The following is a 230,686-nucleotide window of genomic DNA, read 5'->3' as shown; positions in this document are numbered from 1 at the left end:
AGCGGCTGGTTACCCAAATTGTGGAAGAGATTGTGGCCACCGTGCCCGGTGTGGTGGAGATGACCTCGCAATCGTCAGAGGGGAATAGCACGGTAAAGGTCAGCTTTGCCTGGGGCACCGATATTGATACGGCGGCCCTGGATGTGCTGGCGACCTTGGAGGATGAGATAAACGAGCTGCCCGAGGATATCACCCGGCCACGGGTCAGTAAGTTTGATGTGGACAGTTTTCCGGTGGTCATTCTGGGCATCTCCAGCGACCTGGATCCGGTGCCCTTTACCCAGTTGATCGAAGAGCAGATTCGTTACCGTTTTGCCCGCATTGCGGGGGTGGCCCAGGTGGATGTGTGGGGCGGTTATAACCGGCAGGTACGTATTGAACTGGACCCTGACCGTCTCAATGCGCTGGGTATTCCTTTGGCGGATGTGTTGACGGCGGTACGCAACGCCAACCTGGATCGCCCGGCGGGAACCCTGGAAGAGGGGCAGTTTGAGATCACCCTGCGGGCACCGGCGGAGTTTGTGGATCTGGATGAGATTCGCCAGACCGTGGTGGTGCTACGGGATGGGGTGCCGGTGACGCTGGGGCAGTTGGCGGCGGTGCATGACCGTTATGAAAAGTTGACCCGTATGGTGCGGGTGGATGATCGGCCCGGTATACGGGTGGCCATTCGCAAGCAGGCCGAGGCCAATACGGTGGAGGTAGCTAAGCGGGTGCTGGCGGAGATTGAGGCGGTTAACCAAGCCTATCCCCGTATCCATGTGGTGCCGGTTATCAACCAGGGCAACTTTATTGAGCGCTCCATTGCCAACGTTGCCCGTTCGGTATTGTATGGCGGCGGTTTGGCGGTTTTGGTGCTGCTCTTTTTTCTGGGCAGTGTGCGGAGTACGGTGGTGATCTCGCTGGCGATTCCGATCTCCATTATCGCCACCTTTATGCTGCTCTATTTTGGGGGCTTTACCCTCAATCTCATGACCCTGGGCGGGCTAGCCCTGGGGGTGGGGATGATGGTGGATAGCTCGGTGGTGGTATTGGAAAATATTGTGCGCCGCCGCCATGAGGCCCGTGAATCCCTGCATACCGCCTCCCTGATGGGGGCGCAGGAGGTGACCTCGGCCATTATTGCCAGCACCATCACCACCTTGGTGATCTTTCTGCCGCTGGTGTTTGTGCGGGGGGTGTCGGGCATTCTGTTTCAAGAGCTGGCCTATGTGATTATCTTCTCGTTGATCTGCTCCTTGTTGGTCTCCCTGAGTCTGGTGCCGATGTTGATCTCCAAGCTGGGCAGAGGGGGGGAGGGTTCAGTGGATCTGCCGCGCTGGGCCGACCGTTGGCAGAGCGCCATGCAGCAGAGCTATGCCAACCTGTTGCAGCGGGTGCTTGAGCATCGTTGGAAAACGGTTCTGGCGGCGGTGACGCTGCTGGCAGGTTCCATGCTGCTGTTGCCCTACATTGGTACCGAATATCTGCCCCCCAGTGATGAGGGGGAGGTGCGCATTACCGGTGAGATGGCCGTGGGTACCCGTTTGGAGCTGCTGGATCAGCAGGCGCAGCGTATGGAAGCGATTGTGCGGCAGGCGGTGCCGGAGATTCAATCGTCGGTGGTCAATGTGGGGCGGTGGCGGGGAAAGACCAATGCGGAGATCCGTCTGGCGCTGGCTCCGGTCGCCGAGCGTAGCCGTTCTAATGTAGAGATTGCGGCGGATTTGCGGCGTCGTTTGGCGGGGCAGATCCCAGGCATGAAGGTGCGCACCCGCGCCCCTCAGGGGCAGTTTTTGCTGGAGCGGTTACTGGCGGCGGAAGAGGGCATTACCATTGAGGTGCGGGGGTATGATCTTCAGGTATTGGATGGTCTGGCCCAAGCGGCCATGGCGGCCATTGCGGATCTGCCCGGTGTGACCGATAGCGAGGCGAGCAAAATCGCCGGGGTGCCCCAGCGGGGCATCCATATTGATCGGGCTAAAATCGCCGATTTGGGGCTGAGTGTGCAGGATGTCACCAGCGCCATTGAGACTGCGGTGGCAGGCTCCAAAGCGGGGGAGTTTCGCGCTGCGGGTAATGCCTATCCCATTTTGGTGCAGTTGGCGGATGCGGAAAAACGCGGTTTGGATGAGATTTTGGATTTAACCCTCAGGACACCCGCCGGGGAGCTGGTGGCCATACGCAACCTGGTGAGCACCGTGGCGGGACAGGGGCCGTTGGTGATCGACCGCAAGGATCAGCAGCGGCTGGTCACGGTGAGTGCCAACGTGGCGGGGCGAGACTTGGGTTCGGTGGCTGCCGAGGTGCAGGAGCGTTTGATGCTCATTCCCCGTCCGGCGGGTTATGATCTGCTGCTGTCGGGCCACTACGAAGAGCAGGGTAAGGCGTTTCGTGAGCTGATAATCTCTATGCTGCTGGCGCTGGTGCTGGTCTATATGGTGCTGGCTTCGCAGTATGAGTCGCTGCGGGATCCGATCATTGTTATGCTCTCGGTGCCTATGGCGGCGGTGGGGGTGCTGTTGATGATGTTTTTGACCCATACCACCTTTAATCTGCAAACCTTTATTGGCTGTATCATGCTGGTGGGGATTGTGGTGAACAATGCCATTTTGTTGGTGGATCAGGCGGGCCGTTTGCGGCAGGCGGGCATGTCGGGCAAACAGGCGGTGACCGAGGCGGGCCGTCGCCGTCTGCGTCCCATTTTAATGACCACCCTCACCACGGTGTTGGCGCTGCTGCCTTTGGCGCTGGGGATTGGGGAGGGGGCGGATATGCAGGCCCCCTTGGCGCGGGCGGTGATCAGTGGTTTGGCGGGCTCTATGCTGATTACGTTGGTGATTATTCCTGTGGTCTATACGCTGTTTCACCCCGATCCCGCCCCAGGCTCAACCCAGCCCGCTGTGGAAGCATCGGTGCCATGAGCGCGCCCTTTTTGGGCAAGTGTGTGCGTCCCCCGCTGCCGTGTGGAATTGACAGGGGCCAGAGGGCGTGGAATAGTGCGTATTATTCTTACATCCCTAGCTCACGTTACGATCCTAACCAGGAGAGAACCATGTCACGATTTGCCCTGTTGGGTGCGGCCAGCCTGCTGGCTCTGTTTACAGCCCTGCCACTCTATGCGGAGGAGGCGATGCATCTCTCCGTGGCCGACCTTTATAAAGATAAAGCGGCCCTTAATGGCAAGTTGGTGCAGTTGCAGGGCAAAGTGGTGAAGGTCAATAATGAGGTGATGAAGCGTAACTTTATTCACATTCAAGATGGCTCCGGCAATCAAGAGCAAGGCACCAACGACATCACCATCACCAGCCAAGAGACCGCCAATAAGGGGGATCAGGTGGTGATTGAGGGTAAATTGGTGCTGGATACCGACTTTGGTTACGGTTATGTCTACCCCCTGCTGGTAGAAGAAGCCACCATCAAGCCCGCCCCCTAATTCCCCCCGCACACTGCCGGGGCATGCCCCGGCAGTGTGCGTGCGCTTTCCCCCCTCTATAAAAGCTGTTTTGAACATTTCCCCCTTACGGTGACTCGAAGGAAGAGCTGTTGTTCTTTCAATGTGTCGAATCGAGGTTGCGCCATGGGTGAGGTGGGTTGGTGTTTTGATAACAGCTATGGGCGTCTGCCTGCCCATTTTTATGCACGCTTGGCCCCGGTGCCGGTGGCGCAGCCGCGCTTGGTTTTATGCAACGACGCGCTGGCCCAGCAGATGGGTTTGGATTTTTCGCAGGTGGATGCGCATACCCTAGCGCAACAGCTATCGGGTAACCAGCTGCCCACCGGTGCCGAACCGTTGGCGCAGGCCTATGCGGGGCATCAATTTGGTCATTTTACCATGCTGGGGGATGGCCGGGCGATTGTGCTGGGGGAGCATTTGACCCCCAGCGGGCAACGCTTGGATGTGCAATTGAAGGGCTCAGGGCGCACCCCTTTTTCCCGCAATGGCGATGGCCGGGCGGCGCTGGGGCCGATGTTGCGGGAGTATATCATCAGCGAAGCGATGCATGGATTGGGTATTGCCACCACCCGCAGTTTGGCGGTGGTCGCTACCGGTGAAGTGGTGATGCGGGAAGAGCCCTTGGCGGGGGCCATTCTGACCCGAGTGGCGGCCAGCCACGTGCGGGTGGGCAGCTTTCAATATCTGGCCATGCGTGAGGATGAGGCGGGTTTGGCGCAACTGGCGGCGTATACCTTGGCGCGTCACTATCCAGAGCGGCAGGGGGGGGATAACCCTGCCCTGGAGCTGCTTAAAGGGGTACTGCAACGGCAGTTAAGTCTGGTGGTGGCATGGATGCGGGTCGGCTTTATTCATGGGGTTATGAACACCGATAATACCACCCTATCCGGCGAGACCATCGACTATGGCCCCTGTGCATTTATGGATCATTACCATAAAGATACGGTGTTTAGCTCCATTGATCACGCCGGGCGCTACCGCTACGGCAATCAGCCCCGTATGATACGCTGGAATTTGGCCCGTCTGGCCGAGGCGCTGTTGCCTCTGCTGCACCCCAAGCCCAATAAGGCGATTGCCCTGGCCGAGGAGGTGGTGTTCGCCTTTGATGATCGCTATACCGCCAGTTGGCGGGAGATGATGGCCCACAAACTGGGGCTGTTTGAGTTGCAGGATGGGGATGACGCGCTCATGGAGCAGCTGCTAACCTGGATGCAGCAAAGCCAGGCCGACTATACCCAGACCTTTCGCCAGTTGAGCACGCCAGCGGGGTCACCGCCATGGCTGGCCAGCTTGGAGCCTTGGTGGCAACAGTGGCAGGCCCGCTTGGCCCGTCAGGCCCAGCCATTAGAGAGGGTCTATGCGCGGATGCAGCAGGTTAATCCGGCCATTATACCGCGTAATCACCGGGTGGAGGCCGCTTTGCAGGCAGCCACCGAGGCGGGGGATCTGGCTCCAGTGCGGCAACTGGTGGCGGCCCTGCAAGATCCTTATCACGACGGGGTGGCACAGCAAGCTTATGTCACCCCACCCGCACCGGCGCAGGTGGCCCACTATCAAACCTTTTGCGGTACCTGAGGGGTCGTGCCGCGAGCAGCCAGCGTAACACTGTATTTTGTGGGCCGATCCTGTATGATGCCAACGCCATGATCATGACCGATTCATAGACAGGGAGCACACTTGCATGAGCGACGACGCACAAACCCCTTACAGCAACCTGAGCCCCGATGCGGTATTAAATGCGGTGGAGCGCTCGGGCTGGCGTTGTGACGGGCGGCAGTTGGCCCTGAACAGTTTTGAAAACCGCGTCTACCAGATTGGCTTGGAAGATGGCTCCTTTGTAGTGGCCAAATTTTACCGGACCGGGCGTTGGAGTGACGCCGCGATTTTGGAAGAGCATCGTTTTACCCAAGAGCTGGCGGCGTTAGAGTTGCCGGTGGTGCCACCGCTGGTGACGGCGGCGGGGGAGACGCTGTTTCATGACGGTAACTTTCGGGTGGCGCTGTTTCCCCGGCGCGGGGGGCGAACCCCAGATCTGGAGCATGGTGAGACTTTAAAACGCATTGGCCGGTTGATGGGGCGCATGCATGGGGTGGCGGCGCAGCGTCCCTTTGAGCATCGAGAGACCTTGGATATTCAATCCTTTGCCATTGATTCCTACCAGTTTTTATTAAGCTCTGGTTTTGTGCCGCCCGCTTTGGAGCAGGCGTATCAATCTTTGGCGGAAACGTTGGTGGCGCAGGCGCAGGGCTGTTTTGAGCGGGCGGGTAATTTTCAAAGCATTCGGCTGCATGGGGATTGTCACGCGGGCAATATCTTGTGGACCGATGAAGGGCCCCACTTTGTGGATTTTGATGATGCCCGCATGGGGCCGGCCATTCAAGATTTGTGGATGTGCCTCTCTGGGGATCGAGAGGAGCGGGCGGTGCAGATGAACCACTTGCTGGATGGCTATGAAACCTTTTTTGAGTTTGACTACCGCCAACTGCACCTGATTGAGGCGCTGCGCACCTTGCGCATGATCCACTACGCCGCCTGGATCGCCCGCCGTTGGGCCGATCCTGCTTTTCCCCGCGCCTTCCCTTGGTTTGACGGACCGCGATATTGGGATGAACATATCCTGGCCCTACGGGAGCAGTCGGCCTTAATGGATGAACAACCGCTCTCGCTGCTGGTCTCCTAAGGCCGTTGCTGAGCTGCGGGGGAGACAAGGGCTAAATAGGGTTTACTCTCCCGCTCAACCTGTCGCGGTCGCAGCGATCGTATGACAGGGGCAGCGGTTAAACATAGATTGGGGCCATTTGACGCCAGTAGCGCCCCCGGTGGGCGCGGCCCTCCCACTCGTGCAGCGCGTGCCACACCCCTTTTTCCCAGAGCAGGCGGCTTAGGTGGCGGTTGTTGCCCAAAAAGGGATCCTCTTTACCAATGGTGAGTACAATATCCATTTTACGCAGTTGCTCAAGGCGCCACTCGCAAGAGAGCCGGGGCAGATAGTGAACCGGGGTATGGTGGTAGATGTAACCATCATAATGACCATTAAAAAGATCCTGAAAGCTCTCCACCCCCATGGTCAGGTCATAGCGCCCAGAGAAGGCCACCACCTTTTGAAAGAGATGGGGATAACGAAAGGCAAAGTTCACCGCGTGGAACGCCCCCAGGCTGCAACCGTGGGAGATGGTGCAGGGGTGGTTGTTTTTCTTCGCCATTAACGGCAAGACTTCGTTGAGCAGATACTCTTCAAACTGCATATGCCGGTGTACCCGGTCGCTGGGTTGGCACCAAAAGCAGTAAAAGCTCTCATGGTCCAGGCTATCCACACAGTAAAGTTGCAACTGCCCCGCATTGATTTTTGGGGCCAAACTCTCGACTAGTCCTAGGTTTTCATACTCATAAAAGCGACCATCACGGGTGGGAAAGATCAATACCTTGGCCCCCGCATGACCAAAAATAAGCAGCTCCATATCCCTATTTAGACGATGGCTGTACCAGCGGTGGTATTCACGATTCATCTTAATTCCTCCTCTCTTAATCGCTATAGAGTGGCAAAAAATTGTTTTAGACCACTGCGCATGCTGCGTCGTTCAGCGGCCTCTTTGGGATAGGGGTGGTGTCCAGCCGTTAGAGCAAAATAGTGTTTTTCACTGGGTATCGCATTCAAAATAGCATATTGACCCGGAGGGGGAACCACCGGGTCGAAGGCGGCCACTGCCAAGTGCATGGGGATGGTGATAAAACGGGCGGCGGTGGCAGCGTCGTAGTAACGCAAGGTTTGCAAGGCGGTGCCGTGTTCCGCTTGAAAACGCGCCACGCTGGCGCTGCTGCCATGGCTGGGTAGCGTCACCCGTAAAGGGTGGTTACCAAAACTGGGAATATTTAAGTGACCACGGGTAATGCGGTGGTCCCAAGGGATCGCCATAGCACCGATGCCGCCGCCAAAACTGATCCCCATATATCCAATATGCCCCGCGATCCAGGGGTAGAGGGTCAGCAGGGTCGAGACACCCAACCATATATCCTCCACACAGCCGCCCAAGATATAGCGATCGACCCGGTGGATGTCGTGCAGCACATGCCAGTAGGGATCGGTAGAGATTGGGGGGTGGGCGCTGCGGCTAATGCCCCGGCAGCAGGGAAACAGCAGGGCACTGCCAGCGGGCACCGGCAGATCCAGGTCGGGGCCTTCACGACCGCTGTAGCCATGGCTGATAATAAAGCCGCGTTTGACCGGCTTGTCTTTAGGGATTAACAACCAGCCACCAATGCCAAAATGATCGGTGGAGGTGTAGCCGCAATCATAGATATGGTACCCCTCGTGGTGAATATTGCTCCCCTTGAGCATGGGGCGGGGGTCGACCTGTAGGGCGCGGGCATAACGGGCTTGCCAGAAGGCTGCAAAATCATCGGGCGGGGGGGGCGAGCCAACGCAGAGCAAGCAGGCTTGATCGTAGCCATGGCTGGCATCAAAGGGTAAGCTGTTTGGGATCATAAGGTTCTCAGAATGGGGGTTAATTTTTTTTTATTTTGCCGGAAGTATAGGCTATTGTGGTGGCACTTGGGTAACAAATGCACGAAAGGGTGTACGATTTGTGCCCTTAGATGGCTCTAACCGGCAACCAGAAACAGGTGGAGATACTTTGAAAACGATTTTTTTGATGATGGTAGGGGTTATGGCATGGGCGGGTTCACTACAGGCCCAGGAACTGGATTCAGAGCAGATGGCCGCCTTGCAGGTGATGAGCAGTTATATGGATGAGTCCACCCATACCCAGGGTATGGTCACTCCTCAGCAGGTGCAGGCCAGTTATTTGGGGGTGGCGCAGATTCTGGATACCCGTGAAGAGGCCCAGTATGAAGAGGGCCATCTGCCCGGTGCGGTACCCATGGAGTGGCGGCAGGTGCTGGAGCGTCGGCAGGAGATCGCCACCGATAAGCCCGTGCTACTCTATTGTGGCACGGGGGCGCTCTCTGCCCAAGCGGGTTTTGCCTTGCGGGCGTTGGGCTACAGCAATGTGGTGATTATGCGCGGTGGTTATCATGATTGGCAAAAGCTGATGGCTGGTCAGTAAGGGGCTAAGCCGCCCATAAAGCAGAAGCCCAATCCTGGGCGGGATTGGGCTTGTGTTTAGGGGTGACATTTTTCTTCTTGTTGGGGATCACCTGCTGGGGAATCTTGGTTACCATGCGGGCGATGGGGTCGCGGCGCTTGGGCAGGCTGGCCGGTTTGGGGCGTTTAGACATGGTGCGGCTCCTTTGCAAACAGGGGTTGAATCGCCCTTAGACATAGCCTGTTTGCACGGGTTCCCTAATTTTCCATGGTCTCATCGAGCGGGGCAAAACGCAGGATGCCAGGGGCAGGTTCGGACAGCCAGTTGTGCAGAGGACGCACCCAAGCGCTGTTGTTGTCATACTCACACAGATAGTGCACCATCCAACGCTCATCTTCCGAGTGACGCACCATGCCCAGCACCCGGTAGGTGCCCCCTTTGTAGTGGCGATAGCGTCCCGTTTTAACGGTTGTGGGGGGCATGGTTGTCTCCTTGGTGATCGTTCAACTGAGCGGAATGTTTTGTTAGGGCGCCACCACCGGCAAGCCCTCTTGACGCCATTGAACCATGCCCTGTTTCGCATTATAGACCTTGGTATAGCCCATTTTTTCCATTAAATGCTGGGCAAGATAGGCGCTGCGGTTGCCGGTGCGGCAAAAGATAATCACCGCTTGATCGGGTTTGACTTGCTGCTGGAAGGTGGGGAAAAAATCGGGGTAGACCTGCCCATTTTGGCTCACAAAGCTAAGCTTATGGCTGCCTTCGATCACACCGGTTTGACGCCACTCGTCGGGGCGGCGGATGTCATACAGGGGCACGCCATCTTGCAGCAGTTGCTGTAACTGGCGGTTATCCACATTGGTATAGGGTGGCTGGGTGCAGCCTGTCAGCAAAAGCAGCAGGCTAACCACAAGAGCAGGCAGAAAAAAATGGCGCTTGAGCATGGTGTCATCCTAGGCTAAGAGATCATAAATAGGCTCTGATCCTGGCGTGTGGTTAACGAAAAATCAATGTTTATTGCCCTTTTATGTCATGCTGGGGGCCAGATCTGCGCGGCTGGTTACGGCGCTGTGGCAGGGAGCATTTTAAGGATACCGTGACGGGGACATAAAGGTATTGGGGGTTTTTATGCAGCATCTCTCCACCACGCATCAGCAGATTAGCGCACGCACCATTGCCCACTATGCGGAACGGCTGGAAAGCTTTTGGCAGGCCACCCGCGACCATGATGTGGCACAAAATATTCATGCGCTGCTGTCGGCACTGCCCCAGGGGCGTTCTTTGTCCATTCTCGATTTTGGCTGTGGTCCAGGGCGGGATCTGCGCACCTTTAAAGAGCTTGGCCATCAACCCACCGGCTTGGACGGCTGTGCGGGCTTTTGCCAAATGGCCCGAGCCTATGCCCAATGCCCCGTGTGGCGGCAGGATTTTTTAGAGTTGGCGCTTCCCCCCAGTAGCTTTGATGGCATTTTTGCCAATGCCTCGCTGTTCCATGTGCCCAGCACCCACCTGCTCAAGGTGCTTACCGAACTGCACACCGCCCTTAAACCCCAGGGGGTTCTATTTACCTCGAACCCCCGAGGCAGCAGCGAGGGGTGGCAAGGGGAGCGTTATGGCCACTATATGGAGTGGGAGGTCTACCAACCGCTGTTGGTGCAGGCGGGTTTTGAGCCCATTTCCCATTATTATCGACCGCCAGACAAACCCCGGGCCGAGCAAAACTGGTTGGCGGTGGTCAGTCGAAAAAGGGGTTAAGGCCGTGTCATAAACGGAAGCCGCCCTCTACCACAGCCGCGACAACGCCATGAGCGCCATAAGTAGGAAAAGGAGTCCGCCCGCCTGATGCAAACGCTGCATCGGCATGCGGGTTAGCACTTTATGCCCCAGCAGCGCACCCATGGCCGAGGTGGCGATTAAGGCCAAGGTGGCCCCCAGCCAGACATCAACCGGGTTTAGGGTGGTGGAGAGCCCCGCCACCGCAATTTGGGTTTTATCCCCCATCTCTGCCATCAAGATCATGCTCAGAGCGGTGAAAAACAGGCTTCGATTCGAGGGTGGAAGGGGCTCCTCTTCGTCGTCAGCGGGTGTGCGCAGCATCTGCACGCCAAACAGGGCAAACAGCCCCGCCGCCAGCAGTGCAATCAGTGTGTGGGGGAGCAGCTGCGCCAAGACCCCTCCTAGGGTGACAGCCACCCCATTTAACACCATAAAGGCCAGGGCGGCCCCCGCCACCACCGGCATGGGGCGGTGCCGCGCGGCCAGCACCATGCAGACCAACTGGCTCTTATCGCCCATCTCCGCTAAACCGATGAGCAGCGCGGTACTGACAATGGGTGTGGGTATACTCTCAAACGCCATGTGTCGTTTACCTCGGGTTAAATTCTGTGGGGCTGGGGCAGACACCATAGCCCGAAACCTGCTAAGATTAAACCCTTTTTGCATCTCCATGGGCAATATTGACACCCCATTGCAGCCTCCACCGTAAGGCGTTGTAGGGATTGGTAGGAAATGTTTTTTTGAAGAATCTGACCAGCGGTCATAAAATGCCCTATGGTCAGATACTTTGGAGGTGACATGGCAGTTCAGGATCGAAAAGCACGGGAGTTTGCCAGGCGCGAGCGGGAAATTTTGGATGCGGCCTTAGAACTGATGGATCAGCCGGAGTGGCAAACGGTGACGGTGGCGGATATTGCCCGTGCTGCGGAGATTGGTAAGGGCACCATCTATAAACATTTTCCCAGCAAAGATACGTTGTATGCCCAGCTCTCTATTGAGTTTGGTAAGGATTTTTACCACACCTTAACCGACCATTTGGACATGCAGCAGCCGGTCATTCCGCTGCTAAGGGCGCTGCTGGAACGGTTGTGGAATCTGCATCTATCGGGGCAAAAGTATCATCGGCTACTACTCTATTGCAGTGCCAAGGATTTTCGGGAGCGCTTGCCAGAGAGTTACCGCTCACTGTTGCAGCATAAGGATGAAGCCTTTGAGCGGCTGTTTGCGGGCATACTCGCCCGTGGCGTGGAAGAGGGGGTGTTCCCCCGAGGTATTCCGTTGGAAGAGATGTTACGCACCGCGCGGGCTGCCTTTGAAGGGGGGATCGCCATGCTTTGGAACCGGCTGGATGATGGGGTGGATAAGGTTCAATTTACCCAGCGTATGACCCAGTTTGTATTGAGCGGTCTCTGTTATATGGATCGAGAGAGGGGTTAGTGGCGGCCTTAACCGCCGCCGATATGGGTGAATTGGGATAGGTTTCGGCTGAATATGTGACGATTGGTCACCCTTTGAACAAAGGTCGATCATGGCGGCAGCATGCTATTGTGGGGATTCACGGTACAGCGGTGTTGTGGTTCCATGACCCGGTGGGAACCTGTTTGAATGAAGGCTATGGACAGCAGCATACGGTAAAGGTGGGAGTACAACCATGCAACGTTCTTTAATCGTGGCGGTGGTGTTGGCCATGGCAATGGCGGTTTGGTTAGCGGGTGGCCAACAGGTGCGGGCCAAGCAGGCCGCCCCCTCGGGGGTTAAAGGGGGGGAGCCCGCGCTGACGTTGCCCCGTGTTCAAGTGAAACAGTTTGCCTTGCAGAGCATCCAGCGTGAGATTGTATTGCAGGGGCAGACTCAGCCCCTGCGGGTGGCAACCTTAAAAAGCGAGACCACCGGCAGGGTGGTGGCGCTGCCCGCCGAGCGTGGTCAGCGCGTTGAGCTGGGGGCGGCATTGGTCCATTTAAGCCCAGAGGATCGTGGCGCACGCCGTCGTTTGGCCCAAGCGGGTGTGGCCCAAGCGGAAGCGGCTTTGTTTGCGGCAAAAGCATTGAACAAAAAGGGGTATCAGGCCGATTTGCAGGTTAAAGAGGCCAATGCCCAACAACAAGGCGCGCTGGCAGAATTGGCGGCGATTGAGTTAGATATTCAGCACACAATCTTGCAGGCTCCCTTTGCGGGGGTGGTGCGAGAGCGGTTTGTGGAGCTGGGTGAATATGTCGCGCCTGGGGATGCGGTGGTGGAGTTGTTGGATGATAGCAGCGTCAAAGTGGTGGCCGATCTACCCCAGCAAAAGTTGAGCAGCATCCATGTGGGTATGGTTGGGCAAGCAAACTGGCTGGATGGCCGTCGTCGCTCGGGGGCGGTAGGGTACATCAGCCCTCTGGCCGATGCGCAAACCCGTACCTATAGGGTGGAGTTACGCGTGGACAACCCCGATGGCACGCTACCCTTAGGAGCCAGCGTGGAGATTGTATTGAGTTTGGGCGCGGTGCAGGCGCACCATCTTTCCCCCGCGCTGCTTAATCTGGATGCCCATGGTAATTTGGGGGTCAAAGCGGTGGATGCCCAGCAACAGGTGGTGTGGTATGGGGTTCAGGTGGTGCAGGCTGGGTTGGATGGTATTTGGGTGACGGGTCTGCCCGAAGGTGTCTCCATTATCACCCTGGGGGGTGGTTTTGTGAAGGTGGGCCAGCAGGTAACCCCCCGTCAAAGCTCTTAAGGGATAAAAGGACCTGCCCAAACCATGAATGCCATGATTACCGCAGCCTTTACCCACGCCCGCACCACGCTGCTGGTGTTTTTGTTTGTGCTGATCGCCGGTGCCAGTTCCTATGTGACCATTCCCAAAGAGTCTGATCCTGATGTGAAAATTCCCATCATCATCGTTTCGGTGGGTTATGAGGGGATCTCCCCCGAGGATGGTGAACGTCTGCTGATTAAACCCCTGGAAAAGGCTTTGCGGGGGTTGGACGGTCTGAAAGAGATGGACGCGGTGGCGGCGGTGGGCACGGTTTCGGTGACGTTGACCTTTGAGGCGGGTTTTGATGCAGATAACGCCCTGCGCAAGGTGCGCCAAAAGGTGGATGATGCCCGCCCCGAGATGCCCAGTGAATCCGACGAGCCGGTGGTGCAGGAGATCAACGTCGCGCTGTTTCCGGTGATCACCGTTGCGTTGTCGGGGCAGGTGGATCCGCTGGCCCTACGCAAAATGGCCCGCGATTTAAAAGATCGTATCGAGGCGGTGAGCGGGGTGTTGGAGGTCGACATTGGCGGCGACCGGGAAGAGATGGTAGAGATCCTGGTGGACCCCGTTTTGTTAGAGACCCTTAACATCAGTTTTGCCGAGGTTGTGCAGTTGGTGACCCGCAACAACCGGCTGGTCCCTGCGGGGGTGATTGATACCGGTTTGGGGCGTATGTCTATCAAAGCGCCGGGACTGGTGGAGGGGGTGGCGGATCTGCTCGCCATGCCGGTTAAGGTGAGCGGGGACACGGTGGTCACGTTCGATCAAGTGGCGACGGTGCGGCGCACCTTAAAAGACCCCGAGGGATTTGCCCGTATGGATGGCAACCCTACTCTAACCCTGGAGGTTAAAAAACGGTTGGGGGCCAATATTCTGGATATGGTGGCCGAGGTCAAACAGGTGGTCAAACAAACCCAGCAAGGCTGGACGCTGCCGGTAACGGTGGGTTTTTCTAACGATCAATCCACCCGTATTCAGGATATGTTGGGGGATCTTGAGAATAATGTGTTGGCGGCCATCGTCTTGGTGATGATCGTGGTGGTGGGGGCGTTGGGGGGGCGGGCAGCGGTGCTGGTAGGGTTGGCCATTCCTGGGGCCTTTTTGGCGGCGATTTTGGCTCTGGATCTGTTGGGTGTGACCATCAATATTGTGGTGCTGTTCAGTCTGATCCTGGTGGTGGGCATGCTGGTGGATGGGGCCATTGTGGTGGTGGAGCAGGCGCAGCAGCGGCGGGGGTGGGGGGAGCCGGGTTTGCTGGCGTTTCAAAATGCGGCCAAGCGCATGGCTTGGCCGGTGATCTCTTCGACGGTGACCACCTTGGCGGTGTTTATGCCCCTGATGTTTTGGCCTGGGGTGATTGGGCAATTTATGAAATATCTGCCCATGACGGTGCTATTGGCGCTGTCGGCTTCGTTGGCGATGGCCTTGATCTTTATGCCAGTATTGGGAGGTTTGGTCAGCCATAGGGCACCCTCTCCTGATAACCAGGGGGGATGGGGTGGTCGGCTCTATGGTCGGCTGCTGGCGACGTTATTACCCCATCCAGGCAAGGTATTGTTGGTGGCGTTGCTCTTTATGGTCGGCGCTTTTGTGCTTTATGGGCAGGTGGGTAAGGGGGTGGAGTTTTTTCCGGATGTGGAGCCCGACTTTGCGCAGATTATCATCCATGGGCGTGGGGATCTGTCGATTCACGAAAAGGATGAGGTGGTGCAGCAGGTGGAAAACCAGTTGCTGGGCTATGGGGAGCTAAAGGTGGTGTATGGGCGCTCTTTTGCCCATGGCGGTGGGGCGGGGCGGGCAGAGGATACCATTGGGGTGATCCAGCTTGAGTTTGTGGATTGGGATCAACGCCGCCCAGCCAACCGCATTCTGGACGAAATTCGTCAGCGTTTACAGGGTGTGGCGGGGGTGGAGATTGAGGTACGCAAGCAGGAGGATGGTCCCGGTGGGGGTAAACCGGTGCAGTTAAAGGTGGTGGCAAATGAAGGTGCCGCGCCAGAAGCGGCGGTCGAACAGATTCGCCAAGCGATGACGGGCATGGGCGGTTTTGTCGATATGGAGGATGATCGTGCCCCCCCAGGGGTTGAGTGGCGGGTGTTGGTGAACCGCGCCGAAGCGGCCCGTTTTGGGGCCGATGTGGCCACGGTAGGCTCCGCCGTGCAGCTGGTTACCAGTGGCGTGTTGATGGGCAATTATCGTCCCAGCGATGCCGATGACGAGGTGGATATTCGGTTACGTTTTCCCGAAAGTTTTCGTCACTTAGACCTTCTTAATAGCTTGCGTACCCCAACGCAACGGGGGTCGGTGCCGTTAAGCAACTTTGTGCAGGTGGTGGCGGCTCCCAAGGTGGAGTCGATCAAGCGCAGTGGGGGCAGTCGGGTGGTGACCATCTCGGCGGATGTGGCAGAGGGGTTGTTGGTCGATACGCAAGTGACCCAGCTTAAAAAGAGGCTCGCCAGTATGGAGCTGGGAAAGGGGATTGACGTCACCTTTAAGGGGGAGGATGAGGATCAGCAGGAGACCATGGCCTTTTTGAGCAAAGCCTTTGTGGTGGCGATTTTTTTGATGTTTCTGGTACTGGTGACGCAGTTTAATAGCCTGTTTCAGGCGGTATTGGTATTGTCGGCCATTATTTTTTCCACAGCGGGGGTGCTGCTGGGGCTGCTGGTATCGGGAGAGCCCTTTGGCATTGTCATGGGGGGTATTGGGATCATTGCCCTTGGGGGGATCGTGGTCAACAATAATATTGTGCTGATTGACTGTTACAATGGTTTGCGGGCCGAAGGGCACAACGCTTTGGAGGCCGCCAAGATGGCGGGGGAGCAGCGCTTGCGCCCGGTATTATTAACCGCCGGTACCACCATTTTGGGGCTGATGCCCATGGCGCTGGGGGTTAATCTGGATTTAATGGGGCGGGAGATTTTGATCGGTTCGCCCTCGACCCAGTGGTGGATACAGCTCTCCACCACCATTGCCGGGGGGTTGACCTTTGCTACCCCTTTAACCCTGTTACTCACCCCCTGCTTGTTGGTGGGCTGGGTGGCGTTGGCTGCACGTATTCATAGAGTGTGGGGGGGGAAGCGTGGCCATGGAGCCGTTTAAAGAGCGGTTTAACGCGCCGTTGGTAAGGGCCATGGCGGCCCATTTGCAACGGGTGATGCCCGGTTTTGATGGGCCGCGTTTTTGTCACATCGCCTTGCAGGGGTTGGATGCGCTGGAGCTCAAGGCCCGTTCTCGGCAGATTACCCGTGCGCTGGTCGCCACTTTGCCCGCATCCTTTAGCCCATGTTTAACGTTTCTCTGCCGAATTTAGGCATGTTTGGCCTGTTGATGTATTTTAACATATTGATTTATATGTACTCACAAATTCAAACATGTTTTGTAGTGCCATAATAAATTATTATGTCTTGCGCCACCATGGTTCTTTTGGTATAATTCCGAATATGTATATACGACGCACACAAACCCGCAATACAGCCACAGGCGAATCTTACTACACGCATCGCCTGGTTCAATCCCTTCGTGTCGGCACGAAGGTCAGGCAGGTGACACTCTTGAATCTTGGCCGTCATTTCGCCATAGGCCAGAATCACTGGCCCACCTTGTGTTCACGTATCGATCAACTGCTAAGCCCTCAGAAGACACTGATTTCTCTTGATTGTCCTTCGCAAGTGGAGCGGGAGGCCCAGCGTATTGTCGCGCAATTGTTGACCCGTCAGCCGGAAGCAATCCCGTCTGCCAAGGAGACGGAAACCGGCCTTTCCCCAGAGGATGTGCAAACAGTATTGGTGGACTCTCTTGAAATGAACCGCCCCCGGAGTGTGGGGGTGGAGCAGGTGGGACTATGGGCCATGGGTAAGGCAGGGTTTACAGAACTGTTGGCCGATGTCGGACTAACCGGCCCTCAGCGAGCCGCAGCCATCGGCGCCATTATTGGACGCATGGCCGCACCTGGTTCCGAACGGGCGCTGCATAGATGGCTCAGCGCCCAAAGCGGCCTAGGGGAGTTGCTTGATGTGGACTTCGAGACCATGAGCCTGATGCAATTTTACCGAGTTTCAGACCTATTGATCAGAAACCGCGAGGCTATCGAAAACAGATTGTTTTCCAAGATTAACGATCTATTCAACCTGCCGGGCACCGTCACCTTATACGATTTGACCAATACCTATTTTGAGGGAGAGGCAGAAGGAAACAGCAAAGCTCAGCGGGGGCGCTCAAAGGAGAAGCGTTGCGACTCTCCCCTGTTGACCTTGGGTCTGGTACTCGACGGTAGCGGGTTTGTGCGCCGTTCGCAGATTTTCCCCGGCAATGTCTCCGAAGGGAGCACCCTGGAAGGGATGCTCAAAGGCTTGAATGCTCCCAATGGTGCCTTGGTGGTTATGGATCGGGGGGTAGCCACTGAGGCCAATCTTGTCTGGTTACGCGACAAAGGCTATCGTTATCTGGTGGTCAGCCGAGAACGCGAGCGGCAATTCGATTTCAACGGTGCTGCATGTATCGAAACGGCCGCAAAGGAACAGATCCACATCCAAAAAGTTCTCAGCGACGATGGCCAGGAGGTGAGGCTTTACTGTCATTCCCAACGCCGTGCGGAAAAGGAAAAGGGGATCTCCCGGCGTTTTGCCGAGCGCTTTGAAGCCGGTCTGACTAAGCTCTCCGAGGGGCTTTCCAAGCCCCGCACCACAAAGAATATCGATAAACTTTGGGAGCGCATTGGACGGCTGAAAGAAAAAAATCGTGGTATAGGCCAGCACTACCACATCGAAATCATCCCGGACGACAGTGGTTTGCAGGCCCAAGCCATCCATTGGAAACAAAAACCGCTCGATGGCACCTCGCTGACCCACCCTGGGGTCTACTGCCTGCGTAGCAACGAGACCGGCTGGGATGAGGAGCGCTTATGGCGCACCTACATCACCCTCACGGATCTGGAATCGGTGTTTCGCTCTCTCAAATCGGAATTGGGCTTGCGTCCACTCTTCCATCGGAAAGAGGAACGCAGCGATGGTCATCTGTTTATCACCGTGCTGACCTACCAGATCGTACAGATAATACGTCAACAATTGGCGGAAAAAGGTATCCACGGTCGCTGGAGCACGCTGCGAGACATCCTCTCCAGCCAGTGCCGGATTACCGCTTCATTTCGACGACCCGATGGACATTCCTTGCAGGTGCGCAAAGCCACCAGACCTGAGCCTGAACAACAGAAAATCTTCCAGGCGCTTGGAATCCATGCAAACCCAGGCGGGGTGAAAAAGATGGTCGTCTGAGCACATTTTCCAAAGAATGCACAGTTTGTAGTGCCACTCGAAAAAAATACACATCGTAAGATTCTGTATTTTAAGATCTTCTACAATAGCCTGTTAAACATGGGTTAGCCAAGCCGCGCAAGGGTTGGAGGCCGCGCTGCACCCGGTGCAGGATGCCGCTTTGGCCGATATGGTGATGGATGAACGGGGTGTTGCAGGGTGGGCCATTATGCCCATGGCCGATTATGTGGCCGAGCGGGGGCTGCATGAAGGGGCGTCTGCGTTGGCTCTGCTGGGGGCGATGACACAACGCTTTTCAGCGGAGTTTGCCATACGCCCCTTTTTACAGCACGACCCCCAGCAGAGCATGGCGCAGCTTATGCTGTGGGCGAGGGATGAGAATGAACATCTGCGGCGCTTGGCCTCGGAGGGGAGTCGACCTCGGTTGCCGTGGGGTATGCAACTGCCCGCTTTGCGCGCGGACCCTACCCCGCTGTGGCCGCTGTTGGCGCGGTTGATGGATGATCCTTCAGCCTATGTGCGGCGTTCGGTTGCCAATAACTTAAACGACATTGCCAAGGATCATCCCCAGCAGGTGGTGGATTTTTTAATGCCGTGGCGAGTTGGTGCCAGCCAAGCGCGGCTACGGTTGATGCAACACGCCTGCCGTACCCTGATCAAGCAGGGGCATGCCGGGGCATTGGCCCTGTTGGGTTATGCGCCGCCAATCCTACAGGGGGTGTCGTTGCAGCTCTTTACCCCCCAAGTTACGCTGGGTGAGCGGCTCTCTTTTGGGGTGGAGCTACAGGCGCAGAGTGAGCAAAATTTGATTTTGGACTACGCCATTTACCATGTAAAAGCCAATGGGCAGCGCACCGCCAAGGTGTTTAAGTGGAAAAAACTCACCCTCTCTGCGGGTCAGACGGTGGGCATGCAGCGGCATCACCCCATCAAGGTGATCACCACCCGGCGTTACTATAGTGGGCAACATCGTTTAGAGTTGCTGGTCAATGGGCAAGCCTTGGCTGGGGCGGAGTTTGATCTGCGGGTGATCTAAACAGGGGTCGCGCTGGTGGGGTGTGCTACCCCTAGCGGGTTTGTTGCGTGCGCCTATGCGCCAAGGGCTACGCCGCCCCGTTCCCGGCTATCTGCGATCCGAAGGCATAAACATCATGGTTAACATACCCGCCACAATCGCCGTGTAAAGGCCGATGTAACCCGCCGTGCCCAGGGTGTCTGAGATTGCTTTGTGTTGCTCGGCAAAGTAGGCCATGCCGCCCAATCCCACCACCGCCACCACCATACCAAGCCCCGTTAAGAGGGGGAATAACCGATAATATTTCATAAAAAAACTCGCCTACCTAAAACGCGGGCAGGCAGCGCCTGGCGTTTTCCATCTGGGTTGAAAGGGCGTGTGTGTCGCCGCCCATTCTAGCAAGACTGCTGCCCTTGAGCCAGTGATGGAAGGGGGGCTGGCGTTGACCGCAGGCTTGTGTGGTGGCTTGCATAAAGATGTAAACCAACCTTCCAATTTGTTTAAGAAATCGCAACTTGGTTTGCAGAAAAGCCTGAATGATAAAATGGACATAGTTATAAACACATGAATATAAAAGAATTAATTTTGGTCTCTCCGTTGCTATAGGGTGAAAGGTCTGGTGTGGGTGGACGCTAGGGGTTCCGCACCTGCCAACGCACCTGTTTTTGGCTCTGTCTGTGCGGGCAGGGCTGTTTCGCAATAGGGAGACCCTCAATGGCAGTAACAGAGAGCGATTTTCTGGATTTGGAACAGCGACTGGGGGTTTCCCGTCGGGCCTTTTTAAAGTTTTGCGCGGGTGTCGCCGCCTCCATGGGACTCGGTGGAAATGCGGGTTTGGCCATGGCCGAGGCGGTGGTCACGGCCAAAAAGCGGCCCCCGGTGATCTGGCTGCATGGCCAAGAGTGTACCGGTCCTTCAGAGACGCTGCTGCGTTCGGAGCAGCCCAGTCTGGAAACCCTGATTTTAGATCTAATCTCCCTGGAGTATCACCAAACCCTGGATGCCGGGGCGGGTCATGGTGTGGAAGCGCGTAAACGGCAATCCATGGAGGAAAATAAGGGCAAGTATGTGTTGGTTATTGAGGGCTCCATTCCCCTGGCCGATGGCGGTATTTATTGCAAAATCGGCGGTCAAACCATGCTGGAGGCCACCAAAGAGGCTGCCGAGCATGCGGCGGCTATCATCGCTTTTGGTTCCTGTGCCAGTTGGGGTGGGGTGCCCTCATCGGGCATCAACCCCACCGGTGCGGTGGGGGCCCCGGCGGTGATTACCGATAAGCCAGTGGTGACCATTCCGGGCTGTCCCCCTAACCCAGCCAACTTTTTGGGTACGGTGCTCTATTTTGTCACCTACGGTAAGTTGCCCCCGCTGGATGCTCAAGGCCGCCCCAAATGGGCCTATGGCCGCCTGATTCATGAAAACTGTTACCGTCGTCCCCACTTTGATGCTGGTCGTTTTGCCACCCAGTTTGGCGATGAGGGGCATAAACAGGGGTGGTGCCTCTATAAGTTGGGCTGCAAAGGGCCAGAGACCTACAATAACTGCCCCAGCCTGGAGTTCAACAATGTGGGGGGTGGTGTGTGGCCGGTTGGGGTGGGGCATCCCTGCTTTGGTTGTTCCGAGGGTGGGGTGGGCTTTACCAAACCGCTCTTCTCGCTGGCCGATGTAAAAACCCATACCGCGCCCAACACCTTCCCAGCCATTGATTCGCGGGAAAACACCAACGCGGCAAGCGCGCTATCTGCCGGTTTGGCGGGGGTGGGCATCGGTGTGGCCATTGGCGCGGGTGCGATGGCGGCCAAAAAATTGGGCCAGCAAGAGCATCTCTCCGATGACCAGGGTTAAGGAGGGTGCCATGCAACGCAGAGCGTTTTTAAAGGCCGCAGTGGGTAGTGTCGCCGCCGTAACATGCGGTGGCGTGGCGGCATCGGCGCAAGCCCGTGAAAATTTGCAACCCGCCCCCGAAGCGGTGGGCATGCTCTACGATGCCACCCTCTGTGTGGGGTGTAAGGCGTGCGTGAGCAAGTGTAAAGAGGTCAATGGTCTGCCGCCGGTGCAGGATGGGACCAACCAAACCTGGGATTCTGCTCGTGATCTGTCGGGACAAACCCACAATGTTATCAAGGTGTTTAAATCGGGAAGTGGTCAAAACAAGGACCAACTCAAGGATGGTTACGCCTTTGAAAAGCGTAGCTGTATGCACTGCGTGGATCCTGGCTGCGTCTCCGCCTGTCCGGTAACGGCCATGCGCCGCAACAGCTTAACCGGGATTGTCACCCACCATGCTGATGCTTGCATTGGGTGCCGCACCTGCATGACCGGTTGCCCCTATAATGTGCCTCAATTTGAATATGATAAACCCTTTGGTCAGATTCAAAAATGCCAAATGTGCAATCAGGCTGGGGTATCGCGCATCGACAACGGGCAGATGACCGGCTGTGCGGAGGTGTGCCCCACTGGGGCCACGCTGTTTGGCAAGCGTAGCGATCTGCTGGCCGAAGCCAAACGGCGCATGGCCTTGCAGCCCGGTACAACCTATGCCTATCCCCGGGGTGATCTGGCCAACCCCAGCCAACCCCACGAAAAGGCGGTGCCTCACTATCAACCCCACGTGTGGGGTGAAAAAGAGGCGGGCGGGACCAATGTCCTGCACATCTCGGCCATTCCCTTTGACAAATTGGGCATGCCGCCGCTGGGTGAGCGCTCTTACGCCGCCATCTCCGAAGGGGTGCAGCATGGGCTCTATCGCTACATGGCACTGCCTGCGGTGGCCTTGGCTGGGTTAACCGCCATTGTGCGGCGCAATACCCTGGCCCAGGGGGATGAATCGGGCATGGACACCGATATTGAGCATGCAGATAAGGGGGGGCAATCATGAGCCACTACAGCTCTTATCAGCCGATAGGTACCAAACTGTTGACCAAATCCTTCCTCTTTCTCGGGGTGATTGCGGCCATTGGCATCTATTTTATGGCGCAACGTTTTATCCATGGAATGGGGGCGGTCTCTAACCTGAACGGGGGCTATCCCTGGGGTATCTGGGTGGTCTATGACGTGGTGGTGGGCACCGCCCTGGCGTGTGGGGGCTATGCGCTGGCAATTACCATCTATGTCTTTAACAAGGGGGAGTACCACCCCTTGATCCGGCCCGCCATTTTGGCTTCGCTGCTGGGTTATGCGCTGGGTGGTTTTGGGGCGCTGTTTGATATGGGCCGCTGGTGGCAGTTCTACAATATCCTGCTGCCGTGGAACTGGAACTTTAACTCGGTGATGCTCGAAGTGGGGTTGTGCGTCTTTACCTACATTATGGTGCTGCTCATCGAGTTTGCACCGGTACCGTTTGAAAAGGCGGGTAAAGCGCACAAGTTAAAGTCCCTTAACAAAGTGCTGTTCTTCTTCTTGGCGCTGGGGGTGCTGCTGCCCACCATGCACCAGTCCTCGCTGGGCTCCATGCTGATTGTGATGGGCTACAAGATTGATCCTCTGTGGCAGTCGCTCCAGTTGCAGCCGCTGTTGGCCATTCTAACCGCCATCATTATGGGCTTTTCGGTGGTGATCTTTGAAGCCTCCATGAGCACCGTCGGCTTGGCGCAACCCGCCGAAACCCCGCTGCTACAAAAATTGGCCAAGGCGATTGTGTGGCTGGTCTCGCTCTATCTGTTGGTGCGTTTTGGTGAACTGCTGCTGCGGGGTAAGTTGGGCCTGCTGCTGCACGCCAACCTGAATACGCTGATGTTTCTTATAGAAACCGCTCTGTTTGTGGTGCCGCTGCTGATCCTTAAAGATCCGCTCAAGCGCAGCAGCGCCAAACTGCTCCTTATCGCCGGTATGGGGCTGCTGTTGGCAGGCTCTCTCTATCGCTTTAACGCCTTTTTAATTGGCTATAACCCAGGTCCTGGATACAGCTATTTTCCATCGGCACCTGAGATTATGGTCACGCTGGGTGTGATCGCCATTGAGATTATGGCCTATCTGACTATGGTAAAAATCTTCCCCGTGCTGCACCGCGCCAAGCACGCCTGAGCACGATAGAATAAGGAGTAAAGATTGTGGCGACTCGTATCACTGTCGATCCCATTACCCGAATTGAAGGCCACCTGCGTATTGATGTGGAGGTGGATAACGGGCGCGTGACCAAGGCGTGGTCTTCGGGCCAGATGTGGCGCGGTATTGAAAAAATTCTGGTGGGTCGTGACCCCCTGGAAGCGTGGACCTACACCCAGCGTTTTTGTGGGGTTTGCACCACGGTACACGCCATTACCTCGGTGCGTGCGGTGGAAAACGCGCTGGGTATGGAGGTGCCGGTTAATGCCCAGTTGATCCGTAATATTATCCAGACCGCCCATGCGATCCAGGATCATATTGTCCACTTTTATCACCTCTCGGCGGTGGATTGGGTGGATGTGGTCTCTGCACTCAAAGCGGACCCCCGGGCGGCGGCGCAATTGGCAGAATCCCTCTCCGATTGGTCCCTCAATGGTGTGCATGAGATGACGGCGGTGCAGAACCGTCTGAAAAAATTTGTGGAGAGCGGGCAGCTTGGCCCCTTTGCCACCGGCTTTTGGGGGCATCCCGAGATGAAGCTGCCGCCAGAGGTTAACCTAATGGCGGTAGCCCACTACCTGCAAGCGTTGGAAGTACAAAACTATTGCAATAAGATCGTGGCGATTCTTGGGGGTAAAAGTCCCCATATTCAAAATGTTGCCGTGGGTGGGGTGTCAAACTCCATCAGCCATGATGCGCCTTCGGTGCTCAACATGGAGCGCTTGATGTTTATTAAGGGCTTCATGGATAAGTTGGAGAAGTTTATCCATTCGGTCTACATGGTGGATGTGCCAGCGGTGGGGGCCTTCTATCTGGATTGGACCAAGGTTGGTGGTGGTGTGATCAACTATCTGTCGGTGCCCGACTGCCCGCAGGATAGCAAGGGCACGATCTTTGACCTGCCTGGTGGTTACATTAAAGGGGGGGATCTCTCCACCTTTAAACCCATCAAAGCCCATGGGGATAAATATTTTCAAGAGGGTGTGGCCGAAAGCTCTAAACACGCATGGTACCATGGGGACAAGACGCTGCATCCGTGGGAGGGCGAGACCGAGCCCAACTACAACGACTTTAACGAAGATGGCCAATACTCCTGGATTAAAGCCCCCACCTTCTACGGCGAGCGGGCCGAGGTTGGACCGCTGGCCAATGTGTTGGTGAGTGTGGCGGCGGGTCACGAGCCTGCCAAGCGCCACCTGAACACGGCCATCAACACCCTCAAGAGCGTGGGTAGATTGCAGGATGTGCCGTTGGAGGCTTTAAACTCCACCATTGGCCGCCATGCTGCTCGTGCGGTGCGCTGTGCGGTGATGATGGATACCCTGAAGGATCAGTGGCATGCCCTGGTAAACAACATTGGCACCGGTGATCTGGAGACCTTCAATCCCCCCACCATGCCCAAGGGTGAGGTGCGTGGTTTTGGTTTCCATGAGGCGCCTCGTGGGGCCTTATCCCACTGGGTGGTGATTGAAAAGGGTAAGATTAAAAACTATCAGGCGGTGGTTCCCTCTACCTGGAACGCCGGTCCCCGTGCTGAAAATGGCGATCCTGGCCCTTATGAGATGTCCTTGTTGGATACCCCAGTGGCCGATCCTGAAAAGCCGTTGGAGGTGTTGCGTACGGTGCACTCCTTTGATCCTTGTATCGCCTGTGCCATTCATATGGTGGATACCGAAAAGCGTGAAATTGTAAAGGTTAAAGCGCTCTAATCAAGCGGTGTTAAGGGGCTGGCCTAGTGGTTATGGGTCAGCCCTGTTAGCGAGGCTGTGGGTAGAGGCATTCATGCAGGGTTGGTGGTGGGGTTGAAATACCATGTATACGGAAAATAAAGAGATACTGGTTTTGGGCTTGGGTAACATCCTTATGCAGGATGAAGGGGTGGGGGTGCGCGCGGTGGAGGCGCTGGAGTGCCGCTATATTGTACCCGATTGCGTGACCCTTATGGATGGTGGTACCACCGGTACAGAGCTGTTGCAGCCCATGCGCGGGGTGAAGCAGTTGATTGTGGCCGATGCCATCCATACCGGGGATGCCAATGGCACTTTGGTGCGCATTGCCGATGAGCAGGTGCCTGCCTTTTTTCAGACCAAGCTCTCCAACCATCAGTTGGGTTTGTCGGATCTGCTGGCGCTATTGAGCTTAACCGATGAGCAGCCGGAACATGTGACCATTGTGGGGTTGGTGCCCCACAGCTTGGAGAATAGGCTGGGTTTGACGCCAGAGGCCGAGCAGGGGGTGGAGGCGATGGTGGCCCAGTTGGTGGTGGAGCTTGAGCGGTTGGGGGTCGAACTGGTTAAGCGGGCGCAGCCGCTGCGGGGTTTTTGGCAACAGCAAGCGGCGTTGGAGCGGGTAAAATGTGCTTAGGCATGCCGGTGCAGGTGGTGGAGGAGCGGGATTTTATGGCGCTCTGCCAGGGTCCTGATGGGCTGGTGGAGGTCAATATGATGCTGACCGGGCCGCAACCTGTGGGGCAGTGGGTGGTGAACTATCTGGGTTCCGCCCGTGAGGTGTTGGAGGAGGCCGACGCCTTACGCATTCTGGCCGCTATGGCGCAGCTACAGGCCGCAGTCAATGGTGACCCTAATGCCAATTTGGATCTGTTTTTTGAAGGGTGATCCTGGTGAACTGTGCCGACCCCCGCGCTTGCCGCAGCACGGGGATGGCGATCTTGCCATGCGCAAGGGGCTAACCCTGGTGATGCACAGGGGTTAGCCCCTTGTCCTTACGCCAACTGTTGTAACCATGCGGCATATTTGCCGAGGATGCTGGTTTCATGAAAATGGCGGCGGATGAGGGCGAGATATTCAAAGCTGCTGCGTACAAAATCGCGCTCCTGGGGCTCCAGCGGGCGTTTTTTGTTATGACGGTAATATTGGTAGAGAAAGGTGCGCAGATTGAGCGGCCCCGGGGGGCGCCCCTCCAACGTTTTGGCCTGTTGGATTAACCAGTCGTGCCGTTGCTTGGCGGTCATAATAATGCGTTCGCCCTGCTGGGGGGTGAGGGTGCCCATCCAGATCTCTTTCACCAGCTGGCAGTGATAGCCTTGGCACTGTTTGGGGCGCTCTGCATAGATGCTGCACAAGCCCTGTTTCAAACGTGGGCAGGGGTGGTCAAAGAGAATCTCCCCATTGCTCTGGGTATAGGAGGGCAGGCCAAGTTCGGTTAAATGGGCCTGCTCATGGGGGTGTAGGGTGACATAGCTAAAAAAACTGCCGCTACAGCAAAGCCCGCACCCTTTACAGAGCTGCGCGGCCACCAGCGCCAGGTTGGGGGCCGCGTCAAAGGGGGTCATGGGGTCAGGGCTTGCCAGGGTGGGGTGGGGCTCTGTTGACATGGGGGCTCCTTGGGCGACAGTGGAGGCCGGTGCGGCATGGTGGTGGCGCATGCGGCTGGCTCGGTGCATGGATGACTGGGGAGCGGTTGCAAAAAGCTTTCCAAGCCAGCGGTCTTAGCTCTGGGGTAGTTGGCTTGGATGGCCTGTATAAAGCGCCTGGGTCCCCTGCATAAGGGTGGGTTGGGGTGGTTGTTGGCTATAAATGTAAATTTAGTATGCAAAATATCAAAAACATGGAAAGATGGTTTTCATGTTTGCGGGAAAAAATTTTTAATCTTCATAAAATACAATAAGATGGGCTGTTTTTTTATTGGCATTGCCATTGCTTTGTTGGCATCAACCTCATCCCCGCCCTGGTGTGTGGCGTGGATTGTTACCCTGTTAAGGAGAGAACCGTAATGGATGCCCAGTCGCTGATGCAACAACTGGAAACCACCTTTACAGCCATCCATAAAAACCAGATGCAGGGTATTCCCTTGCTCAACCCCATGATCCGTGTCGAGGCGGTGGGCTTTCAGCGCTGGCAGGTGGGTTGGTTGGGGGTGGTCATCACCCCGTGGTTAATGAATCTGGTCTATATTCCAGACGATGCCAGCGCGCTAGAGGCCGCCCCGCTAGGCGATAAGCAGGTACACCGTTTTCCCGAACGCAGCTATACCATGTTGGTCAACGACTTTGCAGGGGTGGGGCGCTGCTGGAGTTTCTCCATCCACTCGCCCATGGGGGAGTTTCCGGCCCATGATGCGGCGGTGGCGCGGGCCGAAGCCTTTTTGGCGCTGCTGCTTACCCCGCAACAAGGGGAAGAGCCGCAGGATGACGCGCTGGATGAAGCCCGTATTCAGCGCATTTTAAGCACCGACGATATTCGCGCTCTCTATGAAGAGGAGCAGGCCAAGGTGATGGAGGAGGCAGGCTTGGTGAGTAAACAGGGCAGCCAAGCCTGCCCCGCCACGCAAACCGGGGCCGAACCCATGGGCGAGCGCATGCAACAACCCATGAGTCGCCGGGCGCTCTTGCCCGGTTTGGGGGGTGGGGTGCCAGCATGAGCTTGGCCGGGCAGTTAACCATCAAGGTGGTACTTGGTGCGGGCATTGTGAACCGGGTGACCATTGGCTCCTCACGGTTGCTGGGGGTCTCTCGTGTGTTGCAAGGCAAAGGGGTTGACGAGGCGTTGCATCTGCTGCCCAAACTGTTGGTGCTGTGTGGTAAGGCTCAACTGTTGGCTGGCATGCAGGCGGTGGCGGCTGTGCAAGGCCAGCCGCTGATGGCCCGCGAGGGGTTGTTGCGGCAGGTCGCCATGGAGAGTCTAAAAGAGCATCTCTGGCGCATTTTGCTGAGTTGGCCGGGTTATGTGGGGCAAACGCCGCAGCCCCAAGAGGTGCGTTGTGTGGCCTTAGCGCAACAGGCTTTGAACGAAGCGACAGAGGATGGTCTGGAGCTGCCCCCTGCAGGGTGGCTGGCGCTGGGGACGCTGTTGAGCGACTATCTGCTAGGGGAGCCTGTCAGCGACTGGTTGCAGCGGCAGCAGCCAGCGGAGTTGGCCCGTTGGGCCCATGCCAAACAAGGCTTGGCGGCGGCGATGGTGGACCACCTTATGTACCATAATTTGGCCCATGCGGGGGAGAACGAGGTAGAGGCGTTACCCCCTTTGCCGTTGCTGGAGCTGGCGACTTTGATGGAGGATGCTGGTTTTTTGGCTCGCCCCCAATGGCAGGGTCGTTGTTATGAAAGTTCGAGCTTAACCCGTACCTGCTCCCCTCTGTTAAGCGCATTAAAGCCCCTGCATGGCAATGGCTTGTTGCGCCGTACGGTGGCCCGCTTAACCGAACTATGCCGGTTGTTCGAGGCCCTGCGGCAGGGTGATGATGGCGCGTTATTAGCGGCGCTTCAGCCCTTTTCGGCGGCCCAGGATGGGATGGGTGTGGGTGCTGTGGAGGCTGCCCGTGGACGGTTGCTGCACCGTGTGAGCCTGGAGGGGCAACAGATAAGCCACTATGCCATTTTGGCCCCCACCGAGTGGAATTTTCATCCCCAAGGGGTGGTGGCTCAAGGTTTGGCTGGGTTGCAAGGGGATCGTCAAGCGGTACTGTTGCAGGCGCATCATGTGATCGAATCCATTGATCCTTGTGTGGGGTATGCCTTGACCGTGGTGGAGGCTGATGAGGAGGAGCTTGATGGTTGAACAGCGACCGACCATTCTGGTGGTGGATGATGAGCTGCGTTCTCTGGAGTCGCTGGCGCGTATTCTGGAAGAAGAATTTGATGTTAAAACCGCCCAAACCGTTGCTCAAGCCGACGCCATTTTGCAGACCGAGTGGGTGCAGGTGGTGCTGTGTGATCAACGCATGCCGGAGATCACGGGGGTGGCCTATCTCAAAAAATTGAGGGACCTCTATCCCGACGTCATTCGTATGATTATATCCGGTTATAGTGATCCAGAGGATATCATCCACGCCGTTAACGAAGCGGGGATCTATCACTATATTTCCAAGCCGTGGCATCCCGACTCACTGCTGCTTACGTTGAGCAATGCCACCCGTCTGTATGCCCTGCAACGGCAAAACCAAGCGTTGTCGGTAGAGGTCAAAATGACCCCGCAGCGGTTGGATGAGAGCATGCGCCGTAAACGGGAAGGGTTGCGCCAGCGGTTTGCCCGCAATGATGGCATTGTGCGCAGCCGGGGCAGTTGTATGGATGCAGTGTGTCAGCGGCTAAAAAAGGTTTCACCTTATGATGTTTCGGTCTTATTGACCGGCGATTCTGGTACCGGTAAGGAGCTGGCGGCCAAGGCGTTGCACTACAGCAGTTTGCGCTGGGATAAGGCGTTTGTGGTGGAAAACTGTGGGGCGTTGCCGGATCAGTTGTTGGAAAGCGAGCTGTTTGGCTACAAAAAGGGGGCCTTTACTGGGGCGGTGGAGGATCGTATAGGGCTCTTTGAGCGGGCCGACGGGGGTACTTTGTTTTTGGATGAGATTGGGGAGATCTCACCGGCCTTTCAGGTTAAGTTGTTGCGGGTGTTGCAGGAGGGGGAGATTCGTCCCCTGGGCAGCAGCCGCACCCGCAAGGTGGATGTGCGGTTGATTGCGGCCACCAATCGGGATCTTGAGACAGAGATGCTGGCGGGGCGTTTTCGGCCTGATCTCTACTATCGGTTGGCGGCGGTGACCATCTATCTGCCCGCTTTAAAGGCGCGTCCCGAGGATATTCCGGCCTTGGCCCATGCGTTGTTGGAGCAGGCGATGGAGAGCATGGGCAAACAGGTGCGGGGCTTTACTGAGGAGTGCATGCACTGTTTACAGGCTTACCCCTGGCCCGGCAATGTGCGGGAGTTGCAAAATGAGATCCAGCATATGCTGGTGATGGCGGAGGGGGATCTGCTGGGGGCGGATCTGCTCTCTGCGCGGGTGTTGCAGGGGCTGCCGTGGCAGGAGCAGGCGCAAGGGGAGGAGAGATGGCCGTTGTTAGGGCCGTTAGGGGGCAGTTTAAAAGAGCGGGTCGAGCTGTTGGAGGCGCGTATTGTGCGGGAGACGCTGATCCGGCACCGTTGGAATAAGAGCCGGGCGGCCAAAGAGTTGGGGCTCTCCCGGGTGGGCTTGCGGAGTAAACTGGAGCGCTATGGTCTGGAGCAGCGCAGCAGCCAAGATGCGCAAGCCCAAGCGTAGGGGGCGGGGCATGGAGAGAGGCTCAATCAGTCTGATGGATCTGGCGGGCGGCAGCTTGGATCTAAGCGCCTCTTCAGAGGAGGTGTGGATTGAGGTGATCCGCAAGATGGATGAAGCCTATGCGGATCTGGTGCATACCCAGGTGGAGCTGGAGCGGCAGAACGAAGCGTTGGGGGCAGCCAATCGTTTTATTGAGAGCGTTCTGGCAGCCATGACCGATGTGCTCATTGTGTGTGATCTCCAAGGGCGGATTGAGCAGGTTAATGAGGCCCTTTGTTACATCACCGGGCAGCGTGCAGCCGATTTGCTTGAGCAAAAAGTGACCGATATTTTGCAGATGGATGCAGCCCAGCAAGCGCGTATTTTTTGGGAGATGTTGCAGGTGGATGCCCTCGGCATGGGGGAGATGGGGCAAAAGCCCAACAATATGCAGGATTGTGAGGTGCATTTAATGGGCTTTGATGGCCAGCCCACCCCCCTGACCATGAGCCTGTCGGCCCGTCAAGATGGGGATGGCCGGGTGGTGGGCTTGGTGTTGATTGGCCGCCCTATCGGTGAGTTGCGGCGTGCTTATGATGATCTGAATCAGGCGCACCAAGATTTGCAACAGGCGCAGCAGCGTTTGGTGCATTCGGAAAAAATGGCCTCGCTGGGGCGGTTGGTGGCCGGGGTGGCCCATGAGCTGAACAATCCCATTAGCTTTGTGTTTGGCAATATGCACGCCCTAAAACGTTATGGTGCCCGCATTGGTGGCTATTTGCAGGCCACGCAACAACCGGTGGATGCCGTCCAGCTGGCGCAGTTGCGGGGAATCTATAAAATTGAGCGCACCATGGCGGATTTGGATCCCTTGATTGAGGGGACTCTGGAGGGGGCCGAACGGGTGCGGGATATTATTCAGGATCTGCGGGGTTACTCGGGCGGTCAGCGCGAGAGTGTGCGCCCCTATGATTTAACCGAGGTTATCCAAACGGCGGTGCAGTGGGTGACCAATGCGGTCCGCGTCAAACCTGAGTTGCACCTTCAGTTGATTCCCGGCTTGACCCTGCGGGGGCGGCGGGGGCAGGTGCATCAAATTTTGGTCAATCTGCTGCAAAATGCGTTGGATGTGATGGAGGGTATGGCGGCCCCCAGCTTGAATATTTGCTGTGAGCGACTGCCCAACAAGGTGCGCATTGATGTGCGGGATGCCGGTCCCGGTATTGACGCCGGGGATCTGCACCAGTTGTTTGATCCCTTTTTTACCACCAAGGCGGTGGGTAAGGGCACGGGTCTGGGGCTCTATATCAGTTACGGTCTGGCCCAGGATCAGGGGGGGGATCTAACGGCCTGCAACCATGCTCAGGGTGGGGCCTGTTTTAGCCTGACATTGCCGTTGGAGGGGGATGAGCGCCATGGCTAAGGAGAGCTTACAGCTCATGTGGTTGCAGTCCGGGGGTTGTGGGGGGTGTAGCCTATCGCTGCTGTGCGCGGAGAATCCGGATCTCTACACCGCTTTGGCCAGTCATGGTATTGAGTTGCTCTGGCATCCGGCCCTGAGCGTGGGGCCGGAGGATGGTTTTTTGGCCCTGTTGCAGCGGATTGTGCGCGGTGAGCAGCGGCTGGATATCCTCTGTCTGGAAGGGGCGGTGATGACCGGCCCCAATGGCACGGGGGCCTTTCATCGGTTATCGGGCAGCGGTCGCCCGATGATGGCGGTGGTCAAAGAGCTGGCTGCACTGGCGGGGCAGGTGGTGGCGGTGGGCAGTTGCGCGGCCTATGGTGGGGTAACGGCGGGGGGTGGCAACCACACCCAGGCGGTGGGGCTGCACTATGTGGGGCGCAAACGGGGGGGGCTGTTGGGGGCCGCTTTTCGCGCACGCCAAGGGCTGCCGGTGATCAATGTGGCGGGTTGTCCCACCCACCCCAATTGGGTGCTGGAGTGTTTGGCTGAGTTGGCCGATGGCAGCTTGACCGAGGCCCAGTTGGATCCTCTGGGCAGACCCCGTGCCTATACCGATACGTTGGTCCACCATGGTTGCCCGCGCAATGAGTTTTATGAGTACAAAGCCAGTGCGGAAAAGCTGGGGCAGCTGGGCTGCTTGATGGAGCATTTGGGCTGTTTGGGTACTCAAGCCCATGCCGACTGTAATCTGCGTCTGTGGAATGGCGAGGGCTCCTGTCTGCGCGGGGGTTATCCCTGCATCAACTGTACAGCGCCGGGTTTTCAGGAGCCGGGCCATGCCTTTACTGCCACGCCCAAGGTGGCGGGGATCCCTGTGGGTTTGCCCACCGATATGCCCAAGGCGTGGTTTGTGGCGCTGGCCTCCCTCTCCAAAGCGGCCACCCCCAAACGGTTGCGGGATAATGCCTTGGCCGAGCATATTGTGACCCCGCCGGCCACCCCTGTGGAGAGACCATGAGCAAGCGTCAGATATTGGGTCCCTTTAGTCGGGTGGAGGGGGATCTTGAGGTGCAGATTGAGCGCCACCACAACCGGGTGGCCGATGCCTGGGTGGTCTCGCCGCTGTATCGGGGGTTTGAGCGTATGCTGGTGGGTAAAGAGCCCCAGGATGCCTTGGTTTATGTACCGCGCATTTGTGGCATTTGCTCGGTTGCTCAGTCGGCGGCGGCGGCGCAAGCGTTGGCCCAGGCGGCGGGGGTGAGACCGCCGGAAAATGGGCGGTTGGCCAGTCAGTTAATGCTGGCTGCTGAGAATGTGGCGGACCATTTAACCCACTTTTATCTCTTTTTTATGCCCGATTTTGCCCGTCCTATCTATGCCGGGCAGCCCTGGTACGAGGGGGTGTTAAAGCGGTTTAAAGCGGTGGATGGTGCCGCTTCGCGGGTGGCCTTGCCAGCGCGGGCAAGCTTTCTTCACCTAATGGGAATACTGGGGGGGCGCTGGCCCCACACCTTGGCATTGCAGCCAGGGGGCTCCACCCGTGGTTTGGAGGCGCGGGATAAAAGTCAACTGCGGGGGGTGGTGGCGGGCTTTCGGGCCTTTTTGGAAGAGACCCTGTTTGGGGCGTCCTTAGAGTCGTTGGTAGCCCTGGAGAGTGGGCAGTCGCTGCTGGCTTGGGCCGCTGAGCAGCCCTGCCAGAACAGTGACTTTCGTTGGTTTTTACAGGTGGCCGAAACGCTTGAGCTGGCGCAGTTGGGGCGGGGTCATGATGGGTTTATGAGCTATGGAGCTTATGGCCAAGGTGAAGAGGCGCTGTTTGCGGCGGGGGTTTGGCAGCAGGGGGGCTTGAGGGCGCTGGATCCTGGGGCCATTCGAGAAGATGTCAGCCACGCCTGGATGCACCCCGACCGTGAGCCCCGCCACCCTTTTGAGGGACGCACGCTGCCGGATGCCGAGCAGCCCAATGGTTACAGCTGGTGCAAGGCTCCCCGTTTAAACGGTCTACCGATGGAGGTGGGGGCGCTGGCGCGGCAGCAGGTGGCGGGCCATCCGCTGGTGCGGGATCTGGTGGCTCAGAGTGGGGGTAATGTGCGTAATCGGGTGATTGCCCGGTTGTTGGAAATTGCACGGGTGGTGTTGGCCATGGAGGGGTGGATTGCCCAGCTTGAGCCACGCGCACCGTTTGGTGTGGAGTCCCCACTGCCGGAGCAGGGGCAGGGGGTGGGGCTGGTGGAGGCGGCACGGGGTGGTTTGGGCCATTGGTACCGTATGGATAAGGGGCGTTTAAGCCATGCGCAGATTGTCGCCCCGACCACCTGGAATTTCTCGCCAAGGGATGCCGCAGGGGTGCGTGGTCCACTGGAGCAGGCGCTGCTCAATAGTCCCATTCGTGCCGGAGAACAGGACCCCGTGGCGGTACAGCACATTGTGCGATCCTTCGACCCCTGCATGGTCTGTACGGTGCATTAATCAGTTTTGGTATGGATCAGTTTTGATAAGCCTAAGTTAAACTGATAGTCCTAAACATAAAAATCAACATCATTTATGGATGGTAAATGTTTTTATTCTACAAAAAAAAGGTATTAAACCAGTCTCAATCAAGCTAATCTAGGGTTTCGGTATCGGTTTTAGCTGGAGGTGGTTGCCATGTCTGCTCTGTTTTTAAAGCTCAATATACGCACACGCATCTGGTTATTGATCGTGTTGGCGGTGGTTATCTTTTGGCTGAGTGGTCTAACCTTTTTGTTGGATCAAGACAAAGCCTTAATGCACTCCAGACAGCAGAAAACGCAGCAGTTGGTCGAAACCGCCCATAGTGTGTTGGTGGATTTTTACCAAAAGGTGCAGGATGGCAAAATAACCGAAGAGGCCGCTAAAAAACACGCTATAGAAGTGTTAAAAGGTTTGCGTTATAACAAAAACGACTATTTCTGGGTTAACGATTATCACGCCGTGATGGTGATGCACCCCATCAAACCCGCCTTGGATGGAAAGGATCTTGCCAATTTTGAAGATAAGGGGGGCAAGAAAATCTTCACCGAATTTGCCAAGGTCGCCAAAGAGCAGGGTGAAGGTTTTGTGGAGTATCTATGGCCAAAGCCAAACTTTGAAGCACCGGTGGAGAAGCTCTCTTTTGTTAAAGGGTTTAAACCTTGGGGCTGGGTGGTTGGCTCGGGCATCTATATTGATGATGTGCGGGCGGCCTTTTGGCGTAATGCCTGGGCATTGACCCTGCGTTTTCTGTTTGTGACGGTGATTTTGGTGGGGTTGGCGTCGCTGGTGGCGCGCAGCATTACCAAACCCTTGGGGCTGCTGTTTGAGGGGATTCAGCACGCCGTCTCGGGTAAGTTACTCCAGCGTATTCCCATCCCCTTTGTCAAAGATGATGTGCTGGAGTTGGGTGAAAAAATCAACTCTATGACCGATGGATTGGCGCAAAACGTCTGGAGCAGCACCCTGCACTCCGAGAGTATTCGCTCCTGCGTGACCGAGTTTGGTGAGGTGTTGGAGAGTTTAACCAAAGATACCAGCGATGCCAAACATATCGGCTCTAACGTCAAACGCGAGCAAGAAAACCTTAACCAAGAGATGACAGCGATTCACCATGCGGTGACCCTAGCAACGGATAACTTGGATCGCATAGGCCAGTCGTCAGAAAATCTTTCCAGCATGATTCAGGGTATGGCGGATGCCTCCATGGAGACCTCCGCCGCCGTTAACACCGTGGCTTCTGCGGCCGAGGAGATGACCGCCAACGTCACTCAAGTCAACGGTAACTTGGCGCAGGTGAGCCATGAGGTCGGTTCGGTTTCGGGCTCCATTGCGGATATGGCCGAGGCGTTGGATGAGATCTATCGGCGCTGCTATCGTGCCAACCAGCGCTCGGAGCAGGCTACAGAGCAGGCCAATAACACCCTAAAGGTGACCGAGCAGCTCTCCCATTCGGCGGTGGAGATTGGACGCGCCATTGAGGTGATTAATAATATTGCCGAACAAACCAATATGTTGGCCCTTAATGCCTCCATTGAGGCCGCTGGGGCAGGCGAGGCGGGTAAGGGCTTTGCGGTGGTGGCCAACGAGGTTAAAGAGTTGGCCAGTCAAACCGCCGAAGCCACCCAGATGATCGCCAACCAGGTGCAGGAGATCCAGGATCATACCCGCCAAGCTACGCGAGCTGTGGATGGTATTACGGAGATGATTAAGGATCTCAACAACTCCAACAGTGAGATCAGTGATCTGGTGGAGGAGCGTAAACTGTCGGTGCAGGAGATCAATCTCTCCATCCGACATGTTTCCGAGGCAGCCCAGGCGGTTACGTTAAATGCCCAGGAGTTGGGGCAGGCCATTAGTGAAATTGCGCAAGCCGCCGCCGCCGCCGCTTCGCAGACCGATAGCATGGTTGATGCCACCAACCGTAGCATGGAGGCCGCGACAGCGACGGTGCAGCAAGGCCACGATGCCCGTGGGGCCATGGAGAAGATTCAGCTCTCCACCGATCAAGCAGAAACCTATTCCAGCCGGGTGGATGATGAAGCCAAGGCGCTGTTTCAATTGGTCTCTTATCTGGAAGGCTCGACCAACTATTTCCACAGTCTGCTCCAGGTGATCCAGAGTACCGCCAAGGATATGGGCAAACGGGAAGCGATGCAGGCTGGGGAACCCCCGTTTGATATCTTTATGATTAAATCGGCCCATTTGGCGTGGCTTAACCGGTTGGAAAAAATGATGCGGGGCCGGGTGCAGCTAAAGCCCGAAGAGGTCGCCAGCGAGCGTCAGTGTGCGTTTGGTAAATGGTACTACAGTGAGGGCACGGCCAAATTTGGCGAGAACCCCATTTTTCAATCCATTGAGCCAGAGCATATGAAAGTCCACCAAATGGCCCGCGAGGTGGCCGAGATGGTGGCGCGGGGCGAGGTGGAGAATGTGCGGGCATTGATCGAAAAGTTTGATGTGACCAAGGATATTCTGTTTGAACGGCTGGATGCGCTCTACTTGAGCCAATGGAAATAGCTTGCACCCGTTAACGCTGCGGTGAGGGTGATGGGATGGAGAGGCCGGTAGGTGGCGCAAACATCAACCGGTCTTTTATTGTGGGCTGGGGAAGTGAGCGGGTTTGGTGCCGCGTGAAAGGGTGCTTATTTGACAATAAAATGGAATAGCTTGAATATATAATAAATAGGTTAAAAATATAAATTTTTATAATAGATAACCATTTATATACTCGAAAGGGCTTTGGGGAGAGCGTCTCACTAGAGCCGGTGGAGCGGGGATTAACGCTCATGTTGCAGCCCAATGGGGCGGCCCACTGCGCTGGGATAATGGCCTTGTCCCAGGCGCATGGGCTTAGAGGGGTTCAAAGGCGTCAATGCTGGGTTCGTATCGGTAGAGACGCCCCTCGGCGATATTAAAATAGAGCCCGATCAGTTCCAAAGTACCGGCGGTTTCCCGTTGGTGAATAAAGGGAAAGCCCCGTAAATTATGGATGGAGAGTGTAACCATGCGCTCTTCTAGGGGGCGGTGTTGGCCGGTTTTGGCGGCGGTTAGGGCCAACTGTTGCACATGCGCATCGTTCCAGGCGATCTCCATCCATTTGCCAATAAAGTCACTGCCATCGGCGCCGACCTTTTCGCAGCAATCCTGGGAGAGTGCCCGCACCCCACCGCAACAGCTATGACCCAAAATAATAATGGCCTCTACATTGAGCACACGCACTGCATACTCCAGCGCAGCACTGGTGCCATGGTAGCCACCATCGGGATCGTGGGGGGGCACGAGGTTGGCGACATTGCGAATAATAAAGAGCTCACCGGGGCTGGATTGGGTGATCATATTGGGGTGGATGCGGCTGTCGGAGCAGGCCACTACCGCCGCCCGTGGATTTTGCCCCTCGGCGCTTAACCGTTGGAACAGGGCTAAATGGTTGGGCAGTTCATCGCGTAAAAACTGTTGGTGGCCCTGTTTGAGCTGGGTTAAAAAATTGGAAATGGGGGTTTTGCACATGGATTGGGTTATCCTATTGGCGACACCCTGTCAGGGTATCGGCTGTTCTGCCATAAGGGTCTCAGTCGTGACAAGCGCGTCTTTAACCTTACCATACAATCGTCGCTGGTAAAGTGATTGAGCGCATAAATTTTTTTTTGTATTCAAGAGCCCCTTGCGGCTCCTGCTAGGGGAGTGTACGGAGGGTCCATGCTGGACACAAACCCTGGGTATAGATGGGGTGAATGTCTAAGTTTTTATTGGATAAAGTAAAAAAACGATTTGCGCCCAAGGGTCGCTTGGCATACTGTTTTTGCAGGGGTGATGGCGCGCCATCGTTTGCCCGTGTTGCGTTTTAATCGGGTGTTTTAACCACTATTGAAGGAGCCTGTTCCATGTGTTTGGGGATTCCCATGGAAGTGACCAGCGTGGAGGGCTATATCGCCCAGTGCAGCGCCAAAGGGATCACCCGTGAGGTGAGTCTGTTCATGGTGCAACATGAACACATTGAGCCGGGCGATCATGTGATGGTGCATGTGGGGTATGCCATCCAAAAAATGAGTGCCGCCGAGGCCCGCACGACTTGGGAGCTGTTGGATGAGACGCTTGCCGCCATGGATGCCCAAACACAGCAGGATGCCGGGTCAGATCATGCATGAGCTCTCTCTCTGTTACGGATTGTTGGACCAAGTGGAGCGGGTCGCCCGCGAGAATCAAGCCAACCGGGTGATCCGCATTGTGCTCCAGATTGGCCCCTTGAGTGGGGCTGAGCCTGAGCTGATCCGTGCGGCTTTTAGCGTGGCGGCGGCGGGCAGTGTGGCTGAGGGGGCTGAACTGGTGACGGAGCGGGCAGCGGTGGTGGTGGTGTGCCATAGCTGCGGTGCCCAGGGTGAGGTGCCTGCCAACCGCCTGCTCTGCCCCGCGTGTGGTGGATGGCAGACGCGGGTGGCCAGTGGTGATGAATTGATCATGTCCTCTTTAGAGCTAGAGCGGGAGGATACCCCCTGTGCAACGGCGGCAACAACCAGACAAGGTGAAGCTTAATGTGTGATACCTGCGGATGCAACCTCACCCCCGGCACCACAGAGGCAGATGGGCAGCACGCCACCGAAACCGTAGCGGTGATGGCGGGCTTAATGGCCAACAATGACCGGCGTGCGGCCCATAACCGGCTCCATTTTGATCGCCATGGGGTGTTGGCGGTCAACCTGATGTCCTCGCCGGGGTCGGGCAAGACGGCGCTGCTGGAGGCCACCATTGTGGCGCTAAAAGATGAGTTTCGCATGGCGGTGGTGGAGGGGGACCTGGAGACCGAAAACGATGCCCAGCGCATCCGCGCCCAAGGGGTGCCTGCGGTCCAGATCACTACGGGCAACGCCTGCCACCTGGATGCAGCTATGGTGCATGATGCGCTGCATGAACTGGATTTAACCCAGCTGGACCTGATTTTTGTGGAAAATGTGGGCAATTTGGTCTGTCCGGCGGGGTTTGATCTGGGGCACCATCATGATGTGGTGTTGCTGTCGGTCACGGAGGGGGATGATAAACCCAGTAAATATCCCGTCATGTTTCGGCAGGCCGAGCTGCTGCTGCTGAGCAAATGTGACCTGTTGGCGGTGCTGGAGGATTTTGATCCTGTGGCGGCAGAGAAAAATCTACGTGCCTTAGCCAATGGTGCGCCGGTGTTGCCGATCTCCGCCCGTAAAGGGGTGGGTATGCAGGCATGGTTCGATTGGCTGCGCCAGGCCATGCACGCCCAGCGGGCCCGCTTGGTAGATCAACCCCAGGGTGGGTATCACCACCACCATGACCACAATGGTGAGCACCACCACCATGACCACGATGGTGCCCACCACCATGACCACGATGGTGCCCACCACCATGACCACGATGGTGAGCACCACCACCATGACCACGATGGTGCCCACCACCATGCTGATGCCCATGCCCACCACCGGGGTGAAGGGTAATGATGCAGGCCAAGGTGTGGTTGGAAAAGCTGCAACAGCTGCCGCGCCCGGCGGGGCGGGTGGCGATTATGAACGTCTGTGGGGGGCATGAGCGCTCCATCACCATGGCCGGTTTGCGGGGGGTGTTGCCGGACTATGTACGGTTGGTGCCGGGGCCGGGTTGCCCGGTCTGTATCTGTCCCGAGGGGGATATCCATGCGGCTATCCGGCTGGGGTTGGAGGATGGTGCGCTGGTGTGCGCTTTTGGGGACATGCTGCGGGTGCCCATCAACCGGGGGCGGGCCGAGGTGCGCTCTTTGGAACAGGCGCACGCCAGCGGTGCGGACATTCGCCCGGTGGCCTCGCCCATGGAGGCGGTCGCCTTGGCCCAGCAGAACCCCCAGCGGCAGGTGGTGTTTTTCGCGGCGGGGTTTGAGACCACCATGGCCCCGGTGGCGGCCATGCTTGCCCAGCAGCCGCCGGATAACTTGACGGTGTGGTTGGCCGGGCGACTAACCTGGCCTGCGGTGTCGCTGTTGTTGGAGAGTGGTACGCCGGGCTTTGATGCCTTGGTGGCACCGGGCCATGTGGCCACCGTGATGGGGCCGGAGGAGTGGGATTTTGTTTGGCAACACCACGGCATAGCCACAGCGGTTGCGGGTTTTTTGCCCGATTCGCTGTTGGCGGCCTTCTATTCGGTGCTGCGTCAGGTGAGCAGCGGTCAGCCCATGCTGGACAACTGCTATGCCGAGGTGGTTCGGGCCGGGGGTAACCCCTTCGCAAAACAGATTTTGCAGCAGGTGTTTGAGGTGGTGGATGCCCCATGGCGCGGGGTGGGCACCATTCCCGCCTCGGGTTATGCCATAAGTGAGGCGTATGGCGGGTGGGATGCCCGGCGCCGTTTTCCCCATCAATGCCAGGATGAAGGGGATGAGCAAATGCCCCCCGGCTGTGATTGTGCCCGTGTGGTGATGGGCAAACTGGAGCCGGTGGCGTGCCGTCTTTATCAGACCGCTTGCACGCCCCGTACACCGGTGGGGCCCTGTATGGTCTCCGACGAAGGGGCGTGCCGCATTTGGTGGAGCGGTGGTGTCAGAAAGTAGGCAGAGAGCATAATGGGGCAGGCTGGCCGGGTTAGGATGGCGACCAGCCGGGGAGGTCCGTGACGGCGCGGCGGCAAGGAGTGGATGCATGGAGCACAGTCATATTTTATTGGCCCACGGTAATGGTGGGCGGTTTATGCGTGAGCTGATTCGCGAGGTGTTTGCCCAGGGCTTGGGGGATGTGGGACCCGATACCCAACTGGACGCCGCGCCGGTGCGGTTGCCCTTTGCCGGAGAGCTGCTGACCACCACCGATGGTTTTACGGTGCAGCCGTTGGAGTTTCCTGGGGGCAATATCGGTTCGTTGGCGGTACACGGCACGGTGAACGATCTGGCGGTGGCGGGGGCCGACCCGGTGAGTTTGACCCTAAACGCTTTTATCGAGGAGGGCACCGAGGTTGCCTTGTTGCGGCGGTTGGTGGCTGCCATGGCGGCTGCCGCGCGGGAGGCTGGGGTACGCATTGTGGCGGGGGATACCAAGATCTTGCGCCGGGGTGAAGGGGGCGGGGTCTATTTGGCGACGGCGGGTATTGGGGTGCGACCTGCTGGTGTGAAGCTCTCCATGGATTTGATCCAGGCTGGTGACGCCATCCTGGTGAGTGGTCCGGTGGGGGATCATGGCACGGCGGTGATGTTGGCGCGGGAAGCCTTTGGTCTGCGTGGGGACCTGCGTTCGGACGCCGCATCGGTCTGGCCCCTGACCCGCGTGTTGCGGGCCATGCCTGGGGTGCGTTTTATGCGGGATCCAACCCGGGGTGGCATCGCCACGGTCGCCCATGAGTTGGCCCAAGCCAGCGGTTTGCAGGTGCGTTTGTGGGCCTCTCAGCTCCCGGTGCGGGAGCCGGTACGGGCGGTGTGTGATATTGTGGGCTATGATCCCTATTATTTGGCCTGTGAGGGGCGGGTGGTGGTGGTCGTGGCGGCGGCTCAGGCCCAGGCGGTGCTGGCCCAGCTGAGTGCAGCCGGTGCGCCCGAGGCGGCCATTGTGGGGGTGTTTGAAACAGGCCCTAAACAGGCCATTGTGGAGACCCACTTGGGGGGAGAGCGCCTGTTGCTGGAACTGGAGGATGATCCTCTACCACGCATCTGCTAGGCCGTTGCGGGTGTGGCCTTGCACAGCGGGGGATGGCCTGTTGGCATGGGTTGCGGTCCTGCGGGCGATGAGCGGGGAGAGCGGCTGGTCTCTACTTATCTTGGCTTTACTTGGTTGGCATGGAACATCTGGCTGGCGCGTGACTCCAACCTGAAGACTCTTTAGTTAATGGCTTATTTTGGTTTTAAGTAGGTGCGCTATGGCAAACAAAAGCTGGCAAGCGGATCTTAAAGATAGGGATGTGACCGACCCTCAGCTCTATCTTAACCGTCGGCGTTTCATAAAAGGCTCTGCGGCCAGTGTCGCGGCATTAACCCTGGGGGCCTCGCCCACCTGGGCCAGCCCCAGCCCGACAGGCAAGCCCTTGCAGCATGATAAAAATGCGGCGTTTGCCCCCGACGAAGCGCTGACCCCCTACCAGGATGTCAGTGACTATTGCAACTTTTATGAGCTGGGCACGGGCAAGGGTGATCCGGCCAAACATGCCCACTGGTTGCGTAGCGACCCGTGGTCCGTCACCATTGAGGGCGAGGTGGCCAAACCCGGTACCCTCAGCCTAGAGGCGCTGCTCAAACCCCATCCCCTCGAAGAGCGCATCTACCGTCTGCGCTGTGTGGAGGCGTGGTCCATGGTGGTGCCGTGGTTGGGTTTTCCGCTGGCGGACCTGCTCAAGCGCTTTGAGCCCACCAGTCGCGCAAAATATGTGGCCTTTGAGACCCTCTATGATCCCACTACCTTAAAGGGGCAAAAACATGACATCATCCACTGGCCCTATGCTGAAGGGCTGCGCATGGATGAAGCCATGAATCCCTTGAGCTTGATGGCGGTGGGGCTCTACGGTCATGCCTTGCCCAACCAAAATGGTGCCCCCCTGCGTCTGGTGGTGCCGTGGAAATATGGTTTTAAGAGTATTAAGTCTATTGTCACCATACGGCTTACCGAAGAGCAGCCCCCCACCGCTTGGAACCGCCATGCGCCCCAAGAGTATGGCTTCTATGCCAATGTTAATCCCGATGTGGATCATCCCCGCTGGAGCCAAGCAAAAGAGCGCCGTATTGGTGAGTTTTTCAAGCGTAAAACCTTGCCGTTCAATGGTTATGGTGACTATGTGGCGGGGCTCTATCAAGGCATGGACCTGTCGGTGCATTTTTAAGGATACCCCTCTTGAGTTGGAAGCGTGCCCGCCTGCTGCTTATGGCTCTGTCGCTTGTGCCGCTGCTGTGGTATGGGCAGCAGCTGCTGGATAATCGTTTGGGGGCCAACCCCATTGAGGCGGTTATTCGCGCCAGCGGTCGCTGGAGCCTCTATCTCCTGCTGGCGACTTTGGCGGTGACACCGCTCCTTCGTCTGTTCCACCTTAAACCCTTGGGCTCCTTTCGGCGTCCCCTGGGGGTGGCCTGTTTTGGTTATGGCCTGCTACACCTGCTGCTCTATGTGGGGGTGGATCAATTTTTTGATGGTGCGGCCATCTGGAAAGATATTCTTAAACGCCCCTTTATTACCATGGGGGTGGCAACCTTGCTGCTTATGCTGCCTTTGGCACTGACCTCCAATAACGCCATGGTGCGCCAATTGGGCGGGCGGCGCTGGAAGCGGTTGCATCGGTTAATCTATCTGATTGCCCCCATGGCCTTGCTGCACCTCTACTGGTTGACCAAGGCAGATTATCGCTTTGCCTATCAAATGACCGTCCTTGTGGCATTGCTGTTGGGCTACCGTGTGTTACACTTGGCACGCGGCCACTTTGTGGGCAACCAGGGTGGCAAAAGTGTGACATAATGTCGGTACCCCTGTGCCGTGTTGGTCGGGGCGTAAACGACTTTTGGGTTGGATTTTTTCATGCGTCTATTCTCAGGTATGCTTTTATTGCTGCTGCTTGGCCTGCCGCTTTCCGTTCAGGCCGAGGGTGAGGCCGTCTATAAGGTCGTCTTTACAGGTATTGCCGAAGAGGGGCCGTTGCAGAGATTGTTGCAACAGGTTTCTGATACGGTGGCGCGTCAAGATCAACCCCCACCAAGTCCTTTTCTGCTGGCCCAGCGCGCACGTAAAGATCTGTTGCCGCTGGAGGAGGCGATGCGCTCTCGTGGCTATTTTGATGCCCAGGTGGCGCTACTCCCCATCGCCGAAGCGGCCCCTCCCTATGGGGTGCGCTTTAAGGTTAGCCCCGGTCCCCTGTATCAGTTGGGGGTACTCAAAATTATGGCTGAACCGGCGACCCCCGATTTTATCCCGCCGTCACTGGAAAAATTGGGTTTAAGCCCCGGTGCTGCTGCCTTGTCGCGCACCATTTTGGATGCCGAAGCGGCGCTGTTGGAGCAGACCCGCGAACAGGGTTATCCCTTTGCCCGTGCCCTCTCGCGGGAGGCGTGGGTACAGCCCCAAAGCCATAGCTTGGACGTGACATTTCAAATCGAAACCGGGCCGCTGGTAACACTGGGTAGCCCGCAAAGGGAGGGGGGTGAAACCGTCGATGCAGCGTTTTTGCAACGCCGTGTGCCGTGGCCCTCTGGCACCCGTTATCACCCTCAACGTATCGCCGAGTTGCGGCAGGCTTTTGTAAGCACCGGTCTATTCCGGCAGGTGCGCATTACGCTACCACGAGAAGCCAACCCTCAAGGCTTATGGTCCCCCCTCATCACTCTGGGAGAAAAAGCCCATCGCACGGTACGCGCGGGGGGAGGCTGGCATTCGGACCGTGGACCACAGCTGCATGCCGAGTGGGAACATCGTAACTATTTTGGGGCCGGGGAGGGGTTAAATCTATCCACCAAGCTGAGCAGCGATCAACAACTCCTCAAGGCCGAATTAAGCAAACCAGACTTTGGTGAACGGCGTCGTACCATGCGCTTGGCCAGCAGTCTAGAACGGGCGCAAGAGGAGGCCTATGACCGTTTGGGGGTCAATCTAGAGGGGCACCTGCTCTGGCCCTGGCGTCAACCTTATGACCTCTCTTTTGGTGCTGATTTGGGGATGGCCTCATTGAAGGATCTGAGCAGTAACAAAAAAGAGAGCTACGCAACGCTAAGTCTGCCGGTTGGGATTAGTGCCGATGCCACCGATGACCCCTTGGATGCGGTGCGTGGCTACCGTACCACCTTGGAGCTGACACCGGTTATCAAGCTCTATGGCTTTACCTCCAACTATCTTAAATTTACCGGCAATGCCAGTGGTTATTGGCAGTTGCAGGAGCAGCCTCGGTTGGTGCTGGCCAGCCGCCTGCAACTGGGGATGGCCATGGGGGCGCCGTATGAGGATATCCCCGTGGACAAGCGCTTTTATGCCGGGGGCGGCGGTACCATTCGCGGTTATGGCCATCAACTGGCTGGCCCGTTGGATAGTAAGCTGCTGCCCATCGGTGGGCGTTCTATGTTGGTGCTCAATAGCGAAGTGCGCTACCGGATGATGGATAAATTGGGGTTGGTGGGCTTTGTGGATGCCGGGCGTGCTTATGCCTCCGCCGTACCCGATGGCTCAGCCGACCCGCTGGTGGGGGTGGGGCTGGGTTTGCGCTACGCTTCACCCATGGGGCCTTTCCGTTTTGATTTAGGGCTCCCCACCAAACAACGGCAGGGTGTGGATGATCCCTTTCAAATCTATTTAAGTATTGGGCAGGCTTTTTAAATGACGCCACAACCGACAACACAGAGCGAACCGGTTAAGGGTCGTGCAGGGTGGTTGCGCCTGTTGATGGCCCTAATGGCGCTGCTTCTGTTGGTGCCTCTGCTGGCGTGGGGCGCGTGGCAACTGCCCGCTTTACGGCAATGGGCAGGAACCCACGTGGAGCAGTTGGCCGCCCAGGCTGGGGTGGAGCTGCAACTGGGCGAGGCCGGCTTGCAGTTGAGCGATCTACACCTGCGACGGCTGGCGGTTAAGGATAACCAGGGGGTGTGGTTGCAGCTGGAGGGGGCGCGTCTCCACTGGAGCCCGCTGGCACTGCTGCAAGGCAAGCTGCGTATTGAGGCGCTCACCGTGCAGCGGTTGCATCTGCTGCGGCCACCCCACTCCGAGCCAACCCAAGTGGTGGAGGCCAAACCCGCCGACGATGACGGTGCAGGGGTGGATCTGCGCCCCCTATTGGCAGCCTTTGAGCTGCAACAGGCGGCCATTGCAGAGATTCAGTTGGACGCCGCCCTCACCGGAGGTGAAGCGCTGGCGCTGATGCTGCAATTGGGGGTGGCCCCCACCGCGCAGCAGGAGAAACCCTTTTCACTAAGCCTTAAAGGGCGAGCAGCCACGCAGCTTAATCTGGATCTACAAGGTCGGTTGGGCTTGGGCAGCAGCCCTACATTGGCCCTCAAGCTGCTGGCTGAGCTGTCGGGCAATCTGAGCCACCAATACCTGGGGGCGGCATTAGAGGATACCCATCACCTCACCTTAACCGGCCATGGCCCCCTTGAGCAGTGGCAGGGCACCCTTAACCTGGACTCCAGCGCCTGGGGCAAACTGCATAGTGCGCTGCATCTACAGCAGCAGAGTGCGGGGCCAGCGCTACAGTGGCAGGGGGCTTGGCAGCATGTGCCCAGTGCCCTGTTGCCCTCCTGGTTGCCCGATCTGCTCACCGAGCAGGGCTTGCCTTTTGAAATGGCGCTGCATACCCAGGCCGAGGGGGTGGTGTTAGAGAAGCTGGCGCTACAGGGTCGTGCTTGGCAGCTACAGGGGCAGGCCCGTGTGGCGGGAGAGCAGCTCCAGAGTAAGCTAACCCTGCAAGGGGAGGATCTAAGCGTTTTGCAACCGCTGCTCGGGCAACCCCTGCAAGGGCAAGGGCGGGTCGAGATTGAGGCCAAGGGTGCAGTGACGGCCCCCTTAGCCACGGTTAAGTTAGAGGTGCGCAAGGGCACTCTGCCCGATCTGCAATGGGAAAAAGTGGTGCTTAACCTCGTCGCTACCCCGGATGGTGCGGGGGGCTATGGGGTAGAGACCGACGGTATGGGAGATCTGCAACTGGCTAGCCTGCCAGAGCCAGATCGCCACCTGACCCCCCGCTGGCAGGGTGCGCTGGCGTGGCATCCGCAAAAACCCTTGGTTTTGGACCATTTTACTCTGCAAGAGCGTCATGTAAAGCTCACGCTGGATGGTTTGTTTGATCTGCTGCAACAGAGCGGGGCTTTTAATGTGGCCCTAGATAGTGCCGATCTGGAAAAACTGTTGCAACCCCATGGCATGAGCGGCCAAGGGCGGGTCCTATTGCGCAGCCGGGCCGATCTGCACGCGGGGCTTAAAGAGATTGTCATGACCAGCCAGCTTCGGGGCGATGGGCTGCAAAAGTGGCCAGAGCCCCTTGCCAGTTGGTTGGGGGCAAAACCCCGTGTGGATTTGCAGGCAACGCTGCGACCCGCCGAGGGTTCGGTGGTTTTAACCCAGTTACAGCTGACCACCCCCCTGGCGCAGTGGCGCAGTCATGGGCGGCTTAACCCGGATGGAGGTTTGGCTCTGCAAGGCCAATTGCAGATGGCGGATCTGGCTAAATTGGGCAAACCGTTGGGGCAGGATCTTGCCGGCCAAGGGGTGCTGGATCTCCAAGTGGCTGGCCGGGTGGATGATCCCCGCATCAAGGCGCAGTTACTGGGCAGCGCCTTGATGCAAAACGGAGAGCGTTTGCCGGAGCTGGTGCTGGATCTTGCCGCCCAATCCCTGCTTAAAACCCCGCAAGGGGAGCTGCGTCTTAAAGCCACCCATGGGGGCGATACGGCCAACTTGTTCACCCAATTTAAGTTGGATCAAGGGGCGCAGCGTCTGCACCTGCCCAAGCTTTCTTTACAGGGTCCAAAAACGGAGCTGGAGGGGGCGTTGGTGGTGGATCTTGCCACCCTGGGGGTGGATGGCGATTTGCGGGGTCATGTAAGCGAACTGCGGGCGTGGCATAACTGGCACCCGGCGTTGGCGCAACTGGAGGGTAAGGTGGAGCTGGAACTGCACGGCGACGCCCGTCAGCAACGTGTGGAGCTGGCGCTGTTGGGGGAGCAGGTTGCGTTTCAAGATTTGGGTTTAAAAAAACTGTCGGCCAAGGGGCAGCTGCTGGCGCTTAACAGCAAACAGCCCAAGCTGGAGTTGCATACTCAGTTGCAGGGTTTTGAGCAGGGTGAAATACGCCTGGATCAGTTGGAGAGTACCCTTAAGGGCGGCATGGAAAAGCTCAATTTTGATCTGACCGCGCAGGGCTTTGTGGAGGGGACGCTGGCGTTGGCGCTGCAAGGGGTGGTGGCCCGGGATGAGGCAGGTATGCAGCTTGATGTGGCGACGCTGCGGGGGCGTTGGGATGAGACGCCGCTGGCCCTGCAACAACCTTGGCAGATGCGGTTGGGCCATGATGGCACGCTACAGAGCCAACCTTTAGATTTGGCTTGGGGCGAGGGTCGTGTACAAGCAACGCTGCACAAGGGGCTCAAAGCGGCCAATATGCAGCTCAAGGCGCATCTGGATCTCGCCACGCTGCCCCCGGTGCGGCGTGCCGATGTGGGGGGGTGGGTGACGCTGGATGCCCAGTTGCAGGGGCCATTACAGGGGCCGCGTTTGGGGGCCAAACTCAACCTGGATAAGGTGCGTTTGCCCAACCCGGCGGGGGGTGATGTGCCGCTGCTCAACGGGCTGGTGGATCTGCATGTGCGGCCTGGGCAACCCTTGCAGGGTACTTTGCAGTTGGCAGGGTTGGGGGATCAACCGCTCCAGGGCGCGTTCAGTCTGCCGGCCAAGTTTAGCTTGGAACCTGCGCGGTTTGCGATGGCCCCCAGTGCGCCGCTGGATGGCAAACTTCAGGGCAGTATCTCCCTTAACCGTTTATTGCCGTGGCTGGACCTGCCGGAATCACAACGCCTCGCGGGGCGTTTGGGTTTGGATCTGGCGGTTACGGGCACGTTGCAAAAGCCGCAACCTACGGGTCATATAACCTTAAAGGATGGGCAGTTTGAGCAGGCTGAGGCCGGTTTGCGTCTGTTGGATATGCAGATGGATGCCCAACTCCAGGGTTTAGCGCTTAAGCTTAACCATTTTACCGCCCATGATGGGGAGGGGGGTACGCTCAAGATGGTGGGGCAGGGGGCCTATCAGGAGGATGGCTTGCACCCGGTGGCGATGCAGCTTCGTTTGCTCAGGATGAACCTGGTTCAGCGGGATGACGCGGTGGCCAATGCCAGTGGGGCCATTGATTTGACCGGGCATGCTCAAGCCTTTGCGGTAAAGGGCGACATTACCCTAAACCACGCCAATATTTATCTACCTGACGGTGCGGGTAAGCCAGACACCGAGATGATTGACTATCGGGTGCGGGGAGAGTCTAAGAACCGTGCGGCTGAGGAACGGGCTGATGCCCCCAAGGGTACGTTGAATGTGCATCTTAAAGTGCCGGGGCGGGTGTTTGTGCGGGGCTTTGGGCTAGAGTCGGAGTGGGCGGGTGATTTAACCGTCAAGGGCACCACGGCAGAGCCGCTGGTGGTGGGGAAATTGGGCATTACCAAAGGGCAGTTGGATCTGTTGGGGCGGCGCTATGCCATTGATAAAGGGGATGTGGTTTTTGTAGGGGCATCGCCACCGAGCCCGCAGCTAACGGTTAAAGCCACCACCAATACGGGGAGCATGGAAGCTGTGGTGGGGTTGGAAGGGCCAGCGGTTAAACCAGAGATTGTGCTCTCCAGCAACCCTGAACGGCCCAGGGATGAGATCCTCTCCAACATCCTGTTTGGGCGGGATAGCGACCATCTTACGGCAGCGGAGGCGGTTAAGCTGGCTGCCGCCCTCAACACCTTACGTGGGGGTGGACCGGGGATTATGGATCGTGTGCAACAATCCATTGGCTTTGACCGTTTAGAGTTGAGCGGCGACTCTCCCCAGACTGGTGCGGTAAGTGTGGGTAAATATCTGACGGATAAAATCTATTTAGAGATTCAAAAGGGTCTGGCACCGGGTTCCCGTAAGGTGCGGATAGAGATGGATGTTGGCCGGGGGGTGCAGGTTGAGACCAATATTGACGAGACCAATATGCCCGCCCTGGGATTGGAGTGGAGCAAGGATTATTAGGGTCGCGTACCCCTAAGCCGCAACGCCCTAGGGGCGCTTAGAGGGGGGGAAGCCCGCTGTGTTGCCGTGGGTGGAAGTCAGGGGGGGAACCCCCCCCTGTTCTCAATCTGCTCAAGGGCATTGGCCAAAGGGCTCAATCAATGGCTGCCATGCAGGCCGGGTGCCTCTATGCTGGGGGGCGCGGTTGGGGCATGCTCCCGCTGGGCGTGGTAGGCCAAAAAGCGCTCTGCACCCGCCGCCCCCATGTATTTGTTAAGGGTGCGCTGCTCGGTTTGGGTGAGATCCACAAAAATAAGACCATCCAACACATCGCTAAAGTCAGGGTCAATGTTAAAGCCCGCGATGCGCCCGCCCAGTTTAAGATATTGCTTTAACAGAATCGGTACCCCTTTACCATCCCGTTCAATCTCCGCCACCAAACCAGATAGGGCATCCACATCCTGAATATTCTCAATGGCCTGTGGACTAACCAGCCCCTTTAAACCCTGTAGACGATAGGGTTTACGCGCCTTAATCATGCGGGGCGGGTTCTCCATATCGTTGTGGCTTTTTAAATACCCCACAATCAATTGACGCGAGGCCGGGGTGTACTCCGTGGTTATACTCACAGGGCCAAACAGCACCTTATATTCCGGATGGGCCACCACATAGTGACCAATGCCCTTCCATAACAACAGCAGGGGGGCATAGCTGCGCTGATACTCCGGTCGAACAAAGGAGCGCCCCATCTCCAAGGCTGGCCCAAGCTGTTTTAAAAAGGATTTTTTATATTTAAACAGGGTGCTGGTATAAAGCCCCTTTTTGCCTGCGCTGCTGCCCATAATGTGATCCAGGCGGCCCATGCGGTAGGCCCCAACCAACTCCTGCGCCTGCTCTTGCCAGATGAACAGATGCATGTAGTGGGCATCAAAGATGTCCAGATCAATGGATTTGCCCGTGCCTTCCCCTACCTCGCGAAAGGTGATTTCGCGCAAACGACCAATCTCTTGCAACAGCATAGGAATTTGGTGAGCGTGGGCCACATAGACCGTCTGGTTGCCGCTGCTCAAGAGCCGTTGGGCGGCAGGTAGCTGATCAATCTCTTTACGCAACAGTTGCGGGTCACAGGCCGAGATGATGGGCTCCAGCGCTGCCACGCTCTTGTTCGATTGAGGGGACAGCGGGGTGCGCGGCTCTTTTTTCTCATCGGCATCCAGCAGGTAGGTGCGCATGCGTAGATAGTCGATAAGCTCTTGGTCGCTCTCCATCTTATCCAGGCGACTAAAGGCGATGGGGTGCCCAATGCGCAAGGGAATATCGCGCTGCCCTTTGTTGAGCATTTCGCGGGGCAGCAGAGCGGTACGCAAACGGGGATGAATTAAGCCCGCCAATTGAAAGAGAGGACCGTTGGAGCCCTGAAACAGCAAGGGTATGACCTGTGCCTGGGCCGCGCGAATAATGCGGGCTGCGCCAACTTGCCAAGCAGGGTCCACCACGCGGCGTGATTTGAGCTCCAGGCTAGAGACCTCCCCGGCTGGAAAGATCACCAACAGCCCTTGTTCCTTACGCACCCAGCGGATCGCCTTAACCACATGCCCCACGTTGCGCTTGGTGGCGCTCTCTCCTCCAAAGGGATCCACCGGGATGAGCAGATCGCGAAACTCGGGAATCTGCCCCAGCATATAGTTGGCAATAAACTTGATGTCTGGACGAATGGCCTTGAGCAGGACCGCCAGCATCACCCCTTCAATACCGCCAAAGGGGTGGTTGGCGACCAGGATTACACCGCCACTGGCCGGGATGCGTTCCAACTCGCTATGGGATACCTGTACCGAGCCGATGAGTAACGCCAGCGCCCTTTGCAGAAATTGATCGTCGCTCTGATCTTTTTCCAGCAGCTTGATATATTCACGGTTAAACCGATTGATGCCCAAGATAGGTTCCAATACCTTCGCCAGCCCGATTGCCAGCGGACGCTTTAATTTTTGGCTCAGGGCTTGATCCAACTTGATCAGGCGGCGCTCATCCGATGGGGACATGCCTGCTCTCCATTGATACTTTGTCGTGTGTGCCTGCCATTCATTAGGCAGAGCTCCCTTTGTATGGGGCCGATGCTAATACATGGTTATGACTTGGGTGTAGCATTGTGCGACGCTTTGGTAACGGTCAAGGAAAATGCTCTTTAGTACTAACCAGGAGAATAACGCCCCTGTACAGGCCGTAAAATCACACACATCCCCCTAATGGAGAGGCGAATAAACCCCGCACAGCTGGGGCTAACCGTGAACTTAGGTCGGTTTCATCAGGATAAGCGTACCAAGCCGGTGTGTCATCTATTAACCCAGAGCGGTGTTAAAATTGGCTGAAACGCACGCTTTTTGCGACTGGGGCACATCCCCTGAACCGCTCGACGTAAGGGATAAGCGTTGTGCCATCTCCCGCGCGGCCTGTTGAAAATGGTGGAGCAGATCGGGCAGTAGGGGTGGAATTAACGCAGTTTGCCCCTGTTTGCTCAACGCTTCTATCTGCTGAGCTTGCACCGAAAGTAGCTTGGCCCCCAGACTGGCGCTGGTGGATTTAAGATTGTGGGCCAGTTGGCGGGCCTGCTTGGCATCCTGTGCCTCGACAGCGGCGGCCAAATTTTGCAACAAAACTGGAGTGTCGCTGAGATAACGGCTAAGCAACTCTTGAAAGCCATTCTCCATAACCGACATCATACGTTCAAGCTCATCTAATTTACCATGGTCTAGGCAACGGGTCGTTGGGTTGGAGGCAGGCTCTGCTTCCACAGGTTTTTCTGCTGGTTTGGCAGCGGGTAGAGGCGGGGCTAAGGTGGCTGGCTCAGCAAGGGGTGATCGCTCCAGCATGGGGGGGTGCTCAGGCAGATCGTTTAACCAGCGCTTGAGCAAATCCCACAGAGCCTCCTGTTTAAGGGGCTTGCTGAGATAGTCATCCATGTCGGCGGCCAAACAGAGCTCCCGGTCGCCGCTCATGGCGTTGGCCGTTAGGGCCGAGATAGGCTGGCGCGGGGTGCCGCTCTCGCGCTCCCAGTGGCGGATCGCCGCAGTGGTGGCATAACCATCCATCTCTGGCATTTGAATATCCATTAATATCAGATCAAAGGGGTGCTCTTTGACCGCTTGCAACGCCTTGGCCCCACGGTCCACGACGGTGGCTTGAAAACCAAACCGCTTGAGCATGCCTAAGGCGACCTTTTGGTTGATGGGGTTATCCTCAACCAATAAAAGGCGATCTTGGCGTAGTGGGTTGGTGATGTGCGAAGGTAAAGCAGGGGATGCAGCGGGGGCATCCTGTCGCTGTTGGGTAAGGGCTTCGTACAAAGCTTGGCGGGAGAGCGGTTTGCACAGGCTAGCAGGCTGGTTTGGGGTCGGCCCACGGGTTAGGGTTAACAGATGCAGGGTTCCCGCTGGGGCGTCGCGCCAAGGTGCGGGCTGGTCGGGGTTTGCCGGTGGGGCTAACATAAACTCCGGCAGCATGCCCAACTGCTGCAACCCCTGCCATGTTGCGATGGCTTGCGCCTCGCTGCTGGTGCTGTGGGCAACCATGCCCCACTGCTGGCAGAGGGTGGCGAGATAGTTCGCGTAGGCTGGATAGGGCTCTAAAATTAAAATTCGTCGGCCCAGTAGCTCCCTGGTTAACGGCTGGCTAGGTTGTGGGCCCGGCAGTAGCGGTAAGCTGAGGATAAAACGGCTCTCCCCCCGCTCATGGTCAAAGGCAAACTCTAAACGACCCCGCATAAACCCCGCCAATTGACGGATAATCGCCAGCGACAGGGTTTCTGCCCCATCATGCAAGGGGCCTGCCTGCCCCTCTTGCCGCAAAAATTGCTGGAGAGCAATCATCTGCTCGGTCTGCATCGGGGGGCGACTGTCGGCAATGCAGATCTCAAGCTCATACCAACTGGAATTAGGCTGTTGCTGGGCGTGTAGGGAGAGGCAAACCGTGCCCTGCTGGGTGGCACCCACGCTACGTTCCAACAATCCCCCCACCACCTGCCGCAGGCGGGTTAAGTCACCCTCCCAGATCGCAGGCAGTTGCGGCGGTACCATACAGAGCAGTTGCAGCCCCTTTTGTTGGGCAACGCTGGCCCACTGGCGGGTGGTGCCTTCTAACATTTGCAGGAGATCAAAGGTCAAACGTTCACCCGCCAGCGGCGCACTAAGCAAGGTTGTGTGGTTGGGCAGCATTTGCAGTTGTTGCAGCAGCTCCGAGACGGTGGTGCGGGCACTCTCCAAATAACCCTGTTGGGCCGCCTTTTGCGGGTTGCTTTGCAGCAACTCCAACAGACCCGCGAGATTGTGCAGGGGGGTGCGCAACTGTTCCGTCATGCGGTCGAGCAGTTGGGTCCAGATGCGGTCGCTGGTAAGGGCTTGATCACGGCTCTCTTCCTGGGCTTGATGCAGCCGTAATTGGAGGGAAAGATCGTGCAAAATAAGGGTGTAAAGCGCCTGATCTTCCGCTTCTACCGGGCTGATAAAGGCCCCTACGTCTATTAAACCGCCATCGTTGCGCAGAGCGGTCCAGGCTAGGGCGTGGTCGTGTCCAGCATCTTGTCGCAGAGAGAGCGTGACCGATTGGCTGCGGCTCTGGTGTTGGTTTGGAAACAGAGTGCTCAGGGGCGTTTTCGCCAAGGCCGCTTCGTCATAGCCAAACAGCTTGTGTGCCGCTGGATTGCTGTAGAGGATGTCTCCCTCGCCATTGACCTGTAAAATGGCGTCGCTGGCATGCTCCACAATGGTGTGATGGCGCAAGCTCTCCACCCGCTGCTGGCGGAGGGTTTGTTGGTGGTGGCTGCGTTCATGCTCTAGGGCGCGCCTCGCATGGCGTAGCGCTTGCCGCGAACGGCGTAGCTGTTGATCCAGCAAAGCATGCCGCTCAAACAGGGTAAAGGGGGTCTCCCCCCCTTGGCGTTCGGCGCGTTCCACCAAGGCATTCTGTATCTTCTGGCTGGCCTCCAGCGCCCCATGCATATGTGCGATGCGTTGGGCCAGGCTCTCTAGAGGGTCGTTGTCCACCGTTTACGCCCCCCCCAATACAATGCCAGTCATGGTCTGGTTGATATGGATGCCGCCACTCTGTTCGCCATAAGTAGAAAAACCTATCACAGGATGGTGCGCCAATAGTTGGCTGAGCTGGGGTAAGACCCCTTTCTGTTTGGCCTCTAACCGGCGCAAGATGCAGTCGCAAATCAACACCAACTGGGGGTTGGCCATTTCAGCGTGCATCAGGTGTAGCTGCTGCTCCAAGTGTTTGACCATATCTGCGGCCTGCGCCAAATGCAGCACCAAACCCCGCTCGACCGCGCTGTAAAAGGTTAAAGAGCCATCCCCATTGGCCTGCTGAATGGCCCGCACATAATGGCTACCACCCATCTGCAACATGGTGGGGTGGCGGCTAAAGATGTCACTGTTTAGAGCCGCTTCGGGTACCCCCACCGCCGTGGCATAGGCTTGACTGGCCGGGAGACCGTTGATCTCCGTGACGCGGCGCCCCATCGGGTCGCAGGCGGTAATAATTAGGCGTGTGGCGGTGGGTTTAAAATGGTGCCATTGAAAGGGCATAAAGGGGGTTTCGCAATGGACCAGGGTGAGCACCGCAGCGTGATGATGCCAACGGCCCTGGGCATAGACAAAGCTCTCCTGAAAGGCTAAACCATCCCCGGCAGAGCCCCCAACCAGCGCAATGCCATCCAGATGTGGGTGCAGCAGTGCCAGCAACTGCTCCTCGCGCATGCTCAGGCCATCCACCAGCAGCAGGGCAAAGGCGTGGTCGGGGTCGAGCTCTGCCTCATTGGGCAAAGCGTCGTGCAAAAGATCGCCCAACTGCTGGGCCTGGGCAGGGTTAAAATGGTGCAGATCCTGGATCACATGTGCCCATGCTTGCAAGGCGTTGCCCGCCAAACTCACCCCGGTAAGGCTCTGCTCAACAAAACCGGCTTGGGTGATCTCACCCGCCGTGGTGCAGCCCACCACAACACCGCCAAATACCCCCTCAAGGGCCGTTTGCAGCGCGGCTTTGTCGTAGCTAGGAGAGACAAACAGCAGGGTCAAAACCGCACCATCCTGCTGAATCTGCTCAACAAGCTCATTCACGGCTTGGGCGGGGTCACGGGCTTGAGAACTGCCACGCTTGACCTGCAACGCTCTCTTCTTTGGCATGCAGGTCACCCTTACGCTAAGCATGAGGAAGTGTTCATTACACCCACTCTTCTGGGGTGCCCCGTAATAAAAATTCACCAAACTCTTGGGCATCAAGGGGGCGGCTAATGAGGAAACCCTGTAAAATTTCACACTGGTTGTACTTTAAAAAGGCCGCTTGTTGGCGGGTTTCGACCCCTTCAGTGACCACCTTTAGCCCCAGATCGTGGGCCATTTGAATGACCGACCGCACAATGGCGGCATCATTTTTATCCTCAGGGATCGCCATGACAAAACTGCGATCCAACTTCAGGGTATCCAGGGGCAGCAGCTTGAGATAGTTGAGCGAGGAGTAGCCGGTACCAAAATCATCCAACGCGCAGGTAACGCCCAAGCTTTTGAGGTCATTGAGCAGATTTACGGTGTAGGTGACATCCCCCACCGCGCAGGATTCGGTAATCTCCAACTCCAACCGTTCGGGTGGTAGTTGGCTGTCGGTTAAGGCTTGGCGCACCGTGTCTTTGAGCCGCTTGTCCAAGAACTGGCGGGGGGATAGGTTGACCGCTACCGTGAGTTTGTGCCCCTGGTCCAGCCACTTTTTGGCCTGTTTGCAGGCGGTTTTCAGCGCCCACGCCCCCATGGGCACAATGAGTTCGGTCTCTTCTGCCAAGGGGATAAAACGTACGGGCGAGATGGTGCCCAGCTCTGGACTGTTCCAGCGCAGTAGCGCCTCCATGCCGATTACCTCACCGCTAAAAGCGTCCACCTTGGGTTGGTAGTGGAGGGCCAGCTCTTTACGCTCAAGCACTTGGTGTAAGCGCGACTCCAGCGCAAAGCGCTCTTGGGCTTGGGTCTCCATCTCGGGCGCATAAATGCGGCTGCTGTTGCGCTCACCGGCCTGTTTGGCGTGGGCCATGGCAATGGCCGCCTTTTGAAACAGGGCGTTCATGTCACCGGCATGACGGGGGAAGTGAGAAACCCCGACCGAGGCGGTAATGTGTACCGGCTGATCCTCATATTCAATGGGGATGGAGAGCAACTCCAGCAATTCGTTGCAAAAATCGCCGCTATGCATGGCCGCGTTTTCACGAATGCGCAGCAGGGCAAACTCGCTCCCCCCCATGCGCGCAACGGTGTCACTCTTGTCGGCATAGTCGGCCAATCGCTTGGCAACCTCCAGTAACACACGATCCCCGCTTTGAAAGCCGAGGGTGTCATTAATCTGCTTAAAGTTGGTCAATTCGATCAAAATAATTGAGATTTCCAGCCCAGCCGCTTCGGCTGCGGCAATGTCGCTCACCAAACGGTCCCGACACAGGTTGCGGTTGGGTAGGGCCGTTAGGGTGTCATACTGTTTGAGGATTTGGTTGTGATCGCTTAAAAAATCATTCAGTTTTTTCAAACGCAAGAGATTGCGCAGCCGTGCTTTAAGTTCACGGTCGTCAATGGGTTTGGCAATAAAATCTTCTGCCCCGGCATCCAGTCCATCAATGCGAGACTCCCGGTCGGAAACGCCGTGACAAGAATGACCGGAATGTGGCGGGTAGAGGCATCGGATTTAAGATGTTTGACCACCTCAAATCCGCTCATACCGGGCATAAGCACATCCAGCAAGATCAAGTCGGGTGCATAGCTATGCACCATTTCGAGTGCTTCTTCGCCAGATGTGGCAACCATATAGTCGTACCCAGCCCCTTTTAGAATGGCGGATGCGATTTGTTGGTTGATAAATTCATCATCCACAATCAGGACACGGGCGTTGGTCACATCCATGGGGCTTCCTTAATACAAGTGGTGTTTTCTATTTGCGCAGGGATACATTTGCCAGAGTGGCATTCCCTAGATAGTAATGGTCCGAAAAGGGTATGTAAATTTGAAACCGTAGCCGTATCGAGTCTGCACAGCTATTTAAAGAAGAATTTTACCCTCGGTGGTGGTGGGGGCGGTAAAAAAGGGGGAGAGAGGCGAGGGCCGCATGAGGAGAAAATGCAAAGCGCGCCTTCACAAAGTAAGGGCGCGCTTGGATCCTGACTAGGCTGGGACAGCGTGGTGCCTTTAGGCTCCAGCGGCCACCCGGTTCATGGCCGCAGCCGAGATGGTGACCTGATAAGCACGATTGCGCATGGGGGCTACGCTGTTACGCTCTTTTAAGGGTGTGCTGGTGCGGCCAGCCGCATGGGGGGCAGGACCTCGTGAGGTGTCATCCCGACTATCTTTTTTAGGGCCAGTCATACCTTGAGTAGCGGCTTTGGCCATGTAGGAGGACAATCCGTAAATGCTCATGGTGGTATTCCTCGTATCGTAACACACCGGTTGGTGTGAAGAGTGACAATGTGTCGTTATTCCCCTAGCTGCATCGCTTGTGCCAAGTTGTTTAAGTAGGCTTGTTCGGTTATTGTTATCTATGTATATCAATGGTATATGCGGGTTTAGAGTGTGGAGGTAAGGGCGGTGTTGGGTGTCAGAAGCCCTGACTTGGTGGAAAAAGGTAGGGGGGTGAGCGAACCATTTTGCCTGGGTGATGGGCACAAAGCATGCAACAGCCTAGGCCAGATCAGCGGGATCGCTAACAAGCCCCTTTCAGGGATAATAAGGGAGATATATTTATGGCTGGCGAAGAACTTAAACAGAAACAGTCCAGTTACTATGCCGGGGTGCGACCAGAAATTGTGGAGATGGTGCCTCAGCGTTGTAAGCGCATTTTAGATGTGGGCTGTGCGGCTGGTGGCCTAGGGGCAGCCCTTAAAGCACGGGGTGCGGAGTATGTGGCGGGTATTGAATTTAATCGCGAAGCTGCCACCATGGCTGAGCAGCAGCTAGACCATGTGTTGGTGGGAGATGTGGAAAATCTGGAACTACCCTATGAGCTGGGCTCTTTTGATTGTATGGTGTATGCGGACATTTTGGAACATCTGGTGAACCCTACACGGCTGTTGCAAAGGCATGTACCCTATCTGGCCGAGGGGGGCTGTGTGGTGACCAGTATCCCCAATATCCGCTACTTTAAAGTGTTAGAACGTATGGTGGATGGCTTTTGGACCTATACCGACTCCGGTATTTTGGATCGGGATCATCTGCGTTTTTTTACCATTCGTGAAATGTTAGATATGCTGGGCCAAGCGGGTTTAAAAGCCAGTTTTTTGGGTGAAACCTGGAACGAAGAGGGCGCCGAGCTGGATAAAGGACCCTACCCTAAAGATATTACGGTTGGCCGTTTGACCCTGCATAACCAAAATGAGTTTGAGGTGCACGATCTGTTTGTTTTTCAATATCTCATTCGTGCGCAACATGCGTAACAATAGGATTGTACTGATGAAAAAACTTCTGTTTATCACGCTGTTGGCGGGGCTGTGGTTGCCCTCCATGGCCGCTGCCGAGATCATTGGCAGCGTGGATACCACCTTTAAAATGTTGGGTGCCAACGACCAAATTGTTATCGAGGCTTTTGATGATCCCAAAGTGGATGGTGTCTCTTGCCATCTAAGCCGGGCGAAAAAAGGGGGCATAAGCGGAAGCATTGGTTTGGCAGAGGACCGCTCCGACGCCTCAATTGCTTGTCGTCAGGTCGGCCCCATCCATTTTAAAGAGCCCTTTAAAGATGGTGAGATGGTGTTTACCAAAAAGACTTCGCTGCTCTTTAAAACCATGCAAGTGGTGCGCTTTTTTGACCGCAAACGCAATACCTTAATCTATCTTGTTTACAGCGACCGTATCATTGATGGATCGCCGAAAAACGCCATCTCGACGGTGCCAGTCATGCCGTGGCAAGCTAAATAGAGACAATCTTACGAAGGAGCCGGATTATGCAAGGGATCAGCTATCTCCTGCGGGGGCTGAAAATGCTTTTCCATCCACGGGTGCGCCCCTTTGTGGCGGTGCCTTTGCTGCTCAATTTTACCCTGTTTGGTGTGGGGTTTTATTATCTGTTTGATCTGGTCGGCTATCTGCGTGCCGAGGTGGCGGCTTGGTTGCCCGGTTGGCTATCATGGCTCTCTTTCCTGGTTTTACCTACGGTGTTGGTGTTGGCGCTGTTGGTGATTTTTTATGGCTTTACCGTGATTGCCAACTTAATAGGTTCCCCCTTTAATGGGGTGTTGGCACAGCGGGTAGAAGAGGTGGCAAAAGGTCAGCCCCCGATCATTAGCAATGCTGAATCATGGATGACGGTACTCAAGGGTGCTGCACAGGCGATTTTTAATGAGATTGGCAAACTGTTTTATATGCTCAAATGGCTGATTATTGGGATTTTATTGTCTCTTTCCGCCATCGTGAGTGTGGTCTTGGCGCCGTTGATACCCGTGCTGCTGTTTTTGATCGCCGCTTGGTTGATGGCGGTGGAGTATGCCGACTATGCCACCGACAACAATGGGTTGCGGGGGCGGCAAAGTCGTACCCTGTTGCGGCGGAATAAAATGCATGCCTTGGGCTTTGGCAGTGCGGCGGTGTTGATGACCTGGGTGCCGCTGCTCAATCTGCTGGCAATGCCTGCCTCGGTAGCGGGGGCTACCCTTATGTGGGTGGAGCAGTTAGAAAAATCCTGGCAGCAAGAGGCGTAGCGCCATGTTGGGTTATCTTCTCCTGCTGGTAGCCGGGGTGCTGCTGCTGCGCTGGCTGGTGGTGGGGGATTGGCTGCCGGGGGGCGACGCTGCATTAAGTCAGTTGGGCTATCTGCTGCTGATCTCGGCCATGGTGGCAAGTTGGCTGGTGCAGCGCCAGGGCCGTATGGGGGTGCTGCTGCGGCAGGTGGCAGGTTGGCTGGGCGTGGTTTGTCTGCTGGTGCTTATGTATGGCTATCGGCATGAGCTGGGTGGGGTAAAAGCGCGTTTTTTGGCGACCCTCATGCCGGGGCGGGCGGTGGCCCAACAGAGCGCAGGACAGGTGCAGATTGTTGCTTCGCAGGGGGGCCACTTTCGGGTCATGTTAACGATTAATGGTGAACCGATCCCCTTTTTGGTGGATACCGGGGCGTCGGCCATCGTTTTGGCTCCGCAGGTGCTCTCCCGGCTTGGCCTGGATCGGCGAAAGTTACGCTTTACCCAGCCCTTTCAGACCGCCAATGGTCAAGTTTTTAATGCTCCGGTGATCTTACAGGATGTTCAATTGGGGGATCTGCATCTCCAGCGCGTACCTGCGGTGGTCAACCAAACCGCAATGGATAACTCGCTGCTGGGTATGAGCTTTTTTAAACGATTAAAAAGCTACCGGGTGGATGCCGGGGTTATGACCCTCTATTGGTAGACAAACAGGGCGGCGGTAGCATGCCTGCCGCTTAGGGTCGTCATTTAGGAGGGGCGAACGCTCACCGGGCGTTGCCTTGCGGCATAAATGGGGGAAAGTGGGATTTGGGGGTTATGGATGCCACCGCCAGTCGTTAAGTGCTTGGCTGGGGCATCCATAACTTTACGGGGATGGGCAGAGCCTCTTGCTTAGCTTTGGGCCGCTTGGCGAATAAGCAGCTCCACCACCTGTTGATGGCCCATACCATAGGCGGCCACCAGCGGGGAGAGATCATTATAGTCGGTGGCATTGGGATCGGCGCGATGCTGGATGAGGTGCGCGACAATGTGCGAGTGGCCCTCATAAGCGGCAGCCAGCAGTGGCGTAATACCGTCATAGTTGCGTGCGTTGACATCGGCACCATGCTGCAACAGGGCGGTGACGCTCTCCAAATTGCCCGATGCAGCGGCGAGGTGCAGGGCTGTCCAGCCCTCATTATCCCGTAGATCCACCATATATTCATGATGGTCCAGCAGTTGATTGAGAATCACCAAATCCCCTTGTCCTGCGGCATTATGGATAGGGGCGAAGTCGTTCCATTGCTGTTTCATGTTGCCACCTTTTCGTCTATTTTCGTCGAGCCACTGGAGATCACCGTCCGTGGTGTGCTCCAGTGTGGCTCGTCAAAAGGGATCTCCAGATCCATCACGGCTCCCAAAGTATTGGGTCGTGCATCCGTGCACGTATGGCAAGGGGCGTGTGGCCCGCTGCCGGGGTGCCAAATATTGGGGCTCTTTGGGATGTGTGACGCACATCAGAGCCCTCTGTTGGCCAAGACCTTTGCTTAGGTCCAGGGCGTTGCTGCCCTTGGTTGGTAAAGCAAGCGATATCCGTGCCAAACAGATTTAAATCTATGAATACATTGTATATGCGCTGAGTTGGTGATGGGGTGTTTGGGGTGGAATGTCGAAACCCTGGCGGTTTGACGGGGCTTGGGTGTCAGAAAATCCAACGCCCCAGCAAGGGGGCGTGTCCATGGGTTGGGGGAGGCCATGAGGAGGGCTCGCCAAAAAAAGCCGTTGCACGGTTGAGCGCCTAAAGCCTTTTGAGCGGATGAGAGCCCTTATAGGCTAAAGGTTTGGTGTGCAGCCAACGTGCCCGTTTGCGGTCACGTGGGGCAACAGGGACTCTCTTAGGGCAATTATGGTTCCTCGCCTGTTTCCCGGCGAATCCAGTGTCCCAAGGTCTGTCCGTGCCACTTGCCAATGCCGCTTAGGGTGGCTTGGCCACGGCGGTTAAAAAGGTCGGCAATACGCCCCCAGGAGAGCCCTTCATCCCGCAGTTTTAGCGCCTCTTGCACCAACTGTTTGCGGGTTGGTTCGGGCATGACGCGGCGGGCTTCCTCTTCGTCAGGGGTGGGGTGTTGGGCGAACTGTTGCAGCCGTTTGTCCAACTGGGCCAGCAGATGAGCATGCTCCTGTTTGAGCAGGCGTTCCAACTGGGGCAGTTCGGTGGTGGGGCGCGGGGTTGTGGTGGGCTGAGTAAGCCCCTTGTCTTCCCAGAATTTCAAGGCTTGAGCAATGACATCCGCCGCACTTAGGCCGGTGGATTCACCCAGTCGGGTGAGGCGTTGGGCGCTCTCTTTATCCAGCGCAATGCCATGGATGGGCGGGGTGTCCCCCTTTTTTTTAGCCTCTTTTTTTTTGTTCATGGTGCTTTCCACTTCCCTGCTACGGTTGGAACGGTGCAGCGTGTTGGACAAAGGGGGCTGGTTCTCAACGCTTTCATGGACCTAACCGCTCCATATAAGCATACTCCTTTGCTGCTCTTCACGGTTTTGTGTGCAAAAATTGCCGTTTTGGCCAACTTTGCAGGCATGATCCATGGGGGGTAGGGCGGCAAAAAAGGTCAGGTTGGAGGTTGTTATAGGTAGGCAATGGCTGCATATGTGGGGAGAGAGCTAGGGTTAAGTTAATGAATATTAGTCGGTAGTTTATGTGGCATGGTTTGTGAAAGCGAATGGGTGTGAGGAGATCTTTTCGTTTTTTCCCATGTGTGGAGGACACTTTCCATGAAAAGCATGTTAAACCAATCGCTGGCCCGTCTTGAGCAGCTTGATTGCACCGAGCAAGACTATAAAAAGGCGCTGGCCGCCCTGTCTGATCGTGAACTGGCCAAGGTTGAGCGTTTGGATGATATTCCCGCCCTGAGTGAAGCCGAGGCCAATGAACTGGACTCTATTTTGGGCCGAGTCCACGATTTTCTCGTGGGTGCGGGGCACCGCGCCGCCTGTTAAATCGGGCATAAATTGGTAAACTTTGGCGAAAAGATCGGTTGCATATGGCAGGGTCTAACAATCTATGTTAGACCTTGTATGCAACCCTTTTTTGTTTTTGCCGGGAATTTGCCATGACAAAGCCCTATGCATGTTGGTCCTGCGCACAACCCCTTGATTCGGGCGCTTTTGTGCGCGGCGCCTACTGTGACGGATGCGGTCGTGATTTGCGCTGCTGCATGGCCTGTCATTTTTACGCCCCCGGGGCCTATAATGACTGTCATGAGCCCCAAGCTGAAAGGGTTGTGGATAAGGAGAAGTCTAATTTTTGCGACTTCTTCAAAGCACGTGGCAGCAAGCATGCCTCAATGGGCCATGCTCCCCGTGAGGATGCCCTCAAAGCGGCCGATGCGCTGTTTAAAAAATAGCGGCCCCGTGACACACCATGCAAAAAGGAGCCACCCTTGGAGGTAGCACGTCTTATCGAAGACCTCGTCTTCCAGTGCCGTGAGCGGTTGGGGGAAGAGGCAGCCGAGCGTGTGCAGCGCGCTGCGGATTTGGCGATCTATTTTCACGAAGGCCAGTTCCGCAAGTTGGACGGCTCGCGCTATGTGCTCCACTGTATCCAAGTGGCCACCCACTGTTTTAGCTGGGGGCTGGTGGATGCAGCTGGTATCTGTGCGGCACTGCTGCACGACTCCATCGAAGATGCCCCCCCAGAAAAACAGGCTGACCAAGCGATCCGGGCATTGGATCCCGAGGTCTTTAGCATTGTTGAAGCACTCTCTAAAATCCGTAACTTACAGACCGGCGGCGGGGATATGCCCGCCACCTATCGGCGTATTTTGCTGGCAGCCTCGCGGGATTTGCGGGTGCTGGTGATCAAAAGTTTTGACGTATTGCATAACGCCGAAACCCTGGAAGTGCATGGACCTGAAAAGGCCAAGGTTAAAGCCAGTTTGGGTTTGATCTATGTGGGTATTGCCCGTCGTCTGGGCATGATTGTCATGGCGGATGCCCTGATTGACCGTCTGCTGCCGCACCTGATGCCGGTGCAGTATGAGCGTGCCCGCAAAAACCTGCGTACGTTGCAAAACCAGTGCGGCGAGAGCATGGATCATATGGTCAAGGAGGTCGCGCGCATCAACGAGGATGGATTGATTCGCGATGTGATCTTGGAACCCCGTAAAGTGGCCGACTACTTTTTATTGGCAGAAAAGCCCGGCACGGGCCGTTTAAACCGGGTGGGTTGGCCGGTCTATCGGCTTAAACTGTTTGTGGCCAAGGGTTCCGATGCTTGGCAGGTGTTGGGGCGGGTGCATGACCATTTTGAGCCCTTGCCTCGGCACATTCGCGACTATATGAACGCCCCACGTATCAACGGCTATCAAGCCCTTACCACCCGTATTTTGTGGGGGGGGGTGCCGGTCAATGTACTCATTGTAGAGAGCGGTAAAGATGAGAGTAATCGCTACGGCATTTTAGCCACATGGGGCGAGGGCTCATCCCCCTACACCGGGCGCTACATGCGCTTGCTGAGCACCCTGGGGGACAGCGATTTGCGTATGTCTGAGGTACATGCCCATGTGCTGCCCGACCTGTTGGATGCCTATAGCCCCAAGGGCGAGCGCTATACCTTTCCTGCCGGTTCGGTGGTCATTGATTTTGCCTATGCTGTGCACACGGAGATTGGTAATCGGTGTGCGGGGGCCTATGTCAATGGGGTTAAGCGGGCCCCCGATTACCCGTTTAAAGATGGCGATGTGATCAATGTGATTACCGCCAAAAGCAGCTGTCCCCTACGTGGTTGGCTTAATGTGGTTAAGACAGCACGGGCCAAGACAGTGATCAAACAGGCCCTAAAAAATCATGAGGGTGGGGTGCATGGGGTACAGCATCCCCAACCGGGGCTGTTTGTTTTGACCGCCCTTGCCAGCAGCGATATTGCGTGGTCCAACTGCTGCTGCCCGGTGCCGGGTGATACTGTTGTGGGGCGCAGTGCGGCGGATGGCCGCTGGATTGTGCATACCAGCCAGTGCACGAAGGTACATGAGGGCAATGATGAGGTGCATTGGGAACGGGGCCGATGGAACTTGGCCGATGCCTGCAACCAAGCCAACATCAATATTATATTGGTGGTGGAGCGCAGTGGTGGGGTATTAGCAGAGATCTACCGCCTGCTTGAGGTCAGTGGGGTGCGCATTCATCATACCGAGATTAAGCCCCGTTCCCCCACACGCCTGTTGGTCATGCTACAGTTTGGTCACGAGCATATTAACCCCTTGGGTGTGGTGCTAACCCAGCTGCGGGGGCTGGCTGGGGTGGTTTCTCTGCAAGAGTACAGTTGGTCCAGCCGCAATAATTAATAGTGGGGATCGACACCCGTTGCCTTTAACTTTCCACCGCGCTTTTGTGCTCTTTCCATGGATTAAAGATTGATCATGCGTATTGCCACCTGGAACGTAAACTCCATGAATGTGCGTCAGGAGCACGTGGCCCAATGGCTGGCCGAGGATCCCTGTGATCTGCTCTGCCTGCAAGAGCTTAAAATGGTCAGCGAAAAATTTCCCGCTGAACGGTTTAAGTCGCTGGGCTGGCACCTGCTCGCCAATGGCCAAAAAACCTATAATGGTGTGGCGGTGCTGAGTCGTTTTCCCTTAGAAGAGCGTGATGTGGTGCTGGATTTGCCGGGTGTTGATCCCGCGCAAAAACGGTTGATGGCCGTCACCGTCAATGGCGTGCGGGTGGTTAACTGTTACGTGCCTAATGGCTCAGAAGTTGGCAGCGACAAGTACCACTATAAGCTGGATTGGCTGGCTAAGCTCCAGTCGTTTGTGCAGGCGCAGCTGGCGAGCTATCCCCAATTGGTGGTGTTGGGGGATTATAATATTGCCCCAGACGACCGGGATGTTCACGATGTGTCGTTTTGGGCAGGTAAAATTTTGGTCTCTCCCCCTGAACGGTCTGCCTATCAGGCACTATGCGGGTTGGGTTTGACCGATGCCTTTCGCCATCTACAGCCGGAGGGTGGCTATTTTAGCTGGTGGGACTATCGGCTGGGCTCTTTTCAGCGCAATATGGGGGTGCGTATTGACCACCTGCTGAGCAGCCCGGCGTTGACGGCCAAGCTCACCCATTGCCACATTGATCGTGAGCCCCGTGGCTGGGAACGTCCCTCGGACCATGCGCCTGTTATTGCTACCTATCTGCTGTGAGGCCAGGATGCTGATCAACCATAACCGACATAAGGACGCGAAGACGTTGTTGGAAGTGTGGGCCAAGTTGGGCGAGCCAGAGCGCCGCAGTGTGGAGAGCTTTGCCCGCTTTTTGCTCAGCCAGCAACAGCCCGAGGTTGCCCCTGTTGCGCCTATCACCGAACCCCTTAATCTGCCCGCTCCACCGGGGGAGAGTGTGGTTAAGGCACTCAAACGGCTCAAGCGTAACTACCCAATGATCGAGGCGGATATGAGCTTGCTGGATGCCTCGGCACAACTGGTTATGGAACGCATGATGGGGGGGGATGACGCCGAGATCATCGTTAAGATGGAGCGTCTATTTGACAATTATTACCAAAACTGGCAGGCAAAACAGATGTGCCAAGACCCTTTGCCCCCACCAGATGCCGCTACTTAAGGGTGCCGGGTATGAGTTTGCCATTTTCCAAGTGGGCGGGGCTATAGTGTTCGGCGGGACCTTGGCGGGTCTCCAGCAGATGCCCCACTACGCCCACCAACAACAATACCAGGATAAGGCCCAAGGTCCGCTGGGCTAGGGGGCTATAGGTGAAGTTTTGCGGGCTTTTATCGACAACTTCACCTTCGATGGCGTCGCTGGGATAACGCGCTCTCCAGATGGCCTTAATCGCGGCACCAAAGAGGGTTAAAATCAGGACTGCGCCAAGCAGGATGAGGAGGATGCGCATGAAGTTTGCTCCTGTAGGCGTTCAAGAAAACGGTACAGAATCACCGCGGTTACTCCCCATATTATACGCCCTTGCCACAGGTAATGGTACCCTCCTTGGAAATGGGTTGGTAGCCCTTGCTGCTGCTGGAGCCAGAGTGGTCTGAGCGGCACGGTTAGCACCTCGTCCACCTCGCGGGCACAGGGGTTTAGGGTAAAGGGTTGTTGTAGCCGGGCAAACAGCGGTATGACCCGAAAACCGCTGGTGCGGGTGTCATAGGGCTGCATGGCGCCCAAGGGGTGTAGGATATCGGCAGATAAACCCAACTCTTCGTGGCACTCCCGCAGGGCAGTTGCCAGTGGGGTGCTGTCAGCGGGCTCCTTTTTACCGCCGGGCAGACCAATCTGGCCGGGGTGGTGGGTTAGAGTGTTGGGGCGTTGAATGAGCAGGGTGGACCAAGCCCCTTGGTGGCGGGTGAGGGTAACCAGCACGGCGGCGGTGGTGCGTTGGGGATCTTCCCATGACCAATCCATGGGGGGGTGGTTTTGTTGCAGAGCCGTCGCAATGTCGCGGCTGGAAAGCCTGTCGGGCAGGGGCATTGTACCTGCACGAAGGGTAGCAGAGTGATCGGGAGTGGTATCATGCACGACATGCATCCTATCGTGGTCCGGCTGGAGCCGGGCGAGTATCGAATTTGCCACTGTGGCGACAGCTTGGAGCACCCTTTGTGTGATCGACAGCAAGGACCTGTTTGTCGCAAGGCACAACTGTTTACGGTGGAAAAGGCGCGTAATGTGCCCATCTGCCAGTGTGGCCGCACAGAGACCTTTCCCGTCTGTGACGGGGCCCATGGTTATAGTCAGGCGGAGCGGGCTCGGCTCAAGCGGCATGGGGGATGAGTCCCCACGGCTGGCCGGTTAACCCCCGTAAGGCGGGTGTGGCGGCGGAGTTACCCTCTCAGCGGTTCTGTGACACCGATCTGCGCTTTTCTCTAGGCGCGTTGATGATGGCGCATAGCCGCTTGTTGGGGTGCCTGTCTAGCGAGCTGCCCAGCTTTAGACCTAGCCTGTAAGGTATGGTTGCTCTGGTCCGGGCGCATGGGTGCCGAAAACCGGGTTGATCCGTTACAGTAGGCATCCCTTAGCTGGCCCCGCGAATACGAATACCATCCCGCTTACTGGGCATGCTGGGGTTGCGCTGCCGCCGGCTGTACTCCTCCAAAGTGCGTCCATTGGTGGGCGCGGGTTTGACAGAGGGTTGTTTGACCGGCTGGGCACGGCTCTGTTGCTGCTCTTCAGCCGTGGGGGGCTGGGTGGTAAAGACCAAGGTGCCATCCGGTTTGCGGTAGCTGCGCAGGGTTTGTTCTCCGCTGTCGGTGGTGCCGAGGGTTAAAGGGGTGGCGTGGCGAACCGCAGGCGCAGAGAGTTTAATGCCATCACGGGCTGGTTCATCGTCGGCCCGGGCGAGCTGTTGCTGGGCCGCTTCAAGGGCTCTTTTTTTGGCTTCCATCGCCAGCCGTTTGGCCCGCTCACGGTTGGCTTGGCGGAGGGCTTCGGTCTGGGCTCGGCGGGCCTCCAGCGCTTCGATCTGCTGTTTGCGTTTTAAGAGTGCCTCTTGACGGGCTGTTTCGGCCTGAGCACGGCGCGCTTCGATGCGTGCCCGAGCCTGAGCAATCTGTTCAGCCCGGCTATCCTCACGATCCTCGTTGGGTGTAGGGTGCAGGTCTATTTTAATGTGGCGCTGCCCAGGACCGTCCATCTTTTGAAAGGTGACCAACCCATCCGCCAAGGCCAACGGCTGGGAGGCTGCTGGATAGCTGGGGGGTTCGGGGTTGGCGATGGGACGCTGCCAATCGGTGGATGGAGCGGTTTGGGTATGGGCGGTCTTGGCTTGCGCACGGCTTAGCTTGTCCATGCGCTCAATCTCGCGGGAGAGTACGGCCAGATCCGCCAAGGCCAAATCCCAGCTGCCGAGGGCTTGGTTACCATTTTTGCGGGCCAGTTCCAGTTCGTTTTTGCGGAATTTTCCGTAGTGGGTCAAAACCTTTTGTACATAGCGACGGGTCTGCGCAAAGGGTGGAATGGTGCCATACCGCTCCACATTACCCGGACCGGCATTATAGGCGGCCAGGGCCAGCACCAAGCTGTCAAAGCGGTTGATTAACATTTTTAGATAGGTGGCCCCGCCGCGCAGATTTTGTTCAGGATCAAACGAATCTGTAACCCCCATATCTTTGGCCGTGAGGGGCATCAGTTGCATAAGCCCAACGGCACCGGTTTTGGAAACCGTGTTGGGATCATAAGCCGATTCGGTCATGACCAGTGCTTTGAGAAGCTGACGGTCCAAGCCCAACTCATCGGCCACTTTTTCGGTTAGGGCGTAGAGATCGGGCGCTTTTGCGGATGCCACACTGGGCATGGGTGGCTGCTCGGCGGCCTGGGTCGGTAGGGCGCAGCAGAGTGCCAACAATAGGCTCAGGATCGCCGGTAAATGCCACTTATTTGACGACCACACGGAATATGGCCGCGGTGGGTTGCCCGGCGATGGCTGAACAGTAAGGTCTCTTCCTGATAAGTGCATCGTTCGCAGTCGTAAACGTTGGGCAAAGCCACACCAGCCCGCAGCAGACGCCATTTGGCATAGCCCGGCAGGTCAAACATCCAGCGCTCGGTATGGTGGGGCGAGGGTTGAAAAAAGACGGTGTTATCGCCGTCATCCGTCATGAACTGTGCATAAAATGCGCCATCTACCTCATAATGGGGTTGGCGAATGCAGGGGCCCAGCATGGCGATGGTTTCCTGAGGGACGGCCCCCAGGCGCTGCATGCCAGCGAGGGTGTTCTCTAAAATCCCATCACGGGCACCGCGCCAGCCAGCGTGGGCGGCGGCAATAACGCCGCTTTGGGGGTGGGCAAACAGAACAGGCAGGCAGTCGGCGGTCATGATCGCCAACAGCAGATCGGCTTGCTGGGTGACGACCGCATCGGCTTGTGGGGGAAACTTGGGTGGGGCATCGGTAATGAGGGTGGCGGTGGTACCGTGTACCTGTTGCAGATAAACGGTGTTGAGTTGGGGTCGGTGCAGTTGCTGCTGTAGACGTTGACGATTCTCCATGACCGCATTGGGATCATCACCGACATGATCCCCAAGATTGAGATCTGCGTAATTACCACGGCTTATGCCACCTTGGCGGCTGCTGCAAAAGGTGGAAATTGAAGGAATAGCTGGAAAAGGTAAATCGTTTAGAAACATGTTCATCACTTTTTGGTTGCGTTGGTCCCCCCTCTTTATTATCATGCCCGTTTTTTCTGTTCAAAGCTTCCTTGCTCCTTTTTAACGGTTTTGTCGTCGGCTTACCCCCGCGACAGAAGGGTTAACGGGGCTATCATCGAGGCAATGAGTTGGCTTCGTCATCCGGAAGGAGGTGCCTAAGTGGCATTCTATGAGAGTATCTACATCCTCAGGGCTGACCTGACCACCGAACAAGTGGAACTGGTCAATAAACGGTTTTCCGACAACGTTGCAGCGACAGGCGGTAAGGTGGTACGTACCGAACTGTGGGGCCGTCGTCAGTTGGCCTATTTGGTTAAGAAAAACGTCAAGGGTTTTTATGTCTTCCATATCCTGGAAGGCGAAGGCTCCATGGTGCATGATCTGGAAGCTAAATTGGGCATTGATGAAGACGTGCTCAAGTTCCAGCATGTGCGCATCGAAGACGTCAGCGATAAAGCCTCTCCTTTAGCCCCCTGTGAAGAAAAGGGTGAAGAGGGTAAAGCCGAAGACGCCGCCGATGAGCTTACCACCTTCGGTATGGCCGATGACGACGACCTTGGCGATGATGACGATACCGTTGAGGCGGGCATCTAATCACCATGTCTCGGCCTGTTGCCGATGCCGAAGCGTTGAATGAGGTGGTGTTAAGTGGGGTTGTGGTTGAAACACCAGAGCTGCGCTACACCCCAGCAGGTACAGCGGTCTTAACCTGGGTGTTGGAACATCGCTCGCAGGTTGAGGATCTACCACCCCTAACAGAAACCACCGTGCAGATGCACGTGGTGGTGTTGGGTGCGCTGGCCGATCAATGGCAAGGGGTACAACAGGGTGAGCGGGTGCGCGTTCGGGGAAAATTAAACCGAAAGCGTCATCAAAGAAACGATCAGATCCGTTGGGGCCGCCTAGAGTTGGTCGCCCGACAGGTTAAGATGGAACCAGCCACCGCCGGATGTAGGTCCGGCGGCCATGAGATGGATGAAGATCATGAGTGAAGATATGAAACAAGAGCAGTCCGGTGAAGGACGTGGTGGTCGCGGTGGTCCTGCGCGCCCCTTGGCCAGTGCCCGTCGTCCCTTTTTTCGCCGTCGCAAAGTATGCCCTTTCTGTGCAGATAAGGGTCTGAAAATCGACTATAAAGATCCAAAAATGTTGAGCCGCTATATCACTGAGCGGGGCAAAATGGTACCCAGCCGTATCACCGGCGTATGTGCCCCTCATCAGCGTAAGCTCTCTGTCGCCATCAAGCGTGCACGTAACATTGCACTGCTGCCCTTCATTGTAAAATGAGGATGGTGAAACACCTGTAAGGGTGTTGGAGAACTGGAATAGACCATGGAGCGCATCCTCTACCACCCGGCGGTGTCGGGTCTTCTCGCTGCCTTGATGGCCGTGGTGGTTATCCATGGCGCCCAGCTTGCCCCGCTGGCGTTGATGTTGGTCTCCCTGCCCATTTATATGACAGGGTTTCGCAACGGTAGCCGGGCTGCGTTGCTCGCTTTGACCGTACCGGTGTTTGCGCTGCTGTTGGAAGGTCGTGAGCCGCTGGTGCTGTTTTTGGGGTTAGGTCCCTACCTGTTGCTTCCCTGGCTGGTTGTCAGGTGGGTGCGGGAGCGGGGGCTTGGCCTTCAGCAAGCCATGGGCTACGGCTTTTTACTCGGTAGTGTGGCGGTGGTGCTCATTACTTTAAATGGGCCTACCGCAGATCCCGACTCGGTGTTGAACCACTATCTGGATTTGCAAAAAAACGCCATGGTGACCGAGGTTACCAAACAGCAAACAGCGTCAGCCCTAAGCCCAGAGCAGCAGGCTGCTTTTGTTAACGCGGTGGAGCAGATTGTACACACCATGCGTTATCTGTTTGCGGCGCTGGTGGTATTGGCTTGGTTTTTGATCCAGACACTCAATCTGCACCTTAGTCGTGTGATGCTCAGCGCCCAAGGGGCGTGGCATGGCGAAGGAGAAGAGGCTCTGCGGGCGCTACGTCTGCCGCAGTTTTGGGTCTGGGTGGTGCTGCTGTTGGTCACCTTTAGCTATGTTGGCACGGGTAGCTTGCAGCAGGTCGCCGTCAACCTACTGATTTTCAGCCTGATACCCTACCTATTTCAGGGTTGGGCGGTGCTGGACAGTTGGTTTCGGTTTAAGCGGATAAAGAGAGCCATTCGTCTGCTCTTTTGGGCGATGGTACTGCTCTTTTGGTTACAACAGTTTATGCTCATGCTGGTCCTTATGGGCCTGTTCGATACATGGTTTGATTTTCGCCAAAAGATGGTGGAGTCGCAAAATAGGGAAGGGTGAAAACCCTTTCGGGAGGTAAGGATGGAAGTAATCCTTCTGGAAAAGATTGGTAAGATCGGCAACCTCGGCGAAGTGGTCAAGGTGCGTTCCGGTTATGGTCGTAATTTTCTCATCCCCCAAGGTAAGGCTCTGCCTGCTACGAGTGAGAATAAATCGGTTTTTGAAGCGCAACGTGCCGACTATGAAGCACGCCAAGCTGAGATCCTTGCGGATGCCGAAACGTTGGCCGCTAAGGTAGACGAAGTATCGGTGGTTATGAAACGCCCCGCCGGTGCCATGGACAAGCTGTTTGGTTCTGTGACCAGTGCTGACATTGCGGTATTCTACAAAGATTTGGGGCTTAACATTCCCCGTAACATCATCGACGTGCTGACCCCTATCCGTACCCTGGGTGAGCATCAGGTGCGTGTACGTTTACACCCCGATGTGGTGCGTGTTATTAGCATCCAGGTTGAGCGTGCCGTCAAGTAATCAGGCTTAGGCCGATGTGTGTATAAAATAGGGCTTGGCTCCCAGCGTATGGAGATTCAATATGCCGCTTTATGACTATAAATGCGACAGCTGTAGCCACACCTTTGAGGTTCAGCATAGAATGTCTGAGACACCAGAACTAAGCTGCCCCAAGTGTGCAGCCAGTCAGGTACGCAAGATACTCTCGACCGGCGGTATTGTCGGTTCGACAAAACTGGGTCAGGATAGCGCTCCAGCACCATCACCATGTGCCGGTGGTGCCTGTGGTATGGGGGGTGGTTGCCCCATCGGGTAAGAAAAGCTCGGACCCAAGTAGGAAAAAAAACGCACGCCTTATGGCGTGCGTTTTTTTTGTAAATATTTATCAATAAAGGTTTTTTTATTATGTTTTGGGTAAAGCAGGGCGGGGGTGAGCCTGTTCTTTTGGTTCATCGGGGGGCGTCATGCAGAAAAAGCGATTGGTTTCTGTTAGGCATTTGTGAAAAACTGAAGTTAGGTAATGATGTCAATCCTCATTGCCGGCCCTAGGTGGGCGTTTTATTAAAGGGTTGGGGAGTCTTTAATGGATTTTTACGCTCATTTTTTTATGAGCCCCGCGCAGCGAGGGGTGGCCGTTTACGAGGGTATCTATGATCCGCTGTTGGTGACGCTGTCGGTCTTAATCGCGGTGTTTGCGGCCTACACCGCTTTTCAACTCTCCAGTCGGTTGCGTGATAGCGAAAATGCCAAGGTTTTATTGGCGTGGCGAGCAGGTGGTGCGCTGGCTTTGGGGATGGGCATATGGGCCATGCATTTTGTCGGCATGCTGGCTTTTCGCTTGGAGTGCGGTGTTGCATACGATTTATGGATTACTTTTATCTCAATATTACCGGGTTTTGGGGCCGCTTGGTTGGCGCTTGGGGTGTTGGGGCGGGCGACTCTCTCTTGGCCTCTCCTTGTTAGCCGTGGGGTGGTCATGGGGGCTGGTATTGGCACCCTGCACTATACCGGTATGGCCGCTTTACAGATGGATGCCATTTTACGCTACGACCCCTGGCTTTTTATGCTCTCGGTGGTGGTGGCCATCTTGTTGGCGGTGGTGGCTTTGTCGGTAAAATCGTTTTTGCAGTATCGCACGGCGCTGGGTCCGGGTCATCTCTCATCCTTGATCGGTGGCGTTATCATGGGGGGCTCGATTAGTGGTATGCACTATACCGCGATGGAGGCCGCCTACTTTATCCCGCAGGGTGAGACGGGGGTGGCCGTTTATAACAGCCCCTTGCCCTTGGCCATATCGGTGGCCGTTGCCACCCTTACCTTGTTGTTAATTGCCTTGGGCAGCGCGTTAGCCAGTCGCCGTATCGCCCACAGCCGACGTTGGATGAACTCCATTTTGCAAAACATGAGTCAGGGTTTTGTGATGATGGATCTACAGGGTAGGATTCTGGAGGCGAATCCGGCATTGCTCTCTTGGGTTGCGCTGTCGCCCAGTCAGGTGCAGGGTGAACCCTTTCAAAAGCTCTTAAGTGTGCAGGATCATCAGCCTTTGCAGTTGGCTTTGCAGCAGCTGTTAGAGGGACAACCTGTGCGCTGTGCCTTGTCACTCTGTTGTCTCGATGCCCCACCCATTCCTGTGCAGATGCATGGCAATACGCATCGTGACGAGGAGGGGCAGATTATGGGTATTTACGCCATATTAACCGATATTCGAGCCGAGCAGGCGGCGGCCAAGGCACTGCGTGATGCAAGGGATGCCGCTGAACAGGCCAGCCAAGCAAAAGGTGAGTTTTTGGCCAATATGAGCCATGAAATTCGCACGCCGATGAACGCCATTTTAGGCATGACCCATCTTTGCCTACAGACAGACCTCAACGAACGGCAGCGACACTTTTTGGAAAAGGTTTACGCAGCAGGTAGCGCGCTGTTACGCATTTTAAACGATATCCTAGATTTTTCCAAAATTGAGGCTGGTAGTCTGGAGATCGAGAAAACCAGCTTAAAGATGGATGAGGTGCTCGCCTCGCTGGCCGATCTTATGTCCATACGTGCGGATGAAAAAAAGATCGAGTTACTGTTTCATCGCGATGCCAATTTGCCGGAAATCTTGGTGGGAGACCCCTTACGGTTGGGTCAGGTATTGATCAATCTGGTTGGCAATGCGCTTAAGTTCACCGAGCAGGGTGAGGTGGTGGTGCGCATTGAGGTCATTCAGAGCGCTGAGCGGCAAGTTAAGGTGCGCTTTTCGGTGAAAGATACCGGTATCGGTTTAACAAATGAGCAGATGTCTAATATTTTTCAATCTTTTAAACAAGCCGATAGCAGTACAACCCGACGATATGGCGGAACCGGCCTTGGTTTGGCAATCAGTCATAGGTTGGTGCAGTTGATGGGGGGTGTGTTGAAGGTGGAGAGTACCCCAGGTCAGGGTAGTTGTTTCAGCTTTACGTTGGATCTGGGCGTTACACAACCGACATCGCTGCTATCGCGTCTACAGTTGCCCTCCGGTTTGCAGGTGTTGGTGGTGGACGACAATGTGCTTTCGCAACATATTTTGCACGATATCCTGCAAGGGTTTGGTTGTCAGGTGCAGGTGGCTTCATCGGGTGAAGAGGCGTTGCTGCTGCTGGCCCAGTTGGAGGGTCCGTTTGATTTTATTCTCATGGATTGGCAGATGCCTGGGCTTAATGGCATAGAGACCGCGCAGCGCATTTACCAGAAATTTGCCAAGGTAGAGATGCCAACCATAATTATGGTTACCGCCCATGGTCGTGAAGAGGTCATGCAGAAGGCGCGGGAGGCTAAACTCGACGGTTTTTTAATGAAGCCCGTTAACCCCTCCATGTTATTAGAGGTTATTTTGCAACTGCAACGTAAGCGGCATGGCACAGGGCCGCTGCTTGAGTCGCGATCTGAGCAGAAAAATTTTCGCATTGAGGTGCCCAATTTGCAGGGTAAGCACATCTTATTGGCGGAGGATAATGACCTTAATGTGGAGGTGGTGCAGGAAATGTTATCCCCGTCTGGGGTCACGTTAAGCTGTGTCAGCAATGGACTGCGAGCCGTGGAGGCGGTGCAAAAGCGCTCCTATGATTTGGTGTTGATGGATTTGCAGATGCCTGTGATGGATGGCCGTGAGGCGACCAAGCAAATTTTGGGATTGGGACTTGATCAGCCCCCCCCGATTATTGCGTTAACGGCCAATGCGTTGAGCGGAGATCGAGAGCGCTGTATGGCGCTGGGTATGGTGGATCATATTGCTAAACCCCTGGTTCCTGAGCTGTTCTATGCCACAATAAAGCGGCATCTTGGTGATGTGACGACACGGGTGGTGCGCTCAGTGGCGCCAGCGCCAGAACTGCCCAGTGGGGCTCCCCCAGGGGTGGATTTGGAGCAGGCTTGGCTTGGGTTAAACCGCAATACCTTGTTGCTAAATAAGCTATTGCATGGGGTATGTGATCAGTGGCCTGAGCAAATGAGGCTGTTGGAGGGGTGGCTGGCGGACCCGCAGTCGCACCATTTGGCCATTAACCAAGCGCATGGTCTGCGCGGGCTGGCGAGCCAACTGCGCATGGAGAAGGTGGCCACCCTTGCAGGGCGTTTGGAACAAGGGCTCAAGCAGGGTGAAGCCAATATGGAGGCATGTTTGGCGCCGTTGCAACAAGCGGTGATGGTGGTGGTTAACTGGTTAAAAGAGAATCTGGATACACCCCCCCCAGAGCCCCCAAGGCGCGATGCGACTGCACTGGATATGGATAAGGCGGCATTGAAAACGCAGGTGGCAGAGATCATGATCCATTTGGACCAAGATCTGGCCGAGGGGTTACGTCAACTGCGGGAGGTGCTTAATCGTATGCCCTCTGGCGAGCCGGAAGCTCTGTTACGCGAGGCGCTTAATCACGCAGAAGGGTTTGATGTGCCAGAGGCAAAAGCCGCGTTAATGGCGCTTCAGGCAATGTTGCAAAAGGGGTGAGGGTATGGTTATGGGGGGAAATCCATTGGGCGCAAAAGCGCGGGTGTTGCTGGTTGATGATGTGAAGGAAAATTTACAAATTTTGATGGAGTCACTCTCCAGCGAATTTGCCATTACGGTCGCCAGAGATGGTGTGCGTGCTTTGGAGCTGGCCAAAACCCAACCCCGGCCCGATGTGATTTTGTTGGATGTGATGATGCCGGGTATGGATGGTTACACGGTGTGTCGCCAGCTTAAAGATTGGGTGGAGACACGGGATATTCCGGTTATCTTTATTACCGCCATGGATGGGGAAGAGGATCAGTTTCGGGGGCTTAATCTGGGTGCGGTTGATTATATTATTAAACCCTTTTCTCCCCCGCTGGTAAGTGTGCGGGTACGCAATCAAGTGGAGTTGAAACGGCATCGGGATATGTTGGATGCGCTGGTAACCGAGCGGACCCGTCAATTGATGGATACCCAGCAGCGCAGTATTGAGAGTCTGGCGACCCTGGCCGAGACCCGTGACCCTGAGACAGGCGGGCATATTCGTCGGACGCAGCGCTATATGGAGCTGTTAGCCAAGCATTTGTGGGAGCACCGGGAGTACCGTTTTCAATTTGGGGCCTACACCCCCGATTTAATCGCCAGGGCGTCGCCGCTGCATGATGTGGGTAAAGTGGGTATTTCTGATGAGGTTTTGTTAAAATCGGCCTCTCTTAGCGAAGCAGAGTTTGCTCAAATGCGTCTACACTGCATGTATGGGTGGCACTCACTGCGCAGTGGGCAGAACCATTATGAGGAGAACCCTCTGCTATGGTTAGGTGCGGAGATCTCGCGGTCGCATCATGAGTGGTGGAATGGGCAGGGATATCCGGATGGTCTGGCGGGCACGGATATTCCGCTGACTGGGCGAATGATGGCCGTCGCCGATGTCTATGATGCCCTGATTAGCAAGCGTGTCTATAAGGCCCCGATGGCCCATCAGGAGGCAGTGCGGCTTATTTTGCAAGGCAGGGGTAGCCAATTTGACCCGGTGGTGGTGGATGCCTTTGTGGCGTTGGAGGCCGCTTTTTTGGATATTGCTTTGACCCTGGCCGATTTTGACGAGGAGCGCCAGACGCTCTGCCTAGGTAGGGAGCCGACATCGACATAACCGCGGGTTTATCTGTGGTTGTCGCGGCATCAATTTGTTAAACTATAAAAGCTCTTATGTCGCCTGTTGCAATGCGCGTGGGTGTCGAGATGGGGAACCGTGCCGGGGGGTGGTGCGTGGTTTGATGGGGGCAAGCTTTTGCCTTAATAAAAGAGTTCGCTATTCTTTGTGGCATTGGCTCATGGTGTGTGGTGCAAGATGCATGTAGGGCTGTTAATCGAATAAAGGAAGTCCCAATGGATAAGCTGCAAAAAGTATCGGTCGCCCGTGGAATTTTTTGGGTCGAAGCGCCAGATGCGGATCTGCGTATTTTGTGTGGCTGTCCGGCGGATAGTGTGAAGCATTTGATGAAGAGGGGGCTGATCCAGCAGCGGGAAAAGGGTGGTGTGCCCTGTGAGACAGGCCCTAATGCCATTTTGCTCTCCGATGTGATGTTACAAAACGGCGAGTTGAGCAATCTGGGCGAATTTCCGGTGCTGCAAATGCTCTACAAGCAGGGCATGATTCTACCCAACCACCCCAACAACAGCGGGCAGAAGCCGCTGTTAATTGGACGTTCGGAGCAGGTTAGCGCCCAGATGCAATATATCTTTCGCGGGAACTACGGATTGGTTTCTGACGAAGAGTTGATGCAAGCGGGGGTCAGCTATGACGATGCCCAGTGGATGATGCGCCTAAAATTGCGTTTTGCCTTTGGCCGTATTGCGCCTTCAAACCAATTGCTAGAAGGATTGGTGGTTGGGGAGGGTAAGGTTGAAATCCGCAATGGCTTGTTTATTGAGCGGTTGGCGACGAACAATTACCGTTTTAGTTATCAAGATGAAACGGTGGATGTGGATCTTAATTTAGAGATTGGCAACCGTTACGAGACCCCTTATCCCTTGGGTTATCTGCGGTTTAAGCGGGAATATTTTGCGGTCTTACACAGCGGTGAAGGGGATGGTTGGGATGTTAATCGTCCCAGCATGTCTAGTATTTTGATGTTTCAAGGTCGTCTCTATCTGATTGATGCCGGGCCAAATCTCTACAGCAATCTCTCTGCCCTGGGGGTGGTGGTGGATGAGATCGAGGGCATTTTCCATACCCATGCGCATGATGATCATTTTTGTGGTATTACCACCCTGATGCGGGCAGGGCGGCGGCTTAAATATTTTGCTACTCCCGCCGTGCGGGCTACGGTACAGCGCAAATTGGGTGCGCTGCTCTCTATGGAGCATGAACGCTTTACCGATTTTTTTGAGATCCATGATCTGCAACAGGGCTGTTGGAATAATTTGCAGGGTCTGGAGGTCAAACCCATCTTTTCACCCCACCCGCTGGAGACCACCATTTTTCAATTCCGCGCTTTATGGCATGAGGGTTACAAGGTGTATGCCCACTATGCGGATATTGTCTCTTTAAAAGTGCTACACGGCATGATCGAAGAGGATACCAGTAAGCCGGGTCTTTCTGAGGCACTGTTTAATAAGGTTAAGGTGAACTATTTAGCCCCGGTTGATCTGAAAAAGCTGGATATCGGCGGGGGAATGATTCATGGCAACGCAGAGGATTTTCGCGACGATCTTTCCGACAAAATTTTACTCTCGCATACCGCATTGGAGCTCAATACGGCGCAAAAAGAGATCGGTTCCAGCGCCCCCTATGGGGTGGTGGATGTCTTGATTCACAGCAAAAACAACCGCACTCGCGAGTCGGCCTTGCAGTTCTTAGAGGCCTATTTTCCAGAGATTCCTGGCGAGGATCACCAAGCGCTGCTCAACGGGGATTTGGTGGAGTTTAATCCCGGTAATATTATGCTCAAAGAGGGGCAGCCGGCCAACTATATCCTGTTGGTGCTGCACGGCACGGTGGAGCGTATCAGTACCTTGCATGAGGTACATGGGTATATGGATGCAGGCTCCTTTGTTGGGGAGTTAGCGGTGCTTAACCGGTGCCCTTCAGAAGCCAGCTATCGTGCGGTAAACTTTGTTTGGACCCTTAGAATTCCGGTCTTTCTGTTTTTGGAGATTATCCGCCGTCATGGTTTGTTGGAAAAACTTCAGAGTAATTTGGAAATTCGCGCCTTTTTGCAATCTTCTCGACTTTTCGGTGAGGGGCTTTCGTACCCGGTTTTGAACAGAATGTTAGAGGGCATTACCAGCCGCCGCTACATGCCCGGTGAGCCGATTCTTTGCCGGGATCTGACCTACCTGAATATGATTTTGGCGGGCGAGGTGCGGCGTATGGTCGGTGGTGAAGAGCTGGATGTGTTGGGTGCCCGGGACTTTTTTGGGGAGGAGGGGGCGGTCTTTGGTCTGCCCTGTTTGTTCCGGTTGGAGGTGCTGGAACCCACCGATGTGTTACAGATCCCTGGGGAGCTGTTGCAGGCCATTCCGATTGTGCGCTGGAAACTCTATGAATCGTACCTACGTCGTGCGCAGGCGATTATCCATGGTAGCGAAAATGAGCAAGTGTTTGTCTGGCGGGATGCCTTTGCCATCGGTGTGCATGAAATGGATACCCACCATAAAAAATTGGTCGAGATTGCCAACAGTATTATTGAGATTATTGGTTCGAATATAGGTAAAGAGTCGTTGATGAAAAGCATGGACGCTTTGATCGCGTACACGGAATATCATTTTCAGGCTGAAGAGAAAATGATGGAAGCTTATGGATATGCAGATCTTGAGCACCATCATCACCTGCATGTTAAGTTGGTTTCTCAAGTGGTAGAGTTCCAAAATATGGTAGAGGAAAAGGACGACTATTTGGGCTTAGATTTCGAGGGCTTTTTCAGTGATTGGTTAATCCAACACATTCTAAATGAAGATCGCCGTTATGCCATGCACCTGAACGACCGCTGTATTTTTTAAGGCTTCATCTTATTTGCTCGCTTCGTTTGGTCTGGATGGGTGAAAAACCGCCGAGACGCCTCGGTGAAGGCTATTAAGCGACGTTTCAACTTCTCTTGTCCTTTTTTGCCGCTGAAAGCTCTGCTCCTCGTTGTGACTAGAGCCTCTTGTTGCATGGACCGAGGCTCTGCTACTTGGCATGCATGGCAGCAACTCGATGCCGGGCGGGCTAAGGCGGCGCTGCACAGCAAGCCTCCCCCCTTTCGGATTTCAACCAAAAACCTCCCGTGGTCGATGCTCTGAAAGCCGTAGGGGCGCTGCGTGTGCTTTAGCATAAGTGCGGTTTAGTCGCAAACGCGCCACATTCCTTCCCCGCATCATTGACCCAACCATGACTGGATTGGAGCGGGGTTCTGGAGTGACTCATGATGGGTTGGCATGGTCGCGGATGGCTGCCAACAGGTGGGCCTTGCGGATGGGCTTGGTTAAGTGGGCGTTGCAACCAGCCTGTAAGCTGCGCTGCTCATCGCCCTGTAGGGCGTGGGCCGTTAAGGCGACAATCGGGGTTGCCGTAAGGTGGCGCGCTTGTTCCAAGGCGCGGATATGGGCGGTGGCGGCATAACCATCCATAATAGGCATCTGCATGTCCATGAAAATCAAATCAAAAGGGCCATCTTCATTAAAGCGGGTTAAGGCCTCTTCGCCATCCCAGGCGACCACCAAGCTGTGGGGTTCGCGCTTGAGGTAGGTGCGGATTAAAATTTGATTGTCCTTAGAGTCCTCAACCAACAAAATCCGTGCTTTTTTTGATTGTTTTTGCTGCGCATCATGGGGGTTGGAAATTATTTCGGCCTTGGGGGCCGTTGGGCGGCAGGGTAGGGTAAAGGAGAAACAACTGCCTTGGCCCTCTTCGCTGTCAACCCAGATGCGACCCTTCATATGCTCCACTAAGTGCCGACAGATGGTTAGCCCTAGCCCCGATCCGCCATGGCGCCGGGAAAGGCTGGAGTCAGCCTGCGAAAACTTTTGAAAAATGGTCTCTTGCTTATCTGCGGGAATGCCAATGCCGCTATCGGTAATTTTAAAGAGTAAAGTTTTTTCTTGTTCAATGGAGCGGATCTCTACCGTGACCGAGCCTTCATCGGTGAACTTGACCGCATTGCCAATTAAGTTAAACAATATTTGCCGAATGCGGGCTTGATCGCCATGAATATAGGTAGGATTGCTCTCCTCCCAGTTTAAATTGAGTTCAATGCCCTGTTTGCGGCATTGAACCTGGAAAAGTTGACAGGTTTCGACAACCATCTTGTGCAGATCAAAATCTTGTTCGACCAACTCCATACGCCCAGATTCGATCTTCGAAAGGTCGAGGATGGCGTTAATCAGGTCTAACAACGCTTCGCCAGCATGCTGCAACGTTTCGATATAGTGGCGCTGCTCTTGATCCAATTTGGTCTCTAACAAAACTTCACCCATGCCGATGACGGCATTCATGGGGGTGCGGATTTCATGACTCATGGCGGCTAGAAAATCGCTTTTGGCACGGTTGGCCGATTCGGCCTGTTCGCGGGCCAAGCGCAGGGTGGTTTCAACCTCTTTTTGTTCGGTAATATCAAAGACCAGACCACTTACCTGTTCAGCTTTTCCCTGGCTGTCTCGCTGGATCCAAGCCTGGGTGCGCAGATGGTGGATCGATCCATCGGGTCGCACGATGCGGTGTTCAATGTCATAGGTTTGGGTGTGGTAAGAAGCGCTTAAGGCACGGAAGAAAGCCTGCTCTGTGCTGTGTTGATCCTCTGGGTGGATGCAGCGTACCCAGGCGGCATAGTTATTATCAAATTGAGAAGCCTCAAGCCCATAGATCTCTAGCATGCGGGCATCCCAACTGTTTTGGTCGTTTTCAATGGTGTAATAAAAGGTGCCTGCCCGACTGGCTACAACCGCAGCTTGTAGGCGCGTACGGTTTTGGTGCAGGGTATGCTCCATCTGCTTACGGTCGGTTATGTCAAAAATAACCCCATCCAGCCAAAGTGCTTGACCATGCTTTCCAAAATGGGCGCGTCCCTCTTCATAGACCCAGCGGGTAGCGCCATCTTGGTGGATAATACGATACTCCATGTGATAGCTGCGGTTAAGGTTGACCCCTTCAAACACCTTTTGCTCGACCATAATGAGGTCGTCTTTGTGGATAATGCTGGCAAAAGAGCGCTCCAAGTTGTGGATAAAGGACTCTTTCGGGTAGCCGCTAATACGCTCAATGCCATCGCTGATAAAGAGCATGCTCCAAGCACTATCTAGGTTGCAGCGATAGACGGCACCAGGCAGATTGCTGACCAAAGAGTGAAAACGGTTTTCGCTTTCGCTCAGTTGCCGTTCTACCAGCTTATGGTCACTAATATCGAGGGCAATGGTACAGATCTGCGGCTGTGCATGCTCTTGCAGCTCTTCGCTCAGTATAAAGCGGGTGAACAAAAAGTGGTATTCATGCCCATCCAAGGTGACGTTTAACTCCTGAGCGGAACTGTTTATTTTTGTAAGATCCTCTTGCTTGGTGGGTAATAAGGGGTGGAGTGGAGGTTGGTCAGGCAGAGGATGCGTCCGGTAAAATTGATGCCACAGACGGCTGGTTACATGGGGTTGTTGTTGCCCTTTTTGAATGGCAATCAACATGGGCGCATGTTCCAATAATGCGGCCATTTGATTGGCCAGCCGTTTAACCGGTCGGCTGTAGCGTTTGCTCAGGCGGTGGACCAAAATCATGGCACCCATGGTGAGCAGTGCAATCATCGAGAGCAGGCTTAGAAAACCGCTTTTAAGGGCGCGTGTGGTGGCATCTTGACGGATACCAATATGGATAATACCCGCCAAGCGGTTATTAAAACCGCTGTGGTAGGGTAAAAAGAGCTCTCTTACGGTAGGTCGTCCAAATAGGGAAAAATGGTAGACTTGGTTGGGTTCGGTGAGCGCTTTTTGCAGACTCATGCCCTGTGGCCAGAGCATGGGGCGATCATTGAGTTGGTCGTTGCTGTGGGCGATGATTTGGTCCTCTAAATTGATCACACCGATATGGCTAAACTGGGGGTTTTTGGCAATAAGATCTTTAACCAAAAGGCGTGTGTGGTGCTTGCCCGAAAAGCTGACCCTGCCCACGGCCTCACCCACCACGCTGCCGATAATGCGGGCTAAACGCGCCTCTTGATCTTTCATAATGGCATCAAAGGCATACCACGAGACAGCGCTTACCGTCAGCATGACCAGCAGCACCACAGCACCAAAGCTTACGGCGAGCTTACGGTCAAAATGGCCGACATCATCGTGTGAATGCACACTCATGCAGAGCTATCCCATTGATCAAGTTAAGGTGCGATGACTTTCATTTCCCCCGACCATTGTGGGTGAAAGCTAAACCAGGGCTTAGCCCATGTTTAACAGGCTATTGTAGAAGATCTTAAAATACAGAATCTTACGATGTGTATTTTTTTCGAGTGGCACTACAAACTGTGCATTCTTTGGAAAATGTGCTCAGACGACCATCTTTTTCACCCCGCCTGGGTTTGCATGGATTCCAAGCGCCTGGAAGATTTTCTGTTGTTCAGGCTCAGGTCTGGTGGCTTTGCGCACCTGCAAGGAATGTCCATCGGGTCGTCGAAATGAAGCGGTAATCCGGCACTGGCTGGAGAGGATGTCTCGCAGCGTGCTCCAGCGACCGTGGATACCTTTTTCCGCCAATTGTTGACGTATTATCTGTACGATCTGGTAGGTCAGCACGGTGATAAACAGATGACCATCGCTGCGTTCCTCTTTCCGATGGAAGAGTGGACGCAAGCCCAATTCCGATTTGAGAGAGCGAAACACCGATTCCAGATCCGTGAGGGTGATGTAGGTGCGCCATAAGCGCTCCTCATCCCAGCCGGTCTCGTTGCTACGCAGGCAGTAGACCCCAGGGTGGGTCAGCGAGGTGCCATCGAGCGGTTTTTGTTTCCAATGGATGGCTTGGGCCTGCAAACCACTGTCGTCCGGGATGATTTCGATGTGGTAGTGCTGGCCTATACCACGATTTTTTTCTTTCAGCCGTCCAATGCGCTCCCAAAGTTTATCGATATTCTTTGTGGTGCGGGGCTTGGAAAGCCCCTCGGAGAGCTTAGTCAGACCGGCTTCAAAGCGCTCGGCAAAACGCCGGGAGATCCCCTTTTCCTTTTCCGCACGGCGTTGGGAATGACAGTAAAGCCTCACCTCCTGGCCATCGTCGCTGAGAACTTTTTGGATGTGGATCTGTTCCTTTGCGGCCGTTTCGATACATGCAGCACCGTTGAAATCGAATTGCCGCTCGCGTTCTCGGCTGACCACCAGATAACGATAGCCTTTGTCGCGTAACCAGACAAGATTGGCCTCAGTGGCTACCCCCCGATCCATAACCACCAAGGTACCATTGGGAGCATTCAAGCCTTTGAGCATCCCTTCCAGGGTGCTCCCTTCGGAGACATTGCCGGGGAAAATCTGCGAACGGCGCACAAACCCGCTACCGTCGAGTACCAGACCCAAGGTCAACAGGGGAGAGTCGCAACGCTTCTCCTTTGAGCGCCCCCGCTGAGCTTTGCTGTTTCCTTCTGCCTCTCCCTCAAAATAGGTATTGGTCAAATCGTATAAGGTGACGGTGCCCGGCAGGTTGAATAGATCGTTAATCTTGGAAAACAATCTGTTTTCGATAGCCTCGCGGTTTCTGATCAATAGGTCTGAAACTCGGTAAAATTGCATCAGGCTCATGGTCTCGAAGTCCACATCAAGCAACTCCCCTAGGCCGCTTTGGGCGCTGAGCCATCTATGCAGCGCCCGTTCGGAACCAGGTGCGGCCATGCGTCCAATAATGGCGCCGATGGCTGCGGCTCGCTGAGGGCCGGTTAGTCCGACATCGGCCAACAGTTCTGTAAACCCTGCCTTACCCATGGCCCATAGTCCCACCTGCTCCACCCCCACACTCCGGGGGCGGCTCATTTCAAGAGAGTCCACCAATACTGTTTGCACATCCTCTGGGGAAAGGCCGGTTTCCGTCTCCTTGGCAGACGGGATTGCTTCCGGCTGACGGGTCAACAATTGCGCGACAATACGCTGGGCCTCCCGCTCCACTTGCGAAGGACAATCAAGAGAAATCAGTGTCTTCTGAGGGCTTAGCAGTTGATCGATACGTGAACACAAGGTGGGCCAGTGATTCTGGCCTATGGCGAAATGACGGCCAAGATTCAAGAGTGTCACCTGCCTGACCTTCGTGCCGACACGAAGGGATTGAACCAGGCGATGCGTGTAGTAAGATTCGCCTGTGGCTGTATTGCGGGTTTGTGTGCGTCGTATATACATACTCGGAATGATACCAAAAGCACCATGGTGGCGCAAGACATAATAATTTATTATGGCACTACAAAACATGTTTGAATTTGTGAGTACATATAAATCAATATGTTAAAATACATCAACAGGCCAAACATGCCTAAATTCGGCAGAGAAACGTTAAACATGGGTTAGAGTAATGCTCAGGTATCGGGCCAGACCAGCCTGGATAGTGGGCGACACTCTGACGGGTGATGGGAAAGACCGGTACCAGCCAGTGTTCATGGACCTTGCCAGCGGTTAGAATGGCGTAAGCAGCGCGCATGGCCTCTGCGCCAATGGGTCCGCAAAACTGGGCAGAATCAATTTTAATGATACTTCCCTTACGTATGCGTGCAACGGAATTTGGGTCGCCATCAATGGTGGCGACAAACAGCTCGTGTCGGCCTGCTTTTTCGAGCTCGTCAACGATGGCTAAGCCGCCCCCGTCATTGATCGTAAAAAGGGCGTCTACAGAGCCAGGTTGAGGAAAATCCTGTAAAATCTGCTGACCCACCGCACGCCCTTGAACCGGTTCCACCGCTTGATAGCTGCGTAGAATACGATAGGGTTGTTTGTATTGGTTTAAGGCGTCGAAAAAACCATCCACCCGGTCGATGGTGGAGGATACATAGGGGTACTCTACTAAGATGATTTGAATGGTGTGATCATCGGCAAAATGGTGGGCCATATACTCCCCATCCAAAAAACCGGCCTGATAATTGTTTGAGGTGACAAATGCCGACAGATGCCCTCCACTGATATATTGATCATAGGCTACCACCGGTATACCGGCTTGGTTGGCTGCTTGCAAAGGGGAGGATAACGCAGCATTGTCAGTTGGTTGCACAATAATCAGATCCACTCTGTCATCCACCATCGCCTGCATTTGTTGGATCTGTTTTTCGACACCCGCGGGGCCATCACCAGCCAGCTTAATATCCAAGGTAAAGCTGGGCAGGTTTTTATCACGAGCCTGTTGTTGCAGGTGTGCCGCTTCGGCTTCTAGGCCGGCGCGCATGGCGACCTGACCGGCGATCTGATCCGACCATACCAGGAGGCCAATTTTAAAGGGTTCGGCCTGAGCATGGCTCGCCATTAAGATCCAGCAAAACATAAAAAGCCAGCGAAAATAGGCATGCATGGTATTTCTCCATCGGCGGTATGCTATAGCGCAGCAGTATAACGCATAAGATATGGTTGATGCAGTGCATTTTTATAAGAATTGAGGCAACCCCTGTTTTGTCGGTGGTGTTAAGGGTCTTTCGGTGGTTTATGCTTAGTGGCTGGTGCCATTTAGGGGAGGTGCTTCACTTCTTGATGGTATAAGCGACTTAGCTGGGATAGAGTAGGGTAACGCTATAGGATATAAAAGTTTCGCAGGATCGGTAGTGACTTTCTTGCGGTAATTTTCTGACGCTTCTACTGCCCTCGTGCTGCCCTGAGCGATCTGGCGTCAGGGGGTGTTAATCTTCGGCCAAGAAATGACTGGCACTTGATGATGGATGCATCTTTATTGTTACGGCTTTTTCTGGGAACGCTGTTGCCCAGTGCCTTACTGCCTCTGCTTATTGCGGTTGGGCTGCGCTATGGTATGGGTGAGCAGCTGTGGGCGCATGCAGGATTGCACGCGCTGGTGGAGGCTCTGGTCGGGTTCATGGGGCTCTTTGTGGCGGTGGTGATTAAGCTGCTGCATCGCAATCAGCAGGTGAATGGTCGTTTATTATGGCTCTGTGCGGGGCTGGTGCTCTCCATTCCTTTAATGGCGCTGCATACGGCACCGGGCAGCGATGAAAATGTGGTGATCTGGCTCTACGCCTTGGCAACCTTGTTGGGGGGGGGCGTAAGTGCCGGAATGTTGCTTGGGGAACAGTGGCATAGCCAGCCTAGATTACCATATGCCGCTCTGCTGATCGCGTTAGGGTTGATGGGCTGGGCGATGTTTTTTCCTGAACATATTCCGGACATGGGGCAGTGGTCGCAGTTGAGCGATTTAGCGGTTGGTATGAACCTGATTGGGGCACTGGGTTTTGTATTGGCGTGGTTTGCCCTGATCAGCGGTCATGTGGTATCAGGCCGCAGGGCACCGCTGCTGTTGGGCAATTTTAGCCTGCTCATGGCCAGCGCGGCCATCATTTTTTTGTTGGCGGATACCTGGGACAGCCGCTGGTGGTTTTATCACTTTTTGCGTCTCGCAGCGTTGGCTCTCTTGCTGAGTTATTTCTTTGCGCTCTACTTAAAAGATTTTCGCGTGCTACGGGAGAACGATGCCCGTTTTCAAGCGCTGGTTGAGAGCATCCATGCAGGGGTTTACCGTACTCAGGTTACGCTGGAACGCCGCTTGGTCTATGCCAGCGCGCAAATGCATCAGGTGGCCGGTCTCTCTATGCAGCAGTGTCAAGAAGGAGGGGTTAGCTTAAAAAGCTTGGTCGTGCCCGAAGATTGGCCCCATGTGCAAGAGGCGCTGGAGTGGTCGATCAAGACCCATGTGCCCTATGAGATGCAATACCGTATTAACCACCCGCAGCGGGGCGAAATGTGGGTTAGTGATCGTGGACGCATTATTAAGGATCACCAAGGTCAACCCTGTTGGTTTGATGGCGCGCTATTAAACATCCATGAAGCCCGCGAAACCGAACAGCAACTGTTGTTGGCTAAACAGGTCGTGCAAACAGCATCCGAAGCGATTGTTATTACCAACCATAAAAACCAAATTATGGATGTGAATCCGGCCTATGAGCGCATTACCGGTTTTATGCGCCATGAGGTGCTGGGGCGTAACCCCAAAATCACCCAGTCGGGTCGTCATGACGCCAGCTTTTACGCCACCATGTGGAAACATTTGGTCGGGGAGGGCCACTGGAGCGGTGAAATTTGGGATCGTCGCCGCAACGGTGAGATTTTTCCTAAATGGCTTGCCATTAGTGCCATCCGTAATCGGCAGGGGGTTATCTCCCACTTTGTTGGGGTGTTTAATGACATTAGCCGCCAAAAAAGTACCGAACAGCAGTTGGAGCGATTGGTCTTCTATGATCCTTTGACCCAGCTACCCAACCGGGTGCTGTTTCGGGACCGTTTGATCCATGAGGTGGGGGTCGCAGAGCGTTCCAATAAATTGATGAGTCTGCTGTTGGTGGATCTGGATCGCTTTAAAATCATCAACGACACCCTAGGGCATGGGGTGGGGGATGAGCTTTTGTTACAGGTCTCGAAGCGGTTGATTGCCAGTGTGCGTAAAAGTGACACCGTGGCGCGCTTGGGGGGGGATGAATTTGCCATTATTCTACCCGGCATGGAACGGGCAGAAGATGCCGCCCATGTGGCCGAGACCATTATCAATCAGTTGCAGGTGCCTTTTTCTATTGAAGAAAATGAGCTTTTTGTCGGTGCCAGTATTGGCATCGCGGTACATGGCCAGGATGGTGACGATTACGACAGTTTGACCATGAATGCCGACGCCGCCATGTTTAAGGCTAAGGAGTCGGGAAAAGGGACCTATAAATTTTTTACACCGGATATGAACATCCAGAATGCGAAACGCTTGGTTATGGAAGCCGAATTGCGTCGCGCTGTGGATAACCAGGAGTTAATGCTGCATTACCAACCCAAAGTGGATGCAGAGAGCCGTCAAATTGTGGGTATGGAGGCGTTGGTGCGTTGGGTGCACCCAACGCGTGGGGTGATTCCCCCTGGAGAGTTTATTCCATTGGCCGAAGAGACAGGCTTGATTGTACCGCTGGGCGAATTGGTGCTCACCCGTGCTTGTGCCCAGGTTAAACAGTGGTGGGATATGGGGCTGCCCCAGGTCCAGGTGGCGGTGAATTTATCACCCCGGCAATTCCAAGAACCCAATCTTATTGAAAAGGTATCGGAAATTTTGAGGAAAACCGGTTTTCCTGCAACGGGGTTGGAGTTGGAAATTACCGAGAGCATTGCGATGCACGATGTGGATAACACCATTGAGACGGTAAAAAAGCTCAAGGATTTGGGGGTGCGTATCTCCATTGATGATTTTGGCACGGGTTATTCGTCCTTGAGCTATCTGAAGAAATTTCCTTTGCATGCTTTAAAGATTGATCAATCCTTCGTGCGGGATCTGGGTGGTGATGACGATGGCGCCAGCATTATCTCCTCCATCATCTCCATGGCTAAGGCGATGGCGCTGGGGGTGGTGGCCGAGGGGGTGGAAACGGCTCAACAGATGGAGTTTTTGCGCGGTCAGGAGTGTCAGCAAGTGCAGGGTTTCTTTTTGAGCAAACCCCTGCCGCCATCGGATTTTTTAGCACTCCTTGAGCGCCAGCAGGAGACCGGCTGCGCCGTTACGGATGTTATGGGAGGGAAGGCTATAACTTAGAAATAAGGGTCTTATTGTCATCACATTGTCGCAAAGAACAACTACCATATAGTGTTTAATGCAGGAACGACTGTTCCGGCGCACTGTTACGCAAGGCGAATTTTTTATGTCCAGCTCAGAAACCCCGTTTGATCTGTCGGTGCTTCACGAAGTCATTGAGGGATGTTGTCGCACGCAGAGCGGTTATCACTTTAACCCGGCAGATCCCATAATTGCGCCCTACAATCGCCCCTTTGGGGCCGAGGAGATCTTTGCCGTTACCCAATGTTTGTTGCAGGGTGAAGTTAAGATGGGGTCGCGCACACGCGCTTTTGAAATGGCTTTCAGCCATGCCCGTGATGGCCGCTATGGCATCATGTGCAACTCGGGTTCATCGGCCAAGTTGTTGGCGGTTTCAGCGCTGTGTAACCCTAAGCTCGACTATGCCATGCAACCGGGGGATGAGGTGATTGTGCCGGCGCTGGCTTGGCCTACGACCTTTTGGCCTTTGATCCAAAATCAGTTGGTGCCGGTGGTGGTGGATGTCAATGCGGAGACGCTCAATCTGGAACCGCGCAGTGTCGAGGCGGCGCTCTCTCCGCGCACCCGTGCGGTAATGGCCGTGCATGGTTATGGCAACCCCTGTGACATGGATGGTTTGGGCTATCTATGCGCTCGCCATCAACTCCTGCTTATTGAGGATTGTACCGAGGCCAACGGGGCTACCTATAATGGCAAAGCGTTGGGTTCGCATGGGCGTATTGGTACTTTTAGCTTTTACCATTCCCACCATATGAGTACCATGGAAGGGGGCATGTGTATTACCGACGACCCTGAAATTGATGATATGATCCGCATTTTACGCGCCCATGGTTGGGTGCGGGATGTGCGGGATGAAAAATCCTATGCAGACCGTTATCCTGAGGTTGATCCCCGCTTTTTGTTTGTTAATCAGGGTTATAATTTGCGTCCCACGGAGATACAGTCGGTTATTGGAGAGATCCAACTCAAACGGCTACCGGCCATATTAGCCGCCAGACGCCACTGTGGTGAGCGGATGGAACAAGCCATGCGGCCCTTTTCGCGTTACCTGCGTACGCAGAAAACCACCCCCAAGGGTGAACATGCACGATTTTCGTTTCCTGTCACTTTGACCAACGATGCGCCCTTTACGGTGGCGGAGTTGCGCACGCACCTCTCCGATGCAGGTATTGAGACCCGCACCGTCAGTTGTGGCAACATTGCCCGCCAACCCGGTTTTAAATATGTGCCTCATCGGGTGGTTGGGGCGCTACCCCATGCGACCAGAATTATGAAACATGGGTTGCTGCTACCGGTGCATCAGGATATGGATGAGGCGGCCATCGACTATGTGATCGAAACGTTGAGTCGATATTTTAAACAGAAAAATCTGCTTTAAGGGGGTGCATAAAGCAAGGCGTAAGATTGCGTTATGTGCCCATAAGGGGATTTGAGTGTATTTCTAAATGTAGATTGTATATCTTCACAAAAGCGCATCTGAACGTATATAAGATTTTGATAATAAAGGTGGGTTGTCCGGCGCTAGGGTCAATGGGTGGATGGATGGCCTAAAGTTGGGTTGCAGAGGTCTTAACGACCGCATAAGGGGTTCGTTTTTATGGCACATATTGTGGTGTTGGGTGGTGGTGTAGGGGGATGGCCCGCAGCGTATGAGTTGCGTGGCGCGTTGGGTAAAGAGCATAAGGTTACAGTGGTGCACAATAGCACCCACTTTTCTTTTACCCCATCTAATCCTTGGGTAGCGGTTGGTTGGCGCAAGGCTGAAGAAATTCAGTTACCCATGGAAGGTTATTTGAGCAAAAAGGGCATCCATTTTATTTCGGTTGCCTGTGAAGAGATTAAGCCAGACGACAATAAATTGGTGCTGGCCGATGGGCAGATCGTGGATTATGACTATCTGGTCATCTGCACCGGTCCTGAGCTGGCTTTTGATGAGGTTGAAGGATTGGGTCCCCATGGTGGTTACACGCAGTCGGTCTGTTCAACGCCCCATGCCGAGACCGCTTGTGAAGGATGGGAAGCCTTCTTGAAAGATCCGGGCCCCATCGTGGTGGGTGCGGTGCAGGGCGCCTCATGCTTTGGACCAGCGTATGAGTTTGCTTTTATCATGGATGCTGACCTGCGCAAGCGTCGTATACGTGATCAGGTGCCCATGACCTATGTGACCTCTGAGCCTTACATTGGCCATTTGGGGCTGGCTGGGGTGGGTGACTCCCGCACCATGATGGAGTCTGAACTGCGTGGCCACCACATTAACTGGATCTGCAACGCCAAGGTAACCCGTGTTGAGCCTGGTAAAATGTTTGTGGATGAGCATGATATGTCCGGTAATGTGGTCAAGCAGCACGAGCTGCCCCACAAATACTCTATGATGCTACCGGCTTTCCGTGGGGTGCCTGCGGTGGCGAAGGTAGGGGATAAGCTGTGTAATCCGCGTGGTTTTGTGAAGGTGGATAAACATCAGCGCAACACCGTGTGGCCGAACATTTATTCAGCGGGTGTGTGTGTGGCGATTCCTCCTGTTGAGGCGACTCCTGTGCCCACCGGTACCCCCAAGACGGGTTATATGATCGAGTCGATGGTGACGGCCATTGTGCACAATATTGAGCTGGACCTGCAAGGCAAGCCCTTGACCCACGAAGGCACCTGGAACGCCATCTGCTTGGCGGATATGGGGGATACTGGGGTGGCGTTTGTGGCGATGCCGCAGATTGGCCCCCGTAACGTTGCTTGGATGCGCAAAGGTAAGTGGGTGCATTTGGCGAAAGTGGGCTTTGAGAAATATTTTATGCGCAAGATGAAGACCGGTTCTTCTGAGCCGATGTTTGAGAAGTTTATGCTGCGCATGGTGGGTATTACCCGCCTGAAGAAGGATAGCTAAACCCAACGAGGTTAAGCGGGTTGTCAAGAAAGAGGGTTGGCTTAATGGCCAACCCTCTTTCTTTGTGGGGTTTATGAAAAGAGCGGTGGCTTTTCTGGGGCTGTTGGGCAGGGGTATTCATCATAGCTGACGGTGCACATACGTGACGGTTGCGCTAAGGAAAAGGTTTGAGAGAGTTTTTTTATGAGGTTAAGCCCACCCGGCAGGCGATAGAGCCGCATCTGCCAGAGACGGGTGATGAGGCCAATGCGTCGATATTGCACCGGGCTGAGCACGCCTTTCTCTAGGGCAAAGTGGCGTAAGGCTTGGGCTTCGGTTGCGGCATTGGCCCGTTGTAGGCCGACGATAACCTCGGCTGTTTTGGGTGCGAGCTTGGGCAGATAGGGGTGTTTGTTGTGGGTGTGCATCAGATTGATCGCGCGCTCCATCACCAATTGACGGCTGAGTTGTTTGGCGGGTTGAAAAAAATTAGAGCGACTCAAACTGTTGGGGTTGCGGCGATTGTGTAGGTCGGGGGGGAGATCCCAAAATATTTCATAGCGATAATCCTGGCTGTAGGCACGGAAGAAGAGGTCGATATCTTGCCACAGCATTAACGCTTCGTCCCAACGGCCCATGCGATCAAAGGCGCTACGGGTAAAAAGCGGCCCTGTGCCCTGGCAGACTGCATCGCCAAAACACTGTCGTGTGAGCAGGTCTTGGTCGTTGGGGATACTCCACCACAGACGTAGATCATGGGGTTTGTGGGTGAACATTAAGGAGGGGAAAATGGCAAAATCCAGGTCAGGTCTGGCGCGCAGAGTGGCTACCCGGTTTTGCAGGGCAAAGGGCTCTAACAGATCGTCTGTATCCAAAAACATCACATAAGGGGCGGTGGTGTGGTCTAGGCCAATATTACGGCAGGTGCAGGCCCCTTTGGGCTGGCGCTGACGATGCATAAAACCAATGCGCGGGTCGCGCTGGGCATAGGCTTGGATAATCTCTGGTGAGTTGTCGCTGGAGCCATCATCCACAATCATGCACTGCCACTGGGTAAACTGTTGTGCCAGTAGTGAGTCCAGGGTTTCGGCGATGTAGGTGGCACCGTTAAAGTTTGGCATCAATATCGCTACCACTGGAGAGGTGTGCATAAAACAAGCTCCTGAGTGTTAAAGGGTGAATAAAAAGAGCACGGTGCGGTTGCGTGGGGCACAGGGTGCCGATTTTACGCCGAAAGTGTTGCACGCGCAGTAGTTGTATCCAGTGTTTGCACGCATCATGCCGCGCCGATCATGTTTTTTGGCTCAGTTTGGCCCATCCGTATGCATAAATGGGTTGGTAGGGGGGCGGGGTTTGAGGTGCAGCGAGGAAACCCGCATTTGTGAAGGGTTGGGTGAAACTGTGCCGTGGCGAGCGCTGTCCAACCTTTAAATCACTCAATTTGCCAGACTGGCGTGGGGGCGCTCCCTCAGTCAGGTCCTTGTTAGTCATCTCGATGTGTGGGGATGCGGAGAGTAAGTTATGAAGCGTGTTGCTATTGTGGTTATTGACTCTATGGGGATTGGTGCCATGCCGGATGCCGCTGCGTATGGGGATCGGGCCAGTTGTAATACCCTTGGAAATGTTGCGCGACATAACCATGGGCTGTCGTTGCCTCATCTGCAATCCCTGGGCTTGGGCAATCTATTGACTGTCGCAGGCGTGCCTGCCATTCAAGAGCCTCTGGGCTGCTTTGGGCGTCTCTTGGAGGCTTCTCAAGGTAAAGATACCACCACCGGCCATTGGGAGATGGCGGGCTTGGTGTTGGACAAGCCGTTTAAGGTTTATCCCGAGGGTTTTCCTCAGGCATTGATGCAAGCCTTTGTGGAACAATCCGGCTGCGGGGGCTATTTGGGCAATATTCCAGCCTCTGGGACCGCTATCATTGAGGAGCATCACCAACGCCACTGTGAAACCGGTTATCCCATTATTTACACCAGTGCCGATAGTGTGTTTCAAATTGCCTGCAATGTGGATGTGGTGCCGTTACAGAGGCTCTATGCTTGGTGTGAAACAGCGCGGGCTTTGCTGACCGACCACTATAATGTGAGTCGGGTGATTGCGCGTCCCTATCGACCGGTGGCAGGGGGGTTGCAACGGCTATCAGCGGATCGGCGGGACTATTCGGTTAAACCGCCCTATCCCTCATTATTGGATAAAGTTTTGCAAAATAAGGGGCAGGTGATTGCGATTGGCAAAATTGAGGATATCTTTGTAGGGTCGGGTATCTCTCACGCCATACACACCGGTTCTAATCAAGAGGGGCTTTTGTTGACGCAGCAGGCTCTGGCGGGTGAACTGGATCTGGATGGTCTCGCCGTGGAGGGGGCTACAAACGGGCAAGCGGCCCAATGTGCACTGATTTTTACCAATTTGGTGGATACAGACATGTTGCATGGGCACCGCAATGATGCAAAAGGGTATGGCCAGGCGCTGGAGGAGATTGATCGCCATTTGGGTAGGATGCTGCCCCTGTTGGGGCCAGATGATCTGTTGATCATTACCGCCGATCATGGTTGTGATCCCACCGAGCCGGGCACCGATCATACCCGCGAGATGGTGCCACTCTTGACCTACTCCCCGGGTGGGGCGGTGGGGCGCTTGGAAGATCGCGGCGCGTTTACCCACATTGCCCATCTCACGGCAGAGTGGCTCGGGTTTGCCAGTGAAAGCCATTGGATCCGTTAAATATTCATTTTTTTTGAAAGCGTAATCATGTCAAAGCTGCATCACGCTCCAGTACGTCCCCCTGTGGTAGCCATTGTTCCCGCTGCGGGCAAAGGGTCTCGGTTGGCACCGTTTCCCTGCCCCAAGGAGCTTTTTCCGGTGGGCTACCAGGACTATCTTATTCAAGGCAAGATGGAAAAACGGCCCAAGGTGGTGAGCCACTATCTGCTGGATAATTTGATCCAGGCCGGGGTAAAGCGCATTTTTTTAATCGTTGGCGATGATAAGTGGGACATTATGACCTACTATGGCAACGGTTCTGATTTTGGGGTGGATATTGCCTATCTGTTTCAACAACGCTTAGATGGCATGCCCTCGGCCATTAACTTAGCCACCCCTTGGATGCAGGATGAGGTGGTGCTGTTTGGTATGCCCGATACCATTATTGAACCCCATGATGCCTTTTCACAGCTGCTTGAGTATCACCTGCATGAACAAGCGGATTTAACCCTAGGTTTGTTTGCGACGGATACCCCGGAAAAATTTGGAATGGTGGAGATGGATGGGGATAATAATGTGATTTTTACCGTGGATAAGCCCAAACAAAGTGCCTTGCAAACCATGTGGGGTAATGCCTGTTGGTCCCCCTCCTTTAGTCAGTTGCTCAGCGGTTATTTGCAAGCCAATCCCTATTTGGGTAAAGAGTTGGTGTTGGGCGATGTGTTTAATCTGGCGCTGGAAAAGGGGATGCGGGTTAAGGGTTTGCTGTTTGCAGAGGGGCGTTATCTGGACATTGGGACCACCCATGAGTTGGATGTGGCGATTCGCCGTTTTCATCTTTGATCACCCTGGGTAGCGCGGCATAAGGGTAGGCAAACATCCCCAATTTATAATGGATTGCAGAGTTAAAATATGGCCTTAACAACAGTATCGGTAGTTATTCCCGTAAAAAACGAAGCGGACAAACTTGGGGCATGTCTCCAGGCTATTTTGACACAAAGCCATGAGGTTTTGGAAATCATTGTCATCGACTCGGGTTCAACGGATGGCACCCAAGATTTGGCGCAGCGTTTTGCTAAGGTCAAACTGGTGCAGATTGAGCCTGCTCAATTTAATCATGGTGCGACCCGTAACCAGGCCATTGCCATGACCCGTGGCGAATTTGTGCTGTGTACAGTGGGGGATGCTCAAGCGGTTGATCGTTTTTGGATCGAGCGGTTGCTCGCAGGGTTTACCGATGATGCGGTGGTTGGTGTGTGTGGTCAGCAGGTGGTTCCGCATCGAGCCGATACCAACCCCGTGGAGTGGTTCCGTCCCCAATCCATAGCCACCAGCCAACGGTATCAGTTTGTCGACGCAGACACCTTTGCCGCAGCGCCGGTCGAACAACGCAAAGCGGCCTGTAGTTGGGATAATGTTACCGCCCTCTACCGGCGCCAAGCGATTATTGAGACCCCCTTTACCACCTTTCCCTATGGCGAAGATCTTTTGTGGGCGCATGCACAACTCAACATGGGGCGGGCGTTGGTCTATCAGCCTTCAGCTCAGGTTTACCATTACCACCTGATGAACCATCAAACCACCATGAAACGAACCTTGGTGGTGTTAAATCTGCTTTACCGTGTCCATGGCTTTGTGCATGCCCCCTATCCGTGGTTGCTTACTACCCTGCGGGGGTGGTATACGATTTGGCATCGCGCAACGGGATTGACGATGCGCCAAAGAGTGTTTTGGAGCTACTCGGCTGTGGAGAATAATTTCTCACTCTATCAATCGATTAAACGGTTTCGCAAGGCCGTAGCCCGTGGGGATGGCGCGCTGGATCGGCTGTTGCAACGTTACTGTGGCGGTGCGCCGCCGATCCCGGTTAAATAAGCCGGGCGCTCTAAGCAACAAGCCAGGTCGGCCTATGGGAAAAGCTCTAATTGGTCAAAGGGTAGCCCCTGGGCATCCTTAGGCGAGAGTAGGGGCGGTTGGTCGGATAGCGGCCACGCAATGCCGATCTCTGCATCGGCCCAATGCAGGCAGCGTTCGCTGGTAGGGTCGTAGTCATTATTGACTTTATAGTGCAGATCCGCTTGCTCAGAGAGGACCAAAAAACCGTGTGCAAAGCCTTCGGGCACCCATAGGGCTAAACCATTATCGGCACTCAGGCGCAGGCCAAAGTGCTGCTTAAAGGTGGGGGAGCTTTGGCGCATATCCACGATAACATCGTACACCTCGCCCTGACAAACCTGCACCAGCTTGGCTTGTGGCTGGCGCAATTGATAGTGCATGCCCCGCAATACGTGGCGTTTGGAGCGCGAGTGATTGTCTTGCACAAAATGGGTTTTTAGACCGGTAAGTTGCGAGAACTTTTTATGGTTGTAGCTCTCGGTAAAAAAACCGCGATCATCGGTAAAGCGCGTGCTTTGCAGGACCAACGCTCCGTGTAAAACAGACTCTAAAATGCGCATCAGTGGGTTTCCCTATGGCTTGTGAGCAGCGTATGGATGGTGGGTCGTAAAAAGTTAATATCTTTTGCTGTTGACCCGCAAGCATTGGCTTAGGGGTGGGGAAAACCAAGAGCGCTTATTTGTAGATTTTAGCCACCACTTCGTTGCCGCAGCCGCGATACTCTAGGTGAGAGAAACAGTTTTTATTGGCCAACGCAATACCACGTCCATTGGGGTCAAAGGCTCTATCTGGATTAAACTCCAGATAGGGGGTCCAGTCGAAACCTGTGCCTTGATCCTGCACAATAATCTGGATCTGCTTAGGGGTGCTGGCCATGCGTACCCGACCTTGTTTGTGGGCAAAGGCTTTGTCGGTTAAGCGCTGTTCAATTTCCAGATGGTAGGTGCCTGCCAGCAGCAGCTGTTTTTTGTCCGCATAGCTTAAGGCCAAGTTGCCGTGCTCAACGGCATTGATCAAGAGTTCGGTAAGGCCGATGGAGGCTTCGCTGGGTTGTGGGCAGATATGGGACAGCACTAAGGCAATGTCGCATGCCTCGGCAATTGTTTTAAAAGTCAGATCAATCTTCGTGACTTTGCGCATGACATGTACAACGCGAGCCATCTCTTGATTGAGGGCTGTATAGGCGCGCACATGCGAAAAGGCGGATTTGATGACCGTGGTTAAAATTTGGACATCAAAGGGTTTGGTAATGTAGTAATAGGCCCCTGCGGCAATGCCTTCAGCAATGTGGGCTGGGGTGGATAAAGAGGTCACAAAAATGACTGGAAGATGTTTGTGGATTTGGTGAGCTTTAAGATGGCGGCATGTTTCCATGCCATCCATGGTGGGCATCATGCGATCTAGCAGGATTAGGTCTGGTTTAAATTGTTCAACTTGTTCGATGGCTCCTACACCATCATCGGCAAATTCTAAGATATATTCGGCCTCCAATAGTTGCTGCATTCTTTGTCGAGCCGCAGCGCTATCATCCACGACTAAAATTTTTCTTTGCATGATTGACCCCATCGGGTGAAAACCTTCTTACTCTTGCTCCCAGACAGACTCCCCAAGTATAGCACCTAGTCTTAATTATGCAAAAAAAAGGTTGAGAGTGTTATACAATCTCCTATGTGCTTTGGGCGTTTTAGTGTTAGTTCCTAGCGCTTATGAAGGGCGAAAAAGGGTTATCTTGGTTGGTGAATAATAAGGTGTATATCACGATAAAAAACAATGGTATTAATGATATGTGAGGTTTTTAACGAGGGTAGTGCTTGAGTGGTTAAGATAACGCTATGGATGTGAACTCTGTCTCTATCATCGTAGGGATTTTTTTTAAGTAGGTTGTGTCTCTATGTGTGCTAACCCAGCTATCCCCTACGCGCATGGAATATTTGATCTATCACCGCTCTGTATGCCTCCATGTAAAAAGCCCATCTTCCTATTTGTCGCGGTGGTTGGGTGTGCTGGTTTGCAATAATAAGGTGTCATTTGGTGGCATGTTCGTCCCATAGGGAGAGAATATGTTTTTTTAGGAAGTGGGTATTTTTTAAAGAGAAATTGTTGTAAATGTTACATTTAAGAAACAAATGTATAGTTGAAAATATAAATTCTGCTGCGTATGCTGTAGCCCTCACCATGGGGTGGGAGTTGTGGATAGCGTGCCCGTCGTCATCGGTTAATCTGGATAACCATAAAAATAGATTGGTTGCCTCAAGAGGGGCCAATACAGGTTAAGCGAAGGCGACCGTTAACGGAGTGGAGAATTAAGATGATCGACCTAACCATTAGAGAAATAACCGGACGGTTGTTGGTGTTACTGGCGCTAATGCCGGTTTCAGTTGCCCTATTTATGTTGGGTGCTTGGCTCCGGGAACGGGCCAGTAGACGAGCAATGCCCTTAACCCAGTGAGGGTAGGGGGGCTGCAACGCATGCCCCAAGGGGTCTAGAACGCTTGCGTGTTATAAAAGCCACCGCTTCGTCGTAAGCTGGTGGCTTTTTAATGCGGGGCGCTACCCTTGGCTAGAAAGAGAATGGTCTAAGGTTGGTGTTTTGCCGTACTCTGTGTTTCAGCCAATGTGGAGGCGTGGTGCTGGTGCCAAGGGGCGTTAGCGAACGAATGCAAGCGTACCACGGGATCGCCTTTTATAAACTTACCCCCCGCAAGGAAGTCCGTCGATGCCCATTGTTCCGTTACACCCCGTGCTGGCTAAGGATGGCCTATGGGTGACTGAGCTATCCGCATGCTGTGTGTTACTGATCAATGACAGTCGTTACCCCTGGCTGGTATTGGTACCAGACCGAGCCAACCTGACGGATCTGGATCAGTTAAATGAGGGGGATATGGCGTTGGTTATGCAGGATATTCGCTTGGGCAGTCGGGTGCTGCGTCGCCTGTTTGAGCCCACCAAGCTCAATGTGGCTGCATTGGGTAATATGGTTCCGCAACTGCACATTCACCTTATTGCACGGTTTAGCCATGATGCCGCTTGGCCTAAACCAGTATGGGGGGCGCACCCCGCGATCCCCTATGACAAAGCCTCAAGGGCACAACGGGTGATGCAGCTTCAGCAAGCCTTTGTTGCAGAACAAGGCGCGTGATCCACCGCCCTAGGCGCAGGTTATCCCGTCGCGAACCAAAGCCCGGTTACGGTTATAAAACAGTCAAGGGTGCTATAAAGGGATGGTCGTCACAAATGGCCACGATCAGACGCCGCTGACGGCTACTCGGTGGGGGTAGGGGCAGATTAACCCCTATCTTCTTGGCATGCTCCAGGTGCCTGTATGTGCGGGAAAAAAAGCTCAACAGAGTTGCCGCATCCGCGATAACACAGCGTGTGATTGCTAGAAGCCATAAGAATGCCCCGCCCGTTGGGCAGAAAGGCAAATTCGGGGTTAAATTGAAAATAGGGTTTCCAGTCAAAGCCTTGTCCCTGATCTTTGATAAAAACCTTAATGCCATCAGCCTGCCACTGTAGGGTGGCCTCCACATGGCGCTGGCCTCGAACAGGGTCTTGCTGACGGCGCAATAACTCCTGGTCATAGAGTTCGTCGTTAAGCAGCTGGGTCTTTTCTTGAAAGGTGATGCCCAAGTTGCCATGTTCCACGGCATTTTTGAGGATCTCCAGCAAGCTGATAATATCCGCTAGGTGGTCTGGGCAGACCTGGGCAAACAGCAAAGCCACTGCTTCGGCTTCGTCTATGGTGCGAAAATTTACTTGCCAATGACGGGTGAGTTTTATGCCATGGCTTAAATTTTCGAGTTTGCACTTGGCTGTTTGGCGTTGGGTTGCCTGCTGGACAGCGGCATTAACCATCGCCAAAACCACTTTTGTGTGGGGAAAGGGTTTGGTCAAATAGTAGAGCGCCCCCGCCGCCATGCCTTCCTGAATCTCATCGGGTTCGGATAAGGCGCTCTGAAAAATGACCGGAATGTGGCACAATCGGGGCTGGGATTTTATCCAGGTAAGGAGCGTTATGCCATCCATATGGGGCATCATGCGGTCCAATAGGATGACCGAAAAACGTGTCGCTGCCGACTCTTGTAATAGAACCTGGGCCGACAGGCCATCCGCAGCTTCCGTCACGCGATAGCCGTGGTCGGCTAAAACAGCCTGGAGCATGAGTCGGTGAATGGCTTCGTCTTCGACCAATAAAATCTCTGGACCCATCGGTACCATAACCGAGCTCCTGTCTGTGCCAGTGGCGGTGTGAATCGGTTAAATTCTTATTTATCATAGGCTGTTTTTTTGCAGATACAAGGCTGTTTTATAGGTTGTTCCATTCTAATACATCTCAATATATCCGCAGCTTGCTGAAAAAAAGTAAGCGTGGTGGTTATGGGCTGTTGAGCAAGCCTATTCCTGCGTGCTCGCTGTGAGGCGCATTAGTTAACCCTTATAATTTATGGAAATCTATAGCGTGAAGCCCTCTCCATACGATTTGAGTGTCATAGGTGCCGGTGCGGCGGGTCTGGTGTGCGCCATCGAAGCGGCTCGGCGGGGGTTGCGTGTGGTGGTGCTGGACCATGCCCGACAGGCGGGAGAAAAAATTCGTATCTCTGGCGGTGGACGCTGTAATTTTACCAATCTCTCGTTATCCCCGGATAACTATATTTCACACAATCCAAAATTTTGTCTCTCGGCCCTCAAGGGCTATTCACCCTATGATTTTATGGCACGGTTGGATCTTCACCATATTCGTTATGAAGAGAAAGAGGCCGGTCAGCTCTTTTGCCAAGGCTCCGCCAAAGAGATTGTGGCTATGCTGTTGCAGGAGGCCACAACCGCAGGTGTTGTGCTGAAAATGGGCCACACCGTGCATACCGCCCGCGCCTTGGGGGATGGCTATGAGGTGCTCTGCAAGCAGGGGAACTATCAAACGCCGCGCTTGGTGGTGGCCAGTGGAGGACTCTCTATACCAAAAATGGGGGCCACCGATGTGGGGTTGCGCATTGCGCGCCAATTTAAGCTGCCTGTGGTGGAGACCCGCCCCGCGCTATGTCCCTTTCTTTTTGAAGGGGGTCTGCAAAAAATGTTTTCTAGCCTAAGTGGCTTGTCAACACCCGCGACGTTAACAACCGGTGGTGTATCTTTTACCCATCAGCTACTGTTTACCCACCGGGGGCTGAGTGGTCCTGTCGCCTTGCAAGCCTCGAGCTATTGGCAGCGTGGTAGGGCACTGCTGCTTAACTTGCTGCCGGAACAGGATGCTTTGGCGCTTTTGTTGGCGGCCAAACAGGGCGAACCCCGGTTACAGGTGACAACCCTGCTTAGTCGTTATCTGCCCAAACGTTTGGCCCAAGCTTTGGCTGTGGGGCTCGATGCCCCCTTGGCCGAGTTGCCCGACCAACGCCTTAAACAACTGGCAAACCAGCTAAACGGGTGGTCGCTCACGCCTGCTGGGTTAGAAGGCTACCGCACCGCCGAAGTAACGGCGGGTGGGGTGGACACCGCCATGCTCTCCTCTAAAACCATGCAGGTTAAGGCGCGCCAGGGGCTCTGTTTTATTGGTGAGGTGGTGGATGTAACCGGCCAACTGGGCGGCTATAACTTACAGTGGGCTTGGTCCTCGGGGGTGGCAGCGGGGCGCTATATTTAACAAAGCAGGCTCCTGTACAAAAGAGGAGCCTGCTTTGTTGGGGCTGTTATTTTGCGGGGGGCTCTCCCTGCTCTACGGATTCTACATGCTGTTTGGCCTCAGAAATAAACTGCTCCACAGCCTCATTACTGTGTGCTTCACTCTCGGCCAAACGGGCCATCGCCTTGGTGAAAGAGTAGATGCGACGCATTTTATCAAGGAAGTCACGCACAATAGAGTACTGCTCAACATGGCCCGGGGCGTGTTGTGAGACATTTTTAAGGTGGTTAATGGAAGAGCGGGTAATAATTTCATCCAGCCGCTCATTGACCCGCAGCACCCGTTCGATGGCCTCGCTATTGCGCTCGGTAATGGCCCTTACGGCATCTTCCAAGCTCTCCATGACCAACTGGTGTACCTCACGCAGAAAACGCTCCGTCTGTTGGTTGATCTGCATGCCAAAGTGGAGACGTTGTTTGCCGATGTGTACCAAGTTGGTTTCAATAATGTCACCAATATTTTCAAGGGCATCCACGGCATTAACCAGGGTAATCATCTCACGGGTGTGGGCTTCGGTGAGGTGGCCTTGGCTGATTTTACCCAGATAGTTGATAAACTGCTCGTAGAGGCTGTCAATCTCCTCATCACGATTTTTGTAGGCCGCCAAAGCTTCTGCATTGCCGTGCAAAACAATGGGTAGTGCATCGTTGAGGATTAAACCGCAGCGCATGCCAAGGCCGCGAATTTCGCGACGGGTCGCGTCGAGGGCTAACGCTGGTGTATGGAGCAGTACGTCATCTAAATAGAGCGGTTTGACCACCGGACGCCCGGATTTTTCCACAGGGGCGGGCGTATTGGGTACCAGTTTTTGAATAAGCCATGCAAAGGGTACGCTAAAGGGTAGAAAGATCAGAGCGTTGACGATATTAAAAACGGTGTGGGCGTTGGCGATTTGGCGGGGTGTTTCGGCCGCGATGCGGGCGATACCCTGTAGTTCTGGTGATTGGGGCGAAATGGTGGTGATGAAATCGGCCAATGGATGGATAAAGCCCACCCACAGCAACACCCCCATAACATTGAAGAGCATATGGGCCATGGCGGCCTGCACCGCTTCACGGGGTTTGCCAATGGCGGCCAGTAGGGCGGTAACGCAGGTGCCAATATTGGCACCAAAGGCTAGGGCAATGCCGGCTTCCAAGGTGATGAAGCCCTGGCTGGCCATGACGATGACAATGCCCGTGGTGGCGGAAGATGACTGCACCAAACCGGTAAATAATGCCGCCACCAGAATACCCAATAAAGGGTTCTGCATGGAGATCATCATATCCAAAAAGGGCTGGTAGGCGCGTAAGGGTTGCATGGCGTTGGACATCATGCTCATGCCCAAAAAGATCAGGCCCAAGCCCATGATCATGGCGCCATATTGGCGGAGTTTGTCGGTTTTGCCCGACGCATTGAGCATAAAACCGATGGCCACCAACAGCGAGGCAGCTTTGGTCACCTTAAACGCGACGATCTGGGCGGTGATGGTGGTGCCGATATTGGCCCCAAAGATGACCCCAACCCCCTGAGAGAGGCTCATTAAGCCCGCGCTGATAAAACCGACCACCAGCACCGTCGTGACCGATGAGGATTGAATGATGGCGGTCACAAACGCGCCGGTCAGAGCCCCCGACACGCGGTTGGTGGTGAGTTTGGCTAAGATGGTGCGCATGCGATCCCCCGCAGCGGCCTTGAGGGCGTCGGCCATCATCTCCATGCCATACAAAAACAGCGCCAAGCCACCCAAAAGCCCCATGGTCATGGTGCCCCAGGGCATCAGTTGATCGGGCGTGGTGGCCCCACTTTCCGCCCAGGATAGCTGGGCCAACAGCATGGCGCAGGCTACCACAGCAAGGGCAATGGGCAGTCGCCAACGAACGGTGGGGAAAGGGGACGGGGTGAGAAACATAAGGTTCTCTCTTTCGCAGATCGCCATTTAGGGATGGTTGCCAAGGACTTTGCGCGTTCATGGATAACCAAAAAAACCGCGTTATTTACACTTCATTTTAATGCGACGGCAAAGCTTGACACCCTTAACACGTTGGGCATGAATGAGGTCGAGTTTTTGTTGGATTTCATCCTTCTCTTTGCTGCTCTTGCGAGCCTCCAGAGAAGATTTGAGTTTCTTCTCTTTTTTGCGCAGGGTTTTTAACACCTCTTTAAGCTCACCCCGTTGTGCTTTTTGCTTTTTTTTGTCGTCATCCATGAAGTCACTTAACCAGCTGATAACCTGTTTCAATCCCATAGGGCACCTCGATTGGGTTAGAGGTTGGTATCGGTTACGTGTCTAAAAAAATACGTAGTGATGAAGTTTGTGTGTCTATTTTAGGACAAGCACGGAAGATTCACCAGAAAAATTAGGGTTTTTTGTCGAGTAATCCCATGCTCTATTTATGGAAAAGGGTTAAACTGAAGGTGTGGGATTGTTTTTGGTGTTCTAAAAGCTAGGCGCGCTGCGGTGATCCCTCGGAGTGTATGTTGATTGGGGGTCTGCTGGGAGATTAACCTGTCGCGCGGGGCATGGGGAGTGATTGGTCCATAATCGAGCGCGCTTCCCCCGGTGATCTCCTGGCTGGTAGATTGTCTGCATCGTAAAGAGAGGGCTATGAGCACCTTGATCGTCAGTCGCGCTGCCACGATCCCTGACCAGCGACGTATTAATCGCTATCGCCGCACCCCGGAGCTGGGCCCTCAGGTGCTCTTTTTTAGCGGGGGCTCGGCACTGCATGGGTTAAGCCAGCAGATCCGCCTGTATACCCATAACTCGGTACATCTGGTCACTCCCTTTGACTCCGGTGGTAGTTCTGCCAAATTACGCCAGGCTTTTGCCATGCCCGCCATCGGTGACCTGCGTCACCGCATGATGGCGCTGGCGGATGATTCTGAGATTGGTCATCGGGCCATCTATACCCTGTTTTCCCACCGCCTGCCTAATGATGCCTCCCCTGCGGCCTTGGCAGACGAGTTAAAGGCGCTGTGTCGGGGGCGTCATCCCCTGATCGCCCAGGTTGAAAACCCCATGCGCCGCCTTATTCGCATTCAGCTGGCCTTTTTTCAAGAAGCCATGCCCCCCCATTTTGATCTGCGCCGTGCCAGCATTGGCAATTTAATCCTGGCAGGGGGCTACTTGAACAATAAGGAGCATCTGGATCCCATTGTCTTCCTCTTCTCCAAGCTGGTGGGGGTGCGTGGCACGGTGCGTACCGTGGTCAATGATCATTTGCATCTTTGCGTGGGGCTAGAGGATGGCACTCAATTGGTGGGGCAGCACCGCATGAGCGGTAAAGAGCTGGCCCCCCTGACTTCCCCTATCCAGACCCTCTGCTTGAGTCAACATCCTGACCATCTGGTGCCTGCCCAAGCGGTTTTGCAGAAAGGGAACCGCCGTATGATCCAAGAGGCAGACCTCATCTGTTACCCGCCGGGCAGTTTTTATAGCAGTCTACTGGCCAATCTACTGCCGGTCGGGGTGGCCCAAGCCATTGCCAATAACCGCTGCCCCAAGGTCTTTGTGCCCAGTCTGGGCGAGGATCCCGAGTTGCTGGGGCGGGGGGTGGATAAGCAGGTGAAAATTTTACTCAACACTTTGTTTGCCGGGCTAAAAAATGAGGGTAAGGTGGAGCATCTGCTCCAATATGTGCTGCTTGACCGGGATCGTAAGTGGGGGGGAGATAAGCTGCACAAACGCATTCGCAAGGCGGGGGTGCAGGTGATCGAAACGCCCTTAACCCACCCAAGCCGCCCCCATTGTTATGATCCAACACTTTTGGCACAAGCCCTGCTGTCCCTCACCTAAGGGTCCGCAAGCGTCAATGCAGACGGCACGGGGGCGGGCAGCCCCTCCATGGTTAGCATGTAGGCATGGCTTGATGGGCTGATAAGAGGGATGCGCGGGTAGGTAGCGGCGCTAAGCATGTCACCCATGGGGCTGGCGTGAGGTTTGTGTTGCGCGGGTTCGGCACCGTTTGCTGGATGGCTACGGCGTGTCGTAAAAAGGGGAGTAACCCAATGAAAACCGCCCTTATTTGTGGCGTGACTGGCCAAGATGGCGCATGGTTGGCCCTGCTGTTATTATCCAAGGGCTATCGGGTGGTGGGGACCTCGCGGGATGCCCAGATTGCGACCCTGACCAAATTGGATCTGCTGGGGGTGCGGGAGCGTATTGAGCTGCGCTCCATGACACCCACGGATTTTCGCAGTGTGGTGCAGACGTTGATTCAGGTGGAACCGGATGAGATCTATAACCTCTCTGGGCAGAGCTCGGTGGGGCTCTCTTTTCAGCAGCCTGTGGAGACCCTGGAGAGTATCTCCCAGGGTACCCTGAATTTGCTGGAATCAATGCGTATGATCAATAAATCAATCCGCTTTTATAATGCGGGTTCCAGTGAATGTTTTGGCGATACCGGTGATCTGGCCGCCGATGAGCTCACCCCCTTTCGCCCGCGCAGCCCCTATGCGGTGGCTAAATCCGCCTCGGTATGGAGTGTCTCTAATTATCGGGAGGGCTACGCCATGTATGCCTGTTCCGGCATTTTGTTTAATCATGAATCTTGGTTGCGACCGGCCCGCTTTGTGACCAGCAAGGTGATTAAAACCGTCAACCGTATTGCCCAAGGCAGCGGTGAGCAGCTGCAACTGGGCAATATGGATATTAGCCGTGACTGGGGTTGGGCCCCTGAATATGTCGAGGCGATGTGGCGAATTTTACAGCAAGAGAAGCCCGAGGATTTTATTATTGCAACGGGTTATACCGCTTCTCTACAAGAGTTTGTGGCGCTGGCCTTTGCCGCCCATAATCTGGATTGGCGGGACCACACCAGGAGTGATGCCAGCCTGTTACGGGAGACCGATATACGGATTAGTCGGGCCAATCCGCAAAAGGCACGGGAGCGGTTAGGTTGGCAAGCAACCCTAACCATGCCGGACGTGGTGGCGCGTATGGTGGAGGCCGAAAAACTGCTTTCCCAGCGGGCCGCCCCTTGCCAGGTGGAACCTGCTCCAGCCTCTCTGTTACGATGATGAAGGGGGGGGGAAACGTAGCTAGGCGGCGCATCTTGGTCATCTATGACTATTTTGAGCCCGCCACTCAAGCCGGTGGTCCTACCCTCTCTTGTATCAACTTGGTGCGTTTTTTAGAGCCCATGGCCGATCTTTGGGTGTTGACCGGTTGGCGGGATTTGGATGGCACTCCGTTGCCGGTGCAACGGGACCGTTGGTTGCCTTGGGGGGCGCGCAGTCAGGTGTGCTATGCCCATAAAGGGTGGTCAATGCTGGGGGTATGGCGGATTTTGCGTCAATTGCAGCCCGATGTGCTCTATTTAAACGGGGTGTTTTCTCCTTTGGGCACTTTGCTACCGCTGTTTTTGCAGCGCTGGTTGTTGCCGGAGTGCCGGGTTATTTTGGCCCCTAGGGGGATGTTGCAATCCCAGGCATTGGCGGTAAAAGCCCTAAAAAAAAGGCTCTATCTGCAAGGCTTGTTGCTGCCACTGTTGCGCCGCCGGGCCTTGACTGTGCAAGCCACAGGGCCCGCAGAGTGGGCGGATATGCAACGGTTATTACCTGTAGCCGATCCAAGTGCGCTGGTGCTGTTGGGTAATTTGCCCCGCATGGGCATAGCCTGTCGCGTGGGCTATCGGCCGGCGGCCACACGCAGTTTGGTAACCGTGGCGCTGATCTCACCTATGAAAAATATTCTTACGGTGTTACAGGCGTTGGCGCAGGTACAACAGCCTATGCACTATCATCTGTATGGTCCGGTGAAGGATGCCCCCTATTGGCAGCACTGTTTGCAAGCGGCCCAAAAACTGCCTGCTCATGTGGGGTTTACTTATCATGGTCTCTGCCCCCCGGCGGAAGTGCCCGCGCGGTTGGCCGCGTATGATGTTTATGTGCAGCCCAGCCGCAGTGAAAATTTTGGGCATGCCCTGTTTGAGGCGCTCATGGTGGGGTTGCCTTTAGTGACCAGTTACACCACCCCCTGGCAGCAGCTACAGCACAAGCAGGCAGGCTGGAACGTGGCGGGGGAGGATGTAGCGGGGCTTGCGGCGATTTTGGATGAAGCGGCTCAGTTAAAGCCTGAACGCTATGCTGTAATGGCGGGCCATGCACGCCAATTGGCGGAAAATTATCTGCAACAAAGTGGGCTAGAACAGGGTTATCGGCAATTGTTCCAAGTAACGATGGGTAATGCGCAGCTATGAAAAAAACGGTGGACGCAGAGCAGCAATGGAGCTTGATTATCACGCCTAAACGGCGCTTGTTGGAGATCCCATTTGGCGAGATTTGGCACTATCGAGATCTGCTTATGCTGTTGGTACGGCGTGATTTTGTGGCGCTCTACAAACAGACGATTTTGGGACCATTGTGGTTTTTGATTCAGCCGATCCTAACCACGTTGATGTTTACGCTGGTGTTTAACAAAATTGCGGGGCTCTCCACCGATGGTTTGCCGGCGATTCTGTTTTATCTGGCGGGCATTACCTGTTGGAGCTACTTTGCGGAGACCATGACCAAAGCGTCGGAGACCTTTACCCTCAACGCCAGTATGTTTGGTAAGGTCTATTTTCCACGGGTGATTGTCCCGCTCTCGATTGTGCTCTCCAATTTGATTAAGTTTGGTGTGCAGTTTGGCCTGTTTCTCGTTTTTTTGGGTTATTACATGTTCCAAGGCAACCGTGCCATCGCCCCCAACACCGTTTTGTTGCTACTACCCTTGCTGGTATTACTCATGGGGGGGCTCGGCCTTGGTTTTGGCATGATTATCTCGGCAATGACCACCAAATACCGGGATTTGCGCTTTTTGCTTACCTTTGCTGTGCAGCTATTTATGTATGCTACGCCGGTGATCTATCCGCTCTCTAGCCTGGATCAACGCTATAAATGGATCCTCCAAATCAATCCCATTACCCCCATTATTGAGAGTTTTCGCTATGGCTTTTTGGGTAGTGGTAGTTTTGCGCCATGGCAACTGGCCTATAGCTTTGGGGTCATGGTGGCGGTTTTGTTGTTGGCTATGATTGTTTTTAATCAGGTCGAAAAGAACTTTATGGATACCGTTTAGGGGTTTGTCAGGTATGAAAGCATGGCTTAAACAAAAGGTACTGGCGCGTCTGCGTCTCAGTGCGCGGGCCCGTCAGTGGGCGCACCAGGTTTTGTTTGCAGATTTTCCCGGTTCAGGGAACTACTGGGAGCTGCGTTACCATCAAGGAGGGAACTCCGGTAGTGGCTCTTATGGGCGGTTGGCCCACTATAAAGCACAATTTCTCAATCAATTTTTTGCGGAACAGCAGATCGAAACCGTATTGGAGTTTGGCTGTGGTGATGGCCATAATCTGGGGCTCTATCAGGTTGCCAACTATATTGGCCTAGATGTCTCGCGCACGGCGATTCAACACTGCATTCAACGCTATCAAGAAGATGCGGGGAAAAGCTTTTTTATTTTTGATCCAACTCTGTTTGCCGATCATGCGCAGCGCTTTCAGGTGCCCTGTACCCTCTCTTTGGATGTGATCTACCATCTGGTGGAGGATGGGGTGTTTGAGGCCTATATGCGGCAGTTGTTTGGCTGTGCCCAACGCTATGTGGTGATCTATGCCAGTAATTTTGAGGGGAAAACGGAACACCACATGCGCCCCCGTCAATTCACCCAGTGGATCGAGCGCCATGCACCCCAATGGCGTTTGCTCCATCACGAGGTTAACCCTTACCACTACACGCCCGGTGACGACCCTGAGCAGACCTCGGAAGCCGATTTTTATCTCTATACCCTAAAGGATGGCGACGCGTAACCCCACGTGGAGCAGCGATTTAGGTAGGGGGTGCAAGCCAAGGGGCAAAGAGATCATCCACCCGTTGGGTGAAGGCGTTAAAGGCAAAATAGTTGAGGGCCTCTGGACGCTGCCGGGGTTGTTCGATGGCCCGTTCGATGGCCGTGATCAGTTGGGCGGGTTGATGGGGGTCAACCAGGGTTCCCAAGAGCCCATCGCGCAGGGCCTCGCGGGTGCCATCTGTCTGGCTACCGATGCTGGGAATGCCGCAGGCCATGGCTTCGAGCAGCACAAAACCAAAGCCTTCCCCCTGGCTTGGCATGGCGTAACAGTCGGCCAGCAGGTAGTGATCGGCCTTCTCTTTTTCATCAATGTAACCGGTAAAACGGACTCGGTCGGCTAGGCCAAGGGCTTGTGCGGTTTGGCTTAGGCGCTGGCGGTCTGGACCATCCCCAACAATGAGATAGACCACATCGTGCCCCTGTTTTAGCAAGGCTGGTAGGGCCTGCATGACCTCGTCAAACCCCTTGGCGCGATCTTGAGAAACCAACCTACCCATGGTCATGATGACCGTTTTATGGTGCAGGGCGTAGCGCTCGATAAGATAGGAGGGTTTGTGGTCTACCCGGTAGTGGTTAAGATGAATGGCATTGGGCAGCAGGTGGGTCTTGGCTGGGGCAAGGCTGGCCCACTGTAAAAAACGGTCGGTGGTGGTTTGGCTAATAGAAACGGCGGCTTCCAGCTTGGACAGAGCCCAGCGGGTTAAGCGACCACCCGTGGGTTGCCACACCTCAATGCCATAACAGAGCAGCATGACCGGGGTGCCGGTAAGGCTGCCCAGCAGTTGCGCTAGGGGGAGTAGATTGATATGTCCGCAGAGGATCAGCCGATAGGGGCCCCCCCGGCGCGCACTGTGTAGGGCTTGGCGAAAGTAGGCCGCTTTGCCCGCCAAGGATGTCTCTTGCAAATCAATGGTTGGAGGCATCTCTCCCAGTGGCTGCTGGCGGTTGCGCAGCAGTAAGGTGATCCGCGTTTGGGGGTAGGCCACAGCCAGGGCATCCAGCAGATCCCGGTTGTATTGGGCAATGCCGCCGTGTGCGCCATAGGCATCGGTCAACAGGGCTAAGATGGGCATGGTCACTCCTGCAAGGGGCTGGGCTTAGGCTGTGGTGGCCACAGTTTGCCCGAAAACCGCTGCGGCTGTCCATGGCTGCAACGGATTGGCACGAAGGGGTGAGAGGGTTATGGCCTGTCGCTATCCGGGGTGTGGCAGAAAGAGAAGCGGCTGGAACAGATGCTGCATAAAAGCTTTATTAGTCTGGCTGAGTGTGCGAGAGCTAGAACGCGCAGGCCGTTGATCCTAGTGAGAGGTGTGGGGAGTCGTAGCTTATGGCGGGATGGTTAGAAAAAAGCGTCAATCTCATTCCTTGGTGGATGCGCGACCATATTCGCAAAATTCCCCTCTTGGCATGGCTACAGCGCCGTTTTTTTGCTCGGTTTTTGGCAGGCCGTCACTTTGATTATCAGATCAATGCCGGTCCGGCCAAAGGGTTGTGGATGCCCATAAGTCTGCCGACGGACAAGTTGATCTGGACAGGCACCTACGAAAAAGTGGTGGGCGAAAAAATGGGTCGGCTAACGCCAACTCAAGGGGTCTGTTTGGATATCGGCAGCCATCGTGGTTATATGGCTGGTATTATGGCGCTGCACGGGGCGGCGCAGGTTCACTGTTTTGAACCGATGCCCGATAATATTACCCACCTTCAGCGGCTGCAACAGCTCAACCCTGAGTTGCCACTCTATGTGCAACCTTATGCGATGGGAAATCGTCAAGGTGATGCCCGTTTTGCCATTATGCCCGAGTCCAGCATGGGTAAATTGAGCGACTCCAGTTTTCAAGTGGAGGCGGCGCATGTCACAGAGATCAACGTGGCGGTGCGGCGCGTGGATGATCTGGTTGCTGAGGGGGTGGTGATGATCCCCCAGCTAATCAAGGTGGACGTAGAAGGGGCTGAGCTAGAGGTGCTGGCAGGGGCACAGCAAACCATTGAGCAAAATCGCCCTATTATGGTTATTGAGGTGCACTCCTCAGCGCTTGCGGTCGAGTGCCAAGCGTGGCTGCAAGAGCGGGGTTATCGTGTCGAGGTGTTGGAGACCGGCGCTGTGTACGATCCGACTCAACCTTACCGCTTATGCCACCTGCTGGGTTTGCCTGTGTCATGAGTAAGATTGTCATCGTTTCGGGCTTTCAGATTATCAGCAATCCTCGTGTTGCTAAAGAGGCCGATGCGCTGTCTAAAGCGGGTCACACGGTGGAGGTGTTGGGTGCCATATGGGATAAGGAGGGTGCCCGTAAAATAGAGGCGTTAAGGGTTGGCGCGTTGTGGCACTATACCCCGATGGTGGATTTGGCTGGGGGGGGCTGGTTGGCCCGTTGGCACTGGCTGGTCGCGCGGTTGCACGTGAAGCTCGCCCAAGGTGTGCGGCGCTGGCTGGGTTGGGAGCATCCGGCCCAACTGGGTTATTTTACGGGCCGCTTGCTTAAAATTGCGCGCAGCCGCCAAGCGGATCTCTATATTGTGCATCTTGAACCCGCTTTGTGGGTTGGGGTTAAGCTCTTGCAGGCGGGCTTTCGGGTGGCGGTGGATGTGGAGGATTGGTACTCTGAGGATCTGCTGCCCGCAGACCGCAGTAGGCGACCGGTGGCGATGATGCGCCACTACGAAGCCACGCTTTTGCAACAGGGTGCCTATGCCACCACCACCTCTCACGCTTTAAGTCAGGCGTTGGCCAATGCTTACCAGGTGTCGCCACCGGTGGTTGTCTACAACACCTTTCCGTGGGCGGAGCGAGCGAGCCTAAAGGGTCACTATCGGGCGCGTAAACGGCTGGATCTTTGCTCTTTGGTGTGGTTTTCCCAGACCATTGGGCCAGGGCGGGGGCTAGAGCAGTTGATGCAAGCGCTGCATTTTTTGCAAACCCCTGTGGAGATTCATGTGCGGGGCAATCCACGGCCTGGATTTGAACAGCAGCTCCGGCGTTTGGCTCCCGAGGCGATGCAAGAGCATATCTATTTTCATGGCTTGGTGCCTCAAGCGGAATTATTAGCCTGCTTGGCCGAGCATGATATGGGGTTTTGTGGCGAGTTGAGTGACAGTGCCAGCCGTGATCTGACATTAACCAATAAGGCCATGGAATATCTGCGTGCAGGGTTGGCGGTGATCGCCAGTGATACCCAAGGGCAGATGGAGTTAGCCAAGGCATTACCTGACACGGTGTTTATCTATGCCCAGCGCGACCCGCAAGCATTAGCCGACAAAGTGAACCTCCTTGTAGATCAACCGCAGCGTTTGCAGCAGGCCAAACAGGCGGCACTGCAAGCGGCACAGCAACGCTTTTGCTGGGAGCGGGATGCGGAGAAAATTGTGACGTGTGTACAGTGCGCTCTTGCAGAAAGAGGGGTTACATCTTGCTCTTAATCAAAACGGGCATGGCGCAAGGTCTTTGATTGTGCATTTTGCACGTTTAATCCATGTTTGTGGGCTGGGTTTGTGCAAAAGAGGTTGGGGTTAACGCTTGCCCAAGCTTATTTGTTGGTGGGGTGGTAGGGGGATAAATAAATTTCTTACGCCGGGTTGGTGTTGGAATGCAGCGTATGATCCTTGCCAGGGTGCGTGTTATTAGGGTCCGTTGGTGGCAATGATCTCATCGAACCAGCGGCACAATTTTTTGGCCAGTGCGGTTGCCTCAAATTGCTGCACCGTCTCAGCGTGATAGCCTTTCCAGCCGGTTGTTCTGTTTATCCAGGCGAGTAAGCTCTCTTGTAGTTGTATCTCCAGGGTTTGCTCCAAGGTGGCATGGTTAAAGGTGTGCAGCGTGCCAGCGTGGAGCGTTTCAAACATATGGCATAGATGGCTTTGTTCATGAAACCACGCGAGGGTTGGTGTGCCGCTAAGGGCATATTGGTAAATTTTGGATGGGGTGTAGTTTGGTTCTCTCTGGCCGGGTAATAAGAGCAGGTCAGCTTGCTGCATCAGGTTAAGGGTTTGTAGAAAACCTATCCGCTGTGGCTGCTCAGTGAGGCGATGGCCGATACCCAACGCATGGGCCATCGCTTGAATGGGTGGTTGGTCGGTTGGGCCTTGTGCGTAGTTGGTACCAATCAGATAAATATGAAATCCCTCGGGTAACAGGCCCGCTTGGTCGAGTTTTTTGGTGGCACGTAAAAAACGCGCCATACCCCATTGCATGTGGGTGGGTATGGCCCCGGTCATGACCACACGAAAGCCAGTCTTGGCGGGGTCAAAAAAAGGGTGTGGTGCTTGGTGGCGGGCTCTTGCAAAATCTGCCAAGCTACCACCAAAGGGAAGCTCTAGGGCAGGGCAGTCGTGCAGGGTGGGGTAGCGTTGCTGCATGGTGTGCAGATAGTTGGCGGTTACGGCGGTCATGCCCGAGGCGTGGGGCATGGTCAGGCCTTCGGTCAATTTTTTTAGAGGGTAATCAAACCAAAATTTGGCGGGTCGTTCGTGGCGGGGACGGGTAAGATGAAAATCGTTGCGCCAGGGGTCCTGTAGATCCACCACAAAGGGTACCCCCGTTAAGCGTTTCCAGAGCGGGCCAACACTGATGGCGTCAAACTGGGTGGTGCTAAAATAGACCAGATCAAAGGGCTGTTGACGCAAAAGCTTGAGCCCCGCCAGCAACAGATAGGGCCAGCAGCGCAAACCCAAATTACCCAGCCCCAGATAGCGTGTGACGCGGTATGGCAGCGCGGCACAGGCGTGGATGGGTATATTCCCAAGGGGCTCTGCGGTAGGGTCCGGTGGGATAGGATGATGGTGTGGCGCCACGGTAAGCAGGGTGGGTTGCCAACCATGCTGGCCCATGAGGGGGGTAAGCATGCGCAAACGTTGCATGTCGGGGGTATTAAAGGGGAGATAATAGGGTGAGACGCAGAGTATCTGCTTCATGAGAGAGCTCAAGCATTTAGCGTAAAGAATCGGATCGAGCACAAGCTCGACAGAGTTTCTTATCATGAAGGATCCAATGTGGTCTATCAAGCGGATAAACGCTGTATATGGGGCGTTAAAGATGGGCCAAGGGCTCCAATTTAGGTGCACCCCAAGGGGCGTGAAAGTGCGATGGGTGGGGGAGTGGGGGGCATGAATGTCGTCGTAGACTATGGCTGTGGCAATTTGGCATCCATTGTGAACATGGCTAAAAAGGCGGGATATGGTGCGGTGATCTCGTCAGATCCTGCCCAGATAGCCAAGGCGACGCGTCTGATTTTGCCTGGGGTAGGGGCCTATGACCAAGGCATGGCGCAGTTGCAACAGCGGGGGCTGCGTGAGGTGCTGGATGAGCAGGTGCTCAAACGGAAGGTGCCGCTGCTGGGGATCTGTCTGGGGGCGCAGTTAATCGCCCGTGGGAGTGAAGAGGGGGTGCTACCCGGTTTGGGATGGATCGCCGCCGATGTGGTACGCTTTGATGCCAGCCGCATGGGGCAACATGCACGCATCCCCCATATTGGCTGGTGTGATTTTATTCCAGAAGGGAACGCCCCATTGGTGGCACAGATGGAGGCGCAGAGTCGTTTTTATTTTGTACACAGCTACCATCTACAGTGCGAGGATGCAAACGATGTCATGGGTCGAGCGGTGCATGGCTATTCCTTTGTCGCAGCGGTAGCCCGGGACAATATTTTTGGGGTGCAGTTTCATCCGGAGAAGAGCCACCGTTTTGGTTTGCACCTGCTGACCCGATTTTTTGAGTTGCCGGCGGCGGTGCCCAGTCATGCATGATTGCCAGCTTATAAGGACCGCGATAGCGTGAGGGGGGGAGGACGTGACCCTTTTAGCGGTGAGCCGAGGGCGAGGCATCTCTCATAAACATAGGTAGAGTCATATGTCGCAATACAGCTTGGTGATGGAGGAGGTTTCAAAGCTCTACCGTTTGGGGGAGGTGGGCAGTGGTACCCTCTCCCATGACCTGAACCGTTGGCTGGCCCGCTGGCTGGGACGGCAGGACCCTTACGAAAAATTGGGTCAGACGAATGACCGCACTCAGGTTGGGGGGGATTTTGTCTGGGCGTTGAAGGATATTGATTTAAAAGTTCCCCAAGGGGAAATTTTGGGCATTATCGGCAAAAATGGCGCGGGCAAATCGACCCTGCTCAAGCTCTTATCCAGGGTGACGGCACCGACCCGTGGCGCAATCTATGTGCAGGGCCGTATTGCTTCATTATTAGAGGTTGGTACGGGCTTTCATCCGGAGTTGACGGGGCGGGAGAATATTTTTCTCAATGGCGCTATCCTGGGTATGAAAAGGGCAGAAATACGTAAAAAGCTGGATGAGATTGTGGAGTTCTCTGGTGTTGCCAAATATCTGGATACACCGGTTAAGCGCTACTCATCGGGCATGCATGTACGCCTTGCTTTTGCGGTGGCGGCCCATTTGGAACCCGATATTTTAATTGTGGATGAAGTGTTGGCGGTGGGGGATGCCGAGTTTCAAGCCAAATGTTTGGGTAAAATGCAGGCAGCCAGCCAGGGCGAGGGGCGCACGGTGCTGTTTGTTAGCCATAATCTGGGTGCTGTCAAACAGCTCTGTCCACGGGCCATTTTGATGGAACAGGGGCAGATCAAGATGCAGGATGAGACAGGGGCTGTGATTAGCCGTTATATGCAGCAGGGCGGTCGTGAAGAGCGGCAGGTGTGTTGGCCGGTGGATCAGGCGCCGCAACAGCAGGAGATTATTCTGCATAGCATACGCATTGTCGATCATTTGGGGCAGACAGATAGTCTGCTGGCAACGGGCAATCCCATTACCGCTGAGATCGAGTATACCCTGAAAGAGGATCTGCATAATTTACGTATTACTTTTACTGTTTTATCCCATGATGGTGTAGAAATCTTTTCCAGCAGCGACTATCTGTTTCAAAAGGCGGATCGGCTGCGGCCCAAGGGGCGCTACAAGAGTGTTTGCCACATTCCTGGCGGTCTTATGTCTTTTGCTCAATACATCGGTAGCGTAGATTTTGAGATACCAGGAGAGAGAGGCATTTTAATGGATCAGAAGATATCATTTGCTTATAGTGAAATATCTGTAAACCAATATGGACAGACTCGTTCACCAGCCCCTCCAGGCCTGATACATCCCCTATTAACATGGGATATTGTTTCCATTTGATCGTACTGTGCTATCACGAAGGTCTATGGCGGGAGAGAAATCGCATGCAGGAATTATTTATGATCGAATCTAATGTTATGTTACCTATCCGAGGGCAAAATATTTTTACCCCGCTGAGAGTTAATTACCCACAAGGAGTACCGATTCGTACATGCTCACGTTGTATAATGAATACAACAGACGCCGTATCCATTACTTTAGATGATGAGGGTGTTTGTTCTGAATGTCGCAATTTTGATCAGAAATACCAGAAAATTCTATCACAACGTCATGAAAACAGTCTGGAGTTACATGTTGGACAAATCAAAGCACTAGGTGAAGGCAGACCATATGATACCATTTTGGGTGTTAGCGGGGGTGTGGATAGCACCTATCTTGCTTTACTTTGTAAACGGTATGGAATTCGGCCTTTGTTAGTACACTGTGATAATGGTTGGAACTCAGAATTAGCTGTTGATAATATAAACAGAATGCTTGAAATAACAGGTTTTGATTTGCATACGCACGTTATCGATTGGGATACTTTTCGGCATATGCAAAGAGCTTATTTATGGGCATCTGTAGTGGATATTGAGGTTTTGAGTGATCATGCTATTTTTTCTGTGATGTACGACACTGCCAAAAAATATAATGTTCCAACCGTGATTTCTGGGGTTAATGTGGAGACAGAAGGCTTTTTGCCTTATAGCTGGATCTATCTTAAGGACGACGTAGCTAATATAAAAGATATTTGTGCACAATATTGTAAGGTCCCGATAGACCGTTATCCTATGATAAAGGAAAAGGATTTGGATGCGTTGCGAAAGTCCAATAGCAAGCGGTTAAAGCGCTTTGATCTGCTCAATGACTTACCCTGCCGAGTAGAAGAGATAAAAAATGAAATTTCAAAAACTTTTGGTTGGCGAGATTATGGTGGTAAGCATTTTGAATCCATTTTTACACGTTTCTTCCAAGGTTATATACTACCTGTTAAATTTGGCATTCACAAGCGCAAAGCCCATCTTTCCAATTTGATCTGTTCAGGGCAAATAAGTCGTCAAGAGGCAATTTGTCGGCTTGAACAGCTCGATTACTCACCTGAACTGTGTTGGGAAGATTATGAATTTGTAATTAAAAAATTAGGGCTGAGTAGAGAAGAATTCAGCCGTATTATGTTGTCGCCACCACGTAAGCACAGCCAATTCTGGTCAAATAAATCTGTTTTTTACCGTTATACAATGTTACGTCCATTTTATGGGTTTTGGAGAAATTTTAAAAATAGTAGAGGTGGACTTTCAGGGTAATTTCAAATTGGCTCTGCATGTTCCAAAACGCAAAGTACCTAAAAAGGCTTAAGAATGTTTGCTAGATTGAAATTTGCCATTGTCGGCTGTGGACGTATTGCCCAGCGGCATGTGGAGCATATTCAAAAATATGGGCAGTTGGTGGCGGTCTGTGATGTGGTGCAAGAGAAGGCCGATGCCCTGGCCCACGTAAGTGGGGCCAAGGCTTTTTATGATCTGGAGCAGATGTTTGCACAGCTGCCAGAAGCCATTGATGTGGTCTCCATTTGTACCCCCAATGGGCTGCATGCTGCGCACACGCTACGGGCTTTTAAAGCGGGCTGCCATGTGCTGTGCGAAAAACCCATGGCCATCTCTGTGGCCGATTGTGGTGAGATGATCAAAGCCGGGGAGCGGGCCAGCCGACGGCTGTTTGTGGTGAAACAAAACCGTTATAATCCCCCCGTAGTGGCGATTAAAAAATTGTTGGATGAGGGGGCCTTGGGCCGTGTCTACAGCGTGCAGCTGAGCTGCTTTTGGAACCGTAATGCCCAATATTATGAAAAGGATGCCTGGAAAGGTAGCCGCGACCTGGATGGGGGCTGTCTCTATACCCAATTTAGCCACTTTATTGATCTGCTCTACTGGATGGTGGGGGATGTGAAACAGGCTATGGCCTTAACCCATAACTTCTGCCACCAGGATACGGTGGCGTTTGAAGATGCCGGGGTAGTGGCGCTGGCTTTTCACAATGGGGCTTTGGGCACGGTTAACTTTACCATCAACAGTTATGGTAAAAATATGGAAGGCTCATTGACCCTGTTTTGTGAAAAAGGCAGTGTCAAAATCGGTGGGCAATATCTTAATGAGCTGGAGTACCAAAATATTGAAGCCCACCTGATCGAGGATCTGCCCGAGGGGCGCCCGCCCAATCAATATGGTCACTATGTGGGCTCTATGTCCAACCATGGGGCCGTGTATGAAAATTTAGTCAGTGTTCTGACCGGGCAAGGGGTGATTGGCACCGCCGGCTTTGAGGGATTAAAAACCGTGGAGATTATCGACAAAATTTATACGGCGGCCAATCGTGTCAGTCCTCTATAAGCAGGTGGGTATAAAGGATGTCACCTTTGGTGAGCAGGTGGTGGTGGTGGAGCCGGTCAACCTCTACGGTTGTTCCATTGGCGATGGCAGCTTTATTGGCCCCTTTGTGGAGATCCAAAAAGGGGTTACCATTGGTAAAGGGTGCCGCATACAGTCCCACAGCTTTATCTGTGAATTGGTGAGCATAGGGGATAGCTGCTTTATTGCCCATGGTGTTATGTTTGTCAACGACCTGTTTGCCAGTGGTGGGCCGGCGGGCGGTGATGCGACAAAGTGGAAATCAACCCGTTTGGGTAACCATGTCTCTGTGGGTAGCCATGCCACGCTGCTGCCGGTGAGCATCTGCGATCATGTGGTGATCGGAGCCGGTGCTGTGGTGACCCGCGATATTACTCAGCCCGGCATCTATGCAGGTAATCCTGCCCGGCTGCTGCGCTCACTACCAGAGTCCACGGTGGACTCCGCCACCTCTTTGTGAGTAGGTGCCATGCAATTCGTCGATCTCCTTGCCCAGCATCGGTCCATCCAGGTGTCGTTAGACGCCGCCATTGCCCATGTGGTTGAGCACTCCAGCTTTATCCGTGGTCCCCATGTGGAGGCTTTTGAGCAGGGCTTCGCGCAAATGATGGGGGCCAAGCACTGTATCTCCTGCGGCAACGGCACCGATGCCCTCTATATCGCCATGCGTGCGCTGGGGCTGGAGGCCGGGGACGAGGTGATCACCACCGCCCATAGTTGGATTGCCACCAGCGAAACCATCACCCAGGCGGGCGGGCAGGTGGTGTTTTGCGACACCGAACCCAACTGTTTTTGTCTCGATCCCTTACAGATTGAATCCAAAATTACCCCACGCACGCGGGGTATTATTGCGGTGCATCTCTATGGTCAGCCTGCGGATATGTCGGCCATTATGGCGCTGGCGAAAGCCTATGACCTGTGGGTGATCGAGGATGCCGCCCAGGCTCACTTGGCCGCCATGGATGGTCAACTGGTGGGCCGTTTTGGGGATGTTGCCACCTTCTCTTTCTACCCCGGTAAAAATTTGGGTGCCATGGGGGATGCCGGATGTTTGGTCACAGACCGGCAGGATGTGGCGGATTTTGCCCGCTTGTTTGCCCGCCATGGGGGGAAAAATAATCATCAAATAGAGGGTATAAACAGCCGCATGGATGGTTTGCAGGCGGCGGTGCTTAATGTCAAAATGCCCCACCTAGAGGGGTGGACCCGCGCCCGCGAGGCGTTGGCCCAGCGCTATGATAGCATGCTGGCCGAGCTGCCCCAGGTCATCACCCCAACGGTGCGCAGTGGTTGTCGCCATGTGTATCATCTCTATGTCATCCGGGTGCCGCAGCGGGATGCCTTGCAAGCCTATTTAGCAGAGCTCTATATTCCCACGGTGATCAACTACCCTCAGGCGCTGCCTTTCTACCCAGCCTATGCGCGGCTTGGCCACAAGCCGGTGGATTTTCCCGTTGCTTTTCAGCATGCGCAGGAGATCCTCTCTTTGCCCATGCACCCCTTTTTAAGTCAACAGGATCAAGAACGGGTGGTGGAAGGCATTCGCGCCTTTTATGCGCAACCGGTTTCGATTGCGTTTGAAGAGGGCTCTTGATGCGCCGAATTCGCGTCATCCCGACCTTGCTCCTGAAGGAGGGGCGGTTGGTCAAAACCGTGCGTTTTAACCAAGCCAAGGCCACCTATGTGGGGGACCCGGTCAATACCGCAAAAATCTTTAATGATAAAGAGGTCGACGAGTTGGCGGTGTTGGATATTTCTGCCAGTCGTCGAGGCGCTGAACCCGATTTTGAATGTGTTGAGCAGTTGGCCAGTGAGTGCTTTATGCCCCTGCTGTACGGGGGTGGGGTGCGCAATCTACAACAGATCCAGCGTCTTTTTCACTCGGGGGTGGAGAAGGTGATGCTCAATACGGCCTTTTTTAGCGGCTCGGGATTGCTACAAGAGGCGGTCAAAATTTATGGTAGTCAGAGCCTCGGTGTCTCCATTGATGTCAAAAAAGATCTCTGGGGGCGTTATCGGGTGATGAGCCAGGGGGGGCAGCGCAAAACGGGCTTGGATCCTGTTGTGGCAGCCCAGCAAGCCGAGCAGGCGGGGGCGGGAGAGTTGTTGCTCAACGCCATGGATCAGGATGGTATGCAGCAGGGGTATGATCTGGAACTGGTGCAACGGGTGAGCCGTGGTGTTGCAATTCCGGTGATTGCCGTAGGGGGTGCTGCGTCAGTGGCCGATTTTCGGACGGTGGTCACGCAGGCGGGCGCCGCCGCCGTGGCGGCGGGCAGTATGTTTGTGTTTAGGGGGCCGCATCGGGCTGTGTTGGTCAACTATCCCAATCAAGAGCAGTTACAAAACGAGCTGTTCCAGCATTTAGAGTCCTAAACGCGCGGGGTCCACCCCAAGGGCAGTGGCCATCCCCCGAATCGGCGCAGACCCTTTAGGGGCACGCTGTGGTTGCCTCTTGTAGGGGGCATCCTCCTTCGTGCTTGTTTTTTCAACCCGCTTCGCTAAACAGCAGCGCAGGCATACCGATAGAGCTTTAATCCATGCGTAACACACCTATCTTGATGCGCGTGACCATGGGACCCCATGAGCCCACGCGTCTCTATTGTGTGCCTCCTCGGTCCCTTTTTATGGGGAGGAATCAAGCCCGCTATGGGTGTGGTTTGTCTGGGGCAAAAAGGGTTTGGCGATGATCCGCTTAGCCATCATTACCTCGCACCCCATTCAATACAATGCCCCCTTTTTTCAGTGTCTGGCCCAACAACCGGGTTTGCAACTGCGGGTTTTTTATAGCTGGGTTGGTACCGCTGGGCAGAATGACCCCGAATTTGGTCACCCCATCCAGTGGGATCTCCCCCTGTTGGAAGGGTATGACTTTCGATTTGTGGAAAACCGCGCCCAAGATCCCGGTACGCACCACTTTAACGGCCTAAATAATCCCACCATGGTGGCAGAAATTCAGGCATGGCAGCCCCATGTGTTGCTGGTGTATGGCTGGCCGTTTCGCACCCATTTGCGGGTATTACGCGCTTTTCATGGGCGCGTGCCGATTCTGTTCCGGGGCGATTCCAACCTGTTGGCCAGTGGGGGCTTTTTTAATAGCCAACGGCGGATATTCCCCTGGTTGCGCCGCTTGGTGCTACGCTGGGTCTATGGTCATGTGGATGGTGCATTGCCGGTTGGGCAATTAAATGATGACTATTTTCGCGCTTTTAATATTCCAGACCAGCGGCGGTTTAGGGTGCCGCATATGGTGGATAATGCACGCTTTGCCGCCGATCATGGGGCCCGCTGTGCAGAGGCCCTTACGCAGCGGCGGCGGTTGGGTATTGACGATGAGAAGGTGGTGCTGCTGTTTGCGGGCAAATTTGTACCACATAAGCAGCCCATGCAGATTTTGCAGGCGGTGCAGCAGGCCAATCGGCTAAGTGAGGATCGCTTGGTGCTGCTGTTGGTGGGGAGCGGCCCCTTGCAGGCAGACCTTCAGCAACAGGCGCTTGGGGATAAGGCTATCTTTTTTATGGAGACCGCCAATCAGCAGGCGATGCCTATGATCTACCGCATGGGGGACCTGCTGGTGCTGCCCTCCCGCAATGAAACCTGGGGATTGGCGGTCAATGAGGCGATGGCCTGTCAGCGTCCGGCCTTGGTGAGCAGTCAGGTGGGGTGTGGGCCTGACCTTATTGTACCGGGCGAAACAGGTTGGAGCTATCCCTTTGGTCAAGAGCAGCAGCTACCGGCGTTGTTGCTTGAGTGGTGCCAAAGCCGCGCCCATCTGGCAGCAATGGGGGCGCGGGCTTATGCACGGATTCAGGATTACTCCTTTACCCAGGGGGCGCGGGCCTTAATGAGCGCCTTACAGCAAATGACCGCAGCGTTTAACAGACCCTGAGGTGTTAGCCCAAGAGCGTTCGCCACAGGGTGCGAGCCCACTGGGGCTATGTTACTATCGCAGGCGCTTTTGGGCATCTATTTTGTAAGTTTGTTTCACGCTGTCACTTTTTAGGAAGGCATACTTCATCGTGGTTCAAGATACCCAACTCATCCGCCGTCTGCTGCGCTTGATCTGGCCGTTCCGTTGGTATGTCATTACCGCACTGCTCTGTATGGGGGTGATGGCGGCTACCAATGGGGCCATCGCCTTTATGGTCAAACCGCTGGTGGATGACGTCTTTATGCAGAAAGACGCCTCCCTCGTTACCCTTATTCCCATTGTGGTTATGGGTATTTTTATCGTGCGGGCGGTGGTCTTTTTTCTGCAATCCTATCTGATGCAGAGCTTGGGCTTTAAGATTGTGCGGCTGTTGCAGGTGCGGCTCTACAAAAAGATTCTGCATTTGGATATGGAGCGTTTTAATACCGAATCCACCGGTAGTTTTATCTCTCGCATGATCTTTGATATTGATCAGCTCAAGCGGGTGGTCTCCACCGCCTTGGCCGATATTACCCGGGAGCTGTTGACGGTCACTTTTCTGTTTGGGGTGGTGGTCTATCGCGCCGCAGAGCTGGCCTGGGTCTCGGTGGTTGGGGTGCCTTTAGCGGTCTATCTGATCTACCTGTTCGGGCGAAAAATGCGCACCATCAGCCGCCGCCAACAAGAGCTGATGGAGGATGTCACCAGCCATCTGGAGGAGACCATCGCCGGGGTTAAGGTGGTCAAAGCCTACTGTATGGAGGGCTATGAACATGGGGTGTTTCGGCGTATTAGCCAGCGGGTATTAAAAAACAACCTGCGCTCAGCCTTTATCAACGCCATCTCCAAGCCCTCCATTGATCTGGTGGCGGGTATTGCCATCTCGCTGGTGGTGTTGACCTCGGCCCATGCCATTTTGGATGGTAAAACCACCCCTGGTACGCTCTTTTCGTTCCTTACCGCGCTCATGATGGCTTACAGTCCATTGAAGCGTATTACGATGCTCTATAATGGGTTACAAGCGGGATTGGCGGCGGCGCAACGGGTGTTTGAGCGGCTGGATCAATATCCTGCCATTCAAAATGTGCCGGAGGCCGGTAAGCTGCAACCCCTTACCAAAGCGCTGCGTTTTGAAAATATTGGCTTTCGTTATCAGAGCAGCGAGGGGCCGGTGCTGCGAGGCATCAACCTACACATTGGGGTGGGCGAAAAGGTTGCGCTGGTTGGTCAAAGCGGGTGTGGTAAAAGCACCCTGGCCAATCTGGTGCCGCGCTTTTATGAGCCGCAGCAGGGGGCGATTCTGTTTGATGGGGTCGATATTCGCAGTGTGACCATGCGCTCTTTACGCCAGCAGATTGCCATGGTGACCCAGGAGAATGTGCTGTTTAACGATACCATCCGCAACAATGTGGCCTATGGCAAGCTCAGAGCCAGCGATGAGGAGATCTGGGCAGCCCTGGAGGCGGCCAATGCCAAGAGCTTTGTGGAGCAGTTACCCGAGGGGCTGGATGCCATGATCGGCAATAAGGGGGCCAAGCTTTCGGGTGGGCAGCGGCAACGCATTGCCATTGCCCGCGCCCTGCTCAAATCGGCCTCTGTGTTGATTTTGGACGAAGCAACCAGCGCCTTGGATAGCGAGAGTGAACAGTTGGTGCAAGAGGCGCTGGATCGTCTGATGGACCGCTACACCACGCTGGTGATTGCCCATCGTCTATCCACCATTCGCAATGCCGACCGCATTGTGGTGATGCATGAAGGGGCGGTGGCGGAGATGGGCACCCATGATAGCTTGCTGGCGCAGGGGGGCCTCTATGCCAAACTCTGTGAGATTCAATTTGATACCCAAACGGCGAAAGAGTAAGCGGTGTGGCACCTGATTAAGCGCAGCTTGACCCCCTTGGTGGTGGGGCTTACCCTGCTGTTTGTCGCGGTTGAGGTGGGCATCGACCTGTTTGCGCCAACCGTCAAACAGGGGCGCTTTAACTATGGCTATGATCACGAAGCGGGATTAGAGATTGAGGGGGAACAGGCAGCGCTGGTGCGTTCGGCGGGGCGGCGCTATCGGCCACAAGCCTTTCCCTTGCATCCCGTGGGGATGCGCTTGGCGGTGGTGGGGGATTCGGTTCCCCGTGGCAATAGCCTAGAGAGCAGCTATGCCAAGCAGTTGGAGCGGTTGCTTCAGCAGCGAGGTGTGGCCGCCCATGGGGTTAATGCTGGGGTTGCGGGGCAGGGCAGTCGGCGTCTACAACCCATTGTGGCGCAAATGCTGCGCATTAACAGTGGGTGGATAATCTACCATTTAAATGATTCCAATGAGTTTGAGGATGAGCGGGAGTGGAAGCGTGCCCAGCAGTTCCAGGGCTGGAGTCCCGGCAATTGGTTGATGAAAAGCTTTATTATTCGTCGTTTGTATGAGGCCAAGACCGAACAGCTCTATTGGAAGTGGTTATCGCCCAACTTGCGGGCGGCTAATATGGTGAGCGATGCCGATGCCGAGGTGCGTGCCGCTGCGGATAAAGAGACGGTGGCGCGTTGGCACCAGCGTTTGGCCAAGGTGACCACCGAGACGGTGGAGCGTACGGTGCAAGCAGGGGCGCAGATGGTGTTGGTGGTGCAGGCCATTTCACGAACAGGGCCGGATGGTGGGCTCCAACTAGAGAAAATTGCTCATTTAGAGCAGTTGGCGCAAAATCTCTCGCTGCAACAGGGGGGGCGGGTGTTGTCGCTCTCGATGTATGATCTGTTTGCGGGGCAGGATCTGCCCGCGCTGTTTAAGGATGGCACCCACCTAACCAACCTGGGCCATACCATGCTGGCGGAGGCGTTGGCCCCGCACGTGACCCACCATACAGCGGTGGCCGCGCGCTATTGAGGGTGTTTGCAATGGCCCTGGCAGACACCGATCCACGCTAAAGGGTGGAGTCTCCCTGAGCATAAGGGCTTTGCTTCAGTCTGCTGCCGCCAGTCGGGCAATTTTTTCAATAAACGCACGGGCTTCGCTGGGGCGTACCGCTTTTTCCTGCTGCTGAATGCGCATCTCCTTAACGGGCAAACCTAGGCCTCTTTTAATCAACGTTCCAGGGTGCCAATGGTAGGGTTTGTCCAACCAATCCATCAGCCGTAGCTTCCACCCTTTACGCCAATCCTCAAAATGGAGTTGGGTGGTGTCTGGTCCATGGGCTTGACGCTGTTGAATCAGCGCCAGGAGCAACTCGGCCATCTTTTGTGTCACCTTGCCGTTGGGGGCGGCGCACCACGCCTGTAGGTGCTGCTGGCGCTTTTCCGCAAATGCCGTCTGCATGGGGTCGGCAACGGCGGCATCCACCAGCCCCGCGAGTTCCTCGGGTTGGTGGCACTCTGGGGCCAGGTAGTCGCGCTCTTCACTGTAGAGGATGGGGTGTTTTTCCATGGGGAGCTCAATGTCGGGACGCCCCAACAGCCAACACTCGATGGCGGTGGTGCAGCGATGCAGGGAGAGCTCGACATCACAATCCATAATCAGCTCACCGATGGGGGTGTCATGATCCAAGATGACACGGGAACGCTCCTGCGCGGACAAACTTGAGAGCCAGTTGCTGTAACGGTCGAGCTCCTCCCTGGGGTGGGGGCGCACCACCACCTCAAAACGCTCCTGTTTAAGCAGCGCCTGGATGTGTTCAAACATACTTTCCCGCGCGGCATGGTGGGCGCGAATGGCCCCCCAATAATCCTTGTAATAGTCCACATGCTTGACCCACATGGAGAAGACCTCATCCACCAAGGCGGGGTCCCAGTTTAGTTTATCCGCAAGCCCCGCGCTGCTCACCGCCAGAACGCGGGTTACGCCTGGTGTTTTTGGGGGGAGGTTGGGGTTTTTTAAGACCTCACGCCAAGGCGAGAAATAAAAATCAAAGCGGGGGATGCCGATCACCTCAACCTGGCAATTTTTTGCGAACTCCCGCTTGCGCAGCTCCTGGGCATGGATCTCATTCCAGCTAAAATAGATATCCACATGAACATCAGGGTGGTTGCGGTTGGTATTAAAGGCGAGGGCTGCCCGGTTGTAGATCAATCCCTCATTGAGCAATACACCAACCAATACCCCCATTTTGTGCAGCCGTTTGGAGAAGGCGGCTAGATGTGAGGCCATAAGATGGTTAAATAGAATCAAACTGGGGCGATAGGCGGACAGCGCGGCCTGATAGGCTTCCAACGGGACCAATTTGCAGGGTGTGCCGCGCCGTTGCAGATGATAGGCCAGCAAGGCCGCGCCAGGCAGATCACGGTTGCGGTGATCAACTAAAATAACAATGGGGTTGGTCGCATCGGCCATAACTCAACTCGGCGCTCTATCAATAGGGTGAAAGGTGGGGCCTATCCTACGGGATGGCGGTCAAGGCATCAATTTTTCTGTTGTTGGTGTGTGCTTGGGTCATCCCCTCGCGCCAATGTGGGCGTGGTACCCCAAAAGCCTTAATCCCCAACGCCATGGGCGTGTAACAGCTCTTGCACGCTGGCCTCCATACTAAACTGCTGGCGCAGGCGCTGTTGAAAGCGGCTCAGCAGAGGGATGGGGGGCGGCCACTGGCTTTGCATCCTCAGCAAGGCTTGGGCCAGGGCTGGCGCATCCCCCGCAGGAAAGAGAAAATCGGGCGTGTCGATCACCTGCTCGATCACGCCGCAACGGCTGGAGAGGAGCGGTATGCCCGCCGCGATCACCTCCAGCGCAGCCAAGCCAAAGCTCTCTTGGTGGGAAGGGTTGAGCACCAGATCATAGCCCTGCACCAGGGTGATAAAATCTTCATGAAAGCCAATAAATCGGTGCTGTCCATGGGAAGCATGCCAGTTGCTGGGCGGCTGGCCGCAATAGTCAAAGCTGAATGGCGGGTTGTCCAACAGCGCCGCCGCCGTGGCGACATCCTGCCACCCTTTGGCGGGTAGCGGGGAGCCAATCACCAGAATTTTGGTGGGAAACAGGGCGGCTGGTGGTTTGATGGGGCAGAACTCCTGCTCCAGCAAACCATCATGAACCAAATGGTTGTGGGGGGAAGGGTGCCACCGCTGTACGTTGTGCCAGAGTCCCTCGCCCACCACCATACGGTGTTGGCACCGGTCACACTGATATTTGCTAAAGTCTCGCTGCTGCATCCCTGCGGCACGCAAAAACAGGGCGCTCTGTGCCCCTAATTGCTGGGCGAGCTGTAGGGTGAGCAAACCCTCTAAATGGTTGTTGCCGTGTACCCACTGCGGGCGGTGCGGCATGGTGGTTAAGGCTTGGGCGACCCGGCGGGCAAAACGGCGGTTTTGCCACAACCGCCCAGCCAAAGAACGGGAACGGGGAAAGGGCTGGATCAGCACAGGAATACCGAGTTCCTGGCAGCGCTGCGTCAACCAGCCTGGGGCGGCGGTTAATAAAAGGGGGTGCTGGGCTTGGATTTGAGGGTGGCTCAATAGGCGGGCCAGCGCACTCTGTGCGCCGCCCTTGCTGGCGCGCTCTTGAATAAACAAAATGCCCGATTGGGTCACGGGCGGGCCTCGTGTAAGCGGTGTTGCACGGCCTCTTCCACCTGCGCCACGGTGATGGCCTGCATGCAGGGATAGGCTTGGTTCTTGTCGCAGTTAAAAACCCGACTTTTTTTGCAGTGACAGGGGCCAAGCACCAGGGTTTGTGGGGTCTGCCAGGGGGACCATGACCACTCGGAACTGGGGCCGAACAGAGCCACCACGGGGGTTTGTACGGCTGCGGCGATATGCATGGCAACCGTATCAACCCCAATAAATAACTGGGCATGCTCGATCACATAGGCCAGCTCACGCAGACTCAGTTGGCCCTGTATGGCGTGGTGCTGGGTTTGGCACTGTCGCAGGATGGCGGCAAGATCTTCACGCTCCTGCTCAGCAGGACCAATGGAGAAGATAACCCGCAGATCCTCATGTCGTGCGAGCCGGTCGGCCAGGGTGGCCCAATGGTCGGGCAGCCACTGTTTAAAGCGCCAGCGACTGGTGGGGTGGATCACCACATAGGGGTGGGACCAGGGGAAGTCGGGCAGTTTATCCTGTAGTGGGGGTAGCGCTATAGCGGTATTGATCTGGAGCGGGCCGGGGCTGCCGGTAAGCTGCATAATATCGGTGACGGTGCGAAAATCCCGCAATACCTGATGCTCCATGCCCCAGGCAAAATCAGAAAAACCATTAAACAATTTCGCCTTCCAGCCCAGCGCGTTATGCCAGCGGTTAATGCCCCGCACCCGCGCCCCCGAGAGCAGCAGATAGAGCTTGGCCCGGTCAGAGTTGGAAAGGTCAAAGGCATAATCATAAGAGGTGCTGAGCAATATTTTAAGCAACCTTAACTGTTCACGCATCACGCGGGTTAGGTTACGCTGGCTGGGGTCTGGGCTCGCAACGGGCAGGAGGTGGCGAATGTGGGGGTTGCCTTGCAGCACCCCTTCACACTGGCTGCGCACCACCACATCAATGGCGCACGCCGGGTAGCGTGCCTTTAAAAAGGCCAGGGTTGGGGTTAGGATCAGCGTATCCCCAATATGGTTAAGCTTCACCAATAAAATTGAGCGCATGGCGCGTGCCTTGTCGTGTGGTCAAACCGGTTTGCGGCCCTACATTCTATACGTTAAGTCTAATAAAAACCAAGGGTGGCGGTTAAGGGCTTGGCTGCCGCTGGCGCTGCTCAAGGAGTTGGTAAAGCAGCTCGGCTTGGGTCCAATCCTCTAGGGTGTCCAGATCCTGCACCCGATAGCGGGGCAAACGCTGTGGGTAGCAGGTGGCACCATAAATCTGCCCCGATGCCACCAACGCCGCACTATTCAGCCAGTAGAACTGCCCGGCGTCGTGGTAGGCCTCTTCCAGATCGTTGCTGCGGGTGGTTCGGTGCTGGGGCTGTATCATCTGCAACTGGCCGCTGTGGGGCTCGACCCGTAACGCCCGTTGAATGGGAAAAGCAAAGGTGGTGACACTCATCACCGTATGGGCCTGTTTTTGAAGAAAGAGCTGCCAAGCCTCCCGCAGATCTTGGGGTTGCAACAGCGGCGCGGTGGGATAGATGCAGCAGAGCGCCGGGTGCTGCTGAGCGCCGCCCAAACTGTGCAGGGCGTGCAGCAGTACATCGGCGGTGGTGGTAAAATCATCGGCCAAAGGGGCCGGTCGCATAAAGGGTACCGCCGCGCCATAGTGTTGGGCCACTTGGGCGATCTCTGCATCATCGGTAGAGACCACCACCTGCGCAAACAGCCCGGTGGCCAAGGCTGCTTCAATGCTGTAAGCAATCAACGGTTTGCCCATAAAGGGGCGAATGTTTTTGCGGGGTATGCGCTTGCTACCCCCCCGCGCGGGAATGATGCAGAGGGGAGCGGGGTGGTCGATTCCATGGGTCATGGGGCGTTCCTACCGAGTCAAAAGGGAATAAGCTGCCCAACTATGGCGTAAAGCTTAGGAAAAAGTCCACCATGACAGTGTGTGTGCAGCAAGGTATGCTGTAGGTCGTTTTGGCTCATCATAAAGGATTGGGCGCCTGATGCAGACCCTAACCCCCCAACAGGTTTTTAGCGTGGAGATCGTGCGCGAGGTAAATAGCTTTGTGCAGATTACCCATAGCGTGGTCGCGCAGCAGCCTTGGCAGCACAATGCCACAGCCTATTATAACAACCAACCGGTATGGGTTGCGCTGGCTTGGCAATATATGGAACAAGCGCGGGGTTCCCGCCCCTTTATCGTGCTGGTGCGCGATGGGGCGGGTCAGATCGCCGGTTGGTGGCCCTTGCTGTTGAGTAAACGCTCCCTGGGGTGGCGTTTACAAGGGTTTGGTCAAGAGTATTCGGATTATGTGGCCCCCTATATTCATACCCCTTACCTAGCAGTACAACCCGCAATCCAGAGCGCCCTGGCTGCGGCGCTGTGCGAACACCGCGCCGCCTTTAGCATGGCCTTTTTTCCATCATTGCTGTGGCAGGGTGGGGTAGAGAGTCTGCTGCGTGATCGCTGTGGCTGGCAGCACCAGCGGACATCCCTTAACCTCTATCTGCACTGGCAGGCCGAGGAGGGTTTGGATGCGCTCATGGAGCGCCTGCACTCCAACAAATACCGTAAATTGCTGCGTTATGAGCAGCGCCGCTTGGAAAGCATGGGGGATTTGCGTTGCGAAAGCATTACCACACAAGCGCCCCTGGAAGAGGCCGAACGCTTTTTCCGGGCCAACTATAGCCACGGGGCGGAGCAGGCGAAGGTGGATCTTTGGTTTGCTTATATTAGGGCGACATTGGGGGGGCAGAGCCGCCTCTCGCTGCTTAGCTTGGATGGCGAGATTATCAACATGATCCTCTGGTTTCCACGGGGTGGGCAGGTGGACTTTTTTAGTACCGTCTATGCGCAAAAGCTGGCCAAATTGAGCCCAGGTAAAACCCATCTCTACCTCTTTATCGCCCAACTCTTCAATCAGGGTGAGGGGGGTATGCTTAACTTTCTCTCTGGGGACGAACCCTACAAACAGCGCTGGGCGACCGGACATTTTGAGAGCTATCGGCTGTTTTTGCACCATTTTCGCACCCCGACGGCGGCTATGCTGGCATTAAAGCCGCTGCTTAAACGGCTGTTTTAAGGAGCCTGCCATGGCGCGTCTCAAAACGCTGCTGTTTACCCGCAAACGTTACCGTTTTTTCATCAAGGATTGGTTGGCGCTGGAGGATCTGCAAAGCGCCGCCGATGCGGTGGCAACCTTGCGCTTTAAACGCAACCTGAAACCGATCCAGTTGGATGGATTGCCAGGCCAGCGCTTGGTGGTGATCGCCCCCCATCCCGATGATGAGATGATCGGCCCTGGTGGTTCCCTATTGCTGGCCAAGGCGCGGGGGGCTGAGATTTTGGTGGTCTATCTAAGCTCAGGCTCTGCCGATGCGTGCGCCATCCGCGAGGCCGAAGCCCAACAGGTGGCGGCACAGGTGGGTTTTCAGTGTCACTTTATGGGCTGGCTGGCGGATGCCATTCCCGCCCATGCCCAAGCGGCGCAGCAGTTGGCGGCGGTGATTAATGGCTTTGCGCCGCAACGGCTGCTAACCACCTTTGTGCTGGATGATCATGATGACCACCGGCGTGCCAATGAACTACTGATGGTGGCCCATGAAGAGGGTCTGCTAAGTCCCACCCTCGACCTGTGGGCCTACCAGATCTATACCGCCATTATAAGCAATATCGTCATTGACATTACCGCACAATCTGCCCAAAAGCGGGCGGCGATTGCGCTCTACCACTCCCAAATGCAGCAGCGGGATTGGGGGCACTTCGCGTTGGGGATGAACGCCTGGAACAGTCGTTTTATCGCCACTGCTGGCCAACCGGCCTATGTGGAGAGCTTTTTTAATCTGCCCCTGGGGGAGTATGTGCAGCTTTGCCGACGCTATCTGCGTGATCCTTGTAAAGTCTATCAAAATCCTCGCTATTTTTAACGCGATTCCCCTATAAGTCGCCGCCTTCAGCGTAGCGTGTATGGTTCTTGCATGTTCCACGAAAGCAAAGTGTTCGTGGTAAAACCTGGGCTTGGCGCAAAACCCGCGCCCGACTCTTAACGGTAAAGTGGATCAAACGGCATGCAAAAGCTGTTTTTTATGATGGTTAAGATCGCCGTCGCCAGTGGCGCTATCCTATGGTTGGTACGGGAGGATAAGCTGGATCTGGCGGCCATGCCGGTGCTGATGCATACCCCCTTTATCCTGCTGCTGGCGGTGCTGTTGACCCTGTTGGCCTTTATGGTGGCCTCGCTGCGGTGGTGGCTGTTGCTGCGGATTAAACAGATCAATATGGGCTTTGGCGCGGTGGTGCAGATTGTCTTTATTACCAATTTTTTTACCACCTTTATGCCCGGTGGTATCCTGAGTGCGGATCTGATTCGTCTGGGTTACACCTTTAAAAGTGCCCCAGAAAAACGTACCGAAGGTGCGATTTCAGTCTTTACAGACCGGTTTGTGGCGCTGTTTTCCATCTTTTGCATGGGCACCGTGGTCGGGCTTTTTCAGCAGGAGAGCCTGCTACGTGAACCGGTCTTGCGCGGTCTGTGGGGGGTGAGTGCCAGCTCCATCACAATTGCCCCGATAGTGCTGGTGGTGCTCTATCGACTGGCTCGACGGGTCCCCTTTTTCCAGCGTATTGTGCAGGGTGAGCTGCAAGGGCCACTCTATGAGATCATTAAACGCATGGTGTTGGCGGTGCGCATCTACCGGCAAAATATCGGCACCTTGATAACCGTGCTGCTGCTCTCTATGGTGATGCATGTTTTGATTATAGGGACCTTTATTTTATTTGCTCGGGTGATGGTGCCCCTCGCCCCCTTGCAGCCTCTGGACTATATGTTTGCCGCCCCTTGGGCATGGATCGCCTCGTTGCTGCCGGTCTCTCCTGGTGGTTTGGGGGTAGGGGAGGCGGCCTTTGACCAAGTTTGCCGTATGTTGGATGGTGGTGGGGCGGTGTTTGGTTACGCCTCGCTCTATCTGGCCTTTCGGATTTTGAGCGCACTCTGTTCACTGCCCGGCGCCGTCATTTATTTGATCTATCGCAGCCGGGTGCAAGCGGTTATGCAGGAAAAGATGCCGGCTTGATGGGGCCTCTGTTCGGGAGGCTCTCGACGGGGTGTCAGGGCCAGAGTTCCGCCAACGCTTGCACCACCCGATCTAGGTCGCCCTCCTGCAAGCTGGGGTAGAAGGGTAGAGAGAGGCAGCCCTGGTAATAGGCATCCGCACCGGGCAGGTCAATGCTGCCCAACCGCCGATAATAGGGTTGACGATGCACCGGCAGATAGTGAACCTGGGTGCCAATGCCCTTGGCTTTAAGGGCTTGCATGAGCGCCCCACGGCTCATACCCAATTGCTCAAAATCAATCCACACCGCAAACAGGTGCAGAGCGGGATCTGCCCCCTCAACCATTGGAATCGGGGTGAGGATGGGGGCCAGCGCCGCCAATTTATGGTGGTAGAGGGTGGCCAGTTGCTGACGGGCGGCGACAAAACGCCCAAGCTTGTGCAGTTGGCTTAACCCCAAGGCGCAATGCAGGTCACTGGCTCGGTAGTTAAAGCCGGGTTCCGTCATTTCATAGTACCAAGGGTTGAGCTCACCTTGGGCATCCCGCGCTTCATGGGGTTGGGTAAAGTGCTCTGGATCTCGGCTCATGCCATGGTTGCGGTAGGATTGCAGCCGCTCCGCCAGTTGTGGGTTGTGGGTGGTGATGGCCCCCCCTTCACCCATGGCAATGGTTTTAACGGGATGAAACGAGAAAACCGTCATCTCCGAATGGCGGCACGCCCCCGCCAGATAGCCCTGTGGCCCATGGTGACGACTGCCCAGGGCGTGACAGGCATCCTCGACCACCGCAATGCCAAGGGCTTTGGCCCGTTGGGCGATCTGCGCCAACTCTGGGCAGAGTTGGCCGTTAAGGTGGACCGGTATAACCGCCCGTACCGGGCGCTCCCCTGCCCGTTGAAGCGCTTGGGCAAAGGTGGCATCCCCCAGCAAACCCGTATGGGGATCCACATCCGCAAAAATCACCTCGGCCCCGACAAAACGTGCGGCATTGGCGGTGGCTAAAAAGGTGAGGGTGGGCACAATCACCGCATCCCCCGGGCCAATGCCTAGGGCCAGCATGGCCAAATGGAGGGCAGCCGTGCCATTGGCACACGCCACGGCATGGGGGGCTTCAACCTGCGCGGCGAGGGCTTGCTCAAAAGCGGTCACGCTGGGACCACCGGTGAGCCAATCCCCGAGAAGCACTTGGCTTACGGCTTCAACATCATCCGCCTCAATGGTTTGCCGACCGTAAGGAAGAAAGGGGCGCTCTGGGTTCATTTGCCGCTCTGTGCCAACATGGTGAAGAGATTTTCACGGTCGAGCCACTCTGTGTTGCTATCGCTGGTATAGCTAAAGGCTTCATCCACCGGCTTCCCGTCATCCAGTAGAAAAGAGCGGCGGGACCACTCGACTACGGTGGGTTCGATAACATAGCGATCATCGAGGTCCACGGTGTTACGGGCATCATCTTCGGTAATCATCACCTCATGCAGCTTTTCGCCAGGGCGAATGCCCACCACCTTGTGGGGGGTGTTGGGGGCTAAGGCGGTGGCCAAATCCACCACCCGCATGCTGGGGATTTTGGGGATGAACACCTCACCCCCGCGCATGATGGCCAGACTGGAGAGCACAAAATTAACCCCCTGCTCCAGGGTGATCCAGAAGCGGGTCATGCGGATGTCGGTAATGGGCAGTTCGGTCACGCCCTCCGCCACCAACCGCTGAAACAGCGGCACCACCGAACCACGGGAACCCACCACGTTGCCATAGCGCACCACCGAAAAACGGGTGCCAATGCTGCCACTCAAATGGTTGGCGGCCACAAAAATTTTGTCCGAGGCGAGTTTGCTGGCCCCATACAGATTGATGGGGTTGGCGGCCTTGTCGGTGGAGAGTGCAATAACCCGCTTGATGCCGTTGGCTAACGAGGCTTGCACCACATTTTCTGCCCCCATGACATTGGTATGGATGCACTCCATGGGGTTATATTCGGCGGTGGGCACCTGTTTAAGGGCGGCGGCGTGGATAACATAATCCACTTCGCGCAGGGCGCTTTCCAGACGGGCACGATCCCGCACATCGCCAATAAAAAAGCGCAGGCATTTATGGCCCATAAAGGCGGGATCGGTTTGCATCTCATACTGCTTGAGCTCATCGCGGGAGTAGATGATCAAGCGCTTGGGTTTGAAGTGTTGCAACACATGCTTGATAAAATGGCGCCCAAAGGAGCCGGTGCCGCCCGTGACCAAGATGGATTGGCCGTTAAGATCAATATCATGGTCAAAGGGGCGAATGATGGGATTTGGCATCGTTATGGGCTCACTCTATCAACAGGGATCTTTTCCGGGTGGAGAAAGATCAGGGGCGGCTTGGTTGGGCACCCCTTTGGCAAATGGACGGTCGGACCAACACCTTTGGTCTGGATTGCCACGCAGTATAGCGGAAAGCATGCCCGGTTGACAAAGAGGGTTGTGCAACAACCCGCTTAAAGCACAAAGTCCCCTGGTAGCAGCTTCGCCAATTGGAGCATGGGCAGCAGTTCGGGTACCAGTTGTTGCCGGTTTTGTTGGAGAAAGCGGGGTAAATCGGTGGGGGCAAGAATCCGCAATGCCCCATATTCATCACTGCCCTGTTGCTGTTGATGGGTGCGAATGGCCTGCCCAGGCAGGGGGGTGTGCAGCCGATAGAGCAGGTCATGCACGCCGTTGTCTGGATTGCCCAACAGGCCGATCAATTGCGGTTCATCACACATGGCGGGGGATAAACCCAACTCTTCGTGCAGCTCCTCGTAGAGGACCGCGATGGGGTCGGCTTGGTTCAGACCGCCCGCCGGGGAGAGCTCCCAGTAGCCGGGATTGGTGATAACCTGCCCGCCGCGCTGCCCCAACACAATCCCATCGGCGCAGCTCAGCAGACCCGTCACCGCGAGAGGCTGGATGGTGAGTCCCTCTTCAACCCAGTGGGGCCGCTCTAAGCGGGCGACATAGTAGCGGTAGCGGGTGCTTTGCAGAATAAGCTGATGCGGAGCGATTTCCGCCAGATGGTAGAGGGTGCCATCGGTTAGGCGCTCGCCCCGTTGCTGCTTTTGCTCTGCCCATAGGGCATCCACCGGTTGTTGCAGGGCGGGGGGGCAACAATAGTCAGGCCCCAGCACCAGCGCCGGGGGCTTGCTAAAAGAGGTGGTGGTAAAGCTTGGGGCCATACGGCGCTCTTTCGTACATAGGCTGATAATCTGTGGTAAGTCGCGGATGTCGTGGCCGCAAACGTGGGGTTTGCAGATCAAGCCAACCGGTGGGGGCCGCGCTTGTCCCTGCTAGAAGGGCTATGCTACCATAGCGGCGCGGATGGAATAAACCCACCTGCGTCAGCGAAAATCACGCCTGGGTAAGCGGTTTTATGCTCAGAGATGGGTGCGCATTACCAGGCCTGCACCCTCTTGATGTTTGCCTTGAGCTTCAACAATTAGAGAGTATGCCGTGCAGAGAGCCGTTCCGACAACCGACGCTATTTCGTTTGAGGTTTCACTGCCTGTGGAGAGCCATGGGCAGTTGGTCATGGCTTGGCGGAACGATGCCACCACTTTGGCGGCCTCCTATCACCAAGCGCCCAAGCAGTGGGCGCACTTTTGGCCCGAATATCGGGATCGCTATTTTGATGAAACGGTCTCCCCGCTGTTTGCGCTGTGGCAGGGGCAGCGGGTGGCTTTTTTGCGCTTTACCCACACCCCGCAGCACCCGTTGGGTCTAGGTGGGCGTTGTGTGGATATCTCGATCAATGTAGCGCCCCAGTGGCGTGGGCAGGGGTTGGCGGTGCCCATTCTGCGGGCGGCCTCGCGCCATCTTAAAGGGTTGGGCATCGACAGCGTGGTGGCCGAGGTGCGAGCCAACAATGGGGTCTCGGCACGGGTCTTTGAAAAAGCAGGTTATCGTTTTTTGGGGGAGAGCAGCAAAACCGTCGCCGATACCGGAGAGCGGGTCGCCATCTTTCGCTTTGTGGAGGATTTAACCAGCCCATTTTGGCGGCAGCAGGGGGTTTATATTATTGCCGAGGCCGGTTCCAATTGGCGTATGGGGCATCCAGCGCGGGATCTGGCCATGGGTAAGGCGCTTATTGATGCCGCCGTGGTCAGCGGGGCCGATGCCGTTAAATTTCAAACCTATCGCCCAGAAAAGGTCTATGTGGCCAACGCGGGTCAATCCAACTACTTGGCCGAGTCGGGCATTAAACAGGATATTCGCGATATTTTTGCCGATCTGGCCATGCCCTATAGCATGATAGAGGATCTGGCCGGGTATTGTAAAAAAGCGGGCATTCAATTTCTCTCAACCGGTTTTTCTGTTGAGGATTTTCAAGCGATTGACCCCTGGGTGCCCCTGCATAAAATCGCTTCGTACGAAATCAGCCATCTGCGGCTGTTGGATCTGGCGGCCAACTCTGGCAAGCCCCTATTGCTCTCTACGGGGGCCTCTCGTGCAGAGGATATTGCCTGGGCGGTGGAACGCTACCATAGCCAGGGGGGGCGTGATCTTTGTCTGCTGCAATGTACCGCAAAATATCCGGCCCCCTTGGCCACGGTTAACAGTGCGGTGCTGCCTTGGTTACAGCGGCGTTATGGGGTCAGTGTGGGGCTCTCCGATCATAGCCGCGACCCCATCACCGCCCCGGTGGCGGCGGTGGCCCAGGGGGCGCGTTGTATTGAAAAACACTATACCCTGCACAATGCCCTGCCGGGTCCCGATCATAGTTTTGCCATTACCGCAGACGAGTTAACCCAGATGGTGCGTCGCATTCGTGAGGCCGAAGAGGTGCGGGGGGATGGCATTAAACAGGTGCAACCTCAGGAGCAGGAGCTGGCCGCCTTTGCCCGACGCGGGGTGCAGGCCTTGCAGGATATCGCCCCAGGAGAAGCCCTGTTAGAGGGGCATAATATCGCCATTTTGCGCCCAGGACAGCAGCCGCTGGGGGTGCATCCCCGGCTATTGGAGCAGATGCAGGGCCGGATTGCCCAGCGTGCCATCCCAGCAGGGCAGGGCGTGCAGCTCGGGGATTGGGGGTAATGGCACAACCGGCGCTCTGCTTGGACTTGGATGGTACACTGGCCGACAGTCTGCCAGTTATGCGTGCTATCTATGGGGCTTTTTTGGCCCACTTTGGGGTGCAGGGTTGTGAGACGGAGTTTCAACGCCTCAATGGTCCACCCTTGCGGGAAATCTGCGCCATACTGCAACAGACCTATGGACTGCCCGGATCGGTAGAAGCGCTGCAACAGCGCTATAGCGACCTGTTAAAAGAGGCTCCACAACAGATTTTAGCCGCCGACGGTGCGGAGCAGGTGTTGCAGCGGGCCAACCAAGCGGGCTGGCAGGTGTGGGTGGTGACTTCCAGCAGTCGGTCGCACGCTTTGGCGTGGTTGCAACAGGTCGGCCTGAGCGGTTGGATTGCGGGGGTGGTGGGGGGGGATGATGTCCAGCATGGCAAACCCCATGCGGAACCCTATCTGCGGGCGTTGGCCCTGAGCGGGGCGGTGCCCCAACACTGTTTGGCGGTGGAAGATAGTGTGCAGGGGGCAACGGCGGCCCTGGCTGCGGGGGTGAAAACCTTATTGTTGGCCAAGCAAATCCCTGCATCCCTGGAGGGGATGGATGGTAAGCTGAGCCTTATTCCCCATTTTGCTGCATTGCTTGACGAGGGTGTGTTGGCCCTACCCCAAGGCTAAACCGAGGCTTCTTTACAGGGGGCGCCTTGATGGTCCGTGGTGGTGGGGGGTGCAGCGTATGGCTGGTAGGGGGCAAGGGCAGCTGAGCATGTTTTTTGCATTATCTTTTTTGTCTCGTCGATGGCTTGCTGTGCCCGCCCGTTGGTCAAGATGGTCTGAAAGAGGGGGGGCTAAGGATGTTGGTGGATGGTCATGGCCACATCGTGGTGGAGCCAAAGATAACTTGTGCATCCTGTCTGGTCTCTATGCAATAATCAACGGGAAGAGATAGTCTACCTCTTTGTTTTTGTAGGTGTCATTCCCTTTAAGCTCCAGTGATTGGTGCTCCATTCTAGCGTGATGGTTTGAGCGAAAGCTATGAAAGATAGAGAACGTCCTGCTGCGATGCGTCCTGAATTACCCTTGCTTGGAGCGTCCGGATTACCGGGCATGCCAAATAGCCAGCCAGAAAATGAAGAGAATGTGCTGAGCTTTGGTCGGCTGCTCTCTATTTTTCTACGGCGTAAATGGCAAATTTTATTTGTGACCCTCATCGTGGCACTGCCTATGGTGATGAATATCTATTCTGAGGCCCCGCGTTATCGCGCCACGGCCACCCTACTGTTGGAGCAAAAGAGCTCTAAACTGATTTCCATTGAGGATCTCTATGGGGTGGACTCTTCCGGGCGAGACTATTTTGCAACCCAATTACAGCTGATTCAAAGCCGCAAATTGGCCGCTGAGGTGGTTGAACGCGAACGTTTGGACCTAACCCCAGAGTTTAATAGCCGACTGCGTGAACCCGAACAGGAGTCGATTTTAGCCCGCTGGATTCCCAAGGCATGGCGCACCTATCTGCCCGTTAATATTGGCACACAAGAGAATGCCGCGGTAGATCGCGCCATGCGCAATCAGCCTTTGAGCGAGGCAGAGCTCAATGGCATTATCTCAGCGGTCAAGGCGGGCATTCAGACTGCCTTGGTTGGGCGCAGCCAGCTCATAGAGGTCTCTTTTGTCTCAACCAATCCCAAATTGGCGGCCCGCATCGCCAACAGCATCATCCGCACCTATATTGATCAACAGTTAGAGTCGCGTTTACAGATTACCCAGCATGCGGCCAACTGGCTCACCAAACGGCTAGAGGGGCTGCGTGAACAGCTGGAGAAGTCGGAACGTGAGCTGCAACTCTATCAAGAAGTAACCGGTTTGGTGGGGACGGAAGATGAACAGCAGCGCTCTTCCATGCAGCAGATTGAGACCGTGCAGGCTGAACAGATGCAGGTGAGCAGCCGTAAGCGTATTGCCCAAGCCAAACTCGCAGAGACGCAAGCCGCTATCCGCCGCTATGCTGGCCGACTGCATGAGGTCAATATTGATGGCTCAGATGTGTATCAAGATCTCAAACGGGAGCAAAATCGCGTCGAGCGCAGTATGGCGGAGTTAACCGAACGTTATGGTGCCAAACATCCGCGTATTATCCGTACCCGTAATGAGTTAGAGCAGATCCACAAAAAGGTGGCCGAAGAGGTCATTCATGCGATTTCTGCCCAGGAGCAGCAGTATCGTACCTTAGAGCGTGAAGAGAACGCCCTGTTGAGCAAGCTGGACTCTATGAAGTCAGGCATGCGTTCCAATAAGAAAAAAACCTTCCAGCTCAATAAATTAGAGCGGGAGGTCGCCGCCAACCGGCAGCTTTATGATCTGTTTTTACGGCGTTTTAAAGAGACCGATGTAAGCGAGGGGATGCAGACCGCCAACGCCCGCATTGTGGAGGAGGCGCAAGTCCCTGGCCGCAGTTTTCAGCCTTCGCGTAAATTCAAGATCTTAAAAGCGGTGTTAATTGGGGCACTATTGGGCATGGCGCTGGCCTTTTTGCTGGAATTTATGGATCACACCTTCAAAACCCCGGATGAGTTGGAGGCAGAGAGTAAAGTACGGGTTTTTGCCCTACTGCCCTTGCTTAAATTGAGGAATAAAAAAGAGATGCCTGAAGAGATGCTGATCCGGCATCCCAAATCCAACTATTCCGAGGCCATACGAAGTTTACGGACCTCGGTGTTGTTTTCGGATATTGATAACTCCCATCAGGTTATTACCGTTACCTCCTCCATACCCGAAGAGGGTAAAACCACGGTGGCCATCAATATGGCCCAGTCGTTCACCCAGGCGGGCGACCGTACCTTGTTGATTGAGGCCGATCTCCGTCGCCCCCGTTTGCGTAAGGTGTTTGGTATTAGCGAGACCCAAGGGGTGACCGCCTTTCTGAATGAGTTGGTGGAGCAGACCACCCATGGCATTCAAGAGATGCGACAGGGGAGCCTATCTAAAGGGGAACAGGGGCAACCGGTGTCATCGGTCCCCGAGGTAAACAGCGAGGGTGGGGCCAAGGTTGAGCCCTTAATGGATTGGGATGAAGGCATTGAGAAAAAGGTGCAGTTGGATAATCTGCCTCCCTCCTTTGCCTCACCACGACAGGCGTTGGAGAATTTTGAACGACCAGCTCGTGGTGGTGTGGCGCTAACGGAACACTCCATCTATAACTTGCTGGCGCAAATTGTGGAGACCGAAAGCGGCCTGCATGTTATGACCAGTGGACCGACCCCCGCCTTTCCCAGTGAAATTCTCTCATCGCAGCTGTGGAAGGATATGATGAGTGAGCTATGTCGGCGTTATGATCGTATTATCATTGATGCGCCACCCTCACTCATTGTGACCGATGCGCAGATTTTGGGCAAACAGTCCGATGCGGTGGTGTTTGTGGTTAAGGCCAGTCGTGCCAATAAGGGCACCGTGCTTAACGCGCTTAGACGCTTGCAGCATAGCCAAATTAATGTGGTGGGGTGTGTGTTTAATTCGGTAGATATGAAGCGGCTTTCTTACTATGGCAGCTCCTACCGTTATGGTTACGGTTACGGTTATGGTTACGGTTATGGCTACGGCTATGGTTCCCGCAGCAGCTATACGGCTTATGGCTATGGGGATGATAGCAAACGTTAGGCACGCGCTCTGTTGCGGGGTCTATCCCAGCCTTGCGCTGCTGTTTACGATTCTGAAGGGTATAATCTATCGTGTCCGCTAAGCCGTCTAGACGTTCGCGCAGAAAAGAAAAACAGACACAGGATACCCCAGTCTCCCCTCTCCTAAGCCCGATCCAGCGTATGGTGCTGGTGGTGGCTGGGGGGCTGGTGTTTCTGTGGTTGATGAGCCTCTCTTTCCAGGCCGGTATGGGCACGCTGTTTGTCTATCTGAGTGACCAAATTCTTGAGAATAAGCTGCCTTTGGCGGCCAACCGCAGTGAGCAGTACAACGTTTATAAAGATGCGCTGTACATGTTGGAGAGGGCGGATCGTTGGGCGCCGGATCATCCCGATTATCTGTTTAAAATGGGTAATCTGCACATGCGCATGGCGTCCAGCAGCAACGCGGCAAAACGCCGTGTCGCCCACTATGGCAAAAGCATCCATTATTATCAGAAAATTAATGGGATACGTCCATCTTGGGGCTACCCATGGGTCAATCAGGCGATGGCAAAATTTCGTCTGGGTGAGGATGTTGTCGGGATTGAAAAAGATATGGAACGGGCCAATGTGTTTGCCCCCTTGGAGCCGGGTGTACAACTTGGGGTGGTGCGGCTGGGGTATCGCATCTGGGACAAGCTCTCCAGCGAGATGCGCAAACAGGTGCAGGCCAGCGGGGATCGCTTGTTTGCCAAGCCTTTGCAGCGAAACAAACTGTTGAGCGAGGCTAAAAAAATGGGTCGCTGGGATGAAATTGAGCGGTTAACCCGTCAGGATCCGCAGTTAAGATTGCAGTGGATGCAGTAGCTGAATAGCCCGACTGTGGGCGCGGCTGAACAAGGGTGAGGCAGTGATGAGCGAGACGCAAGAGCGAGAGTCCGAAGCACGGGAGTATGACCCCGAAGCATTGCCAGATCTCTATCGAGAAGAGCCCTCCCATGACGAGGGCAGCCGCCATGGCGTGCTGTTTGTGGCCTTTTTGGGGTTGATGTTTTGGGCGCCGATTCCTCTAGGTAGCAACCGTCCGTGGGCGCTCTATCTGCTAGAATTTAGTATCTTTTTGCTGCTGTTTTTGTGGATTGTGAGCCAATGGCGGCGGGGGGCGCTGCTGCCCTTACAGTTCGAGTATGAAGGCCCTTGGGTGACGCTGTTTTTGGGTTGGTCCATCGTACCGTTGTGGGGGTTGATTCCGCTGCACGAGAAACTGTTGGCGCTGCTTGCGCCTGGTGGGGTGGAGGTGCGGCGTTTTGCCAATCTGCCTTTGGATGGGCCGCTGGTGGTGGACCTGTTCACGGCTTGGCAGAGCTGGATTGCGTGGATGGCTTGGCTGGGCGCCTTTTGGCTGGTGATGGTGCTGGTAAACAGTCGAGAGCGGGTAAAATGGGTGATGCTAACCCTGTTTGTCACGGGGCTCTTTCAAATCTTTTTTGGTTTGCTTACCCTGCATACGGATGGTTATTTTTTTCTGTGGTTTAAAGCATTAAGCACACCAGAAAAACAAGATTTTCTAACGGGCACCTTTGTGAACCGTAACCATTTTGCCGGTTATCTGGAGTTTGCTATCCCGGTGGGGATCGGTCTATTGGTGGCTTGGCTGCGTTATGCGCGGGATATGGGACAGAGTGGCAAGGATAAAGTGCAGAGCTTGCTTAATGAACTAAGCAGCTACCGTGGGCTTATTCTGGTGCTGACCATGGTTATGATCTTTGGGTTGATTATGAGTCTCTCCCGGGGGGGCAACCTTGCGCTGTTTGTGGCGCTGTTTAGTGTGGTTTTGCTGACCTTTGCCCGTCGATACCGTTCAAAACGGGAGCGGCGCCTGTTTATTCCCTTGCTGATTATTGCCTTGGTTGGGGGGGCTTGGTTTAACCTTGAAAAATTGACGGGTCGCATGCTCACCATCCAAAATAGAGAGATGGATCGTTTTGTGGTGTACGAGGCCGTTAAAGAGAAGATTAAGGATTACCCCTTGCTCGGCAGTGGCGGCGGCTCGTTTGAGGTCATTTTTCCCCTCTACCGGCCCGAGAGCATCAGTAAATTTTATAACCATGTACACAACGATCATCTGGAGTTTATTAGCGACTATGGGCTGATCGGATATCTTATCTGGATGAGTGGTGTGGCGCTGTTGTGGGGGCGTATTGCGCGGGCTTTTATCAAGCGGCAAGATCCCTTTGTGCGGGGTGTGTTGTTTGCCTCGCTGGTTTCGACGTTATCCCTTCTCTTGCACGGTTTGGTGGACTTTAATTTACAGATTCCTGCCAATATTTTTACTTTTTATATTATGTTGGCGTTGGGTTTGGTGGCCAGCCGTCTGCCCCATCAAAGCCGTCGCCATCGCAGTACGCTAAAACCCTATACGAGCCTTCCGTCCAGCCTCTAAATTAACCCCGCGCAATGCCAAGCCTGTGGGTTGGGTGTGCCTGTGTAAAGGTCTCTGTTGATGCGCCAAATCATCTTTGTAAACCGCTACTTTGCACCGGATCACTCGGCCACCAGCCAACTGCTTAGCGATCTGAGCCAGCATCTGGCTGGGCAAGGTCGTCGGGTGTGTGTGATTACCAGCCGACAGCGTTATGAGGGCGGCCAGAGTCTCGCCGCGCGGGATAGCTATCATGGTGTGCAGGTGTTCCGGGTGGCGGGCTTTCAGTTTGGGCGCAGCCATTTGCTGGGGCGGGGGTTGGACTATCTGAGTTTTTATCTTTTTGCGGCGTGGCGGCTACTGTGGTTGGCACGGCGTGACGATTGGGTGGTGGTTAAAACCGACCCACCGCTGCTCTCGGTGGTGGTGGCGTTGCTGGCGCTGGTTAAACGTGTGCGGGTGGTCAATTGGGTGCAGGATCTGTTTCCCGAGGTGGCTGTGGCGCTGCTGCCCCAGTTGCCCTGGCGGGGTTTGCAACCGTTGTTGCGGGGATTGCGCAATCTTTCTTTACGTCGGGCTACTGCCAATGTGGTGATCTGTGCAGGGATGAAAGCCCGTCTGCAACGGGAGGGGGTGGATGAAAAACGCCTACATGTCATCTATAACTGGTCGGTTTCACCGCAGCCAGAAAGGGATATGGCGCAGCCTAACCCCTATCGTCACCGTTGGCAGTTGGATCACCGTTTTGTGTTGAGCTACTCGGGTAATATGGGGCGTGCGCACCGGTTTGAGAGCATCATCTGGGCGATTGAGCAGAGCGCGGCAAATCAGGCCATTCAATGGCTGTTTATAGGGGGTGGTCCGCAGCGGGCACAGGTGGCTGAGGCGGTGCAGGAACAGTTGGGCCGTACGGTGCAGTTTCATCCCTACCAACCCCAAGAGAGATTGCATTTGACCCTGGCGGTGGCGGATCTGCATCTGGTCTCCTTGGCACCGGAGATGGAGGGGTTGATTTTTCCCAGTAAGCTGTGTGGTATTTTACAGGCGGGGCGGGGGGTGCTGTTGGTGGCTGATCCTGAGGGTGAAATGGGGGCTTTGGTGCGGGAGCAGCAGTGTGGATTGGTCTTCGCGCCGGAGGATAAAGCGGGACTGTTGGCGGCCATTGAGCGCTTAAGCCGTGCGCCGGAGCTGTGCCAGCAGATGGGGGCGCGGGCCTACCAGTTGAGTGAAACCCATTTTTCACGTCAGGCGATGCTGCGCCAGTGGCAGCAGTTGCTTACCCCATAGAGGCGGTTTTGGCCTTGTTTGTTGCGCACCCCATAGGGGTTGTTTAACCCTTTTTCGACGTTTTCCTGTTCATCATACCCCTTTCATACAATCTTCTTAACCCTTGGTGGGGTTACGCTCTGCACGATGCCTGTAAGCCTATGGGCTTGCAGGCCGGACAAACAGGGCTGTGGCGGTGCAGGGGTACCTTCATGCCGAGGGTTTGTGTGGGGTGTGAATTTATGGAGCCGCTCGGCGTGGACGGTGGGGAGGTAGAGAATCCTATGGCTGATGTACCCCTCGGGTGGCTAAAGAGGGGGGAGGGCTGACACCACCGATGAAAGCGGGTGCCAGCCCTGTGGTGTTTACTGTAAGAGCGCCCTGGGTTGGGGATCTAGACGGAAGAAGGCAATGCTGCTTTGTAGCTGATCCGCTTGGGCCGAGAGTTGCTCAGCGGTGGCCGCCAACTCTTCACTGGCCCCCGCGTTGCGTTGAATCACCTGATCTAACTGTTGGATGGCGGTGTTGATCTGGGCCGCCCCTTGGCTCTGCTCTTGGTTAGCCGTGGTGATGGTCTGAATAAGCTGGGCGGTCTGCTGAATGTTGGGTACCAGGGTGTGAATAATCTGTCCCGCTTGCTCCGAAACCCGAACGCTCGATGTGGAGAGTTGGCTAATTTCTGCCGCCGCATTTTGGCTGCGCTCTGCCAGCTTGCGCACCTCCGAGGCCACCACAGCAAACCCTTTGCCATGCTCTCCAGCCCGCGCCGCTTCAATGGCAGCATTGAGGGCCAGCAGGTTGGTTTGACGCGCAATTTCTTCTATAATTTGAATCTTTTCAGCGATCTGTTGCATCGCTTTAACCGCCGACGTGACAGACTCTCCCCCCTGTTTGGCCTCGCTCGCGGCTTGGCGGGCAATGGCCTCGGTACGCAGGGTGTTTTGGCTGTTTTGGTCAATATTGGCCGCCATCTGTTCCATGGCCGCAGAGGTCTGCTCAATGCTGGCCGCCTGTTCAGAGGCCCCCTCTGATAGCAGTTGTGAAGCGCTGTTAAGCTCGCGGCTACCACTGGCGACCTCATGGGCGGCGGTCTGGACATCGCCCATGACCTGCCGCAGCTTTTGCGCCATGGTCGCCATGCCAATCATTAACTCTCCCAACTCATCGCGGCGCTGGGTGTCATGCCGAATATTGAGATCACCACTGCTCATAGCCATAAGGTCCGTGCGGCAACGCTGGAGAGGGATGTTAATATGGCGGGTTATAAGCAGCCCCAGCAGGCTGGCCACTAAAAAGCCAAACACCATGGAGATTGCGGTTTTGTTGGTGGCGCTGTGGGTGGTGGCTTCGGCTTGTTCGGTGGCGTTGCGGATCAAGGCACGCACCGAAATTTCAATCGCCGATAGAGCCTCGATCATCTGTTGGCCCACTTCATCCGCGCTTTTGTCTAGGGTGCCGATCTGTTCGTTAAGCTGCATACGCTCCAGTTGCAGCGCCATTAACTTTTGGGCGCTGCTCTGAACAGTGCTGTTATGGAATTGGTCCATCTGCTCGACCAAAGGCTTGAGCTCCGCAAGATCAATGGCCATAACCATACCTTCCGCCGTTTTAGCCCCTTTAAGTAGGGCATCAATCCAGCCATCAAAGTCGTGAATGGTCGCTCCATAGCGGGATTTTAACTGGTTATATTGCTCTTGTTCTTCTGCCTGGGCCAATGCTTCAACCGCAAGGCGGGTTTGGGCTAGGGTGTGTTTGATCTCCATCCCCATATCGGCCCAGGGAACCGCTTTTTCCAAAAGCTGCTCCGCACTCACCCCCTCAGCCAGTTGCGTATGGAGATGTTTTTTGACCTTGGTTTCAAATTTTTCCGTCAGGGCAGAGATCTGTGCATAGCTCTCTTGAAACGTTTTAAGCGCCTTTTGTACGCCTGTCTGGATTTCATAAAGGCGCAGCATGCTTTCGCGAATATTGAGCAGGCGAGGTTGGAACTGTTGATTATGAAAGCGATCGGCCTGCTCCACCACTTGCCGAAGTTGGGTGTCGGCCGTGGGATAAAAGCGGCCTTTATCGGTGCTGGCCCCTTTGAGAATGGCATCGGCATAAGTATCAAATTGCGCAATCGCCGCCAGATGTTCCTGCCACATCTCATTGAGCTCGCCCGCATCGGCTGCGGCCAAGAACTCCATAATTAACTGCATATCCAACTGCACCGACAGTTTCATCTCCATGGCCGCAGAGATAAGGGGTGAGGCATGAACAATATCGTCGGTCTTCTCTTTCACTTGGTTGATGTTGACGTAGCCCATCCAACCGACTAAGAGCAGTATCGTAACCAATGTCATAAATGCGGCAATAAGTTTTGTACCGATTTTCAGATTTTCAACAGACATGGCATGCTGTCCTCGGCCAGGGTTAACAATGAGCGGGTAAAGCAATGACCCAATGGCGTGTCATAGAGCAACGTACAAAGTACGCTTTTAAGCAGCCCAAGTGTACAGGAGTTTGAAACATTTTGAAAGTTCTTATCAATGACTTGCATCGCGATATATTGGACCAGTCCCATCGCGGAGATGGCTGTTTACTCATCGGTGCAGGGGGGCGGCAGAGGTGTTAGGCGAGGGGGACAGAGGCGATAAGGTAAGGATAACCATCTCAGCTAAGGTGCCCAAGCGGATGGGTAGGATCGAGGTGCCCAAGCCGGTGGTAATATACATGCGGCTGTTGGGCTTATCCACCCACCCCTCTGACCAGCGGTTGGATGCCCGGCTCATATTGGTCAAGGGGCCAAAAAAGGGTAGGGCGATCTGCCCCCCGTGGGTGTGCCCTGCTAGGGTGAGCAGGTTGGCCCGGTCGGGAGCGCCTGTAAACACCACCGGGTCATGGCTTAGCAACAGGGTTGGGGTTGTGCTCGACAGCCCCGCGAAGGCCCGTTTTAGATTGGGGCTGCCGGTGCGATCATCTTCCACCCCGACGATCATCAAAGAAACCCCTGGTAGTGCGACGCTGGCATGGCTGTTTTCCAAGAGGGTAAAGTTGAGCTCTTTGAACAGTTTTCTTAATTTGGGGCGACCATACCAGCCATCATGGTTGCCAAACACAGCAAATACCCCGCCGGGGGCTTGTAACCCCTGTAGGGCCAGCCGCACCTGGTCAATGCTCAAATCGTAGGGGGTGAGGGCGTCCACATAATCCCCGAGCATGACAATGAGGTCGGGTTTTTGAAAATTCACCTCCGTAACAATCTCCTGGGCGCGGCTTACCGAAATGGGGTGAATACCCAGATGCCAATCCGACAAGAGCATCACCCGCACCGGTTTTTCAAGGCCCGGCATGGGGTGTCGTAGTTTGATAATCTCTATCTGTTCCGCTTGGATATATCCCCATAAACCAATGGCCAACACCACCAGTAGAGTCATGCCTATATAGGTTAAATAGGCATGGTGTAACCGTTTGCCGGTGCGACGGTGTAAGTGCCAACCCCGCTTAAAAAAACGCCAACGTGACGGGTCCTGCATTGGCTCGCTCCATCCCCAAGGAAACAAAGGTCTACTGAAAAGATACCTTCTATTATGCCTGTGAATGGTGCAGACAACAATCTATGCTCGGAAAAAGGGTAACCTATAGGCGAAAAAGGGGGTAGAGGGAAGGCGCGATGCAAGCGCCCCCCCCTAACAGGCTTAGAACAGTTGCTGGCCAACATGTTCGGTCAGATTGCCCAACATATTAGTGTAGCTGCCAAACTCATTGTCATACCAACCATAAACAACCGCTTGGGTGACGGGCACATCCAGCCGGGTTACCTGCAACTGGGCCTTAATCTCGGAGGATAGACCCGGTAGACGGCTAAGATCCACATGGGAGTAGGCGGTACGGGTATGGGTCTCGCGGGATTCAATCACCGTGGCCGCTTTGGGAAAGCCGATAATGTCCGAAGAGACATTTTGCGCCTCGCTAAAGACCAAATGGTCCCGGTAGAGCCCTTGGCTGGCCTCGCGATAAATGGCGTTCACCGCCTGCCGATTGATGGGTTCCCCTTCGGCTTCGGATTGTAAATTAAGGGTGAGGATCACCAGCGAGCCGCTGTTGGTGGGAATACGCACCGATTCGGCCATAAAGCCAATCTCGGCAACCTGGGGGATGACCTCGGCCAAGGCTTTAGCCGCACCGGTGGTGGTGAGGATAATGTTGTTCATCACCGCACGGTTTTTACGCAGATCGGTGGCCCCCGCCTTGGGCACCGCATCCAGCACCATCTGGCTTGAGGTGGCGGCATGAATGGTAACCATGGAGGCCGATAAAATACGTTGTACCCCAAAATGCTCCAACATGGGTTTCATCATATACGACAGGCAGGTGGTGGTGCAGGAGGCGGCTGAAATTAAACGGTGCTGGCTGGGATCATACTGTTCATTGTTGATGCCCATCACGCAGGTGATGGCATCCTCTGGCATGCTCAGCTCTTTGTTTTTAATCTTAAAGGGGGCCGAGAGCAGGACCTTTTCCGCACCAGCCTCCAGGTGGCCACGCAGGGCGCCACGGGGATCATCCGCCGGTACGGTGGGGTCAACAAAGGCACCGGTGCAATCCACCACCAACCCCACCCCGTGCTCCCCCCAGGGTATATCCTTGGGATTGCGGGCGCGGCGCAAAAAGGTTACCGGAACGCCATGGATGAGCATAGTGCCTGCATCATTGTCGATGGCGGTAATGGGCTCGCCGCCACGAAAGCCATAGAGGTAGCTGGCTAAACTGCCATAGGTGCTGTCTTTGCGGATAACTTGGGCCAGATCCTCCAAACCACGGCCAACATCCCGGCCCACATTGACCACAATTTCGTCAAAGCTCTGCTTGGCGATATGTTGCCAGAGGGTCAATTTGCCAATGCGGCCCATGCCATTAATACCGAGTTTCATGCTGCGGTTCCTCCCTATCTTGCCATCGGTAAATCCAGGGTGGGCCACCGTGCCACACCCCAGCCATCTTTCTGTTTCGCCCAGCCTGTTCGTTTTGGCCGAAGTGGGTTAATAAAGTGTGCGTTCGATCTCATGCCACCCCCGCAGCACATGACCGTTATGCCCATCAATGGCGATGGCGTCCCCCAATTTGACCGTCACCCCATCCAGTTTGCAGTAACCTTGGAGCTCCCATACCCGCATGGATTCGCACCCAACCACGCAGGTTTTTTGGAGGGAGGCCGCCACAATGGCCGCATGGGAGGTCTGCCCGCCACGGGCGGTGAGCAAGCCCTGGCTTTGGCTAATCTCCTTAATGTCATCGCTGACCGTATCGTAGCGGATAAGGATCAAGGGATCGCTGGGATAGGTTTGGCGCAGGGTCTCGATCTGCTCCAAGTTAAACGCTGCCCGCCCGCATAAGGCTCCGCCATGCACGCCAATGCCTTGGCCGATGAGATGTTCTTTCAGGCTGCCATGAAGCTTAAAGCCGCTCACCACCGAATGGAGGCTCTCACGGGTGATCATGTTGCGGGTTTGCAGAATGTGCAGATGTTCCACGGTTGGCCCATCAAAGGTGAACTCAATCTCCTGATGGTTCCAGTCGCGGGTGTAGATCAAGGTTTTGGCCAGCTCCAATAAACCCTGATAGATAAGGGGGAAACGGTGTTCAAGGGCCTGCTGGGGGTCGCGATGGTCGCTGTAACACTGCTCCATGCTAATGGGCCAGGTGGAGACCAATCCCCCCACAATATCCTCCCCTTGGTTGCCGGGGGTATAGTCCCCCCACAGCATCACTTGGGTGAGTTTGCGGTAGGGGTGGGCGGTAAACAGCACGCCGGTGCCTGACAGCACTCGGGGACAGGCCGCACCATCGGTCTCTTCGGTGATCATGCTCTGTAGCAGGTTGCCATAGATCATTTTTTGAATCACCACAGCGGTGCCCCAGGCGTCGGAAAGATCCATGATGGCCCGGTAGTGGTGGGCCTTCTCCCCATGCCAGGAGGCCAGGACCAATTCAATGGCAGCCAGTAATTGTTGCCAGGGCTCTTCGGGCAGGGTGATGGCCAATCCACGGGCAGCGTCCCGGTAGGCAAAGGCGAGCTGGCGCATCTGCTCGGCGCTGAATTGCCCCTTTTTTTTCACCCCATACTGCTGTTTAAAGCTGCGCATGATGTCGCTAAAAACACCCCGCTCCACATCGTGGGCCATGCACCAGGATTGAATAAAACGGCGGTAGGTGTCCCAGGCAAAAAAGGCATTGCCCGATTGCTGACTGAGCCCGGCAACAATGGTCTCGTTAATGCCCACATTGTGGATGGTTTGCATCATGCCCGGCATGGAGATCAATGCCCCAGAGCGTACCGAAACCAACAAGGGGCGTTGAGGATCGGCGAACCCCAGCCCGGTCTGCTGCTCTAATGCGGCCATTTCAGCGCGTAGCCGCGCCATAAAATCTTGCCAGGCGGGGGGGTGGTCGTGGATTAGGCGGTGGCAGCGGAAAAACTCGGTCGTCAGGATGGTGCCCGCTGGTACTGGGGCACCGTTGACCACCAAGCGGGCCAGATTATAGCCTTTGTTGCCCAGATGGATGGGGTGCAAAATCGCCATGTTGGGGTGATGGATGGGACAGAACAGCTTGGTGGGATCGTAGGTAAGCAGCTGCTGGGCGCGTTGGGCATCGAGCATGCTCAATTGCCGGTGCAGCATTTTTAAAACCCGCCCCAGATAGTTGTCTAAGGCTTGCAGACTAAAGGTTTCGGCAATCAGGTCCCGCATAAACGATTCGTTGACCCGCTCCAAATTGCCGGTGGTATCACCCGCCTGTAGCAGGGCGGCATATTTGCTCTGCATGGCGGCGGCGGGCAGGGTGGGTATAATCCGCGCCATATTATCCCGGTGGTGAGAGGTGTAGTGGGTATAGATAATGCCCTTAACCACCTGGGAGAGACTACGGAACAGATCCAAAAATTGATGGTAGGTAAACGGATTGGTCTCCACAAAATAGCGGACCACCAGCAGGTCGTTGCGCAACTTGCGGGATTTGATGCCATCCAACCGCAGCGCCCGTTGAAAGAGGCTGAGATCCTCAATCACCTGAGTGATGGTGGCGCGGGTTACAAAGGCTTCGGGCACGTTGGCGGTTAAGCCATCCAGCAGGGCGGTGGCCTGACGTTCCAGCCGAAAAATGAGGGCCAAGGCATCAAATTTGGGCTCGCTGTAGCGGCCATAAACCGAGGGGATGCCCACCGCGATATGCCGTTTTTGAAAAATCTCCTCCTGCGCGGCATGCTGCTGCGGGTCTAAAATTAAGCGCTTTAGCCCCTCCATGGCTTCTAACAATAAGGGTAGGGTAGGGGCGGTGCCCTGCTCTAATGCTTGTAACAGCGGGGTGGCTTCGGCAACCCCGAGCTGGGCCATGCGCTGTAACAGGGGAAGCACCCCCGCAAAGCCAGGGTTATACTTTTGCTCCACCAGTTGATAGAGCTCGATGAGCAGTAACACCCGTTGTTTTTCGCTGGCCTCCACCCCATCGACGGCCTGCACGATGGGGCTTAACGTTGTTAATGGCAGGTTGAGCAGCGCTTCGGGTTGCTGCAATGCAAGCTGATCAAACAGGGCGGCCATGACCCGCTGCACCCCCTCTAGGAGGGGTGCTTGCTGTAACAGGCTCATGCGCACCGGTTCGGAGAGATAGGGGGCAACGTGGGCCGGTTCGCCGCTCTGCCAATAGCGGATGACGGCGGCGGTGAGAGGGACGATTAAATTGGTACTCTCCACATGGCACTGCTTGCGTAAAAAGTGGATGAGGGGATCTTGGCGGTGGTGAATCTCATCCAGTTGGGTGGAGACATCCCGCAGCGCCCCTTCGGCCCCAATATCGTTGTAGTAGACCGGCAACAGGCGGGCAAACTGTTTGACCAAATTATAGACCGGCTCCACCTCGCTGTTGAGCAACTTGCTGATATCTTTTTGGAAGAGGTCGGTGTCACGGATCAGGGTGCCGGTTAATTTGATGTTGATAATCAGCGCCGAGAGCAGGGTTGAGCACCACTTGGGCTGTTGCCCGATGAGCGCTAACCACACCCGAATATTATGCAGGTGGGCGGGGTTGGCGATGGTTTTCCACTGGGCATCCACCCCAGCCACGCAGCTATGTTGAAAACCAAAGCCGACCGCTTGCTCCAAAAAGAGCTCCACCAGACGCGGGTTGGCCAGCTGAATAACTTTGCTGCCCAGTGCTTCGATGCACTGTAGGGCGGTGCGGGGATAGTGCAGCACATTGTGGTTAAGGGATTCAAACGTGCGGATAAAAAACGCTTCGGTCTGGTCATGGTCGTGGGCGATGGAGAGCAGCCGTACCAAGCCTTGGTTGACCTCGCGCAACGTTTTTTCGTGCAGCAGGGTCAGGCCCTCATTTTCTAAAATTCGAAATAAAAATTGCAGGCAACGCGCCACATTGGCCCGCTCAGTGTGGGCATCCCCACTCTGTTTCAGGGATTGGCTTAGGCGATTGCCCGCCTCACCATAGAGCCGCACCATGTCGTGGGCATCGGGCAGCTCCAGGAGCCCTTGCACAAAAGCCAAAGCTGTTGCTCCATGGGGAGGGTGCCGCTCAGCCAGTCGCTCAAGCTGTTTTTGCTGTTGGTAAAGGGCCGGGTGGCTCAGGGCGGTGAACAGTGCGCCATGCAGGGGGGTGGTGAAGGGGCTGGGATCCTCTTGTTGCAACCAAAAAGCGTAGGTCAGGCGCAAGTGGCGTTGCATAACCTGGGCGGCCCCCTGCCAATTAAGCTGGGTGATGGGTGTCTCTGGGATCTCCAACAGCCGTTTGATGGCGCGTTTAAGGGGGTGGTGGGTTTGTGCCAATAGGCAAAATTGCGCGTCGGGCCGTTGCTGTAGGGCACCCAGCAGATCTTCGATACAAGGCTGTAGGAGGGCATTATTTTGCGGCGTCACCGCCTGTGCCAGTTTTTCAATATAGGCGCACATAGCGCCCAGGGCGGCAACGTGCTCCCGGCTTTGCGAGGCGTCATCCAGAGCCTGAAAAAAAGGGGCACCCAGCAGGGGTAGGGTGGTGGAGGCGAGTGGGTGTTGGAGATAGTGGTAGAGGTTTTTAAGCACAAAAGCCCGCCACTCTGGCAGCAACAGACGCCAATTGCGAAAGGGGTGGTTGAGCTCTTTGAGCAGCTGTTCCAACGGTTGATAGATGCCCGCATGAGGTTCCACAACCTGCAACAGGGGCTGTTGGTGCGGGGGGATCTCCACCGCTGCCACCGCCGTTTGGGCCAAATTGGCGCGTAGCGCATCCGATTGCAAGGGGGGCTGGGGGCGGCTCTGTATGGGGGATCTGTGCGGCATGATAACCCTTTGTCACAGATGGAAGTAATGGCTGGTGAGGGGTAGGGAGATCCCCCACCAGCCCGTGCAGCAGCTCCGACGCTCGATCGGATCGGCTGTGTCATGGGTTTAGGCGTGGATGGCACGTTTATCCACGGCTAAAGCGGCCTCTTTAACCGCTTCGCCCAACCCTGGGTGGGCGTGGCAGGTGCGGGCAATATCCTCGGCACTAATGTCACACTCCATGGCGAGCACAATCTCAGCAATGAGATCCCCCGCTGCGGGGCCGATGATATGGGCCCCCAAAATGGCATCGCTGGTGGCATGGGCAAGAATTTTTACAAAGCCCTCGGCATCGCCAATGGCACGGGCGCGCGAGTTGGCCATAAAGGGGAATTTACCCACTTTATAGGGGATACCCGCCGCTGTAAGGGACTCCTCACTTTGCCCCACGCTGGCGATCTCCGGGTGAGTGTAGACCACAGCGGGAATGGCGTCATAGTTGACATGGGCCACCTGACCAGCCAACGCTTCGGCAACGGCGCTGCCCTCCTCTTCGGCCTTGTGGGCCAGCATGGCCCCGCCGATCACATCGCCAATGGCAAACACCCCCGCGCAGGTGGTCTGTCGATCATGATCCACGGGAATAAAGCCCCGCTCATCCAGCGTGACCCCAATGTTTTCCAGTCCCAGCCCCTGGGTGTAGGGTCTGCGGCCAACCGCCACCAACACCACGTCGGCCTGTCGTTCTTCGGCCTCGCCACCCTTAACCGGCTCCATGGTGAGCTTGACGCCATTTTTAAGCACGCTGGCTGCGGTCACTTTGGTGCCCAGTTTAAAGTGCATGCCCTGTTTGCTCAGGGTGCGCTGGGCGGTTTTGCGAATCTCCCCATCCATGCCGGGCAGGATGCCATCCAAAAACTCCACCACCGTCACTTCGGCCCCTAAGCGGCGCCAGACCGAGCCCAGTTCTAAGCCAATCACCCCCGCACCAATCACCACCATTTTTTTTGGCACCTTGTCCAATGCAAGGGCACCCGTGGACGAGATAATGTGTTTTTCATCTATCTCCAAACCGGGCAGGGTGGCAACCTCGGAGCCGCTGGCAATGAGAATGTTCTCTGTGGTTAGGGTCTGTACGCTGCCATCCGCTGCGGTCACTTGCACATGGCTACTGTCCACAATGGTACCGCTGCCCATAAGGTGGGTGACTTTGTTCTTTTTAAAGAGAAAGGCAATGCCCTGGGTCAACCCCTGCACCACCTCTTGCTTGCGCTGCATCATGGTGGTTAAGTTGGCCTTAACCCCTTTGATCTCTACCCCATGGGCCGCCATGGCATGCTGGGCGGTCTCTAGTTGGTGAGAGGATTGCAACAGCGCTTTAGAAGGAATGCAGCCCACATTCAGGCAGGTGCCCCCCAGCGTTGGGCGCTTATCAATACAGGCGGTCTTTAAGCCCAGTTGCGCGGCACGAATGGCCGCCACATAGCCACCAGGACCACCACCAATTACCACCAGATCAAACGTATCAGACATGTTTCGTCCTCATCGACACCCAGCAGGGGCTATGCCCTTGTGGGCGATTAGGGATGAAAAAAAATCCGCTGGCCCCGGTCTGTACGGGTCCCTGGGCCAGCGGCTCGGGGGATCATGGGTCAAAACCCCGTTTCCGGTGCAACCCTTAGGCGTTGAGCAGAATCCGCGCGGGATCCTCGATGCAATCTTTGATGCGCACCAGAAAACTCACCGCCTCTTTACCATCCACAATGCGGTGGTCGTAAGAGAGTGCCAGATACATCATGGGACGGGCCTGGATGGAGCCATCCGGCATGACCATGGCGCGTTGTTGAATTTTGTGCATGCCCAAAATCGCCGACTGGGGCGTATTAAGAATGGGCGTGGAGAGCAGGGAGCCAAAGATCCCGCCATTGGTGATGGTAAAGGTGCCGCCACTCATCTCCTCCATGGAGAGTTGGCCATCACGGGCCCGTTTGCCCATGCCCGCGATGGTGGATTCAATGCCCGCCAACGACATGGCGTCCGCCCCCCGTAGGACCGGGACCACCAAGCCCTGGGGTGAGCCCACCGCGACACCAATGTCATAGTAGTTTTTAAAGACAATCTCGTTACCCTGGATCTCAGCATTGACCGCAGGAAACTCCTGGAGTGCCGAGATGGCCGCTTTAACGAAGAAGGACATAAAACCCAAACGGGCATGGTTGCGCTTTTCAAACACCTCTTTGTATTGGCTGCGCAGCGCCATAACCGCCGTCATGTCTACCTCATTAAAGGTGGTGAGCATGGCGGCGGTGTTTTGCGCCTCCTTCAAACGCTGGGCAATGCGTTGACGCAGGCGCGACATCTTGACCCGCTCTTCGCGGGGGCCTTCGACGGCGGGGGGCAGCTGCGCTGCCGGGGCGAGTGCCGGGGTGGCCATTGGAGCGGGGGCCGGTGTTGGCGTTGGAGCAGGGGTTGGTGCCGCCGTTGGAGCAGGGGTTGGTGCCGCCGTTGGAGCAGGTTTTGGCTGCTCAAGATAGGCCAATACATCCCCTTTTGTGAGTCGTCCACCGCTACCCGTTGCCGGTATTTGCGTGGCATCTAGGCCATGTTCAGCCAGCAGTTTACGCACCGCTGGGGAGAGGGCGGCTCCGCCGCTGGGGGGGGCAACCGGCACGGTTGGGGCCGGTGTAGCCACCGCTGGCGCGGGTGTCGCGGCTGTCGCCACCGCTGGAGCCGGGGCAGGCTCAGCCGCCGGTTTGGCGGGGACGGCTACGCGGGCGCTGCCCTGGGCATCCACCACGCAGAGCACGGCCCCGACCTCGACATCGGCATCCACACCCGCGTAAATTTCGGTAATAACTCCGGCCACCGGCGAGGGCATCTCGACCGTAACTTTATCGGTTTCCAACTCCACCAAGGGCTCGTCAACAGCAACGGCATCGCCGACCTGTTTGAGCCACTGTACGACAGTGGCCTCGGTTACCGATTCACCAAGTGTGGGCACCTTGATTTCCGTTGCCATGATCAGCCTCGATTCCTATGGGTAAAACGTCTGGTTTCTGTTATCCGTTAAAGATCCCAAGCGGGTTGAGATCGGTTATTTTTCCACCGGTACCGTCTCTTTGCGGCGAAACGGTTGGGGGATTTCGGTTAAGGGCACAAAGAGTGCTTCATGGACCAAATGCGTCTGTTCTTGAAGATGTTTGCTGGCCAACCCAGAAGCGGGTGAGGCCGAAGCCCCGCGTCCTGCATAGATGGGCAGACGCTGTTTGCTCTGCAAATCCTCGAGCAGATGGATCAGGCGCTGAAAGAGGAAGCTCCAATAACCCATGTTGGCGGGCTCTTCCTGGCACCACACAATCTCGGCATTGGCATAACGCTGGAGCACCTTAAACAGGGCGTTGCGGGGCCAGGGGTAGAGCTGCTCAATGCGCACAATGGCCACATCGTTGCTCCCTTGCTCACGGCGGGTCTGTAGCAGTTCGTAGTAGACTTTGCCACTACACAGCACCACCCGCTTAACCGCTTCGTCGGCAACCAGGGTGTCCACCTCGTCATACACCCGTTGAAAGGATGAACCGCTGATAAACGCTTCGAGTTTGGAGACACAAAGCTTATGGCGCAGCAGCGATTTTGGGGTAAAAATCACCAGCGGTTTGCGGAAATTGCGGTGATTTTGCCGCCGTAGCGCGTGAAAATAGTTGGCCGGGGTGGTGAGATTGCAGACCTGTAGATTATCCTCGGCACAGAGCTGTAAAAATCGCTCAGGCCGGGCCGAAGAGTGCTCAGGGCCCTGCCCCTCAAAACCATGGGGCAGCAGCATGACCATGCCGTTTAGGCGCAGCCATTTAGACTCCCCCGAGCTGATAAACTGGTCGATAATCATCTGGGCGCCATTTACAAAATCACCAAACTGCGCCTCCCACAGCACCAGCGCATGGGGGTCAGCCGAGGCGTAACCATATTCAAAGCCCAACACCGATGCCTCAGCTAAGGGGCTGTCGATCACCTCATAATCGGCTTGGAGCGAACGGATATGGTTCAGGGGTTCATAACGAGACTCATCATTTTGGTCGATCAACACCGAATGACGCTGAGAAAAGGTGCCCCGGCCACAATCCTGCCCCGAGAGACGCACGGGAATGCCCTCGACCAATAGGGTGCCAAAGGCCAGCGCCTCACCTGTGGCCCAATCAAAACCCTCGCCGCTTTCAAACATCTGCTCTTTGCTGCGTAGCTGCCGGATTATTTTACGGTGCACCGCAAAATCCTGGGGTGGCGTGTAGAGCGCCTTGCCTACCTCGCGCAGGGTGCGTTCTGGCACGCAGGTTTTGTGCTGGTGCATCTCCTCCTCGCCCCGCAGGTTAGAGACCCCTTTCCACATACCATCCAGCCAGTCGGCCGAGGTGGGCAGAAAATATTGGGCCTCTTGAAACGAGGTCTCCAGCTCATTGTGGAACTCTTTGTAAATCTGCTCCCCTTCGCCCTCTTTAAGTACCCCCTCGCGCTCCAATTTTTGGGCGTAGACCTGCCGAGTGGTGGGGTGGTTGGCAATGGCACGGTACATAATGGGCTGGGTGAAGCTGGGTTCATCCCCTTCATTGTGGCCGTGACGACGGTAACACCACATGTCAATCACCACATCCTTACTGAACGCCTGCCGATACTCGATGGCAATGCGGGCCGCATGCACCACCGCCTCAGGGTCATCCCCATTCACATGAAAGATCGGGGCTTGAATCATCTTGGCTACATCCGACGGATAGGGCGACGAACGGGAGTTGCGGGGGTTGGTGGTAAAGCCGATCTGGTTGTTGACAATCAGGTGGATGGTGCCCCCGGTTTGATAGCCCTTTAAGCCCGATAGCGCCAGGGATTCAGGCACCAAACCCTGGCCGGCAAAGGCGGCGTCGCCATGCATGATAAGCCCCATGACCTGTTGTTGGCTGGTATCCCCACGTTGGAGCTGTTTGGCGCGTACTTTGCCCAATACCACGGGGTTGACCAACTCCAGATGGGAGGGGTTGGCGGTGAGGGAGAGGTGGACCTTTTTGTCATCAAAGACCCGGTCAGCCGAGGCCCCCAAGTGATAACGCACATCCCCGGAACCCTGCACGTCGTCCGGTTTGTTGGAGCCCCCCTGGAACTCATGCATAATGGCGGCGTAGGGCTTGCGCATAATATTCGCCAGCACGTTTAAACGTCCCCGGTGGGCCATGCCAATGACCACCTCTTTAAGGCCCAGTTGGGTGCCGCGTTTTAGAATTTGCTCAATGGCCGGAATCAGCGATTCACCGCCATCCAGACCGAACCGTTTGGTGCCGGTATATTTGAGCTGTAGAAAGGTTTCAAACCCTTCCGACTCGGAGAGGCGTTGCAAAATGGTGCGCTTGCCCTTGAGGGTGAAGTGGGTACGGTTGCGAATGGATTCAATACGGCGCTGCACCCAGGCTTTCTCTTCGGGCTCTTGAATATGCATAAACTCAACGCCAATGGTGCCGCAGTAGGTCTCTTTAAGCAGGCGTACAATCTGTCTGAGGGTGGCGGTCTCTAAGCCCAACACATAATCAATAAAGATGGGGCGGTCCATATCCTCTTCAGCAAAACCATAGTTGGCCGGGTCTAACTCTGGATGGTGTTCCCGTGCCTCCAGTCCGAGGGGGTCAAAGTTGGCGATCAGGTGGCCCCGCACTCGGTAGGTGCGGATCATCATTAAAGCCCGAATGGCATCCAAGGTGGCCCGCCGGATCTGTTCTGGCTCGGTCCCGGCCACCTGTGTGACCCCTTGCACAAAGTGAGCGTGACGGGTTTGGCTGTCGGGGTCGCGTTCAAGGGGTTTGCCCAGAATGCCAGACTCCAATTTTGACCAGCTGGCGCCACGAATCTCTTTAAAAATTTCCGGGGTTTCATCCTCGGTCAGTTCGCCAAAAGTGGTCGCCCAGGTGGCATCCACCGCATGAGGATTATCCAAATACCGGGCGTAGAGCTCAGAGATATAGAGGGCGTTGGTCCCGTTTAGGAGTGCGTCCAGTTGGCCGGCCATGTGTCTAACCTCGCAAGTGACAAAGATGAGGCGGTTGTTGGGTTAATCGAGGGTATTAACGGGAGTTAACCTTTAATACGAAATACCCGCTATTCATGCCGGTATACGATTAACTGTATAATGATGATGTTATCATACCAAAAAGAACACAACCTGCAATGTTATTAAAAAATTTAATCCTAACAAAATTGATGTGTTGACAAGATATAGTGTATATATATTTAAGTGTAAGATAAGCCTGTGATGAATGCCGTGTATTTGTGGCTGCAATTATTGGTAAATAGTTATATAAGCGGCTTCTTTTATTTGACTGGAGGGTGCTGTTTTTAAAGTGATCATGCGCTTTTGTTGCGGAGAAAAAGGGCCTCTCTTAGGGTTGAATGAATAACATTTTAAAATAGTAAAATATCCAGTTTTGTGGAAAAGTCTGTGCGTACGTCTTTTAAAACATAAAATTAGTGTAAAAAATGGGGCTGCTGGGAAAATGGCCAAGGCCACTTTTTAAGCGGCGGGTGACGGTTGATGATGATTTTTTTAGTGTGGCGAAGGAAAAAACTCCAAACATTATTCCGTAGCCGTTACAGTAACAGATAAGATCTCTGGTGCCGGCTAAGCAGCCAAGGCATGCGGTGCCTGTTGTGCTGAAGGGGTGAAACATGTCTCACCGTTGGATGATCTGGGCGAGTCTGTGGTTATGGTTGGCTTTGCTGGGCACGGCCACCGCTGCTGAGGGTGTTATGCTAAACGAGGCCGAGCGGGCTTGGTTGGCGGAACACCCCGTGGTACGTGTGGGCATGGATCCGGCGTTTGCCCCCTACAGTTTTATAGAGGATGGCCGTTATCAGGGTATTGTCCCTGAGATGCTGCAAGCGCTTGCAGCAGAGACTGGCTTGGTGTTTGAAACGGTTGCCGGTTTAAGTTGGTCAGAGATTTTGGCAGGGGCCAAGGCGCGTCATCTGGATCTTGTGGCCTCCCTTGTACAAACGCCTGAGCGAGATCGTTTTCTTCAATACACTCAGATCTATCTGCCCACCCCCCTGGTTGTAATGGCGCGTAATGATGATAGCAGCATGAGCAGCGCAGCCGATTTGGTCGGCAAACGGGTGGCCTTGGTGCGTGATTATGCAACCTCTGCCAAGCTCCTGCAGGAACACCCCGAGAGTATACCCTATATGGTGGAGAGTGTTGCCCAAGGGCTATTGGCCGTTTCTGTTGGGCAGGCGGATGCCTTTGTAGGGGCGATTGGGGTGAGCGACTATACGGCTCGGCAAAAAGGCTTGAGCAACCTAAAAGTGGTGGCCCCGTACGGGGGGCTGCAATATGGTCAACGTTTTGGGGTGCGCAAGGATTGGCCTCTGCTGGTGAGTATTTTAGAAAAGGGGCTGGCCAGCATGACGGAAAAACAGAAAATTGCCCTGTTTGACCGTTGGTTGCCGGTACAAAACCAGTTGCATCCAGCTCCCGTGGCGAAAATTCCGGTCAAGCTGCAACTGGCCCCCCATGAGCAGGCGTGGTTAAGCAATCACCCCAAAATACGTATCGGTGTAATGCGTGGCTGGCCCCCTATTGATTTTGCCGATGCCCAAGGTCGCCCACAAGGTATTGGTACCGATACGGTGCATCTGTTGGATGAGATGTTGGGGGGCGGGGTTTTAGAGATTGTTTCCGATACCTGGCCTACTCTGTATCAACAGGTCATCGACAAAAAATTGGATGGTTTGATGGGGATCACCCCGACCGAAGCCCGTCGTCCTTTTTTTGAGTTTACCGCACCCTACATGACCATTCCCCACGCCATTTTTGCCCGTAGTGACGCACCCTATGCCACAGGTTTAAAAAGTCTTCAGGGTAAAACCGTGGTGGTGGAAAAGCACTTTTTTGTCGCAGATTTACTCAGGCACACTTTTCCCTCCATCAAAATATTGGAGCGTCGTGATACCCGCGAGGCACTCTATGCGGTCTCCAAAGGGGATGCCTATGCGTATGTGGGAAACCGGGCTGTGGCCACCTACATTATTGACCAAGAGATTATTAGTAATGTGCAAGAGATGGGGATCGTCAGATTAAGCCGATCAGACAATGCCATCGGTGTTCGTAAAGATTGGCCTATATTGCGGGATGTTTTACAAAAGGGCTTATCCCAGATCACCATGGCACAAAAACGCGAGATGGCCGCCAAGTGGGTTAAGGGCAGTGTGCAGGCACCGTTGGAATTGCCCTTGACCAAGGGTGAGCAGCGCTGGTTGTCAGAGCACCCCCAAGTGCGTTTGGGGGTGCGGGAAAACTGGGCCCCCTATGACTATCAAGACCGAGCTGGGTTTCAACAGGGTATCGCGGCCGATTATGTCGCGCTGCTGGATCGTTATCTTACGGTAACGATGAAGATGCAACATATCCGAGACGATAGCGAATGGGTACGGATAAAAGATACACTGGATGTATTGACGACACTTACCCCACAAAGCGCCAAAAGCACGGGTATGTTGCCCACCAGCAGCTATTTACGCTTGCCTTTGGTCATGATGATGCGCCGGGCTAGCCCCTTGGTGGAGGGGATTGAAGATCTAAAAGGGCGGACCATTTCGGTGGTGCAGGGGGTGGTGGATACCTACGCCCTTGCCAAACGTTACCCATGGGTCATGTGGCGTAATATGGCCACTACCGAGCAGGCCTTGCAAGCCCTTGCCCAAGGCGAGGTGACGGCGCATTTGGATACCATTCCTGCCGTTCGTGTTGCCACCGAGCGGTTGGCGTTGGATAGCTTACAAGTGGTGACCCCCACCGATTTGCAGCTCCAGCTCTCTTTTGGCGTACGGCCAGATTGGCCAGAGTTGGTGAGTATTATCAATAAGGTCATGCAGGCAGTCCCTCCCGCTGAAAAGCGCGTGATTGTGCAAAGTTGGATGCGTCCGCGCACGCAGACAGCCATGGATTGGATCTATTTATGGAAGGTGGTGGGTACATTATTGCTGTTGGCGGCGGTGGTGTTGGGGGTGGTGCTGGTTTGGAACCGGCGTTTGAGCCAGGAGATTGAACAGCGTAAACGGGTTGAAGAAGAGCTTTCCAAGTTGTACCGGGCGGTGGAGCAAACCCCGGTTTCGGTGGTGATTACCGACCTGGAGGGGCGTGTTGAGTATGTTAACCCAACCTTCTGTCACAACAGCGGTTTTGCGGAGGATGAGGTGCTTGGCCGCACCAATGGGTTGATCCCGTCGGACCACACCAGTGGCGCGGAGTATCAGGCGCTCTGGCAACAGATTACAGCCGGTGGGGAGTGGAGTGGGGAGTTTCTTAACCGCACCAAAAGCGGCGGGCTGGTGTGGGAGCGGGTCTCTATTTCGGCGGTGCGTTCCGCCGATGGCCAGATCACTCACTATCTTGGCATTAAAGAAGATATTAGCCAGATGAAGGAGGATCAAGAGCGGCTGGCGCATGCCAAAGAGAGTGCCGATTTAGCCAACCGTGCCAAAAGCAGCTTTTTAGCCAATATGAGCCATGAAATCCGTACCCCCATAAACGCCATTGTCGGCATGTGTCATTTGGCGCAACGGATGACGGTCGAGCCGAAATTACGGGACTATTTGGGCCATATTCAGGTGGCAGCCGATACCTTGTTGGGCATTATTAATGATATTTTGGATGTCTCTAAAATTGAGGCGGGTAAACTTCATTTTGAGGATATCCCCTTTAAACTAGATGAGCTTATAAGTCGTGTAATGCGACTACAAGGCTTGAAAGCGCAGGATAAAAATGTAGAGCTGGTTATCGACTTAGAGCCTCAGGTGCCGCAAACTGTGGTGGGTGATCCGCTGCGTATTAGCCAGATATTGACCAATTTGGTCAACAATGCCGTTAAATTTACCGAACAGGGCGAGGTGGTGCTCTCGGTCAAACTGCAAGGGGTGTTTGACGGGCGTGTCACCCTGTACTTCGAGGTACGTGATAGCGGTATTGGCATGGAGGATGCCCAACTTCAGCGACTTTTTACCCCATTTCAACAAGGGGATGACTCCATGACCCGTCGCTATGGGGGCACGGGGCTGGGTTTGAGTATCTGCCAAAACTTGGTCAAGATGATGGGGGGCCACTTACAGGTCGAGAGCAGGTTGTCTGAAGGGAGCCGTTTTTACTTTACGGTCTCTCTGCCAATCCACCAGGCGCCGGCGCTTGAAAGGGTTGATCAAACCTCTTTGAACCTGCGGGTATTGGTGGTGGACGATAACCAGACCGTGCGCGAGGTTTTGCAGCGTATGTTGAAATCCTTTGGCTATTGGGTGGATCTGGCTGCGGAGGGGCCGACGGGTGTGGCGCTGGTGGAGAGTGCTCTGCAACAGGGGCAGCCCTACGATTTGATCTTGATGGATTGGCATATGCCACAGATGGATGGCCTTCAGGCTAGCGAGCAGATACGGCACTTGCAAGGGGTTCGCGCGCAAAGAACGCCAGTCATGATTATGGCCGCCGCATATGGTCAAGAAGATAGCCACACAGCGGTCTCCGAGCCGGGCTTTGCGGGCTTTTTGGAGAAACCCACAACCCCTGCAAATTTATTCGGTGCCATCATGATCGGTTTGCATGGCGCCCCGCAAGAAGCCCCTTCTGGGGATGCTGGGTGGGGGTATACGGTCCCAGACCTGTCAGGTTATCGGGTGCTGTTGGTGGAGGACCACCCCATCAATCAAGCGTTGGCGCGTGAGATGCTCTCGTTGGCCAAACTACAGGTTATTACGGCGGATCATGGGCAGCATGCCTTGGATCTGTTGCAAGAAGCGTCTGTGGATCTCATCTTTATGGATATCCAGATGCCGGTGATGGATGGCTTTTCTGCCACTCAAGCGATCCGCGCCGATCCCCGTTGGCAACATATCCCAATTATTGCGATGACGGCCCACGCCATGGCCGATGATCGGCAAAAATGTTTGGATGGGGGGATGAACGACCATCTGGGTAAGCCGATTGATCCACCGTTGCTGTTTGCCAAAATCACCCAGTGGTTAGGGCCGCAGCAAAGGGGGAGGGCAAGCCATGATGCAGCCCGCAGTGGACGGGCTCCTGTGCTGATGGGTAGACGGATTCTTATGGCCTTGGGCGGTGGCAGCCTAGGGGATGAAATTGAGCAGATGTTGCAGCAAAGTGGCGCTCTGGTCGAGCAGCTTGCGACTGGCCGTGAAGATCTTAACCGTTGGCAGCCAGAGGTGGTGTTGGTAGACCGTCAGGGTTATGAAAGCCTTTCTTCTTCCCCTCTGCCCCGTTGTTATACCGTTTTGGTTGAGCATGAGGGCCATGCCACGGTTGAGCGTCCGGTGTGGGCGGATGATTGGCTGTTGGTGCCGGTGGAGGGGTTAACCCTTATGGCAACGCTACAGCACGCCCTGCGGGATCAATGCGCTGGCACGACAGAGGGCGGGGCGGATGCCGATGCGGTGGTATTGCCCCAAGAGGATCGCCACTTTTATTTGCGCTGGGCGTTGGCCCAAGGGGCAGGTAACCGGGTGTTGCTCAGGCGTTTGTTGCAGCTGTTTGTGGAAGATCATGCTCGTGATCTGGAGCTATTAGGGGCCATGATAGCTCGGGGTGCCATGGCCGAGGTGGCGGCGCTAGCCCATAGGTTGGCGGGAGTGGCCGGAGGCATGGGTGCCATGAAGTTATATGCTTTGGCAAAACGTATGGAGCGACATGGGGAACAGGCTCGCCCTTTAGCCATTAGCCGCTTGTACCCGCTGTTGGCAGAAGAGATGGAGGCGGTGCTGGAACGTCTGCAAACGCTGGGGGGGGCTGCGGTTGAATCGCCCTCCCAAGCCCAAGGTGCGCTGTTGGATAGGGGGGAGATGCTGGAGAAATTGGTCGAGCTCAAAAGGCTCATTGATGGCGGGCAGACCGATGCGGTAGAGCGTGCGGAAGAGCTGCAAGGGGGGGTGCTGGAGGAGCGGTTTAAAAAAGATTTGGATCAAGTGAAACATTTATTGCAGGATTATGAGTTTGAGGCGGCCTCTAAACATTTGGACGCCGCTATTTTAAAATAGGCGGGAAGGCTTGCCTTGCAGGGGCTGCTCTGCGTGGTTGCTACCATGCGCATAGGAGAGGGTGATGACCAGAAAAGATAAAATATTGGTGGTGGATGATGAGCGGGCCACCATTGACCATCTGGTTGCCATTCTTAATGGAGATCACGCCCTATGTGTGGCAAAAAATGGTGAGCGGGCGTTGGCACTGGTACAAAGCGAGCCTAGGCCAGACTTAATTTTGTTGGATATTGTGATGCCGGAGATGGATGGCTACGAGGTGTGCCGCCGTTTAAAGGCGGATCCACAGACCTGTGATATTCCGGTGATTTTTTTAACGGTTAAGAGCTCGGTGGAGGATGAAGCGTATGGGCTGGAGCTGGGGGCGGTGGACTATATTGCCAAACCCATCAGCCCGCCGATTGTTAAGGCACGCATTAAGATCCATCTGACCGCCATTAATGAATCAAAAATGCGCCTGCAAAAGGAGCGGGCCGAGGCCGCTAATCAGGCCAAAAACGCCTTTTTAGCCATGGTCAGTCACGAGATACGCACGCCGATGAATGCCATTATGGGTATGAACGAGCTGCTGACGCTCACGCAATTAACCGACAAACAGCAGGAGTATGTGGCGACCCAAAAGCGTGCTGGTGAGGATTTGCTTATCCTGCTTGATGATGTTTTGGATGTGTGTGATATGGAGCGAGGCGCCTTTACGCTGACGCTCGCACCTTTTTATTTGGCGGACGTGGTGGCGGTGGTGCAAGCCGTGGTGGGTGCGCAGGCCAGCGCCAAGGGGATTGGCTTTAACATAACCTGTCAGAGCGGGCTTGCTGAGCAGTTGGTGGGGGATCGGCACCGTATAACCCAGGTATTGTTGAACCTATGTGGTAATGGGGTGAAATTTACCCATGAGGGTTCGGTCTCCATGCTGTTAGAGACGCATCCTAAGGGGGTCTGTTTTGTGGTGCGGGATACCGGGATTGGCATTGGCGCGGGGGACCAAGCACGTATTTTTGATGCCTTTAGCCAATCGGATGTCTCCCTAACACGGCGCTATGGCGGGCTGGGTTTGGGTTTGCATATTACCCGTCAGTTGGTAGAGCTCATGCACGGTACGTTGCGTTTGCAGAGCCAGCAAGGGCAGGGCACTACCTTTACGGTGGTGATTCCTTTTGAGCAGGTGTCGCAGCCTCAACAGCAACCGGTTGTAAAGGCCGAACCGGACCCTGCTACCATGCAGGCATTGCCGCGGTTGTCGATTTTGGTTGCGGAGGATGCCGAAGACAATGCGCTTTTATTGAAACACTATTTTAAAGAGAGCGGTCATGAACTTACCTTTGCCAGGGACGGACAAGAGGCGCTGACCTGCTACCGGCAGGGAGCGTTTGATCTTATTTTGATGGATGTGCAGATGCCTGTCATGGATGGTTATGCAGCCACCCGACAAATCCGCTGTTGGGAGCAGGAGGAGGGGCGGGCGACCCTGCCCATCGTTGCCCTGACCGCCCATGCCATGGCCGATGCTGTGGCGGAGGCCAAAGCGGCGGGGTGTACTCAATTTCTCTCTAAGCCCATCCAAAAAAGACGGCTCATGGAGGAGATCAACAACATCATACAGGCGCGCAGCCAGGGTTGTTAAGCCCAAACAAACGGGCGCAGGCGCGGGGCGCAAGAATCCTACGGGGTGCCGGTTTGACATAAAATGTGCGTTATGGGGGGAAGGATGAGATGAATATGCGCAATCATCGCCCCCTGCTAGAGATCGTGCGTACTGAATGCCTTATTAAATTAGGGCCTTGAGGCTTTTTTATAGGAGCCTCTTAACACATGACGAGACAATGTTATTTTTAAGAACCATTCTGCTCTAGGGGGGAATGGCCCACTTAACCGGCCTCTCGACCCCATTACCCTCACCGCACTGTTAACGGGTGCAAGCTATTTCCATTGGCTCAAGTAGAGCGCATCCAGCCGTGCAAACAGAATATCCTTGGTCACATCAAACTTTTCGATCAATGCCCGCACATTCTCCACCTCGCCCCGCGCCACCATCTCGGCCACCTCGCGGGCCATTTGGTGGACTTTCATATGCTCTGGCTCAATGGATTGAAAAATGGGGTTCTCGCCAAATTTGGCCGTGCCCTCACTGTAGTACCATTTACCAAACGCACACTGACGCTCGCTGGCGACCTCTTCGGGCTTTAGCTGCACCCGGCCCCGCATCATTTTTTCCAACCGGTTAAGCCACGCCAAATGGGCCGATTTAATCATAAAGATATCAAACGGGGGTTCCCCAGCCTGCATCGCTTCCCGTTTGCCCATATCCTTGGCGGTACTCTGGATCACCTGGAGCAGACTGTGGAAATAGTTGGTCGAGCCTTCCAGATAAGAGACCAATTGAAACAGCGCCTTGGCTTCATCATCCACCCGGCTGGAATAGGTTTCTGCTTGATCGGTGGAGAGCTGAATCTTCTCCATGGCCCCACGGGCATCGTGGCCTTGCTGCACCGTCGCTGTCGCGGCCTCCATGCTACGGTTGGTGGCATCAACCATGCTATCGGTCTGCGAAGCGGCGGCGGCGGCGGCTTGCGCAATTTCACTAATGGCCTGCCCCAACTCCTGGGCATTTAACGTAACCGCCTGGGCTGCCTCGGAAACATGTCGGATGGAGAGATTGATCTCCTGCACCGACAGTTTACGCTCCTCCACTAGATCACTGATCTCACTGTTGGAGTTGTTGAGATCCTTAATCATCTCCGTAATACCATCCACAGCTCGCGTAGCTTGGCGGGTATGATCCTGGATCTCCTGCACCTGGTTGGCGATCATCTGGGTGGCTTCGGCGGTTTGACTGGCCAACTCTTTAACCTCGTTGGCCACCACCGCAAAGCCCTTACCCGCCTCGCCTGCCCCAGCGGCCTCAATGGAGGCATTAAGGGCCAACATATTGGTTTGTTCGGCAATATTATTAATCACCTCAATGGCGCGTCCAATCTCCACCGCCGAATGGGAGAGCTGCTCGGTCACCTTTAGGGTGTTATTGGCCTGCTCTGTAGCCTGCCCCGAGCGCTGGTTGGCACGATAGCAGCGCCGATAGATCTCATCCAACGCCTCGGCCATATCCGCAATGGAGCCCGAAACCGAACCGACCTCATGGCTCACCTGCGCCAAGTTACCGTTGACTTGAGTGACGTTGGCGGTCATCTCCTCGGCCGCAGAAGCCACGGTGTTAACGGCGGCGGAGGTCTCCATGGAGGCATCCGCCATACCCTGAATCATGCTGGAAAGATTTTCTGACGACTGGCCTATGCGATCCAAGTTATCCGTTGCTAGGGTCACCGCATGGTGAATCGCTGTCATCTCTTGGTTAAGGTTTTCTTGCTCGCGTTTGACGTTAGAGCCGATGAGTTTAGCATCGCTGGTATCTTTGGTTAAACTCTCCAACACCTCACCAAACTCGGTCACGCAGGAGCGAATACTCTCGGAGTGCAGGGTGCTGCTCCAGACGTTATGGGCCAATCCATCGGTCATGGCATTAATTTTTTCACCCAACTCCAACACATCATCTTTGACAACGGGGATAGGAATACGCTGGAGCAACTTACCCGAGACGGCGTCTTGAATCCCCTCAAACAGCAGCCCCAAGGGTTTGGTAATGCTACGCGCCACCAGCGACGCCAACCCCACCAAAATCACCGTCACAAACAGAAAACGCAGGGTCAATGCCCAGGCATTATGCCAAAAGGCCGCCCGCACATCATCAATATAGATGCCCGAGCCAACCACCCAGCCCCAAGGTTTAAACCCTTTAACAAAAGAGAGCTTCTCCACCGGTGCTTCAAAGTTTGGCTTTGGCCATAGATACTCCACAAAACCTTCACCCTGCTCTTTGGCGACCTTGGCAAATTCGGTGAAGATTTTCTTGCCCCCCTTATCTTCAAAATTGGCAAGATCCTTTCCATCCAAGGCGGGTTTGATGGGGTGCATCACCATCACGGCGTGATAATCGTTAACCCAGAAATAGTCGTTTTTGTTATAACGCAAACCTTTTAACACTTCTATAGCGTGTTTTTTAGCGGCCTCTTCGGTTATTTTGCCATCCTGCACCTTTTGGTAAAAATCCACCAACACACTATGGGCGGTTTCGACCAACTGCTGCGTTTTCTGCTGTCTGGAGTGCATTAAGGCTTTGTCTTGATCCAACAAAAAGGTTAGACCACTCAGCCAAAAGATAACCACCGCCAACACGATCAATAACCAGATGCGTGTGCGTATATTGAGCTTTAAAAACAGAGCAGACATGGCACTCCCCACAAGCTAAAAGCAATCCTGAAACCCCAGACGAACGTGATTGAACCCCATTAATATTTTTTACTGTTTTTAAAAATATTTAACATCCATCCCTGTCGATTGTTATGTTTAAAGCGATCCGTTTTACTTCGCCCCTGTTTATTTATCCGCCATTCATCCTATGGTGGAGACGATTTTTCGTAAGGGTTGATTGTTTCACTTTAACCACAAATAAAGCGGGCTAACTGATTGTTCAGTGTTTTGCCAAGGTCAGAGAGGGTTTTGGCATGTTGGCGTACTGAGTTACTAAGTACTTGGATACCCTCAGCGGATTGCATGCCTGCCTCCATCGCTTCCACAATCATCTGAGAGGATTTTGCCACTTCCATGACGGTTCCAATGGAATCTTTTCCTTGCCTTGCGCCATTCTTGACGGCGTTAGCTAAGTCATTGACATGAGAGCTTATAATGGCCACGCTGCGTGTTACCTCATCCATCCCATATGAAATTTCATTCACATTCCTTGCGGTTTCTGAAATACCCTCGGAGGTGGCATTGATGCTGTTCGTAACCGCGATGGTCTCTTTGGCAGATTGCGAGATGGCAAGGCTAATTTCGTCGAGAGCTTGGTTTTGCTCATCAACTGAGTCGGTGATTTTACGATTGCTGTCACCCAACGCTTGGATCATCTCTGCGACCCGTTCTGTCGCTTGGATCGCCTTTTTTGTTCTTTCCTGAATGCTTTTGGTGTCCTTTGTAATGCTAACGGTGGCTTGAGCCGTGCGGCTAGCCAGTTGTTTTACTTCATTTGCAACCACAGCAAACCCGAGTCCTGCTTGACCCGCTCCCGCAGCTTCAATGGATGCATTCAATGCCAGCATATTGGTTTGATCCGCAATTTGACGAATTTCCCCGACTGTTCTGCTGATGGTCTCTGTCGCTTCTTCAAGATGCTGAACCAGTTGAGAGGTCTCTAGTGAGAGTTCAACGGCTTGACCGGCGTCATGAAGGGCGTTTTTACAACGGGATCGTACTTTTTGAAAAGAGTCCCCTAAGGAGGTGACGGAAGAGGCGATAATATCGAAATTTTCATTGCTCCGGTTGGCCGCCTCTTTAATCTGTGACATGTTTTGGCTCATGGAGTCTGAACTGTCTGCAACATGCCGTAGGTTTGTATTGGCCTCCTCAGCCGCCGCCGCGATTGTCACCATGCTTTGATTGACATCTGTCACGCGTTCCACGCTGGATTCGAGCAGGGCAACAATACCCATCGTCGCTCTGGATACATCTTCCATCTGTACGCGCATGGTTTCTGTGAGACCGGTTGAGGAGATCGTTTGCGTTTGCACACTATCAATCCCCGCACTCATATGTTCGGATGCTTGATTTAATATCAACGCAAGCTGATCAAGAGTGACCGCACTGCCTTTGACATTTTCAACAATTTCACTGATCACCCCAAGAAATTGATTAAACCAGTAAACCAGTTCTCCAATCTCATCATTGGAGGTGAAGTCGAGTTTTTGCGTAAGGTCGGGGTTTTCACCCTCAGCAAAATCGCGCATTTTTGCTTTGACGGTATTAACGGGGTTAATAATTAAAAATTTAAGGATATATTTAAGTAATACTAAAAATAAAATAATACTTATAGTAAGCATAAGAGCGAGATCTAATCGAGTTTGCGAAATATTACTGATCATCTCTTCCGTAGAGACGGTGATCTTTAAGACGCCACGCACATCGTGCTGGTCTCCATGGCAAGCCTGGCAGGGCTCCTTATTTAGGATGGGCACGAGATAACTCCGTTGCCGGCCCCCATCGGCATCGGTGTGATCAAAGCTAACCTCTTGTTTGTTTTCAACGGCCGACGCAAAAAGAGGACTCACTTTGGTCGCATCAAAATGTCGAAATCCCACCCAGCCCGTCTCGGCATCTTCTGGGGCTTCTTGCCCCTCAACAAAGGCTTCTTGACCATCTAAGCGTAAGATCCGGAAACTCCTTACATCCTCCATTTTACTAAGTCTTTGGGCTAGGTCCCTTGCCAGCTCGGAGTTGCCAGAGAGCATGATGCTCTCCAGCCCATTGATCACACCAGAGGTAAGCTTGTTGACGCCCATTGTATTTTCAAACAGCACAGCTTTCTCCATTTTATAAATGGCAAAGCCCCCCATGCTTAATAGGGCAAAAAATCCCACCAAACCAACGCCAAGCATAATTTTTTTATCAAGAGAGTTGAGTTTGATCATGACATGATCCTGTTGAAAAAGATGGAACATGAGCCCTTGAGAGAGAAAAAAGGCAGAAATTTTGTGCTCTGCTGATGAGGTGCTGAGTTGCGCTTGTTATCCTCTGCATGGAGGTGCTTTCCCAACACAAATAACCCCTTTTAAAGTCAAATGCTTGCACATTATGAGTGTTTATTAACCTAAAGAAATAGGGTGGATTTTTATGTTATGAGGGTGATGTGTACGGCACCCCATGGTTTCAAATTTTCACGCAGCGCTAAATCGCCGTAGGGCTGCATGCGTCATATAGGTGATGCATAGGTACCATGATAGGATTAGTAAGTCAATTTAATATTACTATGGCTAATACCAAAAAAACAGAATACTAGTCCTTAGCGTTCATTGTTCAACCATTCATCGGCTAAATATGTCGGTGCGATCAATAGGCTTATTTTAAAAAATCTTAAAAAATCATGTAAATACGGTTTTACGTGAAAGAAATTTGTGTTTTTTTCGCCAAAAGAGTGGCTTATGAATTTGGCAAAGGTATGTGAAATAGGTGCTGAAAGCGTGTGCAAACGCGCCATCTAACACCTAAAGAGTGTTTGTTGTTAACGCGCCCAATGCGTTAACATGAGTGGGGTGAAGGCCCTATTGGTATGCGTGATTGTCATAACAGGAGGGGTTCTTAAAGCCAGATTTTTCTAGATGGCTTCCGAGATGCGTGGCTGTCATAGGGTTATGCAAGGTATTAGAAAATGGAATAGCATTAGTCTAAATGGGAATTTACTACCCAGATCTTATGTATGAACACTTAGCCTGATGTAAGCAGATATTCCCGCTTGCTATGCGAGCGAGAGGGAGGATGATCAATCAAAGGAACCATTTTGCGCACCAGCGTTTCGAGCTGAAGCCGTTAAGCAGATGCTAGAACGGGGATTAACACAGGCGGCTGCCGCAAAATGATTGACGAACTCAATAGGGACGCTCGACGATAGGTGGTGACTGCAAAAACGGGCCATATCCCCACTTCGGGTATGCGTTCTGTCTCTGCGTTAGGGATTAAAATAAAGCGGGTAAGAAAGGCGTTGTCTCAGACTAAACAAGGGTAATCTCAGCGGGTTTGGTCTCTTTATAGTGGACAAATAGCCTGAATTTCTATTCTATGAAGCTAACCGTATAGAGAGATATAAATGATATGCCAAAGCAGGGCAGCAAGTCACTCAGTGTGGCCGCTATCCCCCTGGGTTTAAACCGGGGCTAAGGTAGGCTTGGTGGTTTTGGGATAAACCGCAAATTTGCCGTAGAGACGCCTTAGGTCAAGCCAGCGCGGAACTTGGGTGGTTTGTCCAGGTAAGATAACCTTGCCCCGGTCAGCTTAAGGTGCATCCTCCATCAAGAGATGGCGGTGTTTTGAGGCCCCCCCCCCAAGCGTTGGCACAGGCTTAATCCTGAGTAACGGCCCCCCTCGCGTTTGTGGAGGCAGGGTGTGAGATGCCCGCTAACGGGTGCCAAACACACACATCTGAACGGTAAAATAATCCGGCAAGGCCCTAAATGGGCCAGGAAATACCATAACAGCAAGCGTCTGAGAGGTCTGCCCATGAAGAGGGGGTCTGCCCAAACCCAGCAAGGTGTGCCGCAATCCCTGGATGCGATCCAGGTAGAGGGCGCCTCACGACAGCAATTGGAGCTGTTTCGTGCCCTGCTGGATCAAGCCCCCGATATGATCCTTTTGGTGCGCATGCAGCCAAACCTGCCGTTTGTGGACGCCAATGGCTTGGCCCGTCAAAAATTGAGCCTAAATCCAGCAGAAAATGTCCAGCATGAGATGGCCAAACGGTTAGGCAAAGCCCTTGTGCAGCGCATATGGGATCTTTACGGAGAGGGAGGGCTTTCGGACGAGGACCGGCCTGTCAACATAGAGAGCAGCCTCGACCTGCAAGATCATGCCCGGTGTCCGGTCGAGGTGAGCCTGCGCTGCGTCACCCTGCAAGGGCAGCGCTATGGTGTTTTAATAATCCGTGATGTCCATATTCGCAAGGATCATGAAGAGGCCATTCTTCAACAAGCCAATTTTGATACCCTTACCGGGCTGCCCAACCGCACCATTATGCTGGACCGTTTGGGGCAGGCCATTTTTCGTGCCCAACGGGGCCGAGCACGGGTGGGGTTGATTTGCCTGGACCTAGATCGCTTTAAGCAGGTCAATGATTTTGTGGGGCATAGCCAGGGGGATGACCTGCTCAAACAGGTAACGCAGCGCTTAAAAGGGTGCATCCGCAGTGAAGATACCCTGGCGAGAGCCGGGGGGGATAAGTTTGTGGCGATCCTGCAACAGTTGCACGAGCCCGCCCAAGCATTGATGGTTGCCGAAAAAATGTTGGATGTGCTACGCCAACCCCTGGCGTATGAAGATCACCAACTGGTGGTGACCGCCAGTGTCGGTCTGACCCTCTATCCCGATAATGGTTTAACGCCCGAAGTTCTGTTTAGCCATGGGGATCGGGCCATGTATCAAGCCAAAGAGGATGGCCGCAACTGCCTACGCTTTTACACCGCTGAGCTGGACCAAGTGGCCCGCACCCGTATTGAGATTGAATCACACCTGCGTCAGGCGCGGGTGCAGGGTGAGCTAAGTTTGGTCTATCAACCCTTGGTGGATCTACAGCGGCGTCAAATTATTGGGGCTGAAACGCTGTTGCGCTGGACCAGCGCCCGACTGGGTGAGATGTCCCCCGAACACTTTATCCCTATTGCCGAGGATTCTGGGGCCATCCAAGAGATTGGCACCATGGTGTTGCAGTCTGCCTTTGTGCAAGGGGCCTTGTGGGCTCGGCAAATGGGGGCGTTTCGGTTGTCGGTCAATGTTTCGGTGCGGCAGTTTAAATCCCCTGATTTTGTGCCGCTGATCGCAGGTTTAATGGCAGAGGCCCCCCCAGAGCTGGTGTTGGATCTGGAGCTAACGGAACACTTGTTGATGGAAGATGACCATAAAGTGGCAGAAACCCTGCTCCAATTAAAAAAATTGGGGGTGCATCTCTCCATTGACGATTTTGGCACCGGTTATTCGTCCCTAAGCTATCTCAAGCAATTTCCGATTGATATTCTTAAAATAGATCGCGCCTTTGTGCGGGATGTGGACCAGGATGAAAACAGTGCCTCCCTCACCCGCGCCATCCTCTCTATGGCAAAAAGTTTGAACCTAGACATTGTGGCCGAGGGTATTGAACGTCCCCAACATCTGGATTTTCTGCTAAAACATGCCTGTCCTTGGGGGCAGGGTTATCTGTTTAGTGAGCCGGTGCAACCCGCCCGCTTTGACCGTTTGTTGCTGGAGGGGTTGCCCCGTGATAAAGATTTTACCTACTAGAGCGGCTCCTTTGGCAGAGATGCGGTGCACGTTGGCTAATCCCGTTGGGTTTGCACCTTTGTGGTCTCTATCCTTCAACCTTCAGGCGCGGCCATGGCTTTATGCTGGGCATCGCCTTAGCCGATTTGAAGATGCGCACCTTCTACTATCTGGCCTACGGCAGTAACCTTAACCGCGCCCATATGGCGCAACGCTGTGGTGCGGCCCAGCCGGTGGGGTGGTGCCTGTTGCAGGATTGGCAGCTCTGTTTCCGCTACTGGGCCGATGTGCAGCCCGCCCCGGGTTGTCATGTCTATGGGGGGCTCTACCGCATTACCCCCGGTTGCGAGAAGGCGTTGGATCTGTATGAGGAGTTTCCCTCCCTGTATGATAAACGCTACACAACGGTAGAGGCACACCTCTATGAACAGCCCATCCAACCCCTGCCGGTGATGTTTTATTGTATGCGGGGTGGGGCCTATCAAGCCCCTGATGCGGCCTATCTGGCCGAGATCACCCAGGGTATGATAGATTTTAATTTCCCCTTGGACGCCTTGCAAAGGGCAGCGGGGCTTTCTCTGTCCTGAGGCATTGTCTCTCCCTCTGGGGGCTGGCATGGGTGGTTTTTTTTAATCTGTGGTCAAGGTAGCGAGCATGAGCGAGACACACGAGGATCAGGAAGGTTTGGAGCTTGAGCCCAGCGAGGTGGTGGATCAGCCTAGGCGTATCGAGGCCTTGATTAAACAGGCTTTCATGTCCGAAGAGCATGTGGAGATACAGGTTAATGACCAGCCCCGCATCTTTTTTTCTCAGTTTATGGATTATCTGCCCCCGGTGGTGGGAGATGAGCCACCCCAGCAGGGAGAAACAGGGGCGCAGGATGAGGCCGACCTGTTTGCCACCGATGGCCCCTATGAACCCCTAAGCTATCTGGATAAACATGCCCGTTTGTTGATTGGTCCGCTGGAGCCTGAGGTGGGTAATGAGCAGCTGCAAGCCAGCCGGGAGGTGCGCTTGCTGTTTTTTGAAAACCGCAAAAGTTTCACCGCGACGGTGTGCTATCGGGCACTGCAAACCCAGCCGGAAGGGCCGGTTTATGTGCTGGATTTTCCCCAGCAACTGCTGGTACAGCGCATGCGCCGCCATTTTCGTGCCCGTGTGGAGTATGGGGTGGCCGCCACCCTGAATGTGAGTGCGGAAAAGGGGCGTAAAATCTCTAAGGTGGAGTTGGTTAATCTAAGCGTGGGGGGCTTGGCTTGGAGCAATGCCAAACTGATTGATAGCTTTGAGGTCGGCACGCGTCTAAAAATGGATCTACAGGTGGATAAACTGCCCGCCATCACGGTGTGGGGCACCGTACGTAACCGGGGCATGGAGAAAATCCCTCGACGTGGAGGAAAATCCATTAACCAACCGGTGGTGGGTATGGCGTTTGAGCTGGAAGATAATCTACTGGTGCAAAAGGTGGAGCAGGCCGCGGCCTTGGTGCAGCGGGAATATCTAAGTCGGCTGCGCCTTAAACGAGAGGCAGCGAAACCCCCAGCGGCCAGCGAGCCCAGCGGGAAAGCCGCCGCGTTGCGTGGCTTGTTTAAAGCGAAAAAAGGCTATTTTTCCTAAAGGTTTGTTTTTTTGGCCGGTGAGCCGAGGCTCTGGGCAGCGGGGTAGGAGCCAATAAGCCAATTACGCCGCTAAACCGCGCGCCTTGGTGGCTGCTGGGCCGGGAAACACCATGACCAACCTTGGCGGCCCCCGAATGGGCGTGGCTTGTCTGGCATTGTATGCGGTTTTTTGCCCAGTTGTGCAGCTTGATAACTTGTGAGCCGCGCAGAATGGGCGTATCACTATCCCACAGTTTTTCACCTTCTGCGGCGCTGTAGGTACTCATTGCATGGCTGTTGATGTTCAAACCTTTTTGGATCCAGCGGATACCACGCCCATTATTGATGTGCGCTCCCCTGCTGAGTATGCCAAGGGCCACCTGCCCGGTGCGCTGAGCATGCCGCTGTTTACCGATGCCGAACGGGCAGAGGTGGGCACCACCTACAAACAGGTGGGGCCAGAGCAAGCCTTTAGTCTGGGTCTGGAGCGGGTAGGACCCAAGATGGCTGGCTTTGTCAAACAGGCCCGCCAGATCGCCCCCCATGGACGCATTAAGGTCTATTGCTGGCGGGGGGGTAAGCGCAGTGGCAGCATGGGCTGGTTGCTCGCCCAAGCGGGTTTTGAAAGCTTGGTATTAGAAGGGGGCTACAAGGCTTACCGCAATCACCTGCTCACCACGTTGGGGCAACCCTTAAAGCTGGCCGTGGTGGGGGGCATGACCGGCAGCGGCAAAACGGAGATCCTTCAGCAGTTGGCTATGGCTGGAGAGCAGGTGATTGATCTGGAAGGGCTGGCGAACCATCGCGGCTCTGCCTTTGGTGGGGTGGGTCTGCCTGCCCAACCCAGCAATGAACAGTTTTGGAACCTGGTTTTTGACCGCTTTAATCAACTGGATCCTAACCGCACCATCTGGGTGGAGGACGAGAGCCGCTCCATTGGATGTGTAACGGTGCCTGAGCCCCTGTTTGTGCAGATGCGCCTTGCGCCGGTTTATGCGGTGTCGGTAGAGACCGCCTTGCGGGTAGAGCACCTGCAACAGGTTTATGCGGGTCATGCGGTGGAGGCCTTGGAGGCCTCGTTACTTAAAATTGAAAAGCGGCTTGGTACGCGGCATACCGCCCAACTGCGTGAGGCGCTGCTGGCTGGGGAGATGGCCCAGGTTACGCAGCAACTCTTGGATTATTACGATAAAATGTATCGCTATGGATTGGAGCGACGTACACCGGGGCAGGTGGTTGAGGTCACGTTGCAGCCCGCCCCGCAGCGTTGGTCGGAGTGGTTACAGCGGATTACCCCGCGCCTTATGGAGATAAGATCTTGAATGCCCCCATTAAATTGACCGAGTTTAGCCCCGGTTCCGGCTGTGGTTGCAAACTCTCGCCCAAGGATCTGGCGGCCATTGTCCATGGTACCCAAACCTTTGCGGCAGCCCCCGATGCACGGTTGCTGGTGGGTAATGACAGCAATGACGATGCCGCTGTCTATGACATAGGCAATGGTCAGGCATTGATTAGCACCACCGATTTTTTTACGCCCATTGTTAATGATCCCTTTTTGTTTGGCCAAATTGCCTCGGTCAACGCCATTAGCGATGTTTACGCCATGGGGGGGCAGCCTTTGGTGGCCATTGGTATTTTGGGTTGGCCCGTGAAAAAACTGCCCATCGAGGTGGCGCAAAAGGTGCTCGAAGGGGCGCGTTCAGTGTGTGCCCAAGTGGGGATTGCCCTGGCTGGGGGGCACAGTATTGATATCTCTGAGCCCATTTTTGGTTTGGCGGTCACCGGGCAGGTGGCCATTGAGCACCTAAAACGCAATAACAGCGCACAAGCGGGCTGCCAACTGTTTTTGACCAAACCCTTGGGGGTGGGCATTCTCACCACCGCCGAAAAACGGGGCATTCTCAAACCGGAACATGCCAGCGCAGCGGTAGACTCCATGACCCGTCTCAATACCCTGGGTATGGCACTGGGTAAATTGCCCGGTGTAACCGCCATGACCGATGTGACCGGGTTTGGTCTGTTGGGTCATTTGGTGGAGATGTGCGAGGGCAGTGGGGTTAATGGTGTGGTGCGGCGCCACGCGGTACCGCTGATTGAGGGGTTGGATTATTATCTCGATCAGGGGAGCACCCCAGGTGGTACCAAACGCAACTGGCAGAGCTACGGGCACAAGGTAAGCAGCATCAGCGAGCGGGATCAGATGGTATTGTGCGATCCCCAGACCAGCGGTGGGCTGTTGGTGGCGGTGACGGAGGAAGGGATGGCGGCATTTCAGCAGGTAAGCGCTGCCGCTGGCTTGTCGTTGCACCCCTTGGGTGAATTAACCGCGCGCGAGGGTTTCTCCCCGGATCATCCCTATGTGACGGTGGTTTAGGGGGGAGCGCCCTAGGGCCGTCTGCTGTGCCTGGGTCGGACGTCCGAGCTCTCTATCCGGGGGCGTGTCGCACAATTTATTGGCACAAAGGGGGGGGCCGCGCGGGCCGCCGTCAGGGTGGGGATAAGCGCTGGCATTAACGAGATTCCGCCCGACTGGCACAGCCAATACAGGTTGCCACGCTAGGGTCCCATTGCAGACGTTGGGGGGCAATCTGTCCACCGCACACCAAGCACTCGCCAAAGCTGCCATCGGTTAGGCGCACCAAGGCGGCATCAATACGGCGCAACTCCTGTTGGCGACGTAAGCCACTCTCTTTTGCCATGGCCTGCATCTGTAGGGCATCCATGCGGGATAGGCGACCTACGCGGGTTTGGTCTAGCTCAACCGCCTGTTGGCTTTCGCTGGCGCTGGCCGCATCGGCCAGCAATTCATCCCGCCGGCTCAACAATTGGGCTTGATAGGGCTCTCTATCCTCTTCCATAGCCTCTTCCATGGCTCACTCGACGGGCTGGGCGTGTTGTTGAATAATCTCCAACAATTTACGCTTTTTAATGGGTTTGGTTAGGTGGTCGTCACAGCCTGCTTGCAGACTGCGTTCCCGATCTCCGCTCAGGGCATGAGCCGTTAGGGCGTAGATAATGTGTGGTGGCACGCCCCGTTGCTGCTCCCATTGGCGTATGGCACGTGTGGCGCTATAGCCATCCATGATGGGCATCTGCATATCCATAAAGATGAGATCAAAGCGCTCCACAATAACCCGCTCTAGCGCATCGGCCCCATTTTCGACCATCACGAGGGCGTGGGGGGTGTGCTGTAAAAAGGCTTTGAACAAGGTGCGATTGTCCTCAGAATCCTCCACCAGCAAAATGGAGAGCGGACGTTGCGGATGCTCTGGGGTAAACGCGCACGGTGCTTCTACAATGCCTTGATTATAGGGGGTGATAACAGCCGTAGTCGGTGTTTCATGCAAGGGCGTGTGGCTTAGTACCAGGGGCAGCGTCATGTGAAAAGTGCTGCCTTGTCCCTCAATACTTTCAACCCAGATCCTACCCCCCATCAGCTCCGTAAAACGACGGCAGATCGCTAAACCCAGTCCTGTTCCCCCAAAACGTCGGGTGACGCTGGAATCCTCCTGCGTAAAATTATCAAAAATACGCTCCAACTGCTGGGGGGCAATGCCGATACCTGTATCGCTCACACGGGTATGAATATGCTGGTTTGCATCAAGGCTTAAATGGAGAGAGACTCCCCCTTCTTCCGTAAATTTAAGTGCGTTACCCAGCAGATTATACAGCACCTGACGCACCCGGCCGGCATCCCCCAGCACATACTGTTGCTCAAGTTCCGGTGCAATCTCCACCACAAGGCTAAGATTATGGTTAAGCGCTTGGAGCCGGAAAAAATCGGTAATGCTAATGACCATGGTATCCAACCTGAAGGCGCGCTCTTCTAAGGTCATGCGCCCGGCCTCGATTTTTGAGAGGTCTAGGATATTGTCAATCAACTCCAGTAGGGCATCCCCGGCGTGTTGCATGCTGTTGATATAGCGGGTCTGTTCGGCATTTAACGGGGTTTCCAATAAAATCTCCCCCATGCCGATCACCACATTCATCGGGGTACGGATTTCATGGCTCATGGCTGCCAAAAATTCCGACTTGCTGCGGTTGGCTGCTTCGGCATCCTCTTTGGCCTGTTGCAGCTCCTGCTCAACACGCAGTCGTTGGGTGATGTCCCGCGCCACCCCGATTAATCCCAATAGCTCCCCTTGGTAACCATGCATGGGTGACTTTTGAATGAGAAAGGGTACTTGGTGGCCATCCCCAAACAGCCCCGTGGCTTCGTGGCTAAAGCAGCTATTTTTGTTGATGACCAGCTCATCCCCCGATTTGAGCAGTTGGGCCAGCTCTGGGCTAAAGAGGGCTTGGTCGGTATGGCCGATAAGGGCGGCCTCGGGACGTTTGCAAAACAGTTCAAAGGCGCGGTTACATCCCATGTAGGTGCCATCCGCCCGTTTGTAAAAAATGAGATCAGGAATGGAGTCGATTAAGGAGCGTAGTAAAGCACGCTCCTTGCCCAGCTCCAACTCCATCTGCTTACGCTCGGTAATGTCGGTTAAGGTACCCACAAAACCTTGAATCACCCTGTCAGGGTCCCGTTGGGGGGCTGCTGAGCCGATCACCCAGCGAATGGTGCCATCCCCACGTAGAAAACGATACTCTTCATGAAAAGCGTTGCCATGGAGCACCGTCTCCTGCCAGCGCTGTTGAACCCGGGGTTGATCATCTGGATGGAGATGAATGTCCCACTGACTGCTGAGCGCTTGAGGGGAGGTGGTGCCGGTAATGCTCTCCCAGGTTGTGTTGACATAGATATATTCGCCATCATGATCGGTCTGGAAAATACCCACTGGCGAGACCTGGGCTAACGTGCGAAAACGTTCATTGCTCTCGTTAAGGGCGGCATCTGCTTGTTTGCGGGCGGTTATCTCTTCGCTCAAGGCGATAAAGTGGGTAATCTGCCCGTCATTATCCAACACCGGCGCAATGTGGGCCATTTGCCAGTGCAGGGCGCCATTTTTTTTGCGGTTAATGAACTCGCCGCGCCAAGGGGCCCCCGCAGAGATGGTACGCCATAGATCACGAAACAGTTCAGGGGGATTGAGATCGGATTTAAGCAGATTGGGATTTTTGCCTAACACCTCATGGGAATAATAGCCGGTAAGCTGCTCAAAATAGGGGTTAACATACTCAATGTTGCCTTGGGTGTCACTAATAAGCACCGATATCGGGGCTTGCTCCAGTCCAGTAGAGAGGGTGCGTAACCGTTTTTCACGCTCAATGATCGAGTGCGCCAGGGTGCGAAACTCTAGCGTTAATGTGCGGAACTCGCTGGCACCATAACGGATCTGCCGGGGTGGTATGCGGCCTTCTTGATGAAACTGTTGAATCTCGTGCAAAAGGGTGTGTAAGGGGCTGACCAATTGGCGGCGGATAAACCACCATCCTAGGGGTATTAACATGAGGGCTGTTAAGCCTCCACCCAGCGCGGCAGCCCCCTGAAAAGCCATAAAGCTGGTGCTAATTTGCTCCTTGGGCAAGGCAAACCCAAAGAGCGCCAAGTCGCCATTATCCAGGGGGGCGTGGAGCAGCGATAATCGCGCGTCAGCATGATCAATCCAATGGCTGTGTCCGCTTGCTGGAACGCTGCTAAGTTGGCTGAGATCCAGGCTCTTCGTCAAAGCCTGTTGAAGGTCCAATTTTTGAAAAGGGTGCGTACCGGTTTGTTTCTGGTTAAGGGTGCTATTGTGGTGTAAGAGCTGCACCTGGGTGTGGGTACGAAGTTGAATATGGTTGGTAAAATGCTCATCCAAACGGGAAATTAACAGGAGTGTACCAGCCTGTTTGGGCTCGCCACCCTTGCTTTGCCAGAGCATGGGGCTAAGCTCGGCTTGAGCAATCTCCTGGTCAAAATGGATCAGGTGGTAGAGGGGGTGCTTGCTCAGCCAGTGTGACAACCCGGCAAGATCGCGCTGCGGTGGTGGTGATGGTTGCTCGGGGCGCTGAAGGGTTAGATTGATCGCGCCATCAGGACCAAAACCCCGGTAGCCGACCGAGGTTTTGGTTTGTTCACGGTTGATCCACACAATGGGGCGCTGTTTGGTATCATACAGCACCACCAAGATGTTGTTTAAATCATGAATATGCTTGAGTACCTCATGTATAAGTTGCTCTTTTTCTTGGTCAAAAACCAATGTTTCGCGGCGCGTTGGGTCTTCGTAACGGTTGATGAGATGCATCGGGCCGCTGATATTGGGCGACTGTGCCAAACTGGCTGCCCGTTGCTGTAAATCCTTGCGGCGTTGCCCTAACTCATCCAATAAAAACTGTTGCGCAAATTGGAGGTGTTGTTCAGCTCGCCGGTTAAATTCATGCTGGATAAAACGATGAAAAAGCAGGCCCACAATCAGGAGCAGCAAAAGCGAAGCAAGCAACCATGCAGAGAGTAGGATACGTTTGATGTCCATGAGCATCAAAAGACCGGTTCCAGGGTGTTGATATTCTCCTGGGTCACCAGAGTGGAAGGCACAGTTTGAAATTTGTTGACAGGCTGTCCTGCTAGGATGCGTTTAACCGCGGTTATCCCCTGTTTAACCCCGTTTGGATAGGTGAAAATCGCATCAATCTCCCCTTTCCGGAGGGACTCTCGCCCAGCGCGGGTGTAATCTATACTGACAATCGGTAACTTTGTGGGATCAATGCCCGCTCGTTTTAAAGCCAAAATGGCCCCCAAAGCCATCGCGTCGGAGTGGACATAAATGGCATCAAAGGGGAGCTTTTGGGCCAGGATAGACTCCATAATTAAGATAGCCATCTCTTTTTTATAATTGGCAAAGGGTTGGGCAACAATCTGCATGTGCGGATGTAAAGAGAGCTCTTGTATAAAGCCGACGGTGCGCTGCTGGGTTGTGGAAGCGCTACCGAGGCCTTGAATAACAAGAATTTTACCCTTTTCATTGAGGCGTTTTGATAAATAACGCGCCGCTTGGCGACCAATTTCTGCATCATCCGGGGCAATAAAGGTTGTAAAATTTTCATCCAAGGTGCGTCGGGACAATAAGACCACGGGCACCCCTTGGCGATAGATGTTTGAGATGACAGGGGTAAGCACAGCACCATCCCGCGGGCTGGTTACCAGCACATGCACCCCGCGTTCGACCATATGCTCCAAATCAATGGCCTGTTGGGTGGTATTGCCTTTGGCATCGGAGAGGATAACCTGAAACCGTTTGTCCGTTTGTAGGGTTTGGCTAAACGTCATAGCCTGGGCTGCACGCCAGGGAATATCCAGGGTGTCTTGGCAAAAACCGACCCGCCAAGGGGGTTGCTGGGCGTGGGCCAAGCCCGCCAATGCGTAGAGAGTCATCATGACAATGGCGGGTAGGGTGCGCATAGGGCGGGAGATTCGCCATCCTGGAATGTTAATAAACATGGCCGTTAACACGTATTTTCTGTCAAAAATAGGGTTAATGAAGACGCGACTTGCGCCCCATTGGGCAGAGAGGGATCGCCCGGCTTGGTTGGCCTTACAGGGACGGTCTAGGCGTTTATTCAACACATGAGCTGTCTTGTCAAAGCCTCTGCCCGTCTGGGCCACAGAGCGGTTGCTTGTGTCGGATCACCCCCTTCCGAAAGTCTAGCAAATCTCACAGGACAATGGGCATTTTTCCTAAAGCAGCAGCAAAAAAAGCCGACCCGTGGCCCCGTTGGGGTCCAGGGTTGGCTCTGTCGCGCGCTCATTCCCCATGCTCGACACCAGCAGCAGGCGTTTTATCTTTAGGATCGCGGCCAGTGACCGTTGCCCTGCGTTGGTGGGGTGTGGTGAGGCTACTTTGGGGGAGCTGCGCCATTAAGGGATGACATGCACCCCCGGCAAAGGCATGTTTTTAACCAAACTGGCCAGCAGTGCCACCGCAGGTTGTCGGCTAAAGGTACGTCGCCAGACAAGACTGACGGTACGATAGGGGGCAGGCTCGGCAAAGGGGATATGGCGTAAGGTATCCTGGTGAGAAAAGGGTGAATCCGCCACCGTGCTGGGCAGCACGGTGATGCCAGCCCCGCCTGCTACCATATGGCGGATGGTCTCTAAGGAGCTGCTCTCCAGGACCGATGAAAGACCGTTAGGGTCACTGTCTGGGGTGTTATAGGTGGGGCATAGATTAATAATTTGATCCCGTAAACAGTGACCACGACGTAGTAATAAGAGGGGTTGCTGATCCAACTCATGACCGGCGATGCTGCTGCGGTTGGCCCAGGGGTGGTTGCTCGGTACGGTTACTCGAAAGGGTTCCCGATAGAGGGGGGTAACCGCCAGTCCGGGTTCGGCACACTCCCGCGCAATGAGCAGCAGATCCAGGGTGCCTGCTTTTAGATGGGCGATCAAGGTGTCGGTGTGCTCCTCTTCAATAAGCAGGGTCATCCCTGGGGCGGCGGCCTGACAGTGGGGAATAAGGGTGGGTAGCAGATAGGGGCCAATGGTGTTGATGATGCCGAGGCGTAAGGGGCCTTGCAGGGGGTCGCGGCGGCTTTTGCCTAACTCTTTTATATGGTTGGCAGACTCTACAATCAAGCGTGCCTGGGTAAGGATTTCCAAACTATTTTCCGTGGGTCGCACTTCGCTACGGCTGCGCTCAAAGAGGATAACCCCCAACTCCTCCTCCAGCTTGCGGATACCGATGCTCAAGGTTGGTTGAGAGACATGGCATGCTTTAGCGGCCCGGCCAAAGTGGCGGGTACGGGCGACGGCATCAATAAAGCGTAGCTGGTTTAGGTTCATCGTTGGCTCGTTTAGGGGCTAAACATGGGCTTTTACGCTCGGCTTGGTGTATGGTGACGCGCTTGTTCCCTCGGCGTCAACCATTGTTTGCTTTTGTGTTGGCTGGCTCTGCTGTAATGTACGATAGGTTGTGTTACGATCATGGCCGCCAGTGGCGCGGGTTGCGTTGGGTTGAACCGTGCATTATTAGGGTAGGGCGCTTGCCTATCCTCTCAGAAGTAAGGGGCGTTTTGTGGAGAGCCAAACGGTGGATGGGCAACGTTCAGGGGTGGTTAGGTTGATCCACGAGTGGTCGGCTGCACACCGTATTTTTGCCATGATGACGATCATGGTGGCGTTGGTGATCCTCGTCGGTGGCATCATTACCTACACGCTCTATCTCAAAGCCTTAAACGATACCCAACAGCACCTTTTGGAATCTGCGCGACAGCTCGCGCTCTCACTGCAACTTACCTCGCAGGAGTATGCGCTGCGCCAGCAAAACGCGAATGCGAGCCGCTATGCGGGGCTAACCGCCGCTGAACAGCTGCGGGTACGCCAAAATGATGCGTTGCATAAATTGCGCACGCGCTTGCAGGCTGAACAGGGCGGTGAGCGTCTGCTGGGTTATCTCCACCTGGTGCAAATGGGGCAAGATGAGATCCTTGTGCGGCTTGATGAACGCGCCCTTAGGGAGACATCCGTGCGGCGCTTGCCCCTAAAAGAGTATCAAGATCATCCTTTTGCGCAAGCCCTTAGGGGTGAGTCCGGCTCTGCAATTGCCTTGGACTTGAATGGGGAAATGGCGTTGATGGGCTTTACGGCGGTCCCTGATCTGGGCTGGGGGGTGGTGGTTCACTACCGTTTGTCCTATCAGCGTAAGCCGTTTTTGCGCATTGCCTGGGGGCTGCTGTTGGGGTCTGCCTTGGTGGTGGTGTTCGGTGGATGGCTGTTTATGCAAGTGGGTGGGCCACTCATCTCTGGCTTGGAACGCTACCAAGCCCGGCTGGGCTTGGCCATGGCGGCCTCTCGCATCGGCATTTGGGAGTGGGATGTGGTCACGGGTAAGGTGGAGTGGGACGAAGGCATGCACCAGATCTTTGATTTGCCAAAAGGGGCGTTTGATGGTACTTGGGAGGGCTTTTTGGCGCTGTTTGATGGGGAAGATAGCGCACGTTTGGAGCAGTGTCGTCAAGAGAGTTTGACCGAGCAACTGCGTTTTGAGCTGGAGTGTCGTACACAACCGGTTGCTGGGGTTCAAAAAACCCTCTCCCTACGGGGGGAGTTGCGCATGCCCGAACATGGGGTCGAGGCTCATTTGATCGGGGCCTGTTGGGATATTAGTGAGCAAAAACAGGCCGAGCTTAAATTGCTGGAGAGCCGTCACCACCTGGATCGTGCGCAACGTTTGGCGGGGCTGGGCTATTGGAGTTGGAATTTACAAGGTGATGAGCAGTTTTGGTCCGAAGAGATCTACCGCATGCTGCATCGTCCCAGGGCCCATGTGAGTGCCAGTTTTGAAAGCTATATGGACCATGTACACCCCGACGACCGCCAGCGGGTGCGGGATATGGTGGCGCGGGTGCTTAAAGAGCCGGATCTGTTTTTTCGCGTGGAACACCGGATTGTGCGCTCGGATGGTAATGTGCGTACCGTATTGCAGTTGGGCGATGTGGAGCGTTCGGCGTCGGGTGAACCGGTGCGCATGACCGGTACGGTGCAGGATATTACCGACCTTAAACGTACCCAAGAAAACCTGGATCTGGCCAAATATATTTTGGATACCACCAGTGACGCGGTGATCATTACCGACGTGAACAACCGCATTATTGATGTGAACCACGCTTATACCAAGATCACCGGTTTCAGTCGGGATGAGGTGATGGGTCAAAATCCGCAAGTGGTGCACAATGAAGAGCAGGGTGAGGCCTTTTATAGTCGCATTTGGCAATCCTTGTTGCAGGAGGGACGCTGGTCGGGCGAGGTGTGGGAGCGGCGCAAAAATGGTGAGCTCTACCCCAAGTGGATGACCATGCGACGCATGCTAAACCAGTATGGCGAGACGGCCTTTTTTGTCGGCGTGTTTGTGGATATTAGTACCCAAAAAGCCACAGAAGAGCAGATGGAGCGGTTGGCCTATTATGACCCCCTGACCAAATTGCCCAACCGGGCACTGTTCCACGAACGGTTAACCCAATCCATTACCACCGCCAAACGCTATAAACGCCACGTTGGGGTGGTGATGCTGGACCTTAACCGCTTTAAATTAATCAATGAGAGCTACGGTTATGGGGTGGGGGATGGTCTGTTGATTCAAGTGGCCGAGCGCATTGTCGAGCGCTTGCGCGAGTCGGATATTGTGGCACGTATTGGTGCCGATACCTTTGCCATCACCTTGGTTGACCTTAAACAGGAGGGTGAGATCACAGGTGTGGCCAATAACCTGCTCAAACAGTTTGTTATGCCCTTTTTGGTCAATGGCCATGAGCTTATGCTGCGTACCGCCATGGGGATTGTACTCTATCCAACCGATGGGCAGGATGCCGAAACCCTGCTGCGGCACGTGGAAAACGCCCTGGGACAGGCCAAACAGCAAGGGGTGAATAACTATCGCTTCTATTCAGAAGAGATGTCTAACATCAGCAATAAACGGTTGGCTCTGGAACAGGAGATGCACACCGCATTGGAGCAACGGGATTTTGTGCTCTATTACCAGCCGAAAGTGAATTTGCAACGGGGGGTGGTCTCTGGAGTTGAGTCACTGATACGTTGGCAACACAAACAGAAGGGCATGATCTCCCCGGTTGAGTTTATCCCCGTGGCCGAAGAGACTGGCCTGATTGTACCCATGGGGTTGTGGATTTTAGAAACCGCCTGTGCCGAAGCCAAGCGCATTACCGACTATTTGGGGCAACCTTTTACCGTGGCGGTTAACCTCTCGGCACGGCAGTTTCAGAGCCGTAATCTGTTAGAGAGTATCTCTGAAACCCTTAATAATAGCGCCATTGACCCCAGCATGTTGGAGTTTGAAATTACCGAAAGCATGATGATGGGCAATGTGGAAAAGAGTATTGAGACCTTGGTGGCGATCCGTAATATGGGGGTTACGTTGGCCATTGATGATTTTGGTACCGGCTACTCTTCCCTAAGTTATCTCAAGCGTTTCCCCATCAACACCCTAAAAATTGACCAATCATTCATCCGGGATTTGGGGGTGGATTCGGATGATGCGGCGATTGTCTCGGCCATTATCTCCATGGCCCAGGATCTCAACCTGCATGTGGTGGCTGAAGGGGCTGAAAAAGCCGAGCAAGTGCTCTTCTTAAAAGAGCGCGGCTGTGAAACGGTACAGGGTTACTATTTCAGCCGCCCTTTGCCGCAAACGGATCTGGAGCGCCTGCTGAAAGACCCCAATGGCATTAAGATGCCGCCGACGGTGGAAATGGGCAAATTGGTCGAGGTTTAGTAGGGCTAGGGGGCGTCCTGTGTATCGGGATGAGCCGGTGCGGTGTGGGTAAAATAGGGGGATCGTCGAGCCTTTTTCTCGTCCGAGGATAGGGCTTGTCGCATGCTCACGGGGGCGGGTTACACAGCAGGGATGTGAGCCTCCTTGCCCCAACTCCAATTGTGTGCCACTAAGGGTTTTGCAAAATCGTGACAATTTGTGCCAGCCAAGGGGCATTGTGCGGCGGGGCTTGGCTCTGTAACCGTTGCGCAATCTGTGACCAAGCTGGCGCGGTGCTGTGGGTTAAGAGGGGGGTGCGGTTTTTGATGGGGCTGGCTTCGCCATCGTCCACTTGGTAATGGCGAAGTGGGCCAGGGCTCTGCCAAGCCACCACGCGTTCCTTGTGCGTGCGATCATAAGCCAGTTGAAAACGGACCAGTTGACCGGCCAGAGACCAAATAAAGAGATCCATATCCCCACTTTGAAACCACTGCTTCAGGGTGCCATCTGGCTGCAACTGACGGCCACGGGTTACTTCATCTAACATGGCACTGTGTCTTTCCGCATCGGGTGAGGGGGCCGTCTCTTGTTAGAAGGAGGAGCCGCCTCAAGCGCTCTCTTGGCTCGCGCTGGAGATGGGATCGACCAAGGGGGGCATGCGCATGGTAAATTGGGTTCCTTCCCCTAACACAGAGGTACAGTGGAGATCACCCCCTAATTGGTTGACCACCAGATCATAACAGACGTAGAGCCCTAACCCAGTACCCCCCTGGTGACGGCGGGTGGTATAAAAGGGCTCAAAAATACGCCCAATCGTTTCGTGGGCAATACCTGCACCATCATCGGCAAACAGCATCTCCAAGCTGCCATCGGTGGCCAACTGAAGATTGAGTTGGATCACCCCCGACTGTTTGCCATTATCATAGGCATGGGTCAAGCTGTTGATCAGTAGATTGGTGATGACCTGCTCTAAAATACCAGGAATCCCCCGGAATATGAGCTGCTCATGGCACTGAATGCGCACCCCTACAGGGGTGTTTTTAAAATGATTATGCAAGCTGCCCACCACATCATCCACCGCTTGACGGACATTAAAGCTGCGAACATCCAGCGAGGCTTGATCGGCTGAGGTGCGTTTAAAACGCACGATCATGTTGGCGGCGCGGGCAAGGTTTTTCTCTGTCAGCAGGGTCGCCTCATCCATCGTTTTGAGTTTATCCAATAGCTCCTGCTCGTGGACCTCTTCCTGCCCTAATATTTGCTGAATCTCGTCGAGCAAATTATGGATCTGTGATGAGGCCCCTACAGCGATGCCTATGGGGGTGTTGATTTCGTGGGTGAAGCCCCCAACCAATCGACCCAAGGATGCCATTTTTTCGGTCTGCACCAACTCTTTGCGGGCCACATCCAGCTGCATTAATTGAGTGTCACTGTGCAGCCGGGCACGCTGGTCGGCATAGCGTTTTTGCGCCATAACCAAGGCCACCGTGGTGATCACAAACACCACCACCCCATAGAGGGTGAAAATGCTGTTGCGCAAATGGTCAAAGATGCTCTGTAGCTCCTGCTGGGGAACATGGGAGATCACTTTCCAATGATAGGTGCGCTCAAGCAGCTTGCCCGGTTGGGGGTCTGCGCCACCGGCAACCGCAGTGATTTTGTGTTTTTCCAGGGGATAGATGGTATCAAACACAAACATCCCATTGCTGCCCACAATGGTGTTGCTATCATCTTGGCCCATATTGCTCCAAGCGATGGGAAAGGTTTGGCCAATATGGTGATGGTGTCGGTCAGGAAACATAAATCCCCATGCCTGTTCTGGGGTCGGGGCAATCAGCCAATAACCATCTTGGTTGACCAATAGCGGTCGGCTATAGACTCCTTGGCCTGTTTCGGAAAAGCGCTTTAAGAGGTTGTCGGCAAGGTAGTTGAGCAGCACCACCCCCCGTTTTACCCCTTTGCGGTCATACAATGGGGTGCCGATGCGTAACATGGGTTTAAAGGGCTCTTCGACCTTGCCATGTTCCACATTGAGATCCAGGGGTGAAAAATAGACCTCACCACGGTTTATGGCGAGGCTGTTAAAGAAATAGTAGCGGTTATGTTTATCCTGCAACTCTTGCCGGGGGACCACAGTGGCATGCCCCCCCTGAAAATTGATGCGGATAACCTCCATGCCTTGATCGTCAATAAAACGCACTTGGTCGTAGAGCTGTTTGGCTTGGGCAAAGCCTTGGAAGAGGCGGTTGACACGGGCGCGGTTGGCCACGCTGGGGTCATCCAAAAAATCCCCCAAGGCGTCTAAATTAACCAAAAAATCCAGGTCGCTATAGGTGCCTTTAAGATCGGCCATCACCAGCTTACGCAGCGCGTGAACCTCGTTGCGGGCGTGGCTCTCGATGAGGGCGATACGGTCTAACTTGTCCAGTTTATAGAGAAAATAGGTGAGCAGTGAGACCGCCAGCATCAAGGGAAAGAAGATGCCGATAAAGGTAACGACACGCGGCGTGGGTTTGGCTTGCATGGTTAAACCTTTACATTAAAGCGGTGGTTTTTTTAATGAGCGCACCAGCAGGCGGGCTGGGTGTACGGCGCACCATAGATCGGCCTCCAGCGGTAGCGGTCCCCCGCTCAAGAGGGCTGCCATGCACGCCCCAAACAGGGGGGCTGTGAGTAGCCCGCGTGAGCCCAAGCCGCCGATCAGATAAAGTCCGTCAATATAGACAGCGGGTTTCGCCAAGGAGACCCGCTTGCCCTGGTACAGGGTAGCATAATTGGTTCGATATGCCGATGGATTTATGAGGGGGCCAAACAGAGGAAAATGGTCCTTCATGGCGGCCCTTAGGGCTGCCCGTCCTTGGCGGGCGGGGCCTAACCACTGCTGACCCAGTTGGGGCAGGGTTTCGTTAAGTTGTTGCCAGACGAGCTGGTGCGCCTCGGGCTGGCACTCCGACCAAGAACAGTCACTGAGATCGTCCCATGGTCGATAGGTCGAGCCCAGTACCTGACAGAGCTGCCCCTGCTCATCCTGATAGGGCGGGGTAAGATAGCCACCAAACACCAAGGCATGTTGGTTAAGTGGGTTGGCCGCAGGCAAAATACTCAGTTGCCCCTGTACCGCCGTATTGGGTATCTCCGCTTCAGGGTAGAGCAGCGGGGCGGTGGCCCCTGCGGCAATCACCACCGCATCAAATGTCCCATAGTGACGTTGGGCGGTGTGCAGCGTCCAGCCTTCTGGCTGGGGGGCGAGACGGACGATCTCTGTCTGGTAGTGCGCCGTGACATCGGCCAGCAGTGCCGCACAGAGAACGCTGGGGTTAAGCGCCCCCGCCTGAGCATGCCATAGGCCACCACGGGGCAGGGGCGTGCCTAACTGTTGGCTGGCGGTAGCGGCATCCCACCATTGGGCATGTTGGGGGGGCCATGCGCTGTGAAACAGGGCCTGCTGCAAACGCTGGACATCGGCCTCGCTCTCCGCCATCTGCAACAAGCCACGGCCTGGGTGGTAAATCTCTGGGGTGTGTTGGGCCAGTTGGGCATAGAGATCAAGGGCATGAAAATAGGCTGCGGCATGAAAGCGCCCATCCAGACTTACCCCTGCGGTAAGGCGGGGACTGAACAGGCCCGAGGGATTGCCCGAGGCCTCGGCCCCTGGCTGGGCATGGCGTTCAAAGAGTGTAACCTGCAAGCCAGCCCGACGGCAGGCGTAAGCGCAGGCGGCCCCCGCAATGCCCGCACCAATGATCGCGACAGAGCTTACAGGCTCGCTGCGTTGGGGGGGGGCATACCAAGGGGGAATATTGGGTTTATGGGGGAGCGGATTTTCCAAAACACCCCGCAGACACTCCCGTTTTTGACCAAATCCTGGGGCTTTGTGCAGGGTAAAGCCCTGGGCACGCAGCCCCCGTTTAACCGTTCCGGCCACGGTAAAACTGGCCAGTCGAGTGCCGAGCCGACTTAGGCGGGAGAGTTGAGCAAACAGGGTATCACTCCACATCTCTGGGTTGCGGCTGGGGGCAAAACCATCCAGATACCAGCCATCGACCGTCGCGCTCAATTGGGCCAACATCGAAGCGGCGGGACCAAACAAGAGGGTAAGGGTGACGCGCCCTTGGGCGAGGGAGCGCTGGTGAAAACCGGCCACCGCTGGGGGCCACGCTTGCACCAGTGCGGCTGAGTGCGGTGCCAGCCAAGCAAAGGGCGCATGGGCGCGGGCGAGGGCGGCCTGATCCATGGGGTAGGCTTCGACGGCAATATAGTGCAGGCGGCCATGGGCGGGGGCGGTGGCCAGCCATAAATCAAGGGTCAATAAAAAGTTTAAACCGGTGCCAAAGCCCGTCTCTGCCAGGGTATAGTGGGGGCGTTGTTGCCAGCAGGCCGGAGCGTTGATCCCCTCTAAAAAGACATGGGTGGACTCTTCTGCGCCATGGGTGGGGGCGTAGTAAATGTCGTCAAACCTGGGGCTATAGGGGGTCTCATCGCTGTGCCATTGTAGGTCGGCTGTGCCGATGCCGGTTGTGTTGGGGGCCTGCTGCTTACTCATCAATCCTACCTTGTCGAAAAGGGTGCCTCGCTATTATTCCACAGCGATGGCTTTTGGCAAACGGTCCAAACGATCCCGATGGACAATATAGAGGGTGGCGGCCAAAATAATGGCAGCCCCCAACCATGTGTGTAGCGAGGTGGTTTCGTCAAAGATCCAAATGCCAAACCCTGTGGCGAAGAAAAGGCGGGTATAATCAAAGGGGGCAATAGCGGTGGCTTCGCCCACCTTATAGGCCCATACCAGCATGGCCGAAGCAAGATTGCCAAACGCACTGGCAAGGGCGATGAGTAGCAGGGCCTCCAGAGTGGGCCAGCGCCATACCCCCAATGCTAAAGGCAACGACAGCAGGGTAGAGGCAACCGCATAACGGCCAATAATGGTCAGGGTGGATTCGGTGCTGGACATGCGTTTAAACAACACCTGCACCATGGCAATCAACAGCGGGCTGAGGATGGCAGCCCACAAAGCCAAAGTAAACGGGGCATCGCCAGGGCGCAACATGACCACCACGCCCGCAAAGCCCACCAAGGTGGCACTCCAACGCCGCCAGTGAATGGATTCCCCCAAAAAAAGCACCGCAAGGGGGATCATAAATAGTGGGTTGGTGAAAGAGAGCGCGGTGACATCCGCCAAGGGTAAGTTGGCGTAGGCATAAAAGGTGGTGAGCATGGCTAAAATGCCGACCACCGCTCGTACGGCATGGATGCGTGGCCGTTGGGTGCGTAGAATAGCACCACCTTTGCGCAGCAGCAGGGGTAAGAGCAGCAGCATCCCAAACAGGCAGCGCAAAAAGACAATCTGCATGGCGTCTAAATCGCTACCGATCCATTTGACCAGCGCCCCAACGGTGGAGAAAAAGAGCCCGGCTTGCAGCAGCCATAGTGCCCCGCGCACGTTGGGGCTAAGGGTGCGTGCCAGATAGGCCTGTAGCGCGGTGGATGGGAACATGGTGGTTACTCGAAAGAGGTCAATGGTTGCTACCATACCGATCCTGATCGAGGAAAACAAAGAATACCTGTGAGAAGGGGCATTGGTGTGGCAATTGGACTGATTTTAGGGGGGGCACGCTCTGGTAAAACCGCTCTTGCGGAGCAGTGGGCCAAGCAGAGTGGTTGGCCGGTGGTGATGATCGCTACCGCCCGCAATGAGGATGCTGAGATGGCGCAGCGCATCGCCCGTCATCGGGCCTTGCGCCCCGCCCATTGGCAAACGGTGGAGGAGCCGGTGCAGTTGGCCGCCGTACTACAGCAGCATGCGGCGGCAGAGCGGTTTGTGGTGGTGGACTGTTTGACCCTGTGGTTAAGCAACCTGTTGATGCTCGATGAGCAGGGTGTGGCGCTGGCCCGTGAGCAGCAGGCGCTGCTGCGTGTGCTGGCTGAGTTGCCTGGGCAAGTGGTGATGGTGAGTAATGAAAGCGGCCTTGGCGTGGTGCCCATGGGGGCCTTGACACGGCGCTATGTGGATGCCGCAGGCGCGTTGCATCAAGCCGTGGCGGCGCGGGCCGAGCGGGTGGTGCTGACGGTGGCGGGGTTGCCCTTGGTGTTAAAAGGGTGAATATAGACAGGACGCATAACGACCCGCTCGGCACCGATTTAGTGTAGCTGCCCGCTGCCCGGCGCGGGTGGTAAGGAGGGCGGGGTGGAGCGGGGCGGGGAGTCCGGCTGGGGTTGGTAAGGTTCATCCTTGAGGGAGAAGGTTACCCCCCAATCCACTTGATTGACGCGGGTTAAGATCAACTTGCACACCGCATGGAGTAGGGTTACATCCATATTTACGGTCATACCCAGCCCCACTTTGGGGCGCAAAGAGAGCTCCAACAGCTTTTCTTTGGGGGTAAAGGTGATGGTGTGGACCAAAATGGGGGCATCCCCTAGGGGCAGGGTGCTGGCGTCTGCGCGATATTGACGCTCAAAGTCCACCTTTTCATTGGCACTTTGTTGGGCAAAATCCAACATCATCTCTTCGGCCTCGGGGGTGAGGGCGGTGGCGGTGCCGGTGGAAAATTGGCGTAAAAATTTAAGCAGCGCTGGCCAGACCCGTATGATTAAATGACGGGTTATCCAAAAGCGGTATTCATGGCTATGGGCATCGTTCAGACGCAGCAAGAGGCGATCCTCCTCCGCACTGTAGGCGATGTTGATCTGAAAGACGGCCTCATTATCATTAGAGCGGTTTTCGGTGTTGGACATACCATACCTTTTGGTGGATCAGTGGTGGTGCGTTGCTAACACATCCAAACCCCATGTTAGCGATCTGTGCCGATGGTTTCAACAGCTTGCCTGTCGCAAAGGCTTTTAATGGTCTCTGTTAAGGTGGCTGTAAGCACGCGCAAGTACCTAAGTCCATATAAAAGTGATCTTTATTTGGTTAAGGTGCGCCTGGTGGAACCACGCCGTGTCGGGCAGCTTATGGGAGATCGGTTTTTCTTGGATGCAGTATAAAAGTGCTCAAGTTTCGCAGTTCGTTGACCGATCAATTGGACTGATATTTGCCAACCAAGTCAAGGGCAAAGCTGCCTCGTGTATGCTATAATTCTGGTGTCGAATCAGTCAGATAGCTCAGGGACGAGGCCAGCTTCATGAATCAGCATAACAGGGAACAGGCTACTGTGCCTACCCCCATGATTGACGAGATCAAAACCCAATCCTTTGGAGTATTCGGCGTAGATAACGCTATCGTCGATTTTCTCCAGGAAATTGGCTTCCAGGCGATATTCAATCGGCGCGGATGGAGCAAACGAACGGGGAAGGATCTTCCGACGCTGATCATGTTACTGATCCTGCATCCTCTGTTGAAGGTGCCATCCATTCACCTTTTTTGCCGCGACCACTTTCTGTCGGTCTTCGCGGTAGGCAAGGATACCTTCTACCGGTTGCTCCAACGCCAATTTCCATGGCGGAATGCGCATTGGGCGCTAATCAAAAAGTTACTACCCCAGTGGCGAACGCTGGATCTCGGCCCCGGCTACCTTGTTGCCGATACCACCGTCAAAGAGAAGCGTGGTGATCGTATTGAAGGTGTTTGCTGGCATCATGACCACAATACCGGCCGCTCAGTTGCAGGTTTTGAAGCAGCCCACTTGGTCTGGGTTAACAAGCAGGGAACCTTGCCACTGGATGCCGCTTTGCGTTTTTCAAAGCGGCCTCTGATCAGCAATCTGCTCCACATCCTCAGTTACCGGTTCGATTGTCGCTCACATCTTGGACGGCGTTACCGTGAGGCGGCCAAGATGTCTAAGCTTGATCAGACTGTCGACATGGTTGCCAGAGCCATTCAAGCTGGGATTCCGGCCCAGTATTTTCTCGCCGATGCTTGGTACTCATCGGTTAAGTTCGTCAAGAAAATCCTGGATCTGGGCGTGGTCCCCCTGATCCGATGGAAGCGCAACAACACCAAGTTCCTATTCCAGGGCGAGAGACTGACCAGTGCCGAACTTTACACCCGGTTTGCCAAGGGCAAGATCAGGAAAGCTAAGGGGTCCAAGCGCTTCAAAGGAACCTTCCTAGATGCAGAGCACCCCGAAATCGGCCTTATACGTCTGTTCTTCGTCCGGCTGATCGATCCGAAAACCGGCTCGAAGGAGTGGGCCGTCTTTCTGACCACAGACCGGTCAATGGGGCTGTCAAATATGATCGAGCACTACGCCAACCGCTGGGGAATCGAAGTTTTCTACAAGGAATCCAAACAGCACCTTGGTTTCCTTAATGAATCCGTCCGATCCTTCGAAGCAGTCATCGCCTGCCTACACCTAGCTGCCATGCGCCATGCTGTTCTCTCCAGCATGGTGGCGATCAAAGGCAGCCAGCGGGATCAACTCGCCCACAATCTGGCCGCTTTGACCTATGCCCGAAAGCTCTGGCATACCTTCCGCGCCATCTTCAATGATGCCCTTGGCCGAACATCCATTCTTGAAAATCACCAAAAAAACGAGGTAATTGAACTCTTTGAACAGGAGGTCGAGGCTTGGCTCAGCAAGGCATTGATGCTCGATCCCCTTGGTTCACAACGTCAAATTCTGGCCGAAACGAACTGCGAAACTTGAGAAAAGTGGCTGTTGTACCATGTGACGATGGCATTTTTTCGGGTAAGCGTTTTTTATTCGAACATAAAAGCGTTGCTCAATGGGGATGTGTGCTTAGTCGAACAGAATCTTTAGGGTGATGTTTTGAAGAATGACACAAAAATACGGGCAAGTATGGTTGGATTGCATTGGCCAAGAGCAGGTAGGATGCTGCTGCTGGGGGGGGTGCTATGTCTGCCTATGGGGGGCGCTTTAGGGGCGCAGAACCTTCAAGGAGAGAGCGGTTTTGGGGATCTCTCTTTGGAAGAGTTGATGAGCATGGATCTGGTGGTGAGTTCGGCTTCCCGTCGCGATGAACGCTTGGCTGAGAGTGCCGCCGCAATTTTTGTGATCTCCCGTGAGGCGATTCAACGCAGCGGTGCAGAGCATATCCCAGAGCTGTTGCGAATGGTGCCGGGCCTTCAGGTGGCCCGCGTGGATGCCAGTAAATGGGCGGTTTCAGCCCGCGGCTTTAATGGTCAGTTTTCCAATAAATTGCTGGTGTTAATGGATGGCCGCTCTCTCTATAACCCGCTTTATTCAGGGGTGCGCTGGGATCTTCAGAGCATATCCCTAAACGATATTGAGCGGATTGAGGTGGTGCGTGGCCCCGGTGGCGCATTGTGGGGGGCCAATGCCGTCAATGGTGTCATCAATATCCTTACCCGCCACGCCAAAGAGAGCCGGGGCAATCAGCTCTCCGTGGGTGGGGGCAATCAGCACCAGGGCCATCTAAGCTATACCCATGGGGCCACCCTGGAGGATGGCAGCGATTATCGCGTAACTGGCAAACTCAACCGTTATGAACATGGCTATGATCCTCAGGGTGCCCATGATGATTGGCAGGATGCCCAGCTTAATTTTCGCCTAGATCGCGCGTTGGAGCGCGGGGCTGGATGGATGCTGCAAGGGGGAGTAACCCATGTGCGCAGTGGGCAGACGGTTCAAGTGCCTGATAATGCTGCGGTAGGTCTAAGCCGCGATCTGTATGAAGATAGCCGCCGCAGCAACCTCTATTTGGTCAGTCACTATCGTGGGGTTGAGCAGGCGGGGCGACAGTGGAATGGACAATTTAATTTTGAACATACCGCTTTGCAGGAGAGCGCCATTGAGATCCATAGCACCATTCTAGATGGTGATCTGCAATACCGTTTTCCAGGGGGTAACAACCACGCCTGGACAGTGGGTGGCGGGGGGCGGATGCTGCTGGATAATCTGCGTGGCTCAGATACCATTAGCTTAACGCCCCTCAATGATGTGAGCTTTTTGGTGAATGCTTATGTGCGAGATGCCATTGAGCTGCAACCCGGGCGTTGGAAACTAATTTGGGGCAGTAAATGGGAGTATCACCAAGCCAGTGGGCATAATCTGCAACCCAACGTGCGCTTGCTCTACACCCCTGATCGGCAGAGCAGTTATTGGGCGGCCATCTCCCGCGCGGTGCGCACCCCCGCGCGGATGGAGCGGGATGGTGCCATACGCCTAGCGGGTACCGGGGCGGCCTATGTTTCGCTCTATGGGGATAATGCCTATACCTCGGAAAAGCTGACAGCCTTTGAGTTGGGTATGCGCTATCAACCCAATCCACGTTGGATGTGGGATGGCGCGGTTTATATCAACCAATTTAAAGATTTGCGTTCTATAGAAAGCGATCCTGCCGATCCTACGCGGCGTTATGTGGCCAACTTGTTAAAAGGGGAAGGGGCTGGGCTGGAGTTGGCCCTCTCCTGGCAGCCCACGGCCCAGTTGCAGAGCCATCTGGCCTACACCTTAACCAAACTGTGGCTGCACAATGAGCCCACCAGTCAGGATACCACTCAGGCGTTGAGCCAAGAACAGTTGCAGCCCAGCCACCAACTACATTTACGGCTTAACTGGTCCCCCGATGGGGTGTGGCAGGTGGACCCCACTTTTCGTTATGTCTCGTCTATGGCCCATAAGGGGGTAGATGCCTACGCGACCATGGATCTACGTCTGGCCCGCGCCTTGACCAAACAGGTGCAGCTGGAGCTGGTAGGGCAAAATCTGTTGGATGCCCATAGTCGTGAATTTGTGACCTCTGATCTCTATAAAACCCGTTCCAGTGAGGTATCGCGCGCGCTCTTTTTACGTATGAATTGGGCCTTTTGATGCTCCGGCGTCTGCACATAGGCATCATCTTGCTGCTGCTAGGCGTGCCGTGTTTTGCATGGGCTGAGGATCTGCGTGCGTTATCCCTAAAAGGTGCTTACCTTTACAACATCTCTAAATTTGTCTATTGGCCAAGCGAGCAGCAAGGCGCCCTACACCTGTGTGTGTGGGGGGATGCCCCCTTGCAAGGGGTGATGGCCAAGATGCTCACCGGTAAGCGGGTGGCGGGGCGTGGGGTGACGGTGGTGGGCGAGCAAGCCAGTAGTAAAGTGTGCCAACTGCTCTATCTGGGCGAGGGCTGGCAGGGGGACGCGACGACGTTGCAAGCGCTTAATCATAAGGGGTTGGTGACGGTCTCGGACCACCCCGATTTTCTGGCTTTGGGGGGGATTGTGCAGCTGGTCGAGCAACAAAACCGTTTAAAATTCCGGATTCATCAGGGTCATGCTGAGGCCATGTCGGTGCAGTTTGCCGCCAAGCTTATGCAGTTGGCGCTGGAGATTGTACCTTGAGGGGGCGATCCATGGCGTTTGTACAGCGACTCTCCATCCATCAAAAACTGACCTTGATGGCAGTGGGGGCGACCCTTGTGGCGTTGCTGTTTTCGGCCAGCGCCTATATGGCGCGCGATTATTGGGGGCGGCGCGGAGCGTTGGAGACCCAATATCGCATTCAAGCTCAATTGATGGCGCAAAGCCTACAAGCGGCACTGGTTTTTAATGACGCCCCTAGTGCCACAGATCTGCTGTCGGCGCTAAAGGCCGATGGGCAGGTCCATAGCGCTTGGTTGTATGACCTGCGGGGGGAGGTGTTTAGCCGTTATGTGCGTGCCAATCTAAGCCGTGTTGTTCCACCGACGCCGGGCTCCTTGCCCATGTCGGGCTATCGTTTTGGTAAACGCCTGTTGGATTTGGCGGTGCCCGTTACCCTGCAAGGTGAGCGGGTGGGGCTTTTTTATCTTAGAGTCGACCTTAAACACTATTGGTCCATGTTGTGGCAAGATCTCTATCTGACGCTGCTGTTTCTGTTGTTGGCGGTATCGGCGGCTTACGTGATCGCCCAACGGATGCACCGTTTTATCACCACCCCCATTCAAGCCTTGGCGGCGGTGGCACAACAGGTAAGCAGAGAGCAAGACTATGCGGCTCGTGCGCCACAAATTCACACCCGTGACGAACTGCAACTGCTGGTGGAAGGCTTTAATGGCATGCTGGACGAAATCGGTCGGCAGGATGATGCCCTGCGCCAGCATCGGGATTCGTTAGAGGCGCAGGTTGCTCTGCGCACCACCGAACTGACGGTGCTTAACGGTGAGTTGGCCACGGCCAGAGATCAGGCTTTGGAGTCGGTTCGGTTAAAGTCAGAGTTTTTAGCAACCATGAGTCATGAGATTAGCACCCCCATGAATGGGGTGGTGGGCATGCTGGAGTTGCTGGATGAGAAAACCCTCTCACCCCAACAGCAGGAGTATGTGGAGATCGCCAAACACTCTGCTGAGGCGTTGCTGGCGATTATTAATGATATTCTGGATTTTTCAAAAGTCGAAGCTGGGCATTTGGTGCTGGAGTCAATCCCTTTTCAACCCTTAATGGAGATGGAAGAGGTGGTGGCCCTGCTGGCTCCGCGTGCTCAGGATAAAGGGGTTGCGTTGGTTACAGAGGCCCAATGGCAGGTTTTGCCTGGACAGGTGGTGGGGGATCCGCTGCGTTTTCGGCAGGTGTTGACCAATCTGATCGGTAATGCCATCAAATTTACCCAGCAGGGTGAGGTGGTGGTGGCGTTGGGTTGGCAAGCGGGGCAAGGTACGGCGGGGGTGCTGCACTTTTCGGTTAAGGATACCGGAGTGGGTATTGATGCCGACACCCAAAAAAAATTATTCCAGGTCTTTACCCAAGCAGACGGCTCCACCACCCGGCGCTTTGGTGGCAGCGGCTTAGGGTTGGCCATTTCACGCCAGCTTATCGAGTTACAGGGTGGGCAGATTGGTGTTGAGAGCGACCTGGGGCAAGGGGCGCATTTCTTTTTTAGCGTGCCCATGCTGGCCGCGGCGGCGCCGATTTTAGAGCCCTATATGGAGAGTGGGCTGGCCGATCCAAACAGACCGGTGTGGCTGTTAGAGCGTCATGAGGCCGCCGCAACCGCCTTGCAAGCCTTGTTGCACGCCTTGGGTCTCTCTTCGCAGCGCTTAGACGGGTTATCCGCTATCCTGACTTTGGGCAAGGAGCCGCCACCCCTGGTGTTGATTAACCTTAACGATTCTGCCCGTCCTGACGTGCTCTCTTGGTTGTTGGCGCATCCGCAGGTATGTAGCCGCTATGAAATAGCGCTTATGGGGTGGGCGACCTCTTTACAGGAGGCGCGCCATCACCTTGGTGAGAGTGTGCATTATCTACCCAAACCGGTACGCTTGGGGGAGATAACTCGGCTGCTGCAACAACGCATAAGGGCCGTTCCCGACGCGCCGGCACAGCCGCTACCGTTGCGAGGTCAGCTTTTGGTGGTGGAGGATAACCCGGTTAACCAAAAGGTGGCGCTGGCTATGCTCAGTGGTATGGGGGTTTCGGTACAGATCGTCAGTTCTGGGGCCGAAGCCTTGCAATGGTTACAGAAGCAAGCCTTTGATTTGGTGCTTATGGATCTGCATATGCCCACGATGAATGGTATTGAAACCTGCCGACAGTTGCGTCAATGGGAGCAGCAACAGGGGCGGCAATCGGTGGCGGTGGTGGCTTTGACCGCCAGCCAAGATCTTGTCGAACAGCAGCACTGTTTGGATGCAGGCATGGCCGATTTTTTAAGCAAGCCGCTGTCGGTGGAGCAACTCTACCAAGCGCTGGCCCGTTGGTTGCCGCCGCAGTCAGCCCCCGCAACCCCTGTGGTGCCCCTCTCTCAGCTCTTGAGTGAGCAGGCCATGCAGGGTTTGCAAGCGCAAGCGACTCAAGGGGCCAGTCGCGCTTTGTTAGAGCTATGGTTGCGCGATACCGATCAAGTGCTACAACGCCTGCCCACCTTGCTGGAGAGCCCTGCCGCCTTGATGCCGTTACTGCGTGGTTTGCAGGGGGGGGCGCAGCAGGTCGGTGCGCTGGAGATGGAGAGATTAGGGGATGCGTTATTGCGGTGGTCTGCCCAACCCCCGCATGGGATGGCCGATGGCGCGCTTTTGATCCAACGCCTACGCAATGGGCATACGCGTTTGCAACAGGCCATTAACACAACGTTATAAAACAATAATATGATGGTGTGCAGGGTGCGCGATCCCCTGTAAAAAAGGGATTGCTGAGGTTGTAGGAGAAATCTGCATGTTTGTCATATAAATGTTGCAAGAGCGTTGCGTGTGGGTCAAGCCGGATTGGTAAAAAAGGTGGCGCTAGAAATATAGAGGCGGCTTGGGAGAGACAGGCGTGCGGGCATGAGCCTTTATTTCTTCTTATCAGGCAAGCCGGGTGCGCAACCTTTGTAAGCAATGTTACCGGTGCCCATGTGGGTGGAAACGGACCATGATGAACGCCCTTGACGTAGATTTGGGTAAACAAGAGGATGGGGGAGGATTGCCCAGCTCCGATCCAGCCAAGCCACCCCCAGCCCGTACAGTTAGCAATACAGATACGGTCCGGTCGCTGATGCGGCCAACCACCATGATCCATGCAGAGGTACGGGCCAATGAGGTGGCGGAGTTGTTTCAGCGCGATCCCTTGCTGCGTATTGTGCCGGTTGTGGATGATGTACACCGCCCCATTGGGGCGGTCCATCGCAACCGTTTTATGGCGATCTTTTTAAGCCAGTTTGGGCACGATCTGTATGGACGTAAACCCATCCATCGGCTTATGTGTGACGAACCGCTGATTTTAGAGCAGAGCGTTACTTTGCAGGAGGCCAGCCGGATTATTACCGATAGCTCTTTGGTCCGAGATGAACATGATTTTGTGATCACGGAGGGTGGGCAGTGTGTGGGTGCCGGTTTTCTGTTAGACCTGTTGAAAAAAATCACAGAATTACAGATCAATTATGCACGCTATGCCAACCCGTTAACGCTGTTGCCAGGCAATGTGCCCATTTGTGAAGAGATTGATGCCTGTTTGGAGGAGCATAAGCCCTTTATTGTCTGTTATTTTGATCTGGATAATTTTAAACCCTTCAACGACGCCTATGGTTACGAAATGGGGGATCAGGTCATTCGTAAGGTGGCGGAGCTGCTGACGCAGCATGTGGATAGCCGGCGCGATTTTGTCGGTCACGTGGGGGGCGATGACTTTATTGTGCTGTTTCGGAGCGAAGATTGGCAAACCCGCACCGAAACCATGCTGCGTGAGTTTGAAGTGTATGCCCCCATTTGGTACAGCCCTGAAGATCGGGAAAAGGGCGGTATTGTCTCCCGTGATCGGCGTGGCACGGAGCGTTTTTTTGGCATTGTTTCTCTCTCCGTTGGCGCGGTTGAACCTGTGCGTGGGGCGTGTAAATCTCATCACGATGTCGCGAGCATGGCGGCCCATGCTAAAAAAATGGCCAAACAGACCGAAGGTAATTCCCTGTTTATTGATCGTCGTCACCAGCCCTGTTAGCCTTTTTTGCGCTGTCCAGCGCGTTTATTTCCCGATCGGTTTTCTTAAATATCCCATCTCCCTTTGCCAAATGGCCGTGGTCATGACAAACTCTCCACGTTTGGTCCTCTTTTACGGATTAGGAGTTTTCCATGATTGTGGTGATGAATCGAATTCCCGTACACAAAGAACATCATGCTGATTTTGAAGAGCGGTTTCGCAACCGCGCTGGCTTGGTGGACCGTTCTCCTGGTTTTATCCGCAATGTCATTTTGCGTCCGGCTGAAGAGAGCAGCGAATACCATGTGGTCATGACCTTTTGGGAGAGCCAAGCGCATTTTATGGCCTGGACCAAAAGCGATGCCTTTCGTGAGGCCCACAAAAATGCCGGCAATCAGCCAGAGATCTATAAAGGCCCTAACGTATTTGAGATGTATGAAGCCGTCAGTGAAACTGTCGCAGCCAAAGATTGAGGGCAGCTTGTTGTACCGCTAATCCTTGGCGTTAGATGAGGCTGAGTTTGGCTCTGTGGGGCGTGTTGACGGTGTGCTGGCTAGGGTGCCGCTACCTTGACAGGTGGGGCAGGACTCAAAACAGCAACCCTGCATACAGCAATCATCGTTTCCCCAAAACAGTCTGCCTTGCCCCTTGCATTGGGGGCAGGTTTGTTGGGTCGGGTCTTGTTCAGCCATGCGCGCGCTCGGCTTTGCGGGGTGCTGTAGGTGATTTACGCCGGTGGGCACTGTTGAAGGGTCTCCTGAATGGCCTTAACATGGCAGTGGCAGTGCTCCCCTTGTTTGGGGGCCAGACCGTTGTTCTGCATACGGCAATAGTCGCTATGGTCGCCGTTGCCGTGGGGGATTTGCAGCAGGGTTTTGCGAAGCTGTTCTATCTGCTGCTGGCTCTCAAGCAGGGTGCCGAGCAGTTCAGGCAGTAGCGCGTTTTGCTGTGCCACACTTAAAGAACCTGTCTGTAGCTGTTGTTGGAGGGTGTGTAAGGTGGTGAGAAGGGATCCATTGGTGGGGAGTAAAGGCATACCACGATGCTCCAAACAAGAAAAAAAGCCCGCCTAAAGGCGGGCTTTTTTGGGTAAGAATAGGGCTTAATAAAGCAGCGAGTTCTTGAAATTTTGCGCCATCGCTTGTTGCTGAGGATCCAGTACCTGCATAAGTCCAGCAAAGGCCTCATTGACAGCGGGATCTTGCACAATGCTGCTCTTGGGATCCACTGCTTTGGCGGCTTCTACGAGGGCATTCCAGGCTTGCTCTTGATCGGGACGAACGCCAAGCTTACCTTTGAGCATGGCGACATCCTCTGCGGAAAAGCGCTGGGCAGGTGCGGCCATGCCAAAGTTGGGGTAAAAGGGTACAGAGGGTGCGTAACCATAGCCAGGGTAAGGTGCGTAACCATAACCAGGATAGGCATAACCAGGATAGCCGTAGGGGGCGTAGCCATAACCAGGGCCGCCCCAGCCATTGTTCCAGGGTGCGCCGCCGCCCCAGCCATTGTTCCAAGGGGCGTCATAGCTGTTCCAGGGGCCGTTAAAATTGTTCCAGGGGCCACCATTGCCAAACCATGCCTGGGCATCTTTGGTCGGGGTAACGGTGGCAGCCAAGGCCAGCAGGGATGCCGCCAGGGCGAGGGTCGTGGTTTTTGTTGCCAGTGCCATGGGTTCTATCTCCTAAAGCAATCCTTAATGGTGGGGATTCTTGCATTATCCGCTCAACACCAGCCGTGCCTGCTCAAGACTGATTCATCGGCTGTCCTGTACATCCACTCCTATCGGATAGCATTTTGATCGTTAAATTGCAAGTAAATTGGTCGATTTCTTCCTGTAAAATCAATGATCCATGGCTTGGTACAGGGAGTCTAGCAAACCTGTCGATCCCAAATGGGCTTGCATGGGGGCAGCGTGAGCAGGCCCCTGGCAGAGCAGGGCTTCTCCGTCCAAGCCCAAACACTCAACACGGGTAAGGTGGTAGCCTTGGCCCGTTAGGGGGCTGTTTTTTGGTGAGGGATGAGCGGAACCAACGGATCGGTGGGTGACCGCTCAGCGTCTTAAAGTGAGAGGTAAAAGTTATCCATGATGACAAACAGCTGGGCACGGTGGTTATCAAAATCATCCAACCGTTGCAGCGCGGCGGCACGGTCGCCACGGTGCAGGGCATCCAGCACGCGTTCGGCGAGATTACGTAACGCTATGCTGCCCGCATAGAGGGCTTCAAACTTTTCGTTGCCGGCAAACTGGGGCTTCGCTTCGTTTTCCAGCCAAGCATAATAGTCACATTTGTCGGTTAATTTATCCCCTAACTCAAGGTGGGACATGCGGCCCTCAATGACCTGCCCGAGCATGTTGACCCAATCGAGCGCGCTGGATTTAAAGCAGTCGGTGTCAAAAACCTTTTCCGCAATCTGTAACTCTTGATGGGAGTTGTTTAGGGCGGTACTGGTGGCGTACACGGTGTTGGTTAATTTGCCCAAATACTCCACGGTACGGCGTAGATAGGTGGCTAATTGGAAGGCCCGTTGCATCTTGTCACCGCCCGAAGCCTGCTGCGTCTGCTGAGCAAAGGCGTTGACCGATTGAATAAATTGGTTAGCCTCTTCGGTCTGTTGGGAGACATGACCCGCCATTTTGGCCAAATTGGCGGATGCTCCGGCGATGTCGGTGGTGCCTACCGCAGCTTCGGCGGCAGAGCGGGCTACCTCATGGGCGGCCTGCTGCAACTCTTCGGCATTGCGGGTAACCGTAGAGCCCGATTCGGATACCTTATCGACCGCTACATGAATCTGTTCCGCCGAGCGGGACTGGTTATCAACCGCCAAGTTAATATTGGCGTTGATCTTGGTAATATGCTCAATGTTGCTATTTACTTCTCGTGAAATAAGGTCAGCCTGGTTGGTGTGTCCCTGAATCTCTTCAACCCGCTTAGAGATCAATTTGGTGGCGCTGGCGGTCTGTTGGGCCAGCTCTTTAACCTCGTTGGCGACCACCGCAAAGCCCTTGCCCGCCTCACCCGCCCCAGCTGCTTCAATCGAGGCATTCAGGGCCAGCATATTGGTCTGCCCTGCGATGGCGTTGATGATATCCACCACTTTGCCAATTTCATGGGCCGATTCGGTTAAATCATTCATGGCATTGCGGGTGTTTTGAGCTTGGTTCGCGGCTGTGGTGGAAGCCGCATTGGCCTGTTCACACAGGCTGCGTATCTGATTTTGATTTTGCGCCAGTTCAGAAATGGCATGTACAACGGTACTCACTTCGTCATCTACTCGCCGCAAGCTGGTGTTTACCTGCTCAATATTGGCGTTCATCTGCTCGGCGGCGGCGGCCATGGTGTGGACATTTTGGCTGGCGATTTCAGCAGAGTCGGCAATACCGCCAATCTCACCGGTGAGTCGGTTGATGTCCGCCGCAATGCCCTGAATACGCACGCTGGCTTGGGAGACCGAATTTTGCATTTCGGAGAGCCCTTGCCCCATTTTTTGGTTATCCTGGGCCAGCTCTTGGTTGATGGTATGTGCCTCTTCGGCGTCATTACGCAAGATCTGTTGCACATATTGCAATTGGGCGACACAGACGTTTAGGGTGGTGGATTGTACCTCAATGGTATCGACTGTGCCGGTCAGATTGTCGGTCATGTGGTTGACCTGGGTGACAATCTCATCCAGCTCATCCTGGGCATCCACCGTGGCGTGGCTGGTGGTGATACGGTTGGTAAGATCGCCGTCGGCCAGCACATGCAGGGCACGGCTAATATGGTTTAAAGGGCAGGTTAAGGTGCGCCGTAACATGAAGCCCAAGAGGGCCAAAAAGGCCAAGTTGGCGGCGATCAAGACCAAGAGCGCCTTTAACTTGGTGTCGGCTATTTTGCGCTCGACCTCCTGGAGGGAGGTGGTAATCTGAAACACACCGCGAATCCGTTCTTCTGGGTCGTGGCAACTGTGGCACTGGGGCTGGTTAAAGAGTGGGCTTAGGATGGTGATGAGATTTTCCCCATCGGGGCTGGTCTCCCGGATAAAACGGGCGTGGTCGTCGGTCTGCTGGAGCACCTCTTTAAAAATGGCCTCGCCCTGTGCGCCAAGGGGAATAGGGGTGTCGGATTCAAAAGCATCCTCATCCTGGGGGGGCATGTTGGTGATGCTGTTGGTGGCTCGCGCGATAAAGCTTTCGCGCTCCTCCCCCTCCAGCCCCTCTTCGTCGGCTTTTTCAGCGGCACTGTTGATTAAGTCTTCACGAGAACGGTAAAAAGCCAATGAGCGATCAGTGCGCAAAATGCGGAACGTTTTTAGCCCTTTAACCTGTTTAAAGTTGGTTTTGTAATCATGGGCAATGCTGGAGCTACCCGCCAGCATGATGGTTTGCAGGCCCAGCTTAGCCCCCTCGGCGAGCTGTCGAATGCCCCCCTCGTGCTGCTCCAGCAGGCTTTTTTCCATAGTGTGGATGACAAAACCGCCCATCCCCAGCAAGCTGATGGTCCCTATAATGCCGACCACCACCAGGATTTTTAAACCGACCTTTTTTTGCACAATGGCAAACATGGGCAATCCGAAAAGTTGTGTTTTAACAGGATTGGGCAACGCATTCGCGATCTTAAAAGGGAAGGCGAGACTTCTTCAATAGAAGTGCGAGACCCAATGTGCACTACCCATTCAACAGTCTGTGCTTTTTGCAAGAGTGCGGACTGTAGCTTGGCGCTCTTACTGGGCTGACGCTGTTAGCGGGGCCGCTCCAGGAGCGCACCATTCTGAGTGGCTAACTTGCCGCCGAGTGTGTTAGACAGATTGGCTGACGATTGGTTGGGTGCGCCAATGTCGTCGCTGACCGGATGGACGCCTTAATGAAATCGCAGCGTGACTCTCCATTTAATGTAGCCAATAGTGAGATTAGATCTCAATGAAATTATGGTGAGAGGTTAGAAAAAGTGGCAAAATTGTCTGAATAATTGAACACATAAAATATCAATTCTGTTATGGGGATGAACTGTTTTACTTGAGAGTGCCACGCAGGGCTCGGTAAGCCGAGCGAAAACCCGCAAAAAGTTAAACATGCTCGTTTACTTTGAGGGTAGAGGGGCTGGCGGTTCTTGCAAAGACGGTTTAACCAGTGAATACCGTCGTGGAGGGCTTACTGCCCAATCTTTATAGGGTCGGCTATGAGCGACCGCGTTGATGCTGCTCCCAGTAGCGCTTAACCATGTGCAACAGCAGCAGTGAGCCGTCGAGTAGCACGATCATAAGCACAGAGATGGTGGCGATTAAAAAAAAGCTGCTCATAAATTCAAACATCATGGCTTCCCCATTAATGGTTGTTTCGTCAGCGAATAGGGTGAGCTGTGTGGAGGTGTGTCGCAAGTTGCATGGCGGTTCGTGGTATGGATCATTTCGTGCAGTAATCCACACAATAATCTAATAAAAAAATACGCAAAAAATGAGCCAAAATTAACGAACGGTGTAAACCAGCCCGAAAACCAATCAAACCGCAGGTCGCCTAAGCAGATAAGGCGTGGTACGCTGGCCCATCAAGGGGGAACCGCTAGGACGAGGGCGCAGCCGCTTACTGGGGCTTGGGGTGGCTAAAAGCGTCTCTCGTGAAGAAATGGACCCATTTAAGCGTGGCCATGATAGGCTAGCCGCGGTTGGAGGTTGAAAAAAAATGGTGCGAAGGGTTTAATCGAGGCTTTCCTCACTATGGGTGGCGTAGGAGCGTGGACATTGAAAAAGTTAATTTCACTTATACTGTTTGCGTTGAGCATGCTGATGGTGCCATCGTCACAGGCTTCTTTCATTGGTGAAAGTTTGGACATGGATCTCCCTGGGGAGATGGCCAACGCAGGTAAAGAGGGTAAAGGGCTGGTGGTTATGTTCCACTATAGTGGCTGCCCTTTCTGCGACAAAATGCGCCAGCGGGTTTTTCCTGATCCCGCAGTGGTGGCCTATTACAGCCAGCATTTTGTGCTGTTAGAGACCAATATTCGGGGGGATCTTGAGATGGTTGCCCCCAATGGTGAGGGGATGAGCGAAAAACAGTGGGCCCATAAGATGCGCATCCGTGCCACACCTGTCTTTCTGTTTTTTGATGCCGAGGGCAAAGAACGGCTTAAATTGACCGGCTATCAGGCCCCCAACGTCTTTATACAAGCAGGTCGGTATGTGCAAGAAAAAGGGTGGGAAAAGGGCTCCTTTGTACGCTGGCTGCGCCAGTCGGGGTCATGAGTGTGATGGGGCGCATATTTATGATAGGGTTGCTGCTGTGTTGGCCGTTGGGGGTCGCTGCTGAGACCATCAAGCTTGATCTGGCGGCACTTATCCAAGAGGCCCGTCAGCATAGCGATCCTCGTGTTGCGTTGGTGCAGGCCAAGGCACGCGGGGCTGAGGCGGCCTTGGCTGCGGTAGAGGCCGCCAAACGGGCGCGTTTGAACCTTGAGCTGCAGGGCAAACGCTTTGAAAGCCATGATGAGAGCAGCCGCCGCACCGATTATCAAACGGTGTTGGAGGTCAAACAGCCTATTCCACTGTTTGGGCGGCAGCAGGCCAACGAGCAGGCAGCCAGCCAACAGCAGCAGCGTGCGCAATGGGAAATCGTCCAGGCGCAGGCCGATTTTGTGGTGGAGGTCATTGAGCGCTACTACCAACTGCACGCCTCGGAGTTGGCGGTGCAAAATTTGGATGAGGCGCATGCCCTGGCCTATGTACGATGGGATCGTGCCAAAGAGCTGTTGGCACTGGGTAAAACCGATGAGTTGGAGGTTGCCCAGTGGTTGGCGCAAGTCGAACGGACGCGGCATAAGCTCTATCAAGCCCGCAGCGAAAATCGGATGGTGCGGGGGCGGCTGGCGCTGTTGACGGGTCATGCGGTTTTGGAAAATCTTATTCAACCCCCCAAAGCGCCGGCCAAATTTCCCACTGAGTTTGAAGAGCAAGCGCTGTTTCAATTCGTGATGCTTAATAATCCCCGTGCCCGTGCGGCCAATTTGGCGGTAGCCGCCGCCCGTGCTAAGCAGCAGGCAGTGGGCTTTACCCCAGATTTTAACCTGTTTGCACGGGTTGGTCAGAGCGCCCGCCCATTGAGCGGGCGCGACCGCTGGGCGGTGGGGTTAACGCTTTCGTTGCCGTTGTGGAGCGGCGGGGCGCTGGATGCCCAGCAGCAGCAAGAGGCCGCATCGGTAGATACCGCATTAGCGCAACAGGAGGCGCTTCAGCAAACCTTGCAGTTGGCGCTGAAACAGCGCCTCAATGAGATTGCGGATGCCAAACAGGGGTTGATTGCAGCCGGAGCCAGCCTGCGTTGGGCTCAAGCTAACCTGCTCAAGCGGCAGAGCCTCTATCAGATGGAGCGGGTAGCAACCCTCGGGGATGCCATGGTGGAGCAGACCCAGGCCGAGGCCGATCAGGTGCGCGCCTATGGTGCCTATTATGGCGCAGCCGCCCAGCTGGCCGCGCTCATGGGGGATGCTCCAGAAGCGGCTTTGCAGGCCGATTATCTGGTGCAGTTAGCGGCGCGAAGCGGTCAAGAACACGATTCGTCAAAGGCGGGTTTTACCCCGCCATCCGGCAGTGGCTATGGGGATAATCATGTTGCGCAATAAAATCTTTACCGCCGTAGCGGGCGTGTGGCTAACCTTCTCTGTGGCCCACGGGGCGGAGCGCCAATTAAGCTTTGCGGTGGATGGTGTGGTGACACGACTGTTGGTTAAACCCGGTATGCAGGTGCAGGCGGGTACTCCCTTGGCCGAACTTGATCGGCGGGTGTTCCAGGCTGAACTGGAGGCCGCGACCCAGCAGCATAAAGCGGCCACCCTAAATTATGAGCTGGCGCAACAGGGCTGGCAGCGGCTGCGTCAGTTGTATGATGATCTCAATGCCTCTAAGCAGGAGTTGGAAGAGGCCCAACTGCTGCTGGCCCGTGCCAAGGCCGAACAGGCTGCCACCCACCGGGATCTTACCCTTGCGCAGTGGCGTCTGGGTTACAGCCAGCTTGTGGCCCCAACGGCAGGGCGCATCCAAGCGATCCCTGGATTTGTCGGGCAGGTGCTCAATGCACAGAGCGGTATGGCACCGGTAATTATCCTGGAAACCAACATAAAAGAGTGAATTGAGTCCGTATGTCTTACCAAGATGCAGGGTTCTGTTATCACTGTGGTCTGCCCATTGCCGACGGCTTGGAGATTAAGCTGGAGCATGAAGGGGTGGTGCGTCACTTTTGTTGTACCGGCTGTAAAACCGCGTTTCGGCTGATTCAAGATGCGGGCCTGCAAGAGTTCTACAAACGCCGCGACCCTCAACAGAGCGGTGGGCGTCCCCAAGAGCGGGAGCTCTCTTATTTACACGCTTTTGATAATGTGGAGTATCAAAAGCGTTATGTGCATGAGTTGGAAGATGGCAGCCAGGAGATTCATCTGTTGCTGGAAGGCATCCATTGTGCGGCCTGTGTTTGGCTGAACGAAAAAGTATTGAGCAATCTACCGGGCGTGATAGAGGCTCGGGTCAATTTTTCCACCCATCGGGCGCTGCTTAGGTGGCGGCGGGATGTGTTGCCCCTTTCAGAGGTGATTGAGGCGGTGCGGCGCATTGGCTACAAAGCCGAGCCTTATGACCCCGAAAGTGGTGAAAGCTCACACCGCAAGCGGGATCGGGATCTGCTGTTGCGTATGACGGTGGCCGGTTTTGGGGCGGGCAATGTTATGTTGATCGCGGTGGCCCTCTATGCGGGCTACTTTAGCGGTATTGAGGCACAATATAAAAATTTTCTGCATCTAATCTCTCTGCTTATTGCAACCCCTGTGGTGTTTTTTGCGGGCTGGCCGTTTTTGCGGGGTGCCGTCAATGGGCTGCGGGCGTGGCGCTTGACCATGGATCTGCCCATCGCCCTGGGTGCCATCATCACCTATAGCTACAGCGTCTATGTTACCCTGCGCATGGAGGGCGAGGTCTATTTCGACTCCGTCACCATGTTTCTGTTTATTCTGCTTACCGGGCGTTATTTGGAGTCGGTGGCGAGACGCAAGGCGGCTGGTGCCACGGAGCGGCTTATCAGCCTGGAGCCGCGCACGGCGGTGGTACTGCGCGGGGGTGAAGAGGTGACGGTGGCCCTGCGTGAGGTCGCCATTGGTGAGCATGTGGTGGTGCGTCCGGGCATGCAGATTCCCTTGGATGGCTGCATCATTGATGGGGTGAGCGCGGTGGATGAGTCCATGCTCACCGGGGAGAGCATGCCGATCCCCAAAAAAGCGGGAGATCGGGTGCCCGGAGGGGCGATTAACCTGGATGGTGGTTTTACCATGCGCGTAACACGGGTGGGGCAGGATTCCGCCATCGCCCGGATTATTCGCATGGTGGAACGGGCGCAAGCCTCACGACCCCCCATCCAAACCCTGGCAGATCGGGTGGCAAGCTGGTTTGTGGCGGTCATCCTACTGCTGGCCAGCGCCAGTTTTGCCTTTTGGATGTGGTTTGATCCCTCGCAAGCCTTGGAAAACACCGTTGCCTTGCTCATCATAACCTGCCCCTGTGCGCTGGGTTTGGCGACGCCGGCGGCCATTGTGGTGGCGACGGGCGTGGCCTCGCGCAATGGCTTGCTGATTAAAGGGGGCGAGGTTTTGGAACGGTTAGCCAAGGTTTCGCAGGTGGTGCTGGATAAAACCGGTACCCTGACCACCGGCAAGCCGAAAGTGACGGCGCTGCTGCCCCAGCCGGGGGTCACCGCGCAGCAGTTGTTGAGCTGTGCGGCCAGTTTGGAACGTCTCTCTGAGCACCCCTTGGCCGCCGCTATTGTCGCGGCCGCCAAAGCGCAGGAACTGACCATTTTGCAAGAGGGCGTGACCCTTAAAAACTATCCTGGATTAGGCGTTGTGGGCCGATGGGCGTCCACGACCGCGGTGATAGGCCGGGTTGGTTTTGTGCAAGAGTATGCAGGTATTGAACTGCCAATGGAGGATGCTGAACAGGCTGTTACCCGCGTTGCCGTGGTGGAAAATGGGCTGTTTTTGGGTTGGATTGAACTGGCGGATGATCTTAAGTCCGACGCTTATCATGCGGTATCGCGTATCCATGAAATGGGTATGAGCACGCTGCTTTTGTCAGGGGATCATGCGGCGGTGGTGAAAAGGGTTCGTCAACAGGTGGGTGCGCAAGGGGGCATTGGTGGCGTACTGCCCGGGGACAAGGAACAGCAGATCGCCGCTTTGCAAGCCGATGGTAGCGTGGTTGCTATGATCGGGGATGGCATTAACGATGCCCCAGCAATGGCACGCGCCGATGTGGCGGTGGCGGTGGCCAACGCCTCGGATATCTCCATGGAAACCGCCGATGTGGTGTTGCTTAATCCTCGTCTGGAGACCGCTGTGGATGCCATGGCGCTCTCCCGCGCTACCATGCGGGTCATTAAGCAGAACCTGCTTTTCTCACTGGCTTACAATGGCATTGTGATACCCTTGGCGATGGCGGGGCTGGTGCTGCCCATCGTGGCGGCTGTGACCATGCCGGTCTCTAGCTTGATTGTGGTGGGGAATGCACTGCGGCTTAACCGTATGGCAAAAGGTTTGAACGCAGGGAAAGATTGAAGTTAGGGGTGAATATCGACACTCTAAAATATAAAAATGTTGAGTAACTGATGGATATTATTCACCCTGAAAAAAAACAGCCGAAAAAACGTAAAAAAAGCGGCATGATTTTTACAATTCCTCCTTGTTCTTACAGTGAAATCTTCATATAGTAGCACTGTCGAGAAGGTCGGGGGGATGAGAGGTTCGGGTTTACTGAATGGAAGTCATCTTTATCCTTTTGCCGCTGGGTATCTTCATTGCTCTGGGTTTTCTGGGGCTCATGATCTGGTCTTGGAAACAGGGGCAGTTTGATGATTTGGAAGGTCCCGCTCACCGTATCCTCTATGATGACGATCAGGATATGATTCCCCGCGCCGATGAGAAAGCCAAAAAAGGCACCATTGAGCCAAAATAAAGGGGGACGTTAGGGGGTTGTTTCAAGAGCATGCTGAGACGTGTTTTTGAGACAGCCTCCAGCGGATAATAGGTCGAATCATGAGGTCAGCGGGTTTGCACGCACGTATAACGATAATCAGATTCATCGCACGCTCTTAGACCCCATTTTTGGGGTTTTTTCATGCCCGGAATTTGCGCATCAACCAGCTTTGGCGCTGCTCATCACCGCTTATAACATAGTTCAGCAGGGCATCGTTATAGAGGGTCCACTGCATGCGCTGTTTAATGCCATAATCCCCACAAAAAAGGACTCGATCCCCATCAAACAGCGGACAAGCTGGAGGCGGTAACACCATGCAGGAACCGTCGCTACGGCGAATAAACAGGGCCAGCATGGGCAAGGTGTGTTCACGCTGTCGGGGGTTGCTCTGTACATGGGCTAGGGTGATGCTTTGACCACGATCCAGTTGAAGGATAATCGCCGGGGTCTGCGTGGCGTTGATCTCCACATCCCACACATCGGGTACCGTTTCGCCGGCAATACCTGCAATACGGCTAACCGTCTGGTTGGCCCACTCATTATCCATCTTTTCGACTTCACGCAAAAAATCTCTGACCAAGGGTAGGGTGAGCAGCAGGCGTACCTCGCGAGCGAGAATTTCACTGCTCTGCATGACCAAATCAGCCCCGACCTTTTGAAAAAGTTCTCTATTATAGCGTCGGTTTTCCCGCGTTACCACAAACAGGTTAGGGTTCATCTCAAGTGCTGTCATAACAATGGAAAGATTGTTGGTGTCATTTTCCGTACCAGCAACCAAGCCAACCGCAGTTTCGATACCCGCTTTATGCAGGGTATCGTGATCGGTACCCCAGCCCTGAATACTGCCAGGTGGGCTATGGGTTCCCTCGGGGTCCACCTCAACTGTGACCACAGTGATGCCCTGGGTGGTTAAGCGGGCGTGCATGGCTTGACCAAATTGACCAAAACCGCAAAGTACCCATTTTCCCTTTGGCGGAAAAATGGGGTCGGGCAGCGGTGCGCGAGAGATGGCTGCCAACCAATTGTAAAGTGTGTAGACGCCTGGTTTATCCAGGGCAAGACTTAACCGGCTGGAAAAGGTCAGGTAGGGATCAATGATATGGTCCGTACCAAAGGAGGCCATATTCTCTTCATAATCGGGGCGCTCACCACGACAGATCACCGGCAGCTTTGGGTTGAGCAGTTTGCTGGTAATGGCAATCTTTAGGTTAACCTCATCTTTATCCGTCATGGCCACCACCCCCTTACACCGGGGGTGTTCGAGCCCTGCCAGCTTTAGGGTATCTGGCATAGTGGCATCGCCATAGAGCGCGGGTACATCCAATTGATAATCGGTGAGGTTCAAGCGATTGATGGCCGCTTCTTTCTGATCTAAAACCACAGCATAAATGCCACGGTTGGTAAGGGCACGTACCAGTGCGGTACCGGTATCCCCAAAACCGCACAAAATATAAAAGGGTTCGCCCAAATGACGCACCATGCTGCTAAATTTTAATTCGACCAAGGCCCGTCTAAAGGCGGCGTCCTGCATGATGTTGATAATCGACCCAATGGCATAAAGCCAGGAAATTACATTGAGATAGATGCAAAATATCCCCCACAGACGCTGTGCCTCGGAAAAGGGGTAGGGGATCTCCCCAAAACCAATGGTGGTAGCCATATAGCTTACGTAGTAGGTCGCATGGAAAAAGGACATCTTCCACGGATTGCCTTGATCATCCACACCAGGAATCAAGGTCATGCCTAAAATAGCTATGGCATAAGTACCCAGCAGCAGCAGCAATGGAAACCGCATGCGCCGAAAAATCTGATAGTAGATGCTTTTTAAAATCATGGCATTAACGACGCAGCATAACGACCTCAATCACCAGGATGGTGACAGAGATCACATTTGCAAGCAGCGCTCCGCTGGCTAAAGAAACAATGCCCGCCATGACGCCTTCTTGACCAAACGTCATAGAAATATGGGCGCTGTACCCCCACATAATGGCAGCGGCAAAGAGCTGTAAATCGGCGACAAAGCTAGTGGCCAGCAGAGCGGCCCCCATCTGTGAGCGGTCACCAAATTTTAGAATCGTAGCAACCAGGTTGACCACAATGGTGGCAAATAACTCATAAACGTGATGGTGTGAAGGATTATCAATATCCCCGAGGCAAAAGCCAAAATTTAGAGTAAGGGCCAACACGATAAAAAAGCCAAAGATCACCTTATCTAAATTCATGGGGCGCGCTCCTGCCGCAGAGAAACCATACCGTGGATAAACGACCTACAAAGTGCAGGTCTCCTGTTGCTCAGATCGGTAGAAGAGGGGGTAAACTTGAGCACTGATTAGATAAACCCGAGGGATGATCCGCCTAAGCAGATGAGCACAGACGCCATAAGGCCAGGTGTTAGACCAGGGTAGAAATCCCACAGCAGCGTTCCCACCGCGTTCAAAATATTTAGGAAAAGGGCCTTTTGCACACCAATGTGGGGGCCAGCACCTCTGTAAATAAAAAGCCCCCCTTTAGGGGGAACGCCGTTGGCACGTTGTTCCAGGAGCCACATCATCGGTGCAAGGCGATTATAACAATAAAAGCAAACGCCTGGGGGCAGAACAGAAAAGAAAAAAGCCCCGTCCACAGGACGGGGCTTTTTTTACTCAACACGGTTCCCCTAACAGCAGGGTTCCATTAGGTGGCCTTACTGACCGCCACCCAAGCCATGCACATAAATGGCCAGCTTTTTGATATCCAGGGGGGTAAGCTGCTTACCAAACCCTTGGAAACCTTCACCCCATGCGGGCATCTTACCATTACGGCCATAGGCGATGGTCTTGTAGATAACATCGCGTGAAGAACCGTACAACCAGATCGCATCCGTCAGGTTAGGCGCACCCACACTGTCATCAATCTCTTCACCATCGGCTTTACCCTTGAGGGAGCCTTTGGCATCGTTACCATGACAGGTGTAGCAGGAAGCATCGCCATTATACAGAGCTTTACCCTTAGCAGCTGCTGCGGCATCATGATCCATACCAGAGAGGCTCATAACATAGTCAACCAGACTATTGACCTGAGCTTCGCTAAAGGAGCCACCAGCAGATTCCAAGTGAATCGGCATGATACCACCGCGACCATTGTTAATGGTCTCGCTGATGTTGGCCAATTTACCGCCATAGATCCAGTCGTCGTCGTTTAGAACAGGGAACCCAGGGGTATTGTTCTGACCAGCCTGACCATGACAAGGACGGCAGTTGTCACCAAAGATCGCTTTACCAGCGGACTCAGCATAAGCTTTCAGACCGCTATCCTTAACAATATCGTTCAGGCTCATGCTGTCAATCTGTTCTTCATAAACAGCGCGGCCTTGTTTCGCTGCGGCCAACTCTTCACGCAGCTGTGTGTGCATGGTCCAACCGAGGGTACCACGGGTGGCACTCTCGCTCATGGGCCAAGCTGGGTACAGAATCCACCATACAATCGACAAAGCGATGGTAAAGTAGAAGGTGTAGAGCCACCAAGTTGGCAGCGGGTTGTTAAGCTCCTGAAGGGGATACCCCTCTTCATCGTCCCACTGGTGCCCGGTGGTGGATACGCTTTTGTTCTCTTCAGACATGAACGTCTCTCCTTTGGTTAGCCGGTGGGGCGCGATTAATAGCGTTCCTGATCTTTATAGTTGGTGAAGTCCACAAGGGTTCCCAACATCTGCAGATAGGCCACCAGGGCGTCCAGTTCGGTGATCTCACCAGCCTTGCCATCGAAGTTATCAAAGGCAACCTTGTTACCATAGCGAGTTGTTACACCGTCGGTGTTACTGTCAGGAGTAGCCTGAGCTTCCAGGTCTGCTTTGGCATTGGCGATCATATCTTCGGTGTACATGGTCTCACCATAGGCGATGCTATGGGCGGTGTTCAGAGCATTCATGCGACCGGTGATGTTACCATACTCAAGCTTGGATTTCTCAAGCCAGGGATAGTGGGGCATCACAGACTCAGGCACAACGGACTGAGGTTTACGCATGTGGGACTGGTGCCAGAGGCTGGAATATTTGCCACCAACGCGGGCCAGATCAGGACCGGTCCGCTTGGAAGCCCACTGGAATGGATGGTCATATTTGGACTCAGCAGCCAAAGAGTAATGACCATAGCGCTCCCACTCGTCACGGAAAGGACGAATCATCTGGGAGTGACAGTTGTAGCAACCTTCACGAACATAAATGTCACGACCGCGCAGTTCCAGTGGTGTATAGGGACGAATGCCTTCCACTTTTTCAATGGTCTTATCGATCCAGAAGAGTGGGAAGATCTCAATGATGGCACCGATGGAGATAACAATCACCACCAAGATGCTCATCAACGGGATATTTTTCTCAATTGATTCATGTTTCACCGTTTTGACTCCTTATCGATCTCGTTCCCAAGTGGTGATTAGGCGGTAGCCGTGGCAGCTTCACGAACACCCTGGCGGATGGTCTTGAAGACGTTAAAGGCCATAATCAGCCCACCAATTAAGAACAAGAAACCACCAAAGGCACGCATCACATAGTAAATGTGCATGGCGTCAACGGTTTCAGCGAAAGAGTAGACGAGGTTGCCATAATCATCATAGGCACGCCACATCAGACCCTGCATGATACCGGAAACCCACATGGAGACAATGTAGATCACCACACCGATGGTCGCCAGCCAGAAGTGCAGGCTGATTAAAGCGGTGGAGTAGATGCGGGTGTTCCACAATTTGGGGATCATGTGGTAGAGCGCACCAAAGGAGATGAAAGCAACCCAACCCAAAGCACCCGAGTGAACGTGACCAACGGTCCAATCGGTGTAGTGGGAAAGAGCATTGACCTCTTTGATGGACATGATGGGACCTTCAAAGGTGGACATACCGTAGAAGGAGAGCGAAACCACCATGAAACGGATAATGGGGTCGGTACGCAGCTTGTCCCAAGCACCAGAGAGGGTCATGATCCCGTTGATCATACCACCCCAAGAGGGCAGAATCAGCATCAGCGAGAAGGTCATGCCCAGGGTACCGGTCCAGTCAGGCAGTGCGGTGTAGTGCAGGTGGTGCGGACCAGCCCAGATGTAAAGGAAGATCAGCGCCCAGAAGTGCACAATGGAAAGACGGTAAGAGAAAATGGGACGCTCAGCCTGTTTGGGGATGAAGTAGTACATCATACCCAAGAATGCCGCCGTCAGGAAGAAGCCCACCGCGTTGTGACCGTACCACCACTGAATCATCGCGTTTTGCACACCCGCGAAGATGGGGTAGGATTCGGTCAGGCTCACTGGTACCTGTAGGTTGTTGCCCAGGTGCAACACCGCAACGGTAATGATGAAGGCCAGGTAGAACCAGTTTGCCACAAAGATATGCTTATCCTTACGCTTGGCAAGAGTCCCTACATAGTTGATAAAGTAGGCAACCCACACCAAAGTGATGAGGATATCGATGGGCCAGATGGTCTCGGCGTACTCTTGCCCTTGGGTGAGACCCAAAGGATAAGTGATTACGGCCAAAACGATCACGGCGTTCCATCCCCAAAATGTAAACCAGGAGATGGTGTCTGAGAACAGACGTGCCTTACAGGTACGTTGGACCACATAATAACTGGTTGCGAACAGTGCGCTACCACCAAAGGCGAAAATCACGGCCGAGGTGTGCAGTGGACGCAACCGTCCAAACGTAATGTAAGGGATTTCTGCGTTCAGTGCGGGAAATGCGAGTTCCCAAGCGATGAAATCCCCGAGTAAAAACCCGACGATCGCATACACAACTGTCATAACACTGAACCATTTGACAATTGTATAATCGTACTTCTCTGTCGCTGTTGTTGATTGCGCCACGGCAACGCTCCTTTGAAGTGGAGTGGACGTGAAAACCCAAGTTCCCCGCCGTCATCCTGTCCTAATGATTGTTCAACTGTGGATTCCTACCATGTTTAAATAGACCAAATCAAGCTGATATGTGGCATTTCACACACTTTCAATCAAAAAACAGTTGCTTGCCCTGTATTTTGATAGTCAGCGTCAATGAAATGCATTGCATCTGTTCAATTTTCTTTACGGTACCATTATGGTAGAGTTTGCGTGTGGTTACGAAACGGGCAAAATTGTCGATAGACTGGCGGTTTGCTCATCTACTCCCTCTTTAAATAGAGATTCAGTATTGACGGCTAGCCAGAAATAAGCCACTTTCGGCTAGCCCCTATCATACGAATAAACCAGTGAGGTTAGCCCATGTCAGGTGCAGCAGAGAACGAGTCCCTATATCAAGACTGGAAAAAACTCTACCCCCGTTATCAAAAAGGCTTTTTCCGCAGTATTCGCTGGGCCCTGTTGGTCATCACCTTGGGTATCTACTATTTGTTACCTATGCTGCGTTGGGAGCGGGCCGGCAATTTACCCGATCAAGCGGTGTTGTTTGACCTGCCAGCCCGAAAATTTTATATTTTCGATCTGATTATTTGGCCGCAGGAGATTTTTCTCCTCTCGATGCTGCTGTTTTTGGCAGCGATTGCCCTGTTTTTTGTGACATCCTTGGCTGGGCGGGTGTTTTGTGGCTATTTTTGCTTCCAGACCGTTTGGACAGATCTTTTTCTACTTGTGGAAAAGCTGTTTGAAGGGAATCGCAAAAAACGTATGAAGCTGGATGAGGGGCCTTGGACAGCGCATAAGTGGGCCATCAAAATTGCCAAACATGCGACTTGGATGCTCATAGGCGTACTGACCGGCGGTGTCTTCGTTTTTTATTTTGCCGATGCACCTACACTGATGGGCCAGTTTATTGATGGTACAGCGCCCTTTCCCGCATGGTTTACCATGGGCTTTTTGGCGTTGACCACCTACACCATGGCCGGTTTTGCCCGTGAGCAGGTCTGTATTTACATGTGCCCCTATGCCCGTTTCCAGGGTGCCATGTTTGATGAAGATACCATTATCATTGCTTACCACAATGAACTGGGGGAGCCCCGCGAATCCAACCGTCGGGTGCGCCAGGAAAACCCAGATCAAGTGGGTTGGTGTATCGACTGTAATGAGTGTGTCACGGTCTGCCCAACCGGTATTGATATTCGTGATGGTCAACAGTATCAATGTATTACATGTGGTATGTGTATTGATGCTTGTGATGATGTGATGGCCAGTTTGGCTAAAGAGGGGGAAGCAACTCCGCCACGTTTGATCCGTTATACCTCTTTGGTTGAGATTAAGGGTAAAAAGCCGCGCTTTCTTCGTACCCGTACGCTGGTCTATCTTGCCTTAATGGCCATTGGCATTGGGGCTATGGCTGGCTACTTTATGTTGCGTGAACCGACCCATTTAAATGTGATCAAGCATCGTCAGCCTGTCTATATCATGCAGTCTGATGGTGGTGTGCAAAATAACTACACCATTCGCATCTTGAATATGACCACAGATACCCAGCGCTACACCGTTAGCCTGACCGGTCTTGAGGGTGTTTCCTTGAAGTCCGATACCGCAGATGGTTATGATGGCCAAGGCAATCCCTACTTCGATGTCGGTTCAGGTAAGGTTGTTCCCCACAAACTCTTTGTCAAACAGCCCCGCAAGTTGGGTAAACCTGGGGCTCAGGAGATTGTGTTCACGATGAAGGCTGCGGATGCGTCGGGCGGAAGCAGCAGCTACAATTCTGTCTTTATGAGGCCGGAATGAGTCATACAGAAGAGAAACTACCCTGGTATGCTGGGGGTTGGCCCTGGGCCATAGCTGGTGTGGTGATGGCCGTTGCGGTTATTGGCGTCAACTTTTACATGTGGTACTCTGGTAGCCAAAGCGCAACCGGGTTGGTCATCGAGGGGCGCTTTAAAAAGGGTATGACCTACGACAAAGAGATGGAGCAGTATAAAAACCAGGTGGCGTTGGGTTGGAAAATTACCCAGGATAGCAGCCAGTTGATGCTCAATCAGGAGCGCCCCCTGACCATCACTGTGTTGGATAAAACGGATCAACCCATCCAGGGGGCTCACGTTCAGGGTTCGCTCATACGTCCGATTGGGGCTGGCAGTGATGTGAATTTCATGCTGGCAGAGTCTAGCCCAGGGGTATATGTTGGTCTGGTTACGCCCCATCTCATCGGCTCTTGGTATGTTCAAGCGACCATTACACGGGGTGACGAATTGTATGTCTATAAAAAGAGAATTCAAGTGGTGCGCTAAAGTGCCATTTGTAGCGTGTAGTGAAGGAGCAGTAACATGCCAGATAGTTTGATTTCCTTGAGCAAACAGGTGGGCTTGGTATGGTTCTTCCTGGCTTTCATTGGAATTGTGGCTTGGGCTTATTGGCCATCGAACAAAAAGAAGTTGGATGAAGCCGGCAAAATTCCTTTCGATGATGCGGAAGATAAAAAACTGGAGCCGTAAAGGCGACAAGTGTGGCAAAAAAAAAGAGGGCCCTTGACGGGTCCTCTTTTTTTTGCCCGATGTGTGCCATAAGGCTTGGCGCGTTTGGCTTGGCGTCTTGATTCGATGCGTTTGTGGGAATCCGCTTAAAACAGGATCATATGTGCAAGGTCAGACAAACAATCCCCCATAAGCCGACCCAAAGGATGGTGGAGTAAGGAGGCGATTTCTATACCAGAAGAATATGGCGTTGTGGGGTGGTATCCGTGCAGGGTATATCGGCCCATCGCTGTTGGGGGCAAACAACGTAGTAGAGGCGAAAGTGCGGAATTGTTCGGTAGGGCAGGGAGGGTGTGTTGGGTGCGGGGCACAAAGCCCCACACCCAACAAAACCTTCTATGGTGAACCCGTAAAGCGCATGACACGGGCCATGACAACATTGCCGTGTAGAAGCTTCTTCTGGGAGGTCGGGTAGACCACTTCCAGAGGGATCTGACGATTACCCATCGTGTAAAAAGTGGGACCTGTAACAGCCCACTGGACCACCAAAACAGGCTCCCGATTGACTGGGTAATGGGTCGGCAAGGCGTAGTCTGGATAGTAGATATGGTTGGAGGCTTCTCCCCGTACCACATCCGCAGCCTGGGCCTGAACACCACACACCATGAGGCTGACGGTGAGACCGGCAACCCAGGTGAATTTGCGCAACATTTTTTTAGCCTTATCCATGGCCGATCTCCAATTCAATCCTTTGAACGAGACCGTGGTGCCCAAACCTTATGGCTTAGGTGCCGCGGTAATGGGTGCTGCAACCGCCGGTTGAGCATTTTGCATATTTACCGTCATCGGCAAAACCCCAACCGGTGCGCCTTGCGAAACCATCACGGGCACCCCAACCGTGCGGTGGCGGCAGGTGTAGGTTGTGCCGAAGCGATGGCTAACGCACCAGCAACGGCCAACACAGTGGGTTTTAGAAAGCGAATCGGGTTTTTCTTTTATTCGCTCAATGGCTTAGGTGCCGCGGTAATGGGTGCTGCAACCGCCGGTTGAGCATTTTGCATATTTACCGTCATCGGCAAAACCCCAACCGGTGCGCCTTGCGAAACCATCACGGGCACCCCAACCGTGCGGTATTGCATGGTGGTCTGGGGGTAGGGCATGGATGCGGTGTAAACTTGTGCTGGTTGTGTCGCCACATAGCGCACAGGCATGGCCGGGGGCGGTACCTGAGGCATACCATAACCATACATAGGCCCTGCGGGCTGGTTGGGATGCAACAAATATTGGTTAACCCCATAACGCGGAACGTTGACCGGTTGGCTGGCGTGGTAAAGTACGCCAGCAAGAGCTAAGCCCCCAATCACAGTTGCAATACCAGCAGCATCTGCTTTGGCAGGTGCGGGTTGTGCCGAAGCGATGGCTAACGCACCAGCAACGGCCAACACAGTGGGTTTTAGATAGCGGGTCGGTTTTTTCATGGTTTTATTCTCCCAGAGTGTTAAATACGTGCCCGGTGCTAAGTAATACGAATATTTATCGGTAAATCGTCGCTGTTTGACGATGAGCACGCGTTTCTACCATCGATACATACCGTACAGGTATCGAACCGTTCAGCCAAGTATTAATGTGGCCGTTCGTATTTTTTATGGGTTCAACACCATTATAGGACGGCATGGGTGCTGAACCATACATGGCACTATTCTGTGCGGGCGCTCCGTTAAAGGTAGGGCTTACCTGCACATTATAGCTTGGATAGTTGTAGATCTGGGGCAACTGAGGCCGGGGAGGGCGTACCAGTGCGGTTTGCATGGTTAGCACCTCTACAGGCTCTTCAGCGTGGGCCACCGGCGAGGTGTAGTCCCACTTGCCACTCATTGAGGGGTCGGTGTACCACCAATAATCAATTGGATGCATCAACCCTTTGCGTAGCACCTGGGTCTTAATTAAAGGTTCCTCCTCCCCAAAGGGCAGGATATTAAAAATCGGCGCCGACAGCTGGTTAGACGATGGCGGTAGCTCACCATCAAACGCATGGGCGGCCATCGGTATGAACAGGGCCGCCGATAGCATGGCTGCGGATAATATCCGTCCGATGGTGCTCTCTTTTTGGTTGAAGGCTGGCATGTCTTTCTCCTGTTTCCCAATATTATACGAAATGGCCCGTGTTGGGCTCTTTATTTATCCTAAGTAGCGTTATCGGCACCAATCGCCGTAAAGTTGACTGATTGCGTGCTTTTGCCAGACAAAAGTGTCAAAGCCATCGGCTGAAGGGGTTATGTCAACCTTAATCTGAGGCCGTTTCTTAAGCCGACCTTTGGGTTTCGCGGGGTTAACGCTAACCGCTGCGCGTAAGCTGGGTGATCGTTGCTTGCTTCCAAGGCACTTCGCATGATGCCGTATTTTAGTTTCGCACCAGCGGAATACGGCTGCTGGTGGGGTGGGTTGGGGTATCGGCCCCAACACTGGGCATCATAGCTTGGGGGGGTTCAGCTACTGCTGGTGGCAGCGGCTTGAGCCCACGCATGGCTGTGCCTGCACTGGGTGTGGTGGCGGGAACCATTTTTTGCACCGCAGGAGGCTGTTGCCCCATGTTAGCGGCCTGCCACTGATAGGCTTGTGGGCTGCTCTGCGCTGGGGCAGGGGCTTGCCATTCGACCACCCGTTGACTGTTTTGCTGGGGCTGGTTATGAGCGGTCGCAATGGCATAAGGGTCAATGGCTTGGGTAACATAGACCGGCTGAACAGCGACTGGGTAGCTTTGCGCTTGGGGCGCATAGGCCGCAACCGTATACACTTGCTGATTCGGCACCCCATAAGCCGACTGATGGGCATAGCCATAGCTCGGTTGAT

181 protein-coding genes and 1 pseudogene (2 of these 182 only partly in view) are annotated in these 230,686 nt (G+C 54.7%); 112 read left to right on the top strand and 70 right to left on the bottom strand.

The window, feature by feature from the left end:
• From MMC1_RS12920 to MMC1_RS12905, 4 genes are all read left to right on the top strand, one after another.
• Window positions 1-2,903, top strand: partial view of an efflux RND transporter permease subunit gene (locus MMC1_RS12920; RefSeq protein WP_011714142.1) — the 3' portion only. 178 nt of this gene lie to the left of the window's left edge; only the last 2,903 of its 3,081 coding nucleotides appear in the window; the start codon falls outside the window, past its left edge; its stop codon occupies window positions 2,901-2,903.
• A gap of 131 nt (window positions 2,904-3,034) precedes the next feature.
• A complete protein-coding gene (locus MMC1_RS12915; protein WP_011714141.1) occupies window positions 3,035-3,415 on the top strand; it encodes a hypothetical protein in 381 nt (126 codons plus the stop codon).
• 144 nt (window positions 3,416-3,559) lie between these two features.
• Window positions 3,560-5,011, top strand: coding sequence for a protein adenylyltransferase SelO (locus MMC1_RS12910; protein ID WP_011714140.1), 1,452 nt, complete (start codon window positions 3,560-3,562; stop codon window positions 5,009-5,011).
• A gap of 106 nt (window positions 5,012-5,117) precedes the next feature.
• Window positions 5,118-6,116: a serine/threonine protein kinase gene (locus MMC1_RS12905; RefSeq protein WP_011714139.1), complete on the top strand. Its 999-nt coding sequence runs from the start codon at window positions 5,118-5,120 to the stop codon at window positions 6,114-6,116.
• 97 nt (window positions 6,117-6,213) lie between these two features.
• On the opposite strand, the gene MMC1_RS12900 is transcribed toward MMC1_RS12905, so the two are convergent.
• Both MMC1_RS12900 and MMC1_RS12895 read right to left on the bottom strand, forming a co-directional pair.
• Entirely contained in the window at window positions 6,214-6,942 is a 729-nt protein-coding gene (locus MMC1_RS12900; RefSeq protein ID WP_011714138.1) for an esterase family protein, read from the bottom strand.
• Window positions 6,943-6,965: 23 nt separating this feature from the next.
• Window positions 6,966-7,919, bottom strand: a complete 954-nt coding sequence (locus MMC1_RS12895; protein ID WP_011714137.1) for an acetylxylan esterase — start codon at window positions 7,917-7,919, stop codon at window positions 6,966-6,968.
• Between the two features lie 148 nt (window positions 7,920-8,067).
• Here MMC1_RS12895 and MMC1_RS12890 point away from each other — a divergent pair, with 148 nt between their 5' ends.
• Complete coding sequence (locus MMC1_RS12890; protein WP_041642705.1) at window positions 8,068-8,499, top strand: rhodanese-like domain-containing protein; 432 nt, start codon at window positions 8,068-8,070, stop codon at window positions 8,497-8,499.
• Between the two features lie 4 nt (window positions 8,500-8,503).
• On the opposite strand, the gene MMC1_RS21950 is transcribed toward MMC1_RS12890, so the two are convergent.
• The 3 genes from MMC1_RS21950 to MMC1_RS12880 form a co-directional block, all read right to left on the bottom strand.
• Window positions 8,504-8,671: a hypothetical protein gene (locus MMC1_RS21950; protein WP_160162712.1), complete on the bottom strand. Its 168-nt coding sequence runs from the start codon at window positions 8,669-8,671 to the stop codon at window positions 8,504-8,506.
• Between the two features lie 64 nt (window positions 8,672-8,735).
• Window positions 8,736-8,960, bottom strand: a complete 225-nt coding sequence (locus tag MMC1_RS12885; protein WP_011714135.1) for a DUF1653 domain-containing protein — start codon at window positions 8,958-8,960, stop codon at window positions 8,736-8,738.
• A gap of 42 nt (window positions 8,961-9,002) precedes the next feature.
• On the bottom strand, window positions 9,003-9,422 hold the full coding sequence (locus tag MMC1_RS12880; RefSeq protein WP_011714134.1) for a rhodanese-like domain-containing protein: 420 nt from the start codon (window positions 9,420-9,422) through the stop codon (window positions 9,003-9,005).
• 184 nt (window positions 9,423-9,606) lie between these two features.
• Here MMC1_RS12880 and MMC1_RS12875 point away from each other — a divergent pair, with 184 nt between their 5' ends.
• A complete protein-coding gene (locus MMC1_RS12875; protein WP_011714133.1) occupies window positions 9,607-10,233 on the top strand; it encodes a class I SAM-dependent methyltransferase in 627 nt (208 codons plus the stop codon).
• A gap of 27 nt (window positions 10,234-10,260) precedes the next feature.
• Here MMC1_RS12875 and MMC1_RS12870 read toward each other — a convergent pair whose 3' ends face one another.
• Complete coding sequence (locus MMC1_RS12870) at window positions 10,261-10,836, bottom strand: TMEM165/GDT1 family protein (RefSeq protein ID WP_041642703.1); 576 nt, start codon at window positions 10,834-10,836, stop codon at window positions 10,261-10,263.
• 216 nt (window positions 10,837-11,052) lie between these two features.
• On the opposite strand from MMC1_RS12870, the gene MMC1_RS12865 reads away from it, so the two are divergent.
• From MMC1_RS12865 to MMC1_RS12840, 6 genes are all read left to right on the top strand, one after another.
• Window positions 11,053-11,691 (top strand): TetR/AcrR family transcriptional regulator, encoded by a 639-nt coding sequence (locus MMC1_RS12865; protein ID WP_041641231.1) that lies wholly within the window; start codon window positions 11,053-11,055, stop codon window positions 11,689-11,691.
• 214 nt (window positions 11,692-11,905) lie between these two features.
• The gene (locus MMC1_RS12860) at window positions 11,906-12,970 is read left to right on the top strand and encodes an efflux RND transporter periplasmic adaptor subunit (protein ID WP_011714130.1); all 1,065 of its coding nucleotides are present in this window, start codon (window positions 11,906-11,908) and stop codon (window positions 12,968-12,970) included.
• Window positions 12,971-12,994: 24 nt separating this feature from the next.
• Window positions 12,995-16,096 carry an efflux RND transporter permease subunit gene (locus MMC1_RS12855; RefSeq protein WP_011714129.1) on the top strand — a complete coding sequence of 1,034 codons (3,102 nt, stop codon included), beginning with the start codon at window positions 12,995-12,997 and terminating at the stop codon, window positions 16,094-16,096.
• Window positions 16,083-16,307, top strand: coding sequence for a hypothetical protein (locus tag MMC1_RS12850; RefSeq protein ID WP_011714128.1), 225 nt, complete (start codon window positions 16,083-16,085; stop codon window positions 16,305-16,307). The genes MMC1_RS12855 and MMC1_RS12850 overlap by 14 nt, the downstream gene beginning before the upstream one ends.
• 130 nt (window positions 16,308-16,437) lie before the next feature.
• A complete protein-coding gene (locus tag MMC1_RS12845; protein WP_041641230.1) occupies window positions 16,438-18,267 on the top strand; it encodes an IS1634 family transposase in 1,830 nt (609 codons plus the stop codon).
• 124 nt (window positions 18,268-18,391) lie between these two features.
• Window positions 18,392-19,303, top strand: coding sequence for a DNA alkylation repair protein (locus MMC1_RS12840; RefSeq protein WP_011714126.1), 912 nt, complete (start codon window positions 18,392-18,394; stop codon window positions 19,301-19,303).
• An 87-nt stretch (window positions 19,304-19,390) separates the two neighbouring features.
• On the opposite strand, the gene MMC1_RS12835 is transcribed toward MMC1_RS12840, so the two are convergent.
• Complete coding sequence (locus tag MMC1_RS12835; protein ID WP_041641229.1) at window positions 19,391-19,591, bottom strand: hypothetical protein; 201 nt, start codon at window positions 19,589-19,591, stop codon at window positions 19,391-19,393.
• 405 nt (window positions 19,592-19,996) lie between these two features.
• Here MMC1_RS12835 and MMC1_RS12830 point away from each other — a divergent pair, with 405 nt between their 5' ends.
• From MMC1_RS12830 to MMC1_RS12805, 6 genes are all read left to right on the top strand, one after another.
• Window positions 19,997-21,127, top strand: coding sequence for a hydrogenase small subunit (locus MMC1_RS12830; RefSeq protein WP_011714125.1), 1,131 nt, complete (start codon window positions 19,997-19,999; stop codon window positions 21,125-21,127).
• A 10-nt stretch (window positions 21,128-21,137) separates the two neighbouring features.
• A complete protein-coding gene (gene hybA / locus MMC1_RS12825) occupies window positions 21,138-22,160 on the top strand; it encodes a hydrogenase 2 operon protein HybA (RefSeq protein WP_011714124.1) in 1,023 nt (340 codons plus the stop codon).
• Window positions 22,157-23,305 carry a Ni/Fe-hydrogenase cytochrome b subunit gene (hybB, locus tag MMC1_RS12820; RefSeq protein WP_011714123.1) on the top strand — a complete coding sequence of 383 codons (1,149 nt, stop codon included), beginning with the start codon at window positions 22,157-22,159 and terminating at the stop codon, window positions 23,303-23,305. Before hybA ends, hybB begins: the two co-directional genes overlap by 4 nt.
• Before the next feature lie 26 nt (window positions 23,306-23,331).
• Window positions 23,332-25,035, top strand: a complete 1,704-nt coding sequence (locus MMC1_RS12815) for a nickel-dependent hydrogenase large subunit (protein WP_011714122.1) — start codon at window positions 23,332-23,334, stop codon at window positions 25,033-25,035.
• 103 nt (window positions 25,036-25,138) lie between these two features.
• A complete protein-coding gene (locus MMC1_RS12810) occupies window positions 25,139-25,690 on the top strand; it encodes a HyaD/HybD family hydrogenase maturation endopeptidase (RefSeq protein WP_011714121.1) in 552 nt (183 codons plus the stop codon).
• Window positions 25,681-25,941, top strand: coding sequence for a HypC/HybG/HupF family hydrogenase formation chaperone (locus MMC1_RS12805; RefSeq protein ID WP_011714120.1), 261 nt, complete (start codon window positions 25,681-25,683; stop codon window positions 25,939-25,941). Before MMC1_RS12810 ends, MMC1_RS12805 begins: the two co-directional genes overlap by 10 nt.
• 107 nt (window positions 25,942-26,048) lie before the next feature.
• On the opposite strand, the gene MMC1_RS20270 is transcribed toward MMC1_RS12805, so the two are convergent.
• Complete coding sequence (locus MMC1_RS20270; RefSeq protein WP_011714119.1) at window positions 26,049-26,660, bottom strand: YkgJ family cysteine cluster protein; 612 nt, start codon at window positions 26,658-26,660, stop codon at window positions 26,049-26,051.
• A gap of 398 nt (window positions 26,661-27,058) precedes the next feature.
• Between MMC1_RS20270 and hybE the strand changes: the two genes are divergently transcribed.
• From hybE to MMC1_RS12765, 7 genes are all read left to right on the top strand, one after another.
• Window positions 27,059-27,706, top strand: a complete 648-nt coding sequence (gene hybE, locus MMC1_RS12795) for a [NiFe]-hydrogenase assembly chaperone HybE (protein ID WP_011714117.1) — start codon at window positions 27,059-27,061, stop codon at window positions 27,704-27,706.
• A complete protein-coding gene (locus MMC1_RS20265; protein ID WP_011714116.1) occupies window positions 27,703-28,842 on the top strand; it encodes a nickel-dependent hydrogenase large subunit in 1,140 nt (379 codons plus the stop codon). The genes hybE and MMC1_RS20265 overlap by 4 nt, the downstream gene beginning before the upstream one ends.
• Window positions 28,835-30,322, top strand: a complete 1,488-nt coding sequence (locus MMC1_RS12785) for a sigma-54-dependent transcriptional regulator (protein ID WP_011714115.1) — start codon at window positions 28,835-28,837, stop codon at window positions 30,320-30,322. The genes MMC1_RS20265 and MMC1_RS12785 overlap by 8 nt, the downstream gene beginning before the upstream one ends.
• Before the next feature lie 10 nt (window positions 30,323-30,332).
• Window positions 30,333-31,724, top strand: a complete 1,392-nt coding sequence (locus tag MMC1_RS12780) for a PAS domain-containing sensor histidine kinase (protein ID WP_011714114.1) — start codon at window positions 30,333-30,335, stop codon at window positions 31,722-31,724.
• Window positions 31,717-32,724 (top strand): NADH-quinone oxidoreductase subunit B family protein, encoded by a 1,008-nt coding sequence (locus tag MMC1_RS12775; protein ID WP_011714113.1) that lies wholly within the window; start codon window positions 31,717-31,719, stop codon window positions 32,722-32,724. The genes MMC1_RS12780 and MMC1_RS12775 overlap by 8 nt, the downstream gene beginning before the upstream one ends.
• A complete protein-coding gene (locus MMC1_RS12770) occupies window positions 32,721-34,175 on the top strand; it encodes a nickel-dependent hydrogenase large subunit (RefSeq protein ID WP_011714112.1) in 1,455 nt (484 codons plus the stop codon). Before MMC1_RS12775 ends, MMC1_RS12770 begins: the two co-directional genes overlap by 4 nt.
• A 177-nt stretch (window positions 34,176-34,352) precedes the next feature.
• On the top strand, window positions 34,353-36,716 hold the full coding sequence (locus tag MMC1_RS12765; protein ID WP_011714111.1) for a cache domain-containing protein: 2,364 nt from the start codon (window positions 34,353-34,355) through the stop codon (window positions 36,714-36,716).
• Between the two features lie 333 nt (window positions 36,717-37,049).
• On the opposite strand, the gene MMC1_RS12760 is transcribed toward MMC1_RS12765, so the two are convergent.
• Entirely contained in the window at window positions 37,050-37,706 is a 657-nt protein-coding gene (locus MMC1_RS12760; RefSeq protein WP_011714110.1) for a carbonic anhydrase, read from the bottom strand.
• A 374-nt stretch (window positions 37,707-38,080) separates the two neighbouring features.
• Here MMC1_RS12760 and MMC1_RS12755 point away from each other — a divergent pair, with 374 nt between their 5' ends.
• From MMC1_RS12755 to MMC1_RS12715, 9 genes are all read left to right on the top strand, one after another.
• Window positions 38,081-38,344: a HypC/HybG/HupF family hydrogenase formation chaperone gene (locus MMC1_RS12755; protein ID WP_011714109.1), complete on the top strand. Its 264-nt coding sequence runs from the start codon at window positions 38,081-38,083 to the stop codon at window positions 38,342-38,344.
• Window positions 38,337-38,729 carry a hydrogenase maturation nickel metallochaperone HypA gene (gene hypA, locus MMC1_RS12750; protein WP_011714108.1) on the top strand — a complete coding sequence of 131 codons (393 nt, stop codon included), beginning with the start codon at window positions 38,337-38,339 and terminating at the stop codon, window positions 38,727-38,729. Before MMC1_RS12755 ends, hypA begins: the two co-directional genes overlap by 8 nt.
• Entirely contained in the window at window positions 38,729-39,655 is a 927-nt protein-coding gene (hypB, locus tag MMC1_RS12745; protein WP_011714107.1) for a hydrogenase nickel incorporation protein HypB, read from the top strand. Before hypA ends, hypB begins: the two co-directional genes overlap by 1 nt.
• Window positions 39,655-40,737 carry a hydrogenase formation protein HypD gene (gene hypD / locus MMC1_RS12740; protein WP_011714106.1) on the top strand — a complete coding sequence of 361 codons (1,083 nt, stop codon included), beginning with the start codon at window positions 39,655-39,657 and terminating at the stop codon, window positions 40,735-40,737. Before hypB ends, hypD begins: the two co-directional genes overlap by 1 nt.
• An 88-nt stretch (window positions 40,738-40,825) precedes the next feature.
• Window positions 40,826-41,830: a hydrogenase expression/formation protein HypE gene (gene hypE, locus MMC1_RS12735; RefSeq protein WP_011714105.1), complete on the top strand. Its 1,005-nt coding sequence runs from the start codon at window positions 40,826-40,828 to the stop codon at window positions 41,828-41,830.
• Window positions 41,831-42,029: 199 nt separating this feature from the next.
• On the top strand, window positions 42,030-42,983 hold the full coding sequence (msrP, locus tag MMC1_RS12730) for a protein-methionine-sulfoxide reductase catalytic subunit MsrP (protein WP_011714104.1): 954 nt from the start codon (window positions 42,030-42,032) through the stop codon (window positions 42,981-42,983).
• Window positions 42,984-42,994: 11 nt separating this feature from the next.
• Window positions 42,995-43,609 (top strand): protein-methionine-sulfoxide reductase heme-binding subunit MsrQ, encoded by a 615-nt coding sequence (locus MMC1_RS12725; protein WP_011714103.1) that lies wholly within the window; start codon window positions 42,995-42,997, stop codon window positions 43,607-43,609.
• A 60-nt stretch (window positions 43,610-43,669) separates the two neighbouring features.
• The gene (locus tag MMC1_RS12720) at window positions 43,670-45,451 is read left to right on the top strand and encodes an autotransporter assembly complex protein TamA (RefSeq protein ID WP_011714102.1); all 1,782 of its coding nucleotides are present in this window, start codon (window positions 43,670-43,672) and stop codon (window positions 45,449-45,451) included.
• The gene (locus MMC1_RS12715; RefSeq protein ID WP_011714101.1) at window positions 45,452-49,840 is read left to right on the top strand and encodes a translocation/assembly module TamB domain-containing protein; all 4,389 of its coding nucleotides are present in this window, start codon (window positions 45,452-45,454) and stop codon (window positions 49,838-49,840) included.
• 137 nt (window positions 49,841-49,977) lie between these two features.
• On the opposite strand, the gene MMC1_RS12710 is transcribed toward MMC1_RS12715, so the two are convergent.
• The 6 genes from MMC1_RS12710 to MMC1_RS12685 all read right to left on the bottom strand — a co-directional run bounded on the left by MMC1_RS12710 (window position 49,978) and on the right by MMC1_RS12685 (window position 58,260).
• Window positions 49,978-51,858: a lysophospholipid acyltransferase family protein gene (locus MMC1_RS12710; protein WP_011714100.1), complete on the bottom strand. Its 1,881-nt coding sequence runs from the start codon at window positions 51,856-51,858 to the stop codon at window positions 49,978-49,980.
• A 297-nt stretch (window positions 51,859-52,155) separates the two neighbouring features.
• Entirely contained in the window at window positions 52,156-54,855 is a 2,700-nt protein-coding gene (locus MMC1_RS12705; protein ID WP_011714099.1) for a response regulator, read from the bottom strand.
• A 3-nt stretch (window positions 54,856-54,858) separates the two neighbouring features.
• A complete protein-coding gene (locus MMC1_RS12700; protein WP_011714098.1) occupies window positions 54,859-55,998 on the bottom strand; it encodes an FIST N-terminal domain-containing protein in 1,140 nt (379 codons plus the stop codon).
• Between the two features lie 37 nt (window positions 55,999-56,035).
• Window positions 56,036-57,379 (bottom strand): putative bifunctional diguanylate cyclase/phosphodiesterase, encoded by a 1,344-nt coding sequence (locus tag MMC1_RS12695; protein ID WP_011714097.1) that lies wholly within the window; start codon window positions 57,377-57,379, stop codon window positions 56,036-56,038.
• A complete protein-coding gene (locus MMC1_RS12690; protein WP_011714096.1) occupies window positions 57,376-57,750 on the bottom strand; it encodes a response regulator in 375 nt (124 codons plus the stop codon). Before MMC1_RS12690 ends, MMC1_RS12695 begins: the two co-directional genes overlap by 4 nt.
• A gap of 282 nt (window positions 57,751-58,032) precedes the next feature.
• Window positions 58,033-58,260, bottom strand: a complete 228-nt coding sequence (locus tag MMC1_RS12685) for a hypothetical protein (protein WP_041641227.1) — start codon at window positions 58,258-58,260, stop codon at window positions 58,033-58,035.
• A gap of 323 nt (window positions 58,261-58,583) precedes the next feature.
• Between MMC1_RS12685 and MMC1_RS12680 the strand changes: the two genes are divergently transcribed.
• Genes MMC1_RS12680 through MMC1_RS12665 form a run of 4 tightly spaced genes read left to right on the top strand, consistent with a single transcriptional unit; the run spans window position 58,584 to window position 61,215 of the window.
• Window positions 58,584-59,273, top strand: coding sequence for a class I SAM-dependent methyltransferase (locus MMC1_RS12680; RefSeq protein ID WP_011714095.1), 690 nt, complete (start codon window positions 58,584-58,586; stop codon window positions 59,271-59,273).
• 16 nt (window positions 59,274-59,289) lie between these two features.
• On the top strand, window positions 59,290-59,754 hold the full coding sequence (locus MMC1_RS12675) for a CreA family protein (protein WP_011714094.1): 465 nt from the start codon (window positions 59,290-59,292) through the stop codon (window positions 59,752-59,754).
• Between the two features lie 26 nt (window positions 59,755-59,780).
• Window positions 59,781-60,533 carry a sulfate transporter CysZ gene (gene cysZ / locus MMC1_RS12670; protein ID WP_011714093.1) on the top strand — a complete coding sequence of 251 codons (753 nt, stop codon included), beginning with the start codon at window positions 59,781-59,783 and terminating at the stop codon, window positions 60,531-60,533.
• A gap of 4 nt (window positions 60,534-60,537) precedes the next feature.
• Window positions 60,538-61,215: a retropepsin-like aspartic protease family protein gene (locus tag MMC1_RS12665; RefSeq protein WP_011714092.1), complete on the top strand. Its 678-nt coding sequence runs from the start codon at window positions 60,538-60,540 to the stop codon at window positions 61,213-61,215.
• A 188-nt stretch (window positions 61,216-61,403) separates the two neighbouring features.
• On the opposite strand, the gene MMC1_RS12660 is transcribed toward MMC1_RS12665, so the two are convergent.
• Window positions 61,404-61,805: an ankyrin repeat domain-containing protein gene (locus MMC1_RS12660; protein WP_011714091.1), complete on the bottom strand. Its 402-nt coding sequence runs from the start codon at window positions 61,803-61,805 to the stop codon at window positions 61,404-61,406.
• A gap of 590 nt (window positions 61,806-62,395) precedes the next feature.
• Window positions 62,396-62,905: a ribbon-helix-helix domain-containing protein gene (locus tag MMC1_RS12655; RefSeq protein WP_011714090.1), complete on the bottom strand. Its 510-nt coding sequence runs from the start codon at window positions 62,903-62,905 to the stop codon at window positions 62,396-62,398.
• A gap of 360 nt (window positions 62,906-63,265) precedes the next feature.
• On the opposite strand from MMC1_RS12655, the gene MMC1_RS12650 reads away from it, so the two are divergent.
• The 5 genes from MMC1_RS12650 (at window position 63,266) to MMC1_RS12630 (ending at window position 67,102) form a co-directional block, all read left to right on the top strand.
• A complete protein-coding gene (locus MMC1_RS12650) occupies window positions 63,266-63,490 on the top strand; it encodes a hypothetical protein (protein ID WP_011714089.1) in 225 nt (74 codons plus the stop codon).
• A 113-nt stretch (window positions 63,491-63,603) separates the two neighbouring features.
• Window positions 63,604-63,897 carry a hypothetical protein gene (locus MMC1_RS21690; protein ID WP_143711425.1) on the top strand — a complete coding sequence of 98 codons (294 nt, stop codon included), beginning with the start codon at window positions 63,604-63,606 and terminating at the stop codon, window positions 63,895-63,897.
• Between the two features lie 36 nt (window positions 63,898-63,933).
• Window positions 63,934-65,835: an HD domain-containing protein gene (locus tag MMC1_RS12640; RefSeq protein WP_011714087.1), complete on the top strand. Its 1,902-nt coding sequence runs from the start codon at window positions 63,934-63,936 to the stop codon at window positions 65,833-65,835.
• A gap of 75 nt (window positions 65,836-65,910) precedes the next feature.
• Window positions 65,911-66,684, top strand: a complete 774-nt coding sequence (gene xth, locus MMC1_RS12635; RefSeq protein WP_011714086.1) for an exodeoxyribonuclease III — start codon at window positions 65,911-65,913, stop codon at window positions 66,682-66,684.
• Window positions 66,685-66,691: 7 nt separating this feature from the next.
• Window positions 66,692-67,102: a hypothetical protein gene (locus tag MMC1_RS12630; protein WP_011714085.1), complete on the top strand. Its 411-nt coding sequence runs from the start codon at window positions 66,692-66,694 to the stop codon at window positions 67,100-67,102.
• On the opposite strand, the gene MMC1_RS12625 is transcribed toward MMC1_RS12630, so the two are convergent.
• Both MMC1_RS12625 and MMC1_RS20255 read right to left on the bottom strand, forming a co-directional pair.
• On the bottom strand, window positions 67,095-67,391 hold the full coding sequence (locus MMC1_RS12625; RefSeq protein ID WP_041641226.1) for a DUF6111 family protein: 297 nt from the start codon (window positions 67,389-67,391) through the stop codon (window positions 67,095-67,097). The genes MMC1_RS12630 and MMC1_RS12625 overlap by 8 nt on opposite strands.
• The gene (locus MMC1_RS20255; RefSeq protein WP_049757683.1) at window positions 67,355-68,017 is read right to left on the bottom strand and encodes an NUDIX hydrolase; all 663 of its coding nucleotides are present in this window, start codon (window positions 68,015-68,017) and stop codon (window positions 67,355-67,357) included. Before MMC1_RS20255 ends, MMC1_RS12625 begins: the two co-directional genes overlap by 37 nt.
• Here MMC1_RS20255 and MMC1_RS21945 point away from each other — a divergent pair.
• A complete protein-coding gene (locus MMC1_RS21945; protein ID WP_041641225.1) occupies window positions 68,012-68,269 on the top strand; it encodes a CDGSH iron-sulfur domain-containing protein in 258 nt (85 codons plus the stop codon). The two genes, MMC1_RS20255 and MMC1_RS21945, sit on opposite strands and share 6 nt — an antisense overlap.
• Complete coding sequence (locus MMC1_RS21940) at window positions 68,266-68,442, top strand: hypothetical protein (RefSeq protein WP_160162711.1); 177 nt, start codon at window positions 68,266-68,268, stop codon at window positions 68,440-68,442. The genes MMC1_RS21945 and MMC1_RS21940 overlap by 4 nt, the downstream gene beginning before the upstream one ends.
• Window positions 68,443-68,510: 68 nt before the next feature.
• Here MMC1_RS21940 and MMC1_RS20250 read toward each other — a convergent pair whose 3' ends face one another.
• Both MMC1_RS20250 and pgeF read right to left on the bottom strand, forming a co-directional pair.
• Complete coding sequence (locus tag MMC1_RS20250; protein ID WP_227665222.1) at window positions 68,511-69,884, bottom strand: transglycosylase SLT domain-containing protein; 1,374 nt, start codon at window positions 69,882-69,884, stop codon at window positions 68,511-68,513.
• Window positions 69,845-70,621 carry a peptidoglycan editing factor PgeF gene (gene pgeF / locus MMC1_RS12605; RefSeq protein ID WP_041642673.1) on the bottom strand — a complete coding sequence of 259 codons (777 nt, stop codon included), beginning with the start codon at window positions 70,619-70,621 and terminating at the stop codon, window positions 69,845-69,847. Before pgeF ends, MMC1_RS20250 begins: the two co-directional genes overlap by 40 nt.
• A 180-nt stretch (window positions 70,622-70,801) precedes the next feature.
• Here pgeF and rpsF point away from each other — a divergent pair, with 180 nt between their 5' ends.
• From rpsF to MMC1_RS12560, 9 genes are all read left to right on the top strand, one after another.
• Window positions 70,802-71,236: a 30S ribosomal protein S6 gene (gene rpsF / locus MMC1_RS12600; protein ID WP_011714081.1), complete on the top strand. Its 435-nt coding sequence runs from the start codon at window positions 70,802-70,804 to the stop codon at window positions 71,234-71,236.
• A gap of 5 nt (window positions 71,237-71,241) precedes the next feature.
• Window positions 71,242-71,634, top strand: coding sequence for a primosomal replication protein N (gene priB / locus MMC1_RS12595; RefSeq protein ID WP_011714080.1), 393 nt, complete (start codon window positions 71,242-71,244; stop codon window positions 71,632-71,634).
• Window positions 71,627-71,929, top strand: coding sequence for a 30S ribosomal protein S18 (rpsR, locus tag MMC1_RS12590; RefSeq protein WP_407081012.1), 303 nt, complete (start codon window positions 71,627-71,629; stop codon window positions 71,927-71,929). Before priB ends, rpsR begins: the two co-directional genes overlap by 8 nt.
• 45 nt (window positions 71,930-71,974) lie before the next feature.
• Complete coding sequence (locus MMC1_RS12585; RefSeq protein WP_011714078.1) at window positions 71,975-72,937, top strand: DUF2232 domain-containing protein; 963 nt, start codon at window positions 71,975-71,977, stop codon at window positions 72,935-72,937.
• Between the two features lie 21 nt (window positions 72,938-72,958).
• Window positions 72,959-73,408, top strand: coding sequence for a 50S ribosomal protein L9 (gene rplI / locus MMC1_RS12580; protein ID WP_011714077.1), 450 nt, complete (start codon window positions 72,959-72,961; stop codon window positions 73,406-73,408).
• Window positions 73,409-73,469: 61 nt separating this feature from the next.
• Entirely contained in the window at window positions 73,470-73,703 is a 234-nt protein-coding gene (locus MMC1_RS21280) for an FmdB family zinc ribbon protein (RefSeq protein ID WP_011714076.1), read from the top strand.
• Between the two features lie 267 nt (window positions 73,704-73,970).
• Window positions 73,971-77,357 carry a response regulator gene (locus tag MMC1_RS12570; RefSeq protein WP_011714075.1) on the top strand — a complete coding sequence of 1,129 codons (3,387 nt, stop codon included), beginning with the start codon at window positions 73,971-73,973 and terminating at the stop codon, window positions 77,355-77,357.
• A gap of 4 nt (window positions 77,358-77,361) precedes the next feature.
• Window positions 77,362-78,492 (top strand): HD-GYP domain-containing protein, encoded by a 1,131-nt coding sequence (locus MMC1_RS12565; protein WP_011714074.1) that lies wholly within the window; start codon window positions 77,362-77,364, stop codon window positions 78,490-78,492.
• Between the two features lie 236 nt (window positions 78,493-78,728).
• Complete coding sequence (locus MMC1_RS12560) at window positions 78,729-81,344, top strand: bacteriohemerythrin (protein ID WP_011714073.1); 2,616 nt, start codon at window positions 78,729-78,731, stop codon at window positions 81,342-81,344.
• A gap of 402 nt (window positions 81,345-81,746) precedes the next feature.
• On the opposite strand, the gene MMC1_RS20245 is transcribed toward MMC1_RS12560, so the two are convergent.
• From MMC1_RS20245 to MMC1_RS12540, 3 genes are all read right to left on the bottom strand, one after another.
• Window positions 81,747-84,656, bottom strand: coding sequence for a PAS domain-containing protein (locus MMC1_RS20245; RefSeq protein ID WP_011714072.1), 2,910 nt, complete (start codon window positions 84,654-84,656; stop codon window positions 81,747-81,749).
• Between the two features lie 189 nt (window positions 84,657-84,845).
• Entirely contained in the window at window positions 84,846-86,675 is a 1,830-nt protein-coding gene (locus MMC1_RS12545; RefSeq protein ID WP_041641528.1) for an IS1634 family transposase, read from the bottom strand.
• Between the two features lie 130 nt (window positions 86,676-86,805).
• Window positions 86,806-87,828, bottom strand: a complete 1,023-nt coding sequence (locus MMC1_RS12540) for a sugar ABC transporter substrate-binding protein (protein ID WP_011714071.1) — start codon at window positions 87,826-87,828, stop codon at window positions 86,806-86,808.
• 354 nt (window positions 87,829-88,182) lie between these two features.
• Here MMC1_RS12540 and MMC1_RS20240 point away from each other — a divergent pair, with 354 nt between their 5' ends.
• The 3 genes from MMC1_RS20240 to MMC1_RS12525 all read left to right on the top strand — a co-directional run bounded on the left by MMC1_RS20240 (window position 88,183) and on the right by MMC1_RS12525 (window position 93,940).
• Window positions 88,183-91,038 (top strand): GGDEF domain-containing phosphodiesterase, encoded by a 2,856-nt coding sequence (locus MMC1_RS20240; protein WP_011714070.1) that lies wholly within the window; start codon window positions 88,183-88,185, stop codon window positions 91,036-91,038.
• A gap of 106 nt (window positions 91,039-91,144) precedes the next feature.
• A complete protein-coding gene (locus MMC1_RS12530) occupies window positions 91,145-92,437 on the top strand; it encodes a DegT/DnrJ/EryC1/StrS family aminotransferase (protein WP_049757680.1) in 1,293 nt (430 codons plus the stop codon).
• A gap of 219 nt (window positions 92,438-92,656) precedes the next feature.
• Window positions 92,657-93,940, top strand: a complete 1,284-nt coding sequence (locus MMC1_RS12525) for an NAD(P)/FAD-dependent oxidoreductase (protein WP_011714068.1) — start codon at window positions 92,657-92,659, stop codon at window positions 93,938-93,940.
• A gap of 71 nt (window positions 93,941-94,011) precedes the next feature.
• Here the strand turns inward: MMC1_RS12525 and MMC1_RS20235 are convergent, their stop codons facing one another.
• Window positions 94,012-95,070 carry a glycosyltransferase family 2 protein gene (locus MMC1_RS20235; protein ID WP_011714067.1) on the bottom strand — a complete coding sequence of 353 codons (1,059 nt, stop codon included), beginning with the start codon at window positions 95,068-95,070 and terminating at the stop codon, window positions 94,012-94,014.
• A 370-nt stretch (window positions 95,071-95,440) separates the two neighbouring features.
• Between MMC1_RS20235 and MMC1_RS12515 the strand changes: the two genes are divergently transcribed.
• From MMC1_RS12515 to MMC1_RS20230, 3 genes are all read left to right on the top strand, one after another.
• On the top strand, window positions 95,441-96,646 hold the full coding sequence (locus tag MMC1_RS12515) for a phosphopentomutase (RefSeq protein WP_011714066.1): 1,206 nt from the start codon (window positions 95,441-95,443) through the stop codon (window positions 96,644-96,646).
• Window positions 96,647-96,673: 27 nt separating this feature from the next.
• Window positions 96,674-97,468 (top strand): sugar phosphate nucleotidyltransferase, encoded by a 795-nt coding sequence (locus tag MMC1_RS12510; protein WP_011714065.1) that lies wholly within the window; start codon window positions 96,674-96,676, stop codon window positions 97,466-97,468.
• 69 nt (window positions 97,469-97,537) lie between these two features.
• On the top strand, window positions 97,538-98,500 hold the full coding sequence (locus tag MMC1_RS20230) for a glycosyltransferase family 2 protein (RefSeq protein ID WP_011714064.1): 963 nt from the start codon (window positions 97,538-97,540) through the stop codon (window positions 98,498-98,500).
• Between the two features lie 32 nt (window positions 98,501-98,532).
• On the opposite strand, the gene rfbC is transcribed toward MMC1_RS20230, so the two are convergent.
• The gene (gene rfbC, locus MMC1_RS12500) at window positions 98,533-99,081 is read right to left on the bottom strand and encodes a dTDP-4-dehydrorhamnose 3,5-epimerase (protein ID WP_011714063.1); all 549 of its coding nucleotides are present in this window, start codon (window positions 99,079-99,081) and stop codon (window positions 98,533-98,535) included.
• Between the two features lie 115 nt (window positions 99,082-99,196).
• Window positions 99,197-100,075: a response regulator gene (locus tag MMC1_RS12495; RefSeq protein WP_011714062.1), complete on the bottom strand. Its 879-nt coding sequence runs from the start codon at window positions 100,073-100,075 to the stop codon at window positions 99,197-99,199.
• Window positions 100,076-100,829: 754 nt separating this feature from the next.
• Between MMC1_RS12495 and MMC1_RS21935 the strand changes: the two genes are divergently transcribed.
• The gene (locus tag MMC1_RS21935; RefSeq protein WP_160162710.1) at window positions 100,830-100,970 is read left to right on the top strand and encodes a hypothetical protein; all 141 of its coding nucleotides are present in this window, start codon (window positions 100,830-100,832) and stop codon (window positions 100,968-100,970) included.
• Between the two features lie 267 nt (window positions 100,971-101,237).
• Window positions 101,238-101,660 (top strand): HIT domain-containing protein, encoded by a 423-nt coding sequence (locus MMC1_RS12490; RefSeq protein WP_011714061.1) that lies wholly within the window; start codon window positions 101,238-101,240, stop codon window positions 101,658-101,660.
• 146 nt (window positions 101,661-101,806) lie between these two features.
• Here MMC1_RS12490 and MMC1_RS12485 read toward each other — a convergent pair whose 3' ends face one another.
• On the bottom strand, window positions 101,807-102,739 hold the full coding sequence (locus MMC1_RS12485) for a response regulator (RefSeq protein WP_011714060.1): 933 nt from the start codon (window positions 102,737-102,739) through the stop codon (window positions 101,807-101,809).
• 226 nt (window positions 102,740-102,965) lie between these two features.
• Between MMC1_RS12485 and MMC1_RS12480 the strand changes: the two genes are divergently transcribed.
• Window positions 102,966-104,159 carry a BaiN/RdsA family NAD(P)/FAD-dependent oxidoreductase gene (locus tag MMC1_RS12480; RefSeq protein WP_011714059.1) on the top strand — a complete coding sequence of 398 codons (1,194 nt, stop codon included), beginning with the start codon at window positions 102,966-102,968 and terminating at the stop codon, window positions 104,157-104,159.
• Window positions 104,160-104,205: 46 nt separating this feature from the next.
• Here the strand turns inward: MMC1_RS12480 and MMC1_RS12475 are convergent, their stop codons facing one another.
• A complete protein-coding gene (locus MMC1_RS12475) occupies window positions 104,206-106,089 on the bottom strand; it encodes a Na/Pi cotransporter family protein (RefSeq protein ID WP_227665215.1) in 1,884 nt (627 codons plus the stop codon).
• 81 nt (window positions 106,090-106,170) lie between these two features.
• Window positions 106,171-106,425 (bottom strand): hypothetical protein, encoded by a 255-nt coding sequence (locus MMC1_RS12470; RefSeq protein ID WP_011714057.1) that lies wholly within the window; start codon window positions 106,423-106,425, stop codon window positions 106,171-106,173.
• Between the two features lie 360 nt (window positions 106,426-106,785).
• Between MMC1_RS12470 and MMC1_RS12465 the strand changes: the two genes are divergently transcribed.
• From MMC1_RS12465 to MMC1_RS12445, 5 genes are all read left to right on the top strand, one after another.
• Window positions 106,786-107,976: a GAK system CofD-like protein gene (locus MMC1_RS12465; protein ID WP_011714056.1), complete on the top strand. Its 1,191-nt coding sequence runs from the start codon at window positions 106,786-106,788 to the stop codon at window positions 107,974-107,976.
• Between the two features lie 212 nt (window positions 107,977-108,188).
• Window positions 108,189-109,199, top strand: a complete 1,011-nt coding sequence (locus tag MMC1_RS12460; RefSeq protein WP_011714055.1) for a GDP-mannose 4,6-dehydratase — start codon at window positions 108,189-108,191, stop codon at window positions 109,197-109,199.
• Between the two features lie 35 nt (window positions 109,200-109,234).
• On the top strand, window positions 109,235-110,380 hold the full coding sequence (locus MMC1_RS12455) for a glycosyltransferase family 4 protein (protein ID WP_160162709.1): 1,146 nt from the start codon (window positions 109,235-109,237) through the stop codon (window positions 110,378-110,380).
• Window positions 110,377-111,240, top strand: coding sequence for an ABC transporter permease (locus tag MMC1_RS12450; protein WP_011714053.1), 864 nt, complete (start codon window positions 110,377-110,379; stop codon window positions 111,238-111,240). The genes MMC1_RS12455 and MMC1_RS12450 overlap by 4 nt, the downstream gene beginning before the upstream one ends.
• A gap of 13 nt (window positions 111,241-111,253) precedes the next feature.
• Window positions 111,254-111,967, top strand: coding sequence for a class I SAM-dependent methyltransferase (locus MMC1_RS12445; RefSeq protein ID WP_011714052.1), 714 nt, complete (start codon window positions 111,254-111,256; stop codon window positions 111,965-111,967).
• 19 nt (window positions 111,968-111,986) lie between these two features.
• Here the strand turns inward: MMC1_RS12445 and MMC1_RS12440 are convergent, their stop codons facing one another.
• A complete protein-coding gene (locus MMC1_RS12440; protein ID WP_011714051.1) occupies window positions 111,987-113,081 on the bottom strand; it encodes a glycosyltransferase family 4 protein in 1,095 nt (364 codons plus the stop codon).
• A 254-nt stretch (window positions 113,082-113,335) separates the two neighbouring features.
• Here MMC1_RS12440 and MMC1_RS12435 point away from each other — a divergent pair, with 254 nt between their 5' ends.
• Together MMC1_RS12435 and MMC1_RS12430 are read left to right on the top strand one after the other, a co-directional pair.
• Window positions 113,336-114,169: an FkbM family methyltransferase gene (locus MMC1_RS12435; protein ID WP_011714050.1), complete on the top strand. Its 834-nt coding sequence runs from the start codon at window positions 113,336-113,338 to the stop codon at window positions 114,167-114,169.
• Entirely contained in the window at window positions 114,166-115,425 is a 1,260-nt protein-coding gene (locus MMC1_RS12430; protein ID WP_011714049.1) for a glycosyltransferase, read from the top strand. The genes MMC1_RS12435 and MMC1_RS12430 overlap by 4 nt, the downstream gene beginning before the upstream one ends.
• A gap of 201 nt (window positions 115,426-115,626) precedes the next feature.
• On the opposite strand, the gene MMC1_RS12425 is transcribed toward MMC1_RS12430, so the two are convergent.
• The gene (locus MMC1_RS12425; protein ID WP_041641221.1) at window positions 115,627-116,916 is read right to left on the bottom strand and encodes a glycosyltransferase family protein; all 1,290 of its coding nucleotides are present in this window, start codon (window positions 116,914-116,916) and stop codon (window positions 115,627-115,629) included.
• A gap of 192 nt (window positions 116,917-117,108) precedes the next feature.
• On the opposite strand from MMC1_RS12425, the gene hisH reads away from it, so the two are divergent.
• From hisH to MMC1_RS12375, 10 genes are all read left to right on the top strand, one after another.
• Entirely contained in the window at window positions 117,109-117,747 is a 639-nt protein-coding gene (gene hisH / locus MMC1_RS12420; protein WP_041642638.1) for an imidazole glycerol phosphate synthase subunit HisH, read from the top strand.
• A gap of 103 nt (window positions 117,748-117,850) precedes the next feature.
• Complete coding sequence (locus MMC1_RS12415; protein ID WP_011714046.1) at window positions 117,851-119,134, top strand: ABC transporter ATP-binding protein; 1,284 nt, start codon at window positions 117,851-117,853, stop codon at window positions 119,132-119,134.
• A 59-nt stretch (window positions 119,135-119,193) separates the two neighbouring features.
• Entirely contained in the window at window positions 119,194-120,417 is a 1,224-nt protein-coding gene (locus MMC1_RS12410; RefSeq protein WP_160162708.1) for an N-acetyl sugar amidotransferase, read from the top strand.
• Window positions 120,418-120,471: 54 nt separating this feature from the next.
• Complete coding sequence (locus tag MMC1_RS12405) at window positions 120,472-121,500, top strand: Gfo/Idh/MocA family protein (RefSeq protein ID WP_011714044.1); 1,029 nt, start codon at window positions 120,472-120,474, stop codon at window positions 121,498-121,500.
• Window positions 121,484-121,978 (top strand): acyltransferase, encoded by a 495-nt coding sequence (locus MMC1_RS12400; RefSeq protein ID WP_011714043.1) that lies wholly within the window; start codon window positions 121,484-121,486, stop codon window positions 121,976-121,978. Before MMC1_RS12405 ends, MMC1_RS12400 begins: the two co-directional genes overlap by 17 nt.
• Window positions 121,979-121,987: 9 nt before the next feature.
• Window positions 121,988-123,112, top strand: a complete 1,125-nt coding sequence (locus MMC1_RS12395; protein WP_011714042.1) for a DegT/DnrJ/EryC1/StrS family aminotransferase — start codon at window positions 121,988-121,990, stop codon at window positions 123,110-123,112.
• Window positions 123,112-123,894, top strand: a complete 783-nt coding sequence (locus tag MMC1_RS12390; protein WP_011714041.1) for an AglZ/HisF2 family acetamidino modification protein — start codon at window positions 123,112-123,114, stop codon at window positions 123,892-123,894. The genes MMC1_RS12395 and MMC1_RS12390 overlap by 1 nt, the downstream gene beginning before the upstream one ends.
• A 310-nt stretch (window positions 123,895-124,204) precedes the next feature.
• On the top strand, window positions 124,205-125,407 hold the full coding sequence (locus MMC1_RS12385; protein ID WP_011714040.1) for a glycosyltransferase family 4 protein: 1,203 nt from the start codon (window positions 124,205-124,207) through the stop codon (window positions 125,405-125,407).
• 130 nt (window positions 125,408-125,537) lie between these two features.
• On the top strand, window positions 125,538-127,289 hold the full coding sequence (locus MMC1_RS12380) for an ABC transporter ATP-binding protein (RefSeq protein WP_011714039.1): 1,752 nt from the start codon (window positions 125,538-125,540) through the stop codon (window positions 127,287-127,289).
• A gap of 3 nt (window positions 127,290-127,292) precedes the next feature.
• Window positions 127,293-128,300, top strand: coding sequence for an SGNH/GDSL hydrolase family protein (locus tag MMC1_RS12375; RefSeq protein WP_011714038.1), 1,008 nt, complete (start codon window positions 127,293-127,295; stop codon window positions 128,298-128,300).
• 75 nt (window positions 128,301-128,375) lie between these two features.
• On the opposite strand, the gene MMC1_RS12370 is transcribed toward MMC1_RS12375, so the two are convergent.
• The 4 genes from MMC1_RS12370 to pseF form a co-directional block, all read right to left on the bottom strand.
• Entirely contained in the window at window positions 128,376-129,740 is a 1,365-nt protein-coding gene (locus tag MMC1_RS12370; RefSeq protein ID WP_011714037.1) for a surface carbohydrate biosynthesis protein, read from the bottom strand.
• 140 nt (window positions 129,741-129,880) lie between these two features.
• Window positions 129,881-130,933 (bottom strand): glycosyltransferase, encoded by a 1,053-nt coding sequence (locus MMC1_RS12365; RefSeq protein ID WP_011714036.1) that lies wholly within the window; start codon window positions 130,931-130,933, stop codon window positions 129,881-129,883.
• Window positions 130,930-131,982, bottom strand: a complete 1,053-nt coding sequence (gene rfaQ, locus MMC1_RS12360; RefSeq protein WP_011714035.1) for a putative lipopolysaccharide heptosyltransferase III — start codon at window positions 131,980-131,982, stop codon at window positions 130,930-130,932. The genes MMC1_RS12365 and rfaQ overlap by 4 nt, the downstream gene beginning before the upstream one ends.
• 82 nt (window positions 131,983-132,064) lie before the next feature.
• Window positions 132,065-132,796 carry a pseudaminic acid cytidylyltransferase gene (gene pseF, locus MMC1_RS12355; RefSeq protein WP_011714034.1) on the bottom strand — a complete coding sequence of 244 codons (732 nt, stop codon included), beginning with the start codon at window positions 132,794-132,796 and terminating at the stop codon, window positions 132,065-132,067.
• A gap of 139 nt (window positions 132,797-132,935) precedes the next feature.
• Here pseF and MMC1_RS12350 point away from each other — a divergent pair, with 139 nt between their 5' ends.
• From MMC1_RS12350 to MMC1_RS12340, 3 genes are all read left to right on the top strand, one after another.
• Window positions 132,936-134,015 carry a GNAT family N-acetyltransferase gene (locus tag MMC1_RS12350; RefSeq protein WP_011714033.1) on the top strand — a complete coding sequence of 360 codons (1,080 nt, stop codon included), beginning with the start codon at window positions 132,936-132,938 and terminating at the stop codon, window positions 134,013-134,015.
• Between the two features lie 10 nt (window positions 134,016-134,025).
• Window positions 134,026-134,859 carry a PIG-L deacetylase family protein gene (locus tag MMC1_RS12345; protein ID WP_011714032.1) on the top strand — a complete coding sequence of 278 codons (834 nt, stop codon included), beginning with the start codon at window positions 134,026-134,028 and terminating at the stop codon, window positions 134,857-134,859.
• Window positions 134,860-135,000: 141 nt separating this feature from the next.
• The gene (locus tag MMC1_RS12340; protein ID WP_011714031.1) at window positions 135,001-136,005 is read left to right on the top strand and encodes a lysylphosphatidylglycerol synthase transmembrane domain-containing protein; all 1,005 of its coding nucleotides are present in this window, start codon (window positions 135,001-135,003) and stop codon (window positions 136,003-136,005) included.
• A 34-nt stretch (window positions 136,006-136,039) separates the two neighbouring features.
• On the opposite strand, the gene pseC is transcribed toward MMC1_RS12340, so the two are convergent.
• From pseC to MMC1_RS12325, 3 genes are all read right to left on the bottom strand, one after another.
• On the bottom strand, window positions 136,040-137,245 hold the full coding sequence (gene pseC / locus MMC1_RS12335; protein ID WP_011714030.1) for a UDP-4-amino-4,6-dideoxy-N-acetyl-beta-L-altrosamine transaminase: 1,206 nt from the start codon (window positions 137,243-137,245) through the stop codon (window positions 136,040-136,042).
• Window positions 137,242-138,276 carry a UDP-N-acetylglucosamine 4,6-dehydratase (inverting) gene (gene pseB / locus MMC1_RS12330; protein WP_011714029.1) on the bottom strand — a complete coding sequence of 345 codons (1,035 nt, stop codon included), beginning with the start codon at window positions 138,274-138,276 and terminating at the stop codon, window positions 137,242-137,244. The genes pseC and pseB overlap by 4 nt, the downstream gene beginning before the upstream one ends.
• 176 nt (window positions 138,277-138,452) lie before the next feature.
• The gene (locus MMC1_RS12325; protein ID WP_011714028.1) at window positions 138,453-139,169 is read right to left on the bottom strand and encodes an NUDIX hydrolase; all 717 of its coding nucleotides are present in this window, start codon (window positions 139,167-139,169) and stop codon (window positions 138,453-138,455) included.
• A 274-nt stretch (window positions 139,170-139,443) separates the two neighbouring features.
• On the opposite strand from MMC1_RS12325, the gene MMC1_RS12320 reads away from it, so the two are divergent.
• The 6 genes from MMC1_RS12320 to MMC1_RS12295 all read left to right on the top strand — a co-directional run bounded on the left by MMC1_RS12320 (window position 139,444) and on the right by MMC1_RS12295 (window position 148,328).
• A complete protein-coding gene (locus MMC1_RS12320; protein WP_227665213.1) occupies window positions 139,444-141,024 on the top strand; it encodes a GNAT family N-acetyltransferase in 1,581 nt (526 codons plus the stop codon).
• On the top strand, window positions 141,024-141,683 hold the full coding sequence (locus MMC1_RS12315) for an HAD family hydrolase (RefSeq protein WP_011714026.1): 660 nt from the start codon (window positions 141,024-141,026) through the stop codon (window positions 141,681-141,683). Before MMC1_RS12320 ends, MMC1_RS12315 begins: the two co-directional genes overlap by 1 nt.
• Before the next feature lie 357 nt (window positions 141,684-142,040).
• A complete protein-coding gene (locus tag MMC1_RS12310) occupies window positions 142,041-144,659 on the top strand; it encodes a polysaccharide biosynthesis tyrosine autokinase (protein WP_011714025.1) in 2,619 nt (872 codons plus the stop codon).
• 71 nt (window positions 144,660-144,730) lie between these two features.
• Entirely contained in the window at window positions 144,731-145,486 is a 756-nt protein-coding gene (locus tag MMC1_RS12305) for a hypothetical protein (protein WP_011714024.1), read from the top strand.
• Window positions 145,487-145,532: 46 nt separating this feature from the next.
• Window positions 145,533-147,062 (top strand): O-antigen ligase family protein, encoded by a 1,530-nt coding sequence (locus tag MMC1_RS12300; RefSeq protein ID WP_011714023.1) that lies wholly within the window; start codon window positions 145,533-145,535, stop codon window positions 147,060-147,062.
• Window positions 147,063-147,122: 60 nt separating this feature from the next.
• A complete protein-coding gene (locus MMC1_RS12295; RefSeq protein WP_011714022.1) occupies window positions 147,123-148,328 on the top strand; it encodes a glycosyltransferase family 4 protein in 1,206 nt (401 codons plus the stop codon).
• A 374-nt stretch (window positions 148,329-148,702) separates the two neighbouring features.
• Here the strand turns inward: MMC1_RS12295 and MMC1_RS20225 are convergent.
• The 7 genes and pseudogenes from MMC1_RS20225 to MMC1_RS12260 all read right to left on the bottom strand — a co-directional run.
• Window positions 148,703-150,697: pseudogene (locus tag MMC1_RS20225) on the bottom strand (methyl-accepting chemotaxis protein); the annotation flags it as partial.
• A 192-nt stretch (window positions 150,698-150,889) separates the two neighbouring features.
• The gene (locus MMC1_RS20220; RefSeq protein ID WP_011714020.1) at window positions 150,890-151,822 is read right to left on the bottom strand and encodes a metallophosphoesterase; all 933 of its coding nucleotides are present in this window, start codon (window positions 151,820-151,822) and stop codon (window positions 150,890-150,892) included.
• A 162-nt stretch (window positions 151,823-151,984) separates the two neighbouring features.
• The gene (gene gap, locus MMC1_RS12280; RefSeq protein WP_011714019.1) at window positions 151,985-153,220 is read right to left on the bottom strand and encodes a type I glyceraldehyde-3-phosphate dehydrogenase; all 1,236 of its coding nucleotides are present in this window, start codon (window positions 153,218-153,220) and stop codon (window positions 151,985-151,987) included.
• 108 nt (window positions 153,221-153,328) lie between these two features.
• Entirely contained in the window at window positions 153,329-157,618 is a 4,290-nt protein-coding gene (locus MMC1_RS12275) for a PEP/pyruvate-binding domain-containing protein (protein WP_011714018.1), read from the bottom strand.
• A 108-nt stretch (window positions 157,619-157,726) separates the two neighbouring features.
• On the bottom strand, window positions 157,727-159,133 hold the full coding sequence (lpdA, locus tag MMC1_RS12270) for a dihydrolipoyl dehydrogenase (protein ID WP_011714017.1): 1,407 nt from the start codon (window positions 159,131-159,133) through the stop codon (window positions 157,727-157,729).
• Between the two features lie 145 nt (window positions 159,134-159,278).
• Window positions 159,279-160,619 (bottom strand): 2-oxoglutarate dehydrogenase complex dihydrolipoyllysine-residue succinyltransferase, encoded by a 1,341-nt coding sequence (odhB, locus tag MMC1_RS12265; protein WP_011714016.1) that lies wholly within the window; start codon window positions 160,617-160,619, stop codon window positions 159,279-159,281.
• 75 nt (window positions 160,620-160,694) lie between these two features.
• Window positions 160,695-163,640, bottom strand: a complete 2,946-nt coding sequence (locus MMC1_RS12260) for a 2-oxoglutarate dehydrogenase E1 component (RefSeq protein ID WP_011714015.1) — start codon at window positions 163,638-163,640, stop codon at window positions 160,695-160,697.
• A 656-nt stretch (window positions 163,641-164,296) separates the two neighbouring features.
• Here MMC1_RS12260 and MMC1_RS20215 point away from each other — a divergent pair.
• Both MMC1_RS20215 and MMC1_RS12250 read left to right on the top strand, forming a co-directional pair.
• Window positions 164,297-169,663 carry a response regulator gene (locus tag MMC1_RS20215; RefSeq protein ID WP_011714014.1) on the top strand — a complete coding sequence of 1,789 codons (5,367 nt, stop codon included), beginning with the start codon at window positions 164,297-164,299 and terminating at the stop codon, window positions 169,661-169,663.
• A 64-nt stretch (window positions 169,664-169,727) separates the two neighbouring features.
• On the top strand, window positions 169,728-171,284 hold the full coding sequence (locus MMC1_RS12250) for a response regulator (protein WP_011714013.1): 1,557 nt from the start codon (window positions 169,728-169,730) through the stop codon (window positions 171,282-171,284).
• A gap of 296 nt (window positions 171,285-171,580) precedes the next feature.
• Here the strand turns inward: MMC1_RS12250 and MMC1_RS12245 are convergent, their stop codons facing one another.
• Together MMC1_RS12245 and MMC1_RS12240 are read right to left on the bottom strand one after the other, a co-directional pair.
• On the bottom strand, window positions 171,581-173,944 hold the full coding sequence (locus MMC1_RS12245) for a cache domain-containing protein (protein WP_011714012.1): 2,364 nt from the start codon (window positions 173,942-173,944) through the stop codon (window positions 171,581-171,583).
• Window positions 173,945-174,153: 209 nt separating this feature from the next.
• Window positions 174,154-176,178: a methyl-accepting chemotaxis protein gene (locus MMC1_RS12240; protein WP_011714011.1), complete on the bottom strand. Its 2,025-nt coding sequence runs from the start codon at window positions 176,176-176,178 to the stop codon at window positions 174,154-174,156.
• A 1,582-nt stretch (window positions 176,179-177,760) separates the two neighbouring features.
• Between MMC1_RS12240 and MMC1_RS12235 the strand changes: the two genes are divergently transcribed.
• From MMC1_RS12235 to selD, 5 genes are all read left to right on the top strand, one after another.
• The gene (locus MMC1_RS12235) at window positions 177,761-179,530 is read left to right on the top strand and encodes a putative bifunctional diguanylate cyclase/phosphodiesterase (RefSeq protein ID WP_011714010.1); all 1,770 of its coding nucleotides are present in this window, start codon (window positions 177,761-177,763) and stop codon (window positions 179,528-179,530) included.
• Window positions 179,531-179,631: 101 nt separating this feature from the next.
• Window positions 179,632-180,096, top strand: a complete 465-nt coding sequence (locus MMC1_RS20210) for a gamma-glutamylcyclotransferase family protein (RefSeq protein ID WP_011714009.1) — start codon at window positions 179,632-179,634, stop codon at window positions 180,094-180,096.
• 67 nt (window positions 180,097-180,163) lie between these two features.
• Window positions 180,164-181,126, top strand: a complete 963-nt coding sequence (locus MMC1_RS12225) for a PilZ domain-containing protein (RefSeq protein ID WP_011714008.1) — start codon at window positions 180,164-180,166, stop codon at window positions 181,124-181,126.
• 271 nt (window positions 181,127-181,397) lie between these two features.
• Window positions 181,398-182,429 carry a tRNA 2-selenouridine(34) synthase MnmH gene (gene mnmH / locus MMC1_RS12220; protein ID WP_041641217.1) on the top strand — a complete coding sequence of 344 codons (1,032 nt, stop codon included), beginning with the start codon at window positions 181,398-181,400 and terminating at the stop codon, window positions 182,427-182,429.
• Entirely contained in the window at window positions 182,426-183,481 is a 1,056-nt protein-coding gene (gene selD, locus MMC1_RS12215) for a selenide, water dikinase SelD (RefSeq protein WP_011714005.1), read from the top strand. Before mnmH ends, selD begins: the two co-directional genes overlap by 4 nt.
• Window positions 183,482-183,617: 136 nt before the next feature.
• Here selD and MMC1_RS12210 read toward each other — a convergent pair whose 3' ends face one another.
• From MMC1_RS12210 to MMC1_RS12195, 4 genes are all read right to left on the bottom strand, one after another.
• A complete protein-coding gene (locus MMC1_RS12210; RefSeq protein WP_011714004.1) occupies window positions 183,618-183,977 on the bottom strand; it encodes a TraR/DksA family transcriptional regulator in 360 nt (119 codons plus the stop codon).
• Between the two features lie 3 nt (window positions 183,978-183,980).
• Window positions 183,981-187,514 (bottom strand): PAS domain-containing sensor histidine kinase, encoded by a 3,534-nt coding sequence (locus MMC1_RS20205; RefSeq protein ID WP_011714003.1) that lies wholly within the window; start codon window positions 187,512-187,514, stop codon window positions 183,981-183,983.
• On the bottom strand, window positions 187,514-188,473 hold the full coding sequence (locus MMC1_RS12200; RefSeq protein WP_143711423.1) for a substrate-binding domain-containing protein: 960 nt from the start codon (window positions 188,471-188,473) through the stop codon (window positions 187,514-187,516). Before MMC1_RS12200 ends, MMC1_RS20205 begins: the two co-directional genes overlap by 1 nt.
• A gap of 417 nt (window positions 188,474-188,890) precedes the next feature.
• Window positions 188,891-189,817, bottom strand: a complete 927-nt coding sequence (locus MMC1_RS12195) for a hydrogen peroxide-inducible genes activator (protein ID WP_011714001.1) — start codon at window positions 189,815-189,817, stop codon at window positions 188,891-188,893.
• Window positions 189,818-190,049: 232 nt separating this feature from the next.
• On the opposite strand from MMC1_RS12195, the gene MMC1_RS20200 reads away from it, so the two are divergent.
• Complete coding sequence (locus MMC1_RS20200) at window positions 190,050-193,262, top strand: sensor domain-containing protein (protein WP_011714000.1); 3,213 nt, start codon at window positions 190,050-190,052, stop codon at window positions 193,260-193,262.
• A gap of 169 nt (window positions 193,263-193,431) precedes the next feature.
• Here MMC1_RS20200 and MMC1_RS12185 read toward each other — a convergent pair whose 3' ends face one another.
• From MMC1_RS12185 to MMC1_RS12170, 4 genes are read right to left on the bottom strand one after another with little or no spacing between them, the layout of a single operon-like run.
• Window positions 193,432-193,788, bottom strand: a complete 357-nt coding sequence (locus tag MMC1_RS12185) for a hypothetical protein (protein WP_011713999.1) — start codon at window positions 193,786-193,788, stop codon at window positions 193,432-193,434.
• Between the two features lie 60 nt (window positions 193,789-193,848).
• Window positions 193,849-195,765, bottom strand: a complete 1,917-nt coding sequence (locus MMC1_RS12180; RefSeq protein ID WP_011713998.1) for a sensor histidine kinase — start codon at window positions 195,763-195,765, stop codon at window positions 193,849-193,851.
• 15 nt (window positions 195,766-195,780) lie between these two features.
• A complete protein-coding gene (mnmC, locus tag MMC1_RS12175) occupies window positions 195,781-197,784 on the bottom strand; it encodes a bifunctional tRNA (5-methylaminomethyl-2-thiouridine)(34)-methyltransferase MnmC2/FAD-dependent 5-carboxymethylaminomethyl-2-thiouridine(34) oxidoreductase MnmC1 (RefSeq protein WP_011713997.1) in 2,004 nt (667 codons plus the stop codon).
• Between the two features lie 33 nt (window positions 197,785-197,817).
• Entirely contained in the window at window positions 197,818-198,771 is a 954-nt protein-coding gene (locus MMC1_RS12170) for a DMT family transporter (protein ID WP_011713996.1), read from the bottom strand.
• A 51-nt stretch (window positions 198,772-198,822) separates the two neighbouring features.
• On the opposite strand from MMC1_RS12170, the gene cobU reads away from it, so the two are divergent.
• On the top strand, window positions 198,823-199,341 hold the full coding sequence (gene cobU, locus MMC1_RS12165) for a bifunctional adenosylcobinamide kinase/adenosylcobinamide-phosphate guanylyltransferase (RefSeq protein WP_011713995.1): 519 nt from the start codon (window positions 198,823-198,825) through the stop codon (window positions 199,339-199,341).
• A 38-nt stretch (window positions 199,342-199,379) separates the two neighbouring features.
• Here cobU and MMC1_RS12160 read toward each other — a convergent pair whose 3' ends face one another.
• Window positions 199,380-199,976: a hypothetical protein gene (locus MMC1_RS12160; RefSeq protein ID WP_011713994.1), complete on the bottom strand. Its 597-nt coding sequence runs from the start codon at window positions 199,974-199,976 to the stop codon at window positions 199,380-199,382.
• Window positions 199,977-200,365: 389 nt separating this feature from the next.
• Here MMC1_RS12160 and MMC1_RS12155 point away from each other — a divergent pair, with 389 nt between their 5' ends.
• The 6 genes from MMC1_RS12155 to MMC1_RS12130 all read left to right on the top strand — a co-directional run bounded on the left by MMC1_RS12155 (window position 200,366) and on the right by MMC1_RS12130 (window position 208,988).
• Window positions 200,366-201,829, top strand: coding sequence for an IS4-like element ISMasp2 family transposase (locus MMC1_RS12155; protein ID WP_011711719.1), 1,464 nt, complete (start codon window positions 200,366-200,368; stop codon window positions 201,827-201,829).
• 186 nt (window positions 201,830-202,015) lie between these two features.
• Window positions 202,016-203,977 (top strand): TonB-dependent receptor plug domain-containing protein, encoded by a 1,962-nt coding sequence (locus MMC1_RS12150; RefSeq protein WP_041641214.1) that lies wholly within the window; start codon window positions 202,016-202,018, stop codon window positions 203,975-203,977.
• Window positions 203,977-204,489, top strand: a complete 513-nt coding sequence (locus tag MMC1_RS12145; protein WP_011713992.1) for a YfiR family protein — start codon at window positions 203,977-203,979, stop codon at window positions 204,487-204,489. The genes MMC1_RS12150 and MMC1_RS12145 overlap by 1 nt, the downstream gene beginning before the upstream one ends.
• Before the next feature lie 11 nt (window positions 204,490-204,500).
• Window positions 204,501-207,200 carry a response regulator gene (locus MMC1_RS12140; RefSeq protein ID WP_011713991.1) on the top strand — a complete coding sequence of 900 codons (2,700 nt, stop codon included), beginning with the start codon at window positions 204,501-204,503 and terminating at the stop codon, window positions 207,198-207,200.
• Between the two features lie 274 nt (window positions 207,201-207,474).
• Window positions 207,475-208,536: a GGDEF domain-containing protein gene (locus tag MMC1_RS12135; protein WP_011713990.1), complete on the top strand. Its 1,062-nt coding sequence runs from the start codon at window positions 207,475-207,477 to the stop codon at window positions 208,534-208,536.
• Window positions 208,537-208,667: 131 nt separating this feature from the next.
• Window positions 208,668-208,988 carry an antibiotic biosynthesis monooxygenase family protein gene (locus MMC1_RS12130; RefSeq protein WP_011713989.1) on the top strand — a complete coding sequence of 107 codons (321 nt, stop codon included), beginning with the start codon at window positions 208,668-208,670 and terminating at the stop codon, window positions 208,986-208,988.
• Between the two features lie 254 nt (window positions 208,989-209,242).
• Here the strand turns inward: MMC1_RS12130 and MMC1_RS12125 are convergent, their stop codons facing one another.
• The 4 genes from MMC1_RS12125 to MMC1_RS21930 form a co-directional block, all read right to left on the bottom strand.
• Window positions 209,243-209,551, bottom strand: coding sequence for a hypothetical protein (locus MMC1_RS12125; RefSeq protein WP_011713988.1), 309 nt, complete (start codon window positions 209,549-209,551; stop codon window positions 209,243-209,245).
• A 66-nt stretch (window positions 209,552-209,617) separates the two neighbouring features.
• Window positions 209,618-210,184, bottom strand: coding sequence for a hypothetical protein (locus MMC1_RS22090; RefSeq protein WP_011713987.1), 567 nt, complete (start codon window positions 210,182-210,184; stop codon window positions 209,618-209,620).
• Between the two features lie 389 nt (window positions 210,185-210,573).
• Window positions 210,574-213,057: a methyl-accepting chemotaxis protein gene (locus MMC1_RS12115; RefSeq protein ID WP_011713986.1), complete on the bottom strand. Its 2,484-nt coding sequence runs from the start codon at window positions 213,055-213,057 to the stop codon at window positions 210,574-210,576.
• A 612-nt stretch (window positions 213,058-213,669) separates the two neighbouring features.
• A complete protein-coding gene (locus MMC1_RS21930) occupies window positions 213,670-213,807 on the bottom strand; it encodes a hypothetical protein (protein WP_160162707.1) in 138 nt (45 codons plus the stop codon).
• 423 nt (window positions 213,808-214,230) lie between these two features.
• On the opposite strand from MMC1_RS21930, the gene MMC1_RS12110 reads away from it, so the two are divergent.
• The 5 genes from MMC1_RS12110 (at window position 214,231) to ccoS (ending at window position 219,474) form a co-directional block, all read left to right on the top strand.
• Complete coding sequence (locus tag MMC1_RS12110; RefSeq protein ID WP_041641213.1) at window positions 214,231-214,731, top strand: thioredoxin family protein; 501 nt, start codon at window positions 214,231-214,233, stop codon at window positions 214,729-214,731.
• A 20-nt stretch (window positions 214,732-214,751) separates the two neighbouring features.
• Window positions 214,752-216,104 carry a TolC family protein gene (locus MMC1_RS12105; protein ID WP_160162706.1) on the top strand — a complete coding sequence of 451 codons (1,353 nt, stop codon included), beginning with the start codon at window positions 214,752-214,754 and terminating at the stop codon, window positions 216,102-216,104.
• Complete coding sequence (locus tag MMC1_RS12100; RefSeq protein WP_011713982.1) at window positions 216,091-216,609, top strand: efflux RND transporter periplasmic adaptor subunit; 519 nt, start codon at window positions 216,091-216,093, stop codon at window positions 216,607-216,609. Before MMC1_RS12105 ends, MMC1_RS12100 begins: the two co-directional genes overlap by 14 nt.
• Before the next feature lie 11 nt (window positions 216,610-216,620).
• Window positions 216,621-219,077 carry a heavy metal translocating P-type ATPase gene (locus tag MMC1_RS12095; RefSeq protein WP_011713981.1) on the top strand — a complete coding sequence of 819 codons (2,457 nt, stop codon included), beginning with the start codon at window positions 216,621-216,623 and terminating at the stop codon, window positions 219,075-219,077.
• 199 nt (window positions 219,078-219,276) lie between these two features.
• Window positions 219,277-219,474, top strand: a complete 198-nt coding sequence (ccoS, locus tag MMC1_RS12090; RefSeq protein WP_011713980.1) for a cbb3-type cytochrome oxidase assembly protein CcoS — start codon at window positions 219,277-219,279, stop codon at window positions 219,472-219,474.
• A 160-nt stretch (window positions 219,475-219,634) separates the two neighbouring features.
• Here ccoS and MMC1_RS12085 read toward each other — a convergent pair whose 3' ends face one another.
• The 5 genes from MMC1_RS12085 to ccoN form a co-directional block, all read right to left on the bottom strand.
• Window positions 219,635-221,329: a potassium channel family protein gene (locus MMC1_RS12085; protein ID WP_011713979.1), complete on the bottom strand. Its 1,695-nt coding sequence runs from the start codon at window positions 221,327-221,329 to the stop codon at window positions 219,635-219,637.
• A gap of 4 nt (window positions 221,330-221,333) precedes the next feature.
• The gene (locus MMC1_RS12080) at window positions 221,334-221,717 is read right to left on the bottom strand and encodes a DUF6394 family protein (RefSeq protein ID WP_011713978.1); all 384 of its coding nucleotides are present in this window, start codon (window positions 221,715-221,717) and stop codon (window positions 221,334-221,336) included.
• A 461-nt stretch (window positions 221,718-222,178) separates the two neighbouring features.
• Entirely contained in the window at window positions 222,179-223,093 is a 915-nt protein-coding gene (gene ccoP / locus MMC1_RS12070; RefSeq protein ID WP_011713976.1) for a cytochrome-c oxidase, cbb3-type subunit III, read from the bottom strand.
• Between the two features lie 35 nt (window positions 223,094-223,128).
• Window positions 223,129-223,830 carry a cytochrome-c oxidase, cbb3-type subunit II gene (gene ccoO, locus MMC1_RS12065; RefSeq protein WP_049757840.1) on the bottom strand — a complete coding sequence of 234 codons (702 nt, stop codon included), beginning with the start codon at window positions 223,828-223,830 and terminating at the stop codon, window positions 223,129-223,131.
• A gap of 74 nt (window positions 223,831-223,904) precedes the next feature.
• Window positions 223,905-225,323: a cytochrome-c oxidase, cbb3-type subunit I gene (gene ccoN / locus MMC1_RS12060; RefSeq protein WP_011713974.1), complete on the bottom strand. Its 1,419-nt coding sequence runs from the start codon at window positions 225,321-225,323 to the stop codon at window positions 223,905-223,907.
• Window positions 225,324-225,716: 393 nt separating this feature from the next.
• Between ccoN and ccoG the strand changes: the two genes are divergently transcribed.
• The 3 genes from ccoG to MMC1_RS21265 are packed head-to-tail and all read left to right on the top strand — an operon-like array spanning window position 225,717 to window position 227,857.
• Window positions 225,717-227,150 carry a cytochrome c oxidase accessory protein CcoG gene (ccoG, locus tag MMC1_RS12055; RefSeq protein WP_011713973.1) on the top strand — a complete coding sequence of 478 codons (1,434 nt, stop codon included), beginning with the start codon at window positions 225,717-225,719 and terminating at the stop codon, window positions 227,148-227,150.
• Entirely contained in the window at window positions 227,147-227,653 is a 507-nt protein-coding gene (locus MMC1_RS12050; protein ID WP_011713972.1) for a FixH family protein, read from the top strand. Before ccoG ends, MMC1_RS12050 begins: the two co-directional genes overlap by 4 nt.
• A 36-nt stretch (window positions 227,654-227,689) precedes the next feature.
• A complete protein-coding gene (locus tag MMC1_RS21265; RefSeq protein WP_081436283.1) occupies window positions 227,690-227,857 on the top strand; it encodes a cbb3-type cytochrome oxidase subunit 3 in 168 nt (55 codons plus the stop codon).
• 375 nt (window positions 227,858-228,232) lie between these two features.
• Here the strand turns inward: MMC1_RS21265 and MMC1_RS12045 are convergent, their stop codons facing one another.
• The 4 genes from MMC1_RS12045 to MMC1_RS12030 all read right to left on the bottom strand — a co-directional run.
• Window positions 228,233-228,565, bottom strand: coding sequence for a hypothetical protein (locus MMC1_RS12045; protein ID WP_011713971.1), 333 nt, complete (start codon window positions 228,563-228,565; stop codon window positions 228,233-228,235).
• Window positions 228,566-228,831: 266 nt separating this feature from the next.
• Window positions 228,832-229,314, bottom strand: a complete 483-nt coding sequence (locus tag MMC1_RS12040) for a hypothetical protein (RefSeq protein WP_011713970.1) — start codon at window positions 229,312-229,314, stop codon at window positions 228,832-228,834.
• Window positions 229,315-229,369: 55 nt separating this feature from the next.
• Window positions 229,370-229,960: a hypothetical protein gene (locus MMC1_RS12035; RefSeq protein WP_011713969.1), complete on the bottom strand. Its 591-nt coding sequence runs from the start codon at window positions 229,958-229,960 to the stop codon at window positions 229,370-229,372.
• A 277-nt stretch (window positions 229,961-230,237) separates the two neighbouring features.
• Window positions 230,238-230,686 carry the 3' end of a hypothetical protein gene (locus MMC1_RS12030; RefSeq protein ID WP_041641210.1) on the bottom strand. It continues 514 nt past the right edge of the window, so only the last 449 of its 963 coding nucleotides appear in the window; its start codon lies off the right edge, out of view; it ends in the stop codon at window positions 230,238-230,240.

It is taken from the genome of Magnetococcus marinus MC-1 (genome assembly GCF_000014865.1).
Lineage (GTDB): Bacteria > Pseudomonadota > Magnetococcia > Magnetococcales > Magnetococcaceae > Magnetococcus > Magnetococcus marinus.
The sequence above is the reverse complement of the archived record's forward strand: the minus strand, read 5'-3'. Positions and strand labels throughout refer to the sequence as shown.

What these genes read in the sequence shown, in the direction of transcription:
- MMC1_RS12915 (WP_011714141.1), top strand. Translation starts at nt 3,035, where the DNA reads ATGTCACGATTTGCCCTGTTGGGTGCGGCCAGCCTGCTGGCTCTGTTT.
- MMC1_RS12910 (WP_011714140.1), top strand. Translation starts at nt 3,560, where the DNA reads ATGGGTGAGGTGGGTTGGTGTTTTGATAACAGCTATGGGCGTCTGCCT.
- MMC1_RS12905 (WP_011714139.1), top strand. Translation starts at nt 5,118, where the DNA reads ATGAGCGACGACGCACAAACCCCTTACAGCAACCTGAGCCCCGATGCG.
- MMC1_RS12900 (WP_011714138.1), bottom strand. Translation starts at nt 6,942, where the DNA reads ATGAATCGTGAATACCACCGCTGGTACAGCCATCGTCTAAATAGGGAT.
- MMC1_RS12895 (WP_011714137.1), bottom strand. Translation starts at nt 7,919, where the DNA reads ATGATCCCAAACAGCTTACCCTTTGATGCCAGCCATGGCTACGATCAA.
- MMC1_RS21950 (WP_160162712.1), bottom strand. Translation starts at nt 8,671, where the DNA reads ATGTCTAAACGCCCCAAACCGGCCAGCCTGCCCAAGCGCCGCGACCCC.
- MMC1_RS12885 (WP_011714135.1), bottom strand. Translation starts at nt 8,960, where the DNA reads ATGCCCCCCACAACCGTTAAAACGGGACGCTATCGCCACTACAAAGGG.
- MMC1_RS12880 (WP_011714134.1), bottom strand. Translation starts at nt 9,422, where the DNA reads ATGCTCAAGCGCCATTTTTTTCTGCCTGCTCTTGTGGTTAGCCTGCTG.
- MMC1_RS12875 (WP_011714133.1), top strand. Translation starts at nt 9,607, where the DNA reads ATGCAGCATCTCTCCACCACGCATCAGCAGATTAGCGCACGCACCATT.
- MMC1_RS12870 (WP_041642703.1), bottom strand. Translation starts at nt 10,836, where the DNA reads ATGGCGTTTGAGAGTATACCCACACCCATTGTCAGTACCGCGCTGCTC.
- MMC1_RS12865 (WP_041641231.1), top strand. Translation starts at nt 11,053, where the DNA reads ATGGCAGTTCAGGATCGAAAAGCACGGGAGTTTGCCAGGCGCGAGCGG.
- MMC1_RS12860 (WP_011714130.1), top strand. Translation starts at nt 11,906, where the DNA reads ATGCAACGTTCTTTAATCGTGGCGGTGGTGTTGGCCATGGCAATGGCG.
- MMC1_RS12855 (WP_011714129.1), top strand. Translation starts at nt 12,995, where the DNA reads ATGAATGCCATGATTACCGCAGCCTTTACCCACGCCCGCACCACGCTG.
- MMC1_RS12850 (WP_011714128.1), top strand. Translation starts at nt 16,083, where the DNA reads ATGGAGCCGTTTAAAGAGCGGTTTAACGCGCCGTTGGTAAGGGCCATG.
- MMC1_RS12845 (WP_041641230.1), top strand. Translation starts at nt 16,438, where the DNA reads ATGTATATACGACGCACACAAACCCGCAATACAGCCACAGGCGAATCT.
- MMC1_RS12835 (WP_041641229.1), bottom strand. Translation starts at nt 19,591, where the DNA reads ATGAAATATTATCGGTTATTCCCCCTCTTAACGGGGCTTGGTATGGTG.
- MMC1_RS12830 (WP_011714125.1), top strand. Translation starts at nt 19,997, where the DNA reads ATGGCAGTAACAGAGAGCGATTTTCTGGATTTGGAACAGCGACTGGGG.
- hybA (WP_011714124.1), top strand. Translation starts at nt 21,138, where the DNA reads ATGCAACGCAGAGCGTTTTTAAAGGCCGCAGTGGGTAGTGTCGCCGCC.
- hybB (WP_011714123.1), top strand. Translation starts at nt 22,157, where the DNA reads ATGAGCCACTACAGCTCTTATCAGCCGATAGGTACCAAACTGTTGACC.
- MMC1_RS12810 (WP_011714121.1), top strand. Translation starts at nt 25,139, where the DNA reads ATGTATACGGAAAATAAAGAGATACTGGTTTTGGGCTTGGGTAACATC.
- MMC1_RS12805 (WP_011714120.1), top strand. Translation starts at nt 25,681, where the DNA reads ATGTGCTTAGGCATGCCGGTGCAGGTGGTGGAGGAGCGGGATTTTATG.
- MMC1_RS20270 (WP_011714119.1), bottom strand. Translation starts at nt 26,660, where the DNA reads ATGTCAACAGAGCCCCACCCCACCCTGGCAAGCCCTGACCCCATGACC.
- hybE (WP_011714117.1), top strand. Translation starts at nt 27,059, where the DNA reads ATGGATGCCCAGTCGCTGATGCAACAACTGGAAACCACCTTTACAGCC.
- MMC1_RS20265 (WP_011714116.1), top strand. Translation starts at nt 27,703, where the DNA reads ATGAGCTTGGCCGGGCAGTTAACCATCAAGGTGGTACTTGGTGCGGGC.
- MMC1_RS12785 (WP_011714115.1), top strand. Translation starts at nt 28,835, where the DNA reads ATGGTTGAACAGCGACCGACCATTCTGGTGGTGGATGATGAGCTGCGT.
- MMC1_RS12780 (WP_011714114.1), top strand. Translation starts at nt 30,333, where the DNA reads ATGGAGAGAGGCTCAATCAGTCTGATGGATCTGGCGGGCGGCAGCTTG.
- MMC1_RS12775 (WP_011714113.1), top strand. Translation starts at nt 31,717, where the DNA reads ATGGCTAAGGAGAGCTTACAGCTCATGTGGTTGCAGTCCGGGGGTTGT.
- MMC1_RS12770 (WP_011714112.1), top strand. Translation starts at nt 32,721, where the DNA reads ATGAGCAAGCGTCAGATATTGGGTCCCTTTAGTCGGGTGGAGGGGGAT.
- MMC1_RS12765 (WP_011714111.1), top strand. Translation starts at nt 34,353, where the DNA reads ATGTCTGCTCTGTTTTTAAAGCTCAATATACGCACACGCATCTGGTTA.
- MMC1_RS12760 (WP_011714110.1), bottom strand. Translation starts at nt 37,706, where the DNA reads ATGTGCAAAACCCCCATTTCCAATTTTTTAACCCAGCTCAAACAGGGC.
- MMC1_RS12755 (WP_011714109.1), top strand. Translation starts at nt 38,081, where the DNA reads ATGTGTTTGGGGATTCCCATGGAAGTGACCAGCGTGGAGGGCTATATC.
- hypA (WP_011714108.1), top strand. Translation starts at nt 38,337, where the DNA reads ATGCATGAGCTCTCTCTCTGTTACGGATTGTTGGACCAAGTGGAGCGG.
- hypB (WP_011714107.1), top strand. Translation starts at nt 38,729, where the DNA reads ATGTGTGATACCTGCGGATGCAACCTCACCCCCGGCACCACAGAGGCA.
- hypD (WP_011714106.1), top strand. Translation starts at nt 39,655, where the DNA reads ATGATGCAGGCCAAGGTGTGGTTGGAAAAGCTGCAACAGCTGCCGCGC.
- hypE (WP_011714105.1), top strand. Translation starts at nt 40,826, where the DNA reads ATGGAGCACAGTCATATTTTATTGGCCCACGGTAATGGTGGGCGGTTT.
- msrP (WP_011714104.1), top strand. Translation starts at nt 42,030, where the DNA reads ATGGCAAACAAAAGCTGGCAAGCGGATCTTAAAGATAGGGATGTGACC.
- MMC1_RS12720 (WP_011714102.1), top strand. Translation starts at nt 43,670, where the DNA reads ATGCGTCTATTCTCAGGTATGCTTTTATTGCTGCTGCTTGGCCTGCCG.
- MMC1_RS12715 (WP_011714101.1), top strand. Translation starts at nt 45,452, where the DNA reads ATGACGCCACAACCGACAACACAGAGCGAACCGGTTAAGGGTCGTGCA.
- MMC1_RS12710 (WP_011714100.1), bottom strand. Translation starts at nt 51,858, where the DNA reads ATGTCCCCATCGGATGAGCGCCGCCTGATCAAGTTGGATCAAGCCCTG.
- MMC1_RS12700 (WP_011714098.1), bottom strand. Translation starts at nt 55,998, where the DNA reads ATGCCAAAGAAGAGAGCGTTGCAGGTCAAGCGTGGCAGTTCTCAAGCC.
- MMC1_RS12690 (WP_011714096.1), bottom strand. Translation starts at nt 57,750, where the DNA reads ATGGATGTGACCAACGCCCGTGTCCTGATTGTGGATGATGAATTTATC.
- MMC1_RS12685 (WP_041641227.1), bottom strand. Translation starts at nt 58,260, where the DNA reads ATGAGCATTTACGGATTGTCCTCCTACATGGCCAAAGCCGCTACTCAA.
- MMC1_RS12680 (WP_011714095.1), top strand. Translation starts at nt 58,584, where the DNA reads ATGGCTGGCGAAGAACTTAAACAGAAACAGTCCAGTTACTATGCCGGG.
- MMC1_RS12675 (WP_011714094.1), top strand. Translation starts at nt 59,290, where the DNA reads ATGAAAAAACTTCTGTTTATCACGCTGTTGGCGGGGCTGTGGTTGCCC.
- cysZ (WP_011714093.1), top strand. Translation starts at nt 59,781, where the DNA reads ATGCAAGGGATCAGCTATCTCCTGCGGGGGCTGAAAATGCTTTTCCAT.
- MMC1_RS12665 (WP_011714092.1), top strand. Translation starts at nt 60,538, where the DNA reads ATGTTGGGTTATCTTCTCCTGCTGGTAGCCGGGGTGCTGCTGCTGCGC.
- MMC1_RS12660 (WP_011714091.1), bottom strand. Translation starts at nt 61,805, where the DNA reads ATGAAACAGCAATGGAACGACTTCGCCCCTATCCATAATGCCGCAGGA.
- MMC1_RS12655 (WP_011714090.1), bottom strand. Translation starts at nt 62,905, where the DNA reads ATGAACAAAAAAAAAGAGGCTAAAAAAAAGGGGGACACCCCGCCCATC.
- MMC1_RS12650 (WP_011714089.1), top strand. Translation starts at nt 63,266, where the DNA reads ATGAAAAGCATGTTAAACCAATCGCTGGCCCGTCTTGAGCAGCTTGAT.
- MMC1_RS21690 (WP_143711425.1), top strand. Translation starts at nt 63,604, where the DNA reads ATGACAAAGCCCTATGCATGTTGGTCCTGCGCACAACCCCTTGATTCG.
- xth (WP_011714086.1), top strand. Translation starts at nt 65,911, where the DNA reads ATGCGTATTGCCACCTGGAACGTAAACTCCATGAATGTGCGTCAGGAG.
- MMC1_RS12630 (WP_011714085.1), top strand. Translation starts at nt 66,692, where the DNA reads ATGCTGATCAACCATAACCGACATAAGGACGCGAAGACGTTGTTGGAA.
- MMC1_RS12625 (WP_041641226.1), bottom strand. Translation starts at nt 67,391, where the DNA reads ATGCGCATCCTCCTCATCCTGCTTGGCGCAGTCCTGATTTTAACCCTC.
- MMC1_RS21945 (WP_041641225.1), top strand. Translation starts at nt 68,012, where the DNA reads ATGCACGACATGCATCCTATCGTGGTCCGGCTGGAGCCGGGCGAGTAT.
- MMC1_RS21940 (WP_160162711.1), top strand. Translation starts at nt 68,266, where the DNA reads ATGAGTCCCCACGGCTGGCCGGTTAACCCCCGTAAGGCGGGTGTGGCG.
- pgeF (WP_041642673.1), bottom strand. Translation starts at nt 70,621, where the DNA reads ATGTTTCTAAACGATTTACCTTTTCCAGCTATTCCTTCAATTTCCACC.
- priB (WP_011714080.1), top strand. Translation starts at nt 71,242, where the DNA reads ATGTCTCGGCCTGTTGCCGATGCCGAAGCGTTGAATGAGGTGGTGTTA.
- rpsR (WP_407081012.1), top strand. Translation starts at nt 71,627, where the DNA reads ATGAGTGAAGATATGAAACAAGAGCAGTCCGGTGAAGGACGTGGTGGT.
- MMC1_RS12585 (WP_011714078.1), top strand. Translation starts at nt 71,975, where the DNA reads ATGGAGCGCATCCTCTACCACCCGGCGGTGTCGGGTCTTCTCGCTGCC.
- rplI (WP_011714077.1), top strand. Translation starts at nt 72,959, where the DNA reads ATGGAAGTAATCCTTCTGGAAAAGATTGGTAAGATCGGCAACCTCGGC.
- MMC1_RS21280 (WP_011714076.1), top strand. Translation starts at nt 73,470, where the DNA reads ATGCCGCTTTATGACTATAAATGCGACAGCTGTAGCCACACCTTTGAG.
- MMC1_RS12570 (WP_011714075.1), top strand. Translation starts at nt 73,971, where the DNA reads ATGGATTTTTACGCTCATTTTTTTATGAGCCCCGCGCAGCGAGGGGTG.
- MMC1_RS12565 (WP_011714074.1), top strand. Translation starts at nt 77,362, where the DNA reads ATGGTTATGGGGGGAAATCCATTGGGCGCAAAAGCGCGGGTGTTGCTG.
- MMC1_RS12560 (WP_011714073.1), top strand. Translation starts at nt 78,729, where the DNA reads ATGGATAAGCTGCAAAAAGTATCGGTCGCCCGTGGAATTTTTTGGGTC.
- MMC1_RS20245 (WP_011714072.1), bottom strand. Translation starts at nt 84,656, where the DNA reads ATGAGTGTGCATTCACACGATGATGTCGGCCATTTTGACCGTAAGCTC.
- MMC1_RS12545 (WP_041641528.1), bottom strand. Translation starts at nt 86,675, where the DNA reads ATGTATATACGACGCACACAAACCCGCAATACAGCCACAGGCGAATCT.
- MMC1_RS12540 (WP_011714071.1), bottom strand. Translation starts at nt 87,828, where the DNA reads ATGCATGCCTATTTTCGCTGGCTTTTTATGTTTTGCTGGATCTTAATG.
- MMC1_RS20240 (WP_011714070.1), top strand. Translation starts at nt 88,183, where the DNA reads ATGATGGATGCATCTTTATTGTTACGGCTTTTTCTGGGAACGCTGTTG.
- MMC1_RS12530 (WP_049757680.1), top strand. Translation starts at nt 91,145, where the DNA reads ATGTCCAGCTCAGAAACCCCGTTTGATCTGTCGGTGCTTCACGAAGTC.
- MMC1_RS12525 (WP_011714068.1), top strand. Translation starts at nt 92,657, where the DNA reads ATGGCACATATTGTGGTGTTGGGTGGTGGTGTAGGGGGATGGCCCGCA.
- MMC1_RS20235 (WP_011714067.1), bottom strand. Translation starts at nt 95,070, where the DNA reads ATGCACACCTCTCCAGTGGTAGCGATATTGATGCCAAACTTTAACGGT.
- MMC1_RS12515 (WP_011714066.1), top strand. Translation starts at nt 95,441, where the DNA reads ATGAAGCGTGTTGCTATTGTGGTTATTGACTCTATGGGGATTGGTGCC.
- MMC1_RS12510 (WP_011714065.1), top strand. Translation starts at nt 96,674, where the DNA reads ATGTCAAAGCTGCATCACGCTCCAGTACGTCCCCCTGTGGTAGCCATT.
- MMC1_RS20230 (WP_011714064.1), top strand. Translation starts at nt 97,538, where the DNA reads ATGGCCTTAACAACAGTATCGGTAGTTATTCCCGTAAAAAACGAAGCG.
- rfbC (WP_011714063.1), bottom strand. Translation starts at nt 99,081, where the DNA reads ATGCGCATTTTAGAGTCTGTTTTACACGGAGCGTTGGTCCTGCAAAGC.
- MMC1_RS12495 (WP_011714062.1), bottom strand. Translation starts at nt 100,075, where the DNA reads ATGCAAAGAAAAATTTTAGTCGTGGATGATAGCGCTGCGGCTCGACAA.
- MMC1_RS21935 (WP_160162710.1), top strand. Translation starts at nt 100,830, where the DNA reads ATGATCGACCTAACCATTAGAGAAATAACCGGACGGTTGTTGGTGTTA.
- MMC1_RS12490 (WP_011714061.1), top strand. Translation starts at nt 101,238, where the DNA reads ATGCCCATTGTTCCGTTACACCCCGTGCTGGCTAAGGATGGCCTATGG.
- MMC1_RS12485 (WP_011714060.1), bottom strand. Translation starts at nt 102,739, where the DNA reads ATGGTACCGATGGGTCCAGAGATTTTATTGGTCGAAGACGAAGCCATT.
- MMC1_RS12480 (WP_011714059.1), top strand. Translation starts at nt 102,966, where the DNA reads ATGGAAATCTATAGCGTGAAGCCCTCTCCATACGATTTGAGTGTCATA.
- MMC1_RS12475 (WP_227665215.1), bottom strand. Translation starts at nt 106,089, where the DNA reads ATGTTTCTCACCCCGTCCCCTTTCCCCACCGTTCGTTGGCGACTGCCC.
- MMC1_RS12470 (WP_011714057.1), bottom strand. Translation starts at nt 106,425, where the DNA reads ATGGGATTGAAACAGGTTATCAGCTGGTTAAGTGACTTCATGGATGAC.
- MMC1_RS12465 (WP_011714056.1), top strand. Translation starts at nt 106,786, where the DNA reads ATGAGCACCTTGATCGTCAGTCGCGCTGCCACGATCCCTGACCAGCGA.
- MMC1_RS12460 (WP_011714055.1), top strand. Translation starts at nt 108,189, where the DNA reads ATGAAAACCGCCCTTATTTGTGGCGTGACTGGCCAAGATGGCGCATGG.
- MMC1_RS12450 (WP_011714053.1), top strand. Translation starts at nt 110,377, where the DNA reads ATGAAAAAAACGGTGGACGCAGAGCAGCAATGGAGCTTGATTATCACG.
- MMC1_RS12445 (WP_011714052.1), top strand. Translation starts at nt 111,254, where the DNA reads ATGAAAGCATGGCTTAAACAAAAGGTACTGGCGCGTCTGCGTCTCAGT.
- MMC1_RS12440 (WP_011714051.1), bottom strand. Translation starts at nt 113,081, where the DNA reads ATGCCCATCTTAGCCCTGTTGACCGATGCCTATGGCGCACACGGCGGC.
- MMC1_RS12435 (WP_011714050.1), top strand. Translation starts at nt 113,336, where the DNA reads ATGGCGGGATGGTTAGAAAAAAGCGTCAATCTCATTCCTTGGTGGATG.
- MMC1_RS12430 (WP_011714049.1), top strand. Translation starts at nt 114,166, where the DNA reads ATGAGTAAGATTGTCATCGTTTCGGGCTTTCAGATTATCAGCAATCCT.
- MMC1_RS12425 (WP_041641221.1), bottom strand. Translation starts at nt 116,916, where the DNA reads ATGAAGCAGATACTCTGCGTCTCACCCTATTATCTCCCCTTTAATACC.
- hisH (WP_041642638.1), top strand. Translation starts at nt 117,109, where the DNA reads ATGAATGTCGTCGTAGACTATGGCTGTGGCAATTTGGCATCCATTGTG.
- MMC1_RS12415 (WP_011714046.1), top strand. Translation starts at nt 117,851, where the DNA reads ATGTCGCAATACAGCTTGGTGATGGAGGAGGTTTCAAAGCTCTACCGT.
- MMC1_RS12410 (WP_160162708.1), top strand. Translation starts at nt 119,194, where the DNA reads ATGATCGAATCTAATGTTATGTTACCTATCCGAGGGCAAAATATTTTT.
- MMC1_RS12405 (WP_011714044.1), top strand. Translation starts at nt 120,472, where the DNA reads ATGTTTGCTAGATTGAAATTTGCCATTGTCGGCTGTGGACGTATTGCC.
- MMC1_RS12395 (WP_011714042.1), top strand. Translation starts at nt 121,988, where the DNA reads ATGCAATTCGTCGATCTCCTTGCCCAGCATCGGTCCATCCAGGTGTCG.
- MMC1_RS12390 (WP_011714041.1), top strand. Translation starts at nt 123,112, where the DNA reads ATGCGCCGAATTCGCGTCATCCCGACCTTGCTCCTGAAGGAGGGGCGG.
- MMC1_RS12385 (WP_011714040.1), top strand. Translation starts at nt 124,205, where the DNA reads ATGATCCGCTTAGCCATCATTACCTCGCACCCCATTCAATACAATGCC.
- MMC1_RS12370 (WP_011714037.1), bottom strand. Translation starts at nt 129,740, where the DNA reads ATGGCCGATGCGACCAACCCCATTGTTATTTTAGTTGATCACCGCAAC.
- rfaQ (WP_011714035.1), bottom strand. Translation starts at nt 131,982, where the DNA reads ATGCGCTCAATTTTATTGGTGAAGCTTAACCATATTGGGGATACGCTG.
- pseF (WP_011714034.1), bottom strand. Translation starts at nt 132,796, where the DNA reads ATGACCCATGGAATCGACCACCCCGCTCCCCTCTGCATCATTCCCGCG.
- MMC1_RS12350 (WP_011714033.1), top strand. Translation starts at nt 132,936, where the DNA reads ATGCAGACCCTAACCCCCCAACAGGTTTTTAGCGTGGAGATCGTGCGC.
- MMC1_RS12345 (WP_011714032.1), top strand. Translation starts at nt 134,026, where the DNA reads ATGGCGCGTCTCAAAACGCTGCTGTTTACCCGCAAACGTTACCGTTTT.
- MMC1_RS12340 (WP_011714031.1), top strand. Translation starts at nt 135,001, where the DNA reads ATGCAAAAGCTGTTTTTTATGATGGTTAAGATCGCCGTCGCCAGTGGC.
- pseC (WP_011714030.1), bottom strand. Translation starts at nt 137,245, where the DNA reads ATGAACCCAGAGCGCCCCTTTCTTCCTTACGGTCGGCAAACCATTGAG.
- pseB (WP_011714029.1), bottom strand. Translation starts at nt 138,276, where the DNA reads ATGCCAAATCCCATCATTCGCCCCTTTGACCATGATATTGATCTTAAC.
- MMC1_RS12325 (WP_011714028.1), bottom strand. Translation starts at nt 139,169, where the DNA reads ATGGCCCCAAGCTTTACCACCACCTCTTTTAGCAAGCCCCCGGCGCTG.
- MMC1_RS12315 (WP_011714026.1), top strand. Translation starts at nt 141,024, where the DNA reads ATGGCACAACCGGCGCTCTGCTTGGACTTGGATGGTACACTGGCCGAC.
- MMC1_RS12310 (WP_011714025.1), top strand. Translation starts at nt 142,041, where the DNA reads ATGAAAGATAGAGAACGTCCTGCTGCGATGCGTCCTGAATTACCCTTG.
- MMC1_RS12300 (WP_011714023.1), top strand. Translation starts at nt 145,533, where the DNA reads ATGAGCGAGACGCAAGAGCGAGAGTCCGAAGCACGGGAGTATGACCCC.
- MMC1_RS12295 (WP_011714022.1), top strand. Translation starts at nt 147,123, where the DNA reads ATGCGCCAAATCATCTTTGTAAACCGCTACTTTGCACCGGATCACTCG.
- MMC1_RS20220 (WP_011714020.1), bottom strand. Translation starts at nt 151,822, where the DNA reads ATGCAGGACCCGTCACGTTGGCGTTTTTTTAAGCGGGGTTGGCACTTA.
- gap (WP_011714019.1), bottom strand. Translation starts at nt 153,220, where the DNA reads ATGAAACTCGGTATTAATGGCATGGGCCGCATTGGCAAATTGACCCTC.
- MMC1_RS12275 (WP_011714018.1), bottom strand. Translation starts at nt 157,618, where the DNA reads ATGCCGCACAGATCCCCCATACAGAGCCGCCCCCAGCCCCCCTTGCAA.
- lpdA (WP_011714017.1), bottom strand. Translation starts at nt 159,133, where the DNA reads ATGTCTGATACGTTTGATCTGGTGGTAATTGGTGGTGGTCCTGGTGGC.
- odhB (WP_011714016.1), bottom strand. Translation starts at nt 160,619, where the DNA reads ATGGCAACGGAAATCAAGGTGCCCACACTTGGTGAATCGGTAACCGAG.
- MMC1_RS12260 (WP_011714015.1), bottom strand. Translation starts at nt 163,640, where the DNA reads ATGGCCGGCCAACTGGACGCACTCCTAAACGGGACCAACGCCCTCTAT.
- MMC1_RS20215 (WP_011714014.1), top strand. Translation starts at nt 164,297, where the DNA reads ATGTCTCACCGTTGGATGATCTGGGCGAGTCTGTGGTTATGGTTGGCT.
- MMC1_RS12250 (WP_011714013.1), top strand. Translation starts at nt 169,728, where the DNA reads ATGACCAGAAAAGATAAAATATTGGTGGTGGATGATGAGCGGGCCACC.
- MMC1_RS12245 (WP_011714012.1), bottom strand. Translation starts at nt 173,944, where the DNA reads ATGTCTGCTCTGTTTTTAAAGCTCAATATACGCACACGCATCTGGTTA.
- MMC1_RS12240 (WP_011714011.1), bottom strand. Translation starts at nt 176,178, where the DNA reads ATGATCAAACTCAACTCTCTTGATAAAAAAATTATGCTTGGCGTTGGT.
- MMC1_RS12235 (WP_011714010.1), top strand. Translation starts at nt 177,761, where the DNA reads ATGAAGAGGGGGTCTGCCCAAACCCAGCAAGGTGTGCCGCAATCCCTG.
- MMC1_RS20210 (WP_011714009.1), top strand. Translation starts at nt 179,632, where the DNA reads ATGCTGGGCATCGCCTTAGCCGATTTGAAGATGCGCACCTTCTACTAT.
- MMC1_RS12225 (WP_011714008.1), top strand. Translation starts at nt 180,164, where the DNA reads ATGAGCGAGACACACGAGGATCAGGAAGGTTTGGAGCTTGAGCCCAGC.
- mnmH (WP_041641217.1), top strand. Translation starts at nt 181,398, where the DNA reads ATGGCTGTTGATGTTCAAACCTTTTTGGATCCAGCGGATACCACGCCC.
- MMC1_RS12210 (WP_011714004.1), bottom strand. Translation starts at nt 183,977, where the DNA reads ATGGAAGAGGCTATGGAAGAGGATAGAGAGCCCTATCAAGCCCAATTG.
- MMC1_RS20205 (WP_011714003.1), bottom strand. Translation starts at nt 187,514, where the DNA reads ATGCTCATGGACATCAAACGTATCCTACTCTCTGCATGGTTGCTTGCT.
- MMC1_RS12200 (WP_143711423.1), bottom strand. Translation starts at nt 188,473, where the DNA reads ATGTTTATTAACATTCCAGGATGGCGAATCTCCCGCCCTATGCGCACC.
- MMC1_RS12195 (WP_011714001.1), bottom strand. Translation starts at nt 189,817, where the DNA reads ATGAACCTAAACCAGCTACGCTTTATTGATGCCGTCGCCCGTACCCGC.
- MMC1_RS12185 (WP_011713999.1), bottom strand. Translation starts at nt 193,788, where the DNA reads ATGTTAGATGAAGTAACCCGTGGCCGTCAGTTGCAGCCAGATGGCACC.
- MMC1_RS12180 (WP_011713998.1), bottom strand. Translation starts at nt 195,765, where the DNA reads ATGCAAGCCAAACCCACGCCGCGTGTCGTTACCTTTATCGGCATCTTC.
- mnmC (WP_011713997.1), bottom strand. Translation starts at nt 197,784, where the DNA reads ATGAGTAAGCAGCAGGCCCCCAACACAACCGGCATCGGCACAGCCGAC.
- MMC1_RS12170 (WP_011713996.1), bottom strand. Translation starts at nt 198,771, where the DNA reads ATGGTAGCAACCATTGACCTCTTTCGAGTAACCACCATGTTCCCATCC.
- MMC1_RS12160 (WP_011713994.1), bottom strand. Translation starts at nt 199,976, where the DNA reads ATGTCCAACACCGAAAACCGCTCTAATGATAATGAGGCCGTCTTTCAG.
- MMC1_RS12155 (WP_011711719.1), top strand. Translation starts at nt 200,366, where the DNA reads ATGAATCAGCATAACAGGGAACAGGCTACTGTGCCTACCCCCATGATT.
- MMC1_RS12150 (WP_041641214.1), top strand. Translation starts at nt 202,016, where the DNA reads ATGCTGCTGCTGGGGGGGGTGCTATGTCTGCCTATGGGGGGCGCTTTA.
- MMC1_RS12145 (WP_011713992.1), top strand. Translation starts at nt 203,977, where the DNA reads ATGCTCCGGCGTCTGCACATAGGCATCATCTTGCTGCTGCTAGGCGTG.
- MMC1_RS12140 (WP_011713991.1), top strand. Translation starts at nt 204,501, where the DNA reads ATGGCGTTTGTACAGCGACTCTCCATCCATCAAAAACTGACCTTGATG.
- MMC1_RS12135 (WP_011713990.1), top strand. Translation starts at nt 207,475, where the DNA reads ATGATGAACGCCCTTGACGTAGATTTGGGTAAACAAGAGGATGGGGGA.
- MMC1_RS12130 (WP_011713989.1), top strand. Translation starts at nt 208,668, where the DNA reads ATGATTGTGGTGATGAATCGAATTCCCGTACACAAAGAACATCATGCT.
- MMC1_RS12125 (WP_011713988.1), bottom strand. Translation starts at nt 209,551, where the DNA reads ATGCCTTTACTCCCCACCAATGGATCCCTTCTCACCACCTTACACACC.
- MMC1_RS22090 (WP_011713987.1), bottom strand. Translation starts at nt 210,184, where the DNA reads ATGGCACTGGCAACAAAAACCACGACCCTCGCCCTGGCGGCATCCCTG.
- MMC1_RS12115 (WP_011713986.1), bottom strand. Translation starts at nt 213,057, where the DNA reads ATGTTTGCCATTGTGCAAAAAAAGGTCGGTTTAAAAATCCTGGTGGTG.
- MMC1_RS21930 (WP_160162707.1), bottom strand. Translation starts at nt 213,807, where the DNA reads ATGATGTTTGAATTTATGAGCAGCTTTTTTTTAATCGCCACCATCTCT.
- MMC1_RS12105 (WP_160162706.1), top strand. Translation starts at nt 214,752, where the DNA reads ATGATAGGGTTGCTGCTGTGTTGGCCGTTGGGGGTCGCTGCTGAGACC.
- MMC1_RS12100 (WP_011713982.1), top strand. Translation starts at nt 216,091, where the DNA reads ATGTTGCGCAATAAAATCTTTACCGCCGTAGCGGGCGTGTGGCTAACC.
- MMC1_RS12095 (WP_011713981.1), top strand. Translation starts at nt 216,621, where the DNA reads ATGTCTTACCAAGATGCAGGGTTCTGTTATCACTGTGGTCTGCCCATT.
- ccoS (WP_011713980.1), top strand. Translation starts at nt 219,277, where the DNA reads ATGGAAGTCATCTTTATCCTTTTGCCGCTGGGTATCTTCATTGCTCTG.
- MMC1_RS12085 (WP_011713979.1), bottom strand. Translation starts at nt 221,329, where the DNA reads ATGATTTTAAAAAGCATCTACTATCAGATTTTTCGGCGCATGCGGTTT.
- MMC1_RS12080 (WP_011713978.1), bottom strand. Translation starts at nt 221,717, where the DNA reads ATGAATTTAGATAAGGTGATCTTTGGCTTTTTTATCGTGTTGGCCCTT.
- ccoP (WP_011713976.1), bottom strand. Translation starts at nt 223,093, where the DNA reads ATGTCTGAAGAGAACAAAAGCGTATCCACCACCGGGCACCAGTGGGAC.
- ccoO (WP_049757840.1), bottom strand. Translation starts at nt 223,830, where the DNA reads ATGAGCATCTTGGTGGTGATTGTTATCTCCATCGGTGCCATCATTGAG.
- ccoG (WP_011713973.1), top strand. Translation starts at nt 225,717, where the DNA reads ATGTCAGGTGCAGCAGAGAACGAGTCCCTATATCAAGACTGGAAAAAA.
- MMC1_RS12050 (WP_011713972.1), top strand. Translation starts at nt 227,147, where the DNA reads ATGAGTCATACAGAAGAGAAACTACCCTGGTATGCTGGGGGTTGGCCC.
- MMC1_RS21265 (WP_081436283.1), top strand. Translation starts at nt 227,690, where the DNA reads ATGCCAGATAGTTTGATTTCCTTGAGCAAACAGGTGGGCTTGGTATGG.
- MMC1_RS12045 (WP_011713971.1), bottom strand. Translation starts at nt 228,565, where the DNA reads ATGGATAAGGCTAAAAAAATGTTGCGCAAATTCACCTGGGTTGCCGGT.
- MMC1_RS12040 (WP_011713970.1), bottom strand. Translation starts at nt 229,314, where the DNA reads ATGAAAAAACCGACCCGCTATCTAAAACCCACTGTGTTGGCCGTTGCT.
- MMC1_RS12035 (WP_011713969.1), bottom strand. Translation starts at nt 229,960, where the DNA reads ATGCCAGCCTTCAACCAAAAAGAGAGCACCATCGGACGGATATTATCC.